Raw genomic sequence first — 203,508 nt, 5'->3', positions numbered from 1 at the left:
ACCATAGAGTAAAATCAAGAATAATCTTTTTGTTGTAAGTTTTTTAGTGTATTTATCCAGTTCAAGTTCAGTAACAATTTTTGAAAATAAATTAAAATTTATTGCAACAAGTAGTTGATTAAATGTGGTTTCTGTGATATCTTTGTCCATAGTGATTGCTCCTTATTTATTGGGATTTGGACAAAGACTATCCTAATCCCAATTATAAGGAGTTTTTCTATTTTAAGCAAGTATTCTCGCTGAAAATAGAACTTGACTTTTCTTAAATATTTTTATGCAATGCTAGTGAATTTATTTATATTTATTATCTATTTTATCAGCAAGTTCCTGGCTGATATCTTTTCCTCCCTGATAGATTGCTTGATCAATCAAAACACTGCTGTAACTTTTCTCCAGTGCCAGTTCCTCTGCTTCAACTCTTAAAATATCCATTATTTTATTTTCTGCCTGTTTTAGCGAAATCTGATTTTTTTCTGGGTCAGCTGCAATCTGATCTCTAATCTGACTTAAAAAAGAGCTGGCCGAAATCACTGCTTCTAAATTAACAACTGCTGTTTGCTCCTGTTTCTCTAAAAACAGCGGCAGCATCAATGCCAGAACAAGTATAAATATTGCAATAGCCTTACGATAATAGTGCATCAAAAATCCCCCGTTTTAATAGTACTGTTTTTTGCTTTTTTCAATAAAACTATCCAATTCTGCAGCTTTTTTCTCTCTGGCTGCTGCTAAATCTGATTTTATTTCTGTTCTAGCTGCTGCCAGTTCAGATTCGATTTTCTGTCTTTGTTCTGAAATGATCTCCTGATGTTGACTGCGAATCTGCTTTCTGTAATCAGAATACTGCTGATTAAATTCCATAATCAGATTACTGGTTTGATTAGAAATATCATTATTTAACTTAGAGTTCTTCTCCGCAATCAGAGCCTGCTGTTCTGAGCGCAGCTGCTTAAGCTGTTCCTGATATTTTTCTTTCTCACTTTCAGTTCGAGCCAAAAATTCAATTTTAAGCTGAAGATTTATCATTTTTAAATAATTATCTCTTATTTTTTTCTGATTAAAATCAGAATATTTGTTTCGAACCTCCTGCCTGAGCTGCTGCAGTTTTTGCAAAAGTTCATCTTCAAGCTGCTGGCGTTTTTCCTGAAGTAAATTTTTTTCTCTTTCTGCCAGTTTTCTGCGTTCTGCCTCCAGAGTCAGCATCCTTTCTTCCCGCAGACCATTCATCTTTTCTAAATAATTAGCGCTGATAACTGCCAGCATACTATTTTTACTCTGCTCCATCAATTCGAAACTTCTTTCTCTTAAACCTGCTTCAAAAGCCAGTTTTTCCTGTTTAAGTAAGTCTTTATCTGTCAGTATTTGAGCAGCAAAGCCATTCTCTAAAAATACCGGCTCTTTCTGCTGCAGTCTGTAAACAGGATAATCCTCTCTCCGTTGAGGAGTAAAAACATAAATAAGGAGAAAGGCAAAAATAAGAGCCAATAAAATTGCAGTTAAAAATTTTATGGAGATAAAATGATAGTCATATTTATCCATTTTGACCTTTCCCCTTTCTATTTAAGTATTAATTTGCGGACAGAACCCAAAATACAACTAATTACCATTCTTCCTTTAATTTTTCTAAAACATCATCTGTCAGATCATAGCCGCCATATAAAACCTGCTCATCTTCTAGAACAAATTTAACTTTTTTTTCCGCAGCAGTTTCTTTAATTACCTTTTCCACCTCTCGGGTAACAGAATCAAGGAGATCAGCCTCTAAATTCTGCAATTGATTCTGATATTTAGCCAGCATTTCTTTCTGTTCAACCCCGGAAAGATCTTCAGACTCATTTTCAAGCTGCTGTTGATATTCAGCTGCTTTCTGGTTTAGAGTTGACTCTGCTGCGGCACGAGCAGGATGCTCCTCAAAAACTCGCTCCAGATTTACGTAGGCTACTTTATCAACTGTTTTATCTTCTGTCAATATTCCAAGCAGAAGCACCGCAGCCAGGATAGCCGCTAATAAAAGCACCACTGCTAATTGAAACTTGCGATCATCACTCAAATTCATTTTTTTATTCCTCCAGGCGGTATTAAATTATCTCTAATTAAGTTAAATCATTATTCCTTAGTTTATAAAACTTAACTAGTTTATAAAACTTAATTTCTCTTATCTAGCTATTTTAAAATGTATTACCGATACTGAAGTGCAGCTGACCATCCTGATCTTCATCCCAGCCGTAATCTAAACGCAGCTGTCCAACAGGAGTATTCATCCTGACTCCAAGTCCATAACCATAATATAGATCATTTAGTGAGATACTATCTCTGTCTTCCCAGACATTACCGGCATCTGTAAAGATAACTCCTGTAAAGCTTTCATTTAAAGGAATTCGATATTCGATATTAAATAAGAGCAAATTATTATTGGCTTTATCTTCATAATCAAAATCACTTCTTTCATAACCTCGCAGACTGTCTGAGCCGCCCAGATCATATTCTTCTCCCTCAAGTGGTGTAGTGGCCTCACTTAAACCGAGTTTCATTCTTACAGCCAGCGCGTGATTTTTAAAGCCGTGGAAATACCGGCGGCTGTCCCAGTTGAATTTAGTAAATTTCATTTCTCCACCAACAATACCACCTGCATGCTCAATCTCAAAATCATTGATCGAACCAGAGGTCGGGTGGAACCTGTTATTAGTAGAATCTCTTCTAAAACCAAGGGTTAAAGAACGAAGACTATTATCATAAATTATCCCACTGTCATCGCTCCAGTATTCTTTTGTATCCTGAACTCTGTATCGCAGTGAAGTTCTCCAGTCATTAGGAAGTGGATGACCAAAAGTTATACTTCCACCCCTGCTTTCCCGCTTATAATCATCACCATCAGAGTTTGTTCTCTCGGTTTCACGGTCATAGACACTAAAACCAAAGGAAAAATCGCTCTGCCAGAGATAGGGTTCATAAAAGTTTAAAGAATAGGTGGTTGTATCACCAAACTGCCATTTGGCACTTATATTCTGGCCATTTCCAAAAAGATTTTTCTCACTAACATCAACAAAACCAAGCCAGCCATCTGTGGAGCTGTACCCTCCACCAAAATTGAGTCTTCCAGTCTGGCCTTCCTCAAGGTTAATCACCAGTTTTGCCAGATTTTCTTCGCTTTCTACTCGCTGCAGTTCCGGATTTATATTTTCAAAAAACTCAAGCCGATGCAGATTCTGATAGCCCCGCTGGATTTTCTTAATATTAATAACATCTCCAGCTTCTATCGGCATTTCTCTCAAAATAACATCATTTTTGGTTTTAGTGTTGCCGCTAATCTCTATAGAATCAAGATAGCCAGGACTAATCTCAACAGTTAAAATTCCTTCCTCTGAGATATTCACATCTTTATAACGAGCCAGGATATAACCATCATCCTGCATCTTTTCCTGAAAAGCTTTTAGATTTTCATTCATCTTTTTAACATTTAAAACCGTCTCTAACTTTAGATCAAGAGCTTCCTTAATTTCTGCCTCAGAATACAAATCTCCATTGCCGGAAATATTAATCTCCCTGAGCACCGGGTTTTCTACAACTTCGAAAATTACATTCAATCCACCTTCAAAGTTTTCAAAAACAATATTTACATCAGAAAAATATCCCAGTTCAAATACAGCCTGCATATCTGAACGCAGTGCCTCCTGATCTGTCTGATCTCCAACTTCAGTTTTCACTGCATTTAAAATTTCAAAATCACTAACATAATCATTACCTTCGACTGTAATTTTAGTAATCTCATCAATTGGAATATTTTGAGCTGCGGTCGGAACAGCAATTGCAAATATCACTGCAAAAATAAGAACTGCTGTCAATAAACTATTTCTCATTACTCTGCCTCCTAAAATTCGATTTCTGTTTCTATACTGATCTGATATTCATTATCACCAAAATAAGTACCCTTTAAAACTGTGGGGTCAGTTAATTTATATTGAAAGGATATTTCACCTCTGCGACCTTCCTCGTTAAAAAATGAAGCATATTCTAAGTAAAGTTTATCTGTAATATTTTTACCCAGATAAATTGCAAATTCTCTTTCTAAACCATACTGAAAAGCATCAATTTCTGCCCGGTCAAGAGAAAAGATTGTCTCAAAATCTGATTCCAGATCAGAAATTACTCCTCGCTGCAGAAATGAATTTACAACGCGCATTAATTCCTGCCAGATAATATTTTGAATTCCTATATCTTCTCCACCAATTATGGCAGAACCCAGAGCTCCCCGGGTAGACAATAAATTCAGGATTTCTTCTTCTGTTAGATCAGAATCAGAGCTGAGAGAAATCCGCATATTATTTGCCGGGCCATTTAAGTTTATGTTAATTTCATGACCACCAGCATAGGTAATAGCATTAACACTCAGACTCGGGATATCATTTTCATCAACCGGTGTAAAAACCGCTTCGGCATTTTCCAGTTTAAAACGGGAATTATAATAAGTAAAATTCCCTTCTTCACTGCGCAGCCGACCTTCCATTGCCAGTGATTCTTCCAGACTGCTGTCAAACTGAAGATTGAGGCTCCCACTTTGGACCATAACTTCCATGTTTTCATTTTCAACAGTTACATTTTCCCCCGGTCTGATGTCGATATTAATTTTCGGAACAAAAGCTCCCGGTTCCGACTCACTGGCCGGCCACTTGAAGGGAATTCCTATCTTAAAATCATAAGCCAGTAGATCTCCTGCAAGCACAGGATTAAATAAGGGTCCCTTAAAAATAAGTTCAGCATCAAAATCCCCTGCCAGCGAACCATATTCAAAATACAGCTTTTGACCACTGAAATTTAAATCCCAGGCATTCTCCTGCTCAAGCAGATTTAGATCTCCACTAACCCTGAAGTTTCCATCTGCAAAACTTCCATTTAGACTTTCAATAACGGCACTACCATCTCTAAGATTTATTTTTGCACTCAGATCCTCAATAGGATCTGTGAGACCAAGATTAAGTCTTTCAGCCACAAGATCAAGGTTACCACTCAAAGCTGGCGATTCCAGACTCCCTTCGGCCCTAAAAGAACCATTAATTCTACCGGAAGCAGAGTAATCCTCTCCCAGAAAAGAAATCAAAAATCCAAGTGGCAGTGATTCCAGATTGGTACTCAAATTTAATTGATGGTCAATCATAGAATAACTTCCGTCAAGTTTAAGGCTGCCTCCACTTTTATAATTAATACTTTCCGAGACCGAAAATCTGCGATTACTCTCAAGCAAAATTTCTCCTTCGACTACTTCTACAGGATTATTATTAACAGTTAATTCCCGCAGATTATGACTGACTCTTACAACTGGAGATTTAAGGCTCCCCTCAACCGAACCACTAAAATCAACCAGACTTTTTAAATTTAAATTAAAATCATACTGTCTGGAGTTAAAATCAACTTCTACATCTGACCCTTTAAACTCAAGGGCAAAATCATCATCAACAGTCCCGGCTAAACTTAAATTGCCCTGACCTGACTCCGAATTAGCCCTGAGATCAAGTTGAGCCTGATAATCAAGACCAGTAGATTTAAAATCTATGTTTCCTTTAAAAATCAGATCAGATGCCAGAGGGTAAAAATCAACAAACTTAAAGGTTAACTCTCTGGCCGGGATTTCCAGCAGTTCAATTTTTAAGTCACTTTTCGGCTGACTATTTATATCCAATATCTGACCATTTATATTATATCTGCCAGAACCAGCAGTGAAATTGAATTGGTCAACTAATACTTTATTTTCACTTATTCTGTAAGTTAAAGAATTATCTCCAAGCTCCAGATTAAAATTTGCAAAACTTAAGTTTTCAGAATCAAGTTCAAAATTAAATACTGCTTTATCCATTTCACCGCGCAACTTCCCTTTTAAGGAAAGGCTGCCCTCAACTTTTCCGGCAGCAAACTGATAATTACTCAGATAATTTGCTGGTTCAAAGCCACTGATATTTAAATTAATGTCAAAACCTTCTTTAAAGTTAAAACTACCTCCTGCACTCAGCTGCAGATTTTGCTGCTCTGCAGTTAATGTTTTCACTACAAAATCACCATTTGTCCTGATAATTTCTGCCTGAAGTTTGGAAAATTCAATTTCCTGACCGTCTAATTGCAAAATACTGCTGGCAGCTGCCAGTTGTAAATTCAAATCATAATCTGTCAACCTGCCGCTGAGTGCTGCCTGCAGCTGAATCTCTCCACTTAAAGGTATATTTTGAGAACTGAAATCCGCTATATCCTGAAAATATAGATTTTGACTGTTCAGCTGCAGGTCAAGCTCTGCCTCCTCAAGCTGGGAAAGATGTCTCAGCTCACCAGAAGCAGAAATAGCTGCCTGTGCAATTTTTGCCTGAAAGTCATTAATCTGCAGGTTATCATTTTCATAAATTGCAGATAAACTTAAATCATCAAGCAAATAATCTTCATATTTTAATTCTGCCATTTTGAGTCGAATATTGACCGTAGGACTGGCAAAAGAGTTGGTAATTGAACCTTCCAGAAAATCCAGATCAGTATTTAGCCCGGATAAGACAGTTAAGTCTTCTGCTAAAAATTCATTCAGCAGCTCAGGTTCCAGATTTCGAGCGGCATAACGCAGCTGCATTGTTTGCGAATCTAAATCTAGCTCCCCCATTAAGTCCAGGCGACCATAATCAGAAATCAGTTTTAAAGAATTAAGAAATAACCTGTTATCTGTATACCAGAAAGAACTGTCAATTTTAAAATCAGCCCCATAAGCCGCTGACTTGAAAGCTAAACTTAAATCTCCATTTGTTGACAGCTCATCAATGCCATTATAAATACCGGCTGTATTAATTTTAAAGTCTAAATGTCTGTCTTTTATTTTATCAATTTGATTAAGATAATTGCCATCTCTCAGATAATCTATCTGATTAAGCCCGGACATAATATCTTCAGTCAAAATAAAATTTTCTGCTTCAGCACTTAAAAGATAATTTTTCTCTGCAAGATTATAACTACCTCTTAAATCAAGCTGGTTTTGATCATTCAATAAAAATTTTGCCCGGTTTATAAACAGTTCTTTTTGATCAAGTATTGCTGATAACTCGATCTGTTTTAAATCTAAATAATCACCCCGGAGCTCAGAAGCCGAAATTTCTGCCGCAGCCGACTGAATCTGATTTTCTTTAGCAGTCAGCTGAAAGTCAAAATTAAGCCTGGCTGTCTCTAGATAAGGGGTTAAAAATTTATAATTATAGTTAAAGTCTTTTCCTCTGAGCTTGAGTTTGTAATCTTTGTTCTGATTCCACTTAAAACTTAAATCCAGAGGATTTTGATCCCAGAAGATCTTATTTTTAATCACTGCCAGGCTCAATTCAGGCCCGGAAATTTTAATATTCAAAGCAGGAGCACTTAAACTAATACTCTCCTTCTGCTCAGATTGGCTGCTGTAGCTGCTCTGAAGTTCCAGATTTTTAAGATCGAGCTGACTCTGATAATTTTGCAGCCCATAATCTTTAAAGTTAAGTTCTCCTCTAACTGAACTTAAACCACTAAGAGTTTTCAAATCAATCTCCAAACCCTGATAATCAATACTAGATAATGGCAGGTTCTCCACCACCTCCGGCAGCTTTAAATCCTGAGCATTAAAATAAATACTAGCAGCTGAACTTTCTCTAACAAACTGCAGATCAACTTTGCTTAAATTAATATCATTTAAGCTCTGGCCACTGCTCAGTTTAAGCTGTCTGAGATCTAAGGCTGTAGAGACATTTAAATCATAAACATCACCTGCTTTAGCTGCCAGACCAAGCTGCAGATCATTTAATTTTAAATCTAAAGTTTCAGTATTCAGACTCAAACTGGAATCTCTAATATTAACTCTTAAATCTTCCAGAAAATCAGGTAGATTTAAGCCTCTTAAAAAATCATCCTGATTCAAAACAGCTCTAAAATTTTGAGTCCCGGATGAGTTTTGGTTTAAATTCAAAAATTCACTTTGAACTTCAATTTCTGCTCCCAGAAGTTCAATAAATTCAACCTGGATTATTTCATCCTCTCGAAAATTAAGGCTATAATCAAGATTTAACGCATCAGCCTTAAAAGAACTACCACTTTCAGAAGTAAATTCAAATTTATTAAGGCGAATTCGATTTAGAGGCCATAAAGAGACAGAGCTGAAAGAAATTTCTCCCTTAAACCTTTCTTCCAGAAAAGCAATAATATCATCTTTAAAATATTGGGGTAAACCGCTCAACAGACTCAAAAAATAAGCTGAGATAAGCAGTAAAATCAAAACCCCCAAAAGATATTTTATTTGCTTATCCATTTAAAAACCTCCATCGAAAGCTTCGGATAAATAGAGTTAATATTGCTTTTCCTCTCTATTATTTCCTGCTGCTTGAGCCTCCTCACGACTGGAAGGGTCTAAGATCTCAAGATCAAGATTTAAACTACCCTCAAGTACATAATCGGTCGAATAACGTTCTTTTATCTCTTCATCTATATTGTCTAATTGATCAACTTCTCCAGCATTTTTTTCAGCTGCCTGGACAGCTGTTTCTCCTTCGGCTCCACTATCCTTTTTTTGCCCGGGAGCAACTTCGCTGCTTTCCTGATAAACAGGAGCAGCATAGGAAGGATACAGCTGTAAAATAACATCATTATTGTCCGGAGAGTCCAGATATGAATTTAGCATGGACTCAAAACTTTTATGGCCAGAAACTTCTGCTTCATTCAGGCCACCACTGCTCTGCATTTGCGTTGTATCTTCAGGTCGCATTGCCTCACCAGTATAACCTCCATCAATAAAGAGGGTTGCAATTCCAGGCTCTACATCTTCGGGCACCTTAATTGTCAAATTCTTCTTTTCTGTCCCATTGCGGTAACGGTGTAGAGTCACCTCTACTTCAATTTCATCACCAGGATATATTTTATCATTTAAGACTTTCGCTTCCTGAATTAAAGCCACACTGTCACTCTGATTGAAGTTCAATTCCAGTCTGATATCAATTAAATTAATCTCCTCAAAAGGATTTGTCAAAATCAGATCTAAAAGCTGAGAAAAATCATAGAGGGCCATACTGCCAATATCATTTTGGCTGTAATACATATTACTAGATTCTATCTGCAGCTGCGGCAGTCCCCGTCCCATAATTTTTACTCTGGATTCTGCCGAACCAGGTCCTATTCTATCCAGAGCAGAGTCAACAGCCTGTAGAGCAGCACTGTTTGCCAGGGAGGAGAAAAAATATTCGTCATTTATAATCTGCAGACTAACTTCTTTTTGCAGCTTGCCATTTTCGGAAATCGAAATATAAAGCGGGGTGATTTTGGGATAAGTATCTATTCTGCCGGCAATTCCTGCCCCTCTGTCCTGAGTTACAGAACCCAGGAGCCGTTTATAGGGAGAACCAAGTTTAAAAGGTTGCTCTGTACTTGGAATCACAGCATTAATATGAGCTCTGCTCAAAAGATAATTAACATCACCTTTATTGGTAAATGGATGACCAAAAGCCAAAAAACGTCCCTGATCTACATAGGTTAGAGTTCCGATTGAGGCAACACTAATATCACCTCTAACCAGCTGGACTGCAACTGCTTCCCCGGGCTCAGGTCTTTTATTGCTTTTATCTGTTTCTTCAATTCCTGAGCCTGGAATTACATCCAGATCCAGTTCCGCCAGATTATTTTCCAGTCTCTTTAGTGCTCTTCCTCTGATACCGCTGACCATCACTGGAGTTTCTGATCTGATAATATTTTCATCCGGATCCAATTCTTCCAGATCAAATTCAAGATCACTCATATCTCCATCTGTTTTTTCAACCTTATCATTTTCCAGAAGTTTTAACATCCGCTCGATTGGGGTAACCAATCCATAACGATGATCACTATTATTCCAACCATAACCGATTGCTCCAATTAGTCTTCCCTCAAGATAAATAGGACTGCCGCTCATCCCGGCAGCAATACCACCATATTCATCCACTTTATCCCCAGTCAGTTTAATCAGGATAAGATCCTCATCTAAACTGCGGTTATCCAGTACATCAACAATTTCAATATCAAACTTTTCTATCTTATTACCAGAAAAAACAGTCTTTCCATAACCTGTCATTCCTGCTTCCACTTCATCTAAAGGCATTATATTTTCTGCTGCAAGCACTGGGGTATTGATCAGGATTAAAAATATTAAAATAGATAATAAAATTTTAGCTGTCTTACTTTTCAATTTAAATCACTCTCCAGTTACTTTTACGATAATATGCCCTGTTCTCCTGTACTTAAAACATTTGATATTTTGTCCAGTTCATTTAAAGCCTGACCGGTTCCTTCAGCAACACAGACCAGCGGATCATCAGTAACAAAGGCCCCAACTTCTGTCTGCCGACTGATAAACTTATCCAGCCCCTCAAGTAGAGAGCCACCACCTGTTAAAATAATACCTTTTTCTACTATATCAGCTGATAATTCGGGGGGAGTTTTTTCTAAAACCCGCCTGGCCGCCTGAGCAATATTATCAAGCAGTTCTTTAAATGCTTTATTTGTTTCCTCAGCTGTTAATTCAATATGTCTCGGCAGACCGGACATCAAATCTCTTCCTTTTACCTCATACTTAGCAGAATAATTGGGATCTGCACTCCCAATATTGATTTTGATCTCTTCGGCAGTCGATTCGCCAATAACTAAGTTATAATTTTCTCGAATATAGCGCACCAGAGCCTCATCAAATTTATCGCCACCGACTCTAATCGACTCTCCAACTACAATTCCTCCCAGAGAAAGAACTGCTATTTCTGTTGTTCCACCGCCAATATCAATTACCATATTACCTTCTGCTTTTTCAATTCTAAGTCCGGCTCCAATTGCGGCTGCTACAGGCTCCTCGATCAAAAATGCTTTGCGGGCACCTACCTGAACTGCCGCCTCCAGAACAGCTCGACTTTCGACTCCAGTAACACCAACCGGAATACAGACCATAATTAATGGTTTGATAAACCTGCTTTTTACTCCGACTTTTTTCAAAAAACTTTTAAGCATCATTTCTGCTACCTCAAAATTGGCAATTACACCATCTTTTAACGGCCTGACAACATCTATATTAGCTGGTGTTCTACCAAGCATTCTCCTGGCTTCCTCACCAACTGCAATCACTTTATTTGATTTTGAGTCTATAGCTACAAAAGAAGGTTCCTGCAAAACAATTCCCTTATCACTCTCGTAAATAATAACTGTAGCTGTACCTAAATCAATCGCGATTTTCTTGCTAAATTTATTCAAAAGATTCAATAGCATACTCCTTCCTGTTATTAACTCTATTTAAACCCTACAAACACTCGACTTCCAGTATCTTATAAACAAATTACCACTATAATATGATTTCTCTAAAAAAGAAGTAATTCCTGCAGTCTTCAGCTTACACCTCATTATAGACTATTAATCTTAAAATAAAATTAAAAACTGTTATTTTTTCGCTGACTGCTTTATTCGTGTGTTTCCCCTGCATTTACTACAGCATATTTAGTTAAAAGTGGACCAAATACTTCAGTCATAGCAGCTGTAAGTAATAAAGTGTTGAAAATCACAAGGCCAATTTCAGGAGCCTGAACATACTGTCTCTGGATAGAATAAGCCAGAGCGATTGCTACCCCACTCTGAGGCAAAAGTCCCAGACCAATATATTTTTTTACCGCTTCTGGAGCTCCAGAAATACTGGCGGCCAGAGTTGACCCCCCCACCTTACCGACGATACGCGCAATTAAATAAGTAAAGGCTATCAGCAGAAAACTAAGGGAACCCATCTCCGAAAATCTGATTTCAGTACCAGCCACTATAAAAAACATGGCATAAAGAGGAATTGTCATGGTATCAATTTCTTCCGAAATCTGCAGGTTCATTTTGGCAAAATTTCTAACTCCAAAACCAACCGCAAGATTGGCAATCAATGGGGAAAAGCCAAAGAAAATTGAAATTGAAGAACTCAAAGTAATTGTTGTTACAACTGTTAATATCTTTCTGGTTTTTTCATTAAAAATAGTTAATAGATGCTGAGCTGCATAACCAAATGCCAGACCAACAATAATAGCACCAAAGATCTCAACTAAGGGAAAAATTATCACTTCAACTAAGTTAATGGCTCCCTCCCCCTGATAATGGGCATAAGCTATCGGATTGATCAGCGAAAAGATTATTAAAGCAAAAGCATCATCCAGGCCAACAACAGCCATAATAGTCGAAGTAAGCGGTCCTTCCGCATTGTACTCTTTTAGAACCATTACAGTAGCAGCCGGCGCAGTAGCAGAAGCAACAGCACCAAATAAAAGTGCTTCATAAAGTGGTGATCCGGTTAAATAAATAGCCGCAGTAACCACTATAAAGGCCGAAATGGATTCTGCTAAAGCTATAGAAATTATACTTTTACCAAGCCGTTTAATTGTTTTAAATGACAGTTCACTACCAATTGTAAAAGCAATAAAAGCCAGAGCTATATTGGTAATATAACCAAGGTTGGCGAGAATAAAAGTATACATGTTATACATTTCCTGATTTATCATCGGAAAAAGTGATATAATATCAGGACTCAATAAAATCCCCAGAAAAACATAACCAACAACTATTGGTATTCTGTATTTTTTGGCCAGCAGAACTATCAAAAAAGCAAAAAGCAGAAAAACAGAAATCAAATAAAGTTCTTTATTGGCTATGTTTTCTAAAGCAAGCCATTCTTCAACTTCAATTGCAGAGAAAGATACTAGTTCATTCATAAATCACACCTCGTTTTTATTCTATTAACTTATAAAATTATAAAGTTATAAATAGAGAATAACAATTAATCATTCCTTTTATCTTCAGCCTCATCCAGTAAATAATGCAGCAAATTTGATCTCTCTATAAACCCCCGTAAAAACCCCTTGTCATTAATTACAAAAAGATGAGACTCTTTATTATTAAGCATAATATCAGCAATTTTTTTCATATCACTATTTTCTTTGACAGCATCCCGGTTGCGGGCCATATATTTTTCCACTTTTTCATCCTTGACGTATTTTAAATTTTCTACCGCTTCATTAACTTCATAAAAAAGTCGGCTGCTGTCTAAAAAACCAAAGCTCTCAGGAATTATGTTCTTTAAAATATTGTTGCTGTAGATAGTTCCCACAAAAAGATTTTGATGATCGACTACGGGCAGAACTGACTGCTCTGATCTATACATCAAAATAATCGCCTTCCGAATACTGTCATCAGGTGTAACTGAATTCATCGTCCGCACCATATATTCTTTTACATGACTCATTTTTTATCCCTCCAGCTTTTTAATTTCCAGTCTATCCAGACAGCAGTCATAATTTTTACGGTCATCTAAATAAATTTCTTTATTTTCGGCTATCCATAAAGCTGCTGCACCACCACGGCGATTGGCCTCCAGAAAATCAAAATTATCTGTCTGAAAAGCATAATCTAAATATCCTGTGTTATAGGCGTCACCTGCTCCCAACCAATTTATAATACAATAACCCTTTGGCGAAAGCTGATATACTGAACCATCCTTATCAAAAAGCAGGCGGTCACAGTGGAAAGGAATCATTACCCTTTTGGCCCCCATCTCCTGCATCTTTTTGCCGGCTTTTATATAATCTTCTTTATCATTCATTTCCAGATCCAGAATTGTTTTATGGTGCTTAAAATAAGGGGTAACTACCTCCGGCTCTGATTTTAAAGCCAATTTTAATGCTTCACCACTTGCCTGCAAAAATACATGTTTACCTTTGTTTTTGGCAATTTTTATTAGACGCTGATAAATATTAAAGTCCACTCCTTCGGGTACTGAACCTGACATTAAAATACATTCACTTTCGGAGATAGACCTTTTAAAACGAACAATTAGTTCTTCAACTTCCTCTTTTTTTACTTTAAAAGTATAATCATTATACTGAGTATAAGTGGCTGGTTCGCGACCAATTATCTTAACATTATTTCTAATCTCACTCTCAGTATAAATATAATTACTGATAATATCATATTTCTGAACCATTTTTTCAAAAAACAGTCCCTGTTTACCACCCACAAAGCCAATATTCTGAACATCATTATATCCAAGTGCTTTAAAGTTTATGGCACTAATTAGACCTTTACCACCCGGATAAACTTTCAGGTCCTCATGATCATAAATAAACTGGTTTTTCATAACTTCGTTTTTTTCGACAAAATACTCACGGTCAATAGCCGGATTTAATGTTACTGTTGTAATCATTACTTTCACCACCTTATTTTTTTGAAGATCAAATTTGATTTTTAAAACAGAAAACCGCTGAAATATCAGCGGCAGGTTTTATTTACTCAGATACTTTACTTATAGAAGCTCCAACTTCTCGAAGCCTCTTTTCTATATTTTCATAGCCACGTTCCACATGGTAGATGTCTTTCACTTCTGTTTGACCCTCAGCTGCCAGTCCGGCCAGAATAAGTGCAGCTCCTGCCCTCAGATCTGTAGCCCTTACTTCGGCACCAGTCAGGCGGCCCGGTTTAATGAGAGCACTATGTCCATCAATCTTGATTTCTGCTCCCATTCTTTTCAGCTCATCTACATGCATAAAACGATTTTCCCAGACTGTTTCGATGATTAAACTTGTCTCATCAGCCTGAGTTAGCAGAGCCATCATCTGAGACTGCATATCTGTAGGAAAACCAGGATAAGGAAGAGTCTTAACATCAACAGCTTTTAATTTATTCCCTGCTTTAACTCTAACTCCAGCAATATCCTCTTCTACAGAGATACCCATCTCATGCATTTTAGCAATCAGTGGTTTTACATGTTCGGTCAGCACATTGCGCACAAAAACATCCCCACCGGTGATAGCAGATGCTATCATATATGTACCAGCTTCAATTCTATCAGGAATAATGCGGTGCTCAACTCCGTGCATCTCATCAACACCTTCGATCTTAATAATATCTGTACCTACACCTTTAATATTAGCCCCCATTACAGTTAAAAAGTTAGCTAAATCGACAATTTCTGGTTCCCGGGCAGCATTCTCGATCACTGTTTTTCCTTCCGCCCGACTGGCAGCAATCATTATATTAATAGTTGCTCCAACACTAGGATAATCCAGATAAATTTCAGCACCAGTAAGCTTATCAGCTTTAACATCTACAACCCCGTGATCCAGGTTAACCTCTGCTCCCAGCGCTCTAAATCCCTTTAAATGAAGGTCAATCGGACGATTCCCGATATTACAACCCCCGGGAAGTGTAGTTCTGGCGTGACCTGATCTGGCGAGCATTACTCCCAGTATATAATAGGAAGCACGCAGCTTTCGGGCCAGCTCATGATCGGCCTCTGTTTTAGAAACTGTGCTTGAGTCAATTTCGATCCGGTTTTGATCTCTTTTTACTTTTGCTCCCATATCTTCAATAATACTGCATAAATTTGTTACATCTCTAAGCTGTGGAATATCTTCTAAAACAACCTGAGAATCAGCAAGCAGTGATGCAGCAATAATCGGTAAAGCTGCATTTTTTGCTCCTCCAACTTTAATCTCTCCATTAAGTGGATTTAAACCTTCAATAATATACTTGTCCACCTCTAAAAGCCCCTTTCTAATAAAACACGCCTTTAAAGGCCGCATCAAATCTTATCATTTTTAAATGACAGTTATTTTTTCTGGCAGCCTATACAGCCTGTACCTGTTAATTTATCGAATATGCCGGCTTTTTTATAATTGATTTTTTCTTCCGGCGCTTTTTCCATCAATTCCTTCCAACAATCACTGCAGAGCAAAGAGCCTGCATTCTTTATAATATTATCAGATATACCCTTTTTTTGCAACTTTTCTTGCCGCTCCGGAATCTGTCCCAATTGCTGTTTTACTGCATCTTTTCCAGCAACTGCCAGAGCTACATTTCCCCGGAATTCAGGAGAGTTTTTTCTGTTAAATCTAACCCCTTCTTCCCGGGCCCATTTTATATAATCTGAGATATTTTTTTTATCTATATCTCCCCGAATAATTAGTTTATTTGCTTCTGCACTTTGAAGAGCATTTTTAATTTCAGGATATAATGCATCCTCCTTAAGCTGACTTTCTGATAAATATGCAATCACTCTCTCCTGATACTCCCCTAAAAATCTATTTTTCTCACCCTTTTTTATTTCAGTTGGACCAAAAGCCCCCTCACGAGCGGTTTTTTCTAATTTACTTTCATCATTTTTCTTCATAGAAATACCTCCCGCTTATATTTTACCACTTTCAGTTCCTGATGTACAGGTAGGCAGCTTTGTGATTGAATCTGTTTGTTTATGTGTGTATATGTACACGCACCGTGCACCTGTCAGTTTATGTCGAATTTTACACTTGACAGCAGCCAAAGATAGTGATAAATTTAACTAAACAGTGTTTATTATAATTAACAAAATTTATTAAACTGTATAATTCTTAAATAATTATAGTTGTTTGCTTTTCGAAAGGAGAAAAATATGAATGAAAATTTAAAAGCTGCCAAAACCAGATTGATTAAAGAAGCTATTGTCAAAGCGGCAAAAAAAATTATCGAAGAAGATGGCTTAGCCTCTCTGTCTATTCGAAAGCTGGCTGAGCAGATTGGATATTCCCCTGCCGCTATTTATCAATATTATGACAGTAAAGCTCAAATTGTTAGTGCAGTAATTCGGGATGGTTATCATGAAATCATTAATTCTATTCAGAGCGAAAATTCGAACTTTCAATCTGCAGAAGAAGAAATCCGCCATAAATTGAAAATTTACATTAAAAATGCGCTCGAAAACAAAAACTACTATAGGGCTGTAATGATGAGTGAAGATAAAAATGTTCTCCAGTTTACCAAAGTTTTGAATAAACAAACACACTCAAATCAATCAGCAATCCAATTCCTGGTGAATTTGATTGAAAAGGGCCAAAAACAGGATGAGTTTTTAAACAACAGTGCTGAAATTTTAGCAAAAAGCATCTGGACTGCAACCTTTGGCCTCATTATCAGAATGATTATAGAAAATATTGATGATCAGCAGAGGCAAAATGAATTAATAGAAAACCAGCTTCAGCTGATTTTTGATGGAATAAGAAAAAAATAAAGGAGGAAATATGAATATTTTTAAATTTGGATTCTGGCCATCTATTCTTGTTTTAGTTTTTTTATTAATAATTTTAGGTGCAGCCGCAGCTGCAGTTGGAAAATGGGAGTTTAATAAGAAAATTGATTCAGAGCTTAAAAAATTAAAGCAACAAAATTCTACAGCCTCAGATTTTAATAATCAAAAAATTACTGTTGAGGACTTAAGAAAGCTACCTGAACCTGTTAATAAATGGCTTAAACACACGGGAGTAATTGGAAAAAAAAGAATTTCAGCGGTAAATTTAAAGCAGAGTGGGGAAATGAAATTAGAGCCTGATCAGAAAAAGTGGTTTAAGCCAGAAGCAGAGCAGTTTATTGCTGTTAATGAGCCGGGTTTTCTCTGGCAGGTTGATCTGTCTATGTTACCGGTTATTAAAACCAGAGGAAGAGATCTCTTTAAGCAGGGAAATGCTTCCATGCTGATTAAAATTGCTTATCTGCTGCCAGTTGTTAATCAGGAGGCAAATGCAAAAATTAATGAATCAGCTCTGCACAGATTTTTGCTGGAACTGCCCTGGTATCCGACAGCTGCCTTAAATAATTACATCAGCTGGGGCGAAATAGATGCCACTACTGCCCGGGCCACCATTAATCATCAGGGAGTCCAGGCCTCTGCAGACTTTATTTTCGATCAGAGAGGAAATTTGCTTCGGACTGAGGCGCTGAGATATAAAGAGAGCAGTGAAGGTGCTGAAAGATTGAAATGCACTGGAGAGCTCAAGGAATATAAAGAATTTGATGGCATAAAAATCCCGACTAAAATTGATGTCAGCTGGTATTTAGACAGTGGAAAGTTCACCTGGTTTAAGGTTAAAATAGAAGAAATTAATTTTAAATATTAGTAAGAGAAGAATGTCAATTCTCTCTGGGTAGTATTAGGACCACTTTTACAAATAGTTCGCACTTTTATTTTTACTGTTGTACTTTGGCCGTTTAAAAGTGTATTTATAGAAAAAGATAAGTGGTGGTTGAAAATATGGTTTTGTTTTGCTTAGCTTAAATTAATAAAAACCACCCGACTTTTTTCGACAAAAATCGGGTGGTTCACGGTGCATGTAGTGCATGTATGTTTTAGTTTTATATCCGATCATAACCATGGTCATGATGTCCGGCTGCCTTTAGACGAGCCAGGGCTCGATCATAGGCGGCTTCTGCACGAGCAAAATCGACATTTTCACGATCTTTTTCCAGTTTGGCTTCGGCGCGATCACGAGCGGCTTCAGCTCGCTCAACATCAATTTCCTCCGGCAGTTCGGCAGTTCTCACAACCAGATTTATCTGGTCAGGCTGAACTTCCATAAAACCTTCACTGATAGCTATCTGAATTTCTTCTCCTCCTTTAACAACTCTCACAACACCAATCTGCATTGCTGTCACAAGAGGTGCATGGTCAGGCAGAATACCTATCAAACCATCAATGGCAGGCCCCTCGATTAAATCAACCTGTTCACTATAAACTAATTTCTCAGGGGTTACTACATCTAGCTGAATTTTTGGTGCAGCAGCCATTGGCTACTCACCTTCTTCCAGCTGTTTAGCTTTTTCTACTGCGTCTTCGATTGTACCTACCATATAGAAGGCTTCCTCAGGCAGATCATCATAACGCCCTTCTAAAATTCCTTTAAAACCGCGAATTGTATCATCCAGCTCTACATACTGACCTGGAGTTCCGGTAAACTGCTCAGCAACAAAGAAAGGCTGAGATAGGAAACGCTCAATTCTACGGGCTCTATTTACAACAATTTTATCTTCTTCAGATAATTCATCCATACCTAAAATTGCTATAATATCCTGTAAGTCTTTATATTCCTGCAAAATCTCCTGGACCTCACGGGCAACCTGATAGTGTTCCTCACCGATAATTCTCGGATCGAGAATATTAGAGGTTGAATCAAGTGGGTCAACAGCAGGATAAATTCCTTTTTCCACAATGTCTCTTGAGAGTACTGTTGTAGCATCTAAGTGAGCAAATGTGGTAGCAGGAGCAGGGTCAGTCAGGTCATCTGCAGGTACATAAACTGCCTGAACAGATGTGATTGAACCTTTTTTAGTTGAGGTAATTCTCTCCTGCAGGGAACCAACATCATAAGCAAGTGTTGGCTGATAACCTACCGCAGAAGGCATTCTACCTAACAGAGCAGATACCTCAGAACCGGCCTGAATAAAACGGAAAATATTATCAATAAATAATAATACATCCTGTCCAGCCTCATCGCGGAAATACTCAGCCATTGTTAAACCTGTAAGACCAACCCGCATTCTAGCTCCAGGTGGCTCGTTCATCTGACCAAAAACCATAGCAACCTTATCTAAAATATCGGCTTCCTGGAATTCCAGCCAGAGGTCATTACCCTCTCTTGTTCTCTCTCCTACACCGGAGAATACAGAATAACCTCCATGCTCTGTAGCTATGTTATTAATTAATTCCTGGATAAGTACTGTTTTTCCTACCCCAGCACCACCAAAGAGACCAACCTTACCACCACGTGTATAGGGTGCTAAAAGGTCAATAACTTTAATTCCAGTTTCGAAAAGTTCTGTTGTTGATTCCTGCTCTTCAAACTTAGGGGCAGGACGGTGAATAGGCATTCTCTCATCAGTTTCAACCTCACCGCGGTTGTCAATTGTATCACCTAAAACATTAAATACTCGCCCCAGTACAGCTTCCCCAACCGGAGTACTGATTGGATCACCCTGGTCAACAGCTTCCATTCCTCGTACTAAACCATCTGTTGAAGACATAGCCACTGAGCGAACCCGGTCATCACCGAGCTGCTGCATAACTTCGCAGGTTAAATTTATTTCTTTCTCTTCATTTTCTATTTTAATCGCATTATAAATCTTTGGTAATGTTCCGTCCGGAAATTCAATATCAACAACCGGACCAATAACCTGAACTACTCTACCAATGTTCTGGTCACTCACGCAAATTCCTCCTTTATAAAACTTTATTTAAGTGCCTCTGCTCCACCAACAATTTCAGTAATTTCTTTTGTGATTTCTGCCTGACGGGCTCTGTTATATTTCAATGTCAATTTATCGATCATTTCGTTTGCATTTTCAGTTGCAGAATCCATAGCAGTCATTCGGGCACCAAACTCACTGGCTTTAGACTCCAGCAGAGCAGAATAAATCACATTAATTAAATACTGTGGTAAAATATTATCAAAAACTTCAGCCGGAGAAGGTTCGAAAATGTAGTCTACATATTTCTTGCTTCCCTCTTCTTCAGCTGCTGTTTCAGCCTCTATCTGCTCGGTCTCATCAGTTTTTTCTGCCTCCTCAGCAAATTTTTCTACTGGTAAGAGCTGCATTGTCTTTACCGACTGACTGATAGCAGAATTAAAGTGAGTATAAACCATAGATACCTTATTAACATCCTCTGCTTCAAAATGATGAATAATCTCATCAGCAATATTGTTGGCAAAACCATAACCGGGATAGTCATCAAGCTGAACATATTCGGCCATAATGTCTGTTCCACGGCGGCGGAAATAATCCCGCGCTTTGCGGCCCAGAACCATCAGCGAAACTTCTTCTTCCTCTTCCACAATTTCTTCCGCCAGATCAATTACTTTATGGTTATAGGCTCCACAGAGACCTCTATCACCTGTAATAACAATTACTAAATGCCTGCCACCTTCTCGTTCAGCTAAAAGCGGATGAGCTGTTTCTTTAGTCCGGGTAAAAACACCTCTTAAAACTTCTACTGTTTTATTAAAGAAAGGCCTGGCATCTTCTGCTCTATCCTGAGCATTTTTCAGTTTAGCGGCAGCAACCATTTTCATGGCTCTGGTAATCTTTTGAGTGTTTTTAACACTCCCTATCCGCCGCTGAATATCACGCATATTCTGCATTGTTATTTCACCTCAGCTTCCTCTGCTTCGGTATCAGATTCGTCAGAATCCATATCTACAATAGTGTTTTCCTGAACCTGGAACATATCTTTAAACTCTTTAACCATCTCATCTAATTTTTCTTTAAGCTCATCAGATAATTTTCCGGATTCAACAATTTCTTCTTTAACTTCAGCATAATTGCTGTCTACAAAGTTTAAATACTCTTCTTCAAAGCGGCCTAAATTATCAACCGGGAGATCATCTAAATGACCATTGGTTACAGTATAAATGATAATTACCTGTTCTTCTACCGGCATTGGAGAGTACTGATCCTGTTTTAAAATCTCTACAATTCTTTCCCCACGCGCAAGTTTTTGCTGGGTTGATTTATCAAGGTCAGATCCAAACTGTGAGAAAGCCTCAAGTTCACGATACTGAGATAAGTCAAGACGCAGTGTACCGGCAACATCTTTCATTGCTTTAATCTGAGCATTACCACCAACACGAGATACAGAAATACCTACGTTAACTGCCGGTCTAACCCCAGAGAAGAATAATTCACTCTCCAGATAAATCTGACCATCAGTGATAGAAATTACGTTGGTAGGAATGTAAGCGGAAACATCGCCAGCCTGAGTTTCAATGATTGGCAGAGCTGTTAAGGAACCTCCACCAAGATCATCATTCAATTTAGCAGCACGCTCTAATAAACGTGAGTGAAGATAGAATACATCACCAGGATAGGCTTCACGTCCAGGCGGTCTTCTTAAAAGAAGTGACATGGAACGATAGGCTACCGCATGTTTGGAAAGATCATCGTAAATAACCAGTACATCTTTATCATCTTCGTACATAAAATGCTCACCCATAGCACAGCCGGCATAAGGTGCAATATATCTGATCGGAGCTGGTTCACTGGCAGTAGCAGAAACTACAATAGTGTAATCCATTGCTCCCTCTTCTCTCAATCTTTCTGTAAGCTGAGCTACAGTTGAGTTTTTCTGACCAATAGCTACATAAATACAGATTACATCATTATCTTTCTGATTAATAATAGTATCAATACCAATTGCAGTTTTACCGGTCTGACGGTCACCAATGATTAACTCACGCTGGCCTCTACCAATTGGAGTCATCGCATCAATTGATTTTAAACCGGTCTGCAAAGGTACTTCTACAGGCTGACGATCAACAACACCAGGTGCCTCAGATTCTACCGGGCGGTATGTATCACTATCAATAGCGCCTTTACCATCAAGCGGCTGTCCAAGTGGATTAACAACTCTACCTAAAAGAGCTTCTCCAACTGGAACCTCGACCACACGACCGGTGCGCTTTACATCATCACCCTCTTCAATTAATGTTTCATCACCGAGTAAAACAACCCCGATATTATCTTCCTCTAAGTTCAAAGCCATACCGAATACTTCATTGGGAAATTCCAATAATTCTCCAGCCATAGCATCTTTTAAACCATAAACATGGGCAATACCATCACCAACATCCAGGACGGTACCGACACCCACGGATTCTAATTTTTGTCCGTAATTTTCTATTTCTTTTTTGATAATAGAACTTATTTCTTCAGGTCTCAGTTTCAAATTAATTCACCCCTAACTTACTTACTGGAATCGCTTTAAGTTTCTGCTTTAATGAACTTAACTCATTACGCAGACTGCCATCAATTATATAATCTTCAATTTTTAGAACAATACCAGCAATGATTTCTTCATCTACTTTATTTTCAATCTGAATATTATAATCTAACAGTGAATCTAATTTTGCTTTTAATTTATCAAGAATTGAGCTCTTTAACTCAACAGCTGATGTTACCTCAACATGCAGGATACTTTCGGCATCATCTACAAGAGAATTGAATTCTTTAATTATTGATTCCAGAAAAAATTCTCTCCTTTTATCAATTAGAATAAAAAGAAAGTTTAAGATATCCTGATTTAATTCGTCAGCAAAAATTTTATCCAGTGTTCTCTTTTTGTCTTCGGGCATGATTCGCTGGTGGAAAAGAAGTTCATTTAAATCCTCATTTTCCAATACCAGCTGCCAGAACTCGTCCAGGTCTGATTTTAAATTTAAAAGGTTATCATGATCTTTACCCAGTTCAAAAAGAGCGCGACTGTACTTAGAAGCTACCTCATTTCTCATTGCAGCTCACCCAGTTTCTCTTCATCCAGCTGATCTATAAAGTCCATAATCATCTGCTGATGTTTGTCTTCGTCTAACTGCTCCTGGATTAGTCTGTTAGCTGCCAGAACTGTATAATCAGCAATGCTGTCTCTAAGTTCAGCTGCAGCTTCCTTTTTGGCCTGTTCAATTTCTTCTAATTTCTTGGCCTTTAAATTCTCAGCTCTTTCTTCCGCTTTATTTATAATATCTTTAGCCTTTTTATTGGCTCTACTTTCTGCATTATCTACAATTTCCTGGGCCTCACTACGAGCGTTTTTTAGTTTCTGCTCATATTCGGCCTTCAATTCTTCTGCTTCTTCTCTGCGAGCTTCGGCATCATCTAAATCACCGTTAATCTGAGCTGCTCTTTTATCAAGCATATCTTTGATTGGTGAGTAAAGAAACTTACGCAGTAAGAAAAGAAGAATAAAGAAGTTAACTAATTGCCACAACATTGTAGTATTAATATTAACCAAGAGTACATTCACCTCCTGAAATATAATTACCCATCATGAGGATGGGAAAATAGTCATTATATAGCAAGTACTATTAAGTCAGGAGATCGCTCTCCCGACTTAATTTAGTCTCAACTATATTGTAAAGATTAAAACAATGGCAATAACCAGAGAATAAATACCAGTTGACTCAGCAACGGCCTGACCTAAAAGCATAGTTGTAATAATATTACCTCTTGCTTCCGGATCTCTAGCTACAGATTCTACAGCTTTACCAGCAGCATAACCCTGACCAATACCAGGACCAATACCTGCAATCATTGCAAAACCTGCTCCTAAAAGTGCTGCTGCTCTAATAACTGTGTCAATAACTTCTGGTGAAAATTCTACCATTATAATTTCCTCCTTTCGGTTTTAAAAAACAAAAATCTTATTTATACTCATCAAATTTACTTTGAAAAGTATCCTTTAATAAATCAACAACTGACCACAGTATGACCACAAATTTTATCATAAATAGTCCTACTGCCGCAGCAAGAAAGTCCAAATTGGCATTTCTGGCTGCACTAAAAAGCACTGCAAAATAGAGGGCATATTCTATAAAATATCTATTTCTTATAAATTTTTCTGCTGATTCTTCTTCCATACTCAATGCCCTAATTATGTTATTATATTTTAATCTTAAAAGAAGAGTAGCTATTACAAGCCCAAAGATAAATCCAAATAAAATATCATATTCTCCTGCTATTAGTGATGAAATAATTGGAAATAAGGAAAATAAATAAGTTATCTTTAAGATTTTTATCTGAACTTTTTGGGGATCATTGATATCCTTCATTTAAAACTCCTCTGTAGATTCTGCTGTAAACCAGCAAAAATCTCTGCTTCTTTTAAGAATTAAAAACAACTTAAATTAATAATCTTATAAAAATGACTTTAAATTAAACTCCAAAAATCAAAAAGATCGCAATTACAAGTGAATAGATGCCTGTTGAACCGGAAATAACCTGTCCTAAAAGCATTGTTGTAATAATTGATCCTCTTGCCTGCGGCTGCCTTCTTACAGCAGATGTTGCTTTCCCTGCAGCAAAACCCATACCTATACCCGGGCCAACTCCAGCAATCAAAGCAGCTCCTGCAGCAATGTAAGAGGCGGTTGTAATAACTGTATCAGCAACTTCTGGTGAAAAATCAATCATAATTTGCCTCCTTTCCTTAAACTACTAAGACTTGGCAACAGAAATATAAGCAATTGCTACCATCCCAAAGATTAAGGCCTGAATCATTCCTACAAAAAAGTCAAACCAGGCATGTAAGGGAACAGGTACCAGTGGCGGAGCCGCCTGATAAATTAGGGTAATGATAATCCCACCACCAACTATATTTCCAAAAAGACGGAAAGAGTGAGAAATTGGTTTTGCCAGCTCACCAATCACATTAATTGGTAGTAAGAAAATTACCGGCTCAGCAAATCCTTTAATATAACCCCAGACACCATATTCTCTCATTCCCTCATACTGGACTACTACAAAAACTACTAAAGCAAGCCCTAAGGTAGTATTTAAATCACCAGTAGGACTGGGCAGTCCGGGCACAAGGCCAATCAGGTTACTAAAACCCACATAAATAAAAATAGTGGCTATAAAAGGAAGAAACCTCCATCCTTCTCCCGGCAGCATCGGCTCAATTTGTTTGTAGATTAATTCTACAATCATTTCTGCAACATTCTGTTTTCCTTCTGGTCTAATACTCAAATTAGATGTTAAGTATTTAGCCAGAATTAAAATAATAATTACAGAAAGCCAGCCAACAAGCAGGGTATCAGTTACTGGAAGATATTCTTTACCAAATAGATAAAATTGTATCTGTGGACCTGGATTCAAAATGCTTCCTCCTCTCCAAAAAATAGTATAAAAATCAAAGCATAAAATAAATTGGAAATAGAATTTAATTAAAAAAGAACAAAATAATCAGAAAACAATCTTTATTTAATCCTCAAAAGTTGAAATTAAAAGTTTATATACAGAATAAAAACCAGCTGCCAGACCAACAAGCAGACCGGAAATTTTAAAAAAAAGCTCAAAACCTAAAAGACTGTCTACTAAATAACCGGCACCAAAACCAATCCCGGCCGAAACAACTATCATTAAACCAACTTCTGTTAGCAGTGAAAGACCTCTCATAATCTGACGCCAATCTTTATTATCCATTTTTAATCTTACCTTTGTAATATTTTATTATATAAAAACTCAAGTTGCAAGCTCAAATGTGAAATAAACAACAAAGTCTCAAAAATAACAAATTTTTGAATGCTCTACAATTTTTTAAAACCAGAGCAAAAACCATTAGCTATCTTCCAGTGAACAACCCTCCTGTGGTAATTCCACAGAAAAAATGCCGAGCCTCTTGGCTCCATAGATAATTATTAAAATAACTGAAGTAAAAATAATTAAAGCATGATCAAATTTAATTCCATTAATAACAAAAGCTATGGTTCCTAAAATTGCACTAATAATATACACTGAAATAACAGCCTGGCGCTGATTCATCCCGATTGCCAGCAGTCGATGATGAATATGTCCATGATCTGCTTCTCCAATTGGACGATCATTAAAAATCCTGCGGATGATCGCAAAAGTTGTATCCAGAATCGGTATTGCCAGAGCCAGCATTGGTACAAATATAGTTACTGCCGCTGCACTCTTAAGTGCTCCGGTAATCGAAACAGCTGCTATAATATAACCAATAAACATGGAACCCGTATCTCCCATAAAAATCTGAGCGGGATTAAAATTGTATTTTAAAAAACCCAGACAGCTGCCGGCCAGTAAGACAGCCAGCATCGGTGCTACAAGCTGATTCTCCTGCAGAGCAACTGCAAACAAAGTTAAAACTGCAATAATTGAAACTCCAGCCGCCAGTCCATCAAGACCATCAATTAAATTAATGGTATTAATAATACTGACAATCCAGAACACTGTAAAAGGAATCGCATAGACGCCCAGATAAATAAAACCACCAAAAGGATTGGTAATAAAGTTAATTTTAACACCATAGTAAATTAAAATCAGAGCCCCAATTATCTGGCCAAAAAACTTTAGTGGAGCAGAAATTTCAAATTTATCATCCAGCAAACCTAAGATCAGCATAAAACTGCCACCAATTATAATTCCTTTAATTGTTTGATTGGGAGGCAGAAAAAAGCGGAGCGGAATCATAAAAGCAAGATAAATTGCTGTTCCACCTGCAGTAGCAATAATCTTTGTATTTATTTTTCTTTCTCCAGGCCGATCAATAAAACCAAATTTATGTGCCAGTTTAATAACAACCGGAGTTATGGCCAGAGATAATATTAAAGTAATTATAAAAGCAGCCAGATATAGCAATTATCTTACCTCCATTTCTTTTTTATTTTGTACCGTAAAGTCTATCTCCTGCATCACCAAGGCCGGGAACAATATAAGCATGATCATTTAATTTCTCATCCAGAGCACCTGTCCAGATATCAATATCCGGATGTGCATCCTGAATTTTTTTAACTCCTTCTGGAGCTGCAACTAAAACCATTAATTTAATGCTGCGTGGATTTCTTTCTTTAATAAATTTAATAGCTTCCATAGCAGTATTACCTGTAGCCAGCATAGGATCTACAACCAGCAAATCTCTTTCCTCAACATCAGTCGGCAGTTTACAGTAGTATTCTACGGCCTCTAAAGTCTCAGGATCTCTATATAAACCAATATGACCAACCCGGGCAGCGGGAATCAATTTTAAAACACCATCCAGCATTCCCAGTCCAGCTCTTAAAATAGGAACAACTCCCAGTTTTTTACCGGCAATCATTTTAAACTTTCCTTTAGTTATTGGAGTTTCAATTTCTACATCTTCTAAGGGCATATCTCTTGTTACCTCATAGGCCATTAGAGTTGCCACCTCATCAGCAAGCTCTCTAAATTCTTTAGGTCCAGTATTTTTATCCCTCATTATTGCAACTTTGTGTCTTATTAGCGGATGATCCATTACATGTAATTCACTCAAAGTTATTACTCCCTTCATATTAATATTATTCTACTTAAAGAGGCTTAGTCCTCCTCAATCAGCTCAAAATTCTTTAGTTTTTCCAGTAAGGCCTTTAAATTATCTCTTATTTCATCTCTTGTCTCCCGATAAACTGCTTCGGATAGACCAAAAGGATCCTGAATATCTCTTGATTCAGCATCCAGCTCACTTAATTCTTTTAACGTGAAAATCTTATCAGCCAGATCAGGATGTTTAAGCACCAGAGCCCGGCTGTGTTTCCGGGTCATCGTAATAATTAAGTCTTCCCGGGTAAGCTCAATATCTTCGATATTGTGGGAACTATGTTCTGCCAGATCGATATTTAATTCTGCCATCACAGTACTGGCTTTCTCATTGGCATCAGCCCCTTTAACTGCCGAAATACCAGCTGAAAGAACCTCCCAATTTTTGGCTTTTAACTCTTCTTTTTCAGCTATTAATTCTTTTAATAGATATTCTGCCATCGGACTCCTACAAGTGTTTCCTGTGCAAACAAATAAAATTCTTTTAATTGTCTCCACCTCCTGGCTGAGAATATTGATCGGCAGCTGCAGCTTTGTAAATCCTGTTCATAACTGCTTCTCCTATACCTGCTCGATCCAGTTCTTCAATATAAATTTCCTCTATACTCTGATCTGCATCCATTTTCCTCAATAAATCAAATAGTTTTTGGGCCAGTTCTTCTGGTGCCTTATGATCAAAAACCCGCAAAATCTTTATATTTTTATCTGGTAGCTTGCCAGTATCAATTTCACTCTCTCTGGCAGTTATAATAGCAATCCTGGTATTTTCAGCCCTTTTTAAAGCCTGATTTAAAACCGAAATCCTATCTGCAAAATTAAAAGTATATAATTTCTTCTCCGGTGCATAATGACGATATTTCATCCCTGGAGAAAGAACTTTATCATTTTTCAGCTCAGCTGCCAGAATAACTTCTTCTTCTAAAAATCGAGAAATTTCTTCCCGACTGATTCCACCTGGTCTTAAAACCCGAACCTGATCTCCACTCAGATCAATCACGGTTGATTCCACTCCGAAATGACAAAAGCCCCCATCCAGAATCAGCGGTATTTTTCCTTTTAAATCATTATAAACATGTTCAGCTCTGGTCGGACTGGGAAAACCGGAGGTGTTTGCGCTGGGAGCAGCCAGAGTTAGTCCGGAACTCTCAATTACAGCCAGCATCAGAGGATGGGCCGGCATCCTAACAGCAATAGTCTCCAGGCCGGCAGAGGTTGTCTCCGGAACTTCCTCTTTTTTGGGGAAAATAATAGTCAGCGGCCCGGGCCAGAATCTCTGCATTAATTTTCTAGCTTTTGTCGATATTTTGCCTGCTGTAAGCTGCTCAAGCTGTGATTGATCAGCAATATGTACAATCAGCGGGTTATCCTGTGGTCGCCCTTTGGCTTTAAATATTTTTTTTACAGCTTCAGGATTTAAAGCATCAGCCGCCAGTCCATAGACAGTTTCGGTTGGCAGGGCCACTATTTCTCCCTCTTTTAAGAGCTCTGCCGCTTCAATTACAGCCTGGTCACTCTTTAAATCTGAGCGTAATTTTAAATCAAGTGCCAGTTTTTTGATATCCTGCTGCTGAAATTTAGTCTGATATTCGGTTTTTTTAATCTTTGTTTTATAACCCATCACTTTCACCCGACCCCGACTTAAAATAGCTCTAAAACTTAAATTTAATTAGTTTTACTTTCAGCTCTTTTTTCTAAAACTGCCGTTACAATTCTATCATTATTAGAATAATCTTGCTTAACTTCTATATCTGTCCAGTTATCTCCAAAAAGACTGCTTACTGACTCAGCCTGCCGATAACCGATTTCTAAAAACAATCTACCGCCCTTTTTAAGAACTTTTTCAGCTTCCGGAATCAAACGTCGATAGTATTCCAGGCCATTTTCTCCTGCCTTAAGAGCAGTCTCCGGTTCTTTTTTTACCTCGGGAGACAGTTCTTCCATCTCAGTTTCGGAAATATAAGGGGGGTTAGAAACAATAATATCAATTTCCTTAATTCCCCTTTTAATAAATTCAGCCAGCAGATCACTTTTTAAAATACTCATCCGCTCGGCTAACTCATGTTTTTCCATATTCTGACGGGCAATCTTTAAAGCCTGAAGAGAAAGATCAACTCCCACCACCTTAGCGTTCTCAAGATAGTGAGCCAGGCTAACTGCAATCGCGCCACTGCCGGTCCCCACATCAATAATCTGAGGACTCTCCAGTTCCGCCTTACGACAGTATTCAATAACTGCCTCCACTAAATTTTCGGTATCAGGACGGGGTATTAATACCCCTTCTGCTACTTTAAATTCTAATGACATAAATTCCTTTTTTTCAATTATATAGGCAACAGGCATTCTCTGAGCCCTTTTTTTGATCATCTCTCGATAGCTGTCAATTTCAGAACTTTTTAGAGGATAATCATATTTTACATAAAGATTAATTCTTTCCATATCCAAAAGATCAGCCATCAGCACCTCAGCATCCAGGCGAGAACTTTCAATTCCTCTTTCAGCCAGAAACTGGTCACTGCGATTAAGAAGTTCTTTAATATTCATTTTAGATCTTCTCCAATCTCTTGATATTATCCTCCTCAATTAGGGGCTCGATTACCTGATCTAAATCTCCATCAAGGATTTTATCCAGCTGATGCACAGTCAGATTAATCCGGTGGTCACTAACTCTTCCCTGAGGAAAGTTGTAAGTCCTAATTTTTTCGCTGCGGTCACCTGTACCAACCTGAGACTTACGAGCTTCTGCTCTCTCCTGCTGTTTTTCCTGCTCCTTTTTCTCCTGCAGGCGGGCGCGTAAAATACGCATCGCTTTAGCTTTGTTTTTATGCTGTGATTTCTCATCCTGGCAGGAAACTGTCAGACCGGTTGGCTCATGAGTAATTCTAATCGCAGAGTCAGTTGTATTAACACTCTGACCACCAGGACCACTGGAACGGAAGGTATCAATAGTCAGGTCATTGGTATTGATCTCAACATCGACTTCTTCTGCTTCCGGCAGCACAGCTACAGTTGCAGTAGAAGTATGGATCCGGCCGCTGGATTCAGTTGAAGGTACCCGCTGAACACGGTGAACTCCACTTTCATATTTTAGATATTTAAAGATATCTGTCCCTTCAATGGTAAAAATAATTTCTTTAAATCCACCTGTCCCGGATTCATTGGCACTCATAACTTCTACTTTCCAACCTCTACCTTCTGCATAACGGGTATACATTCTGTAAAGATCAGCAGCAAAAAGTGCGGCTTCATCTCCACCGGCACCGGCCCTAATTTCTACAATAACATTTTTTTCATCATTGGGGTCATCAGGCAGCAGCATAATTGGAAGCCTTTCTTCCAATTTTTCTTTTTTGGGTTTCAGTTCTGCAATTTCTTCTTCAAAAAGTGCCTGCATTTCTGGATCATCATCAAGCTCCATCATTTCTTCAGCTTCTTCAATTCCCTCTTTTGCTTCTTTATATTCTTTATATTTATCGACTATCTTTTTTAGTTTTGCATGTTTTTTTAACAGCTTCTGATATTTATCACTGTCATTAATTACTTCTGGATCACTGAGCTTGGAATTCAGCTTTTTATAATTAGCTACCAGTTTATCCAGTTTTTCTTCTAAATCATTAATATCAAACATTTATCATTCACCTCATATTATCTTAAAAATTAACAGGCTTATTCGCCTTTAATCGCATGACAGCTCCTGCAGCGGGCCTCATAAACCTCGGAAGCACCGACCAGAATCACCGGATCATCGGCTGCTGCCGGTTCACCATCAATTAAACGCTGAGTTCTACTTGCTGGTTCACCACACTGAATACAGATAGCATGCAGTTTATCAACATATTCGGCTCTTGCCATTAGTTCCGGCATCGGGCCAAATGGTTCATTGCGAAAATCTCTGTCCAGACCGGCCAATATTACTCTGATCCCTCTATCCGCCAGGTCTTCACAAATCTCCACTAAATCTTCATGAAAAAATTGAGCTTCATCAATACCAACAACATCAACTGTATTATCAATCCGCTCTAAAATTTCTTCTGGATGATCAACCGGAACTGCTTCTATACTGTTTCCACTGTGAGAAACAACATCTTTTTTACTGTAACGATTATCTAAAACTGGTTTAAAAACTTTTACCTTCTGCCTGGCAATTTTCACCCTCCGCAGCCTGCGGATTAACTCTTCACTTTTACCACAGTACATTGGACCTGTAATTACTTCCAGCCAGCCACTTTTTGTGATTTTATACAATTACTCCACCTCATCATTAGTTTGCTGTTCAGATTTTAAATCAAAAATGAAATTAAAATTTTCTCTTACAAGCGCCAGATTATGAAAATTTTTCTAAAAAAAAAGCAGAGCAATTAAGCCCTGCAGCAGAAAAAAGGATTTCTGTTCCGTTCTACTCAGAATCTTCTTCTGAGCTTTCGTCTGAAATCCCATATTTTTTATTAAATCTTTCGACACGACCACCTTTTTTGGCTTTACGCTGTTTTCCTGTATAGAATGGATGACAGCTAGAACAAACTTCTACCCTGATATCTTCTTTAGTTGACTTAGTTTTATAAACCTCGCCGCAGGCACAGGTTATTGTGGTTTCTTTTACGTCCGGGTGGATTCCTTCACGCATCTATATCACCTCTCTTGCATACATAATTATTGTTACACCGATTATTTTATGTCTTAAAAATCGGGCTGAAGACATAAATCTTCACGCTAAGATTTATTATAACACAGGCCTTTTAGTGTTGCAAGGAAAAAGCTAGAGATTTTCAAGCCTGTTTTAGTTCTTAAAGACCTTGTCCAGCATATCCAGCAGTTCCTCATTATCCTTAGTATTTTTTAGCTGTTTTAAAAAAGTACTCATCAGCTCATAATCTGTCATATCCTGAGTCTGCTGACGGAGTTTCCAGATAATTTCCAGTTCCTTCTCTCCCAAAAGCATCTCTTCTTTTCTGGTTCCAGAACGATTGATATCAATTGCCGGGAAGAGTCTTCGCTCTGCCAGTCGGCGGCTTAAGTGCAGTTCCATATTACCTGTACCCTTAAACTCCTCATAAATTACATCATCCATACGGCTGCCTGTATCCACTAGAGAAGTAGCAATAATTGTCAAACTGCCACCTTCTTCGATATTTCGGGCAGCTCCAAAAAACCGTTTGGGGAAATGCATAGCTGTTGGGTCAAGTCCACCTGAGAGAGTTCTGCCGCTGGGAGGGATGGTCACATTGGCTGCTCTGGCAAGTCGGGTAATACTATCTAAAAGAATGACTACATCATTTTTGTGTTCAACCAGCCGCTTGGCTTTTTCCAGCACCAGCTCAGCTACCTGAATATGTTCCTCGGGTGGCTCATCAAAAGTAGAGGCAATTACTTCCGCATCAACCGAACGCCTCATATCTGTAACCTCTTCCGGCCGTTCATCAATTAAAAGAATCATCATCTTGCTTTCCGGATAATTATAACGAATACTATTAGCTACCTTTTTTAAAAGCACAGTCTTACCGGCTTTAGGTGGAGAAACTAAAAGCCCCCGCTGCCCTTTCCCAATCGGAGCAATCAAATCAATCATCCGGGACGAAATTTCATTTTTATGATATTCAAGCTTATACCGTTCCTCCGGATAAAGAGGAGTTAAATCTTCAAAATGCGAACGCTCCCTTGCTTTTTCCGGATCCTGATAATTAACCGCCTCGATTCTTAAGATTGCAAAATATTTTTCGTTATCCTTGGGTTCTCTGACCTGACCGGAAACTACATCTCCAGTTCTTAAGTCAAATCTCCTGATCTGAGAAGCGGAGATATAGATATCATCACTGGAGGGGATATATTTAGAAGGTCTTAAAAATCCATATCCTTCACTCTGAATAATCTCCAGCACACCCTCAGCAAAAATATTCCCTCCTTTTTCTGTTCCCTTCTTCAAAATAGCAAAGATCAAATCTTTTTTCCGCATCTGCGAATAACCGCTGACTCCCATTTCCTTTGCTATCTCATGTAATTCTGTAATAGTTTTTCGTTCTAACTCACTGATGTTAAGCACATCAAGTCCACCTTTCTTTATTTTCCCTGTTTTATTTAAAAATAATTTATCTGAATAAATCTGTATGTATATTCTATTAAACTAGATGACTTAGTATTTTTAGTTATTTAAGCTTGATGAGTAACTAGGATAAATGAGGTCAAACAACAGGAGGTTGTTTGTTAATCCTGCCGCAGGAGGCAGCAATAGATTAAGCAGCTTCATTTATCTCAGTAATTAATTTCAAATTTTGAATGATATTTATATTTTTGACTCTAAACTCCTGTCGAGCTGACTTAGTAAATTGCTTAGAAAAAGTTTATGAATAGCAAAGTTAAAACTGACCGAAGAACACGATGTTCTGAGCTGACCGCGGCACAGGAGGTGCCGATCGGGAAGGTAGTCATTTTTAACTTTAATAAGAATTCTACTTTTTCTTGTAATTTAATTTGGAATAAGGCAAGAGTTTAGAGGCAAAATATTTAAGTCAATAACAAAAATTTGAAATTAAATTACGTTTAGTCCGAGCTGAAATAGCAGATAAACTCCTACAAAATATACTATTGCAGCCGCAATCGAGTCCCAGCCCATCCACATAAACGAGCGGCGAGATCGATAAAATAAACCGATTAAAATTATAGTTGCCATCACAATACCTACAGTTGCAGTTAAAATATGTACTATGCGGGCATCTTCTAATAAAACTCCCTGACGATAAAAAACATCGGCAAAGAAAATAACTGTCATATTGAAGATATTGCTGCCAAAGACATTTCCTACTGCCATGTTATAGGCACCAATTTTAACAGCCGAAATAGTTGCAACCAGTTCCGGTAATGAAGTAGCAGCAGCCACCATAATTGAACCAATAAAACTCTGATCGATTCCAGTCAGCATAGATATCTGATCAGCAGTAATCGTTAAACGATAGCCACTAAAAACAATTACAACTGCACAAAGAGCAAAACCCAGCAGAGCCTTATTTAAAGTATAGTCTGGATTTGGATCTTCCTCTTTTTTTGGATCATCTGGATCAAGAGGATTTTTCTTATCATAACGATAAATCATGCGTACACTTATAATATAAGTGAGCAGCAAGATAATACTATCTACACCAACACCAAAAATACTTAAATTAAAATTCATAAAATTAGATAAGATAAGACTGAAGACGACCAGTGCTGAAAGCAAAACACCTACCAGACCGGAAAGAATGTGACTGTAGTTAACTCGAAGTAGTAGTGGACCCTTGCCCTGTAGAAGATCAGCAAAGGCTAAGATGACAAGATTAAAAGTATTGCTGCCAAAAGCGTTACCAACTGCAATATCTGGTGCCCCTACAATAGCTGAACTGATACTGGTCACCAGTTCCGGCAACGAAGTTGCCATTGCAATTAAAATACCACCGATAAAAGCCTGACCGAGTCCACTTTTATCAGCAATTATATCTCCAAACCTTGATAAATAAGTTCCTGAAATAATAATAAATATTGCCATTAAAATAAATTCTAACCAGAGCTGTGTCAACTAAATCCTCCTTTTGAAAAAGAATAAAACACCGGGTACCTGTAAAATATCTCCATCAACTTAAAATTCAATAAGCTTTTATAGAAATATTTTACAGATACCCGGTAGTAATTACTATTTACCAGGCCTGACCATTACTGCCCAGAATTCTAATTTTCTCTTTTACTTTTTCTGCAATTGCATCTCTACCAGGTCCACAGTATTTACGTGGATCATATAATTCTGGCTTTTCAGCAAAAATTTCTTTGACTCTAGCAGTAAATGACTGCTGGAAATCAGTATTTACGTTAACCTTGTTTACACCAAGACTTACAGCCTTCTCTAAATCTGCTGCCGAAACACCAGAAGCTCCATGAAGAACTACAGGCATATCAATTAGCTTTTTAATAGTTTCTAATCTGCCAAAATCTAACTCAGGATCACCTTTATAAACACCGTGAGCAGTTCCGATTGCAATTGCAAGCGCATCTACTCCAGTAGCTTCTATAAATTCTTTTGCCTGGTCAGGATCAGTATACATTGCATCTTTTTCGTCAACTGTATGGTCATCTTCTGTACCACCAATTGTACCCAATTCTGCTTCAACACTTACCCCAACATTATGCGCTGCCTCTACAACCTTTTTGGTTAAGGCAATGTTTTCTTCAAAAGGCTTTTTAGAAGCATCAATCATTACAGAAGAAAATCCTGCTCTGATACACTTCATAACACTCTCAAAATCACTACCATGATCAAGGTGTAAAGCCACAGGAATATCAGTCTTATCTGTAGCAGCCTCAACCATCTTAATTACATAATCCATACCAATATAGCGAATTGCACCTTCACTTGCCTGTAAAATAACAGGAGAATTAAGTTCTTCTGCTCCCATCATAATTCCCTGCAGGAATTCCATATTGTTAATATTAAATCCACCCACTGCATAAGTTTTCTTGTGTGCATCCTGTAAAATATCTGCCATTGGAACTAAGTTCATAATTAATATCCTCCTTATTAAATATTAATCCAGGGTCTTTTAAAAATTATTTGATTTTCCCTGAATAGAATGCAGCTGCACGCTGTTTAACTGTCTTAAATTTTTTAAATCTTCTTTATCGACAGCAGCTATATTTAAACGCGAGCCGCAGTTGTTACAAATTAGTTGAATTCTGTCAGAAAATAATTCTATATTTATATCATCACTGCCGCATTCACAGCTTAAAGCCTCTTCCACGGCAATATCATGAATAATGTCAAGTGCCTGCAGCATGACCTCAGGATTCTTAAAATCATCAAAACCAAGCTCGGCTGCCATTAATTCGAGATCCTGCTTCTCTTTTTTTATCTCCTCGTTAACCAGAGCCGGGGGACCAAAAAACCCCGGATTAAGACCTGTGTCTCTGCAGGAAAGAGGCTGAAGATGGTTTGAACGCCAGAAATCCTGAGCGCTAACTAACACCTTATGAGCTTTGTCACAGTGCAAACAGAAATAATTAATCTGCAGCTGAGAATTTTCCTTTCTCATCAACGCTGCTTTTTCTGCTCCACAGCTGCAGCTTAGTTGTTTAAGTTCACCAGCCGGCAGCTCAAAAATATTGACCTTCTCCTTTTCCAGACGCCCACAGGCAGGACAGCTTAAAGCAATTGTTGTCGAAAGATTGATTAACATTATTTATCCCGGCCTGTAAACTTGAGGCCAGGTCTTCACCTCCTTAACCTAATTATTCTTCATTGATTATGAAAATCCTTTTTTGAATCTCAAAAATTAGGTTAAGCGGCCATTTGACTTTAACTATCCTCTTTAACAATCCGCCTGATCTCTCTAATTCTAACTTTATGTTCCTCAGTTTTAAAACACTGAGCAAATGCTTCACTTTCGTATTCATAACCGGCCTGAGAAGGCTCCTGACATTTTTTGTTTACAGCCTTTTTAATCATTTTGACAGCCTGAGTTGAACGATCCGTTATCTCAAGGGCTAATTCTCTTGCCTCCGAAAGCAAACTGCGGGGTGTAACCACTTTATTAATCAGCCCCAGCTCATAGGCTAATGCTGCATCAATAATATCACCTGTATATAATAACTCTTTTGCTTCTGCTTCTCCTATCAGCCGCGGCAGCCGCTGAGTGCCTCCAAAGGCTGGAATAATTCCCAGCTTAACTTCCGGCTGCCCAAATCTAGACCGGGTCGAGGCAAGGCGAAGATCACAGGCCAGTGTTATTTCCATACCACCACCAAGGGCATAACCATCAATTGCTGCAATTACAACCGGAGCACTTTCTTCGATTAAATTACAGAGCTGCTGGCCCTTTTGCGACAATTTTTTGGCCTGTTTATAATCTAATTTTTCCAGATAATCTATATCACCGCCAACAGAAAAAGCTCTGCTGCCTTCTGAAGTTAAAATAACAGCTGCTGCCTCGTCAGCTTCAAACAATTCTACCAGTATTTGTTGCAGCTGATCCAGCAGTTCTTCATTATAAGCATTTAAAACCTGAGGCCGATTAATGCTGACAGTTGCTATCGGAGAATTAAAATCACACTTTACTAAATCTCCTGCCATATTAGCTCCCCCTTATTTTTTGCTATTTTTCTGTTCCATTGCTGCTCTGATAAAACTGACAAATAAAGGATGTGGTCTATTTGGACGTGATTTAAATTCAGGATGGAACTGAACTCCTACAAACCAGGGGTGTTCAGGCACCTCAACTATCTCGACCAGTCTTTCGTCAGGTGATAATCCACTCAAAACCATTCCCGCCGCTTCGATATCTTCTCGATAGTGGTTATTAAACTCATAACGGTGGCGGTGGCGCTCATAGATTACTTCTTCCTGATAAGCCATCCGGCTAATACTTTCTTCTTTTAGTTTACAGGGATAAAGCCCCAGACGCATGGTCCCACCCATATCTTCTACATCATGCTGGTCTGGCATCAGAGCAATTACTGGTTCTTTTTCCTGCTCATCAAACTCACTACTGTTTGCCTCTTTAAGATTAAGCTCATTACGGGCATATTCTATTACAGCACACTGCATACCGAGGCAGATTCCAAAATAAGGAACCTTGTTTTTGCGAGCATATTCTACCGCCTTCAGCTTACCTTCAATTCCCCGATCTCCAAAACCACCCGGGACCAGAATACCATCTAAATCAGCCAGGTTCTTTTCGGCCTGGTTTAGAGTCTCTAAGTCTTCAGCATAGATATACTCTATCTCAACTTCACAGTTGTTGGCAATCCCGGCATGGGTAAATGATTCTGCTATACTGATATATGCATCCGGAAGTTCAACATATTTACCAACTATTCCAATCTTAACTGTATGGTCACGATCCTTAATTTTATCTACCAGCTCAATCCAATTTTTAAGATCAGCTTTTTTGACCTGATCTTTCAGTTTCAGTTTTTTAATCACATTTTCAGCCATTCCCTCTTCTTCCAGCATCAAGGGTACTTCGTAAATATGTTCTGCATCAACAAGCTGAATAACATCCTCTTTTTCCACATTACCAAAAAGAGAAATTTTGTCCTTAACTTCCTGGGTTAACTCTCTCTCAGAACGACAGACAACAATATCAGGCTGGATACCAATACTGCGCATTTCTTTAATACTGTGCTGAGTTGGCTTGGTTTTTAGCTCACCCGCCGCCTTAAGATAAGGAACCAGAGTACAGTGAAGATAAAGGATATTGTCCCGTCCCAGATCATTTTTCAGCTGTCTAATCGCCTCTAAAAAAGGTAAACTCTCAATATCACCAACCGTACCACCAATCTCAGTCAATACAACATCAGCATTAGTTTCTCTACCAACTCTGGTAATTCGATCTTTAATCTCATCTGTAATATGCGGAATAACCTGTACTGTTGCTCCCAGATAATCTCCTCGACGTTCTTTTTGAATTACAGAACCATAAATTTTACCGGTAGTTACATTATTACTCTGACTTAAATTGGCATCAATAAAGCGTTCATAATGGCCTAAATCCAGATCAGTTTCGGCCCCATCATCAGTCACAAAAACTTCTCCGTGCTGATAGGGACTCATTGTTCCTGGATCATAATTAATATAAGGATCGAATTTCTGAATACTGATTTTAAGACCTCTACTTTTAAGCAGACGGCCCAGGGAAGCTGCAGTTATCCCCTTCCCAAGAGCAGAAACCACTCCTCCGGTTACGAAAATATACTTGGTCATTTTTGCTATCTCCTCCACTTTTAATCTTGAAATTAATTATAAGTATTTATGTAAAGAGAAGATTCACCATCAAATTTTAGTAAATCTTCTCTATTTTAAAACCTGACTATTTAAATTATAACTACATCTGCTCCGGAGCACTAATGCCCAGCAGAGTTAAAACATTTTTTAAGACCTGGCGGGCTGCATTAACCAGATAAAGTCTCGCCTGGGCCAGTTCGCTGCTGTCTGTATTTACCCGACAATTATTATAGAATGAATGGAAAGCTGTTGCAAGATCATATGCATAAGTTGTAAGGTGATGCGGCTGTCTTGATTCTGCACTTAATTTGATTTCTTCCGGCAGTTTAGCCAGCATCTTCATTAAGTCAATCTCAGCTTCATGTGTTAATAGATCCAGATTATCAGCAGCTGCTTCCAGTTCAGAATTGGCAATAATACTGTGGATTCTTGCATGAGCATACTGAACATAATAAACCGGATTATTGCTTGATTCTTCTTTAGCAAGCTCCAGATCAAAATCAAGATGGCTGTCAGTGCTGCGCATTACATAATAGTAACGAGCTGCATCTCTTCCAACTTCCTGGTTTACCTCACTCATAGTTACAAAGCTGCCGGCTCTTTTGGACATTGGCATTTTCTTGCCATTCCGGAGCAGAGTTACCATCTGCACTACAATAACCTCGAGCGTATCTCTGTCATAACCGAAGGCTTCAATTACTGCTTTCATCCTTGGAATATAACCGTGGTGATCGGCACCCCAGACATTAATTAATTTATCAAAGCCGCGCTCCAGCTTATCTAAATGATAGGCCATATCTGCTGCCAGATAAGTAGGTGAACCATCTGATTTGATAATTACTCGATCCTTATCATCTCCAAAATCAGTAGATTTAAACCAGAGAGCATCTTCCTTTTCGAAAATATAACCTTTATCCCGCAGAAGGTCTATTGCATGCTCAATCTGTTCAGGATGCAGTGTGCGCTCACTAAACCAGTTATCAAATTCAATTCCGAATTCTTCCAGATCAGATTTTATATTTTTAAGCATTTCCTGATAGGCATACTCACGACAAATTTCAATTCTTGCTGTTTCATCTTTTTCCATCAACTCAGCACCATAATCATCATATAAATCCTGAGCAATTTCTTTAACATAATCACCGGCATATACATCTTCCGGCATTTCAATTTCTTCTCCCAGCAGCTCCCGGTATCTTAAAAGAGTTGACTGACCCAGAATATCCATCTGGTTTCCAGCATCATTAATATAATATTCTCTTTCTACATCGAAACCCGCAGCTTCCATAATTGAAGCAGTTACATCTCCAACAACTGCTCCCCGGCTGTGTCCAACGTGGAGTGGTCCGGTTGGATTGGCAGAAACAAACTCCACCTGCACTCTCTTCCCTTTGCCGGCATCAATTTTACCATAATCATCTGCTCTTCTGGTAATAATCTTTAAGTTATTCCAGAGCCAGGCATTGTTTAGTTTAAAGTTAATAAAACCCGGACCGGCTATACTTATGTCTTCTACTATTTCACTTTCAAAATTATCAACAATAATCTCAGCAATCCTGCGGGGGTTCATCCCTGCCCTGCCGGCTAAAACCATTGCCAGATTGGTAGCATAATCCCCGTGGCCTTTTTCGCGCGGTACTTCTATTGAGACCTCAGGTACCTTCTCTAAATCTAAATCTCCATCAAAAATTGCTTTTTTTACACTTTCGACCAGAAAGCTGATAAGTTCAGCTTCCACAGCGGCCTGTAAATTTTTCTGCAAAACAATAAACCTCCTATGAATTTTCCTTTATAATTTTATAATTTATTTTTAAATGGTGTTCAGCATTTAATTCTCCACCCAGAAAAACCTGATAGTTAATTCTAATCAGGCCCGCATTATCGCTGATTTCCATTTCCAATCTTTTTGTTTTAACTGCCATCTTGATCTCACCATAGGCAGTCTTAAAATAACCCTCCTGCTTTTTACCAGTTACAAAATCCTGCTTCATAGCAGCAGGTTCCTGGCGCAGGAGTAAAACTCGTTCCCGTTCAGGATCAATTTTAATAATAGTCTGCGAACCATCAAGACCTTCAGCATCATCCTGATAGCTTAAATAAAGTTTTTGATTTTTGCTATAAAATTCACCCTGATACCGATTGTTGATCTGCTGTTTTTCCTGATCATCAATAATCTGCTGTACATTTTCTAACTTAATAGAACAATTTTTACTCATACTCTGTTAATTCACTCCAGAATTTTATAATTTGAAAAAACCACAGCCCAAATTTTAACTGCGGTTTTTAAATTCTATATTTTAATATTTTTACCAAATTCTACTGCTGACTGGTGGTTCTTAATTGCCTTAAAATTCTTAACTATACAGCCCTGTGATTCAAGAGCAGCCATTACCTTCTTTAAAGCCTTATTGGTTGCAAAAAAACGAGGTTTAACATAGGCGACAGCATCTTTTCCGACAGTACGTTTGGCTTTAGAAAGAAATGAACTTAATGATTCATCTATCTTCCCTCTAAAAATCCCCCTGGTTGGACTGCCTGCCAGAATTAAATCGTAGGGATAAAAGGAGACTCCATTTCCCACATCTTTTGTATTTTTTATGTCAACTCTAAACCCCTGTGATTCTGCCCCTTCTTTTATACCCTCTGCTATATCCTTAAGATCAGCATCAGGTGTATGTATTATTAATAAACGCTGCACTGATAACCCTCCTTTTTTAATCAATCTTAATTTTATCATAAAACTTAAAACTTTTACAGGGTTATTAGCAAGAAAAATATAAAAAAGCTCCCTTTCTATAATAATATAAAAAGGGAGGCTTATAAATCAAGCAAAAATTTTATTATTTTAAGCCAAGTTTTTTAGCCAGTTTATCTTTAGGCATATAACCTACCAGCTTATCTTTAACCTTACCGTCTTCCATTACCAGCATAGTTGGAATACTCATAATTCCATATCTGGAAGCAGTAGACTGATTTTCGTCAACATTTAATTTAGCAACCTTAATCTGATCACTGTATTCTCTGGCGATATCCTCTACAACGGGTGCTACCATTCTACATGGTCCACACCATTCTGCCCAAAAATCAACTAAAACTTTTTTGTCAGCTCTTAAAACTTCACGACTGAAGTTCCCATCTGTTACTTTTACCGGTTTACTCATTTTTGAATTTCCTCCTGTTGTGTTAATAAAATTTTTTTACAGCCGGTACAAAACCCCTTTTGCACCAGCTGCAAGTAAACAAAAATACAAAGTCTTTATCTTAGCTGGCTGCTACAGCTAAATCCTGAACTTTTTTCAGAATTGTTTTCGCTGGCACAGCACCAACCTGCTCATCTGCACCGGAGTTAATCACTGTTTTTGGTACTCCTGATACATTAAAGCTGGAAGATAGCTCTTCAAATTCCATTGCTTCTACCATTTCTCCTCTAACTCTGGGGTTAAGCATTGCCATTTGATGAGCAACTCTAACCGCACGTGGACAATAAGGACAGGTAGGAGTAATAAATACCTGCAGCAGTACGTCAGAATCAAGTTCCTGAATTTCTTTTTTGATATCTTCAGATAGATCAATTCTTTCTTTATCAGACATATCCAAAATATCTTCAATTAAAGAAGTAAACTCATAACCTGAAGGAATTCCATAAAAATGAACTCCGCTGTCCTGACCCTCATTATTTAAGAAAATAATTGCAGGTGCTCTATCAATGCCTAGTTCTTCAGCCTTTTCGCTGCCAAGTAAATGTTTTTCAAAATTTACTCTTTCATCTAAAGCTGTAACTTCTGCCAGAATTTCTTCTGTATCTTCACAGTACTGACAGCCTTCCTCCTGAGAAAAGAAAAGTAAATTTACTTCGTCTTTTAAATTTTTAGAGAACAGTTCTTTAATTTTGTTTTTTTCTTCCTGATCAATCTTTGCCATTATATATCACTCCCTGGTATTATTAATTTTTAACTTTAATTATGGCCTAGAAATTTTAATTTCATTTTGACTTACAACATCTATTATATACGATATAATTTTAATTAAAGTTAAGCAATTAACATTTTCCTAAATTAAATTTCAAAACACAGAAGAAGCATCAGCGGCCTCTCCTGTGTTAAAATCAAAATTTAAACAATTTATTTTTCTAAAAACACATTATAAGCTAAATAGGAATGATAAACATCAGCCTTACTAACTACCTCATAGGGAGAATGCATGGAAAGCACAGCCGGTCCACAGTCAACTACATCCATATTATAATTGGCCAAAAATTGGGCAATGGTTCCACCACCACCTTCATCAATTTTGCCGAGCTCTGCTGTCTGCCAGATAACACCAGCATTATTAAAGAGACCTCTAACTTCTCCCATGAATTCTGCACTGGCCTCAGAAGCTCCAGCTTTTCCACGGGCTCCAGTATACTTTGAAATAACAATCCCTTTACCCAGATAAGCCGAATTATGTTTGGCATAGACTTCAGCAAAGTCAGGATCATAGGCTGCATTTACATCTGCAGATAAAACCTTCGAATTCTGCATAACCTTACGCACCATTAATTCGCTGTAATCATTATAGTAAAGATCTACCAGATTGGCCACCTGATCTTCAAAAAAGTGAGACTGCATACCGGTTGAACCCATACTGCCGACTTCCTCCCGGTCCATCAGTAAAACTACCGAAGTATATTCAGGATCTTTTACATCCAGAATAGCTTCTAAAGCTGTATAACTGCAGACTCGATCATCATGTCCATAACCAGCCAGCAGACCTCTATCAAAACCTGCATCTCTGGTCTTAAACGCTGGAACCACCTGCAGATCAGCACTGATAAAGTCCTCTTCCTTAAAATCATATTCGGATTTTAAATGATTTAAAACAGCTTCTTTAATTTTTTCTTTTGCATCTTCATCAGCAACCGGGATGCTTCCAATAACAACATTTAACTGCTCACCACTGATACCCTCACTCATTGATTTTTTCATCTGACTTTTACCCAGATGTGGCAGAACATCACTGATAAAGAAAACAGGGTCATCTTCTTTTTCACCAATACTTATTTCTATCTGAGTTCCGTCATCTTTAACAACTACCCCGTGCAGAGCTAGCGGCATAGTTACCCACTGATATTTTTTAACTCCACCATAATAGTGAGTCTTAAACATTGCCATTTCTCCATCTTCGTAAAGTGGGTTTGGCTTTAAATCAAGCCTTGGAGAATCAATATGGCTGCCGACAATTTTCAGACCTTCTTTCAAATCTTTTTCCCCAATTACAGCTGCCATTAAAGCCCGGGAGCGATTCTCTACATAAACTTTATCTCCCTTTTTTAGACTTTTAAACTGATTAATATTTTTAAAACCGGCCGCTTCCAGTTCAGCAATTGCTGCAGAAGCAAATTCCCTTTCGGTTTTGTTTTCACTTAAAAATTTTGCATAAGCTTCATTAAAGGCAAAAACTTCTTCTCTCTCTTCTTCACCCATTTCTGACCAGGCATTTTTGGCCTGATATGCATTTTCATTCTTTTTTTCTTCACTCATCTATAATGCCTCCTTAAGAAATTTTATTCTTTTTAATTATATCAGCAAAACTATCAAATTGTAAGTAATTCTTTTACATTAAGCCGATAAACTTCCAGCAGCTTAAAAATTATTATTTTTAGGAAGCTGAAAGGCAAATTCTGAACCTGAATCTAGATTTTTTTGATAAACCCTGCCCCCATGCAGTTCTATAATATCTTTAACAATCGCCAGACCCAGACCACTACCTCTTATCTGACTCTGAAAACCCTTTTGATTAACTTTATAAAATCTTTCCCAGATATTTTTTCTTTCTTCCTCGGGTACTCCGGGTCCCTGATCCCGCACTATAAATTTTACCGACAAATCTGTTTCAGCTAATTTGATAACAATTTTGCCAGCAGTCGGCGAATATTTTACTGCATTATCCAGCAAATTAATTATTACCCTTTTGATCTTGTCAGCATCAGCATTAATTTCGATACCTGCTTCAATCTGAAAATCAATTTCCTGTTGCACTTCATTGACTTTTTGATAATCCTGAAGCATATTAAAAACAAATTTAGAGAAATTTATTTCTGTCCGTCTGAGTATATCAGTTTTTAACTCCGAAATACTCAGAATCTTATTTACCATAGTTTCCAGCCTATTGCTTTCTTCTATAATCATATTTAAATATTTTTCTTTGGCCTTTTTTCTACTAACTGCACCATCGTAAACAATCTCGGCAGCTCCTCTAATTGAGGAAAGTGGGGTTCTCAACTCATGAGAAACATTGGCCACAAAGTCACTCTGGAGTTTTTCAAAACGCCACCTCTCTGAAATATCCTGAAAAATAATGACAGTCCCCCAGAATTTGCTATCTCTAAAAATTGCTGTACTGTGCAGCAGCAGATATTTTTCAGCTTCTGGCAGCTTAATTTCGAGACTTCTGCTTTCCTTTTTTTGCATACTCGTTTCTATAAACTCAATTACCTGCCGGTTATTTAGCAGTTCCGAAATTTCCTGCTGATTATTCAGTTCAGCAGCAGGAGGAGCAATAAAAAGGTCTGCAAATGATTGATTTAGTAAAATTATTTCCCGATCGGAATTTAGAGCCAGCACCCCCTCTTCCATCCCGGAGAGAATATAGTTTAGTTTATTTCTTTCTTCTTTTAAATTGTTCATATTTTGGGCCAGAGTTTTTGACATATCGTTGATACTCTCTGCCAGATTTTTCAATTCTTTAGTGTTTTGCGAAGTATTTATTTCCAAAAAATTACCCCGGCTGATTTCTTCAGCAGTTTTACTAATATTTTTGAGAGGATTGGAAATACTTCTGGCCCAGAAATAGGCAAGCAGCAGCGCAGGAAGCGCTGAAAAAAGAGCCAAATAGAGCATAATTTTTTGAATCTGGTCCACTGTTGAATTAATCCCCTGGACAGAAGTAAAAAAGAGCAGACCATACTTTTCTCCAGCAACTTCCATGGCAGCAGCGTTTAAAAGCATTGGCCGTTCAAATTGAGCTGAATCTACCCGGCTGGAAAGCAATTTGTTATTAAAAATCTGATTATAACCTTCAAAGTCGACCCGCTCATCTATCCTGCCGGGATAACTGTAAATTATATTTCCTTTACTATCTGTTAACCAGATCTGACCCCTATTTTGGCGAGCGGTGAGACTAAGTATTTTATTTATCTCTTCTTCCTCGCCGGTAATCAAGAGTTGTTTTAAATCTGTTTTTAACTGATTCAAATTATATAAAACTTCATTTTCACGCCGGTTATAAAGAAAATCTTCTAAATAAAAGATAATAATCAGGCCAAAGACAACTATGATAATCAGCGAAAGAACTATAAATCTAAAAAACAATTTGCTAAATAGACTATTTGTCTTCCAGTTTTTCGGCTTCAAATTTATATCCTACCCCCCAGACTGTCTCAATTGCTGCTGCAGCATCACCCAGTTTTTTTCGCAGTGATTTGATATGAGTATCTACAGTTCGGGCATCTCCAAAATAATCATAACCCCAGACAGCCTTTAGCAGATTTTCCCGTCTAAAAACTTTTTTTGGATTCTGAGCCAGGTGCCAGAGCAGAGAAAATTCTTTCGGTGTTAGTTCAATAAAATCTCCCTGATATTTGATATAATGTTCTTCTTTGTTAATTAAAAGATCACCAAATTGAAGCTGTCCGGGTTTTTCTGTATTTTTTTGATATCTTCTTAAAACAGCCTTAATCCGGGCCACAACCTCCCGCGGGCTAAATGGTTTGCTGATATAATCATCTGCTCCCAGTTCAAGTCCAGTTATCTTATCTGCAGCTTCATCTTTGGCACTGAGAAAAATAATTGGTAGATCAAATTCCGGTCTAATCCGCTGACAGAACTCCCAACCATTCTCATCGGGCAGCATAATATCCAGAATTAAAATATCAACTGACTGTTTTTTTAAAATCCGGTATCCTTTTTCAGTATCTTCAGCTGCTATAACACTAAAACCTTCAAATTTAATATAATCTTCGAGTATCTCTCTAATATGTGGATCATCATCAATTATCAGAACCTTTTTGCCGCTCATACTGCCACTTCCTTATTCTGTAATTTTAGCTTTAAAGTTTATCAACTCACACTAATTATAACATAAAGAAAAAAGCCCTGCTTTTAGGCAGGACTTAATCTAGATAATCTTTATCTAAGGAAGTTTTAACTAAATATTCTTTTCAATTTTGGCATCTTCTCTCAGTTTAGCTAAATACTGATTGATTGCCTTACTCTGCTTCTGCTGTTTGAGCATCTTTTTTAAACGAGGCTTTAATTCTTTAAAAGAAGTATCCTTTCCATTCTGTGCCAGGGCTTCTTTATTTTTATCATAAGCCTGCTGCAGTTCTTTTTCGCTAACTTTAATATCAGCCAGCACTTTTTCCTCAATTAATTTATTTATCTTAATCTGAGGATTATTAGTAAATTCTTTTTTATAGGCAGCCTCATTTTTATAACCCTGCTGTTTAAGAATAGACAGGAACTGTTTTTCGTCCATTTGATTCTTTTTTAAGATAGCTGATTTCTGCTGCTGATAAATTTTGTCTTTTTCTGCCTGTGTCAGATTAATGTCCGATTCTTCTGCTGCCTGTTCCAGCAGTACATTATCAATTAAACTATCTAACTTAGCCTGCTGTAGTTTCTTTAATACAGAATTACCTGCTTCAGAACTCGCTAAAATCTGTGCCAGCTGCTGATCAACCTGACTTACCTGCTGTAAAATCTGATTAACTTTTGCCTGCTTTGCCAGCTGCTGAGAAGTAATCTTTTCTCCATTTACAGTAGCCACAACTTTATTAGCATTAAGATTCTTACTTAGAGAAGGATCAGCGGGTTCTCCATTCATCTGCTGAGCCATAACAGCTGTTGGAACCATCAGAACAGTTATCAATAAAAGTGAAACTAAAATTTTCTTCATTAAATATAAGCACTCCCTTTAAAATTACTATTAACCTAACCATAAAAATAATTTGATTAAGTATTTTTTATTTATCTGTTAATAGTATAAGTCAGAAATGTGATGAAAATGTGAGAGAAAGATTAGAACTATTTAAAACTTTCTCAGCTGTTCAAGATAACTGTCATAATTGCGTTTGATTTCCTGCATACTGTCTCCACCAAATTTTTCGGCTGTACTACTGGCCAGCACAGAAGCAGTAACCGCTTCTCCAACTATACTTGCCGCTGGTACAGCACAGACATCAGAACGCTCTTTGGCTGCTGTAGTTTCTTTTTTGGAAATTATATCAGCAGAGTGCAGGGGTTTTGCCAGAGTAGGGATTGGCTTCATCGCCAGTCGAATAATTAACTCTTCCCCATTGCTGATTCCACCTTCAATTCCACCTGCCTGATTTGACTTTCGATAAAAACCCCGGTCAAGATTATAAAAGATTTCATCATGAGCCTTGGAACCCGGAAGTCCAGCCCCCTTAAAGCCAGCTCCAATTTCCACACCTTTAATTGCCTGAATTCCCATCAACTGAGCTGCCAGCTTACTTTCCAGCTTTAAATCCCAGTGAACATGGCTGCCCAATCCAACCGGGAGGCCGGTAACAACAATTTCGAATACTCCTCCAACTGAATCCCCATTGGCTCGCCAGGAATCAATTAAATGCTTCATGGCCTCAGTTCTAGCAGTATCTCCACAGCGAAGTTCTGTTTTATCAAGTTCGTCAAAATATTCCTTAATATCAGACTCCCGTTTAAAACGTTCGGGATCTTTTGCTTTAATATCTGTCCAGGTCTCACTTTTTAAGTTGCCAATCTGGATTACATGACTGTAAATATTGATATCAAACTGATTTAAAAACTGTCGGGCTACTGCTCCAACCGCAGTTCGAGCTGCAGTTTCGCGAGCACTGGCTCTTTCCAGTACATTGCGCAGATCCCGATGATTATATTTTAAGGCTCCCGGCAGATCAGCATGCCCCGGTCGAGGATTAGTCAGGGCTTCCATATCTGCCTCAGCTTCTTTATCAGGTGCCATTACTTCCACCCAGTTTTGCCAGTCCTTATTTTCAATAGTCATACTGAGCGGGGTACCGAGAGTCTCTTTATGCCGCAGACCCGAATTGATTATTACCTGATCACTTTCTATTTTCATCCGACCACCACGACCATAACCCTGCTGTCTTCTAAATAATTGCTCATTTACTGCTTCAACTTCTACTTTAAGACCCGCAGGCAGACTTTTAATTATTGCTGTTAATCTTGGCCCGTGGGATTCGCCAGCCGTTAAATATTCAAACAAAATTTTCCCTCCTTTTAGAAATTCCTGATAACACCAACTGCTAAATATTTACCACCAAAAATTAGCAGTAAATTTTATTCATAGGCAATTTTCTTTTCTCTTGATCGAAATGATTTAAGAGAATTAGTTATTGCACTTAACTCATCCATCAGCAGTCTAAAGTTGTCAGGTTTTAAAGACTGGGGACCATCCGAAAGCGCATTCTCCGGGTGGGGATGGACTTCAACCATAATTCCATCTGCACCAACTGCAGCAGCTGCTCTGGCAACCGGGATCACCAGTTCCCAGCGTCCAGTACCATGACTGGGATCTGCTATAACCGGCAGATGACTTAACTGCTGAACTAAGGGTATCGAACTTAAATCCATAGTGTTTCTGGTTTCTTCACCAAAAGTTCTGACACCTCTTTCACATAAAATAACCTGATGATTTCCTTCATTCATTACATACTCAGCAGCCAGCAGCCATTCCTTAATTGTTGCTGCCATACCTCGCTTAAGCATTACAGGTTTATCAAGTTTGCCAATTTCTTTTAAAAGGGCATAATTCTGCATGTTTCGGGCCCCTATCTGAATAATATCTGTATATTTGCAGACCACATCTATATGCTCAATATCCATCAATTCTGTAATAACTTTGAGGCCTGTTTCTTCTCTGGCCTTTGCTAAGAGTTTAAGACCTTCTTCTCCCAGACCCTGAAAAGAATAGGGGGATGTTCTTGGTTTAAAAGCTCCTCCGCGCAGTATCTTGGCACCTGCTTCTTTAACTACTCGAGCTGTCTCCAGCATCTGCTCCTCATTTTCTACCGAACAGGGACCTGCCATTACTGTTAGTTCATTTCCACCTACCTTAACTCCATCACCAAGATCAATCACCGTTTTATCCTGCTTAAAATTCCAGCTGGTAAGTTTATAGGGATCGGAAATTACTACTACTTTATCCACACAGCTCATAACCTGCAGCTTCTCTTTTAAATTTACTTTTTTTTCCGGTGCTACTCCTACTACTCCAACAATTGTAGTTTCAGCTCCTGTGTCCGGATGGGCAGAAAAACCAGCTTCTTCAATTAACTCAATTACTTTCTTTTCATCAGCCTTTGTTGCTCCTCGCTTTAATACAGCTATCATATTACTCATCCCTCTCTGCTAATACTTTTTTTAAGTTCCTGATAAAAAATTCATTATCGGCCCGATTACCTACAGTCACTCTAATCCAATTTTCCATCCCAAACTGATGGCCCGGTCTAATTATTACTCCCCGCTGCTGCAGCTTCTTAAAAACTTCTACTGCTGGCATTTCTGTATTAACCATCATAAAATTAGACTCTGTCTCTATATACTCAAGTCCCAGTTCAGCAAATTGGTTATAGAGAAATTGCTTTTCTCTGTTATTTAAATCCTGACAGGTTTTTAAATGCGATTCCGACTCCAGGGCTGCCACTGCCGCTTTCTGGGCCAGTCGATTAACATTAAAAGGACCTCTAATCCGATTTAAATAATCTATTAACTCGGGATCCGCAAGGGCATAACCAATTCTCATTCCTGCCAGACCATATGCTTTGGAGAAAGTACGCATCAACATTAAATTCGAATACTTATCCAGTAATTCAATCCCATCAAAGGGAGCACTGGCTGTTATATATTCCTGATAAGCCTGGTCAATTATTATAAGTATCTCATCTGATACCCTTTCCAGAAAATTTTCAATTTCTTCCCGGTCCAGCATTGTACCGGTCGGGTTATTGGGGTTGCAGATAAAAATCGCCTTAGTATTATCGTTGATTTCTGCTTCCATCGCCTGCAGATCATGTCTGTAATCTTCAGCCAGCGGAACTTTAACACTACTGCCGCCTCTTGATTTGACTGCCAGCTCATACTTTATAAAGGCTGGATCTGCCTGAATAACCTCATCACCTGGATTTAAAATCAAAGTCATTAAAAGATCTAAAATTTCGTCAGACCCATTACCCAGAAAAATTTTATTTTCAGCCAGCTGATATTTATCAGCCAGTGCTGTTTTTAACTCTCTACTGTCCGAATCAGGATAAAGACAGACATTTTTAGCCTCTGACTGAATTACATCAATAACCTGAATTGAAGGCCCCAGTGGATTTTCGTTAGAAGCAAGTTTAACTATTTTTTTCAGCCCATACTCCTCTTTAACCTCTTCAATGCTTTTGCCAGCCCGATAGCGGCTCATCTCCTTAATTTCAGTTGGAATTCCAGCAATTAATTTTTTCATCCAATCACCTCTGCTAATAGCTCTTTAAAATTGGGAAAAGAAGTAGCAATAATTTCGCTGCCATTGATTGCAATTCCCTCTTTAGAATTCAAGGCCATTACAGCCAGCGACATTGCAATTCGATGGTCGTGATAACTTTCAACTTCAATTCCACCTTCAACCTGCTGGGGTCCTTTAATTTCCATTCCATCTTCATTTTCTCCAATTTCTATTCCCAAACGTCTAAATTCATTTACTACAGCTTTAATCCGGTCCGTTTCTTTAACTCTTAATTCTTCGGCATCTTTAATTACAGTTTTACCCTCTGCAAAAACTGCCAGGACAGAAATAATAGGAATCTCATCGATCAAACGCGGTATTACTTCTCCACTGACTTCTGTACCCTCTAAGTTGGAGGGTTTAACCAGAATATCTGCCGTTGGTTCTCCACCCTGATCTCTTTTGTTTAAAAGTTCGATTTTCCCATTCATGGCTTCTACTACTTCCAGAAAACCACTCCGGGTTTGATTAATCCCCACATTTTTAATCAAAAGCTCACCTTCAGCTGCCAAAAGCCCGGCCGCAATAAAAAAGGCTGCTGAAGAAATATCACCTGGAACTTTAATTTCAAATGGTTTCAAGCTTCTTTTTTCAGCCTGTTTAAGAATAATTCTATCTTCCAGAATTTCTAGATCAATACCTGCTCCCTTAAGCATCCGCTCAGTGTGATCTCTGGAAACAGCAGGTTCAATAATAACTGTTTCTGCTTCTGTTTTTAGAGCTGCCAGCAAAATTGAAGATTTAAGCTGAGCACTGGCAACCGGAAGCTCATATTGCATACCCTCAAGCTGCTGGCCTTTTATACTCAACGGGGCCAAACCGTCCCGGCGGGACCAAATTTTGGCTCCCATTTCTGACAGGGGTCCAATTATCCGCTGCATTGGCCTTTTACGCAGAGAATGATCACCTGTAAGCACTGAATAAAAATCCTGTGAAGCCAGCAGACCTGCCAGCAATCTCATTGAAGTACCTGAATTACCGCAGTCTAAAACATTTCCGGCTTCCTCAAGACCATTTAGTCCCTTTCCCTGAACAGTATATTTGCCTTTTTGCTCTTTAGTAATTTCAACACCTAAATCTCGCATAATTCCCATTGTACTCAGACAGTCTTCAGCCTCTAAAAGCCCTTCTATTTTACTCTCTCCCTCTGCAATTGAAGACAAAATCAGAGAGCGGTGAGAGATTGATTTATCTCCCGGTACTCTAATTTCCCCACTGATTTTATCTGCTGGATTAACTTTAAACACTTTATTTCCTCCTCATTTCTCTCTTCTTTAATTACTGCTTTAATATAATTATTATTCTGATAAAAGTTCATTAAATTTTTTATGATTTTTATGCTTTTTATGCTTTTTATGATTCTTATGCTTCTTCTGTATTATTTTTGATCTCTGCTGCTTTTGCCAGAAATTTATAAATTTTATTCTGATCATTATTTTCCAGATCCTTCTTTAATTCTTTCAGCTCGTTTATGTAATTTCCAATCAATTCTGCCAGGTTATCTCGATTAGACAGTATAATGTCCTGCCAGAGTTCAGCAGAACTCCCCGCAATTCTTGTCATGTCTCGATAACCACTTCCCGATAGTTCAAAAAACTCACCTTTAAAATTCTGCTGCTGGCTTAAGTTTACCAGAGCCGAAGATAAAAGATGGGGCAGATGACTCAGATATGCTGTACAGTGATCATGTTCTGCTGCCGATATAATATGGACCCGGGCCCCAATTTTTTCAATTAAATCCTCCAGCTGCCTCAACAATTCTAGCTTTAAGCTCAACTCTGAACCTTTTTCCAATTTCTGCTCTGATTCTAATTTCTGCTCTGAGATTTCTTGTTGCTCCTCAAGCCAGGGAGTTAAAATAAAGGGGGCACCTTTAAATAACTCTGAATTATGCCAGTCTATCCCTGATTTATGAGAACCGGCCATTGGATGTCCACCGATAAAAATTTTCTGGCTGTCTTTTAAAATCTCTGCTGCCTGAATCATCACTTCTTTTTTGGTACTGCCGGCATCTACCAGCAGCTGCTGGCTTTCACCACCTTCTTTAATTTTTCTAATTACAGTTTTTATTGCTGCTACCGGTACTGCAATAAAAATTAAATCCTGATCTTTTAAATTATCAGCAATCTCGCTAAAACCCCGATCGATAATTCCTAATTTTTTTGCTTTTTTAATAGTCTCTGCACTTCTGTCAACTGCTGTAATCTCAAGTTTGGGATCAGATTTTTTTAAAGCTGCTGCCAGAGAGGCCCCAATCAGCCCAACTCCAACAACAGCTATTTTTTTAAACTCAGGCATAAGCTATTTTTCTTTCTCTGGATTCAAAACTGTGCAGAGAATTATTAATAGCTTTAATTTCGTCCATCATTAAGTGATAGTTTTTGGGCTTGAGGGATTGAGGACCATCAGACAACGCATTCTGAGGATCAGGATGAACTTCAACCATCACTCCATCTGCTCCAACCGCAACGGCTGCTCTGGCAACTGGGATCACTAATTCCCAGCGACCTGTACCATGGCTCGGATCTGCAATCACCGGCAGATGACTTAGCTGCTGAACCAGAGGAATTGAACTTAAATCCATGGTGTTTCTTGTCTCCTCACCAAAAGTTCTGACTCCTCTTTCACAGAGAATTACATCATGATTACCATTGTTCATCACATATTCTGCCGCCAGCAGCCATTCTTTAATTGTAGCTGCCATTCCGCGTTTGAGCATAACTGGTTTATCGAGTTTTCCTATTTCCTTCAAAAGAGAATAGTTCTGCATGTTACGAGCTCCAATTTGAATAATATCTGTATATTTACAGACAACATCTATATGTTCAATATCCATCAATTCAGTTACAATCTTGAGCCCGGTTTCTTCTCTGGCCTCGGCCATCAGCTTCAAACCTTCCTCACCCAGTCCCTGAAAAGAATAAGGAGATGTACGCGGTTTAAAAGCTCCTCCACGAAGAATCTGGGCTCCTCCAGCTTTCACAATTTTAGCTGTCTCAATAATCTGCTCTCTATTTTCTACAGAACAGGGGCCGGCCATCACTGTCAGCTGATCGCCACCAACTTTAACACCGTCACCAAGATCGATAACCGTTTTTTCCTGCTTGAAATTCCAGCTGGTCAATTTATAGGGATCGGAAATCAAAACAACTCTCTCTACTGCTCCCATTGTTTCCAATTTTTCTTTTAAATTTGATTTTCTTGCCGGATCGCCCAGCACACCTACTACAGTTTTTTCAACCCCCTGAATCGGATGAACCTCAAAATTTTCACCACGAATAACCTCAATTACCTGATCCTTGTCTTCTCTACTTGCATCTCTCTTTAATACTGCTATCATAATTAATTCTCCTCTCTTCTAAAATACTTTTTTGATTATGTTCGTTTATGCTTATTAATGTTCACGTACCGTGCACCTGTCAGTTTTTGTCTAATTTTGTTTAAAATTATAGCTAAATAAACTTTGAAAATAACTCCACCAAATCTTATCCAAAAACAATTTACAAAAAAACCTCTAAAAATACAAAAAATCGCCCCTTAGTCAGGGCGATTGGAATCGCGGTACCACCTGTTTTAATCTCATTAAATAACAGATTATCTCTACTGGAAGCCAACACTTCCGCACCGGGTAACGACGGCTGACGGCCATTTTAGCTTACTAGTTTAACTTTCAGCTGGCAACTCAAGAGGTGTATTTCAGCTCGTAAGCTTACTGGATCCTCTTTCAAAGTTTTTAGGTGAACTTATTTATTTAATGAGTATTATAGCAAGCAATTTTAATTCTGTCAAATAAAAATTGCGCTTTTTCGCCCAAATATTTAATTTTAATTTCAGCTTTCAGTTTAATTTTAAAAATACTTACTTTAAATTATCCAACCACTTTTTCAGTTTATACGGCCAAGTCTATTCTATAACTGTCCCGGGATAGGAACCTAAAAGTCTAAAATAGGAAGATATCTTTTTTACCTCCTCCAGAGCTGAGCTCAGGTGCTGATCACTGCTGCAGCCCTTTAAATCAATATAGAAAATATATTCTCCCAGTCTCTGCCTGCTTGGCCGGGATTCAATTCTCGTCAGATCAATATTTTCTTCCGCAAATTTACCCAGTATCCGATGCAAAACCCCGGCTTCGTTAACCATAGGAGCACAGATAATAGAAGTTTTAAAATCACTTGCTGCTGCTTCTCCCAGATGATTATTTGCACCCAGGTCTTTATCCTTTTTCGCTGCCAGAACAAAACGGGTGGCATTTGGTAGATCCCCCTGCAGATTTTCTGCCATAATTTCTAGCTTATAAATCTCAGCCAGCCTGATTGAGCCCACAGCAGCCCGCTTTCTGTCTGAAAGTGCTTTTTTTGCTGCTGCAGCAGTACTATCAGTATAAATAATTTTCGCATCTTTAAACTCTGCGGCCAGATAATCTCCTGACTGAGCAATTGCCTGAGGATGGCTGTAAATTTCCTCAATCTCTTCTTTTCCAGCCCCTGGCTGAACCAATAGATACTGCTCAATTGGGAGTACAATTTCCCGGTAAAGTTTAAGTTCTGGATGTTGATATAAAAGATCAAGACTTAAGTTTACCGATCCTTCCAGTGAGTTCTCCAGCGGCAGCAGCCCGAGATCAACCCGATCTGCTATCACTGCCTCTACAATATCTCTAATTGACCCACAGGCAGCTGTGCTGCCACCATACCTGGCACAATAATTAGAAATTGCCTCTTCACTAAATGTTCCCGGTGGTCCTAAATATCCATATTCTAAATTACTCATCTGCTCACTCCTTTTTACAGCTACCATGTACCATCAAATTATATCAAAAAATCTGTTTGGCCAATAAATTTAACAAATTATGACATAAACCGACAGGTGCACGGTACTTGTAAGTTTATGTAGATTTTTGTCTAAATACAAAAAACCCCCGCTCTAATTAAAGAACGAGGGTGTTATACTCGTGGTACCAATCTTTTTGGCTAAATAGCCCACTCAACAATTACGGGAATTAAAAATAAATCCTATAATCTGTCAGGATAACGGTAGACAACCGGTTCAAGCTTACTTTTTTGTTCAGCTGACAACTCACAGGGGAACTTCACTAAAATACTTACCGGCAGGCTCTCACTAATCCCGCTTCGCTGAGATAAATATTTTTAATTACTTTCCCTGATCACAGTTTTTAATTAAATATTTTATTCTAATTCAAGTTTTTTTAATTTTACCTTATTAAAATAACTTTGTCAAGCTCAATTTACCATTTATTTTCTCTATAATACCTTTAAAAATTCTAGTTACAGTATTTTATTGTAATATGATAATCTAAATTATATTTCTCTCTCGACACTCTTCATTTAAATAACCAATAAACTCTTCTGCCTTCTCAACCGGTGCCTGAGTAAAAAAGCTGACCGATACAAAAACAGCAGCTGTCACAATTAAAGTCCAGACTCCAGCCCCATATCCAAGTGGGCTCCAGCCGCTAAATTGCAAATAAAGAGCAGTCACTGAACCGATAATTATACTGCTTAGAGAAGCTGCAGCTGTGGCCTTTTTCCAGAAAAATGCTCCAAACATCGAAGGAACAATCACCAGAAGACCAATTGAGGCTGCTACTGAAAGCGTAGCAATTAAATTTAGCTCCTGAATGGCAAAGAAAAATCCTAACACAGCGATAATCAAAATGGCAATTTTGGCCGTTCTAAGCTGCCTTAAACTCTGATCCTGATCTAGATTGTCATCCATATTTTTAAAAATATCTCTAACTATAAGGGATGATAAGGTCAGCATTATCGAATCAATTGTTGAAATCGCTGCAGCTGTTATTCCAATCATTGCTACCAGCGCCAGAGCAGTCGGTACATATTGTGATGCCAGCAGTTCTGGTGTTGCCAGATCTGCGTTTGCCAGTCCCGGAATTAAAAGACGAGCAGAAAAACCCCAGAATACAGAAACCAGTGTGTAAATAAAACCAAAAATCAAAAATCCTTTAATCATGGTTTTCATCGCCTTAAGATCACGGGGGATAAAGAGGCGCTGACTGACCTGAGGATTAGAAATAGAAAAGAAAAACCAGGGCAGACTTAAACCCAGAAAGGTTTTAAATTTAAAAAATCCAGGGCCAGGAACACTGAGTACTTTGCCTTCTAGGGCAGCCAGTGAGCCAAAAAATTCTATAAACCCACCCAAATGCTGATAAATAACATAAAACAAAATAACAATACTGACCACTATCATAATCAGCGACTGCAGAGAATCAGTCCAGGTTACAGACTTCATTCCCGCAATTAAAGCCCAGGCAATAGCCAGCACTACAGCAATTACAACTCCAAAAACAAAGGGAATAGCACCTCCCGAAAGCCCACTTAAAAGATAACCAACTCCCATCAGCTGGACAGCCAGATAAGGTATTAAAAAAATACAGGCCGAAAGTGAAGCAGCAAAAGCAATCCACTGATTCTGGTAGCGATCACCAAGCATTTCATATGGGGAAACATAATTATTTTTTTTACCAATCAACCAGAAACGGGGCCCAAAGAATGCCACCAGAGAAAGTCCTGATAAATAAACCAGCTCAAATCCAAGAGCTCCTACTCCCCCAGAATAGGTAAAGCCAGCCAGACCAATCATCATAAACGCACTGTAAGTAGTTGCACTATAGGACAGAGCAGCTACAAAACCACCAGTATTTCTTCCACTTAAAAAATATTCTACAATTCCTTCATTCATCTCTCTCCTGGCCATTAAAGCAACAAAAGATCCGGCTATAATATATAAAATTACTGCGATATATAAGTATGTAGTTGGCATCAATCATTCCTCCAGTAAGTTGTGATTTTAATAGTTAAATAAATTACTGCCAGTGCAAAAAAACTCCAGAACAGAAATGCTCCGTAAAAATAATTAAGTGAGCTGAGCAGAGTATAGGGAACAATAAAGGCAGAAACTACAAGTAACAAAATTAGTACTAAATATAAATTCCTTAGTTTTTTCAGTTTTTCTCTGTCCATAAACTAATAACCTCCTGTTTTGTTTAAGTATAACTTTACAGTTTTATTACAGTATAACTTTACACCTGTCTTTACAGTAAAAACAAAAATTTATTCTTCCAGCAGATAGCCCTTTTCTCTTAATTCAGCTTTAATTTTTTCCAGAACCTGTTCATTAACAGCTTCAATGGTATGTAGATGCACTCCATCAGTTAATTCCGAAAGCAGGGCGGCCTTATTCTGCTGATAATTTTGGATGAATTTTTCAACATCCTCAACACTGCTGATCATTAAATTACCGCTTAGTTCCCCGTAAATTGGGTGTTCAACTTTAACATCAATAACTCTCCCACCATAATTAACTACAGTTAAAAGTTCATCTCTAAGCTCTTTTTGATCACCATGTCTACAGGCAATAGATGCTTTAACAGTTGGCAGTCCGAGATTTGCTTCATAAAAATAACCCTGCGAGGTAGCCACAATTTTCTCCCCCTGAGCTCTCAGAAGTGCTATATCCTGAACAATAACCTGACGGCTGACTTCAAATTCTTCCGCCAGCAGAGAGCCTATTAAAGCCTGACTCGATTTTTTTAATCTCTGCAGTAGCTGCCTTCTTCTTTCTTCCGCCTTAATTTTAATCACCTCATTTAAATCATCCTGCTGTCTATTCTATCATCTGAATTGACAGCTGTAAAGACATTAAATAATTTTTTTAAATAAAGAAAGATACAGAAAAAAATAAAACGGCTCAAGTCCCTTAGAGTTTCAGGGCTTAGCCGCTTAGACAATCTTCTATAATTTTTAATATTTCCTTAAAGATTTAAATTTCATTTAACACAGATAACACAGAAAATATTTTTAAAGTATCATTTTATTTTTCATCTTCCAATTATTTCTCGGCTTCCGGCTCATTTAGCAGCCTACCTCCACCGACATAACTCTTATTTGGAAAAACAACTCTTACCTGATAGGGAAACACTTCTCCACTCATGCTATCCTGATAACTTTTTTTCATGATAATTACCTGAAACTGAATCACATCATTTTCAATATAATAGATCTTATCCTCACCAGCTGGTCCAAGCCAGAGGTCATCAACCGGAGCTTTAATCTCTAAATTACCATAATCATTAACAAATTTTATTTTCTGATCACTTTTAACTTCAACCAGCCAGCCCGGCTCATTACCTACAGCCCGAAACTGTATCCCTTCCTCCTTTGCCTGTTGCCAGGCATCAGTTTCTTCAGCCTGAACTGCTGTCAAAAACATAAATAAAAAGACAATAACACTTACCAGTACGACAGATTTTTTCAAGAGTCTCTCCCCCTCTAAGCTTTAAAAAGAATATATTTTTCTTGATCAGTATAAACTATTTCCAGATCAAAATCTGAAGCAATTTTTTTAAAAGTTTTTTGATTATAAAAAACTATATGGGTAGGATCCCATTTATACCACCAGTCTTCAAACTCTTCCGGTCCAGGATGAAAAGAAGTCATTACTGCCAGATAAGCATTTTCTCGCAGGTGAGATGTTAAAAGCTCCATTTCCTTAACCGGGTCAGAAAAGTGTTCAAAAACTTCAGTTGACGTTATTAAATCATATCTTTTGTCTGAAAATACTTTCTCCGGAAAAAAGTAAGGATCATAACGATCAACTTCAGGGCCACGGGACTGAATTAAATCTGCCAGCACCGGCCCGGGACCACAGCCAAATTCTAAAGCATCGTTTATTTTATCTAAATCAATATAGGGTTCTATAACTTCATCTAGAAAATCCTGAAACATCTGGACATATCCTTCATTTTGATGATTATTATCATGCCCCTCATATCGCTCTTTTTCCTCAGCCTGATCGACAATTTCAGCCGAATCTATAAAGATCGCCTCACAATTATGACAGTGGTAATATTTATCCTGGAGATCTAACGCTTCTAAGTCACTGCTTCCACAAACTTTACACTTCAAAACTTACACTCCCTTTAAATTATGTAAACAATTAATTCAAAAATTAGCTCAAACTAAAGCTGAATAGAATTTAGGCTCAGTTAGCGAAAATATTATAAATACCCTATATTTTATTATATTACATCCGGTCCACCTTTGTAAATCTATTTACTGTAAAAATTTGATTATCCAAAAAAATATTAAATTGTTAAATAGGAACTATAATTTATGTTTTAAAGTTGATAAGATTACTATGGATTAATAACCGCGGCTAATAGTTATTAATAAGGAGGATATTTAAATTGGCCAGAAAACGTGGTCCAAGATTTAAAGAATCAAGAAGGTTGGGTGTCAATATTTATGGACATCCAAAGGCAATGAAAAGAGCAGATGGAAGCTTTAACAGAGCAAATAAAAAGTTATCAAATTATGGTCAGCAGCTGCTGGAAAAACAGCGTCTGCGTGCATATTACGGACTGATGGAAAAAAAATTCAGCCGTTATGTAAAAGATGCTGCCAGTGAAGATGGTGTAACAGGAGATAATCTAATTAAAAAATTGGAAAAAAGACTTGATAATCTAGTTTATCGAACTGGTTTTGCACGCTCTATCAGGCAGGCCCGACAGATGGTTGTTCATGGTCATATTTTAGTTAATGGCAGCAAAATTGATATACCATCCTATCAGCTTAAAATTGGTGATCAAATTACTTTAAGAGAAAAATACAGAAAGAATAATTTATTTCGAGAAAATTTTCTGGATAGACACTTAAGTCCAATCAGCTATCTGGAAAGAAATTTTGACAACTTTGAATCAAAGCTGGTTTCAGAAATAGAAATAGATGAAATCCCAATCGAAATTAACGATCAGCTGGTAATAGAATTCTATTCTAGAAAATAAATTTAAAAAAGGTGCTTCAGACTGAAATCTATTATTCCGGTCTGCAGGCACCTTTTAATTATTGCATATAAAAAATTTATAGACAAAATCAAGCTATTTTTATCTACCTAAATAACCCCCGTCTACAGGAATTACGGCTCCACTGAGATAATCTGAGGCTGCCGAAGCAAGAAAAATTGCTGCGCCCTTCATATCTTCTGCTTTACCCCAGCGTCCAGCTGGAATTCTGGACATTATAAGTTTATTTCGTTCCTCATCATTTACCAGAGCCGTATTCATTTCGGTATCCATATAACCGGGGGCAACTGCGTTAACATTGATTCCTTTAGCCGTCCATTCATTAGCAAGAGCCTTGGTTAATTGAGCAACTCCACCTTTACTGGCTGCATACGCAGGAACAGTATAGCCACCAAAAAAACTTAATAGTGAAGCAATATTTATTATTTTTCCTCCTCCATTTTTAAGCATTTCAGTTGCAGCCAGCTGTGATAAAATAAAAACAGCATTTAAATTAACCTCCAGAACATCATCCCAGTCCTTAAGAGGAAACTTTTCTGCTCTGTGTCTACGCTGAATTCCGGCATTATTTACCAAAATATCAATCTGGTCATCAAATATTTTCATAACTTTCTTAAATGATTTTTCTATTTGATCTCGATTACTTAAATCAAAGCTGATTCCAGTAACCTGATACCCCTGTTTTTTTAACTCAGATGCTGTATCTAAAACCCTGTTGGAAACCCCTGTAATTATAACTTCCGCCCCAGCTTCTAATAAACCTTCTGCTATCCCAAGTCCTAAACCACGACTTCCTCCTGTTACTAAGGCTTTTTTGCCTGTTAAATCAAATAATTTCATTTAAAACTCTCCTCTGTCTAAATTGGATTTTAATGATTAAATATAACCAAATTTCTTTAATAGTTAAGTCCTAATCTCTTCTCTAACTTTATTATATTTAATATTTTACTGATTTTATTTAGACAGAGTTATAAAAGTTTTGTCTAAAATTTAGTTTATTTCTGCAGTCTGTCTTTATTAACGAAATCGTCAGCTAAATATATATCTTTTCTAACAGCCAATAAGTATTCCTTTCTGAATTCCCCAGGTGGTTTCCCCTGATATTTATTAAAAGTTCTATTAAAATGATGGACTGTTTTAAATCCGGTTTCTCTGGCAATTTCAGCCAAACTTTTATCAGTTTTTTTTAATAATTCAGCTGATTTTTTAATCCTAAATTTATACAGAAAATTCATTGGAGTTAAATCATAACATTCTTTAAAACACTGACAGATATAACTTTGATTATATCCAAGCTCTGAAGCTATATCTTTTAAAAATAAATCTTTCTTAAAATTATCCTCTACATAATTAATAAAACTTTTACAGACCTGATTTTCAATGTTCTTTTCTAAATCCCAGCTGCCAGATTTTATATTTTTACTACTATTCTCTAGAGAAAATTTCCTTAAAATCTTTAATAAAATTTGCAGCAAAATACTGCTGTTTATTTCCTGATAAAAAGCCTGCTTTTTTCTTCCTTCATTCCAGATTACTTCTAATAAATTTTTAATTTGATTAAGACCACTATACTCTCCGGCAGCCTTTTTTAGCCGGTCAGAAAATTGAGTAGTGTTAATGTCAAATTTTATGTCCAGAGTTTTTAAAGTGATTTGCTGGTCAGCAATTAATTTATGGCTTTCTCCAGGGGCAATTAAAAATAATTTATCACTAACTGCTTCTTTTTTTATATTTTTATAATAAAAACTACCCGAACCAGATATGATATATATAATTTGAAAATAAGAATGATAATGCTCGTTAAAAGACCAGCCCGCTTTATAGTCATAGCGTGAAATCCATTTTGCCTTAATTTGATTAGCTAACACTGTAAATTTATCCTCCTCAATTATGCAGTTTCCGAATTAAAACTATACTTTTTAATCTTAACTCCAAAAATAAAAATTGTTTCTATATTTCAGCAGAAAATTATGAAACCCTTTATTCAATCTGAAAAACCAGAAAAAGGCACCTGCCAGGATACAGATACCTTTTTGATAAAAGTTAATTTTATATTTACTTATAAATGATAAGGTTCATTGTTATTAATTTTAAAGGCACGATAAATTTGTTCCAGCAGAAGCAAACGAATCATCTGATGAGTAAAGGTCATATGTGATAGAGAAAATCTGTAATCAGCTTGCTGAAGCACAAAATCGCTAAGTCCTGTGGCACCACCGATAATAAAAGTAAAAGAACTGTAACCTCTAACCTGCAGATTATTAAGTGACTTTGCAAAACCGGTAGAAGTCATTGGTTTTCCCTTAACATCAAGAGCGAAAACATAGGTTCTTTCCGGAAGACTTTTAACTATTCGCTCACCTTCCAGAGCCTGTAATGCTGCAATATCTTTCTGAGAAGGATTTTTCGGCACAAGTTCGTCCTTAAGCTCAATGATATTTAGGTCACAGTAACGATTTAATCTCTTTTTGAATTCCTCAATTCCAGGTTCCAAAAAAGAAGATTTGAGATTACCAACTGTCATTAAATTAATTTCTATCATTAGAATAATTCCTTTTCTTCTGTTTTTTTATCCAGTCGAAAAAGAGGAGTTGTTTTATCCTGAGCGGCACAGCCCATTCGCAAATCTCGTCCGACTTTTAAACCTGCTTCCTTAAGAGCATTATTGACTGTAATATAGGCAACCTTTGGGTTATTATTTTCCTCACTTAAATGTGCCAGCACAACTGTAGGAAAATTATCCTTAATCAATTTGGGAAGTAAAGCGGCCGTATCATCATTGGAAAGATGACCTTCTATCCCTTTAATCCTATTTTTTAAAAAATAGGGATACTTTCCAGTCATCAGCATCTCCAGATCATGATTTGATTCCAGCACAAAAAAATCTGCTCCCTTTATTTTCCCAATAATCTCTTCATTCATCACACCTGTATCAGTAGCAAGTACAATCTTTTTATTAGCAATCCGGCAGACATAACCTACAGGTTGAGAAGCATCATGAGAAATCGCATAAGGCGAAAAACTAAGGTCCCCAATCATAAAATCTCCAGTAAAAACTCTCCTATTTTCAGGGGCGATTTTACCAAGATCAGACTCGGCTCCTCCCCAGGTACCATCATTAGCATAAATAGGAAGATCATAACGGCGGGACATTATCCCCACTCCTTTAATATGATCTTTATGTTCATGAGTAATCAATAAAGCATCCAGACTGGCTGGATCAAGGTCCAGAGCAGCCATTCGTTCTTCCAGGCCCTTACCACTCAAACCGGCATCAATTAAAACTGAGTACTTGCCGGCCCTGATATAGGTAGAATTACCTTTGCTGCCACTGGATAAAACCGCTGTTTCGATCCTCACAATTTATTCACCCTTTGCTTCCATTTCTTCCTGCCAGCTTAAATGATAAATTAAAGAAACTATTCCAACTGCCAGGTCTTCATTTTTTACTTCAACCTCATCCGGTACATAAAGTCTGGTTGGAGCAAAGTTCCAGATGGCTTTAATACCAGCTTCAATCATCTGGTCAGCAACTTCCTGAGCTGCCGAACTTGGAACAGCAATTACTCCCAGTTTAATATCATTTTCTTTAACTATTTTTTCCATATCCTGAGCACTCTTTACCTCGCGGTCATTGATCACATTACCGATCTTATCGAGATCATTATCAAGCACATGTGCAATTTCAAAGCCCATCATGGCAAAACTTTTATAATTAACAAGAGCTCTCCCCAGATTACCAGCACCAACTAAAATTGCCGGCCAGACCCGGTCAACTCCAAGGATTTTACCAACAGATTTTTTTAATTCATTAACATTATAGCCAACTCCACGGCGGCCAAACTCTCCATAATAAGAAAGATCTTTACGTACCTGAGTTGAAGGGATATCCAGTTTACCTCCCAGGTCTTTAGATGAAACCACCTCGACATCTTCAAAAGTATCCATCTTATCAAGGCATCTGTAGTATAAAGGGAGCCTCTCAATTGTGGCCTTAGGTATGTTCTCTCTATTTTTCACTGTTCATTCCTCCCATTTTAATAATTATTTTACCTGACTTCCATTTGCGATATCAGAACTTACTGTTGACAGGACCATATTTCCTTCTGGATCAGAAGCTGCCAGAATCATACCCTCTGATTTAACCCCGAAAATTGTAGCAGGTTCCAGATTAGCAACAATTAAAATTTTGCGTCCAATTACATCCTCAGCAGCAAAATGCTTTGCAATTCCAGCTACTAACTGTCTTTCTTCCAGACCAATATCCACTTTTAATTTTAACAGTTTATTGCTGCCTTCAATTTTTTCTGCTTCTAAAATTTCAGCAACTCGAATATCCGCATCCATAAATTCTTCGAAAGTAATTCTATCTTTAATATCAACTAAATCCAAATCATTTACCTCCTCATTCTTTTCAATTTCATTCTCTTTTTTGCGACTTTCAATTTTTTCAAAATATTCTTCTAAATCTATCCTTGGAAACATAGGTTCCCCATTATAAACTTTAACTCCAGTTTTTAAAGCACCCCAATTAGCCGCTTCCCAGTCAGCAGCTTCTATTGCTGCCAGTTGGCCGAGCTGCTCCCCCATTTTATATGGTGCTTCTATTAAAAATGGCTTTAACATCACGGCTGTAATTCTTAAAGATTCAAGCAAATTATAGAGTACAGTCTTCAGTCTTTCTCTTTTTTCTTCCTCTCTGGCCAGAATCCAGGGGGTTGTTTGATCAATATATTTATTTGTTCTGCGCACAAAATTCCATATTTTTTCCAGTGCAGCAGTATATTTTAATTCTTCCATTTCAGCTTCTACTTCTTTTTTCGTCTGAGCAGCCAGATCGATTAATTCTTTGTCCACTGCTTCCTCTGCTCCTGGTTTAGGAATTTCACTATCGAAGTACTGTTCTACCATAGAAACTGTTCTATTTAATAGATTACCCAGATCATTTGCCAGATCAGAATTAATCCGTTGAATCAGAGCCTCTGTAGAATATTTACCATCTGTACCAAAGGCAACCTCACGCAGCAGGTAATAGCGAATAGCATCTTTGCCAAAGTCATTGATTAAAACAACAGGATCAACCACATTACCCTTAGATTTTGACATCTTTCCTGTTTCACTTAAAAGCCAGCCATGACCAAATACCTGCTCAGGCAGATCAAGTTCTAACGCCATTAATATAATGGGCCAGATAACTGTGTGGAAACGAAGGATATCCTTGCCAACAAGATGCAGATCAGCAGGCCAGTAATGTTCAAATTTCTCCTGATCTGTCTCATAGCCAATTGCAGTAATATAGTTGCTCAAGGCATCAATCCAGACATAAATTACATGGTCTTCATCAATCGGAACTGGAACTCCCCAGTCAAAAGTAGTTCTTGAGACACTTAAATCATCTAGTCCGTTTTCGATAAAATTAATCATCTCATTACGTCTTGATTCTGGTTCTATAAATTCTGGATGAGTTTTAATATGTTCTAAAAGGCGATCTGCATATTTGCTCATTTTAAAGAAATAGCTCTCTTCTTCTACCCATTCTACCGGGCGATGACAGTCAGGGCAAACTTTTTCTCCATTCTCTTCCTCCAGCTGTCTCTCAGTCCAGAAAGCCTCACAGGGAGTACAGTACCAGCCCTCATAATTACCCTTATAAATGTCTCCCTTATCATAAAGTTTTTTGAAAATTTTCTGCACTACTTTTTCGTGACGCTCTTCGGTAGTACGAATAAAGTAGTCATAATCAATATCCAGTTTATCCCATAAATCCTTAAAAGTAGCTACAATCTGATCCACATACTCTTTCGGTTCTTTACCCGCCTCCTGAGCCTTACGTTCTATTTTTTGACCATGCTCATCAGATCCAGTTAAAAACATGGTGTCATAGCCCTGCATCTTCTTATAGCGGGCAATTGTGTCGGCAGCCACTGTTGTATAGGCATGACCGATATGTAATTTATCACTTGGATAGTAAATTGGTGTTGTTACATAATAGGTGTCTCTACTCAAAATTGATCATCCTTTCCAAATTTAATCATGAATCTTTTGGCTTAATTGTTTTTAAAAATTGTACTAAAATTTATTCAAATTTATTTTTATCGACCGAAATGACCACTGCTTCTTTGTAAACCTCACTCTTGGGCAGATCTCTTAACTTTGCAACCTTTTTTATTGCCTGTTTTTTGGTCATCCCACTCTCTATTAAAAGTTTAAGATGTTCCAGAATACTTAAATCTTCCCAACCTTCATTTTCCTGCTCAACCTGACTGCGACCAGCAATAACTACAACGATTTCGCCTTTGATCTCCTGATCTCTCAGTGCTTCTTCCAGTTCGGCCACACTTCCATAGTATTTTTGCTCATGCATTTTGGTTATTTCTCTAGCAACAAGCGCCTGGCGTGAAGCCAGTTCCTGGCTGAACTGACAGAGATCTTTTAGTGTGTCTTTAAGTCTGTATGGTGATTCATAAAATGCTGTAGTATCCCGGGATAGTGCCAGCTCCTCTAAAAATTGCTGCCTTTTTTTACCAGAGCGGGGAATAAAGGCTTTAAAAGAAAAAGAAGAGATATCAAGTCCGGAAACCACCAGTGCAGCTAAAAAAGCACTGGGACCGGGAATAGGAACAACCTCAATACCGGCTGCTACTGCTTTTTTAACCAGAATTTCTCCTGGATCTGAAACTCCAGGCATGCCGGCATCACTGATCAAAGCAATTTCTTTCCCTTCTTTTAAAAACTGAATCAGCTCTTTACTTCTTTCTTGCTCGTTATGCTCGTGGTAGCTGAGCATCTTTTTTTTGATAGAAAAATAATTTAAAAGTTTCTGGCTTCGACGTGTATCCTCACAGGCAATCAGATCAACGTTTTTTAGAGTATCCAGCAGCCGCTGACTAACATCATCTAAATTACCAATTGGGGTTCCACATAAATATAGCTTTGCTGCACACAAAAAAATTCCTCCTGTAAATTGTTATAATCCATAAATATCTTTTAACTCCCTGGTATATTCACTGCTCTGTTCCTGATAAATTATCAACACTGGTTTAACCCGCAAACCAGGATTAGCTCCCTTTTTAGCCTTAAGCAAAAAAATATCAGCCTCACTGTCAATCCGGGCCTGCACCAGCCGCAGCTCCTTTGCCTGACAGTTGTGCCTGGCCAGAGTTTCTATAACTTCTGTCAATCTTTCCGCCCTGTGAACAAGAAAAAAATGTCCTCCATACTTTAAAAGTCTGGCGGCTTCTGCTACAACATCCTCCAGCTCAGCATAAATCTCATGCCTGGCAGCTGCCACAAAATCATTTTCCTTCATCTTCCCGGCCTGGACCGGCAGATAGGGAGGATTAGAAACTACTGCGTCAAAAGAACCAGCTTCAAAGACTCCTTCCAGCTGACAGAGATCTTCATTTATAATCTTAATTTGATTCTCTAACTGATTAAATTCCACATTCCTTCTTGCCAAATCAGCTGCTTCAGCCTGGATTTCTACTCCTGTTAATTCTAGATCCTCATTTTTATATGCTAAAAGCAGTGGAATTACACCACTGCCTGTACCAAGATCAATTACTTTATCTCCTCGACGGAGTTCCACAAAATTTGCTAAAAGTACAGAATCAGTCCCGAATTTAAAAAATCTATCATCCTGTATAATTTCGAGCTCATTTTCAATTAAATAATGAATCTCTTCCATCAATTATTTCTCCTTACCCTGGTTTTCCAGCAGATTTAAACAAAAAAGACAGTCTCCTTTTCTTTTTTCTCCAAAACTTAAAGGACAGACATGATAACCTTCATCATAAATATGAATCAAATTACTGTAACCTTCTTTTTCCACCACAGCCTCTTCGGCCTCTTCCTGATCTTTAAAAAGAAGAGATCTTAATTCTTCATTTTCCCGCTGCAGTTCTTCATTCTCCTGATATAATTTATAGGTAATATCTTTAAGTTTATGAAAACGGAGGGAAAGTGCCTCGATCTGTTCCTGAAAATGGGCAAGGCTGCTTAATATTTCCTGATCCATTAAATTTCCTTCCTTTCCATTTAATCTAAATCATATTCATCCAGATCATCTACATCCACTTCTATATTTTCTTCTGTTCCAATATCGACTTCCACTGTATGCTTAACCAGATTGCGATCTACAACTTTTCCTTTGCCCATTTCGAGTTCAATTTTTTCGCCAACATTGGGCATCAGTTTCTTTAGAGTTTTATAAGTTTGAGATTCATAGCGCAGGCAGCACATTAAGCGGCCACAGAGACCTGATATTTTGGAAGGATTTAGTGATAAATCCTGTTTTTTAGCCATTTTAATCGAAATTGGCTGAAAATCACGCAAAAAAGTTGCACAGCAAACCGGAAGTCCACAGGGACCCAGTCCACCCAGCATTTTAGCCTCATCCCGAACCCCAATCTGACGCAGTTCAATTCTTGTTTTAAAAACAGATGCCAGATCCTTAACTAATTCTCTAAAATCAACTCTGCCATCTGCTGTAAAGTAAAATATAATCTTATTGTGATCAAAGGTATACTCTACATCAATTAATTTCATCGGCAGTCCGTGCTTATCAATTTTATCCAGACAAATATCGAAAGCTTCTGTTTCCAGTTCTAAATTTTTCTCATGTCTATCTCTATCTTTTAAAGTCGCCTTTCTGATAACATCCTTTAAAGGCGCAACTATTTCATCATCTGAGATTTCCTTTTTTCCAACAACTACTTCGGCATATTCTATACCCCGGGCAGTCTCCACTATTACATAATCGCCGGTTTTTATCTCTAAATCACCAGGATCAAAATAATAGATTTTTCCGGCTTTTTTAAAACTCACTCCAACTACCGTCTTCATTAAAATACACACCTCATTTATCTATTCTTGATCAGGCTGGCGCAGTTTGAAAAATAAGACTTCCAGACTAAGTTCTTCTCGAATATTGCGTTCAATATACTTTTCACTCTGAGCTATTAGTTCTAAATCACTGATCAAACCCTGCAGGCTCAGCTCTGCAGCAAGCCCTTTTAATTCCTCAAAATAGTCTTTATTAATCACTGCTTCCAGATAATCCTGTTTAATCATCATTATATCGCGATACCAGTCTGATAGCAAATCAAAACAGGGAAAATCAGCTTTAAGCAGTGAACTGATTTTTTCAGTAATCTTAAATATTTCTATCGTATTTTTGCTTTTTATATTTTTCAAAAAATCATAAATCAGCTGTCGCTGTTCAAAATAATCATCAATTTCTATAATTTCTAAAGCTCGTCCCGGACTTCCAGCTGCTGTCAGGCTGATAATTTCTGCTTTTTCCTGACTCAAACCTTTATCCAGGAGTATATTTTTAATCTTTTTTTGGTCTACATTGCGCAGTTTAATCTGCTGACAGCGAGAGACAATTGTCGGCAGCAGTTTGCCACTATCCTCAACCAGCAGTATTATAGTAGCAAAAGAAGGTGGCTCCTCCAGAGTTTTTAGAAGCGAGTTAGCTGCTTCTTTTGTCATTTTTTCAGCTGCTTCTATTATATAAATTTTATGATCACTATCATAAGGCTTATAAGCAATTTCCTTTTTCAATTCTCTAATCTGGTCAATTGAAATTGCGCTTTTACCTTCCAGCACAGAGATCACTTTATAATCAGGATGGTTTTTGTGATCCATTTTGCGGCAGTTGATACAGCTACCACAGCTGTCAGCTTCAGCTTCCTCACAAAAACTGGCCTTTGCAAATTCAAAAGCCAGTTTTGATTTGCCGCTGCCTTCTCTGGCTGAAAAAAGATAGGCATGGCTAATTCGTTCATTTTTTATTTCATCCTGCAGTATTTCTACTGCTTCTTTCTGTCCAATAACTGAGTTAAAACTCATTTAAAAACTCCTTTAAAATTACTGTGAATATCTTTTTGAGCTATTGATTTTTTTAAGCTAATAACTTAAAGATAAAAATTGAAATTCAAAACAAAATAAATAATTAATAAATCTCATTAGTAAACTACATCTTAATAAACTGCTCTACATCAATAATAAAGACAGTTGCTCCTCCAATTTTAATTTCCATGGGGAAAGAATAATATCCTTCTAATGAATTTGCAACAGGTGACATTGGTGCCACAGTCTTTTTTCTCGACTCACAATTTTCCTTGATAATATCCAGAACTTCTTCCACATGTTCCTCATCTGAACCAATCATAAAGGTAGTATTACCTTCTCTTAAAAACCCACCTGTTGATGCCATTTTTGTTGCCTGAAAACCGGCTGTTGTCAGTGCTTCCAAAAGATCAGCTGCATCATGATCGTGGACCACAGCCACTACCATCTTAACTGTTTTACCTGTTTTTGCTCTTTTTTCCATTAGAATAACCTCCTGGCGATAATTTTTTTTATATCATTCTGGACTTCAGCTTCAGTTCCGCCCGCATCTACCAGGGCAAATCTATTAGACTCTGCCATCTCAAGATAAGCATCCCGAACTCGCTGGTGGAAATCATCTACCTCTCTCTCCAGTCTGTCTCCTGCCTCATCAAGGCTCATAGCTCTGGCTCTTTTTAAACCTTCTTTAATATCTATATCCAAAATAAAAGTTAGGTCAGGCCAGGTAGAATCAATTACCCAGTCATTAATCTGATAAACCATATCATAATCAAGACCTCTTCCTGCAGCCTGATAGGCCAGATTTGAATCTACAAATCTATCGGAAATCACAATTTTCCCCTGCTCTAAAGCAGGTTTTATCTTTTCTTTAACATGCTGGGCTCTATCAGCGGCATATAGAAGAATCTCCGTTCTGTAATCCATTGAATCATACTGAGGATCCAAAAGCAGCTGTCTGATTTTTTCACCTAGAGGTGTTCCTCCTGGTTCCCGGCTAACTAAAACATCATAACCCTTTTTCTGCAGATAACCCGCAAGTAGATTAATCTGAGTTGTTTTTCCCGAGCCCTCAATACCTTCAAATGTAATAAAAAAACCTTCTGCCAAAACTGCCAGCCCCTCTCTAAGCTTTGTTAAAATAATCTTATTTATAGTATAATTATATAATAATCCCCTGTTTAATGCAATCAAGCTCCGGAGTAGATTTATTCCTTGATTAGAAACTTTTAATAATTTTAATAAAAAAACCGACTCGACATCCTCAATCTTTCCAGGAATGCCTGTCGGTTTAAATGTTATCCTAAATATTTATCCTTTTTTGTTGATTTAATCCAGACTCAAGCTTAAATTTAAACTTCCTTCTTCTTTTTCACCAGCAGCTTTATCTTCAGAATCAGATTCAGCTGACATATTTTTCATTTTAACCTCTCTGGCTGGAAAGGCATCTTCCTTTTCTTCGATATATTCTGAAGCTTCAATGGCTGCTTTGGCACCAGAACCGGCCGCAATTACCACCTGTCTGTAATCCGGATCCTGCACATCTCCACAGGCAAAAACTCCCGGCACATTAGTGTGCTGTTTTTTATCTGTTACAATATAACCATAATCATCAAGCTCGATCTGTCCGTTCAGGCACTCTGTCCTGGGATGATGACCAATAGCAACAAATAGTCCGTCTACATTAAGATCTCTTTCTTCATTAGTTTTATTGTTGAAAATGCGGAGACCTTCCAGTTTCTTTTCACCTTTAAGACTTTTAACCTCGGTATCCCAGAGAATCTCTATATTCTCTTTAGCTTTTACCCGATCACCAAGGATCTTTGCACCTCTAAATTTATCGCGTCGATGTAGAATATAAACTTTAGAAGCAAATTTGGATAAGAATGTTGACTCCCATAATGCTGTATCTCCACCACCTACAATGGCAACTTCTTTATTTTTAAAGAATGCTGCATCACAGGTCGCACAATAAGAAACACCATTACCGCGGAGACTATCTTCTTTATCAAGACCCAGAGTTTTAGGTTCAGCACCGGTAGCAATAATAATTGAATCGGCAATATATTCTCCAGCTTCTGTTTGAACAATAAACTTATCTCCAGAAAAATCAACCTCTTCGGCACTCTCATATTCAAGGCGCACCCCGAAATTCTCGGCCTGTTCTGTCATCTTTTGAGTTAATTCAAAACCACCTATTGGTTCCGGAAAACCAGGATAATTTTCAAGTTCTGAAGTTGTTGTAATCTGTCCACCCGGCTCAGGACCATTTAAGACCAGTGGAGCTACCCCATTACGCGCAGCATAAATAGAAGCAGATAGACCACCAGGTCCACCACCAATAATAATTAAGTTCTCTTCCTGTCTATTTTTATCGCTCATTTTAATTCCCCCCGTTGTAAACTTTGATAGCATAATAATTATTATCATTTTAAAGCAAATTTGTTTTGGCTCTTTTTAACTTACAGGTATAATCTTAATACTATTTAGCTTTGATGTCTGTAAAATTAGCAACAAAGCCTTTTAAGCTCTGATAATTACTTAAAATTATTTGTAAAAAACAAAAACTCTCTGCTAAAATGCAGAGAGCGATTTTTATCTATTTGTTAATTGGTTAATATAAATTTTATTACTTAATCAACACTGTAATTTGGAGCTTCTTTAGTTACTTTTACATCATGAGGATGGCTCTCGCGTAAACCTGCTGCAGAAATTCTGATCATCTGAGAATCATTGATCAGAGAATCAATATCTGGAGTTCCACAATAACCCATACCAGACTTTAAACCACCCAGCAGCTGATAAATAGTTTCGCCCAGAGTTCCTTTATAAGGTACCCTTCCTTCAATTCCTTCAGGCACAAACTTCTCCGCTTCTGTCTCATCTTCCTGAAAATAACGATCCTTACTTCCTTTTTTCATAGCACCAACTGAGCCCATACCACGGTAAACTTTGTAACTTCTGCCCTTATAAATCTCTAATTCTCCCGGGCTTTCTTCTGTACCGGCAAGCAAACTTCCAATCATTACTGTATTGGCACCAGCAGAGATAGCTTTAACAATATCTCCCGAATATTTAATACCACCATCAGCAATAATTGTTTTGCCATGTTTTTTAGCTACCTCTGCAGCATCATTGATTGCCGTGATCTGAGGTACACCAACACCGGCCACAACTCTAGTAGTACAAATTGAACCAGGACCAATCCCCACCTTAACTACATCAGTTCCAGCTTTAATTAAAGCCTCTGTCGCCTCAGCTGTTGCTACATTACCAGCAACAACAGGTAGTTCTGGATACCGGCTTTTAATAGCCTCAACAACATTCAGTACATTTTGCGAATGTCCATGTGCTGTATCAATAACAAGAATATCAACTCCAGCCTCAACTAAAGCGGCCACTCTCTCGTCTGTATCATTGCCTGTACCTACAGCTGCTGCAGCCAGCAATCTTCCCTGCTGATCTTTAGAAGCCAGCGGATACTGTTTTGCCTTTTCTATATCTTTGATAGTAATTAACCCTCTTAAAACACCATCCTCATCTACAATCGGCAATTTTTCGATTTTATGTTTTCTCAGCTGCTCTTTGGCTCCCTCCAGATCAGTTCCAACCGGAGCAGTAACCAGTTTTTCATCTGTCATGACTTCCGAAACAGGACGCTTATAATCCTCTACAAAACGAAGGTCTCTATTAGTTAAAATCCCGAGCAGTTTTTCGTCTTTATCCACAATTGGCACTCCAGAAATATGATATTTCGACATCAAAGCTTCCGCTTCTTCAATCAGAGCATCCGGAGTTAAAAAGAAAGGATCAACGATAACTCCACTTTCAGAACGTTTTACCCGGTCAACCTCTGCAGCCTGAACTTCAATCGGCATGTTCTTATGAATAACACCGAGACCACCTTCTCTGGCCATTGCAATTGCCATATCACCTTCTGTAACCGTGTCCATTCCTGCAGAAATGATCGGGGTGTTGAGATAAATTTCATCAGTCAGTTTAGATCTTGTACTTACCTCTTTGGGAACTACATTTGATTCAGCTGGTACCAGTAGAACATCATCAAAAGTCAAGCCTTCTTTAATTATTTTTTCCATAACCAACCTCCTTGATTTTTTAAAAATTAATATTTAAAAATACAGAAAACTGCTAAAAGAACTTATAAATATGTAATAATTGAGATAAATGGATAATAATTTAGTTTTTTTGTAATCTAATATTTTAAGTATTTTAACAAAGCCTGGGGTTAATGTCAAGGGCATAAAACGTACACGCACCGTGAACCACCCGATTTATGTCGAAATATCTGCTTAAATTTTTACTGCTAATATAGAAAAAAGCCCCTCAGAAAGGGACTTCTCGAGCTTATTTAGTCTCTTTGGTGCAACCAGCGACAAAATCCGACAGGTGCACGGTACGTGTACATTAACGCTCATAAATGAACATAAACGAAAATGGTTATAACTCTCTTCTTCCCTCCAGAGCCTTAGAAAGAGTTACCTCATCTGCATATTCTAAATCTCCCCCCACAGGGATTCCATGAGCTATTCTGGTCACCTTAACTCCCAGTGGTTTAATAAGTTTAGCCAGATACATTGCAGTAGCATCCCCCTCAGCATTGGGATCAGTCGCCACAATAATCTCTTTAACCTCATCTTTTTCCAGCCGGGGAATCAAATTCCTAATTTTTATCTCATCAGGTCCAATTCCATCCATCGGTGAGATAGCTCCGTGCAGCACATGATAAAGTCCATTGTACTCACCAGTCTTCTCCATAGCCACCACATCACGGGGACTTTCTACCACACAGATCGAAGTCCTGTCCCGATCGTCAGACTGACAAAAAGTACATGTTTCACCTTCAGTCAGATGATTACAGTTTGAACAGTAATTAATTTTTTCGCGAGCCTCAATCAGAGCATCCGAAAGGTTTTTAACATCACTTTTAGGCTGACCCAGTATATAAAAAGAAAGACGGCGAGCAGTTTTAGGCCCAATACCGGGCAGTTTACTGAGCTCGCCGATCAATTTCCCCATAGGTTTAGGATATGGATTCATTAGGGCATCCCTGGTAGATTCATACCACCAGTCACTTTACCCATTTCGTCATTTACCATTTCCTGAACTTCGCGCATACCCTGATTAACTGCTGCCAGCACCAGATCTTCCAGCATTTCTACATCGTCAGGATCAACTACTTCAGGATCAATCTGCAGGTCAACAACTTCCTGTTTACCATTAACTACTACCTTAACAGCTCCACCACCAGCAGTTGCCTCAAGTGTCTTTTCTTCCAATTCTTCCTGCATCTTAGCCATCTTAGCCTGCATTTTCTGTGCCTGTTTCATCATTTTTTGCATATTCATTATTAATTTCCTCCTCTATTTTCTAAAATTGATTGGTCCACTTCAATAATCTCACCAGAAAAAATTCTGGCTAAACTCTCTATATCCAATTCCCCCGCCTGATCGCTCAAATCTGTTGATTGCGAAGCAGGTTCATCCTTCTCAGAATTAAAATCTTCTACCAGATCAACTTCATCACTCTCAACTTGACTGGAGACTGCTGGTTGATCAATTGGTTGGTCAGTTATTTTTTTTTTAGCACCAAGCTGGAATTCTATTTCAACAGCTTCATTTAATGTATTCCTCAAAACTCTGGCTACCATTGCCTGATTGGAAGAAGCCCCTTTATAATGAAATTTCTTTGATTCAGGAAAAGCTATAATAATTGTCTTTCCTTCCACTGCTGTAGGAGCACCCTCTCTCAAAAGTGCCTGAACTGATACATCTAGCTGACGAATTTCTTTTAAAACCCGGGCCCAGTTTTCCTTAACCTTCTGTAAGCTAACCGCACCACCAGAATTATCAGACTGGCTGACCGTTTCGTCTGAAACTTCTTTTTGGGCTGTTGTTTCCTCCTGAGCAATTTTATCATCGTTCTGACTTCCTGCTACAGTCGGTTTCTGTTCATTTTTCTGCTCACTTTTTTGTTCATTTTTTTGTTCATTTTTTTGTTCCAGATTTTCGCTTTCTTTTTGCTCCTCAGCTGTTTTTTGCTCAGCTTTATTTATTGACTCAGGCTGATTAACTGTTTCCATTTGGGCAGCAGATTTTTTAGTCTTAATTTTCTGCTTAAAATCAGAACTATCATTCCCGGTTAAGAAATTATCTAATTTAAACTCCAGTTCAGAAAGACGGGCCTCCAGTGAGCTGCCACTGCTTCCCCTACTACTTAATTTTATAACACTTATCTCCAATTGTAAACGGGGTCTGGCACTTGAGCGCAGCTTTTGCTTTAAAGAAGCAAACTCATCTATAATTCGAGTTATCTTTTTGGTACTCAAATTAGCAGCAACAGAAGCGATTTCTTCTAAATAGCTACGAGAATACTCTAAAATTCCGGAATCAATCCCACATTCTTTAATCAGAAGTAGTTCGCGGCAGTATTCTATTAATTCTTCACTGAACCGCTCGATTCCAAGACCTGAATCCAGCTGTTTATTCAATAATTGGAGAGCCTGCTGACTCTGCTCCCTGCTTAAATAAAGTAAAAATTCTTTTAAATCCGATTTATCAATTCTGCCCAGCATCCTGGAAATCTCATCAGCACTTAACCGACCATCACTAAAAGAAATGGCCTGATCCAGAAGACTAATTGCATCTCTCATTCCACCCCGGGCACTTCGAGCTAAAATATCCAGAGCTTCTCTGTCTATTTCATAACCTTCCGCCTCTGCAATATATTGCAGACGTTTTTTTAAATCAGATAAGGTTAATAAAGTAAAATCAAAACGCTGACAGCGGGACATAATAGTTGTAATAACTTCGTGGGGCTCTGTTGTTGCCAGAATAAAAACTACACTCTCAGGTGGCTCTTCGAGAGTTTTTAAAAGGGCATTAAAGGCTCCTTTGGTCAGCATATGCACCTCATCAATGATATAAACTTTATACTGTCCCTCACCCGGGTAAAATTTGACCTTTTCTCTCAACTCTCTTATCTCATCAATACCACGATTAGAAGCCGCATCGATTTCAATTACATCAAGCGAATTGCCTTTTTCAATTCTCTGACAGGAATTACACTCTCCACAGGGTTCGAACTCAGCTGAAGGATTAGCACAGTTTAGTGACTTGGCAAAAACTTTCGCTGTTGAAGTTTTTCCCGTTCCTCTGGGACCAGCAAAAAGATAAGCGTGTGCTACTCTGTCATTTTTTAAAGCATTTTTCAACGTTATTTTGACCTGATCCTGACCGATCAGATCATTGAAATTTTCTGGCCTGTATTTTCGATAAAGAGAGAGAAAGGACATTTTTTTCACCTCAAAAATAGTATTATATAACAAAAACACCCTATTCCGGGTGTTTTAAAAAAGTGGCCGCACACCGAGCTTCGAAGATTTTCTCCCAGGCGTTACCCTGACAGTTGGCTCGAACCAGGCACCCTCGCGGCACATGAAGCGACTTGCTTACCGCTGCTTCCTCCCGGACCTGACGGGGTTCACAAGACTTCATTGCGCGAGACCCAATTGTCAACACTACTTATCAGGGCCAGACCCTGAAAGAAAAAATCCTCAGCCACGGCGTCAATCCTGCTCTAGCGGTTTGCAGGTTACAGGGCACCGCTACCACCCCATTTAGTGCGGCCAAATCTTAAGCAAAAATTATAAAATTTTAATGGCGGAGAGGGAGGGATTCGAACCCTCGGTAGGTTTGAGCCTACACCCGCTTTCCAGGCGGGCCCCTTAAGCCAGACTCGGACACCTCTCCGTTTTGGAGGTTAGAGATTGGAGGTTGGTAATTGCACTGAAACTTTCTTTAATATTACGCAAGGTTAGTTTCAGTATTTGGCCATCGAGGCCGTCAGAAGTTAGTTAACTAACTCAATTACTCCAATTCTAAGTCTCTACTTTGAAAATTTATATACAATCTATGGACGATAAAATCTAATGGCGGAAGGAGAGGGATTTGAACCCCCGAGACAGCAAAACTGTCTACTCGATTTCGAGTCGAGCGGTTTCAGCCAGACTCACCCATCCTTCCGTTTTCTTAAATCACGGAAAAAATCTTTTAAAAGCTGAGCTGATTCTGCTTCCATTACTCCTGCTTCAACTTCCACCTGATGATTAAAGCGTTCATCATTTAAAAGCTGATAGAGACTTTTGACAGCTCCGGCTTTGGGATCGCTGGCTCCGTAAACAAGGCGCTTAATCCGAGACTGCAAAATTGCTCCTGCACACATGGGACAGGGCTCAAGAGTCACATAAAGCTGGCAATCTTCCAGGCGCCAGCTAGCCTCATTTGCGGCAGCTTCTCTCAGAGCAATCATTTCAGCGTGAGAAGTTGGGTCCTGAGTTTGCTCCCGGAGATTAAACCCACGGCCAACAACCTGATCATCACAGACAACAACTGCACCGATTGGAACTTCAGCTCTTTGATAAGCCTTCCTGGCTTCTGCCAGGGCCATCTTCATATATTTTATATCATCTTCCATAGAATAACTCCTGCAAAAATACAATATTTCAACTTGCAACATCAACTATTATAACAGCTGCTCATAATTTTTGCAAGCATTTTCTCCGAAAAATTTATCTGACTTCAAGCAGCTAATAGACACTTCCCTCAATCAGCTCTATTTTCAACTTTAAAAGCAAAAGAAAACGCCTGCAGAAGCAGACGTTAAGTACTTTTTCTTTTATAAAAATCTATTATATTTACTATATTGCAAAAAAGTGCACTTTACTCTCAGATATTATAATTAATTTTTGGGCCAGTCGATTTTAAAATCAACCGCAAATGGTTTTACTTCTTTATCCACAGCTGCAACTACTTTAACATCCCAGGTTAAATTGGCCCTATCCAGTGTCCTATTTGTTAAAACTGGTCGGCTTTGACTAACTTTTACCCAATTTTTATTTAAATTATTTCTAACATAGACATCCACCCCATTAAGCTCGGGTGTTTCAGCATATATTTCCCAGGGAAGATTAGAGCTGATAACTGTCTCGCCTGCAGCTTCGATTTTCATTACCTTTTGATCTGCATCTATATTTTTATTAGCAAATTCACTTTCAAAATTAACTGCTCTTCTAGTTTCTAATTTCTGTGTAGGTTCGATAATAGTCACTGACATTCCAACTCTAGCACTATCCGCCGCCACCTGTAGACTTAAACTTAAAACTAGAAAAAGAACAATTAAACTAATTTTTTTTAACATTTTTTCCTCCTTTTGCAGCCAGGCAGTCTGATTTGCTCAGACCCTTAGCTTTGTGTCCCTACTTCACAATAGGTTTACCCCTTCAAGGAGAGCACAAAATATAAAACCTGCAGTCATAATGACAGCAGGAAGACATATAACCCTACTTAGGTAGTCAGTCAACCGTAGTTATTAAACCTTAGGTTCCAACTTTGCGCCTCTAACCTTTCGGAAAAAGTAGCCCTTCTCTGCCAGGGTGATTATTTACTTTAACTTAATTCTACTACAAATTAATCTTCTTTGTCAAGAACTTTTAAAGATGATAAAAGCTCCTTCAAAGCCGACTTTAAAAACAAAACCATCCTATCTTTCTACCTCTTATTATAAAGAAGCCACAAACTCTCATTATAAAGGGTCTACAAATCAAATTATCATAGACCCTTTCTATAATAATTATTACAAGCTGAAACATTACTCAAAAGTAACGGTAACAAAAAATTGTCCACTATATAAACCAGGATCTAAATTAGCATTAACATCCAGAGTTGCTCCGATATTAAAAATACCATAACCATTTCCATCCAGGGTTTTGCTATCATTGTCAGTTACAAAAGTGCTGACAGTCATCTTATTATTTGCATCATGGCTTATAATAGTCTGATCAGTAAAATTAATATTATACTGAGTATATGGAAGCCAGATCACTTCAATAACAGCAGACTGCTGATTACCATCATGATAGCCAGAATAACCATTTCCCGTTGTTAAAACACCAGCGGGGTCAACTGTTATTGTGCCATCAGCTGCTGTAAATGAACCAAAATAAAGATCTTCCAATTTTGCAATTGATACCGGTATAAACTGTCGGGGCTCGCCAATTTCTATCCACTGATTCGGCTGAGTATAACCTACATAATAAGGTTGTGATAAATCTAAGTCACCAACATTTATTTCAAAAGTAATCTGCTGACATTCTCCTTTATTCAAAAGAGTTATTGGTTTAGAATCTATATAATCAACTTCGCTTTTTTGATCATTGAAGTAAATATCCCGTTCGATACTACCATCCTGATCGGCGCAGACAGTAACAGTTACTCGATAGATATCATCTACAATCGTAACCTCATAAATACTAAGTTTAAAAGTTCTGGGTGGATAAGCATATTCATTTACTATTTCTAACTCCACCGGATTTTCGCTGTCATTTAGATCAGTAATCTGCACCCTGTTACCGGCTGGATAAAAAGTATCAAAACCAGAAACCGGCCGCTCTTTAACATAATACTCTCCCAGAGCTAAATTACAAAAAGTATCCGCCCAGTTGTTTTGCTCATTCAAATAAAGTATACCGACAACTTTATTATCAGAGGAATTATAAATATCGACTATTACCAACTCAGGCGCCAGCAAATCATCCCCATCCCAGCTCTTGCTAACTTTTAAACAGCCAGCGTTTTCCATAACTGTTGCAGATGCAAATAAAGAGTATATTATTATTGAAAAAATGCTAATACTTAATACAACAGCAAGCATTTTACTTTTTCTCATCTCATACTCCCCCTTCCTTCATTAGTCAGTTAAAACAATTATACTTTCGAGGGTTTCAGGAAAAGAACCAATCGGTCCCTTTCCTGAAATTATTTTAACTACTTTCTTTTTAATATAACCTGCAGATCATTAAGATATCCACCACTTTTAGGAATACTTATCTCCTGAACTTCATTCTCGACTAACTCTCTTCTAGCAAGTGCTTCAGGTGAAATCCTCAGTAGATAGTTACCCGGTCTCAGCTCAGCCAGATAAAAATAGCCGTCATATGCTGTTAGCGTACTTCTGACAACATTATTTTCACTGTCTAAAAGCTGAACTTCAATATTTCTGATACCGCTTGTACTTTCTCCTCTGTCTAAATAAACATAACCACCAAGTTCTCCAGTCATTATAACTGGTAGTTCTAAATAAAAAGTCTGTCCGGCCCGGGGAACAAAGCTAACTCCCTCAGGGTCACTGACCAGAAATGGATCGGTTAAAGATTCAAGATCTATCGCAATATCAGTTTTTAGATCAGGTCTCAATCCATAAATAAATGCTTTTCCATTTTCATTAGTTCTGACATCAGCTGTGCGACCATTTATTTTAAAAGCAACAGCCTCTACAGGTTTTTTCTCCTCACCTGTATCCAGATAACTTGTCACCAGAACAGCACCCTCACGAGCAGAAGGACCAAGTGCTAAATGATAAGGATCTTCTTTAAAATCATCGCGGCCAAAACTGGTTGAAAAACTAACGGCCACTGTAAAATCACCATCATCCCGGTAACTGGTATTTATACCCCAGGAGTAATAGTCGACATCCTGTACTATACCTGCAGAATAGGTATTTTCGCTCCGGTCAAGATTTCTGGTGAAACCCAGATTAAAACGATGATCTGCATTTAAATAACCCGAGAGATCTGCTGACACTGTTTCTAAGTCAAAGGGATTAATATCATAACCCAGATTTCCCTGTAAACGATAATCCCTCATCCTGGTTCGAACTGCAAAATCTCCACTACCTTCAGTCTCATCTTCCTGCAGCTGCAGATTTAACCTATTTATAAAAGAATATTTTTTATAGGAAGTTGAAAGTCAATTATAGACTTCAGTTAAAATATCTCCATTATAATTTTCTTCTCTGGTCAGATCAAGGCGGACACCCAGGCTGGAATTTGAGAGGAAAGGAAAGTTTCTTCTCAAATCAAGACTGGTTCTCCGATTAAGATTCGAAACTGTCTCACTCCTATAGTCATCAAATTCAGCATGGGTTAAATTAATTCTGGTGCCAGAAAGATCAGTGGAAAATCCTAACTCAGCTCCCTGACCTCCATCAAGAGCATTCAAATAATTAGCTTCCAGATAAATCTGACTTAAGGATGTTCTTAAACCCAGACGAAGAAAATCTTCTGTTTGATCAGATATGGGTAGTCGAACATAATTTGTAACTAGAGAAAGATTCGGATTTATTCCCCGGCTAAACTCAACAGATATCCGATTCTGATCCTGATCATCACTGCCTATTTCAAACTGATAGCGATTTTCGCCGGGGGGAATCAAAGTAGAATCAACCCTTATTTTCTTAACTTCTTCGTACTTACGACCAAATTCATCATAAAAAACCAGAGTAAATTCATTGATTCCATAACTAATAGGAATGTTTTCAAATCGATATCGTTCCTCTTCATTTGAAGTCTGATAATCAATTAAATTTCCATTATCATAAAGCTCAACTTCCCAGTTTTCAGGTAATTCGCCCTCTAAACTATGCGAATAAAAGTCTCGGGAGCGGCTGTAGGGATAACTACTAACTGAAATCCCCTGCACTGATTCCCAGGAAGAAATATCGCTAACCGCTGACTGACTCAGGTCTCCAAGCCAGAACTCATGAGCGTTTAATGGTCCCAGGAGATCTGGATCCGGTGAGCGACGCCCCAGCCTCCCACTAACATCTTCCAGTGGATCATCCAGGGGCCCCGAAATAAAAAGTCTGCCATTTAGATAAAATATATCTCCAGCTAGATTTGTATAATGTCTGGGAGTCGAATCACCAGAAAAATAAAGTCTGTGATCAACAAAAGGGCCATTAAAAAGACTGTATGGATTTTCAACCGCTGGATAAATAGGTCGCTCAGCTCTACCCGTCCGATTAGAGAGCCTGTCCCAGCGATAGCGCCTGTCTATCTTTTCCTGAATGGGAAGCGGCTTTTCTGTTTCCACAGTCAAAGTCGCCCTAAATAAATCAAGTTCCAGACTAAATGGAAGCCATTCTGATATTAATTCTGTCTCCAGATAAATATCATCCCAGTCCACTTCTGTTTTATATTTATTTAAGGAAAATTCGCGCCCATTAGAGATAGCAATTCCCTGATTAAGATTTAAACTGTATTTTTCGGCTTCTTCCCAGATAAAACCTTCGACCAATCCCTGCTCCGGAATTATTTTAAATGGCAGCTCCAAAAATGCCAGCAGCTGTCCGATTGGAAGCAGAACAGTTTCGTTAAAGCGATAAGCTGTCAGAAACTCGTCTTTTAATCCCAAATTATTTAACTCTACCTCAAGCAGAATTAAATTTTCATCTTTAAGAACTAAATTTCCCTCTGTTTTTTCCTGAGCATTAAGAGGACTAACAAAAATAAAGATTAAAAACACTAAAAATAAACCCACTACAATTTTTTTCATTTGTGATAACACCTCACTTTAAAAGCAAGATCAAAGTTTTAATTCATTTCTGGCCAGAATTTCTCCTCCCTCTGCGGATATTTTTTTATAAATAACCTCCAGAACTCCTTTGTCAAGATTTAAACTGTCGATATTTTTAAGGCTTATTTTATACTTTCTTTTCTCAATATCAGTATAAATAGCTGTTCCTCTAATTGCACCGACTAATTTCTTTTCTCCACTATCATCAAAATAGCTAACTTCAATATCTCCATATTCAGACTGATTACCGGTTCTTATAATAGTCAGAGCAAGTTCTGGTATTTTTGTCTCCAGGTTGTTACTTAGCTCTAGATCTGTAATTTCTAATTCAGCCCCGGTTTCACCATGACGAATAATAATTGGAATAGAAACCCCATAAACCGTTTTTAAGGCTATATTGATTCCTGTTTCAGCGTTATCTCCATTTCCCTGCTCACCCTGATCCGGAATCTCCTGAAACAGCATGTGAGCTCTATATTCTCCAGAATTCAGGTCGGGTGGAATCATTAATTGGATTCTAACAACCTGAGCCTGTCTCGGAGGAAGAACAACCTGTCGGGGAGAATAACGAATCAAATCTCTGGCAAAATGGGATTCAATTCTTTCTTCTCTATTATCGGCAATAGCAAGTTCTTCTATATCACCTGTTTGTTTCATCTCCAGGTTAATCAAAGAAATTCTATAAGTGGCTGTTTCCTGGTCAGGGTTGATTAATTTAATCGTTGCTGATCTTTGTCCGTTTTCTAAAATAAGACGGGTAGGATTGACAGTTACATTTGCCTCCACTTCTAGAGTCAAACTTAATAAGATAATCAAAAATATTAATGATAAAACATAATAATTTATTGCTTTTATTCTTACTTTTGTAATATCCAAAGTATAACCCCCCTTAGCTCTTCCACTAAAACGAATATACCTTTAGCTTTAGCTGGCAGAAAATTCTATTCTGCAGCTGGGAAGAAAAAATTTAAAGTTAAAATTGGGACCAGAAATCAAATCTGGCCCCTTTATGCTTAATTTTATTATTCATAAGCAACTGTTAAGCTAAACTGACCAGTATAGTTGCCAACAGAAATACCATCTGTCACTGTCAGAACAGCTCCAATAGTAAGTTCATCAAAACCATCGCCGTCGAGACTAAAGGCACTATCCACTATATTTGTTCCTTCTACCAGGAATTGATCTACAGTTAAAGAATCTCCAGATACACTGTCAGCCAGAGCAATGGACACATCACCTGAGCTGGTAGACTGACTGGGAGTTACTTCAAAATCTTCAATACTTACTACATAGGCACGATCAGGAGTTCCACCAACCTGAACAACTGCTGGTGTTCCAGTATCATTCCAGAAAATATTTGCACCTGAATCAGCATCAACTGTTAGACTTCCATCAGTTCCTAAAATTATTCTTGCATTTCCTCCAGTAGGAGAAGTACCAAAACTAAAGTCCATATCCTGAACACCCATATCACCTGGATCAATTGTAATTGTATCTAATATTTCGGCATATACATTAACATCCTCACTTGCATCTAGTTGAGCCTGTACCGATGAACCAAAAAATAAAATCGCTACCACCACAATAAGAATTATTTTACCAGCATTTTTCATAATATATACCTCCTTCTTAAAGTGTACAAATAAGTCAACAAACAATTGTTATCTAACGCAAAATATAATTTTTGCGTTTTTAAAGCAGTTAACTGCTTTAAAGACTGAGCAATGAAAATTTAATATTTTTTCTCTATAAAAAGCAAAAACCGGCCCCTAAGGGTCGGTTACACCATTGGCTCGCATCTGTTATAAGGTGTCCATATCGAAAAACAGATGGTCATAGCTTCCTTTATTGTTTTGTTACTTTTAAATTTTCCACTACAAATTTAGAAATTAAAACTTTTTATAACAAAATTGTTTAAATAAACAAAATTAACAATCTTCTTTCTTCTGGTTACATTATATTCCTGTTGAGAAAGGTTGTCAATAGCTTTTTTCATTTTTTGTTAAAATTTATATAAATTTTTATAATTAACTTATAAAATATTTACAGTTTGAAATTCTGGAACCTCTTCTAAAAGATTATTTGCCAGATCAGATATTTTTTGACGACCACTATTACTAATAGTTACTTTAATAATAACTCCAGTTTTTTCGATTGCTTCAATTTCTATTACTAAATAATCCGGATAATTAGAAACTTCGGCAAAACTTTTTATATTGACCGATTTTTCCGAATCATCAGCAATAATTTGTATCTCGAAATCCTCTAATCGGTCAAAGCTTCCAAAAATAACCGGTTCACTAAAATGTAAAATTACACACTGATCACTTTCGGTAATTTTTTTAATATTAATTTCTGGATCTACAACCCCATAAACACTGCCTCCTACAACTGCATATAAATTCTGAAAAACAGGAGGAGTTATATCTTCTGCTGGAATACTATCTCCATCATCACCAGAAGCTGTAATTTCTAATTCAAGGTCTTTAAATGTATTTTCACCATTAACAACAATTTTACCCTGCAGTTGATTATATCTTATTGCTTTAACATTATAATCATAGCTACCGTCTTCCCTTTTAAAAGAAACTTTACCATCCAAATTTGTGATTTCTTTCTCTCCAGCCAGAGTTATTTCAGCACCGCTAACTGGATAAGTACTCATTTTATCAACTACAGTAAAATTAACATCATATTTTTCTGTTGCCAGAGTATCTGTTGCATCATTAGAACACCCAGTCAGGAAAAACAGTCCAATAATTACCCCCAAAACCAGAGCCCAGTATTTTGAACTTTTTAAAAACTTCATATTCTGCTCTCCCCCTTTAGTTGCGTATGATTTCACATTAATTATTAGAGTTTACTATTATGCAATATTTTATTTTTATATTATAATTTTACCAGCACAATCTCCAAACTAACTCGAATTTTATTTTTAGCCGCTGCTAAAATAATCGAATTATAATGAATATCTAAGCTCAATTTAATCTTAAACCTTTATTATAAATATACAGTACAAATTAAATTTTGAGGTGAAAATATGCTGGCACTTATCGAGGAGTTTTCTGCTTTATTTGGTTTATTGAGTTTTATTTTAGCAGTTGTAAGTATATATTTGTTCTTAAGATCCAAGAAAGAAAAGAAACCTATGTTTTGTATTCGGAGTATCAATTTAATCGGTGACTTATACAATAAAATTGGAGGACTGGAAGTTTACTATAAAGATAAACCTGTGTCAAATGTTTTTTCAACTAATGTTGCCTTCTGGAATAACGGTGGTGAAGTAATTAATAAAAATGATATTTCTCAAACAGAAAAATTGAGAGTTGTTTTTCCTAAAGGAAAGATTCTGGATAAAGAGATTGTCACCACCACCTCTAATTCAATTAATTTTGAGATTGAACAGCAAAATGAAAATGAAGTTATTTTATCATTCGATTTTTTAGAAAAAAATGATGGAGCAGTAGTCAATTTACTTCATACAAGTAAATCGCTGAAGGATGTAAAATTTATCGGGAAAATTAAAGGTGTTAAAATAAAGTCCTTATCGGAAAAGAATGGTAATGGTCCCAGGGGATCACACAGGCGAGTTTTAATAAATTTGGTTTTTATCTTATTAGCATATACCTTGCTAACTTTTTTTGGATTTCCAGTTGAAAGCTTAATAAACCCAGCCTGGGGAAATTATTCGGGTTTGTTTTCGAGTATTTCTGTTTTGATAATTTATCTTTATTTAATATATAGTGAGGTAAAAATGCCAGAAGAAATATCTTCATATATGAATACTACTGGATCTATTCCTGAAAAAGTAAATTCGTAAAAACTGTTAATTATTATCAAATATTATTCTGGAGTTGATAAAATGTTAGGAACTAGATCACAAAAGTTTGGTCTCTTATTATTAATAATTTTTATTCTGGTAGCCACAAGTTGGAACTTTTTTAATGCTCAAAAAGATGAATTCAATTTAAATGTAAATGCTGAGGGAAATGGAAGGGTAAATATAAACCCAGAAAAGACAAAATATCTTCCGGAAAAGAAAGTAGCACTTGCAGCAGAAGCTGGTAATAACTCAACTTTCGTTAAATGGACAGGTGATTTTGAAAGCGAAAAAGAAACAGTTGAGATCACCATGGACAGCAATAAAACAATTACTGCTGTTTTTAAGAAAAAAACTGAAATAGTAAATTTTAATGACTCAAGTTTAGAATTAGCGGTAAGAAAAGCATTAAATAAACCATCTGGACCATTATATAAAAGTGAGGTTAATGATATTCAAAAATTGGAAGCTGCAGGAAAAGGAATTCAGAATTTAAAGGGGATAGAAAATCTAACTTCTTTAACATATTTAGATCTGGGTAGAAAGTGGAAAGATGGTGGCTGGAATTATAATATAATTAAAGATTTAAGTCCAATATCGAATCTAATTAATCTCAATTATCTGGATTTAAGCGGCAATAAAATCGAAAATATTTCACCACTAGTCAAAAACAACGGGATAAATTCTGGTGACTATGTAAATCTCAGATATAACAATCTGGAACTTGGGGACAAAGACCAGGATATGAAAGATATCAAAAAATTAAAGGAAAATGATGTGGAAATTAAATATGAATAATTTAGATTGCAAAAAGAGCAGCCGGCATAAAACCAGCTGCTCTTCTTAAATGAAATTAAAATATATTATTATAACCGTTTTTCAATCTCTTCTACGGCTTAATGTTTTAAATGGCGCACCCGAGAGGAGTCGAACCCCTAGCCTTCTGATCCGTAGTCAGACGCTCTATCCAGTTGAGCTACGGGCGCACGCTGTTACTTTTCTTAAGCAACAATAAATATTATAACAGCTACTTCTATTATCGTCAAGGATTTTTTGAGAAAAATTATAATTCATTGATCTGACAGCCTTTGTGAACTGTTAGTGTTCATAAATCAAGTGACCTGACGACAATAAAAAAGACCTTTTTTAGAAAATATTTAGAGTTATTTAAGTCAAATTTCCAGTATTAAAATTTGAAAAGCATCTGATCTTTTAGGTATCAACACTTCTGATTCGATTATCCCTACATGTATTTAGATTACATTATTAAGGTTGAAAAGTCAAGATTTTTTATTCCTGTTAGGATGGAATTTTAGTAGTTATATTTAGTATTTATTTTTATGCTTATTTTTTTCTTTATTTAACAAAAAAAGCCAAAGCAATATAAACTCTGGCTTTAGAATTAATATGTCATTAATTTTTATTTTCTGAAATATTATTTGAATTTAATCTTCAACTATTACATATTCAGCATTTTCTTTTAAAATACTGTTTTCTTCATTAGTAATAATAACACATTCATCAATATCAAAAGCTTTACAAAAAGTTTGTTTATAGGCTTTCGAACCATCAACAAGGACATACGTCTTTTTTGAGTGTTCTTTTACAATTCTTTTTTTCGTGGCTTCTCTAGTATCGGGTGTATTTATTCCACTTTCAAGAGAATAACCACTTGCTCCAATAAAAGCTTTGTCAAAATATAATTCCTGTAGTTGTCTTTCAGTTATAGGACCTCCAACAGATCCTAAATCTGAAGAAATCTCTCCACCTAAAAGTATACAATCAAACTTATACTCATGAATATTATTAATAAAAACTGTATTTGAAGTAACAATTTTTATTTTTTTATCTTTTAGATAATCAATCATTTCCAGAGTTGTTGTTCCTGAATCTATATATATGACTTCTCCTTCCTGTACTAAAGAAGCTGCGTACCTAGCTATGGCTTTTTTCTCTTTAGTATGAAGTTCCTGTTTTTTTTGCAAAGGCATATCATATGAGGTAGTTCTAAGTTTTACAGCCCCACCACTTAAATAATCTAGATATCCATCTTCTTCTAGTTGTTTTAAATCCCTTCTAATTGTTGATTCTGACACTTCTGAAAACTTATTTATTAAATCTTCAATATATATAAGCTCATTTTTATTAAGATCATTCAATATTTTTTTTCTTCTAACATAAGGTATCATATTAACACCCCCAAATATTATTTTATTATATAATAATTATAATTGTTTTATTGGGTAAATTCAATCCTCTTTTTTCTTATGATTTCAAAAATCTTTTCAAATTCTTCATAATATATAGCCGTATTAAAACTTATATTTATTTCAGGTTCTTTGGAAGAATTTGCAACTACTTTGAATTCCCCCTGCAGCATACAAATATCAAGTTCAGCACTACTTATCTTATCATAATATATGTTTTTCATTTTGTAACCATAATAATCTTCGGTAATTTCCTTAAATCCTTCTTCTGCAAAAATCAATCCATAAGTTGTAGCTACTATTATTTTAGCAGGGCTTTCAACTGGTGATTCAGTATCTCTATCATCTATATGACTTCGCTTTATAAAAATCAAATCAACTATTTCTTCTTTTTCATTAATAACAGTTTGCTTAGTAACTATCTCTTTAAAAATATGATGAACCTCAAAATCAGTTTCTGCTCCAGTAATTTCTCTGATTTTATCTTTTAAAGTTATCATTTTTATATCCTTTCTTAACTGCCTGTGAATGTCAAATAATATTATAATCAGGACATTTATAAAAAATTAATTAGTCAAATTTAATTACTTCACAATAATTTTTGTATTACTTTTGTTAATATTTTTTTATTTCAAACTTATTATTGCTAAAAATATTATCAATATCTGATTTATAAGGCATAATTTCTTGTGCCCCATGTTTCTGAACTGTAATTGAGGAAGCTGCAGATGCATATTTTATAGCTTCTACATAATTATAGCCTTCAATTAATTTAGATGCAAAAACACCAACAAATGTATCTCCAGCTCCAGTAGTGTCAACAGCTTTAACTTTTAATGCTGGAATATGAATTTTATTATCTTCATAGAAAAGACAGGACCCCTTACTTCCCATTGTAATAATTAAAACTTCTTTTATCATATTTAATAACTCATGATGTTTTTCCATTGCAGATTTTATATCTTCAATATCTTTATTGCAATAATAGGAAGCCTCTACTTCATTTACTATCAAGCAATCAACTTTTTTTAAAGTGTCTTTTGAAACTTCTTTTGCTGGTGCTGCATTTAATATAATATAGCAATCATGTTTTGCAGCTAAATCAATAGCTAATTCAACAATAGAAGTTGGAATCTCAAGTTGCAAGAGCATTACTTTACTTTTTTTGATTTGATTTTCAAATTTCTCAAGGTCATTTTTTTTTAATGAAAAATTAGCACCCTGAACAATATTAGCATAAAGACTACCATCATCTAATATATTATTAATCCCTAACCCTGTAATCTTAGAATTTCTTTTAATGTAATCAATATTAACATTATAATTTTTAAGTTTATTAACCAGGTAATCACCGAATACATCTTTCCCTACAGATCCTAACATATATGTTTCGATTCCCATTTTTCTACATTGAACAGCCTGATTAGCCCCTTCTCCACCACCACCAGTTTTTACAGAATCTACTGTATATGTCTCTCCCAATTTCGGTAATCGTTTTTGTTTTAATAAAATATCATAATTCAAACTTCCAATAACCACTATACTATTATCTTTTTTCATATTTATCGAACCTCTCTATAATTTTTATTACTTTTTATATAATTGAGATTGTACATGTTCAAGATAAACAGCAATTATAATTATACTACCTGTAGCAATGAATTGCCAAAATGTATCTACACCAGTAACTATTAATCCAACTTTTAAGGCTGATAATAATATTGCACCTAAAAAGGTACCTAAAACACTACCTTTACCTCCAGCCAGGCTGGTTCCACCAATTGCAGCTGCAGCAATTGCATCTAACTCATATCCCTGTCCAGCTGTTGGCTCACCTGTTCCTAATCTAGCTAATAATACCAATGCAGCTAATGCTGCTCCAACACCAACCAATCCATAAGCTAAAACTTTATTTTTTTCAACGTTTACACCTGACAATCTGGTTGCTTCCTCATTACCTCCTATTGAATAAACATAAGTACCAAATCTAGTGTGATTTAATAATATATGGGTAATTATAGCAAAGCCAATTAATATAAATATCGGGATTGGAATAATATTGAATACTCTTCCACTTACTAAGTTTCTGAAATCTCTAGGCATATTCAAAACGGGCCAACCACCTGTTATTACATAAGCTATTCCTCTATAGACACTCATGGTTCCTAATGTTGCTACAAATGGTTGTATTTTCAGTTTTGTTATTAAAAGACCATTAAATACCCCTAATAAAAATCCTATTAAAATTCCAATGAATATAGCAATAATTGGATTTAAACCAGAGGTTAAAAATTTACCTACCACAACAATAACTATTGCAAGGGTAGATCCAACTGACAAGTCAATCCCAGCTGTCAAAATAGCAAAAGTAATACCTATTGCTATCAGTCCATTTATTGCACTCTGTTGAATAATATCTATTATGTTATTAAAACTAATATAAATAGGGTTTAGGGCTGTAAATATAATTACCATTGCAAAAAGAGCTACTAAAATTCCAAATTCTCTAAATATCTTAAACTTCTTTATCTTCAACATCTGTCCCCTCCATAGCATAATGCATAATTTTTTCTTCACTAAACTCTTTATAATCTAAAATTTTTGTGAGTCTACCTTCTTTCATTACTACTATCCGATCACTCATTCCAATTACTTCAGGAAGTTCTGAAGATACCATTATTATTGATTTCCCCTGAGCAACTAAATCTTCTAACAATTTATATATCTCCTGTTTAGCACCAACATCTACACCTTTGGTAGGCTCATCAAAAATAAATATATCAACATTTGTAGATAACCATTTTGCTAAAACCACTTTTTGTTGATTTCCACCACTCAATTCTCTTGTTAAATACAATGGATCTTTTGGTTTTAAATTAATTTTATCAATAAAAACTTTGCTATTTTCTATTTTTTCTTCATGATCTAAAAAGATTAAATCTTTGAAATTTTCTAGGCAAGCCAAACCTATATTATTAGCATTATTTAGATTTTTTACAAATCCCTGAGTTTTTCTATTTTCTGGAATCAATCCTATACCATTTTCTAACCCATCCAAAGGACTTTTAATATCAACATTATTACCATGCACAATTATTTCTCCTTCATCCTTATGGTCAGCTCCAAAAATTGTTCTAACTACATCAGTTCTTTTTGCCCCAACCAATCCAGCAAAACCTAAAATTTCGCCTTTTCTTAACTTAAAACTAATATCCTTAAAATGCGGTTCTAAAGTTAAATTGTTTATCTCTAAAACTACCTCTTCTGAAAATCGTCTTGGTTTATTTCTTTTAGCAAATGAAGAAACATCTCTACCTACCATACTTTTTATCAGCTCATCTTTTGTTGTATCTTCAACATCAAAAGTTCGAATAAATTTACCATCTCTTAAAACAGTTGCCTTATCTGCTATTTTAAATATTTCTTCAAGACGATGGCTCACATAAATAATAGTAATTCCATTTGCTTTTAGCTCTCTAATTATTCGAAAAAGAGTTTCGGTTTCTGAACTAGTTAATGATGCAGTAGGCTCATCCAAAGAAATCACTTTTGCATCATGAAATAAAGCTTTTGCAATAGAAATCATCTGCATCTCACCAATGCTGAGATTTTTAACCAAGTCTTTACTTCTAAAATTACAATGCAATTTATCCAAAATTTTATTAGCTTCTTCATGCATCTTATCATAATCAATTAATAATTTCTTTTTTGGTTCATAATTGAGAGTTATATTTTGACCTACTGTCAACTCTGGTATAAGACTTACCTCTTGATGAACTTTGGATATTCCAAATTGGATTGCTTCATGTGGATTTCCAAATTTAATTACATCGTTTTTTATAAGTACTTTTCCTTCATATCCCTGATAAACTCCATGCAAAATATTTAAAAGAGTTGATTTTCCAGCTCCATTCTCACCCAATAGAGCATGAACTTCTCCTTTATTAATTTTAAAACTAACTTTATCAAGGGCTTTTACACCAGGAAAAACCTTTGTTACATTGTTAAATTGAATTATTTCCTGATCACTCATCTTATATCTCCTCTCCATTAAAAAGGGTAGTAATTTTATAATCACTACCCTTTGATTTTAAATATGGTTTAAAATTCTGGGTCTTTCCAATCAATGATTTCTTCAGCGGATGCATCCACATTGGAACTATCAATTAAAGCCTGTGGAGTCCATACTACGCGAGGAATATCTTGACCTCCCATTACTCTAAGAGTTGCTTCTACAGCTACCTGTGCTTTATAAAATGGGAATGAATCAATTGTTGCATCCATTTCACCATTTCTTATGGAATCATAAGCTTCACCAATTCCATCTACACCTACAACAAGAATATCTTTTCCTGCATTATTAACTGCTTCTTGTACACCTAAAGCCATTGTATCATTATTACAGAATATCGCTTTTAAATTTGGATGTGTTTTGAGCCAGATATTAGCTAAATCCATTGCTTTCAATCTGTCCCAGTCAGCATTCTGTCTCTCAACAATATCAATCCCTGGTGCATTTTCTTCCATCCAATTCTCAAACCCAATTGTTCTCTGTCGAGCTGCAAAAGCTTTTGGCATACCTACAACTATGGCAACTTCACCTTCACCATTAAGTTTTTCTGAAATCCATTCTGCTGCAAGTTCTCCGTTCTGAATAGCTCTTGGTCCTACATAATTTGGTGCATTTTCAATAATTCCATCATTAACATTAACTACTGGAATTCCTTTCTCATTAGCTGATTCTACACCTGGTACTAAATTACCATCAGAAATAGGTGATAATAATAAAGCTGAATATTCATTGTTTATCATATTCTGGACGATTGAAAGCTGTCCTTGTTCATCATTTTCTCCTTGGGCAGCTCTAACATCAATTTCAACATCCATACCTTTATTATTTAATTTTTCTTCCATTGCCTCATAACCAGTTCTCAATGTTCGCCAATACTCATTTTCAAATGCTTTAGCAACTGCCCCTAATCTTAGTTCTGTTTCAATATTAGGAACTTCTCCAAACTGATCTCTCATTTCATAAAATGTTATACCATCTGCAGAGTCTGGATTAAACGCCATAACATTACCAGCAAGACCAAAAACCAATAAACAAACACTAAGTAAAGCTAAAACTTTTTTCATGATTCTCCTCCTAATTATTTTTATTAATTATTATTTTTTGGATATAATCCAAAACTTTTATTTTTTATTTAAGAGCTTCTAGAAAAATCCTCTGAGCTTTAACTGCATCATTCATTTCAATAATATTTTCAATTCTTTTCATTCCTACTTTTTCAATTATTTCAAAGTGCTTATTAATCATTTTTACATTGATATCTGCTTCTTCCATTGCTGATTCTCTAATAGGGAAGGTGTCAAAATATATTATACCTTTATAATTGTACTTTTTTACATAATACAAGAACTCTAAAGTTTTAATAAAATTTACTGATCCTACTATCATACCATCATCCTGTAAACCATGCCCATCATTTAAATGTATTCCAAATAGTTTATCTCTATCAAAAGCCAGGTCCAATCCATAAGCTGGATTTTCACCCTTCATTAACATATGACAAAAATCTAATGTAATACCAAAATTATCTTTATCAATATCCTCCAACATTAATAAGGTCGTACCAGCGTCAGCTAATAAAGAAAATGATCTTGGCTCATAGGGTTTATATTCAATACTTATATCCATTTTCCTATTATAATCTGCTAAAGTCTGAAAACTTTTAACAAGTTTTTTCCAAGATTCTGAATAATTAATTTGGAAAGAATAATCAAAACCATCATATCCTAACCAGATAGTTATTTGACTCCCTCCTAATTTTTCAGTTAAATCAATAGCTTCTTTGCACAAGTTCAAAGCAGCATCTGCAATTTTATCTTTCTTATTTGCAAGTTCTCCATTAATAAAGTCATCTTTAAATCTTAAAGCTAAACCATTCAATTTTAAACCGTTTTTTTCCATACTTTTTTTTACTTCTTCTACAGTTACTCCATCAAAATGTTCCGGATAATTTAGATCCACATAATTTAATCCGTCTACATTATGTAATTTTTCAAAAACATCTAGAACATTTTTTTCTGTTCTTAAAAATGAATTGATCCTTGTAGCTAATTTCATTTTTTATCTCTCCTCAATATCTTATGTTAAATTTATTATAGCTCTTTTTTCACTATTTGTCAAATCTTTTTATATATTTTAATAAGTTTTCATTTTTATTCATTTATTTTCATAGTTATTCTATTATATTTGACTTTATGTAAATATATATGAATTATTTAAAAATAAAAAAATACTTATAATTTATAATATAAATATTTCAGATTATAATTTCAAGTTGTTTTATTATTCTTGAAATTCAAAAACAATGGTCTTTTTTATACACAAAAAATCTATTCCAATTTATAAGCTGCTTAAACTATACTTACAAATCAAAATAGATTTTTCATAAATGAAAATTCAATTATTTTTTTTAATAATATATTCATTTTCTCAATCTTGTTACTCATCAAATTAATCCAGCAAGAATCATTTGGTGAAAGTAAACAAGACATTTATAGTATGCTTTAAAAAATAGAATTGGTTACAATGAAAAGTTCTTCATTGAATTATCCATAACATCCTGATTAATGCCAATATAATCTAAAGTAATACTGGGAGCAGAATGATTAAACAGCTCCTGCAACAGGGCCACATCTTTGTACTGTTTATAATGATGATAACCAAATGTTTTACGAGTAGAGTGACACCCTATATTATCTAGTCCTACAGTTTCTCCTGCTTTATTTAGCACCCTGTATGCCTGGCTGCGGGATAATGGCTGATTGGTTCCATTTCTACTCTGAAATAAATATTCATAGTCAGACATGTTTTTAATATATCTGTCCAAAGCTTCTCGTAAAACAGAATTTATAAAGAACTTCTTAGTCTTTCCTGTCTTCTGCTCTTTTAAAATGATATGAGTTTTATTTCTTACATCCAGAACTTTTAGCTTTAAGATATCACCAATTCTTAATCCTGTGTTTATTCCTAAAACAAAAAGCAAATAGTTGCGGTAATTATCCTTTAGTAGCTCAGTCTTAATTTCTTCAATTAAACTTTTATCTCTGATTGGATCGACTTTATTCATTAAACCCATCTCCTATCATAAATATAATTTAGATCCATTATACACTATTAAATAGGAAAAGTATATATGATAAAGTTCATTGAAAACTTAAGCAATACTCAAAAACTTAATTAAACACTTTAATAACAGCAATATCTACACTTATAACCAATGCGACTTAAGATAGAATTTGTTGTATTCATAAATTTTTACTTAAGCTTAATTATTTTCTTAAATTATAGTTTTTTCTTTACCAAAATAATCATTTTGAGATTCATTATTATCCCTGTTTAATTCTTTCAATTTCTTTTTTCTGTTTTATTATAAATTTATTTGTTGGATCAATTTTTAATGCCTTATTAGCATACTTCATTGCTTCACTATATCGTTCCTCTTTTTTTAAAAAAACTATATATGATCCCAATAAGTATGTATCATTTGGGCATATATCTATTCCTTTTTTAAAAAATTCTTCCGCTTTATTAGTATCTCCTTCTCGGGCTCTTAATCTTCCCAATCCTTCATATATTGAGCATTTATTTCCTTCTTCCTCTACTAATTCTAAAGCCTCCATAAACATTCCTTCGGATTGGCCAAACTTTCTATCTTTTAATAAAATACTTCCATATCCTTGGAGCATCCACCATGGCTTAATATTTTCATCTTTAGCCATTTCCAACGATTTAATAAAATTTTCATTACTTTTTTTCCATCTACCTAATCGTCCTTGACACATACTTATATGAAATAAAGCATCATAATCGTTTTTTTCAATTTCATATATTAACTTATACAATTTTATTGATTTCTCATTATTACGATTCTTATAAGCCTCTTTTGCAATAGGCCTCAATTCTGTATGAAAAAAATTATACAATTCTCTCATTTTTTTAAGTTTATTAGCTGATACGGCATGATGAAATGCTTCAGCTCCAATGATAGGTTTTTTTATATAATCTTCTTCCCATTGATTAAAATATTCAAAGGCCATTTCATTATATTTATCTTTAGTTTTTTCACTTAATTTATTATAATAAAAACTTTTAATTGACGGATGTAGTTTATATTTTTCTCCATTAAGTTCAATCAGAAATTTATCGATTAAATCTTCCAAAATAAAAACAACTTCATCACCCCCAAATTTTCTGTAAGCGTCTAAAGAAACCGGTATTCTATATATAGAAGCATACTTAATAAAATCTTTTTCTTTTTTATTTAAATCAATTTTTTCTAAAAACAAATTAATAACTTTATCTTGGAATTTACTAAAAATAGTTACATTGTCTAAAATTTCTTTAGGAGGATAGTATTTAGACAAGGATGAAGCAATCTTAATTGCTAAAGGATGACCATCTAAAAATTCAACTAACCTATCAGGAATGTTAATTTCAGTGGTATCTAACCCACTTGACCTCATCCAGTAATCATATAATCTTATAGTATATTTAGGATCTTTAAAACCTTTAAGTTTTAAAATGTTAATATCATTCTCTAAATCAAATGGAAATTTAACCCGTTGATCTGATAAAATAATTATTTTATTAACTATCTTTTCAGCTTCAGAACTAGATAAAATCTCTAGAAATTTTATTATTTTAGGATCCAGTTCCCTTTTATGATCTAATAAATAACTCCAATTGTCGATTATTAAACAACTCTTTTCTTTTGTATCCCATTTACTTCTAATTTCTAAAAATAAATCTTCACTTGGATCAATTAAGTCTTCTTCATTTACTGAAATATCTAAAGAATTTGCAATTTCACCAAGTAGTTTTGTAAATCCAGAGCCAGGAGTTAATTCTAATCGATATTTTTTTATATCTGGAAACATTTTTATAAACGCTTGAGATAATAACGAAGTCTTTCCTATACCTCTCATACCATATATACCTAAAAATCTAAGTTTCCCATTATCCATGAATTCTCTAATTTCAACTAATTCCTGTCCTCTATTTTGAAAAGAACCAACCTCTTTTTCCAATTTTTGATCTTTTAATTTAGTAAATCTATTTTCTGATATATCAATATTCGAAATATTGTAATCACTATTTACTATTTTCTCAAGTTTTTTCCTCTCTTTTCCTAATTTTTGAATGTATTTAGCTAATTTATCTAAATCATTAATATTATTATTCACTAAAACATCTTGTAATTTTTCAATAGTATAATTAACTAAATCTAGTTCTAGTTCTTCGAAAGTTCTCATTTTATTTACAGGACAAAAATCTATTAAATATCTAATATCTTCTTTATTTAATGAACCATTGTCTATTCCTCGCATTAGTAATTTTAATTTTTCTATATAAATTTCAGGTAATATGCTTGAATGTTTTTCTATAAATTCCATTATATTTTCATGTTCTTGATTATTTTCAATTTCTTGTTTTAATTCATCTTCAGAATTCTTATCTAGATAGATTAAAGGACTATAATTTAATACTTGTGGTCCTTCACTACTTTTAACTGTAGCCCTTTTTATATATTGCGAATTTGTATTTATTTTTGTAATAATAATGGCTTCTTCTTCTTTTTTTATAGGCTCGATCCTATTATTTTTTATATGATAATCACTAGTTCTTTGATCAACCTGAGTAGAAATAAATGAATTACCATGTTGTGCAATATTACAATAAATAACGCTTTTTTCATTCAAAAGATCTATACTAGCTATATCGAGAAAAGGAGATGTTTTAGGAGACCAAGAAGGTATAATGATAAAATCAGTATTTGCATCCACCTTATGATCATTGATTAAAGCATCTATACATATTTGAACAAGAAACTTTATTTCTTCTCCACCTATTTCATACTCAAAATATTTTTTTGTTTCTCCTAAAATATTACTACTTTCCCAACTAGATTTATTTATCTTTTCAATATATTCAGTTTTATTTGGGAAAAATATTGGAGAAATTGATTTTCTAATATCACTTTTACTATCATTTCTATCAAGATTAAAATTTATCCCGATATTAGAATATATTTCTTTATATTTATCTAAAATAGTATGGCTACCTGCTATTATAATAACATTATATCTTGAAGAAAAAGTTTTTAACTTTTCCAATAGTTTTGCCGGAACAGAGTATTCAGGAAATATTAATATATCGATGTCTTGTTTGGAAATATATTTTAAAATCTTATTAACTTTTTCTTCAACATACTTAATATAAGTCTTTCGAATATTATCTCTAATATTATACCCATTTTCATCTAATAATAAATCTCCTAGCTTTATACCATCAAATATTGTTATCGGTTCAGAAAGTTGGTTAGTCATTTTATCTGAAAAAGCTGGATGGGCTTTCATTTGAACAAGACCAATATTCACTTTTGCCATTATAAAGCCTCCTTAATTTTTTAATACATTTATAAAAATTATGACTTACATACTGGCTGCTTGAATCTGAGTAAAAGATTAAATTGTTCCAAGCCTTTCAATTATATAGTCTCTTTTTTCTAATTTTCTTTTTAATTTATCTATCATTTCCATTAAAGCATCTACTGTTTTTACAATTCGTTCTTGCTCACTAAGGGAAGGTATCGGAATTAATAAGTTAGCTAATTGGCCTAAATATATTCCCTTTTGAGCTGTTCCTTTTGCCTCTTCCTCCATGGTTTGCTTTATGTAAGGACTAAGCATAACATATCTTAAATAATGAACATTAATTCCTGTCTTAAGTACAGCTACACTTCTTTGAACTGTAAATAATTTATCTGTATCAACTACTAAGGAACGACCAAGTGTACCAACTATTGTTAATAATAAATCTCCCTTCTCGATTTGTGTTCTTTTATGCTCTTTTTTAAAATCTTTTTCTTTTATTATTCTAGAAGGTTTTTTAAAATCAATCTTATCATTTAAAATATTCGTTGCACTTAACATTTCATAACCTTCACCACTTATTCCCTTAGGAGGATTATGGGAGCCATCGGTAATTTTGAAACAAATATTGCCAAGTTTTTCCCATTTCCAATTTTTTGGAATAATATAATGTGTTTTATTATTGTTTTTTTCTTCTATTTTTAATCTTGATTTTTTAATCTCTCCTTTTTTAATTAATTCTTTTTTCTCTTCTTCAATTTTATTAATCAATTCTAAAGCTGGCTCATCACTTTCATCCTGCGGTACTAATTTACCTTCAATGGCTAACTGCAAAACAATATTTCTCATTTCATCCATTGATTCTGAAGTCTTAAAAATAACATCAAAATTTTCAATAATAAAATTTATATTATCTTTTAATTCTTCAGCATTCTTGCTGTCTTTTATTGCAATAACAATTGATTCTGAAAGATTTTGAGAAATACTTTCTTTTTGATTAAGTTTATCTTCTAATTTATCAACTTCTTTCATTAACTTTTCTATTTTTTCTACAATTCTTTTTTGTTCTTCTAATGGAGGAACTGGAACTAAAATATTTTTCCATTTAGTTTTATTTATTATTGGAATAGTAGTTTTTGAAGATAATTCTAATGCTCTATTATTAAAATAACTACTCTGCATAAAGTATAAAAATAATTTTGGCTCTAATAATTTATCTGAATATAGGGTAAGTGAATTAATTTGCTGATTAAAACAACTTTCACGGTCAGTTATATAAGCCTTTCCAACTGTACCTATACAAACCATTAAAATTGTATTTTCAGGAACCAATCTACTTTTTTCTGCACCCTCTTCTGTTAATTTTAACTTTGTATTATAATCAATTTTATTATAATAAATATTATCCGGTTTTATAAAAGGAATATTTCCAAAATAATATTCGTCATTACTTCTTTTAGGAGTCTTACCAGTTTTAGTTTCTCCTAATGAACCTAATCTAGTCCATTCCCAATTTTCAGGAATTTCAAATGATGGTATATCTTCTTTACTTATTTTTTTTAGTTTTCCTCTTGGAGTTTTTACTAACCCTTTTGATAATAAATCTTCTTTTAATTTAGCTATTTTTTCAATAATATCTTCTCCTGATTTTTCTTCCTCACTTTGATAAGATAACTTGCCTTCAAGAGCAAAATCTAAAATTTTCTTCCTTAATTTTTCGATATTATCTGATATTCCATATAGTGTTTCAAATTCATCTAAATATATACTCACATTAAGACCTCCTACAGTACTTCTTTAAGTTCTTCTTTAATTAATTCCTGTAATCCTGTAATCTCATTTTGAACCTCATTATATTTCCTAAGTAGTTCTTTAGGGTCATGATTATCCTCTTCTATAACATTAGGATTATTTATATCTAGATTATAATCACTTCCAACAATTTCTTCTTTTTCAACCTGCCAAGCTCTTTCAGTTTCTTCTCTATCATTCCACCAGTTTCTAACTTCTTCAAAGTGTTTAGATTGCATTGGTTTAGTCTTAGAAAATGCCTTATAACCTTCTGGTAGAGGTAATTCATAATACCAGACTTTATCTGTTCCCTCAACATTTTTATTAAAAAATAAAAGATTAGTAGCAATAGAAGTATAAGGAGCAAAAACACTACCAGGTAATCTAACGATTGTATGTAAATTAAATTCATCAAATAATTTCTTTTTTATCTCTAATTTAGCATTATCAGTTCCAAAAAAGAACCCATCTGGTAAAACAACTCCAGCTCTACCATCTTCTTTTAACCTGTACATAATTAATGTCATAAATAAATCTGCTGTTTCAGATGTTTGAAAAGGTTTAGGAAAATTCATCTGAATAATATCCTGCTCAGTTCCACCAAAAGGAGGATTCATTGCTATAACATCAAATTTATCTTTTTCAGTAAACTCTCTTAAACTTTTATTTAATGAATTACCATGTAAAATATCTGGAGTGTCTATGTCGTGCAAGATTAAATTTGTTACTCCAAGCATATAAGGCATAGGTTTTTTTTCGACACCATGGAGTCCATTTTGCAGATTCTCTCTGTCCTCAACTGAGAGATCATATTTATTCCTTCTATATTCTAAAGAACTAACTAAAAACCCACCAGTACCACAGGCAAAATCAGCCACAGACTCTTCAATTTTAGGATCCAACATTTCGATAACAAAATCAGTAACTGCACGTGGAGTATAATACTCTCCTGAATTACCAGCACTTTGTAAGTCTTTTAATATAGTTTCATATATCTCATTGAATGCATGTCTTTCTTTATAATTATCAAAATCAACCTGGTTAATTCTATTTATAACTTTTCTCATTAAAGTACCGGATTTCATGTAATTATAGGAATCAGCAAAAACTTCTTTAACCAAAATTTTTCTTTCATCAGTATATTCATCTATTTCAAGGTTACTTAATTCAACAAATAATTCATTATCAACAAACTCTAATAATTCATTTCCAGTCATACCCTCTTCATCTCCAGCCCAGTTCCTCCACTGATATTTTTCTGGAATGATCGGAGTATAATCGTCTTCAACTACTTCCCATTCTTCTTCTTTAGTATCGAACACTTTCAAGAAGAGCATCCAGACTAACTGTGAAATTCTTTGAGCATCTCCATCGACACCAGCATCTTGACGCATAATATTCTGTATACTTCTAACAAAATTAGATATTGTCATTATTTAAAAACATCCTTTCAAAAAATTAAGCATATAATTTATTTTCTAGTTCTTTAATTGCCGCTTCATATTTTTTCCGGCTACCAAATGATTTAATTATTTTTTTAGGAGAACCGATCTTTCTAAATTCTTCTAACTGAAGAACTTTCATGTCCTCAATATTTGTCACACCATCATCTCTATACTTATCTAATAAAGCTTTTATAACTTCTCTTGCTTCCTCTTCATATTTAGCAAAATAATCACTTTTTTCAACTTTATCTGCTCTTTCCTGTCTAGTGAGAGGTGGTTTATCATAAGCAATATGACATATTAAGTCAAATTCATCCATATCTTTACCGACTTCTTCCTTTAACTCTTCTAAAAATATACCCTGATTCTCTAATTCTTTTATTATTGCCTGTTTTTTATCTTTACTATTCCATTTTCTAATAAAATCATTTAAAGTATCATAATGCTCTCTGACATTTTTTCTAGTATAATCAATCAAAGATTCAGTTACTAACTTTCCATCTTTATCGTAATATTGGACTTTTTCGCTAATCAAATGAACCTCTACATCATCTAAATAGTATTTTACACTGCTATTATTATCATCTGAACCTTCTGGATCTATTATGATATCTTCATCTTCGTCATTCCCATCATAAGAACCAGTTAAATCACCAGGTTCAAATTCATCTTCCTGTACAGGTTCTCCATCGAATTCTGGATCCGCAAACTTTCTTGTAACACCTCTGAAATCCATTATAGTAAAAAATCTTTTATTATAATCTTCATTTATTCTAGTTCCTCTACCAATAATTTGCTTAAATTCAGTCATAGAATTAATATTAGCATCTAAAACTATCAACTTACAGGTCTGGGCATCAACTCCGGTAGTAAGCAATTTAGAAGTAGTAACCAGTGTAGGATATTTTTCAGCTGGATCAGTGAAATTAGTAAGCTGTTCCTTGCCTCTTTGATGTTCACTAGTTATAGCCATTACATATTTACTATTTTTCTTTACTAAATCAGAGTTTTCATTAATTAAAGATTGACGCATTCTTTCAGCATGATCAATATCAACACAAAAAACTATAGACTTATTATACCTGCTATTTGGCTTTAGATAATCACTTACTTCTTTTGCTACCAATTCTGTTCTTTTTTCTAATACTAAACTCCTATCATAATCCTTAATATTATATTCTCTATCCTCGACAGGTAGACCATATTTATCTAACTTGTCTTTTGTAGGCCTATATCCTTCTAGATCTTTATCTAAATTTACTCTAACTACTTTATAAGGGGCTAAATAACCATCATCAATACCCTGCTTTAATGAATATGTATAAATAGGTTCTCCAAAGTAATGAGTATTGGAAACCTTATTTGTTTCCTTAGGAGTTGCTGTTAGTCCTATATGGGTAGCATCATCAAAATAATCTAAGACTTCTCTCCAGGCAGAGTCCGCTCTAGCAGAACCTCTATGACACTCATCAATGACAACCAAATCAAAAAAATCTGAGCTAAACTGTCTGTATGTTTCCTGCCACTCTTCACTGCCGGTCATAGACTGATATAAAGCCATATATATTTCGTGAGCTTTATCAACAGTTTTTCTATCAACTTTTTGCATAATATCTTTGAAAGGATTAAAATCATTAACCATAGCCTGATCAATTAAAATATTTCTATCAGCTAAAAATAAAATCCTTTTTTTCTCTCTAGCTTTCCATAATCTATGTATTATTTGAAAAGCAGTAAAAGTTTTACCTGTTCCAGTAGCCATTACTAGCATTATTCTATCTTGACCCTTGGCAATAGCTTCAACAGTCCTATTAATAGCAACTCTTTGATAATATCTTGGAGTTTTTCCTCCTTGAGCATAATAGTAATCTTGAGTTACAATCTCTTCTTCTTCTTCAGTATAATTCTTATAGTCGCTATATCTATCCCATAATTTTTTTGGAGACGGGAAATTTGACAAAGAAATTTCTCTAACCTTACCGGTCGTCCTATCATGTTCAATAAAAGCATCACCATTTGAAGCATAAACAAAAGGCACATCTAAAATCTCTGCGTAATCAAGAGCCTGCTGCATACCTGACCCAATAGAATGTTGATTGCTTTTTGCCTCAACTACAGCTAAAGGGAAATTAGACTTGTATTCCAGTAGATAATCAGCTTTCTTTCCTTTTTTTCTTGCAGTTGCTTTACCTCTAACCACAATTCTACCAGCTGTAAAATAATATTCTCTTCTTATTTGTCTTTTTTTATCCCAGCCAGCTCTTTTTATAGCTGGAGTTATGTAATTCATACATATTTCAGATTCGGTCATTGATTTTTTATCTGTCATTAACTCGCCCCCTAAAAGAAGAAAACTCAAGCCTATTATATCAACTTATTTCCAATAAAGTCTAATTAAAAACTTCTACCACTACTGACTCAGGTACCCACATATAGTTAATTCCTTCATCATTGATAGGAAACTCGAAGTAATACCAGTTACCATCTAAATCTGTTTTATACTGATCACTGCCTTCTAGACCCTCAAGCCACTGTTCTTCTGCAATGATTAATTCATCTTCATCATTAACAGGATCTTCAGGAAAACCTTCTCTAATTATCTTAAGTTTATACTCACCGTCTGGAAAATTAAATCCACTTTCTTTATAAGACTTAGCTTTATAAAATTCACCAACTTTATAGTTATTCATAGCAGTTCACAACCTCTCTAAAAGTAATAGATTTAATTCAAAATATATTTAAATATCTAATTATATATTTCTTGGAATATATGGTTTTTCCTTCATCTACAAATCGACAATTTTTTTAGAAGTCCAATAACTTAGAACTTGAAGAATTAATAAAAGCAAAAAAAGAATCTTCCCCAGGCTGTCCCCCTGAAGAAGATTCTAAAAACATTTAAATATCTACTTTTTTTATACTATTCCTTTCAACAAGTTCTGTACTTATTTCTATTTTCTGATTAACATAATCATCATATTCTATCTTTTCGATTAATCTTTTTACTGCAACTTCTCCTAAATACTGTTTATGCACCTTAACTGTAGACATTTTAGGTTCACATATTTCACAATATGGCATATCATCAAATCCTATTATAGACACTTCTTCAGGAATCTTAACACCATATTCTTTTAGTGCTTTTACAGCACCAAAAGCTATAATATCATTATCTGCAAAAAATGATGTTGGCAGTTCGGGATTTTGTGTAAATAAGATTTCTTTCATTTGCTGATAGGAGCCCTCAATTGTAGGCTCTAAACTAAATTGATAATCTTCATTAATTCTAAGCCCTGATTCCCTGATAGCATCTTTAAAGCCCAATTTTCTATAATAAAAATTGTTTATATACACAGAGCTGTGTAGATAACCAATATTCTTATGACCATTTTCAATAAGTCTTTGAGTCCCTTTGTAGGAAGCACTATAATTATCAATCACTACTTGATCATAATCTCTATTTTTAAAGAAACTATCAAGTAATACCACAGGTTTATTTAATAGATCAAAATAATCTAAATCTTCTTCTAACATCTCTGTAGCTAGTATCAAATATCCAGAAGAACTATCAGCACTTATATTATTTATAATTTCTTTATAATTTTTTTCATTTCTTGACAAATGAGAAATCATCATTTCATAACCTTCATCCCTACATTCTTTTTGTATGCCTTCTAACAAATTAGAGAAGAATGGCGTGTCTGAAACAACATAACCATGTTTTTTATAAATTATTATTCTTATAGACTTAGGAGATTTTGATGTAGAGCTCTTCGTTTTATTATAGCCCAGGTCTTTAGCAATCTTTATAATTTTATCCTTAGTTTCCTCACCTACGCCTTTTCTATTATTTAAAGCATTGGAAACCGTTGCCTTAGAAACTCCGGCTGATTTTGCAATATCATCTAATTTTACTTTGGCCATCCTTAAACCTCACTTTCTAAAACTTTTCTATTACAAGTTTATTATATCTGTATTAACTAAATTTATCAATTTTTCAACTAAAAATTTAGTTTTTTATTAAAACTGCCCAGGAAGGGTTAATATAAAAATTATTAATAACTACTGGTTACTCTGGATAGCCGCCTTTTTCTCTGCCTGTTTCTGTAGTTGGTCAAATATTACCGCAGTAACGATTACTAGTCCTGTAATTACCATTTGCCAGAACTCTGAAACTCCCATCATAACAAGTCCATCAGACAATACTCCAATAACAAAAGCCCCCACTATAGTACCTCCAATAGTTCCAACCCCTCCACTTAAGGAAGTACCACCTAAGACAGTCGCTGCTATTGCATTTAACTCCCAACTTTCTCCTGTAGCTGGATGAGCAGCAACTAATTCTGAAGCAACAACTAGTCCAACTATTGCACACATCAAACCAGAAAACATATAAACAAACATCTTAATATTCTTAACTTTAATCCCTGAAATTTTAGCAGCTTTTTCGTTACCACCAACAGCATAAACATGCCAGCCTAATGGTGTTTTTTTAGTTATGTAAACTGCTATCAATGCTATAACAATTAAAATCCAGATTTGATTAGGTATACCTAATATTCTTCCCGAACCAATAAAGGGAAATCCAGTATTTCCTAGTCTTTCTTCACCAGTTAAATTTGAAAAAGTTTCTCCACCGGATCTCAAAAGAGCAAAGCCTCTAGCTATATAGAGAGTCCCTAGAGTTGCAATAAAGGGAGGTACATTAAATCTACTTACAAGAAATCCATTAAAAGCTCCCATTGTTATTCCAAGAGCTAAAGTTATTAAAATTACAATAAATATATTAAAGTAAATAGTTACTCCAAACATAGAAAGTACAAGTCCTTCATTAATCAAACCACCTGCTATCATTGCTGAAAGGCCAACTATCGAGCCAACTGATAGGTCAATCCCTCCACTTATTATAACAAAAGTCATACCAATAGCCAGTAATGCATACTGCGATGCATGCCTTGTCATAATAAACATATTTCTAACTGAGAAAAAATTAGGTACTGTAATACTGAAAAATAATATCAATACTATTAAAGCTATAAAAGTACGCATCTTAAATAGAAGCATTCCCAGTGTTAAATCATTAAATAAATTTTTTCCATTTTTATCTAAGCTATCTTTCATAGTTTTATACCCCTTTTATGAATTTTTAACAGAATGTCCTATTGATGAAGCTTTTACAAGTTTATCTTCTGTCATTTCTTTTTTATCGAATTCTCCAGTTATTTTACCTTTTGACATTACTAATACTCTATCTGATACAGCCATTATTTGTTTTAATTCTGAAGCTACATAAATTATTCCAATACCTCTATCGGCAAGTTTATCCATAATCTTAAATACATCTTCTTTAGCTCCAACATCAATGCCTCTTGTGGGTTCATCCAACAGAAGAACCTTTGGCTTAGTTAATATACCTTTTCCTATTACAACTTTTTGCTGATTACCTCCACTAAGAGATTCCATATTTAAATCAATATCAGCTACTTTAATTGAAAGATCTTCAATCATAGCACTGATTGTGTTTTCTATTTCATCAGTTACCAAATGTATTCCTTTCGTATATCTTTTTAAATTGGACAAAGTCATATTTTTTCTAACAGACAAAATAGGGACCAGACCTTCTGTTTGCCGATTTTCTGGTATTAAGGCAAGCCCATTTTTAATCTGTTGAGACACAGATCGGATACTAATTTTTTCGTTATCAAGATAAATTTCATTCTCCACTTCCGGATGAAGACCCATCAAGGTTTCTAAAAGTTCGGTTCTACCTGCTCCCAACAGACCATATATACCTAAAATCTCTCCTCTTTTAAGTGAAAAAGAAACATGATCAACAAGATATCCACCTGATAATTTAGGTAAAGTAATAGATTCTGCATTTAGTATGTTTTTATCCTGAATTTTATGTTCCATTTCAATATCTAACATGTCTCTTCCTAACATTTTTGATACTATCCAGGAAATGCTAATATCATTAGTTTTTGCTTCTGTAATTTTTTCTCCATCTCTGAGTATTGTAACATAATCACAAATTCGCATAATTTCTTCCAGGCGGTGAGAAATATATACAATAGATACTCCTTGAGATTTTAAATCTTCAATAATATTAAATAAAATTTCTACTTCAGAATTACTTAAAGAAGATGTAGGTTCATCCATTATTAATACGTGTAAATTTTCCTGCAGCATAGTCTTTGCAATTTCAACAATCTGTTGTTGGCCCGCTCTAAGATTTCCAACCTTTGTATTTGGATCAATATCCTGTTTTAATTTATTTAGAATTTCTTTAGCTTTTTTATAATGTTCTTTTTGATTTAACTGAATACCATACTTAACCCTTTCTTCAGTCATAAACAAGTTTTGAGCAACAGTTAATTCTTTAAATAAATTTAATTCTTGATGGATTATTCCGATCCCTTTTCTTTTAGCATCTCTTGTATTTAACATTTTTATTTTTTCATCATTCAGATAAATCGAACCCTCATTTGGCTCCACTATACCTGCGATAATTTTCATTAAAGTTGATTTCCCTGCACCATTTTCTCCTACCAGGGCATTAACTTTCCCCCGGTATATATTAAAATCAACATCATCCAGAGCAATTGTACCTGGATAAATCTTTTTTATACCCTTTGTTGAAAGGCACACATCAGACATTTCATTAGTTTTTAATTCATTAGTCATTATTCTCTACTCCCCCAATAGATCAATTTCAACAGGAGTCAAAATGATTTCAGAAGAATCTTTTATAGCTACTCCTTTAAAATCGATTTCTTGATCCAGCAAATTTTCAAATTTAAATTCATTTAATACTTCTTTAATTACTTTGTCATTTAGCTCACTAGAAAATTGAGCATATTCTATTTGGTTACCAAAATTATCAAAAGAAATAAAATCTAAACTATCTCTTATTGAGGTTCCTCTAATTACAGGTCCAATTTGCATTTTGAGTTCTGGCTCATCATCATATGGTTTTAAATCTAAATCAACAGTACCGTTTCTAGATTCAGTATTTAATGAAATAATTTTAGCTTCTCCTGAAATTATATATTTCCATGGAGTACCTGCTGAACTCTCTCTAGTTCCATACTCTTCGCCTGCTCTTTTTTGATCACTTTTTATTGCACTTATTACCTTACCAGCCTTATTTTTTTTGCTTTCTTGAACTATATAGGGCACAATATTTTCTGTCCATAATTGGTCAACATATTCGGATAAATTAGTGTTTTCTCCATCTAAGTTTATACTGTTATTGGCTGAAGTAGTATTCTCTTTATCAAGTTTAACAACAGTCCATGGTTTACAGGCAGACAGTATAAAAAGAAAAGAAACTGCTGTAATTAAAAGTATAAGAACTTTTAAATAGCTCCTGCTATTTTTCATTTATTATCACCTTCAATTTTTAATATAATATCTCAATCTATATTTAACTAACTACCTGCAGATCAATCTGCAGGTAGTTAATTTAATGATTACTTTTCTTCTAATCTATAATTATGAAGTCTATCTGCGTTTTCTTTTGTTATTAATGTACAATCCATTAACTGCTTTTCCTTAACACCTGTAGAACCAGTTTCCAGATATTTATCAGCCTGTTCTACAGCCATTTGAGCCATATCATATGCTGGCTGTAAAGCAGTAGCTTTAATATCACCATTCATTATTGACTCTGCAACATCATCACTACCATCAAAACCAACAACAATTACATCCCCCATACCAGCGGCTTTTAATGCTGCCATAGCGCCCATTGCCATGGTATCATTTCCACAAACTACTCCCTTAATATCGTCATTAGCCTGAATAATTGACTCCATTTTTGTGAAAGCTTCTGTCTGACTCCAATTAGCACTCTGTTGAGCAACCATTTCCATATCCGGATATTGATCTATTACCTGATGGAAACCCTGAGATCTAATCTGAGCATTGGTGTCAGATGATTTACCTGTTAATTCAACATATTTACCTTTTTCATCCATAAGCTCTACAAATTTTTCTCCTACTAATGTTGCACCTTGATAGTTATTAGAAACAATTTGAGAAATAGCAACACCAGATGCATTAATTTCTCTATCAATTAGGAATGTTGGTATTCCGGCATCTTTAGCTTTTTGAACTGCTGCAATAGTTGCTTCTGCACCAGCATTATCACAAATGATTGCTTTGGCATTTCTTGCAATAGCAGTATCAAAGAGTTCGCTCTGTTTACTTACTGAACCTGCGTGAACTACACTTAATGTTTCATAACCAAGCTCTTCAGCCTTTTCTACTGCTGCATCTGCTTCAGTTTTAAAAAATGGATTATCATGTGATGGAGTAATAACTACAATTAAACCTTTATCCTGAGCGCCAACAGTCCCGGTTAATAGTCCAAACACCAAACAGCTAAGTAATAAGATAATAATAGTTTTTTTCAATTTTTTATCCTCCTCAAATTTTGTTAGATAATTTTAAAATAATAAATAACTATTCTAAAAACTAAACCCCTTAAATTCCAATTAATAAATTAGTTAAACACCTTTAGTTATCACCCCTTTCCCAATATTCTAAAAATAAACTTTTTAATTTACAACCAAAAACTATCTCCCCCTTTTTTCGGATAATTAATTACAGAAAATTTGTTATATTTCAATCAAGATAATAGGCCCATTATTTTACAGATTCAACTATTTAACAAAAATATTTACTGCATCTTTCCAGCCTTGATAATATCTTTTTCTAGTACTTTTTTCAATTTTATCCTTATAAACTATTGAATTTTCATTTAATAATTTTAAATCATCTTGTGATTGCCAAAATCCCGTTGTTAATCCACCTAGATAAGCAACTCCAATTGCAGAAAGTTCTTCAATCTCACTTTTATAAACAGGTACCCCGAGCATATCTGATTGAAACTGCATTAAAAATTTATTCTGAGTAGGACCACCATCAACTTTAATTTTCTTAATCTCAACTTTTGCTTCTTTGGCCATTAAATCAACCACATCTTTGATCTGATAAGCTATCGATTCCAGGGCAGCTCTTATAATATGCTCTTTTTGGGTGTCAAATGTAATACCAACAATGCTTGCATTAATATTATTTTTCCAATAAGGAGCTCCTAACCCAACAAAAGCTGGTATAAAATATACTCCACCATTATTTTTAAGTTTTACAGCTATTTTTTCCGAATCTTTTTCATTTGAAATCAATTTTAAATTTTGGACTATCCATTTAATAGTAGCTCCTGTTGAGTGAATATTCCCTTCGTAAATATATTCAATTTTATTGTTAAGACCCCAACCAATCGAGGTTACAATTCCCTTATCAGAAATTTTATAATCATCTCCAATATTCATTGCTATTGAAGAACCAGTTCCATAAGTAACTTTTGCCATTCCTTTTTCAAAACATTTCTGTCCAAACAGAGCGGCATGAGAATCACCAAGTACTCCAACAATCGGTATTGGATCCTCTAAAAGATTATCCAAATTGGTATAAGCGAATATTTCATCAGAATACTTCACTCCCGGGGCCATAGATTTAGGAATATCTAGAATATCCATGATTTCGTAATCCCACCAAAGATCTTTTATATTATATAGCATAGTCCTTGAGGCATTCGAGTAATCTGTGGCATGTACTTTTTTATTACTTAAATTATAAATTAACCAGCTATCAATTGTTCCAAAAAGAACTTCTCCTTTTTCTGCTTTTTCTCTAACACCTTCAACATTATCTAAAATCCATTTGATTCCTGTTGCAGAAAAGTAAGGATCAATTAGAAGACCCGTTTTTTCTCTAAATAGTTCTTGATAACCTTTTTCTTTTAATTCATTACAAATTTTTTCGCCTCTTTTACACTGCCAGACAACAGCATTATATACTGGTTTACCGGAGTTTTTATCCCAAACTACTACTGTTTCTCTTTGATTGGTAATACTAAGTGATCGAATCTGATTTGATTCAATTTTAGAATTATTTATTAACTCTTTAATTACTTTAATTGTATTTTGGTATATTTCTACTGGATCATGTTCCACCCACCCTGACTTGGGATAATATTGCTGATGTTCTATTAATTTTTTTTCTATAATCTTTCCGGTTTTATCAATTATTAAAGCCTTTGTTCCAGAAGTGCTCTGATCCACAGTCAATAGATACTGTTTTTTTTGATTCACCATTGTTTGTCTCCCTTTTTATATATTATTAATCAAACATTTCTTTTGCTTTTTCTGCAATATTAGAAGGAGTTAAACCGTATTCTTTAAAAATATCTTCTGGATAACCTGTTACAGCTGGTTCATCTGGAATTGCAAAAACCTTAACCGGTACTGGATGATTTTCAGCAACAACCTGACTCACAGCGGAGCCAAGTCCACCATACACACTGTGTTCTTCAACAGTTATTATTTTCCCTGTTTCTTCTGCTGCTTTAATAATGGCTTTTTCGTCAATTGGTTTCAATGTATGCATATTAATAACTCTGCAGTCTAGATCGTCTTCTTCTAATAATTCGGCAGCTTTTAAGGCTGTAGAAACCAGCTCTCCAGTCGCTATTATAGTCAAATCACTACCCCCGCTTAACTGATCTGCCTTACCAATCTCAAACTCATAATCAGCAGATTGATGAACCTCTTCTACAGCATTTCTTCCGACTCTAACATAAACTGGTCCTTCATAATTAACTAATTCTTCCATTAATTTTTCAGTGTCATACCTATCTGCAGGCATAATCATTTTTATGTTTGGGATCGCCCGCATAACAGCAATATCATGTAAAGCATGATGTGACATGCCAAGTGGACCATAACTTACTCCTCCGCTAATTCCAATAATTTTTACATTTACATTAGAATAAGCAACATCTACCTTTACCTGCTCAATTGCTCTCATTGTAACAAAAGCTGCATAGGATGTAATAAAAGGTTTCTTTCCACTGGCAGCTAATCCAGCTGCCATACCTACAATATTTTGTTCAGCAATTCCAACCTCTACCAGCTGGTCTGGTAACTGATTACCAAAATCAGTCATAGATGCTGATCCTCTTGAATCACTGGTTAAAGCCACAATATCTCTATCTTTTTTCCCATATTCTATTAACTTTTCACATACTACTTTTTTATTGGCAGTTTTAGACATATTATATCACCTCACCCTTTGAACTTAATTCCTCTAATGCTTGAGCTAGCTCCTCTTCAGATGGTAAACCATGGTGCCATTCTGCTTTATTTTCCATAAATGAAACACCCTTACCTTTAATTGTATTAGCAAGAATTAGAGTTGGTCTTCCCTTGATTTCTGAACTTTTAGTAAATGCATTAATCAGTTCCTGATAATTATGTCCATCAACCTCTATTATTTCCCAACCAAAACTTTTCCATTTTTCTGCTAAAGGTTCTAAACCCATTACTTTTTCTGTATTATCTGTAATTTGCAAATTATTTCTATCAATTATTCCAACTAAATTATCCAATTTAAAGTGTGAAGCAGCCAGGGCCGCTTCCCAAACTGACCCTTCCGCCAGTTCTCCATCTCCCATCAAAGTATACACTTTATAATTTTTTTTGCTCATTTTAGCCGCTTTGGCCATTCCTGCTGCAATTGCCAGTCCATGACCTAAAGCCCCAGTATTCATTTCAACTCCCGGAACTTTATTATTCGGGTGCCCAATTAACCTTGATTTATACTGACAGAAGGTATTTAGTTCTTCTTTATCAAAATATCCCTTATCAGCTAAAATAGTATAATATGACTCTACACTATGACCTTTACTTAAAATAAACCTGTCTCTATCATCCCAGTCTGGATCATCAACTTTTATATCCATTACTTCATAGAATAAAACTGTCATTATATCTGTATTTGATAATGATCCTGCAGTATGTCCTGTCCCTGCATTAACAATCATCTTTAATAAATCTCTACGAATCTGGGCTGCTTTTTCAGTCAAGAATTCTATTTTATCCATAAGAAAACCTCCCTTAATCGAAAACTCAAAATTTATTTGTGATTATATACTTTCCAGCCTAAATAATTTGTCATTGCTTCTTCTAAAATATCAGACACAAGACTAAGATTAATTGCTACATGATGTTCAAAACCATTTTCACAAATATAGTTCATTAAATTCTGGAGACCTTCAACTTTTGCAACTCCTCTGGAACCAAAAGTATCCAATAAATCATCAGTAATTTCTCCTTCAGCTAAGTATGCTTCAATCTCACCGCTATTATCATTAGTATGAACTCTGGCAAAAGTGATATTATCTGGTTTAATCTCACCATCAATAGAACCATAAGTATTTTCCTGTCCTAAAGTTGAACCTAAAATTTCTGGATAATTAATCTGGGGACAGCTATTGCCATTACAACTATAAATATCTTTAGCAAAATTACCACAATGAAAAATTATTGCTTTATCAGGATCATCGCCATAATTATTATTCCAATCTACTATTCCACTTGGCTTTTCTGAAGCAGCCTGTAAAGCAAGCATACTCAATGCTCCCATTACATCACTTTCACATGCTGAAGGAATTCCTCTGTTTGAAAAAATACTCATTACAGTACAGGGATTGATCCCCAATGAGTTTTGAAGAGAATCCCAACATTGAAAAGCAACTGCATCAATTTCATTTTCATTAACCCAATTATTATAGATCACATTTAATTTTGCCATTTTTAACATGGCTGATTCTGGAACTTTTGAAGTATCCATATATGATGTTAATTCTTCCAATGAATTTATCACATCTTTGTTATCTTTATCTAATTTTTCAACTGCATTTACAAAATCAAGCATTGATATTGGTTCCACAGAAATATTATTTCTCTGTAAAATCTTTTCACTAAACCTTACAGTATTAAAATCAGCAGGTCTTATTCCTATTAATCCCAGCCGAGCTCCTTTTAATTTATCAACTACATTACAAACACCAATAAATTTATCTATTTCTCTCTTAAATTCTTCAGTATCTGGTGCTAAAGTGTGATTCTCAGTTAAGCTAAAATCAATTCCAAATTGTTTTAAATTATTACATACAGAAATCTTACCACAAAAACTATCACGCCGATTAATGTAATCCAATTTATTAATTTCATCTGGAAAAGCGTGAACTAAAACAGGCACATCTAAATCACTTTCTTTAATTGTCTCTACAATACTTTTTTCATCACCAAAATTTGGTAAGCTAACGATAATTCCTTTAATGTTTTCTTTTTTCTTTTTAAACAGCTCAATACTTTTTTTAGCATCACTTCTATCCTGTATACTTCCGAATACTCCCTCTTCTTCATCCAGAAGAATAGGTTGGATACCTTTTTCCTTTAGAATTGGCAGCAGGGAATTTCTTCCTTTCTCACATAATTCATCAGCAAAAAAATCTCTATTACCTATTAATACTCCCATTGGTATTTTATTCATTATTCAACCTCCAGTTATTACTTTTGTGTTTTAAAATATTTAAGCTCAATATCAGAAAATAAAATTATTTTTATTATATTTCAGTAAACGAATCACTCCTTTTCAAAAACAAATTCTCTTCTTTATTATTTCGAATATAATGTTTTTTTAGAATTTTACCTTTATTTTGACTTACTCAAATTATATATAAAATTAAATTAAATTTCAAGCCTTTTTAACTAAAATTTTATCTATTTTTTAATAAAATTAAGTGTTTTTTAATTAAATTAATTGAATGATTCTTGTTATCAATATTAATTAGTATTTTTATCCTTTTTATCTCAAAAAAGATTGGATTGTTTATCTTTTCAAAACTAAATTTTTAGTAAATTTTTTATTAAATATAATTATCTTCTTTCAATTTCATTACTTATTTTTTCTAATTATTTTTAAACCCCTGGGTGATTTACTTTTATTAACTATTTTTCTTTCAATAAATTAGTTTTAAGATCAAACAATATCTTCAACCATTTTATACTGTTCATTTAATCTAATAACTTTTATTGAATTAAATTGCAAGATGAGAAGATATATCATATTATAAATATAGGTAAATTTTTATCTGAGTAAATCAACAGAGCAGGAAAAGAAATGATTGAGGAGTGTCTATTTTAATGAACTTATTTGAAAATTTTTTTGAGAATTATATTAATGAAGTAGGAGAACGAAGAGGAATTCACAGTAATGTGTTAAATGTTTATTTATTATTAGCCCTAATATCATTATTAGATATTCTGGTTAGGGGAGTATTTGATCAACTTATCTTAGATTATCTATACATATTTCCAATTATTCTGGCAGGATTTGTTTCTCAAAAAATAGGTTTTATAGTATCCCTACTGACGACATTGATGAGTTTTTATGTTAATCCGATATTAAGAAGTTATATACTAAATATTGATAAATATAATAGAGATATAGAATTATGGGCTGTCATTCTTGTCACCAGCATTTACTTCCTAATAGCTTTAATCAGTAATATGTTAATTAAAAAAAATCGTGCAGCCCGCCAAAATCAAGATAGGCTTAAAGAAACTCTACTTAAAACTACAAGCTCGTTAAGTAAAGCTCTTGACAGTAGGGACAGATATACAGGCAACCATTCTAGCAATGTTGCCCAAATTTCTTTTACAATAGGTAAAGAATTAGGACTATCTTCAAAAGAATTATATAGACTTAAACGAGCTGCTTATCTACATGATGTTGGTAAAATTGGGATTTCAGATATTATTTTAAATAAAGAAGGTTCACTTTCACTTGCTGAATATAATTTAATTAAACAACATTCGGAAATAGGATATCAAATCATTAAAGATATACCGGGTTTAGAAAAAGAAGCCAGGGCGGTGCGTTATCACCATGAACGATGGGATGGATCTGGGTATCCAGATGGCCTTGCAGAGAAAGATATACCTCTATGGGCGAGAATAATTTCTGTTGCAGATAGTATTGATGCTATGATTTCCCGACGAATATATAAAGAAGCAAAACCTATTGAGGAGGTAATTAAAGAATTAAAGCTTTCAGCCAATAGCCAATTTGATCCAGAAATTGTTGAAGTGGTCCTAACCACTTATAACCAGGGAAAGCTTTATTTGTCTAGTTAATTTTTTTCATGCATAAATTTAATAAATTTAGCTGATAAACTCGGATCAAATTGAGAACCAGCACAATTTTTAATTTCTTCTAAAGCAGCTTCTTTCGATATCGCCTTTGAATAAGGACGTTCATGAGTCATTACATCATAAGCATCAATTATAAAAATTACTCTTGCCAGATATGGTATGTCTTCTCCCTTTAATTGATTTGGATAACCGTTACCATTCCAATGTTCATGATGTGCTAAAATATCTTCAGCTACTGCTGCAAATTCTTCTGATGATTTTGCTATTTTATAACCATATTCAGGATGCTTTTTAATCATGTTCCATTCTTGAGTATCTAATTTATCTTCTTTTTTTAAAATTTTTTCCTTAATATTTATCTTACCAATATCATGCAGAGTTGCTATCATTGAAAGTCGATTCTGTTCAGAATTTGAAAGCCCTAAACTTTCTCCAAATTCAAAAGCTAACTTAGTCATTCTAACAGCATGTTCTTCTGTTTCACTACTTTTTTCATTTAAAACATTTATTAATCTCTTAACTATATTACTTTTAATACTACGACTTTCAGATAACTTATTTTTATACATTTTATCGTCAGCTTCTCTTAATATTTCTTCTATTTTCTGCTCTGACCTTTTTTTAGTAGCCCTGCCAAGAGCAATAGAAATTGGAAGCATATCATTTTTGGTTTCTTTACATTTCTTTTTTATTCTACTGACAATTTGTTTTGCCTCATTTTTTGAAGTATTAGGTAATAAAACAGCAAATTCATCTCCACCCTGTCGGGCTAATATATCTTCTTTTCGAAGTGAACTCTTAATTATTTGAGCTGCCTTTTTTAACATTTCATCACCTTTATCATGTCCATAACTATCATTAATAATTTTTAACCCATTTAAGTCGGCAACTAAAATACTAAATGGCAACTTTCTAGGAGTATCCAGTCGTATCATTTCTTCTTCAAAAAATCTGCGATTGTAAAGACCTGTTAGTGAATCATAATAAGTTAACTTTTCAATTTTACGATCATCTAAATTCTTAGAAATTGCTCTGGTTATAACTTCTGTAAATATATTAATATATTTTATTTTTTTACTTTGACAGATTTCATTTTTACTGTTTCCAAAAATATAGCCGCCAAACAATCTATTCTCGATATATATTGGTACAAAGACTGCAGACTCAATATTTAATGAGTTTAATAGCTTCTTCTTCATTTTATTTCCTTGAGATAAGTTATCGACCTTACAAATTTTAAAATAATCATTATCTTTAATTTGCTTTATCAACCAATTAAGGCTATTTACTGGTAAGTTTTGCAAATCATTAATATGAAACTTAAAATTATTATCAGCCCATTTATGTATGCTTGAAATAAACTTTTCCTCATCTGAAAATTTAAAAATTTGAATGAAATCAATATCAAAAAACTGTCCGATTTCAGCCAAAGAACCATTTATTTTTTTGTCAAAATTATTTGTGCTTAAGTTTACTAAATCCGAAGAAACTCCAGCAAGAACTCTTTGAAACTTATATTGATTTTCTAGTAAAACTTTAGTCTCATTTAGCTTTTTGATTTTCAATTTTAATTCAGAAATAATCTGATTAAATGCAGTACTAATTGTTCTATAAAAAATTATTAAAATTACCAGCAATATTACTATAAAAACAATTCCAATCCGAACTGTTAATAAATCTAAAGAATCATATAAATCTAATTCGGATTGAACAACTTTTAACCAATAATTAGTATTTAAAATTTTTCTATATTCTAATATATAATTTTCTTCTTCAAAAGGTTTTTTAATTTCTCCTTTATTATATATTATTTCTGATTTAATATCACCCTTATTAAAGTTTTGCATAAATTCATTAATATCAAATACAATTAAATCATTTCCTACTCTCTTCCCATTTTTAGCTAAAATTGGTGAATCAATGATAACCAGGTTTTTCTTTTTAATTAGTCCAACATTTAATTGATTAGAAAAATGATTATAAAATGATTTGATTCTATCAAAATCCAAGTTTCCATATTGAACAACTATCTGATTTTCATTGGTTACTCTATAAGCAGCAAGAATATCATCTGAAACTTGAACACCATCCAAATATTTAAATTTAGTATATTTTTTTAGTTCATCTAGTGTAATTTCCTGGTTATCATACTCAATTAATTTATTTTTTATCATTGTTCTACTGGAAAGACTTTTACTTTCTTCAATATATTCATTAAACTGACTTTCTATACTTATTTCATATATAGAAACTTGTTTATAAAAATTGTTTTCAAGAGAATCTTCTAATCTTCTCTTCAGCGGAGAAAAAATTCCAAGATAAAAAAACAAAATGATTATAATAACCGAAATTATAGTAACCTTCATAATCCTATTTATATTATATTTATCCATTAAAACACTTCCCAAATGAAATCTAGTTGTTTAACATTATATATCTTATAATTTTTTAACTTCGAGCTTTATTTTAACATATAAAGCTCACCTGTCACAACTTTTGTTAAAGTAAATAAAGTGCCAATATAATACTGGCACTTTATTTGTTTTTCATTAAATATTAAAGTTCAAATTGACTCACAGCATTTGTTAGATCATTTGCCATAGCTGCAAGTTCATCTGCTGCACTAACTATTTCCTCAGTTGATGCACTTTGTTCTTCACTGGCGGCTGCTACCTCCTGAGAATTACTGGCAGCTTCTTCACTTACTTTTGCAATTTCTTTTACTATAGTTTCTACTTCACCAGCATTTTGATCTACTTTATTTGACTTATTGTTTATCTGCCCTATAAGTTTTCTTAATTTAATTGCAGCTTTATTTATTTTGCCAAATGATTCACCTGTATTTTGAATTGCAGAGACACTTCCATTTACTACCTCTTCCGTCGTATCCATCTTTACTACTGCATCTCCAACTCCATTTTGTATTTCTTTTACAAGATCTCCAATTTGATTAGTGGCACCTTCAGATTCCTCTGCCAACTGTCTTATTTCATCGGCAACAACCGAAAATCCTCGTCCTGCTTCTCCAGCTCTTGCGGCTTCAATGGCAGCATTTAAAGCTAAAAGATTTGTTTGAGCTGCTATATTATTGATTAATCCCACTATCTCACCAATTTTATCTGATAAATCTCCCAAGTTATTAATCGTTTTAAATACCTCTTTAGAATTTGTTTTTACTTTTTTTATTTGATTAACAGAATTATCTACAGATTCATTCCCTTCATTAATATTTTGCATTACATTTTCTGCCTGAGTATCCATCTCTTCAGAATTTCTCTTAACACTTTTTATTTGTTTAATTAACCCATTAATTTTAGTATTTGTCTCTTCTACCTGAGCCGACTGTTCTTCTGCTCCAGAAGCAACCTGCTGAATAGACTCTCCAACCTGAGTAGCAGCAGTTGCCACTTCCTCCCCAGACGCTGACAATTCCTCACTGGAAGCAGATAAATTTGATGATATGTCTGCCACTTTCCCAATCAAACCTTTTAAATTACCAATCATTTTATCAAGCGATTTAGCTAACAATCCAACTTCATCTTTTCTATTAAGATATGCACCAGGAACCTTTATATTTAAATTTCCCAATGCTATTTCTTGCGCTATATCACTTGCTTTATTGATAGCTTTTGTTATACCTTTGGTAATAATTACTGCCAGTAAAACACCTGCTATTAAAGAAATAATTACTGTTATAATAAGCTTTCTAATAGCTGAAACTTCTTCCATTTCTATCTCCAACAACTGATCTTCCTGTAAGTTATCAGCACTTTCTATAAATGCTTCTGCCTTGTTTTCCATAAGTACTTTATTTTCATCTTTAATCTGTTCCAGACCATTAACCTCTCTAAAAGTATTTTCTGTAGCTTTAATCTCTGCTAATATTTCTTTTCCAATTTCTATATCATTTGTTTTATCAAATCCTTGAATTAAATTATTGACAATAGTTTCTGACTCTGAAAAATTATTTATAATTTTTTCAGCATATAATTTTTGCTGTTCAAAATTAGCCAGGTTAATAATATAATTTCTTTCCTGTAAACCAATTTGATTAATATTTTCTTTTAATTGGTTTGCATATTTAATTGTATTTATTTTTTTCTCTAAATTTTCTGCTTCAAAGTTAGAACTATTATTACTATTATTGTTAAGACTAGCCATTATATTATCAAGTTCTTCATTTTGCACTTCCACTATCCTACTTACACTGCTCAAAAGATTCTCTTCTGATTTCAAAAAATTATTTCTAAGTTCATTCTGTTTAAATAATGATTCTGCATATGTATTTACTGCTTTTTCATATTGAGAAGCTATCTTTTCCATTTCATTTATATCATTTTTATCTTTTTGCTGCTGCATTTTATTTTTTGTACTCTCAGACTGCTTCAGCATACTGGATAACATTTTATTAATTTCTTTAAGATATTCCTTATCATTTTTTAACATCAAATTTTTTTCATTTTCTTTAATTTTTAAAGCAGTTGACTCATAATATACCGCATCATTGGTTATTGCTAAATCTAATTTTATGTTTTTTAATCCATTATATCCTACAAATGTTAATATAATACTAATTAATAAAAGCAATGTAAATCCACCACCAATTTTTACTCCCAGTTTCAAATTCTGATAAAATTTTACCATTTATAATTTTCCTCCTTAAACTAATAACTTAAATTTCAAATTTAATATTTTTTAATCACGTAATATGTATATATTCACTTTTCACCGGACTAAATTTAATTGTTTTGTATCAATATCTTTATCTATTTCAGAAATTTCATCACCTATCATATCTAAAAATACATCAACTACTTCTGGCGCAAATTGCGTTCCTTTATTTTTTCTTATTTCCGATAACGCTGTTTCTTTACTTAATGGTTCTCTGTATGCTCTTTTTGATCTCATTGCATCCCAGGAGTCAGCTACACAAATCATTTGAGATATTAATGGAATTTCTTCGTTCTTTAAGCCAGCTGGATATCCTTTGCCATCCCATCTTTCATGATGATATAAAATATATTTTGAAATATGTTTCAAAGCATCAGAATCTGATAAAGATTTATTTCCCCAGATTGGATGTTTTTTAACTAATTGAAATTCTTCATCATCCAATTTTCCTTTCTTATTTAAAATACTAACAGGAACCAGTAGTTTACCAATATCATGTACCATGCCTGCCCAATAAGCATCATTAATCATCTTTTTTGACACTTCCATTCTTTCTGCAATTTTAACAGTTAAATTTGCCACATTTTCAGAATGACCTCTCGTGTAATGATCATAAATTTCTAAAATCTTAATTATTGAGCCAGTTAATTCTTTAGTAAATTCCTCCTGCAAATTATTATAATACTTAAAAGCAAAAAAGGATGATGCCAAAACTGCAAAAGAATTTAGTACTTTTTTAGTTGTTTCGCAGAATTGTTTATTACTTCCAGCTGCAATATCAAGAGAAATTCTTCCGACAATTGATTCGTTCATATTAATGTCAATATAAAGAGATTTTTTTATTGGCTTTAATGCTTTTAAAAGATCAGCTTTATATTTTTTAGATACTTTATCTATATTTATAGAATAATCATCTGAAATAAATACACCTTTATTATTATAATCAAATAAAGTTTTTTGTTTGATTTTTATATTTTTTAGAACATTAAAATCATGACCAATAGAATTTACAAATCTGCAAAGGTCATTTTCTATAATATATATTTTCCCATAGTCTGCTTCTGGAACAATTTTAACAGCTGCATCTAATAATTGTGATAAAAAATCGTCTTCATAAAATATGTTCTGTTTATTTAAATTAGAAACAATATTAATCATTGAGATAAATCTTTCATTCATTTGATTAAGTTCATCTAAAGATTCAACTAATTCCTCATTATTAGCCATAAGCTGCTCATTTAAAGCATCAACTTCATCTTTTCTTTTGTTAATGTTATAAGTATACTTACTAATTAATAAATATAACAAAATAGCATTTGATAAAACATAAAAAAACCCTTTATAATCCTGAATTTTATTGTAGTAATCTATATCGCTTATTAAAAATAACAAAATTTTATCCGAAAAATATATCCAGGCAAAACCTACTACCAAATAAATTATTATTATCTTTTTTTGTTTTAAAAAACGATTCATATTTTCTCACCAACTTAAGTATAAAATATTAGCTATAATTATAATTTAGTCAATTAGCCTTTAGAATTGCTAACTTAATCTTTCTAAAATACTGAATTTTTTTATTATTTAATCTGTCTACCATAAAGGAGTCACATCATTTATAAACACCTCCACTATAAATTATTTTTTTAATTACTTAGCTTATAAAATAATATTGCTTTTTTATAATATAAGGCATTAATCAGATTCTAGAAAAAATTAATTTCTCCTTGTAATATTTTAAAAAAAGTTAAATTTTTCTTTTATTAGAAACAGTTATTAATAAAAAAAGAACCCTATGCAGGATATCTTTTCACCCTGAAGAGGATTCTAAAAAAAACATATATTAATTTTTTATACTATTATAGCCATCAAATACTTTAATAACTTCTATTTTCGACCTTTATTTAAATACATATTCTGATCTGCTTTATTAAAAATCTTATCCAGACTGCTGCTGTCATCTATCATAACCTCAAAACCAAACGAGATCGACAAAGGTTTCTCCAGGTTTCTATCCTGGTTAAATTCTTTAATATTTTTTTCCAATCTCTGGCAAAAACTTTTTGCTTCTTTGTATCTGGACTCAGGTAAAATCATAGCAAACTCATCTCCACCTATACGAGCAATAATATCTTCAGTTCTTGCAGTTTCCTTTAGTATTTGGGCTGTATTAACTAAATACTCATCTCCTTTTTTATGGCCATAAGTATCATTGATGATCTTGAGACCATCCAAATCTCCAATCACAATTGTTATTGGATGCTGGCGGGAAGAGCTCAGTCTTTTTAATTCATTTTCAAAATATCTTCTATTATATAGACCTGTCATTTCATCATGAAAAGAAAGATATTCTATTCTTTTTTCTCTCTTCTTTCTTTCCGTAATATCTCGATATAAACCATAGATACCGATCTGCCCATTTTCTAATTTAATGGGAAAACCCTGCAGATGAACATTTATTTTATCACCATTTTTGGTTTTTCTTAGACTCTCACCTTCAACTTTTTTACCTCCTTTTACTTCCTCAGTATATTCCTGTCCTGATTCTAATAATTCCTCCGGTAAGATATAATCATCAATATTTTTATTTATAAGTTCTGATTGTGTAAATCCAAATAGAGACTCAAATTTTTTATTAACTTTAATTACTCGATGTTTATTATCTAGAAGAACTATTGCTTCTGTAGAATTATTAAAAAGCTGTTCAAAATATGCTTTTTGTTCTTTTAGTTTTTCTTCCTGTCTTTTTCTTTTTGTTATGTCAATACCGGTGGCTACAACATATTTAATATCATCTGCATCATTTAAAATAACATTATTGGACCAGACAATTAATTTTTCTTCCCCAGTTTTTGTCAGCAGATAATTTTCGTATTTATAGGGATAATCCTTATTTTTTAGTCGACAAAAAGTGTCGATAACATCTTTTTTATCTGTTTCTTTTATAAATAAATCCCAAAAAATTTCCCCTTTTACTTCATTTTCTTTATAACCTGTAAGCTCCTCAGCGGCCTTATTAAAACGAATAATTTTACCCTCCGAATCTATTAATAAAACAAGACTGCTCTGCACCTCTAAGATAGTTGACAGAAAATTTTTCTGTTCTTTAATTCTTTCCTGAGCATATATTCTATCTAATGATGCGGTAACATGTGATATTAAAATCTCTGCTAATTCCAGATCATTTTTACAAAAAGCATTCTTTTTAGATGCTGCTGCCTGAAAAACTCCATAGTTTCCAATCGGAATACTTATCCCTGACTTATAAATGTTTTTTATAGCCACCGCTTCAAAACTATTTTGAATATCATCAATTATAATACTCTTACCTTCCTGAAATGTTCTGGCAGCAATGCTTTTTTCTGTTATTGGAATCTGCTCCTGCTTAAAGTTGCTGGAAGAAGCCAGTGGTATAAATTGCCCACCTTTTGCTAAAATAACATTACAGAGGGTAAAATCTAAAAGACTCTCAGCGGCTTTTACAGTCATATCGCATATTTCTTTTTCGCTTTTTAGTTCTTTAAAATCTACAGCTATTTTATGTAGCTCTTTAACTATATATTCTCTTTCTTTTTGTTCTGTAATATCTTCGGCAGAACATACTACATAATCCACCTGACCACTTTTATTTAATTTTGGATTTTTAGTTATCGCAAGTAATCTTGCCTGACCTTTATGATTTTTTAACCATTCTTCCGTCTTAATTTTTTTCTTTTCTTTAAAAACCTTTTTATTGCTCAGACTACATATTTGAGTTTCTTTATCAGAGAGAACCTTATTTAATTTTTTATTTTCTAGGGCCTCCTTATCTACACCTAAAAAATCAGCATGTGCCTGATTTGCTTTGCCATAAGTAAAAGGATCCTTTAAATACCAGACCTGTGTTTCAATTGTGTCCAGCAGCATATTCTGCTCTTTATTATTTTCCAGCATCTTTTTCCACCTCAATAAGTTTTCCTTATCCTGAATATAATAATAATTGTTATTAGTATATTCGATACTAAAATCTAAATTCCTTTGTCAACTGGCAACACATTTAATAAAAGAGATTTAAACTCTGCACCTAATTTTTATAATCAGTTTAAATAAAATTTATAAATCTAAAATAATAAACGGCTAAGCTCTTTAGAATTTAAGAACTTAGCCGCTTTAATAATTTAATATTATTTTTACTGTTTTAATTATCTTTACTATCTTTTAAACTCTTCTCTGTTTTTGTTTTTACTTATTTTATCTTTATACATATTATCATCTGCTTTATTAAATATTTCTTCAATATCTTGACTCATCTCAGTTTTAGTTGCAAAACCAATACCCAGTGAAAGATTTTTGTCTCTGATTTTTACTTTCGCACTTTTTTCTTTGATTCTTTTTATAATTTTCTCCGCATCCTTTTCCGGAGTTTGAGGCAATATAAGAGCAAACTCATCCCCACCAAATCTGGCCAGAATATCATCCTCTCTCAAGCTTGACTTAAGCACAGCTGCTGCCTTTTTTATTAATTTATCTCCTGTCAGATGTCCGTGCGCATCATTTATCATCTTTAAACCATTTACATCTATAACCACCAGGCTTAAGGGGAGCTGTTCTTGCTCATCCAGCCTTTTCAGCTCCTGGTCAAAAAAAGCTCTGTTATACAACCCGGTTAGCTGATCATGATAACTTAAAAACTCTAATTTTTTTTCCTTTATTCTCAAACTTGTTAAGTCAACCTGCATTGATAAAATACCGGTCCCACTATCCGGTAGATTAATTTTTGTTTCTTTAAAATGGGTATAATAATGTTTCCCATTTTTATTAGTATTATCAAGATTAAATTCTAAATCCTGTCCACTCAATATAATTTCAATGTCTTTTTTTGCTTCTTCCACTCTTTCTGGGCCAACCAACTGATTAAAAATATTATCTCCTTCTAATTCTTGTTTACTGTAACCGGTCATATTGCAGAGTGCTTCATTAACTTCAAGTATATTACCTTCTGGATCTTCAACCAGCATCCCGATAGGAGCACTATTAAATATTGTTTTATACTGTTCTTCTTTTATTTTTAAAGCAGTTTCTGCATTTTTTCTATCAGTAATATCTTCATGCATAATTAATGCGCCATCTGCAAAGGGAGTAACTATCAACTTAAACCAGGCTGTTTCTGCAGGAGAATACTCGGGATATTCTAATTCAAACTTATCCTCTTCATTTAATATAACATTTTTAATTCCGCATTCAATATCTGAAAAATAATCGGCAGCAGATTTATTTAGTCGTTTAATCAGTTGAATATAGTTTAATCCTATACTGTTATTCTCGACATTTTTCTCACTTTTTAAAATATAATCTTTCCAGTCATCATTTATAAAAATTATTTCTAAATCTTCATTTAAAATCACACTTTTATATGCCAGCGCGTTTAGAAAACACGGTGTGTTACAGAGCACTTTTACCACCCTTAACCTTTTTATGATTTATTATATTCAATTATAATTATATCACTCAAGTTAAGGGAGGTAAAGATGAAATAAATTTATCATAGTTCAAACTTATTGATTAAATCTGTTAATTCAACTGCCATTCTGCTTAAATCTTCGGATGCACTTACAATTTCTTCAGTCGAGGCACTCTGTTCTTCACTGGCAGCTGCTACCTCTTCGGCATTGCTTGCTGCTTCTTCACTGACTGAAGCTATTTCTTTAATTGTTGCTTCAACATCTTTACTATTTCCACTTACTTTTTCTGACCTCTCACTAATATTTTCAATTAAATCTCTTAATTGTACTGCTGCAGAATTAATTTCTTCAAATGCCTTACCGGTATTCCTGATTGCAGAGACACTGCCATTAACTACTTCCTCTGTAGCATCCATTCTATTTACAGCTTTACCAACTCCACTCTGAATTTCTTTGACCAGTCCCCCAATCTGATTTGTTGCATCCTCTGATTCTTCGGCCAGCTGCCTTATCTCATCTGCAACAACTGAAAATCCACGACCAGCTTCTCCTGCTCTAGCAGCCTCAATGGCAGCATTTAGAGCTAAAAGATTGGTCTGAGCTGCTATATTGTTAATTAAATCTACTATCTCACCAATTTTATTTGACAGATCTCCTAAATTATTGATAGTATTTGCTACTTCTTTAGTATTACCTCTTACATTTTCTATCCTATCGACAGAGTTTTCTATTGAATCATTACCGTCATTAATATTATTCATAACTCTATCAGCCTGTTTTTCCATATCTTCTGACATCAATGTAACATTTTCTATCTGTTCTATCAGCTCATTAATTTTACCACTGGTTTCTTCTACCTGTGCTGACTATTCTTCAGCTCCAGATGCAACCTGTTGAATCGATTGCCCAACCTGACCTGCTGCAGTTGCCACTTCCTCACCGGAAGCAGATAATTCTTCACTGGAGGCAGAAAGATTTTCAGCAATAGCTGTAACCTTAGTTATTATTTCATTTAAATTCTCTTTCATTTTATTTAGTGAGGAAGCCAGAACTCCAACTTCATCTTTTCTAGCTATTTTGATATCTGCAACTGACAAATTTCCTTCAGCAATTTTATCTGACATCTCAGCCGCTTTAAGAATTGGGTTGGCAATATAACGGGCAATAAAATAGCTAATAATAATACCGATAATTAAAGCAATTACAGCAATCCAGATACTCATATTTCGGGATGTAACTAATTCTGCTAAAACATCGTCCTCATCTGCAGTCATAGCTACGACCCAACCCTCGAGACCAACTGGGGCATAGGCTAATTCTTTTTCCACTCCATTATATGTATATTCTCCAGTTCCAGAACCCCCTTCTATCATTTTATCAGTTAAATTTTGAAGCTCAGTTTGGCCAGTTAAAATATCTGTATTACCAATATACTGTTGATCCGGATGGGCAATTGTACGTTTTTGCTGATCAATAATCCAGCCATAACCAAAGCCATCAATCTCCATATTTTTAATTAAAGACTGTAAGTACTGGCTTTTTACTGTACCTCCAATTACTCCTGCCAGCTTATTGTTATTAATAATGGGAGCTGCGACAACTAAGACCTCATCTCCCGAAATTCTACTTTTTCTCGGTATAGAAATAGCTGGCTGTTCTGTTTTTATTACTTCCCGAAAATATTCTCGGTCAGAAATATTAATAGTACCCCCATTTAAAATGTTACCTTCTCCTGTTTTATCAACTATCAAAATTGATTCTATATTTGGATTGCTAATTTGTGATAAAAATTCTGTCTGTTCTAACCAGTTCATAGATTTTACTTTTTCTGTATTCGCAAAATCCTCTATCTGAACTTTTAAACCAGAAAGCCACTCAAAAATAATTTGAGCATTCTGCTCCGCACTATTTAAAGAGCTGTCAGCAGTGGAATCCTGAATAAGAGTGCTAATGAAATTATTAAATGCAATAGAAGTCCCCACCATCAAAACTAAAATCATAACAGCAATAATAATTGTCATCTTTCCCTTTAGGCTTGTAAACATTTTTGTCTCTCCCTTTTTATGTTTTTATTAAATAAAATTATACGGCTAATAAATTGTACTCTCCACTTTTAATTTATATAAAACCTATAACTAACCAGTAATCTTTATTAATAAAAGTAATAATTTTCCTTTTAAAATAAAAAAATAAATACCAAAGACTTATTGCCCAGTATTTATTTGATACTCTGATATTTAAAAATCAAAAGCAACCTGGCAGTCATAGATGTCAATTTCCTTAGACCCATAGCTTTGCGCCATTATTTTTCAATAATATTGCCCAATATTTAGTTAAAATTCAAGCCTATGTTAATTATATAACATAGATATATAAAATTAAATAGTTATTTTATGTCATAAAGTAACTATTTTCGACAAAAATATTTTCAACATCTATCAGCAAATTTCTGCTCATACATCCTCTGATCCGCTTTATTGTAACATCGCTTAATATTTTTAATGCTGTGATTCTGATTGGTGCAATCTGTAGTCTCATAACCAAGAGCAATAGTCAGCGGTACCGGTAAATCTTCAATTTTATTTCCCTCTTCTATTCTTGCTAAAATTCTTTCTGCTACATCATCTGCCTTCGAATAATCAGTCTCTGGCAAAATGACTGCAAATTCATCTCCACCAATTCTGGCAACAACATCCTCGGTTCGCACAGTTCTTTTAATAGCTTCAGCAGCTCTCTTAATATACCTGTCTCCCATACTGTGCCCATAAGTATCATTAATATCTTTTAATTTATTCATATCGCCAATGATTATACTGATTGGATACTGCCTGGAATTATGCAGTCTTTTTAATTCCTCATTAAAATATCTTCGATTATAAAGCCCTGTCAGTTCGTCATGATTGGATAGATATTCGATTTCTTCTGCTGCTCTTTTTTCCTGATCTATATCAATATGGATTCCTACAATTCGGACAGCATTTCCTTTTTCATCTCTGTCTGTTACTTTCCCGATATCTCTGATCCACTTCCAGTTGCCATTTTTAGTTTTTAATCTGTGTTCATTAAAATATTCTTCGCTTTGACCATTTAGATGAACTCTTATGTCTTTTAAAGCCTGGTCCCTGTCATCAGGGTGGACTAATTTCAACCAGGTATCAAGATCATTACCCAGATTAGAATATTCATATCCCAGCATCTGAGCCCAGCTTTTATTGAAATGAATATATTCTTCTTCTACATTCCAGTCCCAGACACCGATATTGGCTCCCTCAACAGCCAGCTCTAATCTTTCTTTAACTTCCTTTAACTCAAATTCTCTCTTTTTATTTTCTGTTATATTATCCAGGGCGACATAAATTAACTCACCATGCTTCTTATTTTCAACCGCAAAAACGTGGACATTACAATATTTAATCTTATTATTAACAGTATAAGAAATTTCTCTTTCCCACTCCTGGTTATGCTTAAATTTTTCTTGTGCTTGCTTTAAAACATTCGCATCTATGTTTGGTACAGCAACTTTATTTATATTTTTATTAAGAATATCAGGCTTAGATACTTCAAATATTTCTTCAAATTTTTTATTGGCATTAAGTACTTTTAGATTCTGATCTAATAAAACAATTCCTTCAAGTGAATTAGTAAATAGATTTTCGAAAATTAATTTTTGGTTTTCTAACTTTCTTTTTTGTACTATTCGATGAGAAATATCTATAATCTCAAAAAGCATTTTTTCATTTTCTAATTTTGAATAACGAAAATTAAAATATTTATGATCACCAGCAGCAGTTATTATCTTATATGTTCTGTCGCTGGTATTATCTGCTGAATCATATTGAAAATAATCTTTTACTTTCTTTCTATATTCTGGATCGGGACAAGCTTTTTTATACCAATCATCCATTGTTTTGATCTCAGTTCTTTTATAACCGGTCATCTCTCTAATAGCTTTATTAATAAAAATAATTTTTCCCTGTTGACTGGCTACTATAATTCCTATAGATAAACTATTTATTATATCTTTTTCAAATTTAATAATGGAATCCATAAACTCACCCCTGAAATATCATTTTAATGATAATACTTATAATATTCATTCTTCATAGACCTTTAAATTCCTGTATTTATTTCTTTAATTTGTAATTTTTTAGTCTTAACCGTAATTTTTAATAAAGAAAAACCGCCCCAGAAAAGGACGGTTAAATATATCAAGTTTTAAGTTAAAATCAAAGTATATCTCTCAGCAGCCGAAAAAGTCCTGTTTTCTGTCCGGATAAATAATAATTTTATAACTCAAACTGATCCAGATCAGCCTCCAGTTTTTCAGCAATTTTAGCCAGCCTTTCTGCACTGCTTGATACTTCCTCAGTAGCTGCTAGCTGTTCTTCTCCTGTTGCTGCAACCTGCTGACTGCTGGCAGCAAATTCTTCACTTACAGAAGCAACCTCGCTCATTGAATTTTCTAGATACTCACTATTATCTGCCATTTTTTGAGCATTACTTTTAAGCCTTTTAACTATTGTTCTAAATTGATCTGATGCTGCTTCTATTTGATCAAATACTTCCTCAGTACTATTGATTGCATCAACACTTTCTTCTACAGTTTCCGCATTTTCTTCCATTCTAGAAACTGCTTTTTCCACTTCAGACTGAATTTCATTAATAATTTTAGTTATTCTCTCTGTAGCCCCGGAAGACTCTTCAGCAAGCTCTCTTATTTCATCAGCCACCACAGAAAAACCTCTGCCAGCTTCTCCCGCGCGAGCAGCCTCAATGGCTGCATTAAGCGCCAGTAGATTTGTTTGATCTGAAATATTTCCGATAAACTCTACAATCTCACCAATCTGCTTTGATAGTCTGTCTAAAGCCGAAATTGTGCTGGCCACCTCATTAGAATCCCTCTTTACTTCATTAACTCTGGTAATTGTCAGGTTAACTTTTTTATTTCCCTGTTCTATATTTTCAACCACAATTTTTGAAGCCTGATCCATCTCAAATGCGGCACTTTCCACATCTTCTATTTGATCATTTAATTCTCCCATATTATGGTTCATATCAGTAATTTGAGCTGTCTGTTCTTCAGCACCAGAGGCCAGATTCTGCACTGAGGAGCCAACATCTTCAGCGGAACGGCTGAGCTGGGTTCCCGCAGCCGAAAGTTCCTGACTGGAAGAAGCGATATCCTGTGACATTCTATCAATTTCAGTCATTGTAGACCTTAAATTGTCCTGCATCAGATTAAGAGCTCTGCTTAAATCACCAATTTCATCTGCAGATTTTACCTGTAGCTGTTCAATATTTAATTTACCAGCAGCAATTTTTTTAGCAAAGTTAACTGCATTTAAAATTGGCTTTGTTACATAACCAGCAGCAAAATAAGTAATAATCAAGGCTATCACCAGCGAAATAATAATTACAGTCGAACTTGCTATCAGCTGATCAATCAAACCTGTAAATACCTGATCCCTAGGCAGCTGGACAATAACTCCCCATCCAGTTCTTTCTACTGGAGTAAAAGAGGCAAACTTGTCTTCTCCCTGATATGTATATTCTCCACTTCCCTGGGTTCCATTTATTACCTCAGCAACTACAGAAATATTACTCAAATTTTCTTTGTTTTGAACCAGCTCAGAATCTGGATGACCAATCACCTGCCCCTGATCATTAACTACAAAAGCAAAACTGTTTTCACCCAGATTAGAATCATCAGAAATCCTGCTTAAAACACTTAAATTTATCTGAGCATAAATCATGCCTGAATTTTCGCCATCACTTCTAACTGGAACTCGATAAATTAACTCGGCTTCACCGCGGTCATTAATAAAAATATCTGAATAATCTTTTCCCTGGGCCATCAAATCATTTTCGTTTTTCACCTTAATATTTTCACTAAAAATTTCTTCGTTACCACTGTTATAAACTGCTATCCCATCAATATAACTGTTATACTCAACAGTTTTTAAGAGTAGATTTCGCATTTCTTCAGTCTGCATAGAACTTAAAATCTGAGTCCTGGCAGCTATATCAACCGGTTCTTCTGCATAATCCAGGATTCTATCTATTTCACTTTTAAAACCAAGTGCAAGTTCTAGATTGCTTTTAAAAGCTGCCTCAGTCTGGTTTTTAACACTATTGCTGAGTGTAACATAAGTATATATTCCCAGCGGTATAAGCATTAAAATAAAAACAACCAGCATTAATTTAAGTTTAAAACTTTTTTTGAAAAACATCGAATTCCCCCAATTTTATCTATTTTTGAATCATTTCTATAAATTTCTCTGCCAGATAGGGATCAAACTGACTACCTGAGCACCTTTCGATTTCAAAGAGAGCTTCCTTTTGAGATACAGCAGACTTATATGATCTCTGATTTGTCATTACATCGAAACTATCTATAATTGCTATAATCCTTGCTGTATAAGGAATAGCCTCTCCTGCTAAACCCTGAGGGTAACCTTTGCCATCCCAGCGCTCATGATGCGACAATACCCCTTCGGCTACAGATGCAAGTTCCGGAATCGATTTAACGATTCTGTATCCACTTTCCGGATGGTTTTTAATAGTTTTAAATTCTTGCTCAGTTAATTTATCTGGTTTTTTTAAAATTTTTTCAGGAATAGACACTTTACCTATATCATGTAATCTGCTTAATAACTTTAGATTATCAATTTGGCTTGTCGAAAGATCTAATTCCTCAGCAAATCTAATTACTAATTTATTCATTCGTTCTGCATGGTCTTTTGTTTCATGACTCTTTTCCAGCAGTGTATTCTCCAGCGACAAAATAATCGAATTGCTTGTGCTTTCACTGCCAGCAATTTTATTTCTATACATCCTATCTTCAGCTTTTTTAAAGACTTCTTCATAAGACTGATCTTCATCTATTATCTGAGCAACACCAAGTGCTATACTCAATTTAATTGGATTTTTATCTGCTTCAGCACAAAGTTTTCTTATCCGGTTCGAAACTTTTCTGGCGTCTCCAATCGAAGTCCTGGGTAATAAGATAACAAATTCGTCTCCACCCCATCTGGCAATTATATCTTCGGAGCGACAGGCACTTTTAAAAACTCCAGCAATTGATTTTAAAAGCTGATTACCTTTTTGATGTCCAAAAGCATCATTAACTAATTTTAATCCATTAACATCCCCCATAATCACTGAAATAGGGAGCTGGCGAATAGTATTCAATCTTTTTATCTCTTCCTCTAAATAATTCCGGTTATATAATCCGGTCAGCTTATCATGGTAGTTTAAAAACTTTATTTTGTTTTGATTTTGCTTTTTATCAGTAATATTTTGGGCTGTTATCAGTACCGAAAATTTATTATTAAAATTCACCTGGCTGCAGTTTAAGCTGAGCCATTTAATTTGATTGTGATTATCCATAACTCTAACTTCTTCATTTTTAATCTCTCTATTCTTATTTTCTCTGAACATTTTTTTAATTCGTGTTTTATCTTCTTTATGAATAAAAGAAATCAGATTTTTACCGGTAAGCTGCTCATATTCAATTTTTAGTATCTTTAGAAAAGCTGGATTGGCATAAATTATTTTACCCTGATTTAAAATAAAAATCCCGATAGGGGATTTTTCAGCAAGTTCGTAATATCTATATTCAGATTTCAAAGATAAGTGCCTTATTTTTAACAAATTATCTATTCGATATTTCATTATTTGTTTTTTTATTGGCAGTACAAAAATATCATCAAATATATCAGCAGAACTCTCAAAATAAAATTCGTTTCTGATTGAGTTAGACAATAGAATTACGGGTAAGAATATAGGGTTTTTTCTTTCTTTTAATTCCCTCAGCTTATCTTTAAACTTTTGATAATAATATTCATCTATAATGATCAAATCCCCAGCTTCAGAAAATAACTGTTCTTTATCATTAAAAATCTCAATCTGATAATCTTTTTTTAAAAATTTTTTTAGCAGTATAATATTTTGCTTATTATTATTTAGAATCAGTATTTTATTTACTCTATTAAATTTAAATTTCTTAAACATCTTATTTAGTTCTCCAGGATTATTTAAGTCCATTTTTTGAACTTTCCTTAAGCTCTTTATTGATAAATTCAGGGTTTCCAGTTAAAATTCCCCGCAGCTCAGTTAACGGTTTCCCAACTTTGATTCCCTGGCTGCAGATCTGAAATTCGCGCAGCTGTTTTTCAAAGTCACTTAATCGCTTTTTTAAAACCCCAATTGCTTTTTTTAACTCACCATTAAATTCTAAATAACGCAAGAACATTATATTATCTGCTAAATAACTGATACCAAGCTCTGTCACCTTAAAATCACCTGTGATATTAGCTATTTCGTTAATTAACAGAACAGTAATTCCAATATTATTTAAATAATTAGTTAGAGAGTGTAAGTTTCTTATCAGTTCATTTTTGCCTGCTGAAGAACTGGCAAAAGACAGCTTATATCCTGAAACACTATCCAGCATAATGTTCCGGGTATTATTTTCCTCTGCTTCTTTAATTAAAAACTGAGTAAATTCCCCCGGAGTATATTCTAAGGGGTCTACTTTTATAATTTCCAGTTTATTATTACTTATCAAATTATCTAATTCAATACTGACAGATTCAGATCTTTTGAGAAGTGTTCTGTCATCTTCTTCAAATGTATAAATTACTGATCTTTTCCCTGTTTTGGCAGCTGACTGCATAAACTGAACACCAAAGGTAGTTTTCCCTACCCCGCTGGCCCCTGATATTACAGTCGTAGTTCCACTTTCTATACCACCATGAAGCAATTGATCTACTTCCGAGATTCCAGAAGAAATAATTTCGCCTGGATAATCAGTCTTGTTTTTCTGCAGCCTTAATTTGGGGTAAACTTCTAGCCCCTTCTTTTTAATCTTAAAAGAATGTTGGCCCTTAATAAAATCTGAGCCTCTAAATTTACTAATATTAATATATCTCCTATTTTTATCAGCAAAATTTAAGTTCAGAACACCATCAGATAAAAATTGCAGGTCGTCATCAGGCTCATTTTTGCTGGCTTCCGAAGATACAAGTAAGGTTATTTTATTATCTGCAGCAAACTGAAGCATTGATAACATATATTTTCTAAACTCATATTCATTTTTAGATAAAAATCTGAGCTGTTTTAAACCATCAAAATAAACTCTATCTGCATTAATTTCATTTAAACTGGTAATTATCTGATTAATTAAAGGTTTCTTTTCAACTTCTTCCACGGGAAAAACATTATAACTTTTACTATTCTCAATCAAATTAGAAGAAGGACTCAAGTCAATAAAACTTATCCTGTCTAAACTAAAATTTCTACTTTTAAAATCATCAATTAATTTGTTTTGGTCCTCTGTCAAAGTAATTAAAGCTGATTTTTCGCCATTTTTAACCCCTTCAACCAGATAATGAATACCAAGAGTTGTCTTTCCCGTCCCCGGACCACCCCGCAATAGATATGTTTTGTTTGCTATTAAGCCACCATTTAAAATTAAATCTAATCCTTCTACACCTGTAAGTAAACGTTTACCTCTATTCATCAGCTACTCCTTTCTGACTAGATAAAGTTATTTATTCTATTATCTTATCTAATAAGAAAATTATAATTTTCTCGTTTTCTGATAACGCCATATTTTCATCATAATAAAAATCAGTTACTTTATAATTTAAAACATCTTCAATAATTTCTTTTGCTTCTTCTCCCCATTTACTAAAAATGTGTTTATATGTTTTTTTAATGATAGTTTGGCCATCACTTGTTGTAAAATTACTAAATATTTTTTCTGGATACCAGTTAATTTTTATGATTAATATATTTTCAACCGCATCTGTTTTTAAATATTTAGGCCCCTTTCCAGATATGTTTTTGTATAGCTTGCTTAATTCATGATTCAATGCTGCATATTTGTTCACTAATGTCCAGCTCCCCCAATTTAGTATGTTTAATAGAAAAAAATGTAAATAAATAGAAAAAACCAACACTCAATAGTGTTGGTTCAGGCTTAAAACAGGCCTAAGCCCATTTCTCTTCCTAAATTCAGTATTACTGGTCAAAAATCAATTTTTCAAATCTCATTCATCCCAGCCCATAATTATTGTTGTTATTAGATATTATTCTACAAAATCTTTCATATTCCTGCAAAAAGAAACCTTTTAAAAGTTAAAAAATCCACAAATGCTTCTATTTATCGGAAAAAAATTGGTTGCATGCCCGGTGGCTGCAGATTATAAAATTGGAGATAAAAGCCTGGAAACAGATTCCCTCAGTTTCATTGTCCAGCCTCTGTTTTCATATACTTCTCTTGTTATTTCTTCTGATTTTTCTAAATCATCCATAAAAATTTGATCATGCTGCTTGGCAACGTCAGGGTCATAAATAAAAGCATTGATTTCAAAATTAAGCTTAAAACTACGGACATCCATATTGGTGGTTCCGATGGAAAGCACCCGACTATCAATACAGATCGTCTTGCTGTGCAGAAACCCCTCTGTATAATGGTAACAGCGGGCTCCAACATCCAGCAGCTCACCTACAAATGAATTATTAGCTGAATAGACAAAAGGATGATCTCCTCGATAAGGAATCATAATTTTAACATCAACACCAGAGCGAGCAGCAAGTTTTAAAGCCTCCAGCACAGATTGATCTGGAATAAAATAAGGTGTTTGAATATAAATTGACTTTTCCGCCTCATAAATCATTTTCAGAAATAATGATTTAATCTCTGCTTCTTTAGAGTCAGGTCCACTGCTGACAATCTGGACTGATACATCCCCCTTAAATTCTTTGTCAGGAAAGTATTTGCGTTCTCCAAGCAGATCATGTCCGGTAGCAAAATCCCAGTCCAAAAGGAATCGATATTGAAGGCTGTCGACACTCTCTCCTTTTAAACGGAGATGTGTATCACGCCAGTCACCAAATTTACGGCTCTCACCCAGATATTCGTCTCCAATATTGATTCCTCCAAGATAGCCGATCTGACCATCAATAACTACATTTTTGCGATGATTACGATAGTTCATATCAAGTACAAAGGGAGCAAAAGAAACTACCTCTCCACCAGCATCTTCCAGTTCGAAAATTGCATAACGCGAAAGATTCCTGCATCCCATTCGATCATAAAGTAATCTAACCTCCACACCTTCTGCTGCCTTTTTTGTTAAAAGCTGCATAAATTGATTTCCCAGCTGATCATTGTTAATTATATAATAATTAGCATGTACAAATTCTTTAGCATTTTTTATATCTTCAAATAGATCATCAAACTTTTCCCGACCACTGGTATAAATATCGAGCTGATTACAACCTATACCTGCAGGAAGATCATTTTCAAATGCAAGCCGAATTATACTCTGTTCCAGATGTTTAAAATGATTTATTCTTCTTTTTAATTCTGCAGTAATCAATTGCCGGTCATATTTTTTTAATTCGTCTTCCTGTTTCCGCTGAAAAACCTTTCTTTTTTTGGGTGTTAGACCTAAAAAAAGATAAAGAATAAAACCTAAAACTGGAATTAGAGTTAGAATTAAAAGCCAGGCCCAGGTTGCAGTCGGATCCTTTCGTTCAAAAAAGATTAAAAGAATGATAAAAATTATATTTAAAATTATTATTCCAGTTGGTAAAAAAGATAAAAAATTCATAGAATCGCCTCAACTTTAGTTCTGCTCAATTTCTTCCTTTATTTTTTCTGCCTGCTCCATATTTTTAACTAATTTTTCAATGTATAGTTCACTCTGGCTGTTCAAGTCAAGATAGTCATCTCCAATTTTTACAATTGGTGCCTCCGGATGAACCGGATTTATAAATACAACCTTTGCCAGTTTTCCATTGCTTAAAATTACTCGATCACCAATTAAGGAATAGGGGATTTTTTCAACAAAAAGCATCTTAAGACTGTGATCAAAAGAATCAAAATCTTTTTCCATAATTTTAACTGCTGTAAAAGGAGAAACGGAATTCTGATAAGGGCGATCAGTTGTCAGGGCATCAAAGGTATCGCAGATAGCAATTATTCGACCAAATAAAGGTATATCTTCACCTGATAGTCCCAGCGGATAACCTCCACCATGATAGCATTCATGGTGAGTTAAAACACCGGCCATAATGCTTTTAGAAAAACGTCCACTTTTTTTGAGCAGTCTGTATCCATATTCAGAGTGTTTTTTTACTTCTTCATATTCTTCGTCAGTCAGCGAATCAGGTCGGGTTATAATTTCTTTTTTAATTCGACTCTTGCCTATGTCATGAAGAAGTGCAGCTGTTGTCAGATTATAAATCCTATTTTCTTTTAAATGTAACCAATTTCCAAATTTATTAGCTAAAATACCAACATGTAATGAATGTGAGTAGGTATATCTGTCAATGTCACGGGTGATTTTTAGAATATCTTCCAGACCCAGATATTCAGAAATTTCGACCGCTTCTTCGGTCAAACTCCTGACAGTTCTAAAATCAACCTTTTTCATATAATAAGCCTTCTTATAGGCTTCAGAAAAATCTTCCAGGTTCTGCTCGTATTTCTCACGGGCAACTATTTTTTTACCTTTTTCAGCTTCAATTGCTGCTGCGGTTTTGATTTGAATTTCAGTAATATCAGTTTCTTTTAACTGATCAATTAATTTTCTGTTCAATCTGGTTCCTGGTGGAATTAAGACACCACCAAATTCGCTCCGAACTTCTTCATCAGTTATCATTCCAGTTTCTAAATCAATTATTTTGAATGTACTGTTCTTTGCTGCAGAAATATTAATCCCTCCCTTCACTTACAAAAAATAGCTATTACTAATTATATTATAACATCTTTGAATCTAAAACAACAGGATTCCTCATTTAACATGCTGTAGCTCAAGATTAAGTATATGATAATTTTCTCTGGAATCAACTCGCTGATAATTACCGGAAGGATAGATAATCCCATTATAAGATTTATTACCTGTCTTAATTACCGGTATTCGATTCTCAACAGCTCTAAATACAGCCGCCTGCCACATTATATTTTTTAACAGCTGGCTTTCCCGAAACCAGGCCTCATTGGTTTGATTTACAATAAAATCTACTTCTTCTCTATTTAATCTAACATACTCAGGATATAATATCTCAGAACAAATCACAGTTTCCCACTTTAAATTTTGATATTCAAATATCTTTTTTTCTTCCCCTGCATTGAGAGATGAAAAACTATAAGATGTATATTTATTCAGCAAATCAATAAAGGGATAGGTTTCGCCAAAGTAGAGAAGTAAATTTTTATCATAACGAGAAATGATTTTCCCCTTGTTTGAAATCAGATAGGAACTATTATAGCGGCCACTACCAGTATCTTTAGACGCCAGTGATCCAATTTGAATAGGAGTTTTAAGCTCTGCAGCAACCCTAGCTAAAAATTCCTGACGGTAATAATGATCAGCTTCAAAGTCAAAGGTCAGATTTGTTTCGGGAGCTATAATAAGCCGGGCCCGGTTCAATTTCGGAGCTGCATTTAAGGTCAGTTCTATATTCCGCTGCAGCTGATCGGCACTCCATTTTTTCTGCTGTGCAATCTCACTTGTAATAATTCCGATTTCTATTTTTTCCCTGTCAACATTATTGCTGAAACCCCAGCTCTGCTCGCTATAATTAGCAAAACTAAAAATAAAAATAAGTAAAAACCCAAGTATAACTGCTTTTTTAAATTTTTTTTGAAAGATAATCTGAAAAATTAGTCCATTGGCAAAAACCAAAATAAATGTAAGAAGCCAGGTCCCTCCAACATCAGCCAGCTGAATAAAACTTAAGAACTCAGCCTGGGTATAGGCAGGATTCGCAATTGGAAAAAAGAAAAATAAATAATGACGGACCAGCTCAAAAAGAGTCCAGCAGCCAGCAAAGAAAAATGCCGAAAGTGATCTTTTTGCAAATAATTGCTGCTGCAGATAAAAATATAGCATAAAAAATAGCCCGTAAATTAAAGAGAGTACTAAAAAAAGCAAAATTAAGAGCAGAATGATAGTTATAGTAGCGGCTGATGTATATAATTTAATAGAATAATACAAAAAGTTAGCTGATAACAATAAAATCCAGAATCCAAGATTCCACCCTCTTAAAAAAATTTTCCGGTAATTAATTTCCGGACTATAAATATAGATGTAGTAAAAAAATGGCAGGAAAGCAAACCAGCTCAAAAAATATAGGTGTCCATAATAATTAGCAGCTGTCATTAATACTGCTGATAGAATTGTTAAAATAACACCCATTTATCATCTCTCCTCAAAAAACTCAATTAAAACAGCCAAATTTAATTTCCTCATTTTTTAATATTTAAATTAGTCGAGTATCATTTTAATTTCAACATTTCCTTCTGCAGTATAACCTTCTTCTCCTTCTTTTAAATTAAAGGTGGCCCGATCACTACGAACCCAGTCTCTGCCTTCTTCAATCTCTACATTGCCAGTTAATTCCATTGTTTCACTTTCTCCATTATAATTTGCTTTATCCCCTCTAAACTTTTGATTATCATAATCAATTTCCACATTCTTTTCAGCAATGAAAGACTTATTGGCTCCAGTTATTTTTAAGTAATCACTGTAGAGCACCATTTCTTTGCCATCAGACAGCAGATAATTTAGTACTGCTGCCTCTTCGAAAATATATTCTTCATTTTCTAAAAAAACAGTTAATTTTTCGGACTTAACCCGACCATCCGGATATTCTACTGCAATTTCTTCTTTTAAAACTATTTTTTGTTGGTCCCGAAAAAGCTCTCCCTGACTGGCATTAATAATTGTATCACCTTTTTGAATTCTGACTCCTCCACTCAAAAGGGTTTTTTCTTCCTGATATTCTAATCTTGATGCGTTGATATAGACAGTCTCACTCTCTACTGCTGTTTCTGCTTCCTCTGGTTGCTTATTCTGAGCCAGAGCAGGAATTAATATGCTAAAAGTTAAAATTAAAATAAAAATAATAAGCGCTGTTTTTATTCTAAAAGTATGCATATCTTATCTCCTTTCTACAGTTCACCACTTTTAAGACGATCCTCTATACTGGATTCAAAAATCAAATCATCCTCAGTTTTAGTAAAACCAACAGGTTCTGCTGGAAAAATCTCAAGCGCATACTGAACTGTAAATTCCTCTTTAAGATAATCATAGCTGAATTTGAGCTCTCGACAGTGAAACTTCTTATTTAGCTGAATATTGGCCTCACTGATCTGACTGTCATAATCATAATCAAAACTTAAATTACTTTCAAAATACCAACCCCAGTCTCCTTCTAGTTTATAAATTAACTGATTGTCAATTTCTCTAAGCTGAGAAGTATTAAGATTATATTCCAGTCCCAACCTGTGTTCCCAGCGCTGCCCCTCGTAGACACTATGAAAAATTAGATTATCATCAAAAATCATATTATTTAAGTCATAGCGGGTACCCATTTTAAGTTCCCAATTTTCAGTCGGATTTAAGTTCAGATATAATTCCAGGGGCAGATACTGATAATCCAGAAAGTCATAGCCACTTTCCAGATTAAAATATAGATAGGGAAGAATTCTGTAGTCAAGCATATTTTCAATCTGATTTTCTTTTTCTCCTTCGTCAAAGTTAAAAGGCGTATAGCCCCACTGCTGCTGATATTTATAATTATTTCGCAAACGTAAATTACGACTTAAATTTGTCCGCAGCCTTAGTTCTGTTGCTGACTGCTGCTGCCCGGGTATGCTATTATCTTCTCTTCCCTCAATCTGATAGCCACTACTGCTAAATTTTTGCAGCACTCGCAAGTAACTGTTTAGTGGCAATACAAAGCCATCACTGTATTTTGCTTCTCCCCGCAGACGATAAGCTTCGATTCCACTGAAATCTTCGTAATAACGACCTAATTGAGCTAAATAAGAAAAAGGTCCTGGAGGATTATATTCCAGAGATAATTCCGGCAGACGAGAAAACTTAACCTGATCAGCTTCTGTTAAGCGGGGAGCATACTGCTCCATTAAAAAAACAAAGTCATAATAGCCGCTTCTTTTAGAAATTGAAAATTCTCCACCTTCTCTGCTCTTTAAAGACTCTCCCGGACTTTCTCTTTCTCCATTATAGTAATTTAATCGACTACGCCAGCCTTCACCCGGGTTATAGCGTAAATCCAGCTCTCTGTTAATTTCTCTTTCAAGTCCGTCTTCAGGATCACGAAAATATTCTCGATCATAATTTAATCTGGTTGATAAACTATCAAAAAAACGATCATAAAAATAAAAATCAAAACCGTAATCTCTTTGATCACGATTGTTGGCTTCAAAATAATCCTGCTCCTCATAATCAAAATTGATTCTGCTGCGGCGGCTCTCCTTTTTATAATAAAAGTCAAGTGCGGAATCTATTTCGATTTTATTATCATAGTCCTGATAAAAATAAGAAAAATCTTCTTCCCAATTTCCGGGATTAGCTTCGTGATATAATTCGGCTTCCCAGTTGAAAAGACCCGAAAGATCGGTTTTATTCTGCTGGCTGTAATAATAAAGATAGGCCTTTTGCCGGCTGTTATTAATAAAATACTGTTTTACTCCTCCTGCTGTACCAGAAATAGTATAGTGGTCAAGATAAAAATTACCGGGGAGATCAAAGCGATTATTATAAAAATACCTGGTTTTGATAAACCATCCCCGCTGTTGATGATAGCCAAAGGCAGGAACAAAGTTACTGTTTTCCTGTTTGAGAGAAATATAGAGATAAGGCCAGTATAAAAGCGGGAGTTTGCCGTTTAATTCCCGGAACATAATATTATACATCTTAATATACTCACCCGGTCTGATAATGACCCGTTCTGCGTCAAAATAATAATGGGGCTGCCCAAAATCACAGCCAGAAATCTCTCCCGGCAGCAGCTCTAGATTTTTTGTTCTTTCTAGTTTGGTCTGACTGCCATCAGCTAGCTCTATTTTTATATCTTCTGATTTTAAATAATATTGACCATAACTGCCGTTAATATTACCCTTGATTTTAACAAAGTCACTACTTTGATCATAGTCTAAATAGTCAGCCTTAACCAGAAAATCTGCAGCCTGCCCATCCGTATTCAAAATAAAAAGAAGTAAAAAAACTGCTGTCGAAATTCCTAGAATTTTAAAGATTTTATTAATTATCTTCTGCCAGGAGTCTCGCCAGAACAGCAGGATAACTCCCAGAAATAGAAAAATAAGATTGGGCAGCCAGGCAGCAACAAGAGGAGGGAGTATATAATTTTTACCAAAGGAACGACTAAAGGAGAGAATCACATAATATAAAAACACAATTACAATTGTAAAAATCAAATTTAGAGTTCTGCTTTCCTTACCACTCAAGCTTAAAGGTACACTAATCAGCACAAATAGCAAAGCGGTCAGCGGTTCAGCCAATTTTAAGTGATAATCCACCAGCAGTGAATCAACATTAATTCCACTTTTTTTAAACAAGGCAATTCTTTTACCCAGCTCCTCTCTGCTCATCTCTGATGGAGATTTCTGACTACCATAAAGCTCCTGCATCTCATCAGTTAGCTGAATTTCCATCTCCTCAAATTTACTAGCTAAAACAATTTTACCCTGCTCATCATACTGATGAATAATTCCCGAATCTAAAAGCCAGCGATTTTCTTCAATTGTTCCCCTCTCAGCTGTAATAACTTCCGGGAACTGGCCCTGGTTTAGCTCATAAATAACAACTCGATGCAGTTCTCCTGCTTTTTTATCATATTTTTCCACATAAAAAAGGCGTCCCTGGGGTCCTTTAAAAAAAACTTCTGCCTCCGGTTCAGGCATAGCCTCTTTTAATATTGTTTCTCTAATAATATTATTTGCACGATGATTGGCCCAGGGAACCACATCTTCATTTAAAACCAAAGTTAATCCACTTACCGTAATCCCGATAACCAACAGGGGAATAATAAGCCTAAAAATACTAACTCCTCCCATCCGAATAGCAGTAATCTCATTTTCTCTATTTAGTCGACCAATTCCGGTCATGGTCGCAAATAAAACTGCAATTGGAAAGGTTTCTACCATTACTGAGGGAATCTTATAAGCTAAAAGTTGTAAAACAAGCGGAACGGGTACCTTCTTAACAATTATTAAGTCAGTCAGCTGAAAAAAATAATTACCAATTAAAATCACAGTAACTATAAAAACCCCTAAAACAAAGGGACAGCTGACCTCCTTAATAATATATTTATCAATTAATTTAACTTTGTTTTTAACCATATATTATTACCCCATCGAAAATATAAAATTATTAATCCTCAATTTTGAACTCTTTTTCTACAGGATCAAAATCATAATTAGCTGCTGTAATTTCTACCTCAACATAATATCTTCCTTCTCTAAACTGGTTTAAATCTATTTCTTCTTCAAAACTCAGAGAATCTCTACCTTCAATCTCAATATTCTGTACTGCTTGAGAAAATATTTTATCTGATGCCCAAGAATAAAGAACCCTACCAAATCTATTTTTGATATAAATGTTATATTTCTGTGCTGAGTTAAAACGCAGATTAATATCATCTCTGCCAGTATTCATAATCTCAATACTTAGCTGTAGTTTATCATAAATTCTAAACTCATCATCATTTAAATAAACGCGCAAACGAAGATTTTCTTCTATCTGATCATCTCGCCCAATCCTGTCCGGCATTGTTAAACCTTTTTCTACTCTCACATTAAAATTTAAAAACCCTTCCAAAAATTCTACCGAAACCAAAAAATGCTGATTGATAACAACAGGTGCATATTTTAAATTTCTATTCCTTAAATTGGATCTAACCAACTGCTGATTATTTTGTAAAATATAATAATTATTATTTTTTAGAACAATATAACGATTGTTGCTGACTTTATCAACCTCAAATAATCCAGCATCCACCAGTTTTTCAATCGGCAAATAAGTATCCGCAGTTATTTGGTCTGGAATAAGATCAAAGTCTATAGTTCTATTTTCTACTCGAATCTGAGCAGAAACTGAAATTGAAAATATTGCTGCAATAGCCATTGCTAAAAATATAATTTTAATTTCTTTTCTCAATTTAGACTCCTCCTTTAGGTTAGTTTCTTAATTTTTCAATACCTTCTACACTTAATGAAGCAGCAGAAGAGCTTGAGGTCACATAATACATGTCTATATCCTGATTATCATAAACTGCACCTGGATTATAATATTCCGCTGCATCCGTTATACCAAAATAATCTCCTCCGTCAATCTCAAAATTATCATTGATGTCTCTCCAGGCAACCATATAATAATCTCCAATAATTCTATCCGCTAAAGAATAACTGCCATCACTATTCATTCGGGTTGAATTACTCTCAATAATCAAAGTCCCATTGTTTTCAGTGGCTGCAAATACATAGGGGGCTCCTATTTTTTGATTTAATAATGCTCCATAAATATCAATCATTCCATAACCATATTCAGAATCTTTACCTTCAGCACCTAAATCAACAGCTGTGGAAGTTAATCTTCTCCTTACATTTTCAGGACTAACTCCTGCTTCTAGCAATAAAGCTGCTGCACCACTAACATAAGCAGCTGACATTGAAGTTCCTTCCATTTCTGTATATTCATTTGTATAAAAAGTTCCATTTTCAAAATATCCCCAGGTGCTTAAAATACCAGTGTCAACATCAAAATCTCCACCGGGTGCTACTACATCTAAGTTTGAACCATAATTTGAATAACTTGCCTGCTGATTGTTAATGTCTACAGCGCCTACTGCTATCACTTCTGGATAAGCAGCAGGATATAATACTGAACTAGATCCATTATTTCCAGATGCTCCTATTAGAATTTTATCCCTACTATCAGCAAATTCAACCGCTTCTGTCAAATGAGTAGGAAGATTGTTGGAATCTAAATCAGCACCAAGGCTCATATTTAAAACATCAGCATCATTATCAACAGCATAGTAAATTCCTTCTGCCACGTCAAAAGTATTTCCACTTTGAGTATCATCTAAAACTTTTACCGGCATTAAGTTTATACCCCAGCTAACTCCGGCTACTCCCGTAGTATTATTAGTTAAAGCTCCAATTATTCCTGCAACATGAGTACCATGACTTCCGCCATCGGCTTGAGTTGTTCTGTCTCTTATATCTGTATTAGCAGTATAATTTCTAGGATCAGTATTTCCACCACTATCACCAACCAAATTTGCTCCTCCAGATATATTAGCCTGTAAATCTTCATGATCTGGTATAATTCCGGAGTCAAGAACAGCTACAGTAACTGAACTGCTATATTTTTGTTCATCCCAGGCTGCTTCAAGATTTGTAGATATTGAGCCCCACTGAATTATGCTACGATTATTATTGGAATCAAATTCGTCATATCGCTCATCATTTGGAATAGACTGGACATAAACATAGTAATTGGGCTCAGCATATTCTATTCCAGGCTGACTAGAAAAGTAATCTATCATTTCTTCAACTGTTTTTCCGGCTGGTATTTTAAATTTAACCAGGTCACCACTGCCTCTATTTATTTTTTCGCAATATTTAATCCCTGAACTTCTTTTACCGTATTTGAAGCACTGGTTACAGTTGAATTATCATATTTAACAATTATTTCATCCTGAACAATCTTTGCTTTACTGAAATCTTTAAAATTAGAGGCAGATCTTAAATTACTGGAACTATTTATCCCTGATGCCTCATATTCTGTTCTATTACTTATATTGACCTGACCGTTAATTATTGTTGTATCTGCCACCGGAACAGCATTAATAATTAAATTATTATTAACATTTGGATAAACTGTTTCTACATAATCTTCAATAGCATCTTTTTTTCTAATTCTTAAAGTATAACTGTCTTTTTCCAAACCGGTAATATAAAACTCACCATAATAATCAGTCTTATCTCTTACCTGACCATCAAGTAAAACCTCAGCATTATAAACCATGGAATCTGTGTTATTATAATAAACTTTTCCTCTCAAAGAAGGACTGCTGCCATTACTGCAGGCAGCTAAAATTAAGCCACCCAACACTAGTATAATTAATAAAGTAAAATACTTTTTCTTCACAAAAATACCATCTTTTCTCTTTAATAATAACAATTAAAATTCCATAAGTTTAGTAAACAGTTACTAAACCCGTCTCTTAACTGAAGGGGCTACTCTTAAGCTAATAAAAATAATTAAAGTTGCAGCTATCGAAATATCATATAACCCATAGCCTACCGCAAGACCCAGACCTGCAACTCCCCACAGGCTGGCTGCTGTTGTTAGGCCTTCAATTTTGTCTTCCTGTTTCAAAATAGTACCCGCTCCCAAAAATCCAATGCCACTTACAACCTGTGCTGCCAGCCGAGCTGGATCACCCTGAACACCACTTAATGAACCACTAGATTCTGCGACTTCAACTGAAAGTATCATAATAACACAGGAAATAACAGCAACAATAACATTTGTTCTAATACCTGCAGCTTTATTTTGCTTTTCTCTATCATAGCCGATTAACGCTGCCATAATAGCAGCTAATATAAGACGAAAGACACCTGTCCAATTTAAAATCAAAAGCTTCACCTCCATAAGTTTCTATCTATATATTATATTCTGCATAATAATTTTCAATCCTTTAATAATTAAATTATAATAATTTAATTCTGATTTGAATTTAGTAAAATCAACAACAAACCACTCCATTATTTGAGTTAAAGCTCAATTAGTGTTATATTAAAAATAAGATAAACTGAATAATTTTGTAAGGGAGGTAAAACTATGAATATGAAAATAATTGCAACTTCAGTATTAATCATTATACTCACATTATCATTGCCACTGCTGGCAGCTGAAGATGACTATATTGATCTAAATGACTATGATTTAGACTTAACAGTGGAACAAAAAACTATCTTAAAAGATGAATTAACCACTATGGTAGATATTTATGGAGAAATTGATCTGGGAATGATTAAAATAATTCTGGGAGAATTAGAAGATAATAACGATGAATTTGAAGACGATTATGATGGAGACTATGATGAAAATTATAATGGAGATAATTTTGGTCGCGGTCTGGCTCAAAGGATTAAAGCCTACAAGGCAAATAATGAAGATTGGACCGGTCAAGGTCTCTCAAATATGATTCATAACTATATGCAAAATAATCATCCTGGAAAAGGAAAAGCTAAAGGCAAATACAAGAATCCCGTTAATGGTAATAATTCTGGAAAGGGAAAAGGCAATAATCCTGGTAAAGGTAATTAGAATTTAAAATTAATTTCAAAAAAGCTAAACTATTCAAATCTTTAAAAACAGCGGGCTATTGATTAAATTTCAATAGCCTTTTTTCTTTGTAAAATTGTTTGAAGGCTTAAATAAATTCCATAATGAATTTATTATATAAACTTCTTTCACCAGCAAAATAGTTTAGAATCTCCTCTTCTTTAACTAACTCACTTTTTTCTTCTCCTAAATAGATCCTGTAACTGCTCCAGCGATAATCTTTGGGGTTTAAGACCAGTTGATCTTTAACCGGATTGAGATGAATATAACGATTTACAATTAAATTGTAGTAATTATTTTCTATTATCTTTGAGCCATATCGACCCTGGAATACATGGCCTACTGTATTATATCTTTCGTTAAAATAACGCGCATAACGCCAGTTAATAGCCTGCATAATTTTCCAGATTTCTATATCTTCAGTTCTAAGATGCAGGTGAACATGGTTAGGCATCAAACAATAGCTTAGAATTACAAATGGATATTTATTATTTATTTCTTTAATTATATTAATATATATTTTAAAATCAATCCTGTCTAAAAAAATTGTTCTTTTTTTATTCCCCCTACAGGTAATATGATACTTTGCTCCAGGATACCAGACTCTTCTTTTGCGCACCATAAATACCACCCTTCTATTTTTTTGCTTCAGTTTAATTATATACTTTTATTTATATAATTTCAATATTTTTACAATTTAATTAAAAAATTTATCCGCTTATCTTTTCGACATAATAAGACAAAACTCGGGTGGTACACGGCACCAGTACGTTAAAAAAAAGACCAGCGGCGTCCCGCTGGTCTTTTATCCTTGCTCTTTTATTTATTTTTAAGCTATTTTATTACTCTTCTTCAGGAGCATAAGCCTGCTCAAGTCTCTTGTAAGACTGATAGCGTTCTTTTGCATCCTGTTCAGATTTTTCAAAGAGATCCTCTGCAATTTCAGGGAATGTCTTCTGTAGAGAGGAGAAACGTACCTCACTAAGAATAAAGTCTCTGAAGCTTTCAGTAGGTTCTTTGGAATCCAGACTAAATGGATTCTTTCCTTCTTCTTTAAGATCTGGGTTGAAGCGGAATAGGTGCCAGTATCCAGATTTAACTGCATCTTTCTCCTGACTAACACTACAGCCCATACCTTTTTTGAGTCCATGTGAAATACAGGGAGCATAAGCGATAATGATGGAAGGTCCATCATATGCTTCAGCTTCTGCGATAGCTTTGATTGCCTGGTTCATGTTGGCACCCAGAGAAATCTGAGCAACATAAACATAACCATAAGTCATAGCCATCTGTCCTAAGTCCTTCTTCTTAATCTTCTTACCAGAAGCAGCGAACTTAGCAGCTGCAGCAGTAGGAGTAGCTTTAGAGGACTGTCCACCGGTGTTAGAATAAACCTCTGTATCAAAGATTAATACATTTACATCATCACCAGAAGCGATAACGTGGTCTAATCCTCCGTAACCGATATCATAAGCCCAGCCGTCTCCACCAATAATCCACTGAGATTTCTTAGTAATAAACTCTTTACGGTCAACAATCTCAGCAATTACTTCGTTTTCACTGTACTTAGCGAGTAAAGGCATCATTTTCTTCTTGATTTCTTTAGTTTTCTCGCCGTCATTATAGTTATCTAACATTTCTTTCATTAGCTCTGTTAGTTCTGAATCTAAATCAAGCTCAATTGCTTCTTCCATCAGGTCAGCAATCTTAGCTCTAATCTGCTCATTAGCCAGATACATACCATAACCATACTCGGCGTTATCCTCAAATAAGGAGTTGGCCCAGGCTGGTCCGTGGCCTTCTGGGTTAGTAGAGTAAACAGATACAGGAGCAGATCCACCCCAGATTGAAGAACAACCTGTAGCGTTAGCAATCAGCATTCTGTCTCCAAATAACTGAGTTACCAATTTAGCATAAGCTGTTTCTCCACAACCTGCACAAGCACCGTGGAACTCAAGTAGTGGTTCCTGGAACTGACTACCTTTGATATTAACAGGATCCATTAAGTCATCCTTAATAGAAATTTCGTTAATAGCATAATCCCAGTTGTCTGCATCTTTTTCTACCATTTCTGCAAAAGGAGTCATCTCTAATGCATCAACAGGACAAACATCAGCACAAACACCACAACCTGTACAATCATAAGGGCTTACCTGAATCTTATACTGCAATCCTTCCAGCTGTTTACCGCGAGCATCAAGAGTTTCAAATCCTTCTGGAGCGTTTGCAGCTTCTTCTTCATCTAATAAGAAAGGTCTAATTACAGCATGTGGACATGCTAATGAACACTGGTTACACTGAATACATTTGTCACTTAACCAGTCAGGTACATTAATTGCAATACCACGTTTTTCGTATTTAGAAAGTCCTGGAGGGAAGTGTCCATCTTCACGGCCAATAAATGTGCTTACAGGTAATTCATCACCTTTTTGTGCATTAACAACCTTAAGTACATTCTTAACAAATTCTGGCACGTCTTCTTCCTCTTCCTTCTCAGCAGTTTCAGCACTAGACCATTCGGCTGGTACATCAATTTTAACTAATGCATCTAGAGCCTTATCTACTGCTTTATTATTCATTTCAACAATCTTATCACCTTTATGACCATAAGATTTTTGAATAGCTTCTTTTAGATATTCAACAGCTTCATCAACAGGAATAATGTCAGCTACTTTAAAGAAAGCAGTCTGCATTACCATATTGATTCTCTGTCCTAAACCAACTTCCTGAGCAATATCTACAGCATTAATTGTGTAGAGATTAATGTTATGATCAGCAATATACTTTTTCATTTTCGCAGGAAGATTTTCGTCCAGCTCATCAGCTGACCAGGTACAGTTAAGTACAAAGTTTCCGCCATCATGTAGATCTTCAACCATATCAAACTTATCTACATAAGATTCGTTATGGCAGGCAACATAATCTGCTTGATCAATTAAGTAAGTTGACTTAATTGGCTCATCACCAAATCTTAAGTGAGAAACAGTTACACCACCAGATTTTTTGGAGTCATAAGAGAAGTATGCCTGAGCATATTTATCTGTATTGTCACCAATAATCTTGATCGCATTTTTGTTAGCTCCAACAGTACCGTCAGAACCAAGACCCCAGAACTTGCAGCGAACTGTACCTTCTGGAGAAGTATTAATATGTTTTGTAAGTTCAAGATTCGTATTTGTAACATCATCTTTAATTCCAATTGTAAAGTGATCTTTTGGCTCATCTTTTCTAAGATTCTCAAATACAGCGTTAATCTGTGTAGGAGTAGTATCCTTAGAACTTAAACCGTAGCGTCCGCCAACTATAACAGGGCGCTTTTCGTGATCGTAGAATAATGATCTTACATCTTCATAAAGTGGTTCCCCTACTGCACCAGGTTCTTTAGTTCTATCTAATACAGCAATCTTCTCAGCAGTTTCTGGAAGAGCCTTCATGAAGTATTTTTCGGAGAATGGACGATATAATCTTACTTTAATCAGACCAACTTTTTCTCCTTGATCTACTAAGTACTTAACAGTTTCTTCGATAGTATCTGTTACAGAACCCATAGCCACTACTACATATTTAGCATCTTCTGCACCTACATAGTTAAATGGATGATATTCTCTACCTGTCAATTCTGAAATTTCCTGCATATATTCTTCTACAATATCCGGAACTGCATCATAGAAACTATTACAAGCTTCACGCGCCTGGAAGAAAATATCTGGGTTTTGAGCTGTACCCATTGTTACAGGGCGTTCAGGATTTAATGCTCTGTGTCTGAATTCACTGATCTTTCCGTAATCAACCAATCCTTCCAGATCATCATAATCCATAACCTCTATTTTTTGATATTCATGAGAGGTTCTAAAACCATCAAAGAAATGTACGAATGGTAAACTTGATTTAATAGATGCCAGATGAGCAACACCAGCTAAGTCCATAACTTCCTGAACACTTCCGGAAGCTAACATAGCTGTACCTGTTTGACGGGCAGCCATTACATCAGAGTGATCACCAAAGATCGATAGAGCATGTGTAGCAACAGTACGTGCACTAACATGAAAAACTCCGGGCAACTGTTCTCCGGCAATCTTATACATATTAGGCAGCATCAATAATAATCCCTGAGAAGCTGTGAAAGTAGTTGTCAAAGCTCCTGCCACCAAGGAACCATGTACTGCACCAGATGCTCCTCCCTCAGACTGCATTTCAGTCAACTTTACTTCCTGGCCGAAAATATTTTTACGACCATTAGCACTCCATGCGTCAACTAATTCAGCCATTGGAGATGAAGGAGTAATAGGATAGATAGCTGCTACGTCTGTAAATGCATAAGCCACATGAGCTGCAGCAGTGTTTCCATCCATGGTCTTCATTTGTTTTGCCATTATAACTTTCCCTCCTATTAATAAGGTAAATTTTTATTATTTATTTCCTCTTTAAGTATAATACTTTACAATTCTGCTGTCAAATATTTCACATCTTTTATTGACCATTTTCCGGTATTCGAAATTATTAGAATTCTTTAAATAAGCGCACTATTCAAGATGCCTTGATTTTACTTTATTTAAGCCGTTTTTTTGCAGTAATAATATAGAGGGATTTATTGAGATATTGATGCTCTATTTTGAGCTCATTTCGAGCCAGCATTTCGGTCAGTTTTTCTGGCTGATAAAAATTAACCGGCTCTCCAGCCAATTTTTCGAAAAAAATAATAACTCTGGTAAAAAAGGTAGTTGGATCAAATTCTAATATATATAGTTTTCCTCCCGGTTTGAGCACCCTTGCTGCTTCATTTAAAGCAGAATCCACTCTGCGAAAGTGATGCAGTGCATCAGAAATTGTCAGGTAATCAAAAGAATCACTGTCAAATGGCAGATCAGCACCATCGGCCAGCACATGGTTAACCTGCTGTTTAAAATCTTTTTTCCTCCCCTCAGCGAGCATGGCCTGCGAAGGGTCAGCAATTGTAACTGTAATGTTCCCGGGCAGATATCTAACAAGTTCTCCTGTTCCTCCTCCCAGATCAAGCAACTTAATTTCTGGCTGTTCAGCTTCCAATTCCTGTTCAGAGCTGTCTGCTGTCTGATTTAAATTAAAGCTATTTTGCCTGTCACTGGAATGTCTTTTTAACTCATCTTTTTTTATCCTATTTCCCAGCTCGACTAAAACTTTCTCATGTCCTGATATTTTCATAGCCAGATCAAAAATTGGGGCTGCTAGAGTAAATAAGTCCATATTTGTCACCTCTCTCTTGCAATTATATCACAAAAACTGAATATTAACAGGCTAAGTCTCTATAAATTTTGTTGCTGCAGGCAGGAAAAAAATCTATAGTTGGAGAAGTATATCATATGAGAATTAGAGGAGGGATAATCTTGAAAAAAACCATTATTCTATTATTTATCTTTTTACTATTAGTTTCTACAGGCGCTTTTGCAGACAGAGGCTCTATCCCCTTTATTGAAGGAGTGCAAATTTTTGAGCCAGCCCAGGATGCTCTAATTGCCTGGAACGGGGATGAAGAAATTTTAATTTTATCAACCGAATTATATGCTTCTAAAGCAACAAAGGTACTGCAGGTATTACCTTTACCGGCCGAGCCTGAAGTCAAGAAATCCAGTCGTGATGTCTTAAGACGAGCCAATGAATTTGTTTTTCAGGAAGTCTTTAACGATTTGAGACAGCCAGTCCTGAGGAGCACCGAAACGGAAGCTCCTGCTGCCGAAATAAAAGAAGAAATAGTAATTGGCTCCCACGATATTACGGTTGTAAAAGTTTTAAATCAAAATTACTTTGTCAGCTGGGTTAATGACTACCTGCAAGAAAAAGGCGAACAAAATCCAGTCATTCCCAGAGAACTTAAAAACACAATCAATAACTATATCAATCGCGGCTACAACTACTTTGTTTTTGACACTGTTGAAGTTGGACCTGATCCCAAAATTAACGAGGCTGTTTCCTATCAATTTAAAACAGATGAACTATATTATCCTCTAGAAATTACAAAATCTGACCGCGGAATCAGCGAAATCAGCCTTCTGATTTTAACTGATCAAAATCTCGTTAATTACAATGGAATTAGCAAAAATCAAATTACAGAAATGACACCAGCTGTTAATTTGACTTATGGAGAAAGCGCTTATATTTCAACATCTATAGCCGACCTCTTTATTGATGATATTGATCAGCTGAAACAGGAAACCAAAGATATTAAACTTTTAAATTGGGTCATTAAAGATGATCTGGCAAACTTTAACCAGGACTTGTTAGTTGATCAAAATCTGGGGGCATTATTAGAAAATAAAATTGTTTATCAGGGTACCACCTATCTGGATTATAGGGTAGATCAGGATTATCCTTATCAAAGTAAAAAAGCAATTGAGACAATTGAAGGTAAAGTTGAAATGAGAATGGGCAGCAGAATGTATCCCTGGATGGCTCCTTCAGTAAAGGGACATGTGCTATTTAATGCTGCAGAGGGAAATTTGCTCACAAATTTTGCAGCTGAAGGAAAATCTGTTAAAATAAAAGGGTACAGAAGTAAAAGTGCAAATATTTCTATGCGTGACCCAATAGACAGGATGCCGGTCATGGTAGAAATTAAAGATGTCTTTTATGTAACGGAAATTGTAGGCTGGAAGCCGTACAGTGGTATTGCTCTAAGCAGTGAAGGAAATTTAAACAACTCTAGAACTCGCTTCTGGCTGGAAGACAGGTAAATTTTAAACCTCTAAAAATTTAGAGGAGGTATCTTAATGCGGCTTAAAATCTTGATCCTGACTGGATTAATTATTTTAATCCTGGCAGCTCCTGCTGCTGCAGCTGAAATAGAAAACTATTACCTGCAGACAAGTTTTTTTACCCAGCATTTCAATCAAAGAGACTATCAGAATAACCAGCAGCATCTCATTGGACTGGAAAGACACTATGCCAATAATGACTTAGATGGTATTGCCTTTTTCAAAAACAGCTATGACCAGGACACAATTTATATTTACCGGGGAACAAACTACCATCTGTTCTCAATTGGCAGCACAGAGTTTACAGCTAAATTTACCTATGGTATAGTCGATGGTTATGATGATGAAAACGGAAAATATACTACCTGGATGCATCAAATGACAACTTTTCCCGGGGCAGTTTTCAGTATTGGCTTAAGAAGAGAACCTTTCCGTCTGGATTTAGTTCCTTTTGGAGATGCGGGTATTATAACTACCGGAGGGATAGAGTTTTAAGAATTTATTTTACTAGCTGCAGAAAGCTCTGAGAAACAAAAGCCACCCGTTTTGAGTCAAAAATATGACTTAATCCGGGTGGTTAAAAACTGCAGCTTAATTATTATTAAATAAATCTCTGGTATAAACTTTTTCCTCAACATCATCTAACTCGGCAGCCATTCTGTTGGCAACAATGATTTCTGATTCAGCTTTAAATTCAGCTAAGTCATTTATTACTCGTGATCTATAAAACTGATCGGCCTCCAGGGCAGGCTCATATACTACTACTTCAATTCCCTTTGCCTTGATGCGTTTCATTACTCCCTGCACAGATGACTGTCTAAAATTATCAGAGTTTTTCTTCATGGTCAGACGATAAATCCCTACCTTTTCCGGCTGCTGTTTAATTATCATCTCAGCAATATGATCTTTCCTGGTTCGGTTGGCATCTACAATGGCCTGCATAATATTATTGGGTACATTCTCATAATTAGCAAGCAGCTGTTTAGTATCTTTTGGTAAACAGTAGCCTCCATAACCAAAAGAAGGATTATTATAATGATCTCCTATGCGAGGATCCAGGCCGACCCCTTCAATAATCTGTTTACTGTCTAAATCCCTGACCTCAGCATAGGTATCGAGTTCATTAAAAAAAGCTACCCGCATTGCAAGATAGGTATTAGCAAACAGTTTTATCGCTTCTGCTTCGGTGGAATCCGTAAACAAGACTGAAATATCTTCTTTTTCAGCACCTTCAACTAAAAGATTAGCAAATTCCTGGGCCCTTTGAGACTGTTCTCCAACAATAATGCGAGAGGGATAAAGATTATCATAAAGTGCCTTACCTTCCCTCAAAAATTCCGGGGAAAATATAATATTTTCTGTATCAAATTTTTCCCGCAGTTCTTTAGTATAACCAACCGGTACAGTTGATTTAATAATCATCACGGCATCTTCGTTAAAGGAAAGTACATTAGCCACAACAGCTTCTACAGTTCTGGTATTAAAATAATTCTGATCCGGATCATAGTTAGTTGGGGTAGCAATTATTACATAATCAGCCTCCCGATATGCTTTAAGCGCATCAGTGGTTGCCTTTAAATCAAGTTCTTTATTTTCTAGATAGTCTTCAAGCTCTGGATCAACAATCGGCGACTTTCTTCTATTGATCATTTCCACTTTTTCTTCTAAGACATCGACTGCTGTTACCTCATGATTCTGAGCAAGCAAAACTGCATTGGACAGCCCCACATATCCAGCCCCTGCTACTGTGATTTTCATATTATCATTCTCCCCTGTATGTAAATTTTATAATTGATGAATAATTTATCAACTTTAATTTTATTATAAACAGTTCTGAGATTCAAACAAAAAGCTCGACAATTTCCGTCAGCTAATAACTTAAGCAATATTTTTTATAATTAAATGCAGGAAAAGCAAATTTAAGTTATAATAGTATATATAAGTAAAGCAATCAACTTAATTACGGCTGAACAGCTAACTAAATGCTGACATTTTAGGTTAAAAAAGCTATCAAATTATATAAATAATAAAAAGAAAGGATCAGTTATGGACTACCAAAAACAGATCGAAAGTTTTGCAATTTATTTTAAAGAAGCTGAAAGTAAAAAAGAAAATCACAAAGTCGGAATGGAATTTGAACATCTCATTTTAAAAGAAGATTTAACTGCTGTTAAATATTCAGAAGAGCAGGGAATTGAATCTTTGCTGAAACAGTTAAGTAAAGGAAACTGGGAAAAGGTCTTTGAAGGTGAAAATTTAATTGGACTTACTGATAAACAACGGTCTGTAACCCTGGAACCAGGTGGCCAGCTTGAATTGAGCATTATTCCCTTTGCTGATTTAGAGCAGACTAAAGAAATTTATCTAAGTTTTATAGAAGAAATCAAAGAAATTTTAAATAGCAGAAGTCAAAAACTGGCTGTTCTCGGTTATCAACCGGAAAGTTCAATTAAAGATCTACCTCTGCTGCCAAAAAAACGTTATGACTTAATGTACAAATACTTTAAAGGCACCGGTAAGTATGCTCACAATATGATGAAAGGTACTGCCTCTGTCCAGATGAATATTGATTATGTTAATGAACTAGATTACATTAAAAAATTTAGAGTTGGCTATTTTTTAACTCCCCTGGTCTACTATCTTTTTGACAACACTCCTTTTTTTGAGGGGAAAACAGCAGCATCCTCAAGCATTAGAGAGACAATCTGGGCCAACTGTGACAGTGAGCGTTCTGGCATTATTAAAGGCGTTTTTGATAAAGAGTTTGGTTACAGAGATTATGCAGAATATATACTTAATACCCCTGCAATTATAAACTTAGAAGAAGGTAATTTAGCTTACAGTGGTTCGACTAAAATTAAAGAGCTTATGGAAAACGATAAAGCAGAAACTATTGACCATTTTCTTTCAATGGTTTTTCCGGATATCAGGACTAAAAAATACATAGAAATTAGATCCGCTGATGCTCTGCCCTATCCCTATAATTTTGCCTTTGCCGCGTTATTAAAAGCTATCTTTTATAATCAGGATAATCTTGATTATTATTATCAGCAGTCTTTAAATTACAATCAGCAGGAATTTCTGCAATTTAAAAATAAAGTAATTAATTCTCAAGAAAACCAGAAGCTAGAATCATTAACCACAGAGCTCTTTAAAAGAGCCGAAAAAGTAGCAGCGCCCGCTGAATTAGAATATATTAAGGAGTTTAAGAACCTTTATTTAAATTATGGGCGTCCAAAATTTAAAACTTTAAATAATATACAGCAGGGTAAAAAGAAAGCTTTAAGCTGGTGTATCTTGAATTAAATAATTTAACCCCGGAGAAATTAAAATTTAAATTTCTACCGGGGTTTTAATATGTTCGCTTTTAATTAAGTTTTCTATTCTTCTTTCATAAATTCTCTAAAGAAGATTATAAATACTGCCAGCATTAGGGCCAGCACTGCTGCAATTGCAACATTCAACTTTATGTTCGGACTAGTCGGATTTTCAGGCAAGTATGGTGCATCTAAAACTTCCAGTGGATAAAAGTTTTCAAGTTCTGATTCTCTTTCCTCAATTTCTCTTCTTAACTCCAGCCGTGAATCCTGAAGAGAAGAATTTTCCTGAATTAATAAGGAAGCAACCTCACTTTCTCCCTTTTCTCTACTTTCTTGAATTAAGTTTTGATTTCTTTTCAGATCAGAACTTAGATCTTTTAGATCAGTTTTAAGAGCAGAAATATATTCCCTATCATTTTTTAATTTATTTTCAAAATATTTATTAGAGTCTGCTTCAAAGTTACTAATTAAACCCTCTGCAATATTTTGAGTTAATTGAGGCTCATTATTTTTTACTGTTATTGTAATAATTGAAGTATTACTTATTTGACTGATATTCAAGTTGTTATTAATATAGGAATTTAATTGAGCAGCTGTCAAATCTATATTTTCTGCTGCCATTACTTTCTGCATTAAATCAGTGCTGCTTAAAAGTTGTACAGCGGTATCAGGGTTACTGTATAAACCTTCATAATTGGAAAGCTGTATTCTGGCCTGAGTCTGATAAGTCGGAGCAATAAAAAAAGTGCTGAACAAAAAAGCAGCTATAACAGCCAGTATTACAAGCCCGCCTATAAAAAATTTATTATCCCACAAAAGAAGTATATATTCTCTTAAATCAATTTCATATTCATCATAATACATCTGGTGGTTATTATTTCCTTCACTATTCATCTATATCGCTCCCCACAAATTATATTTTAGCCTCCTAATTATTATTCTACATTATTTTACAAAATAAAACAATCTGTTTTTGGAATTTTCAAACTTTCATCACAAATTTAAAACTAAAAAGTCTCTTTTCTTAAGTTATAAAAAACAACTTAAAAGAAAAGAGACTTCTTCTTAATGATTATTTAGTTATCTTTAGTTATGTTCTTTCATAAACTCTCTAAAGAATACTATAAAAACTGCAAGCATAAGTGCTAAAACAGCTGCTATAGCCATATTAAGTTTACTATTATTTCCAAGAGGTTTCGAAGGTGTTACTGCTTCCGCATAAAACTTAACATCACTTGTCCTTTGTGCTTCTGTAATCCTAGCTTCTTCGACTCTAGAAGCTAAAGAACTATAAGTATTTTTTACATCTTTTATTCTTTGTTCAAGTAAAGACTTTTCATTCTCCGCTTCCCATAACTGATTCTGCATTTCTTTAATTTCTGAAGTTAATTTACTTTCATCTTTACGGTAGTATGCCAATTCAGCACTTATTTCTTCTAATTCAAGTTCTAAATTCACCTTTTTATTAACTAAATCTTCATATCTCTTAGCAAAACTATTATAGGAATCTCTATACATTGATAAATTATTACTAATATTATTCTTAATTAATTCAAGACCATAATATTCTTCGTTTAATTTTTTTAATCTATTGTTTTCATTCTCAATCTGGCTATTGTAATATTTTATTAAGGTTGGAATCTTTTTTAATATAACACGATTATCAGTTAAATTATTCTTGGCTTTTTTGTAAATAGGATTTACAATTTCATCTTCTAACTTTAATTTTTTTAATAAATTAAGTTCTTTTTCTGATAAAATATTCTCCCAAAGTGTATTGTTGTCTATACTTCTATTAACTATCCAACGAGAGTCTTCTTCTCCTAATACCTCATTCAGATTTTGATTTTCTTCTCTTAAATTTACCATTTTATTTTTTAATTCTGATATTCTATTCTGGTACTTGGTAATATTATTTCTTGCAGATTTAATTTCTTCCTGTATTAAATTAAGATCATTCTCCTGATTAAAATTCTTTAATTTCTCCTGATAATTTAAGAACTGATCTTTAACTTTTAATAAACCATAATTGTTTCCTATATTAACTTCGTTTCTTAATTCTCCAATCCACTTCCCATCCTTTTCCATTTTATCTAACTGAGAAATAATAATTTTGTACCTTGCCTTTTTTGCGCCAATAGTTTTTTCCAGATCCAGTATTTTCTTATTATTTTCGTTTAACTTATTTTCTCTATTACTAAGTCTTTGTCTTAATAACCCTAATCGATTCTCTTTACTAAAAGCCAATAAATCTGATTTTAAATTGTTTAGTTTTTCTTCCGTGTCTTTAAATTGTTCCTGGATAACCGTAGCAACCTCTATCACTTCATTTTTTCTAATTTCTCGACTATCTTTTATAAAATTTTTTGCCCAGGCATTAGCAATGTTAGCAGCCAGTTCAGGATCCCTGTTTTTAACTCTAAGTTCTATTAAAGGTGCATCTCCATTATCATTTTCCTCAGAAGCTAGAATTTCAATACTCATCATGCCATCTAATTGATCAGCACTATATCTTTCTCCACTCTCATTTCTCAAATCCAAATCATTGATAACCTTTTGTTTTATAGAATCAGTAGTTGCTAAATTTCTATAGGTATCTATAGAAAAAGATTCTACCTCCAGAGAAGTTGTATATCTCGGAGTTAAAATCAGCAGTGTTGACTTGGCCTCATATACTGGCTCAATAATAAAAGTACTGTAAGCAAATGCTATCAATATAGCAATAATCACCAGAGAACCAATAAAAAATTTATTATTCCATAAAAGCATTATGTATTCTCGTAAATCGATTTCGTATTCACTGTAATAATCTTCCGGCGGCTCATTCTCCATTCAAATTCCTCCTATTATAAACTTGATTTATATTATTATAATTTTATTACAAAAGTTTCTTTTTTTCAAGAATCAAAATTCGACAATTTATAATTAGTGGTTAATTAAAATTAATCTTACTTACATGATCAAATCTAAGCTCAACAATTTCGGCAGCCGCAGGCCAGACAATTATTTTTTGACCCTGTAAATTTGATTTAATATCTGAAGAGTTTTTGCGCTTTATTAAATAGGTCTTCTCTCCACTTAAATACTCAATCGATGTCAGATTACTATAGTTGATATTTAGTGGGCTCCCTAGAGAAGTATTAATACTGATTGCATTTTCTACTGTACTGGCAAAGAAGAAATCGCCATTCCTTAAACTAACTGAAATATCTTTATTAGCATTAAAGGAACTGTTAGTAGAAAAATCAACACTTTTAATATCCGAAACTGTAAAAACTCTCTCAGAACCATTAACCATAAATCTAATATCTGCAAGCAGCTGACCGCTGAATCTGTTGTTTTCTGAAGCTCTTAAAACAAAGATTTCCGTTTCATTTCTAACTTCTCGATCAATTTTACTTATATATTGTTTTTGCAAGTTTAATTTCGCATAATCTGTCTGCAGGCCCAGAGTTTCATTCTGGACCTCTCCCCTCAATTTTTCCCCACTCTGAAGTTCAATCTGATCAGCTAAAGCAGCTCCACTAACTGTAAATATAATTAAAGTTATAAATATAAAAATTGCTGCTGTTTTTTTCATTTCTAAACCTCCTGACACTATCCCATTTTAAACTTAAAAATTGTTAATTACTCTTCAAACATATTGTGCAGGATGCTCGATACAAAACTTACAATAATAGAAGCAATCAAAGCCGAAAAGAAGCCGCTGACTGCAAAACCGGGCACTAAAACAGAAGTTAAAGAAAGCATAATTGCATTTATCACCAGTAAGAACAATCCAAAAGTAAGAATTGTAAACGGTATTGTCAAAATAGTAAAAATAGGTCTAATAAATCCATTGACAAACCCTAAGACAACAGCTGCAAAAAAGCCGGCCCAGACTCCGGTAACTGTAATACCGGGCAGTAAATAAGCAGCCACTAATAGAGCTACCATGGTCGAAAAAACTTTTGCAAAGAAATGAGACATTTTAATTCCTCCTCGTTTAACAATTAGATTAAATATTATTTTTAAATAATGACTCTATCACTTAACCTATATACATATTTCTATGATAATTACATTATACCTTTTTTGAAAAAAATGTCAAAATTATTACTATCTCAGCTAGAAACATAAAACTATATTCTTTTTTTATAATATAGTTGACAGTATTACTATACTATATTATAATATAAATCAAAGTAAAGTGCTCAACTTTAAAAAAGTTTTATCTAAAAGTTTTGGGAGGTACTTATGATTTATAATAATGTAACTGAATTAATAGGCAACACCCCTTTAGTCAGATTGAATAATTTAGTTGGCGAAGATTCTGCTGAGGTTGTACTCAAGCTCGAAAGTTTCAATCCTGGTGGCAGTGTTAAAGATAGAATAGCTCTTAATATGATAAAAGAAGCTGAAAAATCAGGTAAGATTAAACCTGGTGGTGTTTTAGTAGAGCCAACAAGTGGAAACACAGGAATAGGAATAGCTATGGTTGGAGCTGCCAGAGGATATAAAGTTGTGCTGACAATGCCTGAGTCAATGAGTCAGGAAAGAAGACAGATGCTTAAAGCTTATGGAGCAGAATTAGTGCTGACTCCAGCATCTGGAGGTATGAAAGGTGCTATCTCAAAAGCAGAGGAAATTGCAGCTGAACGAGATGGATTTATTCTCTCACAGTTTAAAAACCCTGCTAATCCTGATATTCATCGCCAAACAACGGCTCAGGAAATAATTACTGAAACAGAAGCTAAAATTGATTATCTGGTTGCCGGTGTAGGAACTGGTGGCACAATTACTGGTACAGGCGAAAAACTAAAAGAAAGAATTAATAACCTGCAGGTGGTAGCTGTTGAACCTGAAAATTCTGCTGTTATCTCTGGAGATAAACCCGGTTCACATAAGATTCAGGGTATAGGAGCAGGTTTTATACCTGAAGTTTTAAATACTGAGATAATTGATCGAGTTGAAAAGGTAACAAATGAAGAAGCATTTGCAACCGCTAAGGACTTAGCAGCAAAAGAAGGTATCTTTGCTGGTATTTCGACTGGTGCTGCAGTTGCGGCTGCCCTCAAACTGGCAAAAGAAGTTGGCAAAGAAAAAAGAATTGTTGTTATTGCTCCTGATACAGGTGAGCGATATCTTTCTACTGGAATTTTTGCCTAATAATAATTAATATCTAATATAAATTTTGTCGATTTTTTGTTTTTTTAATAAAGTTTACCCCGATAATTTGATATAGAAGAATTTCCCCTGTGAAAGGCCCGGAGGACCCCCAACCTACCGGGCTATTTTTTTTGTAAAATTATAGTTTTTAGTGTATAATTTACATTAACGGTATTTTAAAGCTTTTATTTTACCAATAATTATTTAAGCAGGGAATATTAAGTATATAAAATAATTTCAAAAAGAGAGTGATATCAAATGGGAAAATATATTGCTGCCAGAAAGCCAGTTCTCGACTCCAATCAAGAAGTATTTGCTTATGAGATCATCTTCAAAAATTCTATTGAAGAAAAAGGTCTATCAGAAAACTCAAAGCTTTTTATAGAAGAAATTAGCGATGATATTAAGTTCTTTGAAAACAGCAATCTCGCTGATGGCAAAAAAGTTTTTATTCATTTTAATGCTGATTTGATCCAGAGTGAAGTACCTCAACTTGTCTCAAAAGATAATCTAGGTATTGAAATTTCGGAAGATATTAAGCTGAAAAATGAGATAATCAATACAATCAAAAAATTAAAAGATAACGGCTGTCTGCTTATTTTAAATCAATCAGTAAAAAATCCAGCTGTTAACCTTTATGAGTATGCAGATATTATCAAAATTGATTATAAAAAGGCTTCTAAAACCGAGCACAGAAGTTTTATAGAAACTATAAGGAATAAAAACTCTTCGCAAATAAAATTTCTGGCCCAAAATATCGATGAACACCATCAATTTAAAGAAGCAAAAGCAGCCGGCTTTGATTATTTTCAGGGGGTTTTCTTTACAAAAGCTGACATGGTAAATGATAGTGGAACTCCAGGTTATAAAATAAATTATCTTAATGTTTTAAAGGAGTTAAATAAAGCAGATGTCGATTTCGACAAAATAGAAAAACTTATAAAAAATGACATTTCTATGTCTTTTAGCCTTTTAAAAACTATTAACTCAGCTTCTTATGGCTATAATGTGGCTTCAATTAAACAGGCTTCTGCTTTACTTGGCGTTAAAGGTCTTAAAAAATGGAGTCTTCTCTACTTAATTAATGGTTTAAAAGATGATAAACCAAATATTCTCTTTGTTAATACACTAACCCGAGCTAAATTTGCCGAATCGCTTGCTGAAGAATTTAACGCAGCTGATAAAAGCGAAGACCTTTTTACAATGGGGATTTTTTCCATGTTGGATGCCTTTTTAAATAGATCTATGGCAAAAATTATGGAGGAAACAGCTCTGACAGAAGAAATAAAAGAAGCAATTTTAATCAGAGAAGGTGTAATGGGAGAAATCTTAAATCTTGTTATTGCTTTTGAGCGAGTTAAATGGGACCAGGTTGCCTTAATAGAAAGAAAAAATCAGCTTGATCCAAAAAAACTTTATAACAAATACCTTAAGGCAGTTGATTTTGCTTATGAAACAATGGGCGTCTTAATCAAAAAACAGAAATAATTTAACTGTGAGGAGAGATTTATGCATTTTAAAAATAGAGAAATTTCTTTGATGGGAATTACAGTTGCCTTAATTATTGTCTTAGGTTTTATTTTTTATTTTTCTTCTTATATTCTACCTTTACCCGGCTCAAAATTTATTATGATGGCGCCATTTTTGGCCTTTATGTATACTTTTCCTTTAATAAAAATAAATAAAAATGGAGTTATTCTTATTCTATCACTTCTTTTTGCTATAATGATGAGTTTCATTACTGTATTTATGGGAATAGCTATTTTGAGTGCAGGAATTTTGACAGAAATCACTTCTTATATTTTTAAAAAATATAAGAGAAAGACTGAAATTGTTTTCTCCACTGCTTTTTTCCCGTTTTATGGTTTTATTAGTTTTATAATTTTAAGTGAATTTTTACTGGGCTACAAACTGCTGAGTGAAAATTCGAGCTGGCTTTTAATTATAATTGGAATTACAATCTACTGTCTGGGACTCCTGGGCAGCAAAACTGCCATTAAAGTAAATGACAAAATACAATCAGCTAATTAAAAACACTGACTTTACAATTCAATTTTATTTGAAAGGGGAGATTTTTTATGGCAAGCAAAGTTTATATTGCCGATATGAAATCAACAACGAATAGTGAAAGTATGGTTAAAAAATTGGGGAAATTGTTTTATAAGGCAGGTTTTCACGAATTAATTGAGAAAGATGATTTTGTGGCAATTAAACAACATTTTGGAGAACCCGGAAATACAGCTTTTATTAGACCGGTTTTTACCCGCGAAATTGTTCAAATTGCAAAGAAATTAAAAGGAAAACCATTTTTGACTGATGCTAATACTCTCTACAGTGGACAAAGGTCCAATTCTGTAGATCACCTAAACTCAGCCATCGGAAATGGATTTGGTTATGCTACCGTCCAGGCACCAATTATTATTGCAGATGGGCTAAAAGGTAAAGGCTCTACTGAAGTTGAAGTTAATCTTAAGCATTTTGATAATGTTCGTATTGCTTCGGAAGTACTGGAGGCAGATGTTTTAATTAGTCTTGCTCATTTTAAAGGTCATGAACTGGCTGGTTTTGGAGGAACTTTTAAAAATATTGGAATGGGACTGGGCAGTCGAGCTGGAAAGCAGATGATGCATTCGGCAGTTCTACCTGAAATTACCGAATCAGAATGTATTAAATGTATGAAGTGTGTCAAACACTGTCCAGAAAACTGTATTATCATTAATGAAGATGAAAGTTATATTGATCATGAAATTTGTATTGGTTGTGGGGAATGCGTTGTCACTTGCCCAACAGATGCAATTTCTGTAGAATGGGAGTCAACCAGTGAAGGTATGGAAGAGCGTCAGGTTGAATTTACTTATGGAATTGTAAAGGATAGAAAAAATGTTTATATTAATTTCATTACTAATGTTTCACCTGACTGTGATTGTGCCGGCTGGAGTGATCGTCCAATTGTTAATGATATTGGTATTCTGGCTTCAAAAGATCCGGTCGCTCTGGAGCAGGCCTCTTTAGATCTGGTTAATCAGGCTGAGCCTAAAGGAATGCTTGAAGATCGTGATTTGAAGCCGGGAGAAAATAAGTTTAAAGCAGTTCATCCAAATACTGATGGTGGAGTTAGACAGATTGATTATGCTGCAGAAATTGGAATGGGCAGTAAAGAATATGAATTAGTCTCTTTATAAAATATGCAGATAATATACAGCTGTCGTGTAAAATCGGCTTTATATTAATCTTTAGAAAAGCCCAGCCTGAAAGCTGGGCTTTTTGTTAACTCTATTCTAATTCATTATATCACTTTCGCCCAGTTTATAATCAACTATCTCCAGCTTGTTTTTTAGATCAAGACCATACTTACAGGCTTTAAATTCAGCCGTTTTTCCCAATAAATCTGCCGCACTAAGATCCAGCTTCTTATATCTTTCTTCTGCCAGTTCCCTATCGCCAAACCAGAAACGGAGACGATCTCTCAGGGCATATTCAGCAGGATTTCTGGGCCTGCCATCATACATCTGACGATCAAAATAGCCTTCCATTCTAAATACATCTTTAATATTTTCTCCAAATTTTTGCGATACACTGCAGCTATCACACTGACGACAGATATAATCTCCCAGTTCCTCAGCATTAGCGAACAATTCTTCTTTTTCAGCCTCATTCATTGGCTCAAACTCCTCTGCCAGTTTTAAATCCATTTCAAGCATTTCTCTATTATTCATTCCTGTCACTACAGCATCTACAGGCAAAGAAAAAACATAACGAAAAGCATCTTCCACGTTCTGCCATAAAAATCCATCCGCAAGTGGTTTCATGCAGAGAGTACCAATGTTTTTTTCTTTAACCAGAGGCAGCAATTCCGCTTCTAATTTAGGGAAGTTGAATTTATCAAAATAGTTGAAAAGTGTCATCATTACTTCAAATTCACCTGTTTTTAAAGCTTCAATTAAAACATCAGGCTGTCCATGTCCAGTAATTCCGATATGTTTTACCTTTCCCATTTCTTTTGCCTTTTTAGCTGCTTCCAGTGAACCGCCCGGTTTTAATATATCATTTAAATCGTCCTGATCACCAACACCATGCATAAAAATAATGTCAAGATGATCTGTCTGCAGGTTTTTTAAGCTCCGATCTATTTCCTCCATTGCTCCTTTAGCATCTCTAACACCAGTTTTGCTGGCAAGTATAATCTCATCTCTTCTTTGCTTTACAATTTCTCCTATCTTCTTTTCTGATTCCCCATCACCATAAGAAGCCGCAGTCTCAAGATAATTACCTCCTCTATCTAAATAGGTATTTAATAAGTTAGCAGCCTGATCGGCAGGAATTTCTATTAAATGAAATCCTCCAAATCCCAGTAAACTAATTTCCAATCCAGTTTTCCCAAGCTTCCTCTTTTGCATTTTTAATTCCCCCATTTTAAGTGATTTAATTTATATTAATAAATTTATTGAAAAAATATCTAAACGAATTATTTTTTTCTAATGCAACTTTAATTGAAAATACCTTTATAATTTCCTGCATAAAATCAATTCTAGAATCATATTTTGTCTCTAATAATTCATTAAAATCCTCTTTAAATAAATCATTTGTATCCTCAAAATTATGGATACCAATATTTGAACTTGTTTTTTGATCCAATCCAGCAAGATACCAACTCTCAATTTCTTTTATAACAACAATGATTTTTTTAAGAGAAACATTTCCAAAAGCCTCTAAAATCTTCTCTTTTTTTTCAGTCACACAACTATTTTCATCCAAATCTCCCACCAAAAAATAATCTGCCTCCATTGAATTAATACTTTTAATAAACTTTTTGATTTTTTTATATTTCTGCTGGGCGTATTGCCAGATGGCAATATTATCATAATCATTTTCAAATAAAGGCATGATTATCTCTCTAAAAAATCTTTCATCGTCATTTCCTTCAACTAGGATATATAATTGTTTATACAAAACTACACCTCCAGTAAATTTTGTATATACAAATCATCTATTCCCATGTCATTTTCAAGAAATATTTTAACTTCTTTATTTTCTACGGGTTTGGTAATTTTAGAAAATCCACTTGTATCACGATGAACCAAAAATAAATCCTGCAAATCAATGTACTTGATCAACTCTGGATTATGAGTGGTTATCAAAATCTGTTTATGTTTTGATGCATCAATGAACATATCTACCAATTTAGAAATAAGATGAGGATGAATATTTCTTTCAGGCTCTTCTATTATTGCAATTTTTTTCTCTTCAAAATAAAGGGCGATTATTAAAGCAATTGTACTTATAGTTCCATCAGAAAGAATTGAAGCTGGAATATAATCTTTTTGGGAATATTCTTCTTTTAATTTGAAAAGTAATGATTTATCAGCAAATTTTTCAATATCAATATTCTTGACAAAAGGAAGAATATCTTTAACTATATTAGAAAATTTCCTTGCCTTTTCTGGATTTTCAATTATATTTTTTAATACTATGGCCAGATTTTCCCCATCTTCTTCTAATTCTGCCTTACCAGTTATAGGAGTTGCTTTTTTAGATAATAAGGGATTAATATTGTAAATTGAAATACCACCTAAAATTTCTTTAAGTGAGCGCTCAATAATAAAAGCAAATGGGGTCTCTAAAATCAATTCCTTATCAGAAAGGCTAATTTCTTCTACAAATGAAGGTAATATATTGTCTTTATTAATTTTAATCTGATCTGTTTTTAAAGTATCTTTATCAATTTTAATATCTAGATTATTATCTTCTTTCAACAATGTGAGAATAACTTCTCCCATTTCCTTTTGTCTTCTAGTTTTCTCAGCTATTTGGTTTTTCTTTTCAATCTCATGGTATTTAAATTTAAGAGTTAATTGATCCTCTTTAACTATATAATCTTCACCATTAAAATCAATTTTGAATTGATATTTGCTTTCATAAGCTTCTCGACAGAGTAGATTATCATTATTTTCTTTTTCAATCTTCTGTATATTGGGGCGATCAAAAATAATCTCTACCTTAAGGGGCTCCTGATCTCCAATATTAATATTTCTTAGATATTCAACTCCCCCCTGCATTGAAATAGCATTGCTTAAGCCACTGCGAATTATATCTCTAATAAAATCAAATATTTGAATAAAGCTGGACTTTCCGGCCGCATTAGCTCCCACAAAAACATTAAATTGTTTTAAATTAACTTCCAGTTCCTTAAAACTTTTAAAGTTTGAAACCTTAATTTTTTTGATACCCATTTCGCTCTTCCTCCTAAATAACAAAGCAGAATAATTCCCAAATTTAATTAAAATTATAATTCAGTAATTTTATTATATCACAGCAAGAAAAAAATGACAGCTCCCTGAGGGAAACTGTCATCTGTAATATTTATATTAAATTTTAAACTCTCAATTTTAACCGACATCTTCAAATGAATCACTGGTTAAAATTTCTTTTTTTAGTTTTGAAAAATCTGCTTCCAATTCGCGCAGTTTATCCCGAATTGGATCTGGAAGATCAGCATGTTCTAAATCGCGTTCCGGATGAACTCTTCGGCCATCACGGGTTACAACTCGTCCGGGAATACCGACAACCGTGGAATTTTCCTACACATCTTTTAAAACAACCGAGCCAGCACCAATTTTAGCATCATCACCAATTTTAATTGAACCAAGCACTTTAGCTCCAGCGCCAATCACTACATTGTTCCCTATAGTAGGGTGACGTTTGCCACGTTCTTTACCTGTTCCTCCCAGAGTCACTCCCTGATAAAGAGTTACGTTATCACCAATCTCAGTTGTCTCACCAATTACTACCCCCATACCATGATCAATAAAAAATCCACAGCCAATTTCTGCTCCTGGATGAATTTCAATTCCAGTCAAAAAACGAGAAAGCTGGGAAATAAGACGGGGGATCGTTCTTAATCCCTTACTGTAAAGCCAGTGCGAAAAACGGTGAAAAAGCAGAGCGTGCAAGCCTGAATAAGCCAGGATAACCTCCAGCAGATTATCAGCTGCTGGATCTCTATCAAAAACTGCATTAATATCGCATTTTAATCTTTTAAACATAAATTTTACCTCCTGAATTCGACAAGAACCGATGGGTACCCGGTACTTGTAAGTTTTTGTCGAACCATCTATTAAAATAAAAATATAAGTTCCATACTCAAGTTTATTATACCGACTCCAGGAGACAAATGCAAGCTCTATCTCTGCTGCAAATATCAACAAAAACTGACAGGTACGCAGCACCTGTCGGTTTTTGTTATTTTTTGTCTAAATTACTCAACTGAGTTTTCAGGCACCTCTGAGATAGTAAAACCAATATCAGTTCTGTAATGCATGTCTTTAAACTCTACCTCATTAATATAATTGTAAACAGAATCAATAACGCTTAAGATTCCTTCTCCAACTGCTGTCATTCCGAGAACTCTGCCACCATCAGTGTAATATTTCCCATCTTCAAGCCTGGTCCCAGAATGAAAAACAATTAGATCATCATGATGCTTAAGATTTTCTAATCCTTTAATCTCATAACCTGTCTCATAAGTTAGAGGATAACCAGCGGCAGCAAGAATCACACAGACTGCATCACTGCCATAAACATTAATCTCTTTTTTATATTTTAATTTTACATCATTGGTCATCTGCATCAGCTCCAGCAGATCTTCTGCCAGCAGCGGCATAATAACCTGAGTTTCTGGATCTCCAAAACGCGCATTGTAATCAATTACTTCCGGACCATTTTCGGTCAGAATAATCCCAACATGCATCACACCCCGGTAATCAATCCCTTCACTGTTTAAAGCATGAAGGGTCGGTCTTAAGATCTCACGACAGATCTGATCCATTACTTCTGCATCTACATAGGGGGAAGGAGAATATGATCCCATACCACCAGTATTCGGCCCCTCTTCTCCCTCAAAAACTGCCTTATGCTCTCTGGTACTGGTTACAGGAAGAATAGTCTGGCCATCTGTCAGAGCAAAAATAGAAACTTCTTCTCCTTCAATGAAATCCTCTACTACAATTCTGTCACCCGCATCACCAAATGCCTTATCCTCCATAATTCTGGAAACCGCATCCTGAGCATTCTGGTAATTAGAAGCAACAATTACTCCCTTCCCACCTGCCAGGCCATTAGCCTTAACTACAAGAGGATATTCAGCATTTTCAAGATAGTTTAGAGCAGAGTCCGGATCAGTAAAAACTTCGTACTCTCCGGTTGGAATATTGTATTTATTTAAAATTTCTTTGGCAAAAGCTTTACTACCTTCCAGCAGTGCTGCCTGTTTTTTAGGTCCAAATATCGGCAAATCACGCTCAACAAAATAATCAACTATCCCTGCCACCAGTGGCTCTTCCGGACCAACAACAGTCATTCCAATTTCATTTTCACGAGCAAAATTGGCCAGGGATTCTATCTCATCTGTTTCTATATCAACTCTTTCTGCAATTTCTAACATTCCATCATTACCTGGAGCAGCGTAGATTTTATCTACTTTTTCGCTCTGATATAGCTTCCAGGCTAAGGCATGTTCTCTGCCTCCATTTCCTACTATTAATACCTTCATAACCGATCCTCCTCGTCTTTTATTTATCTGATAATTGCCTGTTTCCGGCCAGGTCCAACACTAATTATTTTAGCCGGAATTCCGATCAGTTCTTCAATTCTTTCTATGTATTTTTTAGCATTTTCGGGCAGTTTTTCAAAATCTCTAATCTCAGTAATATCTTCTTCCCAACCTGGCCATTCTTCGTAAACCGGCTCATAAGGAATTTCACTTTCCAGATAGGGAGGAAATTCTTCGACAATTTCTTCTCCGTGCTTATAGGCTGTACAGACTTTAATCTCATCCAGACCGGTTAAAACATCTATTTTAGTCAGAGCAATCTCAGTTAAACCATTAACTCTGACTGCATGTTTTAAAATCGGAATATCCAGCCAACCACATCGGCGGGGGCGGCCAGTAGTAACTCCAAACTCATGTCCCTTATCTCTTAGATATTCTCCCTGTTCGTTATCCAGTTCTGTCGGGAAGGGTCCTGCTCCAACTCGGGTGAGGTAGGCTTTAGTAACTCCAATTACATCATCTATAGTTGTGGGTCCCATACCAGTCCCGGTACAGACTCCGCCAGCAGTCGGATTGGAAGAGGTTACAAAGGGGTAGGTACCGTAATCTACATCAAGTAATGTCCCCTGAGCTCCTTCGAAAAATATTTTTTGATTTTTTTTATGAGCTTCATTAAGCAGTAGAGATGTATTTGTTACATATGGTCTCAACTTTTCTATGTACGGCTGGTATTCTTTAATAATTTCTTCCACTTTTAATGTTTTTGCATTATAAACCTTTTCTAATAATACATTATGATAATCAAGTGCTTTTTCCAGTTTGGCTCTCAATCTGCCTTCATCCAGCAGATCGGCAATTCTAATTCCCCGGCGGGCAGTCTTATCTGTATAACAGGGTCCAATTCCTTTACCGGTAGTTCCAATTTTACTGTCCCCTTTACGTTCTTCCTCCAGGGCATCAAGCATTCTGTGGTAGGGCATAATTACATGGGCTGTTTCGGAAATATAAAGGTTGGCCAGGGAAATTCCCCGATCTTCTAGGCCCTCCATCTCCTCAACCATGGCCTCAGGGTCAATTACTACTCCTCCACCCAGGACAGATTTTTTATCCTCATATAAAATTCCGGATGGAATCAAGTGCAGTTCAAATTTTTCCTGATCAACTATTACTGTATGACCGGCATTATTTCCGCCTCCATAGCGAACAACTAAATCAGCAGTTTCAGCCAGCATATCAGTAATCTTACCTTTGCCTTCATCGCCCCACTGTGCACCAACAACTATCTTATTAGACATTTAAATTCTCTCCTCACTTATTCTTTAATTTAATCTTTTCAGCTCTACTGTTTTACTAAAATATTTTAATTAAATATTAAATATTGTTCTCTCCAGCAGTTCTCCTTTATCTGAGTTAAGGACTATTAAATACTAACTTCTTAGCTCTTAACTATAGTTTAACAAAAATAAAGTGAATATGCATCCTTAAATTAATCCTGTCCGCGCAAAAACCCGATCAATGTTTTTTAAATAAACCTGCCAGTCGAAAATCTGATCAAGTTCTTTCTCATTTAAATATTCTCTAATTTCCTGATCAGCGGCAATCAGCTTTCTGTAATCTTTCTTTTCTTCCCAGGCAGTCATTGCATTTCTCTGGGCCAGCTCATAGGCGTCTTCTCGGCGCAGTCCCTTTTCCACTAAGGCCAGCATTAAGCGCTGAGAAAAAGTCAGACCTAGAGTCTTCTCCAGATTGAGCTTCATATTATCCTCATTGACTACTAACTCCTCCATTACTCCTTTAAACTTATGCAGCATGTAATCGAGCAGTACTGCACTATCAGGCAGTATAACCCGTTCAACTGAAGAATGAGTTAAATCTCTTTCATGCCAGAGGCTTACATTTTCTAAAGCCGGAACCACATTACCGCGGATTACCCGGGCCAGACCACTTAAACGTTCACAGACAATAGGATTTTTTTTATGCGGCATGGCAGATGAACCTTTCTGTCCCTTGCGAAAACCTTCTTCAACCTCGAGAATATCTGTCCGCTGCAGGTTTCTAATTTCAGTTGCAAATTTTTCTATAGAAGCAGCAGCCAGGGCAATTCTTTCGATAAAATCAGCATGCCGATCCCGCTGCAGAATCTGAGAACTAACCTTTGAATTTTTAAGCCCCAGAAGCTCACAGACCCTCTCTTCTACTGCCGGTTCAATAGTAGCAAAAGTTCCAACCGCACCGGAGATCTGTCCTACCGCTACAATATCTTCCAGCTGTTCAAAACGGGTAATCTGCCGCTCGATCTCCTGATACCAGTTTAAAACCTTAAGTCCCCAGGTAATGGGCTCTGCATGAACTCCATGTGTTCTGCCGACCATAATTGTATCTTTGTCGGCCAGAGCTTTTTGGCCCAGAGTGTTTTTTAGACTTCTTAAATCTTCTATAATCAGCTGACAGGCCTGCTGCATCTGCATTGCCCGGGCTGTATCTTTAATATCGGAAGAAGTAACTCCTTCATGAATAAAACGCGATTCCTCACCCAGATTCTCAGAGATTCCTTCAATAAAAGCAATCATATCATGACGAGTTTCTGCTTCAATTTCTTTTATCCTGGCTAAATCAACCTCTGCTTCCTGCTCAACCTTCTCAGCTGCACTAACTGGAATTTCCTTAAGCTCAGCTCTGGCCTTTAAAATAGCAATTTCAATCTCAAGCCAGATCTCATATTTTCTCTCCTCACTCCAGACATTCTCCATCTCTGCCCGGCTGTACCTTGAAAGCATAAATAATCTCCCTCTCTTTTTTTTCAAAATTAGATTAAATTTCTTTTAAAATAAATATCAGGCTTATTTCAGCAATTTAGCTGCTGAACAGCCAATAATATCTCTATTCTCTTTTTTTCAGTTTAATATTAGCAGATGCAGTGGTTGCTGTCAAGATAAGTCTCCTGCCTGACTGTTGAATTTTAACTAAATAACACATATAATTATTAACTGCAGCTGATAAATTTATTGGATTTTTTCTTAAAAAATCTCTGAGATCTGATATAATAAATGTAAGTGTTAAATTTTTGAAGGGCAAATGGTGATAAAATGAATACTAATTACTATAAAAAAACGTTAGATCTAAGTGAAGCTGACAGCAGACAGCTTTTAACTTTAGGTGACAGTTTAATCGAAAAAGGTTTTCTGCGCCAGTTTTCTGGCAGTGAGACAAAGGTTTTGCTTTATCTTCTCACTCATCGCAAAGAAGCCAGCGAAATTGAAATTGAACTCCCTCTGGCTGCTGGGGCTCTGGGGATGGAGATTGAATTTTTAAAATCTGCTCTCAAAGGGCTAGCCAGAACTGGAGTTATCAACCAGAAACCAGCTGAGGAGAATAACTTTTTTCGCTGTTTTCTAAATTTAGAAGCAGTTCTAAAAAAGAATGAAAATAAAAAGGTGGTAGAGGAGAGCTCTACTGCTGGGGCGGAAATCAGAAAACAGCTGATTAACAGTAATTCTGCCTCTAAAAATGAAATTGCGGCAGCTTTAATTTCTTTTCTCCCACCAGCCAGTAGAAATATTCACCGTCGAGAAGAAATAAAAAGCTGGCTTAATGATTTTGAAGCAAAAATGCTCAAAGAACTGGTGCGTAGAGTTGATAAGTGGCTCAAGAGGCAGGGGGCAACTGACCACCTTCAGGGAGCCTATGCTTATCTGAAGGCAATTATTGACAGCTGGTATCAGGAAGAAATCACTACCTACGAAAAGCTGCAGCAGCAGGATAAGCTGCATCGCGAAACCAAAGAACTTGCCCGGGCCTATGGAATCAGATCCTTTTCTTCTAATACAGCTCAGCTGAAAACTTTTCAGAACTGGCTCAGTGGGGAACAGGCCTTAAGTAAAGAACTGGCACTGGCTGCAATTAGAGAGGCAGTCCGCCGCAAAAGAGATGGACAGCCTTCTTTGAAATATGTTGAAGATAATTTTATCAACCCAATTAAGGAACTTGGAATCAATAATCTGGCAGATTTTCGCCGCTGGCTGCAAAAAGAAATGGATGGCAAAGCAGCTGAGGCTGACAGCAGAGATCAGGCTGAATCTGATTCTGGGGCTAAAAAGCAGAAAACTAAAAAAGATAAAGCTAAAAATAAAAAGAAGAACGAAAAAGATGATGAAGACAGCTATAAATGGAAAGACTTTTTTATAGATTTTGATAAATACAAGGAGTAAATTTTGTGTACTTGCAGTTATCGTTTAAATGGATGGAATTTTTCACCTTGGTAAACGGTGCCTGAACAAAATTTGGAAAGGGGATCAAAAATGCCACTACAGTTTAATTCAAATAAATATCAGGGTAAGGCCAGAGAAAAATATATGGAAGCAGAAAAAAGAATAGACCGTATTCACAGGGAGTATCCTGATGTTGAACAGGCATACAGTTATTTAAATTCCCTTAAGCGCGAATATAAGATGTTAAAAGTTGGTCTTTTTAATAAGGAAGACCCTGAAGATAATTCAATTTCGGAATTAAAAAAGGAAATTGAGAGTCTGGAAGCTCATTACCACGCACTTTTAAAAAAACATGATATACCACTTGATTATAAGGAACCGGACTGGGACTGCGAGAAGTGCCATGATACCGGACGTATCTATCGAAATAATCAGTATTTAATCTGCAGCTGTGCCAAAAATGATTTAAGGCAGCGCAAACAGCAGAATGGTAATTTGCCCCGTCATTTACAGAATGCAACTTTCGCTAATGCAAATCTTAACTATTATGAAACTGATCTGATGACAGACAGCGGAATGAATTACCGGGAAAATGCCCAGAAAATTTACAGTCTGGCCTCTTCTTTTGTTCAGAAATATAATGCTGATGGAATCAGTAGAGGCTTAATTATTGAAGGCCCTATTGGCAGTGGTAAGTCATATCTTCTCGGCTGTATTGCTAATGCTCTTATTGATCGTGGAATTCAGTTCCGTTATATTGTTTATTCTGATCTTTTACAGCAGATTAGAAGCACTTACAATCAGAATAATCCTGAAACTGATGAAAAGCAAATTTTAAGTACTGTCCAGCAGATACCGGTATTATTAATTGATGACCTGGGTACCGAAAAAGCAACTGAGTTTGCCTCTTCTACCCTTTATCAAATTATAGATCGCCGCTATAGAGAGGAAAAACCAATTATTTTATCAACAAATTATTCTATTAAAAATTTAAAAAATCGTTTTCCGGTTATGGGAGAGCGTATTTTTCAGAGACTTTTAGAAATGAACAAGTATTTAGAACTGGCAGGTAATGTTAGAGTTAAAAAAATTGAAGAACAACAGGAGGCCTGATTATGGCAGTTGAAGTACAGAACCAGCGCAAAGATGACCGATACAATAAAAATGAATATCAACTTTTAGGCATCCTGCTGCAGTACCCTGATAAAATTGATGAGGTTGCTGACCTGCTCGAGGTTAAGCATTTTCTGGATCCCCAGGCTCAAATCATTTTTGACCAGCTTTTAAAACAGTATCAGCAGGATAACCAGATTTCGAGAACAAAACTTTTAATAGATTTACAGAGCCAGAACGCAGTTGATGAAGCAGAAGAAATTATCGAACGCCTGACCTCAGGTTTCAATACAGTTGATGAGCTGAATCCAACTATTGATTTAATTAAAAAGGATTATCAGCGCTCACTCTTAAAAAGGGCTTCCAATAAGTTAAAGGAGCTGACTGAGGCTAACGATCTGACTATTGATGACTATCAAGCCCGGGCTCAGGAGATTATTTTTCAGGCAACAAATGAAAGTAACGACTTAGAAAAACACATCTATAATATGGAAGAGGTCCTGATGGAGTCATTTTCCAACTATATGGACCGCAAGCATAAAAAAGCTGATGTGGGGCTTAGAAGCGGTTTTATTTCTCTTGATAATTTAATAGGAGGGTTTAAACGGGGTCACCTGACAGTTATTGCTGCTTCCACTTCAATGGGTAAAACAGCCTTTGCAATCAATATTGCTAAAAATGTGCTTAAACGAAAGGCAAAAGTAGCAATTATGTCCCTGGAGATGGATGCAACTGAGGTTGTAGACAGAATGGTTGTTCAGGAATCACAGGTTAATGCCTGGAAGTATACCCAGGGGGAAACCAATGATGAAGAAGATCAGCGGGTTTCTAAAGCACTTGATAATCTACACGAACTTCCTTTAATGATTTCTGATGAGCGTGGTTTAAATACTGCACAAATTAGAGCTCGACTGCGTAAGTTTAAGGCTCAAATGGATGGGCTTGATCTGGCAGTAATTGATTACTTACAGATGATTCAGCTGCCGGAAGAGCATGCTCAGAACACTTCGCGAGCAGTCGGTCAGATTGTTCTGCAGCTGAGAAACCTGGCTTCGGAACTTGATATCCCGGTAATTTTAATTTCTCAGATTTCTCGTAGTTTTACCAGCCGCCAGGATAAAAGGCCTGTGCTTTCTGATTTAAGAGATTCCGGTAATATTGAAGAGGTTGCCGATGGAGTTATCTTCCTCTACCGTCATGCTCACACCTCTGCTAAGGCTCGCGAAGAGGCTGAAGCCGAAGGTACCGAAAGTGACACAGATATTATTATCGCCAAACAGCGTACCGGTCAAACAGGCTCAATCAAACTATTTTTTGAAGAAGAGTTTATTCGTTTTGTTGATCCCGAAAATCTATCTCTGGAAGGAACGATTCCTCATGGCTAATCTGGACAGTCTAGATCTAAAACTTGTACTTTCTTTTGCCAACGCCTACCGCCGGCTCAATGAAAAGGGAGAAATCAGTGATCAGCAGTTAGAAGAAGTGATGCAGCTTGTGGAAAATTACCAGAACTATGCTCCGGCTGACTTCAAAAATCGGCTGCACGAAATTTTTCCGGAAAGTGATTTTTAAACTTACAGATGCCGTGTACCACCCGATTTATGTCGTTTTATGCGGAGGGGGAGATGTATTTATGGAAGAAGATAAAATTAATAAAATAAGGGAAATTCTTAAAAATTATGAGCTGCAACTGCTTGTCTTATTTGGCTCATATGGAGAAGAAAACTTTAATGAGAATAGTGATATTGATCTGGCAGTTAAAGTGAAAAAAGAGAGTTCTTTAAAGAAAAATCAGGATCATGTGCTTTATTCTATTTCTAAAATCTTTGACCTGCGACCTGTTGATCTGGTTTTATTAAATCACGCTGATCCCTTAATTAAATTTAAAGTAGCTTCTGAGGGAAAATTACTTTATCAGTCTGAGGAAAATCTTTTTGAAAATTTCCAGGTTAAGGCAGCTGCTGAACATAACGATGCCCTCATTTTTTATCAACTTGATAAAAAATTTATTGAAGATTTTTTAGAGAGGAGCAAAAATAATGACAGACCCACTCATCGTGCGCCGAAAATTAAATAAAATGATAGAATATCTGGGCCAGCTGGAAGAGTCAGATCGTAGATCAAAAGTTTGCTGAAGAGATCGCACCTTCTGCTGGATTGAGAAACAGACTTGTCTATGAATATGAAGAAATTGATGATAAAATAGTCTATAAAAATATTCAAAAGACTATAAATAGTTACCAAAAATACATTAGAAAAATTGAAAATCACCTCAAAAATATCGAAAACTCCAGCCGCTAAGCTGGAGTTTTTTGCTGCTAAATATCATAGTATTTTGGATCATCATCATGAGTGCCGTTATTCTGATCAGCCTCACTTTTATCCTGCTGCTGGTCTTTGTGTACTGGCTCTGAGCTGACATCATATTCAACATCGATGTGAGCTGGTCTTTCGGGAATGATGGCCCAGGCCACAATATAGGCCAAAAGACCTGCACCCCAGATAAAAATCAGAACAATTGCTCCCAAACGAACCAGAGTTGGATCAAAACCAAAGTATTCTGCTATTCCACCACAGACTCCTCCGACCTTTCTGTTTTCGCGAGAACGATAAAGTTTTTTCATTTTTTTCACCTCTTTTAATATAGAAATAAATTCTTTCCGAAGCTAAATCAAACTAAATTCAAATATGATTTCAAAAGTCCTCGAATATCATTTAAATTATTTTTTAATAAATTAAAAATTACATTTCTATCTAAATCCATATAGTCATGAACTAAGATATTTCTAAAAGCAATTATACGAATAAATAGCTCTTTTTCCTCTTCATTTAGATAATTATTTTCTGCCAAAATTACAGCAATATCTTTATAAACATTAACCCTACCCAGGTCATCATCTGAAACTATATGATTCCCAATATCAATTAATGCTTCAATTGATAGATGCAAAAATCTTTCGGCACTTCCATACAGAAGTGGATTATTATTAAATTCTTTAAATTCTATATCTTTTACTATTTTTCCCAGCTGTTTAAGATATTCATTACACTTTTGAGATCTTTCCAAAATTATCTCTTTTTTAACCATTTAAAATTCTCTCCTTAAACTTCTGCTGATTTTTTTTCAAATAATACTCAAAATCAAGGTACTTTCTAATTGCTAGAGATTGATAGGAAGCTGCATCAAAATCTTCTTTTTTATAGAGCAGATAATTTTCTTTTACAACTTCATATTTTAAAAGGGCTGATGCCTTGTTTAAAATAACTAAATCTATATTATCAAGTCCAGCTTTAATTAACTCTTCGTAAATCTCAACTTTAATTTCTCCACTTTTTTCAGTATAATTATCCTGTAGAAGTATCGCAATATCTATATCGCTATTTACACTGGCTTGATTCTTAGCCTGAGAGCCAAAAAGATAAACAGCTTTAATTTCATTATTTTCTCTGGCAATTTTGATTATCTTATCAATAACTTTCTTTTTCATAAATATCAGCCCCTAAACAGCTTGACTTCATTATCTGAGCAAAGAATTAGCCAAAAAGATTTAGCTGCTCGAATAAATCTCGATTTAATTATCCTCTTTATTTTATTATAAAACATAATTAGACCAATTGACAGAGGGAGGAAAAAATTTTGCCAAAAACAATTAAATTAATTTCTACTTTAACCGACATAAACTGACAGGTTCACGGTGCGTGTACGTTTTTAAAAAGTATAACTTAAATTAATTTCTAGACCTTTAGCATCTCCACCCAAAATCTCTCCTTCACTACCGGCGGCAAGACTGCCCCGCAGTTCAAGTAGTAGGTTGCTGCTAAAAAGGTAACTGTAATTAGGAATAAATAAAGTGCTGCCATCATCTAAATAACTCACAGTCATTATTCCAATCGAGGAGAATTCGTCAATCTCATAACTTAAATTAGTGTTAATAAAATCTAAACTGCTTTTGATATCTGAACTGTTCGCTGCAGCTGTTGATGATTCCAGGCTAAATAAGTCAAAAGCAGAAATATCTCCTTCCAAGCCTTCAAGTCTTAAATATTCTGCCTGCAGATAGAGCTGACTTCCGGCCAGATAATGATAACTATAATCTGTACCAAGCTGATAAATTTTATAATCAATCTCATCACTCTGCCAGAGACCATAAGCCCCATAAATACCAACTGGACCCAGATCACCTTTCGCAGTTAAACCATAACGCTCCAGATCCGCCGCAGCTTCTACAGGGGTGTTAACATAACTGAGACTTAAATCATAGCCTTTAAAAGTGGTTCTTCCTCTCAAAGCCCATTTATGGTCTTTTTGATTTTCAAGATTGGAAGCAACAAAAGTCAGACCACTTCCCCAATTAATAGGATAATATAACTCTATACCATCAACAAATTTGGCTCTGCTTTCTTCCTCTAAATTTTCGGCTCCCAGACTGTAATCAACGGGATTAATTAAAGCACCATAAGACCAGGAAATCGGCTGCCTACCAAGGCTGAGATCAAAAGGACCCAGCTTTTCTTTTAAATATAATTTTTTAAACCAGAGCTCAAAGTTATCTTCTCTCGCTTCTGCTAGAGAAATAACAGCTCTGTTCTGAATATTAAGAGGAAAATCATAGGGTAAAAACCATTCCAGCTCCAATTCTGCAGTCAGATTATTATCCAGTTCTGAATCAAGATAAGTAAAATTACTGATTAGACTGGCCTTTCCCCCAATATCTGCAGCTGTTACTGGAACCGAGAGTATAGCTATTATAATAACAAATATTATTAAAAATATACTATATCTACTATTTAAAAATTTCATCTTCTTCCATCACCATCCTTATAACGTTGTCTGGCAGATTAATTTTGATTTTTAAATCAGGCTGCTTCTTATTTAGCGTAATCTTTCGAGAGTAAAAATATTATCCGGCAAATCCGGGTTAAATTCAATTTCCCTGACAATAAATTCAGTACTTGTATTCTGGCGCAGTTTATTTTCCATTACCATATGCACCGGATACCAGCGTCCTTCTATTTCTTCCACCTCCAGAACTCTTGCCTCCTTGAGCAATCTACCACTTTCGGCATAAAGGTCTTCCTTTAAACCAACAAATCTTTCCTTATCAATCCAGACTACCCTTCTGTAATAGCTGACTTCTTTACCCGGTACTTTTACACCTTCAAGTTTATAAGCCGTCCTGCCTTCATATTCTTCTTCTCCAAGAAGCTTAAAATTATACAGGTCTGTTAATTTATCTGATTCCAGCATATCCTGATAGGAAAAGTCACTTCCCATCATTCCCTGTTCCAGCATATGACCTGAAATCTTAACCAGATCTTCTGCCTGAGGAAAGAACATCCAGAGATCGTCACCTCTTTTTAAAAATTTAGTGCCTCGATCACGCGGGTTTGTAAATTCTGCCAGAGCGTTTTCTTTATCCTGCCAGCTGCGCATAGTCTTGGTCTGAGATCTACCGCTATTTTTAATAATCATTTCTGCCTCCGAATAAGCAGTAATTACATATTCATTTTCATCTCGGCGATTGATTATCTCATCTGCAGACAGATTTTGAGCGGCAGTAGTTTGAGCGGCAGCAGACAGATTAATACTAACCAGGATAGCAGAAACCAGCGCAGCAATTAATATGGTTTTTAGATTAATATAATTACGTTTCTTTAAATAGGCAAACATTATTTTGACCCCTTTCTAAATCAATTAATATTTAGCTTTGTTCTAAGTTATAAAACGTTATAAAACAAAGAATAGATTTATACTTATTAAATTTCGCGCAGTGCCTCTGTTGGCTCCAATTTAGCAGCTCTTCTGGCCGGAATAATCGCAGTTAAAGTTGTCACAACTACTCCGATAACAAAGGCAAAAATCATGTGTTCAATTTTAAATGTTGGATAAATAATTGGATTCATTAAAACATCAATGTCTTCAAAAGCTGCACTGTAATCAAAACCAACTCCGGATAAATAATAATTTATTAAACCTCCGCCCAGTGCTCCCAAAAAACTTCCGATCACTGCCATGGCAGAACCTTCGAGAAGAAATAGCTCCAGGATTTCTCGGCTTTTTAATCCCAGGGCACTCATCATACCTATTTCCTGAGTTCTTTCTTTAACTATCATTACCAGTGTATTAATAACTACAATTGATGACAGCAGAACCAGGAATAAATAGATAAAATTATAAATTTTCTCACTCACTTCTAAAAGCTGAATAAATGTATTACCACTTCTCCAGCTTTGAGCAAGATAACGCTCTCCCCCATTCTGATCTAAATAATTTCTGACAGCAGGAAGGTAATTATTAACCTGATCTCTATCTGCAGTAACTAAAAGCAGTTCTGTACTTTCGTCATTTAAATAAAGCAGCTGTCTTGCTGTATCAATTGGCATAAACACAACCTGTTCATTTAATAAAGGAAGATTACTTTTTATCTCTCCAACAATCTCAAAGGTTGCTCCCTGAAAAGAACTAAAGGCTGTAGTATAAACCATTGTCACTTTTTCGCCAACAGTTTTATTTATTTTATCCAGTAAGGCTGTCCCCATCACAACCTCTCTTTTGCCAGACTCAACCATTCTACCTCGACTTAATTCTCGACCAATATTTGTAAATTTAAGTTCTTTTTTTCCGTCAACTCCCCAGGCCAGCATCTGTACCAGTTCTTCTTCAGTACTTACTGCTGCCCCGAATTTTAAGCGGGGAACTACCATTTCAATTCCATCAAGATCACTTAAGTCAGATTCCATTTCTGATAGTGATTTATTTTCCAATCCATTAACCGTATAATTTAAAGACAGCAATTTTTCTTTTTGTTCGTATTCTTGATCAATAATTTTTATATGGCCGGTGTCATAATGAATATAGAGTGAGTAAGTATCTTCGATCATCCCATCAATCAATCCCCTGGTAAAAACAATTACCATTACTGCAAAGGCAATAGCCAGGATAGAAACTACAGTTCTTAATTTATTTCTAAACATATTTTTGAAAGCAATACTTATTAAAAATTTCATTTCCTAACCTCCTTAGCGGTGATAAATTGCTTTTACAGGGTCTTTGCGCGCAGCCCATAGGGCAGGGAAAATACTTGCCAGAACTGAAACGATAATTCCATAAATAAAAACAAAGATAAATGAACTAATTTCCCAGCCAGCATAAATAGTTCCACTTAAAGGAAAACCGTAGGTCATATCTCCTCCTGCCGTAATTGTTGAAATATCAATTCCATTAATATTAAAAATACTGAGGCCGATGATCCCCATAATAATTCCCATTATTCCACCGATTACTCCTATACCAGCAGCTTCTCCCATAAAAGTATATACAATTTCTCTCTCGTGCATACCCAGAGCTTTCATCATTCCCAGTTCTTCCATTCGCTCCAGAGCAGATAGAATAACAGTATTAATTATTCCTACTGCAGCCAGGGTAAGAATTACTGCCAGAACAACCTGAGTTTCAATATCCTGCATTTCAATCATTGTTACCAGACTTTTAGCCGCATCCTTCCAGGAATATGCTTGCAAAGGAGCTTCCAATCTTGTACTTAACTCTTCTGCAGCAGTAAGAGCCTGATTTTGATCACTTAGTCTAACTGCATAATGACTTATTTTACCCTTTGTATTTAAACGATCCTGGGCCGTAGATAGAGGTAAAAAAACATTGCTTTCATTCAGACTTGGATGAGGTGTATTAAAAAGACCTACAATTTCTCCGTCAATTGTATTGAAGGTTTTCTCCTCGGTTCTAATCAGCATTACAGCATAATCTCCTGTTTTAAAATCCATTAATTCGGCCAGCTTTGCTCCCATGATAATCTCACTGCTGTCTGCTTCCGGCATCCTACCCTCGACCAGGTAGTTTTGTAATTCAAAAACTTTATCATCCTGGCCCAAATCAATCCCAACTCCAGTAACGGGTAACTCATCTATGCCATTATTTAAATTAACAGCAAACTTTAGCCTTTTTGTCATTGCGACATAGCCGGCTGTTTTTTTTATTTCAGCTTCCAGCTCTGCTGAGGGAGTGATTAAATTTTTTAAGGGCAGTTCTTTTCTATCTTCCCAGTAGTTCTGATCTACAACCTGCAGATGACCGCTTTCTAAATTAATAATGTTATCAAATGACATCTCAGTCATTCCTAACATTAAGCCATCTGTCATTACATAGATTAAAATTGCAAAGGCAATTATCAGAGCTGTGATGATAGTTCTTCTTTTATGACGTGTTAAATTTTTAAACGCCATCCTGAGAAAAAACATCACTAATCCCTCCTCTGATCTTTGCTGATTTTTCCATCCTTAATCTCAATTAAACGGCGAGCATAATCCATTACCTGAGGATCATGAGTTGAAAAAATAAAAGTTGTGTTAAGTTCTTCATTCATTTCTTTCATCAGTTCTAAAACTTCTTGACTGGTTTCCGAATCCAGATTGGCGGTTGGTTCATCTGCCAGAACAAGTTTAGGTTCCTTTATTAAAGCTCTGGCAATGGCTACTCTCTGTTTTTGTCCTCCAGAAAGTTCATTTGGCCGTCTGTGGGCCATATCTCCAAGTCCAACCTCTTCTAAAAGTGACATCACCTTATCTTTTCTTTCTTTTTTACTGTGCTTATCTATTAATCTAATTGCAAATTCTACATTTTCAAAAGCAGTTAAAACTGGAATTAAATTATAACTCTGAAATACAAAGCCTAAATTATAACGCCTAACTTCTGCCAATTCTTTATTATCTAAGTCATTAATTGAATGTCCATCAAAAATAATTTCGCCCGCTGTGGACTTATCAAGACAGCCAATCATATTTAGCAGAGTAGTTTTTCCAGAACCAGAGGGACCAAAAATAGTTGTAAACTCTCCTGACTCAATCTCCATATCTATTCCTCTTAAAGCAGGTACCTCAATTTTTCCCTGCTGATAAATTTTTTCCAGGCCTGTTAACTTAATTAGTGACATTTTTATCCCCCTTTGCTATACCATTTTTCATGATATAGAGCATTTTATCTACATAATTCATAATTTCATCTACATTATCAGTGTCATGAGTCTCAAAAAAATAATTTACTATGCTGACCGAAAATTCAGTTAGCATAAATGCTGTGAATTTTATATCAATCTCTGGGTCAATTTTTCCTTCCTGAACAGCTTTTAGTAAGAGTTTTTCAAAGAAATCATTGCTTTTTGGTTTGCTCTCAGCATAAAGTTCATTTTTTAAATCTTTATTACTGCTGTTTAAAACCCGATCACCAATTTCCGAATAACGGGGAAAGTTTTTTCTAAATTGAATTCCGGCTATAAAAAGCTCTCTGAGCAGCTCAAAAAATTCTAACTGCTGATAATTTTGCAGTTTTTCTCCCAAAAACTTCATTTTAGCATCTGAAACCTGATCAATTACATACTTATAGAGGTCTTTTTTATTATTAAAGTACTGATAAAAACTACCTTTAGATATATCTGCTTTTTTTATTATTCTATTAATGCTCGTCTTTAAATAAGGGTGAGCCCCAAACTCTGCTATAGCTGCGTCAATAATTCTATTCTGTTTGGAGCTGTTCAAATTAAAAAAAGTTTGTTTAGGCATTTGTCCACCTTCTTTTTCCTAAATATTTGCCAGAGTTTAATAAAAATAAATTTTCAGATTTATTATGACTTTTAAGTCATATGACTTTGTAGTCACATTATATTCTTTTAATTTCACTTTGTCAAATATCTTTACTAAAAATAATAGGAAAGCTCTAAATAAAGATTATCTTCAGCCGGAAATAAGTCATTATTCTCAAAAATTGTTCCTTCCTCATTTATTGGTTGATTAAATCCTGCTTTTAACTCGACATTCTGGGCCATCGAATAATTTAACTCTCCATTTAAAAGATAAAAATCGGAATTAAACGGCGTCAATAAACTTCCTGTAATTTTCAGCAGATCAGTTAAATTATAATCACTTTCTAAGCCCAAAAAATCTTTAGTCTTTACCTCCTGACCGGGTATAAAATTACTTAAACTTTCATCTCTATAATACTCACCAAGCAGATGAAGACCATTTTGGTAGGTATAGTCCAGACCAATGATCGATTGTAAATAATTATGCCCAATATCTGGATTAGTATATGCTGCTTCAACCCAGACTCCTATTTCTCCCCCGGCAAGGGTGCCAGAAAGATCAAGTCCAAAAGTTTCTTTTTCCGGATAACTAAAAATGACCTCAGGAGGAGTATTGTTACTTTCAAAAGCAGATACAACTGGATAGTCCTCTCTTCCCTGATAATACATGAGAGAAAAATCGTAATAATTAATAACTGTTGTGTACCTCAATCCATATTCGAGCTCATCGCTAAAATCTTGTGGTAAAACTACACTCCCATCCAGAGCGGGATTAATTGACCGGGCCACCTCTGCTGCTTGATCATTGTTGTCAGGTCCTAAAGGCTGAAAATCAGTTACTATAACTCCCTGCAGCGCCCCTTTGCCCAGATAATAGCTGCCAAAAATGCTGTCTGTACTCTGACGGGGATTTATTTCGCTTTTATTATCTTCCTTAAGCGGATTTATTATATCAGTTGGATTAAAAAAATAACCAGAACCCCAGGCAATCCTCTGTTTTCCAAGCTTAAGTTCACCAGAAGCAAACCAGAAATCAAGATAGGCTTTATCTAATTTAACTTCATTATCGGGAGAAAACTGGCTCAGATTGGCAAATTTACTATCTTGATTAATCAAAGCTCCTTCCAGATGTCCATTATAATTAAAGCTGCCTAAATCAAATTTTAACTTAAGCTCATTAGCAAAATTATAATTATTATTCTTCCTTTCCAGATAACTATCGAACTGCCCTCCATAAGAAAAATCTACCGCCAGAACTGGATAAGAAACCACCGATATTAATATTAATATAAATAGAATAGATATTATTTTTTTCATTGAAAATCAGGCCTCCTCCTTATATAAATTTTAAAGTTGGCTTTTAGAAATTCTCTCTAAATTTCTCTTATTAAAATAATTAGGTCTAAAGTTAACTCCAGTTTCAATTTCTATATACTCAAAAACAGTCTGATTATCTTCATTTAAATCTTTCATTGTAATTTTTTTGGGCCTTAATTTCCCGTTTACCTTCATAAAAGTTTCGATGGTCATCACCTTTATCTTTTCTCCAGCTTTAAAATAATTAACTTTAAGCAGTCGAAAATCTCCTTCTGTAACCCAGGCTGTAAAGCCATCATATGCTGCCTCATCACTTTTAGCCTGACCTTCAACTTTATAACACTCTTCTCCCAGCATTTTTTCGTTTCCAATTAATTTCACGCTGTAATCTTCAAAAGCTTCACTGCTAAAATCATCATAACTAAAAGAACTTCCCATCATTTTTTGATTTTTGGTAGATGCAGCTAAATGTCTAACTCTTCCTGTTCTCGGAAAGAAAGACCAGATATCATCTTTGATAAAAAGAAAAGTTACTCCTTCTATCCGGGCAGGCTCATAATATTTCATAATTGATTTTTCAGTTCCTTCACCCCGGATCTCCATTTTAAGTTCTCTTTTATCTCCACCGGTTGTGTGGATTGTCATCTGAGCCTGGCTCTGATAATTACCATAATCCATATTATCTTCTGCCTTATCTATAATCTCCTGACCTGTTATATTTGCTGCATTAACAATACTGACAGCAATTATAATCATTAAAGCTGCTAGAATACTTAAATTAATAATTTTTTTTGCTATTTTCATCTTAATTCTCCTCACTTTCATTAATTTTATTTTTATTAGTTAATAAAGCCGGAATAATAATTAAAGTCATAATAAAACAGAAGGCAACTCCAATAAACAGGGTCACTCCCAGACGATATATAGCCTGATATTGAGCAATCATCAAAGAACCAAATGATGCCATCGTTGTCAGAGTGGTAAGTAAAATAGCTCGTCCAACACTGCTAAATACTGTCTGCATATCCTGATCACTAATATTTAAACGGTGAATCACATGAACACCATCATCAATCCCAATTCCAATAATTAAGGGAAAAGCAAGCACACTAAAAATATCCAGGTTAACATTTAGAATTTTTATGAGTCCCATTGTTACTGTAAGAGCTGAAATGAGAGGTAAAAAGGCAATAAAAGCTTCTTTGAATGACCGGAAATGGAAAAATAACAGTAACAACAGTGTAACAGCAATTAAGAAAACTGCTTCTGTTACCTCCTTACTAACCTGATCATATAAGACCCGCATAAAAATTGGGGTACCTGTAACCCGGGGCACTTTTTCTCTCAGCATGTGAATAAACCTGCTGCCAAAAGGTTTTTTTATTCTGTCCCACAGGTTTCCTTTAGCATAAACTGAATTAAGATATGAACTGCCATCTGCACTTATAAATTGTGATTTTATATCTGCCGGTAAATCATTTACTGTAAGCTCACTCTTGATTTCCATTTTTCCACTATTTTCACTGAAACTATCATAAAAACTGCTGACAAAATCATTTAATTTTTGCTGTTGATATTTTTCAGCTTCCAGTTTACTTATAAAATTTGATAATATTCCTGGATTCCCGGGCAAACCTGTGATTTTATCTGTAACATTTACTACCTCATCTATCCCGGACATATAAGAAAGCTGACCAATTTCAATCAAATTATTTTCTAACCTTTTTAACTGAGTAATTAAATTGTTTATATCCGTTTTTTGATAGCCCGGTCTCCTTTTAAGCATTTGATTAACAGCAGTTAAATTTTTCAATCTCTGCTGCTGTATATCTGATGGAGGCAGGTATTCGGTAATTGCACTTACTCTTTCAACCTGGGGCTGGTCTTTTATTTCTTCTGCCAGCTGATAAGTTTTCTTTAAATTATCAGTGGTATACAGAACTGCATCATTGCTCATATTGAATTTATCAGCAATATCATCCATTACTTTTATCGATTCCAGTCCTTCTGGTTCGATTTTTTTGATACTCAAATAAAAGTCAACCATAGTTCCCTGCCAGGCTGAAAAAATAAGGATTAGTAATACTATAGCTAAAACAGGATATCTCCATTTTCTGGACCAGCCGGCTATTTTACCAATTACAGGATAATTACCCTTTTTGACCGTGGAAGATTTGCTTCCATCTCTTAGAAATAATAATGCAGGTAAGATTAGGAAAACTGCCAGCATAATGCTCAAAATTCCCATTCCCATAATCAAACCCAGCTCAACTAAAAAACCAAGTGAGCTAATTGTCAGGGTAAAGAAAGCTGCAGCAGTAGTTAAAGCACCAGTAAGTATACCAGGACCTACCTTCTCTAAAGTAAAATGCACAGAATCCTCTAAAGAATAATCTTTACTGCGAGCTTCTGTAAATCCACTCAAAATATGAACAGAAAAATCAATCCCCAGTCCAATCAACATGGCAGCTGTAAAAACAGTAAAAATATTTAATCTACCAATAAATATAGAAGTCAATCCCATATCCCAGATTATACCAACAATTAAAGGAACTGCTGCCAAAAGGGGTGATAACCACATTTTAAAAGCTGCTATTAAAATTATTAGGACCAGAATCAGACCTATTATCATGGCCAGAGTTGAATCTCGGGTTGTGCTTTCCATTTCATCTCTGGCAATTACATGCATTCCAGTTAATCCATATTTAAATCCTGGATACTCTTTTTCTATCTTTTTCAACTCCTCTGCAATGGCACCTACACCTGGCTTCAGTTTATTATAATCCAGAGCTCCAAAAGTAGGCTGTACAGTCATTAATAAAGTATCTCCTTTGATGGAACTCAGATAGGGATCTCCAACAAGCAATCTCTTAACCCCTTTATCCATCTCTTCAGATTTAATATTCTGAGTCAATGATCGATCAGCTAACTGAAGAAAATAATCTAAGCCCCTTAAGGTTCTGACCATCTCCTGCTTATCATCTTCAATACCACTACTATTACCCTTATATTCTTTTTCATAAAGGTCATTCAAGTTTGTTATAAAGCCGGTTAGATTCGGATTTTTTAAAATATCAGTTATGTTATTTAAATTATCAGACTCATAGAGCAGAAGGCCATTATCAAGCAAATAATCCATATTTACACGATAATCTACCCGTTTTACATACTGCAGTTTTTCCAGATTTTCAGCTGCAATTTTTGCTGCTGATTCTAAATCTCCACCTTTATCTTCTACAGTTACATACATTTTACTGGCCGAAGGATAATTATCTACAATTTTCCGGAATTCAGTTTGAGAAGGATCACCTTTAGGGGCCAAACCAACCCAGCTTAACTCCAGGTTAAGGTTAAATGAAAATAATAATAATACTATTGTAACAAGTGCGGTAATGATTAAAATAGTCTTAGGTTTTTTGATAATTGTATTGGCCAGATAATTAAATAGTTTATCTCTCATATTTTACACCTCTAATTAAAACTAAATTATTTATTTTTTAAATAAAGCTCAACTGCTTCTAAAAAAGAAGAGAAAATTTCCTCACCATTAAATTCGTCTCTCATAATCAGCTGAATTCCCAGACCATCAAGAGTGGCACCAATCCAGGAAACTGCTGCCTGGGGATTAACTTCTTTCCTGATCAGGCCTGCTTGCTGATCTTTTTTAATTTTTTCAACCATATAGTTAATATAATCATTAAATACAAAATCAAATTCTTTAAAATCACCTTTAATACTGGCAAAAAATATATCTATAATCACATTAAATTGTTTTAACTCTTGATCTGTATGCTTTAAATATCTGTCAAGTATATAGTTTAACTCCTCCAAAAACGAATATTTTTCATTTGCTTCTGGTATATAAAGCTCCTGCAGAAAAAATTCGAAAGATTGTTTTAATAAATCATCCTTGTTTTTAAAATACTCATAAATTGTGCTCTTACCCAGATCTAACTTTTTTGCGATATCAGTTATTCTGATATCTTTGATTCCTTTTTCTGATAATACAAAAATAGTTGCTTCTATTATTTCTCTTTTTCTCTGATCAGTGTCCACCAGTTTAGGTGTCATAAATTTTCCTCCTTTTTTGACCGACCCGTCGTTCGATAAAATTATTATACTGCTAATAGTTTATAAAGTCAAGCTGAAAGCTCAGATTATATCCAGTCTTTTATCCAAAATTTTTTACCCAAAATTCCATCCATAAGACTTTTTTTCTTAACCAGCTATAAGTTTTAAAAAAAACAGCCTCCCAGAGGGAAGCTGTTAAAAAATTTATTTGAATATATTATTTTTCTATATTTTATTATTCTCTCCACTTTTTTAATCTCTATAATAATCTGCTATAATTTGATCCATAATCTCGGTAGTTCTGGCAGCACTTTCTCCTGTAGAAGGTGACTCTCCTTTTCCTAAAAGACTGGCAACTACTTTTGTTAAAAGTGGCTGCTGAACATGTTCGGGGTAGGAAAACTCTATTTCCTGATGGCCTTTTTCATTTTCTAAAATAATTGGCTCTTCACTAAAAGAGGAAAAGATTAGGCGTCCTTTGTTTCCTATAATTTCATTCTGGTCCAGATCATGATAGCCATTAAATGTCCAGCTGCCAATTCCCTGTATTCCATTTTCAAATTTAAAGCTCATTACCACACTATCTTCAGCCGGATAGTAGCCAGCCTGATTAGCAGCGAAACCGGAAGCCTGCTCTATTGGACCAAAATAATAATCAAATAAATCTAAAGTATGTGCGGCCAGGTCTAAGAATTTTCCTCCCCCGGCAATTTCAGGTAGAACTCTCCAGGGTAAATTTGCCTCATCTTTTTCTGCTTCTTCGACTGGTTGAGCCAGTCTGATATTTACTGTTCTAACATCTCCAATTTTACCCTGCTCTATAATTTCTTTGATTTTTAAGAATCTGGGCATTGCTCTTCTGTAATAAGCTACATGGAGCTGCACATTATTTTCTTTACAGACTTTAATCATTTCCTGAGCTTCTGTATAATTTCTGGCCATTGGTTTTTCTACATAAACGGGCAATCCTGCTTTAGCTGCCATAATAGTATATTTTCTGTGAGTAGAGGGTGGTGTAGCAACATAAACAGCATTAACTTCTGGATCATTAATTAAATCTTCTGCTCTATCATACCAGCGCGGAACCTGATGCCGACGCGCATAATCTCTGGCAAGCTCCCCTGTTCTTCTCATAACCGCCACCAGGGACGAATCTTCTATTTTTTGTAGTGCTGGGCCACTTTTTCTCTCGGTAACATCTCCACAACCTATAATTCCCCATTTAACTTTTTTCATTTTAATTTGTTTTTCAGATTCTTTCATAATTTTTTCTCCTTATAAGATAATTTTTCAACTCATTTTGATCTTATTAATCCTAATTAGAAAAACCTCCTTTTAAAGAGGTTTAGCATCAAATATTTAATTTTTGAGGTTGTAATTAGACTTGATGCCAGGTATTTGATATCAAAACTAAATTACCTGACATCAAGTTTTTCGTTTACAGTTTACTTAACAACCATTACTGAAGTTCTGGCATGTCTGACAATTTTATCACTAATACTGCCCAGCAAAAACCTCTCTACTTTACCATGACCCTTGTCAGCAACAACAATCAGGTCAAATTTATTTTTCTCCGCATAATCACAGACTTCATCTGCTGGATCACCGTGTAGAAGTACTTTATCTGGTTTGATTCCCTTATCCTGAAAAAACTCAGCATCCTCATCCAGAATTTTTTGCCTCTTTTCCTTAATTGTATCTTCCTGCTGAGACATAATCTCCTCCATTGTTTCTGCAGATAGATAAGAGGCCACTTCGTTGAACTGGTTAACTGGAATCTGAGCGGACTCGGTATAAACATGAATCAAAGTTACTTCAGCCCCTACATCCTGAGCAAGATCGGCAGCCCTTTTTGCAGCTTTCTGTGCACTTTTAGAACCATCAACAGCTACCAGAATTTTTCTCATAATATCGACCTCCTGTAATTATATAATTCTCTATTTGCTAAAAAAATCCTTGTTTGATAAATAAATAATTCTAAATAAAATTTAGTTAATAAGTTCTAATTTCTTGGCCTCTTTGCTTTTAAGTTCATGAACTATAGAATATAAATATTCTTTTTCTTCAAATTTAATTGGCTGACTGTAAACTTCAACCTTTTTAATCTCACCCGAAGCTAATCGATGCTTAAATAAAAATCTATTCTTATCATTTGCTCTGGCATTTCTCATCTCCGCCTTTACTTCAGCAGGACTCAAAACATTGATCTCTGATATTTTTTTTGATTTAAGCTCAGCTTTATTCCAGTCATAAAAGTTCTCAGCTGCTGGATTGGCATCAATTATTTGCCCGGTTTCAGGATCAATAATCAAAATGATAATATCTTCATTTTCAAATAAAGCTCTGTATTTCTGCTGTGAGTTAAAATATTTTCTTTCTAAATCTTTAAATTCACTAATATCCTGATAAATTATATAGTATCCTGTTTTGCCTTGAGCTAAAGAAATAGGAAATCCCTGAACAGATACTTCAACTTTTTCTCCACTGCTATTTTCTCTAAATGTTCGGGCATTAACTCTTTCTCCATTTTTAACAAGTTCAATAAATCTATCAGTCTCCTTGCTTTTCTCTCCCGGTACAACAACATCCTTAATATGCTTATCTAAAACCTCATATCGTTTATAATCGAACATATCCAAAAAATACTTATTACTTTTTATTATTCTAAATTTGCTGTCCAGTACTACAATTCCTTCCGCACTTTCTTCAAAAAGATATTCAAAATAATCTTCATTAAGAGTAACAGAATCCGGACCACTGCTGGAATCTAGAGCGGTCTTTTTAATAGAAAAATCACTTGTTGAAACAAGCTCTAAAAATCGATCAGCAACCTCAGGCGAAAACTGGCTCCCCTTATTGTTTTCAATCTCAGCTATCGCTTCTTCTTTACTCAAGGGTTTTCTATAAGAACGCTCGGATCTCATTGCATCCCAGGAATCAGCAACAGCAATAATTTGAGAAACCAGCGGGATTTCTTTGTCCTCTATTCCCTCCGGATAACCATTGCCATCCCAACGTTCATGATGATATAAAATATATTTTGAAATGTGTTTTAAAACTGCAGAATTCGCGAGAGCCTGACTTCCCCAGAGAGGATGTTTTTTTATCAACTGATATTCCTCTTCAGTTAACTTTCCTTTTTTATTGAGAACATTTACTGGAACCAGAAGTTTTCCTATATCATGAACCATCCCGGCCCAGTAAGTATCAACCACCATTTTACGAGAAAGCCCCATTTTTTCCGCAACATTGGCCGCAAGATTGGCGACATTTTCAGAATGTCCCTTGGTATAACTATCATAAATTTCTAAAATCCTAATTATTGATGAAATTAATTCTTTTGTAAATTTACCCTGTAGTTTATCAAAACGCTTAAAAGCAAAAAAGGAAGAAGCTAACATAGCAAAAGACTGCAGCACTTTTTTAGTTGTATCTCTAAATTCAGCACTGCTGGCTGCGGCAATATCAAGTGAAATTCTACCGACAACTTTTTCATTAACTTCAATATTAATAAAAAGTGAATCTTTAATTTCTTTTAAGGCCTTTTTAAAATCTTTCTGGTATTTGCGCGGAATCTTATCTAAATTTATTGAATACTGCTCAGAAGTAAAAATACCTCTTTCGTCATAATGAAATAAGCTTTTCTGATCAATCTTTAGATTTTTTAAAATTTCAATATCATGGCCGACAGCATCTATAAATCTGCAGACTCCATCTTCAATCAAATATACTTTACCATAATCAGCTTCCGGCACAATTTTAACCGCCTGTTTTAATAAACGTGATAGAAACTGATCCTGATCCAGATTATTCTGTTTATCTAGATCCGAAACCAGATTAATCATCGAAATAAATTTTCCATTCATTTCATTTAACTCATCCAGTGATTGGTCCAGCTCCTCATTCATCGCTAAAAGCTCTTCATTATAAGCTGTTAGTTCTTCATTTAAAGCATTTAGCTCTTCTTTCTGCTCCTTTAAATTATCAACATAGCGTTTAATCAATAAGTAAAGTAAAACAGCAGTCGCCAGGACATAAAAGGTGCCTTTAAAGGACTGCAGAATCCGAAAAACTTCTGAGTTACCGGCCAGCTTATAAAGTAAAGTGTCGGAGAAATAAATCCAGGCAAAGCCAAGTAAAATATATATAAAAATTATTTTCTTTTCTTCCTTCAGAAAATTCATCATAGTTTCTCCTCCGATATTTTGGCCGTACTCTCTCTCCTTATTAATTTTACGGCAAGAGTTATATCCTTTTCTGTTATCTTTTCATTTTCATTCATATTTAGTCTCTTCAGTAACGTTCTGGCGGAAATTTTTCCGATTTCATCAATTGGCCTGCTGATAGTTGTTAGAGCCGGGCTTGAATATTCAGCAAAATTAACATTATCAAAACCAACAACTCCCGCCTGCTCGGGAACTTTTATCCCCCTCTTTTTTAGTTCTTTTAAAACCCCAAAAGCAGCTGCATCATTGGCAGCAAAAATCCCGGGGCGCTTATCTTTAATATTATTTGAATCCAAAAACTGAGCAATATCTTGAGCTGCTTCGGATTCGACAAAAGATGAAGAAATAACTTTATAATTAGAATGATCAATACCATTATCCTGCATACAATCTTTAAAGCCGCGAGCACGATCAGCCGCAGTAGCTGTAAAATCGGCTCCCTGGAGGTGAACAAAATAATTATACCTGCATTCCAGTAAGTGTTCTGCAGCCTGATAACCACCTTTATAATCATCAATTCTTATTTTATCTATCTTATCTGATTTAATTTCGCGATCTAATACTACCAGGGGAATATCCTTTTCTAATAACTGCTCTAAATAAGAAGAGGTTAAAGAAGTTGAAGCCAGAATAAAACCATCGACCTGCCGCTGCATTAAATGTCTCACATATTCTTTTTCTCTTTTTCCATCCCACTCAGTGTTGCCAATCACTGCATAATATCCGGCAGCCCGAAGTTCTTTCTCTATACTTTTGACCAGATAAGAATAATAAAGATTAGCGATATCAGCAATTAAAACACCAATCGATTTGCTTTTTTTAGTTACCAATCCCTGAGCCAAACCATTTGGAATATAATCAAGTTCATCAACAGCCTTTAAAACTGCTTCTTCCTTTTCACGTGAAACATTAGCATTTTGATTAATCACTCTCGATACAGTAGATATTGATACATTTGCCTTTTCTGCTACATCATTTATAGAAACCACTATCTTTCACCTCGTATTAATTATATTCTTTTTTGAAAATGCTTTCAAATTAAACAGTTAACCAGATAAATAAAGGCAGAGTAAATGCCATAAAAACTATGGTTGCAAAAATTGCAGCTGAGGCAAAATCACTTTTATGTCCGTACTTTTCCATAATTACAGAAGAACTGGCAAAAACAGGCATTGCCGCCAGGATTGTCATTACACTTCTTAATAAGGGTTGAATCGGAAATATCCCTAACCCCAGATAAACTAAAGCTGGAAAAAGCAAAAGCCTGAGTGATGAAAGCAGATAAACCTTTTTATTTGCCATAACTTCAGCAAAAGTGTTTTTAGCAAGCTGCAGTCCAATAAAAATCATAGCCAGAGGAACGGTAATTGCTCCAATACTATCAGTTATATTTATTACAGATTGTGGCATTTTAAAACCACTGAAAACTACCAGCAGACCAAGCAAAAGCCCTACAATTGGAGGTGAAAATATATTTGCTAAAAAATGACTTTCTGCATTCTGACCACTATCTTTTAAAAGCCAGATACCTACAGTCCAGAGAATCAACTGCATTCCAAAATCGTATAAAATCGCCAGAATTAGTCCCTGAGCCCCAAAGAGTGCCAGACAAATTGGTGCTCCTACAAAAATATTATTGCTGAAGACAGAGACAAAGGCAAATTCTTCCTGTTCTCTGCGAGAATAACCCCGGCTGCGGGTAATAACAAAAATTATTAAAATTGAAATTACAGTAATTATTAAAGCTGAAATAGGTACAATTAAATACTGTCTCAGCATACTAAAATCAAAATCTTTAACTATATTCGTAAAAATCAAAGCAGGAAAGGCTATATCTATTGTGAGTTCGGCTATTCCATTTTCTGCAGCCTGTTTAATTTTCCCTGCACGATTCAAATAAAAACCAAGTGCAATTAAAACTCCCATTAATAATAATTGTTCTAAAACCGGATAAAAATCAGTCATTAATCAAACTCCTCTTTTTGAAAATAAAATTCTATAAGTCTATCGACCCATTAACATCAGGGCCAGCTGATTATATTCTAAGTTTGCAACCTTTTGGGTTCCATTATTCCTGCCATCTTTTAATACAGTCACTGTATCCGATGTATTAAATACTTCTTCTATTTCTTTAGTAAAATAAATAATTGTAAAATCTTTTTGCTTTAACTCCTGCATAAAACTAAAAAATATCTCTTTGTCTCTGGCATTCAATTCCACCACTGCCTGATCAATAATGATAAGCTCTGCTCCCAGGGATAAAGCTTTCAAGAGTTCTACCAGCTGTTTTTTAAGTGGGCTTAATTCTAACATTTTCTGTTTCGGATAAATTTCTACATCCAGCAGGCCCAGTAATTTCAGAGTCTCCTCAAACATTTTTTGATTATCAATTGACTTAAAAAACAAAAATTTCTTTAGTGGTTCTCTGCCAAAAAATATGTTTTCAGCAACTGTCATTTCCGGAAAAACTGTCGACCTATTTTCTTTTTCACCTTTTTTATTAAATTTAAAAATTCCGAGGGGATCTTTTTCCGGATTGAGAGCAGAATAACGATTAATAAAATAAATAGTTTCTTTTTTAAGTTTCTGCAGTTTCTCTTGTCCAATTTCTCTATCCTTAAATATCAAACGTCCCTGAGCAGTTTTGCTTTCTCCCCTTATAAATTCCAGTAATTTGTTTTTACTCTCTTCATTCTGAAATAAAACTGAATGAATACTTTTATTTTCAACTTCCATTTTAAAATCCTTTAAATAGTCATATTCGTCTTTACGATAATTTAAGTTTTTAATCTCCAAGATATTATTTTCAACCAATCTCAATCACCTTCTGTAATTTTTAGTTTTTCAGTTTAAAACTAATATAACATACTAACCCTGATAATTGAAGCAAATTAAGAAATTAATATTTAAAAAGGAGCCTGATTATAATTAATCAGACTCCTCAATTATCGTATTAGATTTAGCTATTCTGACTAGAGAAGGTACTTATTTAGAGTTTTTCTAACTGCTCCTTCTCCTGCTATCATTTCTTTAAAGTAGCCTTCTATCTTTTCTCCCAGGCCTACCTGGTATAAATCAAGTCCCATCAGCTTTT

The 203,508-nt window shown here is 35.0% G+C and carries 181 protein-coding genes, 3 tRNA genes, 1 other RNA gene, 2 pseudogenes, 3 riboswitches and 1 other annotated feature; of the genes and pseudogenes, 20 read left to right on the top strand and 167 right to left on the bottom strand.

Translation table 11 applies throughout. The features are described 5' to 3' along the window. The 13 genes from BW929_RS15615 to BW929_RS04520 form a co-directional block, all read right to left on the bottom strand. Window positions 1-150: DUF4372 domain-containing protein (locus BW929_RS15615; protein WP_143414010.1), on the bottom strand; the 150-nt coding region annotated here is incomplete at its 3' end. Window positions 151-291: 141 nt separating this feature from the next. Next, window positions 292-639: a hypothetical protein gene (locus tag BW929_RS04575; RefSeq protein WP_076544202.1), complete on the bottom strand. Its 348-nt coding sequence runs from the start codon at window positions 637-639 to the stop codon at window positions 292-294. A gap of 15 nt (window positions 640-654) precedes the next feature. After that, a complete protein-coding gene (locus BW929_RS04570) occupies window positions 655-1,536 on the bottom strand; it encodes a hypothetical protein (RefSeq protein WP_076544201.1) in 882 nt (293 codons plus the stop codon). Between the two features lie 61 nt (window positions 1,537-1,597). Next, a complete protein-coding gene (locus BW929_RS04565) occupies window positions 1,598-2,053 on the bottom strand; it encodes an OmpH/Skp family outer membrane protein (RefSeq protein WP_076544200.1) in 456 nt (151 codons plus the stop codon). 112 nt (window positions 2,054-2,165) lie between these two features. Further along, complete coding sequence (locus tag BW929_RS04560; protein WP_076544199.1) at window positions 2,166-3,854, bottom strand: BamA/OMP85 family outer membrane protein; 1,689 nt, start codon at window positions 3,852-3,854, stop codon at window positions 2,166-2,168. Window positions 3,855-3,865: 11 nt separating this feature from the next. Then, entirely contained in the window at window positions 3,866-8,284 is a 4,419-nt protein-coding gene (locus BW929_RS04555) for a translocation/assembly module TamB domain-containing protein (protein WP_076544198.1), read from the bottom strand. Between the two features lie 36 nt (window positions 8,285-8,320). Beyond that, the gene (locus BW929_RS04550) at window positions 8,321-10,186 is read right to left on the bottom strand and encodes a SpoIVB peptidase S55 domain-containing protein (protein WP_076544197.1); all 1,866 of its coding nucleotides are present in this window, start codon (window positions 10,184-10,186) and stop codon (window positions 8,321-8,323) included. 23 nt (window positions 10,187-10,209) lie between these two features. Continuing rightward, on the bottom strand, window positions 10,210-11,250 hold the full coding sequence (gene mreB / locus BW929_RS04545; RefSeq protein WP_076544196.1) for a rod shape-determining protein: 1,041 nt from the start codon (window positions 11,248-11,250) through the stop codon (window positions 10,210-10,212). A 188-nt stretch (window positions 11,251-11,438) separates the two neighbouring features. Further along, entirely contained in the window at window positions 11,439-12,719 is a 1,281-nt protein-coding gene (locus BW929_RS04540) for a cation:proton antiporter (protein ID WP_076544195.1), read from the bottom strand. Window positions 12,720-12,784: 65 nt separating this feature from the next. Then, entirely contained in the window at window positions 12,785-13,249 is a 465-nt protein-coding gene (locus BW929_RS04535; protein WP_076544194.1) for a CBS domain-containing protein, read from the bottom strand. Between the two features lie 3 nt (window positions 13,250-13,252). Next, window positions 13,253-14,206, bottom strand: coding sequence for a 1-phosphofructokinase family hexose kinase (locus BW929_RS04530; protein WP_076544193.1), 954 nt, complete (start codon window positions 14,204-14,206; stop codon window positions 13,253-13,255). Between the two features lie 82 nt (window positions 14,207-14,288). Beyond that, window positions 14,289-15,539 (bottom strand): UDP-N-acetylglucosamine 1-carboxyvinyltransferase, encoded by a 1,251-nt coding sequence (locus BW929_RS04525; RefSeq protein WP_114489291.1) that lies wholly within the window; start codon window positions 15,537-15,539, stop codon window positions 14,289-14,291. A 71-nt stretch (window positions 15,540-15,610) separates the two neighbouring features. Continuing rightward, entirely contained in the window at window positions 15,611-16,171 is a 561-nt protein-coding gene (locus BW929_RS04520) for a YueI family protein (RefSeq protein ID WP_076544191.1), read from the bottom strand. A gap of 258 nt (window positions 16,172-16,429) precedes the next feature. Between BW929_RS04520 and BW929_RS04515 the strand changes: the two genes are divergently transcribed. Together BW929_RS04515 and BW929_RS04510 are read left to right on the top strand one after the other, a co-directional pair. Further along, on the top strand, window positions 16,430-17,044 hold the full coding sequence (locus BW929_RS04515; protein ID WP_076544190.1) for a TetR/AcrR family transcriptional regulator: 615 nt from the start codon (window positions 16,430-16,432) through the stop codon (window positions 17,042-17,044). A gap of 10 nt (window positions 17,045-17,054) precedes the next feature. Further along, a complete protein-coding gene (locus BW929_RS04510; RefSeq protein ID WP_076544189.1) occupies window positions 17,055-17,927 on the top strand; it encodes a DUF6920 family protein in 873 nt (290 codons plus the stop codon). Window positions 17,928-18,162: 235 nt separating this feature from the next. On the opposite strand, the gene BW929_RS04505 is transcribed toward BW929_RS04510, so the two are convergent. The 46 genes from BW929_RS04505 to BW929_RS04280 all read right to left on the bottom strand — a co-directional run bounded on the left by BW929_RS04505 (window position 18,163) and on the right by BW929_RS04280 (window position 60,873). Continuing rightward, window positions 18,163-18,594 (bottom strand): F0F1 ATP synthase subunit epsilon, encoded by a 432-nt coding sequence (locus BW929_RS04505; protein WP_076544188.1) that lies wholly within the window; start codon window positions 18,592-18,594, stop codon window positions 18,163-18,165. A 3-nt stretch (window positions 18,595-18,597) separates the two neighbouring features. Further along, a complete protein-coding gene (atpD, locus tag BW929_RS04500) occupies window positions 18,598-20,010 on the bottom strand; it encodes a F0F1 ATP synthase subunit beta (protein WP_076544187.1) in 1,413 nt (470 codons plus the stop codon). Window positions 20,011-20,033: 23 nt separating this feature from the next. Continuing rightward, a complete protein-coding gene (gene atpG / locus BW929_RS04495; protein ID WP_076544186.1) occupies window positions 20,034-20,942 on the bottom strand; it encodes an ATP synthase F1 subunit gamma in 909 nt (302 codons plus the stop codon). Window positions 20,943-20,944: 2 nt separating this feature from the next. Beyond that, entirely contained in the window at window positions 20,945-22,525 is a 1,581-nt protein-coding gene (atpA, locus tag BW929_RS04490; RefSeq protein ID WP_076544185.1) for a F0F1 ATP synthase subunit alpha, read from the bottom strand. Window position 22,526: 1 nt separating this feature from the next. Next, entirely contained in the window at window positions 22,527-23,087 is a 561-nt protein-coding gene (gene atpH, locus BW929_RS04485; protein ID WP_076544184.1) for an ATP synthase F1 subunit delta, read from the bottom strand. After that, entirely contained in the window at window positions 23,084-23,584 is a 501-nt protein-coding gene (gene atpF / locus BW929_RS04480; RefSeq protein ID WP_076544183.1) for a F0F1 ATP synthase subunit B, read from the bottom strand. The genes atpH and atpF overlap by 4 nt, the downstream gene beginning before the upstream one ends. A 114-nt stretch (window positions 23,585-23,698) precedes the next feature. Then, window positions 23,699-23,956, bottom strand: coding sequence for an ATP synthase F0 subunit C (gene atpE / locus BW929_RS04475; protein ID WP_076544182.1), 258 nt, complete (start codon window positions 23,954-23,956; stop codon window positions 23,699-23,701). A 37-nt stretch (window positions 23,957-23,993) separates the two neighbouring features. Continuing rightward, complete coding sequence (locus tag BW929_RS04470) at window positions 23,994-24,401, bottom strand: ATP synthase subunit I (RefSeq protein WP_076544181.1); 408 nt, start codon at window positions 24,399-24,401, stop codon at window positions 23,994-23,996. Between the two features lie 103 nt (window positions 24,402-24,504). Then, window positions 24,505-24,762: an ATP synthase F0 subunit C gene (gene atpE, locus BW929_RS04465; protein ID WP_076544180.1), complete on the bottom strand. Its 258-nt coding sequence runs from the start codon at window positions 24,760-24,762 to the stop codon at window positions 24,505-24,507. Between the two features lie 24 nt (window positions 24,763-24,786). Beyond that, window positions 24,787-25,446: a F0F1 ATP synthase subunit A gene (atpB, locus tag BW929_RS04460; RefSeq protein WP_076544179.1), complete on the bottom strand. Its 660-nt coding sequence runs from the start codon at window positions 25,444-25,446 to the stop codon at window positions 24,787-24,789. Between the two features lie 105 nt (window positions 25,447-25,551). Then, entirely contained in the window at window positions 25,552-25,773 is a 222-nt protein-coding gene (locus BW929_RS04455; protein ID WP_076544178.1) for an AtpZ/AtpI family protein, read from the bottom strand. A 135-nt stretch (window positions 25,774-25,908) separates the two neighbouring features. Then, window positions 25,909-26,949: a glycosyltransferase family 4 protein gene (locus BW929_RS04450; protein ID WP_076544177.1), complete on the bottom strand. Its 1,041-nt coding sequence runs from the start codon at window positions 26,947-26,949 to the stop codon at window positions 25,909-25,911. A 22-nt stretch (window positions 26,950-26,971) separates the two neighbouring features. Next, window positions 26,972-27,619 (bottom strand): uracil phosphoribosyltransferase, encoded by a 648-nt coding sequence (upp, locus tag BW929_RS04445; RefSeq protein ID WP_369862595.1) that lies wholly within the window; start codon window positions 27,617-27,619, stop codon window positions 26,972-26,974. A gap of 26 nt (window positions 27,620-27,645) precedes the next feature. After that, complete coding sequence (locus BW929_RS04440) at window positions 27,646-28,143, bottom strand: low molecular weight protein arginine phosphatase (RefSeq protein ID WP_084566088.1); 498 nt, start codon at window positions 28,141-28,143, stop codon at window positions 27,646-27,648. After that, window positions 28,130-29,263 (bottom strand): L-threonylcarbamoyladenylate synthase, encoded by a 1,134-nt coding sequence (locus tag BW929_RS04435; protein ID WP_084566087.1) that lies wholly within the window; start codon window positions 29,261-29,263, stop codon window positions 28,130-28,132. The genes BW929_RS04440 and BW929_RS04435 overlap by 14 nt, the downstream gene beginning before the upstream one ends. 44 nt (window positions 29,264-29,307) lie before the next feature. After that, window positions 29,308-30,186: a peptide chain release factor N(5)-glutamine methyltransferase gene (gene prmC, locus BW929_RS04430; protein WP_076544176.1), complete on the bottom strand. Its 879-nt coding sequence runs from the start codon at window positions 30,184-30,186 to the stop codon at window positions 29,308-29,310. 1 nt (window position 30,187) lies between these two features. Further along, window positions 30,188-31,270 carry a peptide chain release factor 1 gene (gene prfA / locus BW929_RS04425; protein ID WP_076544175.1) on the bottom strand — a complete coding sequence of 361 codons (1,083 nt, stop codon included), beginning with the start codon at window positions 31,268-31,270 and terminating at the stop codon, window positions 30,188-30,190. A gap of 38 nt (window positions 31,271-31,308) precedes the next feature. Next, window positions 31,309-31,887: a thymidine kinase gene (locus tag BW929_RS04420; RefSeq protein WP_076544174.1), complete on the bottom strand. Its 579-nt coding sequence runs from the start codon at window positions 31,885-31,887 to the stop codon at window positions 31,309-31,311. Between the two features lie 151 nt (window positions 31,888-32,038). After that, the gene (gene rpmE / locus BW929_RS04415) at window positions 32,039-32,266 is read right to left on the bottom strand and encodes a 50S ribosomal protein L31 (protein ID WP_076544173.1); all 228 of its coding nucleotides are present in this window, start codon (window positions 32,264-32,266) and stop codon (window positions 32,039-32,041) included. A 153-nt stretch (window positions 32,267-32,419) separates the two neighbouring features. After that, on the bottom strand, window positions 32,420-33,679 hold the full coding sequence (gene rho, locus BW929_RS04410) for a transcription termination factor Rho (protein ID WP_076544172.1): 1,260 nt from the start codon (window positions 33,677-33,679) through the stop codon (window positions 32,420-32,422). A 486-nt stretch (window positions 33,680-34,165) separates the two neighbouring features. Next, window positions 34,166-35,185 (bottom strand): sodium:calcium antiporter, encoded by a 1,020-nt coding sequence (locus BW929_RS04405; protein WP_076544171.1) that lies wholly within the window; start codon window positions 35,183-35,185, stop codon window positions 34,166-34,168. A gap of 118 nt (window positions 35,186-35,303) precedes the next feature. Then, window positions 35,304-36,161, bottom strand: a complete 858-nt coding sequence (locus BW929_RS04400) for a class II fructose-1,6-bisphosphate aldolase (RefSeq protein WP_076544170.1) — start codon at window positions 36,159-36,161, stop codon at window positions 35,304-35,306. Between the two features lie 39 nt (window positions 36,162-36,200). After that, window positions 36,201-36,833 carry a hypothetical protein gene (locus BW929_RS04395; protein WP_076544169.1) on the bottom strand — a complete coding sequence of 211 codons (633 nt, stop codon included), beginning with the start codon at window positions 36,831-36,833 and terminating at the stop codon, window positions 36,201-36,203. A gap of 119 nt (window positions 36,834-36,952) precedes the next feature. Then, window positions 36,953-37,726 carry an enoyl-CoA hydratase/isomerase family protein gene (locus BW929_RS04390; RefSeq protein ID WP_076544168.1) on the bottom strand — a complete coding sequence of 258 codons (774 nt, stop codon included), beginning with the start codon at window positions 37,724-37,726 and terminating at the stop codon, window positions 36,953-36,955. Window positions 37,727-37,738: 12 nt separating this feature from the next. Beyond that, window positions 37,739-39,358: a CTP synthase gene (locus BW929_RS04385; RefSeq protein ID WP_143414009.1), complete on the bottom strand. Its 1,620-nt coding sequence runs from the start codon at window positions 39,356-39,358 to the stop codon at window positions 37,739-37,741. A 121-nt stretch (window positions 39,359-39,479) separates the two neighbouring features. Then, a complete protein-coding gene (argS, locus tag BW929_RS04380; RefSeq protein ID WP_076544167.1) occupies window positions 39,480-41,141 on the bottom strand; it encodes an arginine--tRNA ligase in 1,662 nt (553 codons plus the stop codon). Window positions 41,142-41,154: 13 nt separating this feature from the next. Continuing rightward, window positions 41,155-41,595 carry a YwiB family protein gene (locus BW929_RS04375; RefSeq protein ID WP_076544166.1) on the bottom strand — a complete coding sequence of 147 codons (441 nt, stop codon included), beginning with the start codon at window positions 41,593-41,595 and terminating at the stop codon, window positions 41,155-41,157. 74 nt (window positions 41,596-41,669) lie between these two features. Beyond that, window positions 41,670-42,077, bottom strand: coding sequence for a hypothetical protein (locus tag BW929_RS04370; protein WP_076544165.1), 408 nt, complete (start codon window positions 42,075-42,077; stop codon window positions 41,670-41,672). A 142-nt stretch (window positions 42,078-42,219) separates the two neighbouring features. Beyond that, window positions 42,220-42,540: a thioredoxin gene (gene trxA / locus BW929_RS04365; protein ID WP_076544164.1), complete on the bottom strand. Its 321-nt coding sequence runs from the start codon at window positions 42,538-42,540 to the stop codon at window positions 42,220-42,222. A 100-nt stretch (window positions 42,541-42,640) separates the two neighbouring features. Then, entirely contained in the window at window positions 42,641-43,300 is a 660-nt protein-coding gene (gene pdo, locus BW929_RS04360) for a protein disulfide oxidoreductase (protein WP_076544163.1), read from the bottom strand. 200 nt (window positions 43,301-43,500) lie between these two features. Beyond that, entirely contained in the window at window positions 43,501-44,901 is a 1,401-nt protein-coding gene (locus tag BW929_RS04355; protein ID WP_076544162.1) for an aminopeptidase, read from the bottom strand. Between the two features lie 102 nt (window positions 44,902-45,003). Continuing rightward, complete coding sequence (locus BW929_RS04350; RefSeq protein ID WP_076544161.1) at window positions 45,004-46,773, bottom strand: sensor histidine kinase; 1,770 nt, start codon at window positions 46,771-46,773, stop codon at window positions 45,004-45,006. Next, window positions 46,745-47,437 (bottom strand): response regulator transcription factor, encoded by a 693-nt coding sequence (locus tag BW929_RS04345; RefSeq protein ID WP_076544160.1) that lies wholly within the window; start codon window positions 47,435-47,437, stop codon window positions 46,745-46,747. The genes BW929_RS04350 and BW929_RS04345 overlap by 29 nt, the downstream gene beginning before the upstream one ends. A 129-nt stretch (window positions 47,438-47,566) precedes the next feature. Next, window positions 47,567-48,316, bottom strand: coding sequence for a SurA N-terminal domain-containing protein (locus tag BW929_RS04340; RefSeq protein WP_076544159.1), 750 nt, complete (start codon window positions 48,314-48,316; stop codon window positions 47,567-47,569). Window positions 48,317-48,448: 132 nt separating this feature from the next. After that, complete coding sequence (gene aroC, locus BW929_RS04335; RefSeq protein WP_076544158.1) at window positions 48,449-49,648, bottom strand: chorismate synthase; 1,200 nt, start codon at window positions 49,646-49,648, stop codon at window positions 48,449-48,451. Between the two features lie 74 nt (window positions 49,649-49,722). After that, a complete protein-coding gene (gene aroF / locus BW929_RS04330) occupies window positions 49,723-50,775 on the bottom strand; it encodes a 3-deoxy-7-phosphoheptulonate synthase (RefSeq protein ID WP_076544157.1) in 1,053 nt (350 codons plus the stop codon). Window position 50,776: 1 nt separating this feature from the next. After that, on the bottom strand, window positions 50,777-51,889 hold the full coding sequence (gene hisC / locus BW929_RS04325; protein WP_076544156.1) for a histidinol-phosphate transaminase: 1,113 nt from the start codon (window positions 51,887-51,889) through the stop codon (window positions 50,777-50,779). Then, the gene (gene aroA, locus BW929_RS04320) at window positions 51,886-53,175 is read right to left on the bottom strand and encodes a 3-phosphoshikimate 1-carboxyvinyltransferase (protein ID WP_076544155.1); all 1,290 of its coding nucleotides are present in this window, start codon (window positions 53,173-53,175) and stop codon (window positions 51,886-51,888) included. The genes hisC and aroA overlap by 4 nt, the downstream gene beginning before the upstream one ends. A 115-nt stretch (window positions 53,176-53,290) precedes the next feature. Continuing rightward, window positions 53,291-54,226 carry a prephenate dehydrogenase gene (locus tag BW929_RS04315; protein WP_076544154.1) on the bottom strand — a complete coding sequence of 312 codons (936 nt, stop codon included), beginning with the start codon at window positions 54,224-54,226 and terminating at the stop codon, window positions 53,291-53,293. Next, the gene (aroF, locus tag BW929_RS04310; protein ID WP_076544153.1) at window positions 54,219-55,268 is read right to left on the bottom strand and encodes a 3-deoxy-7-phosphoheptulonate synthase; all 1,050 of its coding nucleotides are present in this window, start codon (window positions 55,266-55,268) and stop codon (window positions 54,219-54,221) included. Before aroF (BW929_RS04310) ends, BW929_RS04315 begins: the two co-directional genes overlap by 8 nt. Before the next feature lie 563 nt (window positions 55,269-55,831). Continuing rightward, entirely contained in the window at window positions 55,832-56,698 is an 867-nt protein-coding gene (gene pheA, locus BW929_RS04305; protein ID WP_076544152.1) for a prephenate dehydratase, read from the bottom strand. A 158-nt stretch (window positions 56,699-56,856) separates the two neighbouring features. After that, window positions 56,857-57,105, bottom strand: a binding site (T-box leader). A 136-nt stretch (window positions 57,106-57,241) separates the two neighbouring features. Further along, entirely contained in the window at window positions 57,242-58,729 is a 1,488-nt protein-coding gene (locus BW929_RS04300) for a sodium:solute symporter family protein (protein WP_076544151.1), read from the bottom strand. After that, window positions 58,729-58,929, bottom strand: a complete 201-nt coding sequence (locus BW929_RS04295; protein WP_076544150.1) for a hypothetical protein — start codon at window positions 58,927-58,929, stop codon at window positions 58,729-58,731. The genes BW929_RS04300 and BW929_RS04295 overlap by 1 nt, the downstream gene beginning before the upstream one ends. A gap of 90 nt (window positions 58,930-59,019) precedes the next feature. Then, a complete protein-coding gene (locus tag BW929_RS04290; RefSeq protein ID WP_076544209.1) occupies window positions 59,020-59,541 on the bottom strand; it encodes a transcription repressor NadR in 522 nt (173 codons plus the stop codon). A 256-nt stretch (window positions 59,542-59,797) separates the two neighbouring features. Beyond that, entirely contained in the window at window positions 59,798-60,223 is a 426-nt protein-coding gene (locus tag BW929_RS04285) for a hypothetical protein (RefSeq protein ID WP_076544149.1), read from the bottom strand. 14 nt (window positions 60,224-60,237) lie between these two features. Continuing rightward, window positions 60,238-60,873, bottom strand: a complete 636-nt coding sequence (locus tag BW929_RS04280; protein ID WP_076544148.1) for a class I SAM-dependent methyltransferase — start codon at window positions 60,871-60,873, stop codon at window positions 60,238-60,240. 281 nt (window positions 60,874-61,154) lie between these two features. On the opposite strand from BW929_RS04280, the gene rpsD reads away from it, so the two are divergent. Further along, window positions 61,155-61,751 carry a 30S ribosomal protein S4 gene (rpsD, locus tag BW929_RS04275; RefSeq protein WP_076544147.1) on the top strand — a complete coding sequence of 199 codons (597 nt, stop codon included), beginning with the start codon at window positions 61,155-61,157 and terminating at the stop codon, window positions 61,749-61,751. A 99-nt stretch (window positions 61,752-61,850) separates the two neighbouring features. Here the strand turns inward: rpsD and BW929_RS04270 are convergent, their stop codons facing one another. The 29 genes from BW929_RS04270 to BW929_RS04130 form a co-directional block, all read right to left on the bottom strand. After that, window positions 61,851-62,609 (bottom strand): glucose 1-dehydrogenase, encoded by a 759-nt coding sequence (locus BW929_RS04270; RefSeq protein ID WP_076544146.1) that lies wholly within the window; start codon window positions 62,607-62,609, stop codon window positions 61,851-61,853. 155 nt (window positions 62,610-62,764) lie between these two features. Beyond that, window positions 62,765-63,637, bottom strand: coding sequence for an AraC family transcriptional regulator (locus BW929_RS04265; RefSeq protein WP_076544145.1), 873 nt, complete (start codon window positions 63,635-63,637; stop codon window positions 62,765-62,767). 191 nt (window positions 63,638-63,828) lie between these two features. Further along, the gene (gene rlmH, locus BW929_RS04260; RefSeq protein ID WP_076544208.1) at window positions 63,829-64,308 is read right to left on the bottom strand and encodes a 23S rRNA (pseudouridine(1915)-N(3))-methyltransferase RlmH; all 480 of its coding nucleotides are present in this window, start codon (window positions 64,306-64,308) and stop codon (window positions 63,829-63,831) included. A gap of 2 nt (window positions 64,309-64,310) precedes the next feature. Then, the gene (locus tag BW929_RS04255; protein ID WP_076544144.1) at window positions 64,311-65,129 is read right to left on the bottom strand and encodes an MBL fold metallo-hydrolase; all 819 of its coding nucleotides are present in this window, start codon (window positions 65,127-65,129) and stop codon (window positions 64,311-64,313) included. Window positions 65,130-65,132: 3 nt separating this feature from the next. Continuing rightward, the gene (locus tag BW929_RS04250; protein ID WP_076544143.1) at window positions 65,133-65,789 is read right to left on the bottom strand and encodes a redox-sensing transcriptional repressor Rex; all 657 of its coding nucleotides are present in this window, start codon (window positions 65,787-65,789) and stop codon (window positions 65,133-65,135) included. Window positions 65,790-65,813: 24 nt separating this feature from the next. Beyond that, complete coding sequence (gene metG / locus BW929_RS04245; RefSeq protein WP_076544142.1) at window positions 65,814-67,775, bottom strand: methionine--tRNA ligase; 1,962 nt, start codon at window positions 67,773-67,775, stop codon at window positions 65,814-65,816. 70 nt (window positions 67,776-67,845) lie between these two features. Beyond that, on the bottom strand, window positions 67,846-68,715 hold the full coding sequence (rsmI, locus tag BW929_RS04240; protein ID WP_076544141.1) for a 16S rRNA (cytidine(1402)-2'-O)-methyltransferase: 870 nt from the start codon (window positions 68,713-68,715) through the stop codon (window positions 67,846-67,848). Window positions 68,716-68,736: 21 nt separating this feature from the next. Continuing rightward, window positions 68,737-69,456, bottom strand: a complete 720-nt coding sequence (locus BW929_RS04235) for a tRNA1(Val) (adenine(37)-N6)-methyltransferase (protein ID WP_084566086.1) — start codon at window positions 69,454-69,456, stop codon at window positions 68,737-68,739. Window positions 69,457-69,459: 3 nt separating this feature from the next. Beyond that, window positions 69,460-69,786 carry an initiation-control protein YabA gene (locus BW929_RS04230; protein ID WP_076544139.1) on the bottom strand — a complete coding sequence of 109 codons (327 nt, stop codon included), beginning with the start codon at window positions 69,784-69,786 and terminating at the stop codon, window positions 69,460-69,462. 20 nt (window positions 69,787-69,806) lie between these two features. Beyond that, a complete protein-coding gene (locus BW929_RS04225) occupies window positions 69,807-70,613 on the bottom strand; it encodes a PSP1 domain-containing protein (protein WP_076544138.1) in 807 nt (268 codons plus the stop codon). Between the two features lie 21 nt (window positions 70,614-70,634). Then, window positions 70,635-71,624, bottom strand: coding sequence for a DNA polymerase III subunit delta' (holB, locus tag BW929_RS04220; protein ID WP_076544137.1), 990 nt, complete (start codon window positions 71,622-71,624; stop codon window positions 70,635-70,637). 124 nt (window positions 71,625-71,748) lie between these two features. Beyond that, on the bottom strand, window positions 71,749-72,108 hold the full coding sequence (locus BW929_RS04215) for a cyclic-di-AMP receptor (RefSeq protein ID WP_076544136.1): 360 nt from the start codon (window positions 72,106-72,108) through the stop codon (window positions 71,749-71,751). After that, a complete protein-coding gene (gene tmk / locus BW929_RS04210; RefSeq protein ID WP_076544207.1) occupies window positions 72,108-72,734 on the bottom strand; it encodes a dTMP kinase in 627 nt (208 codons plus the stop codon). Before tmk ends, BW929_RS04215 begins: the two co-directional genes overlap by 1 nt. Before the next feature lie 219 nt (window positions 72,735-72,953). Next, a complete protein-coding gene (gene trxB / locus BW929_RS04205; protein ID WP_076544135.1) occupies window positions 72,954-74,006 on the bottom strand; it encodes a thioredoxin-disulfide reductase in 1,053 nt (350 codons plus the stop codon). Between the two features lie 251 nt (window positions 74,007-74,257). After that, entirely contained in the window at window positions 74,258-75,721 is a 1,464-nt protein-coding gene (gene guaB / locus BW929_RS04200; protein ID WP_076544134.1) for an IMP dehydrogenase, read from the bottom strand. A 361-nt stretch (window positions 75,722-76,082) separates the two neighbouring features. Continuing rightward, a complete protein-coding gene (gene recR / locus BW929_RS04195; protein WP_076544133.1) occupies window positions 76,083-76,682 on the bottom strand; it encodes a recombination mediator RecR in 600 nt (199 codons plus the stop codon). Continuing rightward, window positions 76,682-76,990: a YbaB/EbfC family nucleoid-associated protein gene (locus BW929_RS04190; RefSeq protein WP_076544132.1), complete on the bottom strand. Its 309-nt coding sequence runs from the start codon at window positions 76,988-76,990 to the stop codon at window positions 76,682-76,684. The genes recR and BW929_RS04190 overlap by 1 nt, the downstream gene beginning before the upstream one ends. A gap of 2 nt (window positions 76,991-76,992) precedes the next feature. Continuing rightward, entirely contained in the window at window positions 76,993-78,936 is a 1,944-nt protein-coding gene (dnaX, locus tag BW929_RS04185) for a DNA polymerase III subunit gamma/tau (protein ID WP_076544131.1), read from the bottom strand. 66 nt (window positions 78,937-79,002) lie between these two features. After that, window positions 79,003-79,269, bottom strand: an RNA gene (gene ffs, locus BW929_RS04180) — signal recognition particle sRNA large type. 32 nt (window positions 79,270-79,301) lie between these two features. Next, window positions 79,302-79,393, bottom strand: a tRNA-Ser gene (locus BW929_RS04175). A gap of 180 nt (window positions 79,394-79,573) precedes the next feature. After that, a tRNA-Ser gene (locus tag BW929_RS04170) sits at window positions 79,574-79,666 on the bottom strand. Beyond that, complete coding sequence (tadA, locus tag BW929_RS04165; protein WP_076544130.1) at window positions 79,653-80,117, bottom strand: tRNA adenosine(34) deaminase TadA; 465 nt, start codon at window positions 80,115-80,117, stop codon at window positions 79,653-79,655. Before tadA ends, BW929_RS04170 begins: the two co-directional genes overlap by 14 nt. Before the next feature lie 264 nt (window positions 80,118-80,381). Beyond that, window positions 80,382-80,840, bottom strand: coding sequence for a hypothetical protein (locus BW929_RS04160; RefSeq protein ID WP_076544129.1), 459 nt, complete (start codon window positions 80,838-80,840; stop codon window positions 80,382-80,384). Between the two features lie 10 nt (window positions 80,841-80,850). Continuing rightward, window positions 80,851-80,929: riboswitch (cyclic di-GMP riboswitch) on the bottom strand. Window positions 80,930-81,290: 361 nt separating this feature from the next. After that, window positions 81,291-82,367, bottom strand: coding sequence for a DUF4402 domain-containing protein (locus BW929_RS04155; protein WP_076544128.1), 1,077 nt, complete (start codon window positions 82,365-82,367; stop codon window positions 81,291-81,293). Window positions 82,368-82,465: 98 nt separating this feature from the next. Beyond that, window positions 82,466-83,344 (bottom strand): carboxypeptidase-like regulatory domain-containing protein, encoded by an 879-nt coding sequence (locus BW929_RS04150; protein ID WP_076544127.1) that lies wholly within the window; start codon window positions 83,342-83,344, stop codon window positions 82,466-82,468. A 102-nt stretch (window positions 83,345-83,446) separates the two neighbouring features. Continuing rightward, the gene (locus tag BW929_RS04145; RefSeq protein WP_076544126.1) at window positions 83,447-85,033 is read right to left on the bottom strand and encodes a hypothetical protein; all 1,587 of its coding nucleotides are present in this window, start codon (window positions 85,031-85,033) and stop codon (window positions 83,447-83,449) included. A 30-nt stretch (window positions 85,034-85,063) separates the two neighbouring features. Beyond that, window positions 85,064-85,930 (bottom strand): fimbrial biogenesis chaperone, encoded by an 867-nt coding sequence (locus tag BW929_RS04140; RefSeq protein WP_076544125.1) that lies wholly within the window; start codon window positions 85,928-85,930, stop codon window positions 85,064-85,066. A gap of 146 nt (window positions 85,931-86,076) precedes the next feature. Then, window positions 86,077-86,667 carry a DUF4402 domain-containing protein gene (locus BW929_RS04135; protein ID WP_076544124.1) on the bottom strand — a complete coding sequence of 197 codons (591 nt, stop codon included), beginning with the start codon at window positions 86,665-86,667 and terminating at the stop codon, window positions 86,077-86,079. Between the two features lie 152 nt (window positions 86,668-86,819). Then, window positions 86,820-86,907: riboswitch (cyclic di-GMP riboswitch) on the bottom strand. 179 nt (window positions 86,908-87,086) lie between these two features. After that, window positions 87,087-87,863 carry a hypothetical protein gene (locus BW929_RS04130; protein WP_076544123.1) on the bottom strand — a complete coding sequence of 259 codons (777 nt, stop codon included), beginning with the start codon at window positions 87,861-87,863 and terminating at the stop codon, window positions 87,087-87,089. Between the two features lie 231 nt (window positions 87,864-88,094). On the opposite strand from BW929_RS04130, the gene BW929_RS04125 reads away from it, so the two are divergent. Continuing rightward, a complete protein-coding gene (locus BW929_RS04125) occupies window positions 88,095-88,874 on the top strand; it encodes a hypothetical protein (RefSeq protein WP_076544122.1) in 780 nt (259 codons plus the stop codon). 42 nt (window positions 88,875-88,916) lie between these two features. Continuing rightward, a complete protein-coding gene (locus BW929_RS04120) occupies window positions 88,917-89,672 on the top strand; it encodes an InlB B-repeat-containing protein (protein WP_076544121.1) in 756 nt (251 codons plus the stop codon). A gap of 111 nt (window positions 89,673-89,783) precedes the next feature. On the opposite strand, the gene BW929_RS04115 is transcribed toward BW929_RS04120, so the two are convergent. From BW929_RS04115 to BW929_RS04005, 24 genes and pseudogenes are all read right to left on the bottom strand, one after another. Then, window positions 89,784-89,860, bottom strand: a tRNA-Arg gene (locus tag BW929_RS04115). A gap of 459 nt (window positions 89,861-90,319) precedes the next feature. After that, window positions 90,320-91,063 carry a DeoR/GlpR family DNA-binding transcription regulator gene (locus BW929_RS04110; RefSeq protein ID WP_076544120.1) on the bottom strand — a complete coding sequence of 248 codons (744 nt, stop codon included), beginning with the start codon at window positions 91,061-91,063 and terminating at the stop codon, window positions 90,320-90,322. 47 nt (window positions 91,064-91,110) lie between these two features. Continuing rightward, window positions 91,111-91,581, bottom strand: a complete 471-nt coding sequence (locus tag BW929_RS04105; RefSeq protein ID WP_076544119.1) for a hypothetical protein — start codon at window positions 91,579-91,581, stop codon at window positions 91,111-91,113. A gap of 115 nt (window positions 91,582-91,696) precedes the next feature. Continuing rightward, entirely contained in the window at window positions 91,697-92,641 is a 945-nt protein-coding gene (locus tag BW929_RS04100; protein ID WP_076544118.1) for a ribokinase, read from the bottom strand. Window positions 92,642-92,668: 27 nt separating this feature from the next. After that, a complete protein-coding gene (locus BW929_RS04095; protein ID WP_076544117.1) occupies window positions 92,669-93,619 on the bottom strand; it encodes an ABC transporter permease in 951 nt (316 codons plus the stop codon). Beyond that, window positions 93,597-95,114: a sugar ABC transporter ATP-binding protein gene (locus BW929_RS04090; RefSeq protein WP_076544116.1), complete on the bottom strand. Its 1,518-nt coding sequence runs from the start codon at window positions 95,112-95,114 to the stop codon at window positions 93,597-93,599. Before BW929_RS04090 ends, BW929_RS04095 begins: the two co-directional genes overlap by 23 nt. Before the next feature lie 68 nt (window positions 95,115-95,182). Next, window positions 95,183-96,220: a sugar ABC transporter substrate-binding protein gene (locus BW929_RS04085; protein ID WP_407645362.1), complete on the bottom strand. Its 1,038-nt coding sequence runs from the start codon at window positions 96,218-96,220 to the stop codon at window positions 95,183-95,185. Between the two features lie 61 nt (window positions 96,221-96,281). Continuing rightward, window positions 96,282-97,208, bottom strand: a complete 927-nt coding sequence (locus BW929_RS04080; protein WP_076544114.1) for a sugar phosphate isomerase/epimerase family protein — start codon at window positions 97,206-97,208, stop codon at window positions 96,282-96,284. A gap of 463 nt (window positions 97,209-97,671) precedes the next feature. Next, on the bottom strand, window positions 97,672-98,217 hold the full coding sequence (locus BW929_RS04075) for a site-specific integrase (protein WP_076544113.1): 546 nt from the start codon (window positions 98,215-98,217) through the stop codon (window positions 97,672-97,674). Window positions 98,218-98,476: 259 nt separating this feature from the next. Continuing rightward, entirely contained in the window at window positions 98,477-101,536 is a 3,060-nt protein-coding gene (locus tag BW929_RS04070) for a tetratricopeptide repeat protein (protein ID WP_076544112.1), read from the bottom strand. 78 nt (window positions 101,537-101,614) lie between these two features. Further along, complete coding sequence (locus tag BW929_RS04065) at window positions 101,615-103,294, bottom strand: restriction endonuclease subunit S (protein ID WP_076544111.1); 1,680 nt, start codon at window positions 103,292-103,294, stop codon at window positions 101,615-101,617. An 11-nt stretch (window positions 103,295-103,305) separates the two neighbouring features. Beyond that, window positions 103,306-104,745 (bottom strand): class I SAM-dependent DNA methyltransferase, encoded by a 1,440-nt coding sequence (locus BW929_RS04060; protein ID WP_076544110.1) that lies wholly within the window; start codon window positions 104,743-104,745, stop codon window positions 103,306-103,308. Window positions 104,746-104,770: 25 nt separating this feature from the next. Continuing rightward, complete coding sequence (gene hsdR / locus BW929_RS04055; protein ID WP_076544109.1) at window positions 104,771-107,086, bottom strand: EcoAI/FtnUII family type I restriction enzme subunit R; 2,316 nt, start codon at window positions 107,084-107,086, stop codon at window positions 104,771-104,773. 61 nt (window positions 107,087-107,147) lie between these two features. Beyond that, complete coding sequence (locus BW929_RS04050) at window positions 107,148-107,447, bottom strand: hypothetical protein (protein WP_076544108.1); 300 nt, start codon at window positions 107,445-107,447, stop codon at window positions 107,148-107,150. Between the two features lie 208 nt (window positions 107,448-107,655). Then, complete coding sequence (locus tag BW929_RS04045) at window positions 107,656-108,681, bottom strand: LacI family DNA-binding transcriptional regulator (protein WP_076544107.1); 1,026 nt, start codon at window positions 108,679-108,681, stop codon at window positions 107,656-107,658. 138 nt (window positions 108,682-108,819) lie between these two features. Continuing rightward, window positions 108,820-109,878 (bottom strand): ABC transporter permease, encoded by a 1,059-nt coding sequence (locus tag BW929_RS04040; protein WP_084566085.1) that lies wholly within the window; start codon window positions 109,876-109,878, stop codon window positions 108,820-108,822. A 15-nt stretch (window positions 109,879-109,893) separates the two neighbouring features. Continuing rightward, window positions 109,894-110,916 carry a sugar ABC transporter ATP-binding protein gene (locus BW929_RS04035; protein WP_407645361.1) on the bottom strand — a complete coding sequence of 341 codons (1,023 nt, stop codon included), beginning with the start codon at window positions 110,914-110,916 and terminating at the stop codon, window positions 109,894-109,896. A 42-nt stretch (window positions 110,917-110,958) separates the two neighbouring features. Further along, window positions 110,959-111,324 (bottom strand): annotated as a pseudogene (locus tag BW929_RS15610) (ATP-binding cassette domain-containing protein); the annotation flags it as partial. Window positions 111,325-111,447: 123 nt separating this feature from the next. After that, window positions 111,448-112,140 (bottom strand): DUF2291 family protein, encoded by a 693-nt coding sequence (locus BW929_RS04030; protein ID WP_076544105.1) that lies wholly within the window; start codon window positions 112,138-112,140, stop codon window positions 111,448-111,450. Between the two features lie 89 nt (window positions 112,141-112,229). Next, on the bottom strand, window positions 112,230-113,174 hold the full coding sequence (locus BW929_RS04025; RefSeq protein WP_084566084.1) for a D-ribose ABC transporter substrate-binding protein: 945 nt from the start codon (window positions 113,172-113,174) through the stop codon (window positions 112,230-112,232). Between the two features lie 249 nt (window positions 113,175-113,423). Next, the gene (gene glpK / locus BW929_RS04020; protein ID WP_076544104.1) at window positions 113,424-114,920 is read right to left on the bottom strand and encodes a glycerol kinase GlpK; all 1,497 of its coding nucleotides are present in this window, start codon (window positions 114,918-114,920) and stop codon (window positions 113,424-113,426) included. 25 nt (window positions 114,921-114,945) lie between these two features. Further along, window positions 114,946-115,878 (bottom strand): transketolase family protein, encoded by a 933-nt coding sequence (locus tag BW929_RS04015; RefSeq protein ID WP_076544103.1) that lies wholly within the window; start codon window positions 115,876-115,878, stop codon window positions 114,946-114,948. 1 nt (window position 115,879) lies between these two features. After that, window positions 115,880-116,707, bottom strand: coding sequence for a transketolase (locus BW929_RS04010; protein ID WP_076544102.1), 828 nt, complete (start codon window positions 116,705-116,707; stop codon window positions 115,880-115,882). 32 nt (window positions 116,708-116,739) lie between these two features. After that, window positions 116,740-118,161: an L-fucose/L-arabinose isomerase family protein gene (locus tag BW929_RS04005; protein WP_076544101.1), complete on the bottom strand. Its 1,422-nt coding sequence runs from the start codon at window positions 118,159-118,161 to the stop codon at window positions 116,740-116,742. 653 nt (window positions 118,162-118,814) lie between these two features. Here BW929_RS04005 and BW929_RS04000 point away from each other — a divergent pair. Next, window positions 118,815-119,807 (top strand): HD-GYP domain-containing protein, encoded by a 993-nt coding sequence (locus tag BW929_RS04000; RefSeq protein ID WP_076544100.1) that lies wholly within the window; start codon window positions 118,815-118,817, stop codon window positions 119,805-119,807. On the opposite strand, the gene BW929_RS03995 is transcribed toward BW929_RS04000, so the two are convergent. The 21 genes from BW929_RS03995 to BW929_RS03895 form a co-directional block, all read right to left on the bottom strand. Further along, on the bottom strand, window positions 119,804-122,218 hold the full coding sequence (locus tag BW929_RS03995; protein ID WP_076544099.1) for a bifunctional diguanylate cyclase/phosphohydrolase: 2,415 nt from the start codon (window positions 122,216-122,218) through the stop codon (window positions 119,804-119,806). The two genes, BW929_RS04000 and BW929_RS03995, sit on opposite strands and share 4 nt — an antisense overlap. Window positions 122,219-122,381: 163 nt before the next feature. After that, on the bottom strand, window positions 122,382-124,469 hold the full coding sequence (locus tag BW929_RS03990; protein ID WP_076544098.1) for a methyl-accepting chemotaxis protein: 2,088 nt from the start codon (window positions 124,467-124,469) through the stop codon (window positions 122,382-122,384). Window positions 124,470-124,550: 81 nt separating this feature from the next. After that, entirely contained in the window at window positions 124,551-125,972 is a 1,422-nt protein-coding gene (locus BW929_RS15335; protein ID WP_076544097.1) for an HD-GYP domain-containing protein, read from the bottom strand. A gap of 411 nt (window positions 125,973-126,383) precedes the next feature. Then, window positions 126,384-128,429 carry a sensor domain-containing diguanylate cyclase gene (locus BW929_RS03980; protein ID WP_076544096.1) on the bottom strand — a complete coding sequence of 682 codons (2,046 nt, stop codon included), beginning with the start codon at window positions 128,427-128,429 and terminating at the stop codon, window positions 126,384-126,386. 257 nt (window positions 128,430-128,686) lie between these two features. Further along, window positions 128,687-129,928: a sensor domain-containing diguanylate cyclase gene (locus BW929_RS03975; protein WP_076544095.1), complete on the bottom strand. Its 1,242-nt coding sequence runs from the start codon at window positions 129,926-129,928 to the stop codon at window positions 128,687-128,689. A gap of 89 nt (window positions 129,929-130,017) precedes the next feature. Next, the gene (locus BW929_RS03970) at window positions 130,018-130,734 is read right to left on the bottom strand and encodes a methyl-accepting chemotaxis protein (RefSeq protein ID WP_076544094.1); all 717 of its coding nucleotides are present in this window, start codon (window positions 130,732-130,734) and stop codon (window positions 130,018-130,020) included. Window positions 130,735-130,803: 69 nt separating this feature from the next. Then, window positions 130,804-131,982, bottom strand: coding sequence for a HAMP domain-containing protein (locus tag BW929_RS03965; RefSeq protein WP_076544093.1), 1,179 nt, complete (start codon window positions 131,980-131,982; stop codon window positions 130,804-130,806). A 201-nt stretch (window positions 131,983-132,183) separates the two neighbouring features. Then, a riboswitch (cyclic di-GMP riboswitch) is annotated at window positions 132,184-132,270 on the bottom strand. A gap of 95 nt (window positions 132,271-132,365) precedes the next feature. Then, window positions 132,366-133,985, bottom strand: coding sequence for a sensor domain-containing diguanylate cyclase (locus tag BW929_RS03960; RefSeq protein WP_076544092.1), 1,620 nt, complete (start codon window positions 133,983-133,985; stop codon window positions 132,366-132,368). A 238-nt stretch (window positions 133,986-134,223) separates the two neighbouring features. Beyond that, window positions 134,224-136,167, bottom strand: coding sequence for a methyl-accepting chemotaxis protein (locus tag BW929_RS03955; RefSeq protein WP_076544091.1), 1,944 nt, complete (start codon window positions 136,165-136,167; stop codon window positions 134,224-134,226). Between the two features lie 19 nt (window positions 136,168-136,186). Next, complete coding sequence (locus tag BW929_RS03950) at window positions 136,187-137,983, bottom strand: HD domain-containing phosphohydrolase (protein ID WP_084566083.1); 1,797 nt, start codon at window positions 137,981-137,983, stop codon at window positions 136,187-136,189. Then, the gene (locus tag BW929_RS03945; protein WP_076544090.1) at window positions 137,970-139,460 is read right to left on the bottom strand and encodes an ATPase domain-containing protein; all 1,491 of its coding nucleotides are present in this window, start codon (window positions 139,458-139,460) and stop codon (window positions 137,970-137,972) included. The genes BW929_RS03950 and BW929_RS03945 overlap by 14 nt, the downstream gene beginning before the upstream one ends. A 31-nt stretch (window positions 139,461-139,491) precedes the next feature. Continuing rightward, the gene (locus BW929_RS03940; RefSeq protein WP_076544089.1) at window positions 139,492-139,833 is read right to left on the bottom strand and encodes a Na-translocating system protein MpsC family protein; all 342 of its coding nucleotides are present in this window, start codon (window positions 139,831-139,833) and stop codon (window positions 139,492-139,494) included. A gap of 312 nt (window positions 139,834-140,145) precedes the next feature. Beyond that, complete coding sequence (cls, locus tag BW929_RS03935; protein ID WP_076544088.1) at window positions 140,146-141,561, bottom strand: cardiolipin synthase; 1,416 nt, start codon at window positions 141,559-141,561, stop codon at window positions 140,146-140,148. A 15-nt stretch (window positions 141,562-141,576) separates the two neighbouring features. After that, window positions 141,577-142,683, bottom strand: coding sequence for an HD-GYP domain-containing protein (locus BW929_RS03930; RefSeq protein WP_076544087.1), 1,107 nt, complete (start codon window positions 142,681-142,683; stop codon window positions 141,577-141,579). 63 nt (window positions 142,684-142,746) lie between these two features. After that, window positions 142,747-144,153, bottom strand: a complete 1,407-nt coding sequence (gene lnt / locus BW929_RS03925) for an apolipoprotein N-acyltransferase (RefSeq protein ID WP_076544086.1) — start codon at window positions 144,151-144,153, stop codon at window positions 142,747-142,749. A gap of 69 nt (window positions 144,154-144,222) precedes the next feature. Next, window positions 144,223-144,894, bottom strand: a complete 672-nt coding sequence (locus tag BW929_RS03920) for an LptA/OstA family protein (RefSeq protein WP_076544085.1) — start codon at window positions 144,892-144,894, stop codon at window positions 144,223-144,225. Between the two features lie 14 nt (window positions 144,895-144,908). After that, window positions 144,909-148,124: a YjgP/YjgQ family permease gene (locus BW929_RS03915; protein ID WP_076544084.1), complete on the bottom strand. Its 3,216-nt coding sequence runs from the start codon at window positions 148,122-148,124 to the stop codon at window positions 144,909-144,911. Window positions 148,125-148,155: 31 nt separating this feature from the next. Then, the gene (locus tag BW929_RS03910) at window positions 148,156-148,941 is read right to left on the bottom strand and encodes a BsuPI-related putative proteinase inhibitor (RefSeq protein WP_076544083.1); all 786 of its coding nucleotides are present in this window, start codon (window positions 148,939-148,941) and stop codon (window positions 148,156-148,158) included. 19 nt (window positions 148,942-148,960) lie between these two features. Beyond that, window positions 148,961-150,334, bottom strand: a complete 1,374-nt coding sequence (locus BW929_RS03905) for a S8 family serine peptidase (RefSeq protein WP_076544082.1) — start codon at window positions 150,332-150,334, stop codon at window positions 148,961-148,963. A gap of 59 nt (window positions 150,335-150,393) precedes the next feature. Further along, window positions 150,394-150,939 (bottom strand): hypothetical protein, encoded by a 546-nt coding sequence (locus BW929_RS03900; protein ID WP_143414008.1) that lies wholly within the window; start codon window positions 150,937-150,939, stop codon window positions 150,394-150,396. Between the two features lie 63 nt (window positions 150,940-151,002). Continuing rightward, the gene (locus BW929_RS03895) at window positions 151,003-151,440 is read right to left on the bottom strand and encodes an MgtC/SapB family protein (RefSeq protein ID WP_233493774.1); all 438 of its coding nucleotides are present in this window, start codon (window positions 151,438-151,440) and stop codon (window positions 151,003-151,005) included. Window positions 151,441-151,635: 195 nt separating this feature from the next. Between BW929_RS03895 and BW929_RS03890 the strand changes: the two genes are divergently transcribed. Continuing rightward, window positions 151,636-152,124, top strand: a complete 489-nt coding sequence (locus BW929_RS03890) for a hypothetical protein (RefSeq protein ID WP_076544079.1) — start codon at window positions 151,636-151,638, stop codon at window positions 152,122-152,124. Window positions 152,125-152,230: 106 nt separating this feature from the next. Here the strand turns inward: BW929_RS03890 and BW929_RS03885 are convergent, their stop codons facing one another. From BW929_RS03885 to BW929_RS03875, 3 genes are all read right to left on the bottom strand, one after another. Then, the gene (locus BW929_RS03885) at window positions 152,231-152,764 is read right to left on the bottom strand and encodes a transposase (RefSeq protein WP_076544078.1); all 534 of its coding nucleotides are present in this window, start codon (window positions 152,762-152,764) and stop codon (window positions 152,231-152,233) included. Window positions 152,765-152,984: 220 nt separating this feature from the next. Further along, on the bottom strand, window positions 152,985-156,515 hold the full coding sequence (gene nifJ / locus BW929_RS03880) for a pyruvate:ferredoxin (flavodoxin) oxidoreductase (protein ID WP_076544077.1): 3,531 nt from the start codon (window positions 156,513-156,515) through the stop codon (window positions 152,985-152,987). 175 nt (window positions 156,516-156,690) lie between these two features. Further along, window positions 156,691-157,365: a class I SAM-dependent methyltransferase gene (locus BW929_RS03875; protein WP_076544076.1), complete on the bottom strand. Its 675-nt coding sequence runs from the start codon at window positions 157,363-157,365 to the stop codon at window positions 156,691-156,693. A 140-nt stretch (window positions 157,366-157,505) separates the two neighbouring features. Between BW929_RS03875 and BW929_RS03870 the strand changes: the two genes are divergently transcribed. Further along, window positions 157,506-158,849: a DUF2330 domain-containing protein gene (locus tag BW929_RS03870; RefSeq protein ID WP_076544075.1), complete on the top strand. Its 1,344-nt coding sequence runs from the start codon at window positions 157,506-157,508 to the stop codon at window positions 158,847-158,849. Between the two features lie 36 nt (window positions 158,850-158,885). Then, complete coding sequence (locus BW929_RS03865) at window positions 158,886-159,365, top strand: hypothetical protein (protein ID WP_076544074.1); 480 nt, start codon at window positions 158,886-158,888, stop codon at window positions 159,363-159,365. A gap of 96 nt (window positions 159,366-159,461) precedes the next feature. Here the strand turns inward: BW929_RS03865 and BW929_RS03860 are convergent, their stop codons facing one another. Further along, window positions 159,462-160,628 carry a nucleotide sugar dehydrogenase gene (locus BW929_RS03860; protein WP_076544073.1) on the bottom strand — a complete coding sequence of 389 codons (1,167 nt, stop codon included), beginning with the start codon at window positions 160,626-160,628 and terminating at the stop codon, window positions 159,462-159,464. A 288-nt stretch (window positions 160,629-160,916) separates the two neighbouring features. On the opposite strand from BW929_RS03860, the gene BW929_RS03855 reads away from it, so the two are divergent. Then, the gene (locus BW929_RS03855) at window positions 160,917-162,176 is read left to right on the top strand and encodes a glutamate-cysteine ligase family protein (protein WP_076544072.1); all 1,260 of its coding nucleotides are present in this window, start codon (window positions 160,917-160,919) and stop codon (window positions 162,174-162,176) included. Window positions 162,177-162,250: 74 nt separating this feature from the next. Here BW929_RS03855 and BW929_RS03850 read toward each other — a convergent pair whose 3' ends face one another. The 4 genes from BW929_RS03850 to BW929_RS03835 form a co-directional block, all read right to left on the bottom strand. Continuing rightward, on the bottom strand, window positions 162,251-163,084 hold the full coding sequence (locus tag BW929_RS03850; protein WP_076544071.1) for a YveK family protein: 834 nt from the start codon (window positions 163,082-163,084) through the stop codon (window positions 162,251-162,253). 192 nt (window positions 163,085-163,276) lie between these two features. Next, on the bottom strand, window positions 163,277-165,022 hold the full coding sequence (locus BW929_RS03845; protein ID WP_076544070.1) for a GumC family protein: 1,746 nt from the start codon (window positions 165,020-165,022) through the stop codon (window positions 163,277-163,279). Window positions 165,023-165,122: 100 nt separating this feature from the next. Further along, the gene (locus BW929_RS03840) at window positions 165,123-165,770 is read right to left on the bottom strand and encodes a hypothetical protein (RefSeq protein WP_076544069.1); all 648 of its coding nucleotides are present in this window, start codon (window positions 165,768-165,770) and stop codon (window positions 165,123-165,125) included. Between the two features lie 47 nt (window positions 165,771-165,817). Further along, window positions 165,818-166,159, bottom strand: a complete 342-nt coding sequence (locus BW929_RS03835) for a phage holin family protein (RefSeq protein WP_076544068.1) — start codon at window positions 166,157-166,159, stop codon at window positions 165,818-165,820. 267 nt (window positions 166,160-166,426) lie between these two features. On the opposite strand from BW929_RS03835, the gene cysK reads away from it, so the two are divergent. From cysK to BW929_RS03815, 4 genes are all read left to right on the top strand, one after another. After that, the gene (cysK, locus tag BW929_RS03830) at window positions 166,427-167,338 is read left to right on the top strand and encodes a cysteine synthase A (RefSeq protein ID WP_076544067.1); all 912 of its coding nucleotides are present in this window, start codon (window positions 166,427-166,429) and stop codon (window positions 167,336-167,338) included. A 258-nt stretch (window positions 167,339-167,596) separates the two neighbouring features. Further along, complete coding sequence (locus BW929_RS03825) at window positions 167,597-168,826, top strand: EAL and HDOD domain-containing protein (RefSeq protein WP_076544066.1); 1,230 nt, start codon at window positions 167,597-167,599, stop codon at window positions 168,824-168,826. A gap of 21 nt (window positions 168,827-168,847) precedes the next feature. Next, on the top strand, window positions 168,848-169,369 hold the full coding sequence (locus BW929_RS03820) for a hypothetical protein (RefSeq protein ID WP_076544065.1): 522 nt from the start codon (window positions 168,848-168,850) through the stop codon (window positions 169,367-169,369). Window positions 169,370-169,416: 47 nt separating this feature from the next. Then, window positions 169,417-170,520, top strand: a complete 1,104-nt coding sequence (locus tag BW929_RS03815) for a DUF362 domain-containing protein (RefSeq protein ID WP_076544064.1) — start codon at window positions 169,417-169,419, stop codon at window positions 170,518-170,520. Between the two features lie 96 nt (window positions 170,521-170,616). Here BW929_RS03815 and BW929_RS03810 read toward each other — a convergent pair whose 3' ends face one another. The 7 genes and pseudogenes from BW929_RS03810 to purB form a co-directional block, all read right to left on the bottom strand. After that, window positions 170,617-171,735: an aldo/keto reductase gene (locus tag BW929_RS03810; RefSeq protein ID WP_076544063.1), complete on the bottom strand. Its 1,119-nt coding sequence runs from the start codon at window positions 171,733-171,735 to the stop codon at window positions 170,617-170,619. 25 nt (window positions 171,736-171,760) lie between these two features. After that, window positions 171,761-172,288, bottom strand: a complete 528-nt coding sequence (locus BW929_RS03805; RefSeq protein WP_076544062.1) for a hypothetical protein — start codon at window positions 172,286-172,288, stop codon at window positions 171,761-171,763. Window positions 172,289-172,290: 2 nt separating this feature from the next. Next, the gene (locus BW929_RS03800; RefSeq protein ID WP_076544061.1) at window positions 172,291-173,568 is read right to left on the bottom strand and encodes an AAA family ATPase; all 1,278 of its coding nucleotides are present in this window, start codon (window positions 173,566-173,568) and stop codon (window positions 172,291-172,293) included. Between the two features lie 156 nt (window positions 173,569-173,724). Beyond that, window positions 173,725-174,381, bottom strand: a pseudogene (cysE, locus tag BW929_RS03795) (serine O-acetyltransferase). A 212-nt stretch (window positions 174,382-174,593) separates the two neighbouring features. Continuing rightward, on the bottom strand, window positions 174,594-175,886 hold the full coding sequence (gene purD, locus BW929_RS03790; protein ID WP_076544060.1) for a phosphoribosylamine--glycine ligase: 1,293 nt from the start codon (window positions 175,884-175,886) through the stop codon (window positions 174,594-174,596). Window positions 175,887-175,909: 23 nt separating this feature from the next. Next, on the bottom strand, window positions 175,910-177,181 hold the full coding sequence (locus BW929_RS03785) for an adenylosuccinate synthase (RefSeq protein WP_076544059.1): 1,272 nt from the start codon (window positions 177,179-177,181) through the stop codon (window positions 175,910-175,912). Between the two features lie 186 nt (window positions 177,182-177,367). Beyond that, window positions 177,368-178,663 carry an adenylosuccinate lyase gene (purB, locus tag BW929_RS03780; RefSeq protein ID WP_076544058.1) on the bottom strand — a complete coding sequence of 432 codons (1,296 nt, stop codon included), beginning with the start codon at window positions 178,661-178,663 and terminating at the stop codon, window positions 177,368-177,370. 309 nt (window positions 178,664-178,972) lie between these two features. Between purB and BW929_RS03775 the strand changes: the two genes are divergently transcribed. The 6 genes from BW929_RS03775 to BW929_RS15605 all read left to right on the top strand — a co-directional run bounded on the left by BW929_RS03775 (window position 178,973) and on the right by BW929_RS15605 (window position 183,508). Then, window positions 178,973-180,094, top strand: coding sequence for a DnaD domain protein (locus BW929_RS03775; protein WP_076544057.1), 1,122 nt, complete (start codon window positions 178,973-178,975; stop codon window positions 180,092-180,094). 90 nt (window positions 180,095-180,184) lie between these two features. Beyond that, a complete protein-coding gene (locus tag BW929_RS03770) occupies window positions 180,185-181,207 on the top strand; it encodes an ATP-binding protein (protein ID WP_076544056.1) in 1,023 nt (340 codons plus the stop codon). A gap of 2 nt (window positions 181,208-181,209) precedes the next feature. After that, window positions 181,210-182,592 carry a replicative DNA helicase gene (locus BW929_RS03765; RefSeq protein WP_076544055.1) on the top strand — a complete coding sequence of 461 codons (1,383 nt, stop codon included), beginning with the start codon at window positions 181,210-181,212 and terminating at the stop codon, window positions 182,590-182,592. Continuing rightward, on the top strand, window positions 182,585-182,779 hold the full coding sequence (locus BW929_RS03760) for a hypothetical protein (protein ID WP_076544054.1): 195 nt from the start codon (window positions 182,585-182,587) through the stop codon (window positions 182,777-182,779). The genes BW929_RS03765 and BW929_RS03760 overlap by 8 nt, the downstream gene beginning before the upstream one ends. Before the next feature lie 61 nt (window positions 182,780-182,840). Beyond that, complete coding sequence (gene mntA / locus BW929_RS03755) at window positions 182,841-183,284, top strand: type VII toxin-antitoxin system MntA family adenylyltransferase antitoxin (RefSeq protein WP_076544053.1); 444 nt, start codon at window positions 182,841-182,843, stop codon at window positions 183,282-183,284. An 11-nt stretch (window positions 183,285-183,295) separates the two neighbouring features. Then, window positions 183,296-183,508, top strand: coding sequence for a HepT-like ribonuclease domain-containing protein (locus BW929_RS15605; protein WP_084566080.1), 213 nt, complete (start codon window positions 183,296-183,298; stop codon window positions 183,506-183,508). A gap of 17 nt (window positions 183,509-183,525) precedes the next feature. Here the strand turns inward: BW929_RS15605 and BW929_RS03745 are convergent, their stop codons facing one another. The 19 genes from BW929_RS03745 to BW929_RS03655 all read right to left on the bottom strand — a co-directional run bounded on the left by BW929_RS03745 (window position 183,526) and on the right by BW929_RS03655 (window position 203,228). After that, window positions 183,526-183,831: a PspC domain-containing protein gene (locus BW929_RS03745; protein ID WP_076544052.1), complete on the bottom strand. Its 306-nt coding sequence runs from the start codon at window positions 183,829-183,831 to the stop codon at window positions 183,526-183,528. A gap of 47 nt (window positions 183,832-183,878) precedes the next feature. Continuing rightward, the gene (gene hepT, locus BW929_RS03740; protein ID WP_076544051.1) at window positions 183,879-184,295 is read right to left on the bottom strand and encodes a type VII toxin-antitoxin system HepT family RNase toxin; all 417 of its coding nucleotides are present in this window, start codon (window positions 184,293-184,295) and stop codon (window positions 183,879-183,881) included. Then, complete coding sequence (mntA, locus tag BW929_RS03735) at window positions 184,288-184,695, bottom strand: type VII toxin-antitoxin system MntA family adenylyltransferase antitoxin (protein WP_076544050.1); 408 nt, start codon at window positions 184,693-184,695, stop codon at window positions 184,288-184,290. Before mntA (BW929_RS03735) ends, hepT begins: the two co-directional genes overlap by 8 nt. Window positions 184,696-184,916: 221 nt before the next feature. After that, the gene (locus BW929_RS03730; protein ID WP_076544049.1) at window positions 184,917-186,008 is read right to left on the bottom strand and encodes a hypothetical protein; all 1,092 of its coding nucleotides are present in this window, start codon (window positions 186,006-186,008) and stop codon (window positions 184,917-184,919) included. Between the two features lie 72 nt (window positions 186,009-186,080). Next, window positions 186,081-186,878, bottom strand: a complete 798-nt coding sequence (locus BW929_RS03725; protein WP_076544048.1) for an outer membrane lipoprotein-sorting protein — start codon at window positions 186,876-186,878, stop codon at window positions 186,081-186,083. Between the two features lie 86 nt (window positions 186,879-186,964). Beyond that, entirely contained in the window at window positions 186,965-188,215 is a 1,251-nt protein-coding gene (locus BW929_RS03720) for an ABC transporter permease (protein WP_076544047.1), read from the bottom strand. 12 nt (window positions 188,216-188,227) lie between these two features. Next, window positions 188,228-189,463, bottom strand: a complete 1,236-nt coding sequence (locus tag BW929_RS03715; protein ID WP_076544046.1) for an ABC transporter permease — start codon at window positions 189,461-189,463, stop codon at window positions 188,228-188,230. Window positions 189,464-189,465: 2 nt separating this feature from the next. After that, window positions 189,466-190,155 (bottom strand): ABC transporter ATP-binding protein, encoded by a 690-nt coding sequence (locus BW929_RS03710; protein ID WP_076544045.1) that lies wholly within the window; start codon window positions 190,153-190,155, stop codon window positions 189,466-189,468. Next, entirely contained in the window at window positions 190,142-190,780 is a 639-nt protein-coding gene (locus BW929_RS03705; protein ID WP_076544044.1) for a TetR/AcrR family transcriptional regulator, read from the bottom strand. The genes BW929_RS03710 and BW929_RS03705 overlap by 14 nt, the downstream gene beginning before the upstream one ends. A 134-nt stretch (window positions 190,781-190,914) precedes the next feature. Further along, window positions 190,915-192,117: a hypothetical protein gene (locus tag BW929_RS03700; protein ID WP_076544043.1), complete on the bottom strand. Its 1,203-nt coding sequence runs from the start codon at window positions 192,115-192,117 to the stop codon at window positions 190,915-190,917. Window positions 192,118-192,147: 30 nt separating this feature from the next. After that, entirely contained in the window at window positions 192,148-192,921 is a 774-nt protein-coding gene (locus BW929_RS03695) for an outer membrane lipoprotein-sorting protein (protein WP_076544042.1), read from the bottom strand. A 1-nt stretch (window position 192,922) separates the two neighbouring features. After that, on the bottom strand, window positions 192,923-195,577 hold the full coding sequence (locus BW929_RS03690) for an efflux RND transporter permease subunit (protein ID WP_076544041.1): 2,655 nt from the start codon (window positions 195,575-195,577) through the stop codon (window positions 192,923-192,925). A gap of 26 nt (window positions 195,578-195,603) precedes the next feature. Then, window positions 195,604-196,188 carry a TetR/AcrR family transcriptional regulator gene (locus tag BW929_RS03685; RefSeq protein WP_076544040.1) on the bottom strand — a complete coding sequence of 195 codons (585 nt, stop codon included), beginning with the start codon at window positions 196,186-196,188 and terminating at the stop codon, window positions 195,604-195,606. Between the two features lie 252 nt (window positions 196,189-196,440). Continuing rightward, a complete protein-coding gene (locus BW929_RS03680) occupies window positions 196,441-197,424 on the bottom strand; it encodes a Gfo/Idh/MocA family protein (RefSeq protein ID WP_076544203.1) in 984 nt (327 codons plus the stop codon). 209 nt (window positions 197,425-197,633) lie between these two features. Beyond that, the gene (locus tag BW929_RS03675; protein ID WP_076544039.1) at window positions 197,634-198,095 is read right to left on the bottom strand and encodes a universal stress protein; all 462 of its coding nucleotides are present in this window, start codon (window positions 198,093-198,095) and stop codon (window positions 197,634-197,636) included. Window positions 198,096-198,176: 81 nt separating this feature from the next. Next, entirely contained in the window at window positions 198,177-200,375 is a 2,199-nt protein-coding gene (locus BW929_RS03670) for an HD domain-containing phosphohydrolase (RefSeq protein WP_159437151.1), read from the bottom strand. Then, on the bottom strand, window positions 200,372-201,403 hold the full coding sequence (locus tag BW929_RS03665; protein ID WP_076544037.1) for a LacI family DNA-binding transcriptional regulator: 1,032 nt from the start codon (window positions 201,401-201,403) through the stop codon (window positions 200,372-200,374). The genes BW929_RS03670 and BW929_RS03665 overlap by 4 nt, the downstream gene beginning before the upstream one ends. Window positions 201,404-201,452: 49 nt before the next feature. After that, on the bottom strand, window positions 201,453-202,379 hold the full coding sequence (locus BW929_RS03660; RefSeq protein ID WP_076544036.1) for an AEC family transporter: 927 nt from the start codon (window positions 202,377-202,379) through the stop codon (window positions 201,453-201,455). Between the two features lie 39 nt (window positions 202,380-202,418). After that, a complete protein-coding gene (locus BW929_RS03655) occupies window positions 202,419-203,228 on the bottom strand; it encodes an ATP-binding cassette domain-containing protein (RefSeq protein WP_076544035.1) in 810 nt (269 codons plus the stop codon). Window positions 203,229-203,508 lie beyond the last annotated feature (280 nt).

It is taken from the genome of Halanaerobium kushneri (genome assembly GCF_900156285.1).
Lineage (GTDB): Bacteria > Bacillota > Halanaerobiia > Halanaerobiales > Halanaerobiaceae > Halanaerobium > Halanaerobium kushneri.
Note: the sequence above shows the minus strand (reverse complement) of the source record. Positions and strands in the feature narration are given on the sequence as shown.

Bases quoted from the DNA above. Each gene is read 5' to 3' on its own strand.
- BW929_RS04575 (WP_076544202.1), bottom strand. From the start codon at position 639: ATGCACTATTATCGTAAGGCTATTGCAATATTTATACTTGTTCTGGCA.
- BW929_RS04570 (WP_076544201.1), bottom strand. From the start codon at position 1,536: ATGGATAAATATGACTATCATTTTATCTCCATAAAATTTTTAACTGCA.
- BW929_RS04565 (WP_076544200.1), bottom strand. From the start codon at position 2,053: ATGAATTTGAGTGATGATCGCAAGTTTCAATTAGCAGTGGTGCTTTTA.
- BW929_RS04560 (WP_076544199.1), bottom strand. From the start codon at position 3,854: ATGAGAAATAGTTTATTGACAGCAGTTCTTATTTTTGCAGTGATATTT.
- BW929_RS04555 (WP_076544198.1), bottom strand. From the start codon at position 8,284: ATGGATAAGCAAATAAAATATCTTTTGGGGGTTTTGATTTTACTGCTT.
- mreB (WP_076544196.1), bottom strand. From the start codon at position 11,250: ATGCTATTGAATCTTTTGAATAAATTTAGCAAGAAAATCGCGATTGAT.
- BW929_RS04540 (WP_076544195.1), bottom strand. From the start codon at position 12,719: ATGAATGAACTAGTATCTTTCTCTGCAATTGAAGTTGAAGAATGGCTT.
- BW929_RS04535 (WP_076544194.1), bottom strand. From the start codon at position 13,249: ATGAGTCATGTAAAAGAATATATGGTGCGGACGATGAATTCAGTTACA.
- BW929_RS04530 (WP_076544193.1), bottom strand. From the start codon at position 14,206: ATGATTACAACAGTAACATTAAATCCGGCTATTGACCGTGAGTATTTT.
- BW929_RS04520 (WP_076544191.1), bottom strand. From the start codon at position 16,171: ATGAAGAAAAATGATGAAAGTAAATTAGAAAAAACCGCTCGTGAGGGG.
- BW929_RS04515 (WP_076544190.1), top strand. From the start codon at position 16,430: ATGAATGAAAATTTAAAAGCTGCCAAAACCAGATTGATTAAAGAAGCT.
- BW929_RS04510 (WP_076544189.1), top strand. From the start codon at position 17,055: ATGAATATTTTTAAATTTGGATTCTGGCCATCTATTCTTGTTTTAGTT.
- BW929_RS04505 (WP_076544188.1), bottom strand. From the start codon at position 18,594: ATGGCTGCTGCACCAAAAATTCAGCTAGATGTAGTAACCCCTGAGAAA.
- atpG (WP_076544186.1), bottom strand. From the start codon at position 20,942: ATGCAGAATATGCGTGATATTCAGCGGCGGATAGGGAGTGTTAAAAAC.
- atpH (WP_076544184.1), bottom strand. From the start codon at position 23,087: ATGAGAAATGAGGTAGCTTCTAAGTACAGTCGCGCTCTTTTTGAACTG.
- atpE (WP_076544182.1), bottom strand. From the start codon at position 23,956: ATGGTAGAATTTTCACCAGAAGTTATTGACACAGTTATTAGAGCAGCA.
- BW929_RS04470 (WP_076544181.1), bottom strand. From the start codon at position 24,401: ATGAAGGATATCAATGATCCCCAAAAAGTTCAGATAAAAATCTTAAAG.
- atpE (WP_076544180.1), bottom strand. From the start codon at position 24,762: ATGATTGATTTTTCACCAGAAGTTGCTGATACAGTTATTACAACCGCC.
- BW929_RS04455 (WP_076544178.1), bottom strand. From the start codon at position 25,773: ATGGATAATAAAGATTGGCGTCAGATTATGAGAGGTCTTTCACTGCTA.
- upp (WP_369862595.1), bottom strand. From the start codon at position 27,619: ATGAAGGGAGTAATAACTTTGAGTGAATTACATGTAATGGATCATCCG.
- BW929_RS04435 (WP_084566087.1), bottom strand. From the start codon at position 29,263: ATGGGTTATAAAACAAAGATTAAAAAAACCGAATATCAGACTAAATTT.
- prmC (WP_076544176.1), bottom strand. From the start codon at position 30,186: ATGAATATTAAAGAACTTCTTAATCGCAGTGACCAGTTTCTGGCTGAA.
- prfA (WP_076544175.1), bottom strand. From the start codon at position 31,270: ATGTTTGATATTAATGATTTAGAAGAAAAACTGGATAAACTGGTAGCT.
- rpmE (WP_076544173.1), bottom strand. From the start codon at position 32,266: ATGCGTGAAGGAATCCACCCGGACGTAAAAGAAACCACAATAACCTGT.
- BW929_RS04400 (WP_076544170.1), bottom strand. From the start codon at position 36,161: ATGAACTTAGTTCCAATGGCAGATATTTTACAGGATGCACACAAGAAA.
- BW929_RS04395 (WP_076544169.1), bottom strand. From the start codon at position 36,833: ATGTTAATCAATCTTTCGACAACAATTGCTTTAAGCTGTCCTGCCTGT.
- BW929_RS04390 (WP_076544168.1), bottom strand. From the start codon at position 37,726: ATGGCAGGAGATTTAGTAAAGTGTGATTTTAATTCTCCGATAGCAACT.
- BW929_RS04385 (WP_143414009.1), bottom strand. From the start codon at position 39,358: ATGACCAAGTATATTTTCGTAACCGGAGGAGTGGTTTCTGCTCTTGGG.
- BW929_RS04375 (WP_076544166.1), bottom strand. From the start codon at position 41,595: ATGAGTAAAAATTGTTCTATTAAGTTAGAAAATGTACAGCAGATTATT.
- trxA (WP_076544164.1), bottom strand. From the start codon at position 42,540: ATGAGTAAACCGGTAAAAGTAACAGATGGGAACTTCAGTCGTGAAGTT.
- pdo (WP_076544163.1), bottom strand. From the start codon at position 43,300: ATGGCAAAGATTGATCAGGAAGAAAAAAACAAAATTAAAGAACTGTTC.
- BW929_RS04355 (WP_076544162.1), bottom strand. From the start codon at position 44,901: ATGAGTGAAGAAAAAAAGAATGAAAATGCATATCAGGCCAAAAATGCC.
- BW929_RS04345 (WP_076544160.1), bottom strand. From the start codon at position 47,437: ATGAGCGGCAAAAAGGTTCTGATAATTGATGATGATCCACATATTAGA.
- BW929_RS04340 (WP_076544159.1), bottom strand. From the start codon at position 48,316: ATGAAGAAAATTTTAGTTTCACTTTTATTGATAACTGTTCTGATGGTT.
- aroF (WP_076544157.1), bottom strand. From the start codon at position 50,775: ATGATAGCTGTATTAAAGCGAGGAGCAACAAAGGCTGATGAAAAGAAA.
- hisC (WP_076544156.1), bottom strand. From the start codon at position 51,889: ATGAAAAAATTAATTGCTGGAATTCCAACTGAAATTAAGGAGATGAGC.
- BW929_RS04315 (WP_076544154.1), bottom strand. From the start codon at position 54,226: ATGCCTGAGTTTAAAAAAATAGCTGTTGTTGGAGTTGGGCTGATTGGG.
- aroF (WP_076544153.1), bottom strand. From the start codon at position 55,268: ATGATAGCAGTATTAAAGAGAGATGCAAGTAGAGAAGACAAGGATCAG.
- pheA (WP_076544152.1), bottom strand. From the start codon at position 56,698: ATGAGTAATTTAGAATATGGATATTTAGGACCACCGGGAACATTTAGT.
- BW929_RS04300 (WP_076544151.1), bottom strand. From the start codon at position 58,729: ATGCCAACTACATACTTATATATCGCAGTAATTTTATATATTATAGCC.
- BW929_RS04295 (WP_076544150.1), bottom strand. From the start codon at position 58,929: ATGGACAGAGAAAAACTGAAAAAACTAAGGAATTTATATTTAGTACTA.
- BW929_RS04270 (WP_076544146.1), bottom strand. From the start codon at position 62,609: ATGAAATTATTTGATTTAACAGGCAAAAAAGCCTTAGTAACAGGAGGA.
- BW929_RS04235 (WP_084566086.1), bottom strand. From the start codon at position 69,456: ATGGAAGAGATTCATTATTTAATTGAAAATGAGCTCGAAATTATACAG.
- BW929_RS04230 (WP_076544139.1), bottom strand. From the start codon at position 69,786: ATGGATCAGGAAATATTAAGCAGCCTTGCCCATTTTCAGGAACAGATC.
- BW929_RS04225 (WP_076544138.1), bottom strand. From the start codon at position 70,613: ATGAAGACGGTAGTTGGAGTGAGTTTTAAAAAAGCCGGAAAAATCTAT.
- holB (WP_076544137.1), bottom strand. From the start codon at position 71,624: ATGAGTTTTAACTCAGTTATTGGACAGAAAGAAGCAGTAGAAATACTG.
- BW929_RS04215 (WP_076544136.1), bottom strand. From the start codon at position 72,108: ATGGAAAAAAGAGCAAAAACAGGTAAAACAGTTAAGATGGTAGTGGCT.
- trxB (WP_076544135.1), bottom strand. From the start codon at position 74,006: ATGAGCGATAAAAATAGACAGGAAGAGAACTTAATTATTATTGGTGGT.
- guaB (WP_076544134.1), bottom strand. From the start codon at position 75,721: ATGGAAAAAATAATTAAAGAAGGCTTGACTTTTGATGATGTTCTACTG.
- recR (WP_076544133.1), bottom strand. From the start codon at position 76,682: ATGAATCCATATCCTAAACCTATGGGGAAATTGATCGGCGAGCTCAGT.
- BW929_RS04190 (WP_076544132.1), bottom strand. From the start codon at position 76,990: ATGAATATGCAAAAAATGATGAAACAGGCACAGAAAATGCAGGCTAAG.
- dnaX (WP_076544131.1), bottom strand. From the start codon at position 78,936: ATGTCCTTTCTCTCTCTTTATCGAAAATACAGGCCAGAAAATTTCAAT.
- tadA (WP_076544130.1), bottom strand. From the start codon at position 80,117: ATGGAAGATGATATAAAATATATGAAGATGGCCCTGGCAGAAGCCAGG.
- BW929_RS04160 (WP_076544129.1), bottom strand. From the start codon at position 80,840: ATGTTAAAAAAAATTAGTTTAATTGTTCTTTTTCTAGTTTTAAGTTTA.
- BW929_RS04155 (WP_076544128.1), bottom strand. From the start codon at position 82,367: ATGAGAAAAAGTAAAATGCTTGCTGTTGTATTAAGTATTAGCATTTTT.
- BW929_RS04150 (WP_076544127.1), bottom strand. From the start codon at position 83,344: ATGAGGGATTATCGTTTACAGGGAAATCTGGGTTATGATATTAATCCC.
- BW929_RS04145 (WP_076544126.1), bottom strand. From the start codon at position 85,033: ATGAAAAAAATTGTAGTGGGTTTATTTTTAGTGTTTTTAATCTTTATT.
- BW929_RS04135 (WP_076544124.1), bottom strand. From the start codon at position 86,667: ATGAAAAATGCTGGTAAAATAATTCTTATTGTGGTGGTAGCGATTTTA.
- BW929_RS04130 (WP_076544123.1), bottom strand. From the start codon at position 87,863: ATGAAGTTTTTAAAAAGTTCAAAATACTGGGCTCTGGTTTTGGGGGTA.
- BW929_RS04125 (WP_076544122.1), top strand. From the start codon at position 88,095: ATGCTGGCACTTATCGAGGAGTTTTCTGCTTTATTTGGTTTATTGAGT.
- BW929_RS04120 (WP_076544121.1), top strand. From the start codon at position 88,917: ATGTTAGGAACTAGATCACAAAAGTTTGGTCTCTTATTATTAATAATT.
- BW929_RS04110 (WP_076544120.1), bottom strand. From the start codon at position 91,063: ATGATACCTTATGTTAGAAGAAAAAAAATATTGAATGATCTTAATAAA.
- BW929_RS04105 (WP_076544119.1), bottom strand. From the start codon at position 91,581: ATGATAACTTTAAAAGATAAAATCAGAGAAATTACTGGAGCAGAAACT.
- BW929_RS04100 (WP_076544118.1), bottom strand. From the start codon at position 92,641: ATGAAAAAAGATAATAGTATAGTGGTTATTGGAAGTTTGAATTATGAT.
- BW929_RS04095 (WP_076544117.1), bottom strand. From the start codon at position 93,619: ATGTTGAAGATAAAGAAGTTTAAGATATTTAGAGAATTTGGAATTTTA.
- BW929_RS04090 (WP_076544116.1), bottom strand. From the start codon at position 95,114: ATGAGTGATCAGGAAATAATTCAATTTAACAATGTAACAAAGGTTTTT.
- BW929_RS04080 (WP_076544114.1), bottom strand. From the start codon at position 97,208: ATGAAATTAGCTACAAGGATCAATTCATTTTTAAGAACAGAAAAAAAT.
- BW929_RS04075 (WP_076544113.1), bottom strand. From the start codon at position 98,217: ATGAATAAAGTCGATCCAATCAGAGATAAAAGTTTAATTGAAGAAATT.
- BW929_RS04070 (WP_076544112.1), bottom strand. From the start codon at position 101,536: ATGGCAAAAGTGAATATTGGTCTTGTTCAAATGAAAGCCCATCCAGCT.
- BW929_RS04060 (WP_076544110.1), bottom strand. From the start codon at position 104,745: ATGACAATATCTAATTTTGTTAGAAGTATACAGAATATTATGCGTCAA.
- hsdR (WP_076544109.1), bottom strand. From the start codon at position 107,086: ATGACAGATAAAAAATCAATGACCGAATCTGAAATATGTATGAATTAC.
- BW929_RS04050 (WP_076544108.1), bottom strand. From the start codon at position 107,447: ATGAATAACTATAAAGTTGGTGAATTTTATAAAGCTAAGTCTTATAAA.
- BW929_RS04045 (WP_076544107.1), bottom strand. From the start codon at position 108,681: ATGGCCAAAGTAAAATTAGATGATATTGCAAAATCAGCCGGAGTTTCT.
- BW929_RS04040 (WP_084566085.1), bottom strand. From the start codon at position 109,878: ATGAAAGATAGCTTAGATAAAAATGGAAAAAATTTATTTAATGATTTA.
- BW929_RS04035 (WP_407645361.1), bottom strand. From the start codon at position 110,916: ATGGATGAACCTACATCTTCTTTAAGTAATTCTGAAGTAGAAATTTTA.
- BW929_RS04030 (WP_076544105.1), bottom strand. From the start codon at position 112,140: ATGAAAAATAGCAGGAGCTATTTAAAAGTTCTTATACTTTTAATTACA.
- glpK (WP_076544104.1), bottom strand. From the start codon at position 114,920: ATGGTGAATCAAAAAAAACAGTATCTATTGACTGTGGATCAGAGCACT.
- BW929_RS04015 (WP_076544103.1), bottom strand. From the start codon at position 115,878: ATGTCTAAAACTGCCAATAAAAAAGTAGTATGTGAAAAGTTAATAGAA.
- BW929_RS04010 (WP_076544102.1), bottom strand. From the start codon at position 116,707: ATGGATAAAATAGAATTCTTGACTGAAAAAGCAGCCCAGATTCGTAGA.
- BW929_RS04005 (WP_076544101.1), bottom strand. From the start codon at position 118,161: ATGAATAAAATACCAATGGGAGTATTAATAGGTAATAGAGATTTTTTT.
- BW929_RS04000 (WP_076544100.1), top strand. From the start codon at position 118,815: ATGAACTTATTTGAAAATTTTTTTGAGAATTATATTAATGAAGTAGGA.
- BW929_RS03995 (WP_076544099.1), bottom strand. From the start codon at position 122,218: ATGGATAAATATAATATAAATAGGATTATGAAGGTTACTATAATTTCG.
- BW929_RS03990 (WP_076544098.1), bottom strand. From the start codon at position 124,469: ATGGTAAAATTTTATCAGAATTTGAAACTGGGAGTAAAAATTGGTGGT.
- BW929_RS15335 (WP_076544097.1), bottom strand. From the start codon at position 125,972: ATGAATCGTTTTTTAAAACAAAAAAAGATAATAATAATTTATTTGGTA.
- BW929_RS03980 (WP_076544096.1), bottom strand. From the start codon at position 128,429: ATGCTGGAAAATAATAAAGAGCAGAATATGCTGCTGGACACAATTGAA.
- BW929_RS03970 (WP_076544094.1), bottom strand. From the start codon at position 130,734: ATGTCAGAAGATATGGAAAAACAGGCTGATAGAGTTATGAATAATATT.
- BW929_RS03965 (WP_076544093.1), bottom strand. From the start codon at position 131,982: ATGTTTACAAGCCTAAAGGGAAAGATGACAATTATTATTGCTGTTATG.
- BW929_RS03960 (WP_076544092.1), bottom strand. From the start codon at position 133,985: ATGGATTCCATTATTAAATTTGAAAAAGATATAATAAATAGTTTATCT.
- BW929_RS03955 (WP_076544091.1), bottom strand. From the start codon at position 136,167: ATGTTTTTCAAAAAAAGTTTTAAACTTAAATTAATGCTGGTTGTTTTT.
- BW929_RS03950 (WP_084566083.1), bottom strand. From the start codon at position 137,983: ATGGACTTAAATAATCCTGGAGAACTAAATAAGATGTTTAAGAAATTT.
- BW929_RS03945 (WP_076544090.1), bottom strand. From the start codon at position 139,460: ATGAATAGAGGTAAACGTTTACTTACAGGTGTAGAAGGATTAGATTTA.
- cls (WP_076544088.1), bottom strand. From the start codon at position 141,561: ATGAATTTTTTATCTTTTTTACCAACTGGAATAATAATTTTAAATATA.
- lnt (WP_076544086.1), bottom strand. From the start codon at position 144,153: ATGGGTGTTATTTTAACAATTCTATCAGCAGTATTAATGACAGCTGCT.
- BW929_RS03920 (WP_076544085.1), bottom strand. From the start codon at position 144,894: ATGCATACTTTTAGAATAAAAACAGCGCTTATTATTTTTATTTTAATT.
- BW929_RS03915 (WP_076544084.1), bottom strand. From the start codon at position 148,124: ATGGTTAAAAACAAAGTTAAATTAATTGATAAATATATTATTAAGGAG.
- BW929_RS03905 (WP_076544082.1), bottom strand. From the start codon at position 150,334: ATGATAGATTACTTTTCTAGTCAGCCTGGAATAGAATATGCTGAGCCC.
- BW929_RS03890 (WP_076544079.1), top strand. From the start codon at position 151,636: ATGAATATGAAAATAATTGCAACTTCAGTATTAATCATTATACTCACA.
- BW929_RS03885 (WP_076544078.1), bottom strand. From the start codon at position 152,764: ATGGTGCGCAAAAGAAGAGTCTGGTATCCTGGAGCAAAGTATCATATT.
- nifJ (WP_076544077.1), bottom strand. From the start codon at position 156,515: ATGGCAAAACAAATGAAGACCATGGATGGAAACACTGCTGCAGCTCAT.
- BW929_RS03875 (WP_076544076.1), bottom strand. From the start codon at position 157,365: ATGGACTTATTTACTCTAGCAGCCCCAATTTTTGATCTGGCTATGAAA.
- BW929_RS03865 (WP_076544074.1), top strand. From the start codon at position 158,886: ATGCGGCTTAAAATCTTGATCCTGACTGGATTAATTATTTTAATCCTG.
- BW929_RS03860 (WP_076544073.1), bottom strand. From the start codon at position 160,628: ATGAAAATCACAGTAGCAGGGGCTGGATATGTGGGGCTGTCCAATGCA.
- BW929_RS03855 (WP_076544072.1), top strand. From the start codon at position 160,917: ATGGACTACCAAAAACAGATCGAAAGTTTTGCAATTTATTTTAAAGAA.
- BW929_RS03850 (WP_076544071.1), bottom strand. From the start codon at position 163,084: ATGAATAGTGAAGGAAATAATAACCACCAGATGTATTATGATGAATAT.
- BW929_RS03845 (WP_076544070.1), bottom strand. From the start codon at position 165,022: ATGGAGAATGAGCCGCCGGAAGATTATTACAGTGAATACGAAATCGAT.
- BW929_RS03840 (WP_076544069.1), bottom strand. From the start codon at position 165,770: ATGAAAAAAACAGCAGCAATTTTTATATTTATAACTTTAATTATATTT.
- BW929_RS03835 (WP_076544068.1), bottom strand. From the start codon at position 166,159: ATGTCTCATTTCTTTGCAAAAGTTTTTTCGACCATGGTAGCTCTATTA.
- cysK (WP_076544067.1), top strand. From the start codon at position 166,427: ATGATTTATAATAATGTAACTGAATTAATAGGCAACACCCCTTTAGTC.
- BW929_RS03825 (WP_076544066.1), top strand. From the start codon at position 167,597: ATGGGAAAATATATTGCTGCCAGAAAGCCAGTTCTCGACTCCAATCAA.
- BW929_RS03820 (WP_076544065.1), top strand. From the start codon at position 168,848: ATGCATTTTAAAAATAGAGAAATTTCTTTGATGGGAATTACAGTTGCC.
- BW929_RS03815 (WP_076544064.1), top strand. From the start codon at position 169,417: ATGGCAAGCAAAGTTTATATTGCCGATATGAAATCAACAACGAATAGT.
- BW929_RS03810 (WP_076544063.1), bottom strand. From the start codon at position 171,735: ATGCAAAAGAGGAAGCTTGGGAAAACTGGATTGGAAATTAGTTTACTG.
- BW929_RS03800 (WP_076544061.1), bottom strand. From the start codon at position 173,568: ATGGGTATCAAAAAAATTAAGGTTTCAAACTTTAAAAGTTTTAAGGAA.
- purD (WP_076544060.1), bottom strand. From the start codon at position 175,886: ATGAAGGTATTAATAGTAGGAAATGGAGGCAGAGAACATGCCTTAGCC.
- BW929_RS03785 (WP_076544059.1), bottom strand. From the start codon at position 177,181: ATGTCTAATAAGATAGTTGTTGGTGCACAGTGGGGCGATGAAGGCAAA.
- purB (WP_076544058.1), bottom strand. From the start codon at position 178,663: ATGCTTTCAAGGTACAGCCGGGCAGAGATGGAGAATGTCTGGAGTGAG.
- BW929_RS03775 (WP_076544057.1), top strand. From the start codon at position 178,973: ATGAATACTAATTACTATAAAAAAACGTTAGATCTAAGTGAAGCTGAC.
- BW929_RS03770 (WP_076544056.1), top strand. From the start codon at position 180,185: ATGCCACTACAGTTTAATTCAAATAAATATCAGGGTAAGGCCAGAGAA.
- BW929_RS03765 (WP_076544055.1), top strand. From the start codon at position 181,210: ATGGCAGTTGAAGTACAGAACCAGCGCAAAGATGACCGATACAATAAA.
- BW929_RS03760 (WP_076544054.1), top strand. From the start codon at position 182,585: ATGGCTAATCTGGACAGTCTAGATCTAAAACTTGTACTTTCTTTTGCC.
- mntA (WP_076544053.1), top strand. From the start codon at position 182,841: ATGGAAGAAGATAAAATTAATAAAATAAGGGAAATTCTTAAAAATTAT.
- BW929_RS03745 (WP_076544052.1), bottom strand. From the start codon at position 183,831: ATGAAAAAACTTTATCGTTCTCGCGAAAACAGAAAGGTCGGAGGAGTC.
- hepT (WP_076544051.1), bottom strand. From the start codon at position 184,295: ATGGTTAAAAAAGAGATAATTTTGGAAAGATCTCAAAAGTGTAATGAA.
- mntA (WP_076544050.1), bottom strand. From the start codon at position 184,695: ATGAAAAAGAAAGTTATTGATAAGATAATCAAAATTGCCAGAGAAAAT.
- BW929_RS03730 (WP_076544049.1), bottom strand. From the start codon at position 186,008: ATGAAATTTTTAAATAGTAGATATAGTATATTTTTAATAATATTTGTT.
- BW929_RS03725 (WP_076544048.1), bottom strand. From the start codon at position 186,878: ATGTTTGCCTATTTAAAGAAACGTAATTATATTAATCTAAAAACCATA.
- BW929_RS03720 (WP_076544047.1), bottom strand. From the start codon at position 188,215: ATGAAATTTTTAATAAGTATTGCTTTCAAAAATATGTTTAGAAATAAA.
- BW929_RS03715 (WP_076544046.1), bottom strand. From the start codon at position 189,463: ATGTTTTTTCTCAGGATGGCGTTTAAAAATTTAACACGTCATAAAAGA.
- BW929_RS03710 (WP_076544045.1), bottom strand. From the start codon at position 190,155: ATGTCACTAATTAAGTTAACAGGCCTGGAAAAAATTTATCAGCAGGGA.
- BW929_RS03705 (WP_076544044.1), bottom strand. From the start codon at position 190,780: ATGCCTAAACAAACTTTTTTTAATTTGAACAGCTCCAAACAGAATAGA.
- BW929_RS03700 (WP_076544043.1), bottom strand. From the start codon at position 192,117: ATGAAAAAAATAATATCTATTCTATTTATATTAATATTAATATCGGTG.
- BW929_RS03695 (WP_076544042.1), bottom strand. From the start codon at position 192,921: ATGAAAATAGCAAAAAAAATTATTAATTTAAGTATTCTAGCAGCTTTA.
- BW929_RS03690 (WP_076544041.1), bottom strand. From the start codon at position 195,577: ATGAGAGATAAACTATTTAATTATCTGGCCAATACAATTATCAAAAAA.
- BW929_RS03685 (WP_076544040.1), bottom strand. From the start codon at position 196,188: ATGACACCTAAACTGGTGGACACTGATCAGAGAAAAAGAGAAATAATA.
- BW929_RS03680 (WP_076544203.1), bottom strand. From the start codon at position 197,424: ATGAAAAAAGTTAAATGGGGAATTATAGGTTGTGGAGATGTTACCGAG.
- BW929_RS03675 (WP_076544039.1), bottom strand. From the start codon at position 198,095: ATGAGAAAAATTCTGGTAGCTGTTGATGGTTCTAAAAGTGCACAGAAA.
- BW929_RS03670 (WP_159437151.1), bottom strand. From the start codon at position 200,375: ATGATGAATTTTCTGAAGGAAGAAAAGAAAATAATTTTTATATATATT.
- BW929_RS03660 (WP_076544036.1), bottom strand. From the start codon at position 202,379: ATGACTGATTTTTATCCGGTTTTAGAACAATTATTATTAATGGGAGTT.